The organism is Nocardia sp. XZ_19_369, from assembly GCF_015355715.1.
Taxonomy (GTDB): Bacteria; Actinomycetota; Actinomycetes; order Mycobacteriales; family Mycobacteriaceae; genus Nocardia.
In genome coordinates this window covers 450,946-678,277 of record NZ_JACVED010000001.1, presented here as the reverse complement: position 1 = coordinate 678,277, position 227,332 = coordinate 450,946, and the positions used below count along the sequence as shown (strand labels likewise).

General features: G+C 68.1%; 209 protein-coding genes and 2 riboswitches. Of the genes, 102 read left to right on the top strand and 107 right to left on the bottom strand.

The window, feature by feature from the left end:
* Positions 1-145: 145 nt before the first annotated feature.
* Together IBX18_RS03135 and IBX18_RS03130 are read right to left on the bottom strand one after the other, a co-directional pair.
* Entirely contained in the window at positions 146-1,450 is a 1,305-nt protein-coding gene (locus IBX18_RS03135) for an Hsp70 family protein (RefSeq protein WP_228540276.1), read from the bottom strand.
* 138 nt (positions 1,451-1,588) lie between these two features.
* The gene (locus tag IBX18_RS03130; RefSeq protein WP_194832226.1) at positions 1,589-2,911 is read right to left on the bottom strand and encodes a UDP-glucose/GDP-mannose dehydrogenase family protein; all 1,323 of its coding nucleotides are present in this window, start codon (positions 2,909-2,911) and stop codon (positions 1,589-1,591) included.
* Positions 2,912-3,045: 134 nt separating this feature from the next.
* Here IBX18_RS03130 and IBX18_RS03125 point away from each other — a divergent pair, with 134 nt between their 5' ends.
* Positions 3,046-3,582 (top strand): YdcF family protein, encoded by a 537-nt coding sequence (locus tag IBX18_RS03125; protein ID WP_194832225.1) that lies wholly within the window; start codon positions 3,046-3,048, stop codon positions 3,580-3,582.
* 2 nt (positions 3,583-3,584) lie between these two features.
* On the opposite strand, the gene IBX18_RS03120 is transcribed toward IBX18_RS03125, so the two are convergent.
* Positions 3,585-4,526, bottom strand: coding sequence for a hypothetical protein (locus IBX18_RS03120; RefSeq protein ID WP_194832224.1), 942 nt, complete (start codon positions 4,524-4,526; stop codon positions 3,585-3,587).
* Between the two features lie 300 nt (positions 4,527-4,826).
* On the opposite strand from IBX18_RS03120, the gene IBX18_RS03115 reads away from it, so the two are divergent.
* From IBX18_RS03115 to IBX18_RS03100, 4 genes are all read left to right on the top strand, one after another.
* A complete protein-coding gene (locus tag IBX18_RS03115; RefSeq protein ID WP_194832223.1) occupies positions 4,827-6,056 on the top strand; it encodes an acyl-CoA dehydrogenase family protein in 1,230 nt (409 codons plus the stop codon).
* Positions 6,056-7,204, top strand: a complete 1,149-nt coding sequence (locus IBX18_RS03110) for an acyl-CoA dehydrogenase family protein (protein WP_194832222.1) — start codon at positions 6,056-6,058, stop codon at positions 7,202-7,204. The genes IBX18_RS03115 and IBX18_RS03110 overlap by 1 nt, the downstream gene beginning before the upstream one ends.
* A gap of 69 nt (positions 7,205-7,273) precedes the next feature.
* Complete coding sequence (locus tag IBX18_RS03105) at positions 7,274-7,741, top strand: hypothetical protein (protein ID WP_107653206.1); 468 nt, start codon at positions 7,274-7,276, stop codon at positions 7,739-7,741.
* Positions 7,738-7,971 carry a hypothetical protein gene (locus IBX18_RS03100; RefSeq protein WP_228540275.1) on the top strand — a complete coding sequence of 78 codons (234 nt, stop codon included), beginning with the start codon at positions 7,738-7,740 and terminating at the stop codon, positions 7,969-7,971. The genes IBX18_RS03105 and IBX18_RS03100 overlap by 4 nt, the downstream gene beginning before the upstream one ends.
* 183 nt (positions 7,972-8,154) lie before the next feature.
* On the opposite strand, the gene IBX18_RS03095 is transcribed toward IBX18_RS03100, so the two are convergent.
* The 3 genes from IBX18_RS03095 to IBX18_RS03085 all read right to left on the bottom strand — a co-directional run bounded on the left by IBX18_RS03095 (position 8,155) and on the right by IBX18_RS03085 (position 13,521).
* On the bottom strand, positions 8,155-8,910 hold the full coding sequence (locus IBX18_RS03095; RefSeq protein ID WP_107653205.1) for a lytic polysaccharide monooxygenase: 756 nt from the start codon (positions 8,908-8,910) through the stop codon (positions 8,155-8,157).
* 256 nt (positions 8,911-9,166) lie between these two features.
* Positions 9,167-10,075 carry a glycosyltransferase gene (locus IBX18_RS03090; protein ID WP_306796103.1) on the bottom strand — a complete coding sequence of 303 codons (909 nt, stop codon included), beginning with the start codon at positions 10,073-10,075 and terminating at the stop codon, positions 9,167-9,169.
* Between the two features lie 191 nt (positions 10,076-10,266).
* Entirely contained in the window at positions 10,267-13,521 is a 3,255-nt protein-coding gene (locus IBX18_RS03085; RefSeq protein ID WP_194832221.1) for a (Fe-S)-binding protein, read from the bottom strand.
* A gap of 455 nt (positions 13,522-13,976) precedes the next feature.
* Here IBX18_RS03085 and IBX18_RS03080 point away from each other — a divergent pair, with 455 nt between their 5' ends.
* Positions 13,977-14,693 (top strand): hypothetical protein, encoded by a 717-nt coding sequence (locus IBX18_RS03080; protein WP_194832220.1) that lies wholly within the window; start codon positions 13,977-13,979, stop codon positions 14,691-14,693.
* Positions 14,694-14,754: 61 nt separating this feature from the next.
* On the opposite strand, the gene IBX18_RS03075 is transcribed toward IBX18_RS03080, so the two are convergent.
* From IBX18_RS03075 to IBX18_RS03050, 6 genes are all read right to left on the bottom strand, one after another.
* The gene (locus tag IBX18_RS03075) at positions 14,755-15,642 is read right to left on the bottom strand and encodes an NRDE family protein (protein WP_194832219.1); all 888 of its coding nucleotides are present in this window, start codon (positions 15,640-15,642) and stop codon (positions 14,755-14,757) included.
* Between the two features lie 138 nt (positions 15,643-15,780).
* Entirely contained in the window at positions 15,781-17,106 is a 1,326-nt protein-coding gene (locus tag IBX18_RS03070) for a S1 family peptidase (protein WP_107653200.1), read from the bottom strand.
* Positions 17,107-17,216: 110 nt separating this feature from the next.
* On the bottom strand, positions 17,217-18,575 hold the full coding sequence (locus IBX18_RS03065; RefSeq protein ID WP_107653199.1) for a S1 family peptidase: 1,359 nt from the start codon (positions 18,573-18,575) through the stop codon (positions 17,217-17,219).
* Positions 18,576-18,741: 166 nt separating this feature from the next.
* The gene (locus IBX18_RS03060) at positions 18,742-19,839 is read right to left on the bottom strand and encodes a hypothetical protein (RefSeq protein ID WP_194832218.1); all 1,098 of its coding nucleotides are present in this window, start codon (positions 19,837-19,839) and stop codon (positions 18,742-18,744) included.
* Positions 19,840-19,887: 48 nt separating this feature from the next.
* Entirely contained in the window at positions 19,888-22,485 is a 2,598-nt protein-coding gene (locus IBX18_RS03055) for a LuxR C-terminal-related transcriptional regulator (protein WP_194832217.1), read from the bottom strand.
* Complete coding sequence (locus IBX18_RS03050) at positions 22,478-24,184, bottom strand: Hsp70 family protein (RefSeq protein ID WP_194832216.1); 1,707 nt, start codon at positions 24,182-24,184, stop codon at positions 22,478-22,480. The genes IBX18_RS03055 and IBX18_RS03050 overlap by 8 nt, the downstream gene beginning before the upstream one ends.
* Positions 24,185-24,478: 294 nt before the next feature.
* On the opposite strand from IBX18_RS03050, the gene IBX18_RS43020 reads away from it, so the two are divergent.
* From IBX18_RS43020 to IBX18_RS03030, 4 genes are all read left to right on the top strand, one after another.
* Positions 24,479-26,695 (top strand): IniB N-terminal domain-containing protein, encoded by a 2,217-nt coding sequence (locus tag IBX18_RS43020; protein WP_194832215.1) that lies wholly within the window; start codon positions 24,479-24,481, stop codon positions 26,693-26,695.
* A gap of 95 nt (positions 26,696-26,790) precedes the next feature.
* Entirely contained in the window at positions 26,791-28,656 is a 1,866-nt protein-coding gene (locus IBX18_RS03040) for a dynamin family protein (RefSeq protein WP_194832716.1), read from the top strand.
* Entirely contained in the window at positions 28,653-30,191 is a 1,539-nt protein-coding gene (locus IBX18_RS03035; protein ID WP_194832214.1) for a dynamin family protein, read from the top strand. The genes IBX18_RS03040 and IBX18_RS03035 overlap by 4 nt, the downstream gene beginning before the upstream one ends.
* Before the next feature lie 216 nt (positions 30,192-30,407).
* On the top strand, positions 30,408-31,052 hold the full coding sequence (locus IBX18_RS03030) for an endonuclease (RefSeq protein WP_194832213.1): 645 nt from the start codon (positions 30,408-30,410) through the stop codon (positions 31,050-31,052).
* A gap of 22 nt (positions 31,053-31,074) precedes the next feature.
* On the opposite strand, the gene IBX18_RS03025 is transcribed toward IBX18_RS03030, so the two are convergent.
* Together IBX18_RS03025 and IBX18_RS03020 are read right to left on the bottom strand one after the other, a co-directional pair.
* Positions 31,075-32,235, bottom strand: coding sequence for a zinc-binding dehydrogenase (locus tag IBX18_RS03025; protein WP_194832212.1), 1,161 nt, complete (start codon positions 32,233-32,235; stop codon positions 31,075-31,077).
* A gap of 91 nt (positions 32,236-32,326) precedes the next feature.
* A complete protein-coding gene (locus tag IBX18_RS03020) occupies positions 32,327-32,767 on the bottom strand; it encodes a helix-turn-helix domain-containing protein (RefSeq protein WP_194832211.1) in 441 nt (146 codons plus the stop codon).
* An 87-nt stretch (positions 32,768-32,854) separates the two neighbouring features.
* Between IBX18_RS03020 and IBX18_RS03015 the strand changes: the two genes are divergently transcribed.
* Positions 32,855-34,294 carry an MFS transporter gene (locus IBX18_RS03015; RefSeq protein ID WP_228540274.1) on the top strand — a complete coding sequence of 480 codons (1,440 nt, stop codon included), beginning with the start codon at positions 32,855-32,857 and terminating at the stop codon, positions 34,292-34,294.
* A 49-nt stretch (positions 34,295-34,343) separates the two neighbouring features.
* Here IBX18_RS03015 and IBX18_RS03010 read toward each other — a convergent pair whose 3' ends face one another.
* A complete protein-coding gene (locus IBX18_RS03010; RefSeq protein WP_194832210.1) occupies positions 34,344-34,643 on the bottom strand; it encodes a hypothetical protein in 300 nt (99 codons plus the stop codon).
* A gap of 75 nt (positions 34,644-34,718) precedes the next feature.
* Here IBX18_RS03010 and IBX18_RS03005 point away from each other — a divergent pair, with 75 nt between their 5' ends.
* Complete coding sequence (locus tag IBX18_RS03005; RefSeq protein WP_194832209.1) at positions 34,719-35,204, top strand: MarR family winged helix-turn-helix transcriptional regulator; 486 nt, start codon at positions 34,719-34,721, stop codon at positions 35,202-35,204.
* Positions 35,205-35,219: 15 nt separating this feature from the next.
* Here the strand turns inward: IBX18_RS03005 and IBX18_RS03000 are convergent, their stop codons facing one another.
* A complete protein-coding gene (locus IBX18_RS03000) occupies positions 35,220-36,821 on the bottom strand; it encodes an FAD-binding oxidoreductase (protein WP_194832208.1) in 1,602 nt (533 codons plus the stop codon).
* Positions 36,822-37,178: 357 nt separating this feature from the next.
* On the opposite strand from IBX18_RS03000, the gene dnaK reads away from it, so the two are divergent.
* The 5 genes from dnaK to IBX18_RS02975 all read left to right on the top strand — a co-directional run bounded on the left by dnaK (position 37,179) and on the right by IBX18_RS02975 (position 43,057).
* Positions 37,179-39,029, top strand: a complete 1,851-nt coding sequence (gene dnaK / locus IBX18_RS02995; RefSeq protein WP_107659809.1) for a molecular chaperone DnaK — start codon at positions 37,179-37,181, stop codon at positions 39,027-39,029.
* Positions 39,026-39,730, top strand: a complete 705-nt coding sequence (gene grpE / locus IBX18_RS02990; RefSeq protein WP_194832207.1) for a nucleotide exchange factor GrpE — start codon at positions 39,026-39,028, stop codon at positions 39,728-39,730. Before dnaK ends, grpE begins: the two co-directional genes overlap by 4 nt.
* A gap of 24 nt (positions 39,731-39,754) precedes the next feature.
* Positions 39,755-40,915 (top strand): molecular chaperone DnaJ, encoded by a 1,161-nt coding sequence (gene dnaJ / locus IBX18_RS02985; RefSeq protein ID WP_107659807.1) that lies wholly within the window; start codon positions 39,755-39,757, stop codon positions 40,913-40,915.
* Positions 40,915-41,319: a heat shock protein transcriptional repressor HspR gene (locus IBX18_RS02980; RefSeq protein ID WP_135233867.1), complete on the top strand. Its 405-nt coding sequence runs from the start codon at positions 40,915-40,917 to the stop codon at positions 41,317-41,319. Before dnaJ ends, IBX18_RS02980 begins: the two co-directional genes overlap by 1 nt.
* A gap of 568 nt (positions 41,320-41,887) precedes the next feature.
* The gene (locus tag IBX18_RS02975) at positions 41,888-43,057 is read left to right on the top strand and encodes a globin domain-containing protein (protein ID WP_194832206.1); all 1,170 of its coding nucleotides are present in this window, start codon (positions 41,888-41,890) and stop codon (positions 43,055-43,057) included.
* A 107-nt stretch (positions 43,058-43,164) separates the two neighbouring features.
* Here IBX18_RS02975 and IBX18_RS02970 read toward each other — a convergent pair whose 3' ends face one another.
* The 3 genes from IBX18_RS02970 to IBX18_RS02960 form a co-directional block, all read right to left on the bottom strand.
* Positions 43,165-43,986: an FAD-binding oxidoreductase gene (locus IBX18_RS02970; protein WP_194832205.1), complete on the bottom strand. Its 822-nt coding sequence runs from the start codon at positions 43,984-43,986 to the stop codon at positions 43,165-43,167.
* 16 nt (positions 43,987-44,002) lie between these two features.
* A complete protein-coding gene (locus tag IBX18_RS02965) occupies positions 44,003-45,160 on the bottom strand; it encodes an FAD-binding oxidoreductase (RefSeq protein ID WP_194832204.1) in 1,158 nt (385 codons plus the stop codon).
* Between the two features lie 269 nt (positions 45,161-45,429).
* Positions 45,430-46,365: an NADP-dependent oxidoreductase gene (locus tag IBX18_RS02960; protein ID WP_194832203.1), complete on the bottom strand. Its 936-nt coding sequence runs from the start codon at positions 46,363-46,365 to the stop codon at positions 45,430-45,432.
* A gap of 300 nt (positions 46,366-46,665) precedes the next feature.
* Here IBX18_RS02960 and clpB point away from each other — a divergent pair, with 300 nt between their 5' ends.
* The 7 genes from clpB (at position 46,666) to IBX18_RS02925 (ending at position 54,248) form a co-directional block, all read left to right on the top strand.
* Positions 46,666-49,221 (top strand): ATP-dependent chaperone ClpB, encoded by a 2,556-nt coding sequence (gene clpB / locus IBX18_RS02955; RefSeq protein ID WP_194832202.1) that lies wholly within the window; start codon positions 46,666-46,668, stop codon positions 49,219-49,221.
* 188 nt (positions 49,222-49,409) lie between these two features.
* On the top strand, positions 49,410-50,222 hold the full coding sequence (locus IBX18_RS02950; protein ID WP_194832201.1) for a DUF5666 domain-containing protein: 813 nt from the start codon (positions 49,410-49,412) through the stop codon (positions 50,220-50,222).
* Between the two features lie 68 nt (positions 50,223-50,290).
* Positions 50,291-51,469 (top strand): hypothetical protein, encoded by a 1,179-nt coding sequence (locus IBX18_RS02945; protein ID WP_228540273.1) that lies wholly within the window; start codon positions 50,291-50,293, stop codon positions 51,467-51,469.
* 179 nt (positions 51,470-51,648) lie between these two features.
* Positions 51,649-51,852: a hypothetical protein gene (locus IBX18_RS02940; RefSeq protein WP_228540272.1), complete on the top strand. Its 204-nt coding sequence runs from the start codon at positions 51,649-51,651 to the stop codon at positions 51,850-51,852.
* Positions 51,853-51,854: 2 nt separating this feature from the next.
* Positions 51,855-52,436 carry an orotate phosphoribosyltransferase gene (pyrE, locus tag IBX18_RS02935; RefSeq protein WP_194832200.1) on the top strand — a complete coding sequence of 194 codons (582 nt, stop codon included), beginning with the start codon at positions 51,855-51,857 and terminating at the stop codon, positions 52,434-52,436.
* Between the two features lie 44 nt (positions 52,437-52,480).
* The gene (locus IBX18_RS02930) at positions 52,481-53,539 is read left to right on the top strand and encodes a beta-ketoacyl-ACP synthase 3 (protein WP_107659798.1); all 1,059 of its coding nucleotides are present in this window, start codon (positions 52,481-52,483) and stop codon (positions 53,537-53,539) included.
* Positions 53,540-53,543: 4 nt separating this feature from the next.
* On the top strand, positions 53,544-54,248 hold the full coding sequence (locus IBX18_RS02925; protein ID WP_194832199.1) for a lysoplasmalogenase: 705 nt from the start codon (positions 53,544-53,546) through the stop codon (positions 54,246-54,248).
* A gap of 59 nt (positions 54,249-54,307) precedes the next feature.
* Here the strand turns inward: IBX18_RS02925 and IBX18_RS02920 are convergent, their stop codons facing one another.
* Complete coding sequence (locus IBX18_RS02920; RefSeq protein WP_194832198.1) at positions 54,308-55,267, bottom strand: alpha/beta fold hydrolase; 960 nt, start codon at positions 55,265-55,267, stop codon at positions 54,308-54,310.
* 84 nt (positions 55,268-55,351) lie between these two features.
* Here IBX18_RS02920 and IBX18_RS02915 point away from each other — a divergent pair, with 84 nt between their 5' ends.
* A complete protein-coding gene (locus tag IBX18_RS02915; RefSeq protein WP_194832197.1) occupies positions 55,352-56,362 on the top strand; it encodes a YafY family protein in 1,011 nt (336 codons plus the stop codon).
* Here IBX18_RS02915 and IBX18_RS02910 read toward each other — a convergent pair.
* The 3 genes from IBX18_RS02910 to IBX18_RS02900 form a co-directional block, all read right to left on the bottom strand.
* Positions 56,346-56,792 (bottom strand): hypothetical protein, encoded by a 447-nt coding sequence (locus tag IBX18_RS02910; RefSeq protein ID WP_194832196.1) that lies wholly within the window; start codon positions 56,790-56,792, stop codon positions 56,346-56,348. The two genes, IBX18_RS02915 and IBX18_RS02910, sit on opposite strands and share 17 nt — an antisense overlap.
* A gap of 97 nt (positions 56,793-56,889) precedes the next feature.
* Positions 56,890-57,543 carry a response regulator transcription factor gene (locus IBX18_RS02905; protein WP_107659795.1) on the bottom strand — a complete coding sequence of 218 codons (654 nt, stop codon included), beginning with the start codon at positions 57,541-57,543 and terminating at the stop codon, positions 56,890-56,892.
* Complete coding sequence (locus tag IBX18_RS02900) at positions 57,540-58,913, bottom strand: sensor domain-containing protein (RefSeq protein ID WP_194832195.1); 1,374 nt, start codon at positions 58,911-58,913, stop codon at positions 57,540-57,542. Before IBX18_RS02900 ends, IBX18_RS02905 begins: the two co-directional genes overlap by 4 nt.
* Before the next feature lie 92 nt (positions 58,914-59,005).
* Here IBX18_RS02900 and IBX18_RS02895 point away from each other — a divergent pair, with 92 nt between their 5' ends.
* From IBX18_RS02895 to IBX18_RS02880, 4 genes are all read left to right on the top strand, one after another.
* Entirely contained in the window at positions 59,006-59,341 is a 336-nt protein-coding gene (locus IBX18_RS02895; RefSeq protein ID WP_194832194.1) for a DUF4190 domain-containing protein, read from the top strand.
* A 56-nt stretch (positions 59,342-59,397) separates the two neighbouring features.
* Positions 59,398-60,084: a TrmH family RNA methyltransferase gene (locus tag IBX18_RS02890; protein ID WP_194832193.1), complete on the top strand. Its 687-nt coding sequence runs from the start codon at positions 59,398-59,400 to the stop codon at positions 60,082-60,084.
* A gap of 39 nt (positions 60,085-60,123) precedes the next feature.
* Complete coding sequence (locus IBX18_RS02885; RefSeq protein ID WP_194832192.1) at positions 60,124-60,483, top strand: Uma2 family endonuclease; 360 nt, start codon at positions 60,124-60,126, stop codon at positions 60,481-60,483.
* Positions 60,484-60,703: 220 nt separating this feature from the next.
* A complete protein-coding gene (locus IBX18_RS02880; RefSeq protein ID WP_228540423.1) occupies positions 60,704-61,792 on the top strand; it encodes a glycoside hydrolase family 76 protein in 1,089 nt (362 codons plus the stop codon).
* Between the two features lie 3 nt (positions 61,793-61,795).
* Here the strand turns inward: IBX18_RS02880 and IBX18_RS02875 are convergent, their stop codons facing one another.
* From IBX18_RS02875 to IBX18_RS02865, 3 genes are all read right to left on the bottom strand, one after another.
* Positions 61,796-63,235, bottom strand: a complete 1,440-nt coding sequence (locus tag IBX18_RS02875; RefSeq protein ID WP_194832190.1) for a lipase maturation factor family protein — start codon at positions 63,233-63,235, stop codon at positions 61,796-61,798.
* A 74-nt stretch (positions 63,236-63,309) separates the two neighbouring features.
* Entirely contained in the window at positions 63,310-63,960 is a 651-nt protein-coding gene (locus IBX18_RS02870; protein ID WP_186818881.1) for a DedA family protein, read from the bottom strand.
* A gap of 52 nt (positions 63,961-64,012) precedes the next feature.
* Positions 64,013-64,669 carry a DedA family protein gene (locus IBX18_RS02865; RefSeq protein ID WP_228540422.1) on the bottom strand — a complete coding sequence of 219 codons (657 nt, stop codon included), beginning with the start codon at positions 64,667-64,669 and terminating at the stop codon, positions 64,013-64,015.
* 344 nt (positions 64,670-65,013) lie between these two features.
* Between IBX18_RS02865 and fbaA the strand changes: the two genes are divergently transcribed.
* Entirely contained in the window at positions 65,014-66,048 is a 1,035-nt protein-coding gene (gene fbaA / locus IBX18_RS02860) for a class II fructose-bisphosphate aldolase (protein WP_194832188.1), read from the top strand.
* Between the two features lie 30 nt (positions 66,049-66,078).
* Positions 66,079-67,197, top strand: a complete 1,119-nt coding sequence (locus IBX18_RS02855) for a BTAD domain-containing putative transcriptional regulator (protein WP_135233846.1) — start codon at positions 66,079-66,081, stop codon at positions 67,195-67,197.
* Here IBX18_RS02855 and IBX18_RS02850 read toward each other — a convergent pair whose 3' ends face one another.
* The 3 genes from IBX18_RS02850 to IBX18_RS41880 form a co-directional block, all read right to left on the bottom strand.
* Entirely contained in the window at positions 67,198-67,494 is a 297-nt protein-coding gene (locus tag IBX18_RS02850) for an excalibur calcium-binding domain-containing protein (protein WP_306796102.1), read from the bottom strand.
* Positions 67,495-67,604: 110 nt separating this feature from the next.
* Positions 67,605-68,678 carry a fused (3R)-hydroxyacyl-ACP dehydratase subunits HadA/HadB gene (locus tag IBX18_RS02845; RefSeq protein WP_194832186.1) on the bottom strand — a complete coding sequence of 358 codons (1,074 nt, stop codon included), beginning with the start codon at positions 68,676-68,678 and terminating at the stop codon, positions 67,605-67,607.
* Between the two features lie 189 nt (positions 68,679-68,867).
* Positions 68,868-71,522, bottom strand: a complete 2,655-nt coding sequence (locus tag IBX18_RS41880; protein ID WP_228540271.1) for a hypothetical protein — start codon at positions 71,520-71,522, stop codon at positions 68,868-68,870.
* 196 nt (positions 71,523-71,718) lie between these two features.
* On the opposite strand from IBX18_RS41880, the gene IBX18_RS02835 reads away from it, so the two are divergent.
* Both IBX18_RS02835 and IBX18_RS02830 read left to right on the top strand, forming a co-directional pair.
* Positions 71,719-72,162 carry a DUF3151 domain-containing protein gene (locus tag IBX18_RS02835; protein WP_135233843.1) on the top strand — a complete coding sequence of 148 codons (444 nt, stop codon included), beginning with the start codon at positions 71,719-71,721 and terminating at the stop codon, positions 72,160-72,162.
* Positions 72,163-72,226: 64 nt separating this feature from the next.
* On the top strand, positions 72,227-73,330 hold the full coding sequence (locus IBX18_RS02830) for an aromatic acid exporter family protein (protein ID WP_194832712.1): 1,104 nt from the start codon (positions 72,227-72,229) through the stop codon (positions 73,328-73,330).
* A 276-nt stretch (positions 73,331-73,606) separates the two neighbouring features.
* On the opposite strand, the gene IBX18_RS02825 is transcribed toward IBX18_RS02830, so the two are convergent.
* The 4 genes from IBX18_RS02825 to IBX18_RS02810 all read right to left on the bottom strand — a co-directional run bounded on the left by IBX18_RS02825 (position 73,607) and on the right by IBX18_RS02810 (position 77,422).
* Positions 73,607-74,473: a glycosyltransferase family 2 protein gene (locus tag IBX18_RS02825; RefSeq protein ID WP_194832185.1), complete on the bottom strand. Its 867-nt coding sequence runs from the start codon at positions 74,471-74,473 to the stop codon at positions 73,607-73,609.
* 271 nt (positions 74,474-74,744) lie between these two features.
* Entirely contained in the window at positions 74,745-75,611 is an 867-nt protein-coding gene (locus IBX18_RS02820) for a glycosyltransferase family 2 protein (protein ID WP_194832184.1), read from the bottom strand.
* 372 nt (positions 75,612-75,983) lie between these two features.
* On the bottom strand, positions 75,984-76,766 hold the full coding sequence (locus tag IBX18_RS02815; protein ID WP_147144012.1) for a site-2 protease family protein: 783 nt from the start codon (positions 76,764-76,766) through the stop codon (positions 75,984-75,986).
* Complete coding sequence (locus IBX18_RS02810; protein WP_228540270.1) at positions 76,763-77,422, bottom strand: hypothetical protein; 660 nt, start codon at positions 77,420-77,422, stop codon at positions 76,763-76,765. Before IBX18_RS02810 ends, IBX18_RS02815 begins: the two co-directional genes overlap by 4 nt.
* Positions 77,423-77,749: 327 nt before the next feature.
* On the opposite strand from IBX18_RS02810, the gene IBX18_RS02805 reads away from it, so the two are divergent.
* The 3 genes from IBX18_RS02805 to IBX18_RS02795 all read left to right on the top strand — a co-directional run bounded on the left by IBX18_RS02805 (position 77,750) and on the right by IBX18_RS02795 (position 82,939).
* Positions 77,750-79,039, top strand: coding sequence for an adenylosuccinate synthase (locus IBX18_RS02805; protein WP_135233838.1), 1,290 nt, complete (start codon positions 77,750-77,752; stop codon positions 79,037-79,039).
* A gap of 90 nt (positions 79,040-79,129) precedes the next feature.
* Positions 79,130-81,733 (top strand): LuxR family transcriptional regulator, encoded by a 2,604-nt coding sequence (locus IBX18_RS02800; protein ID WP_194832182.1) that lies wholly within the window; start codon positions 79,130-79,132, stop codon positions 81,731-81,733.
* A 261-nt stretch (positions 81,734-81,994) separates the two neighbouring features.
* Positions 81,995-82,939, top strand: a complete 945-nt coding sequence (locus IBX18_RS02795) for a hypothetical protein (protein ID WP_194832181.1) — start codon at positions 81,995-81,997, stop codon at positions 82,937-82,939.
* A gap of 252 nt (positions 82,940-83,191) precedes the next feature.
* Here the strand turns inward: IBX18_RS02795 and IBX18_RS02790 are convergent, their stop codons facing one another.
* The 3 genes from IBX18_RS02790 to IBX18_RS02780 all read right to left on the bottom strand — a co-directional run bounded on the left by IBX18_RS02790 (position 83,192) and on the right by IBX18_RS02780 (position 85,347).
* Positions 83,192-84,025, bottom strand: a complete 834-nt coding sequence (locus IBX18_RS02790) for an alpha/beta fold hydrolase (RefSeq protein ID WP_194832180.1) — start codon at positions 84,023-84,025, stop codon at positions 83,192-83,194.
* 250 nt (positions 84,026-84,275) lie between these two features.
* Positions 84,276-84,845 carry a methylated-DNA--[protein]-cysteine S-methyltransferase gene (locus IBX18_RS02785; protein WP_194832179.1) on the bottom strand — a complete coding sequence of 190 codons (570 nt, stop codon included), beginning with the start codon at positions 84,843-84,845 and terminating at the stop codon, positions 84,276-84,278.
* 55 nt (positions 84,846-84,900) lie between these two features.
* Positions 84,901-85,347 (bottom strand): hypothetical protein, encoded by a 447-nt coding sequence (locus IBX18_RS02780; protein ID WP_194832178.1) that lies wholly within the window; start codon positions 85,345-85,347, stop codon positions 84,901-84,903.
* Between the two features lie 61 nt (positions 85,348-85,408).
* Between IBX18_RS02780 and IBX18_RS02775 the strand changes: the two genes are divergently transcribed.
* Complete coding sequence (locus tag IBX18_RS02775; protein ID WP_135233832.1) at positions 85,409-86,914, top strand: PLP-dependent aminotransferase family protein; 1,506 nt, start codon at positions 85,409-85,411, stop codon at positions 86,912-86,914.
* 134 nt (positions 86,915-87,048) lie between these two features.
* On the opposite strand, the gene IBX18_RS02770 is transcribed toward IBX18_RS02775, so the two are convergent.
* On the bottom strand, positions 87,049-87,639 hold the full coding sequence (locus IBX18_RS02770) for a TetR/AcrR family transcriptional regulator (RefSeq protein ID WP_194832177.1): 591 nt from the start codon (positions 87,637-87,639) through the stop codon (positions 87,049-87,051).
* Between the two features lie 132 nt (positions 87,640-87,771).
* Here IBX18_RS02770 and IBX18_RS02765 point away from each other — a divergent pair, with 132 nt between their 5' ends.
* Positions 87,772-88,599: an SDR family oxidoreductase gene (locus IBX18_RS02765; RefSeq protein ID WP_194832176.1), complete on the top strand. Its 828-nt coding sequence runs from the start codon at positions 87,772-87,774 to the stop codon at positions 88,597-88,599.
* 53 nt (positions 88,600-88,652) lie between these two features.
* Here IBX18_RS02765 and IBX18_RS02760 read toward each other — a convergent pair whose 3' ends face one another.
* Complete coding sequence (locus IBX18_RS02760; RefSeq protein ID WP_194832175.1) at positions 88,653-89,750, bottom strand: CaiB/BaiF CoA-transferase family protein; 1,098 nt, start codon at positions 89,748-89,750, stop codon at positions 88,653-88,655.
* Positions 89,751-90,052: 302 nt separating this feature from the next.
* Here IBX18_RS02760 and IBX18_RS02755 point away from each other — a divergent pair, with 302 nt between their 5' ends.
* On the top strand, positions 90,053-90,535 hold the full coding sequence (locus tag IBX18_RS02755) for a DUF456 domain-containing protein (protein ID WP_194832174.1): 483 nt from the start codon (positions 90,053-90,055) through the stop codon (positions 90,533-90,535).
* Between the two features lie 48 nt (positions 90,536-90,583).
* Here IBX18_RS02755 and IBX18_RS02750 read toward each other — a convergent pair whose 3' ends face one another.
* Positions 90,584-91,456 carry an amidohydrolase gene (locus IBX18_RS02750; protein ID WP_194832173.1) on the bottom strand — a complete coding sequence of 291 codons (873 nt, stop codon included), beginning with the start codon at positions 91,454-91,456 and terminating at the stop codon, positions 90,584-90,586.
* 60 nt (positions 91,457-91,516) lie between these two features.
* A complete protein-coding gene (locus tag IBX18_RS02745; protein ID WP_194832172.1) occupies positions 91,517-92,908 on the bottom strand; it encodes an FAD-dependent oxidoreductase in 1,392 nt (463 codons plus the stop codon).
* Positions 92,909-93,256: 348 nt separating this feature from the next.
* On the opposite strand from IBX18_RS02745, the gene IBX18_RS02740 reads away from it, so the two are divergent.
* The 3 genes from IBX18_RS02740 (at position 93,257) to IBX18_RS02730 (ending at position 95,620) form a co-directional block, all read left to right on the top strand.
* Positions 93,257-93,703, top strand: a complete 447-nt coding sequence (locus IBX18_RS02740; protein WP_194832171.1) for a hypothetical protein — start codon at positions 93,257-93,259, stop codon at positions 93,701-93,703.
* A 63-nt stretch (positions 93,704-93,766) separates the two neighbouring features.
* Positions 93,767-93,883: riboswitch (SAM riboswitch) on the top strand.
* Between the two features lie 14 nt (positions 93,884-93,897).
* Positions 93,898-94,314 (top strand): rhodanese-like domain-containing protein, encoded by a 417-nt coding sequence (locus tag IBX18_RS02735; RefSeq protein ID WP_194832170.1) that lies wholly within the window; start codon positions 93,898-93,900, stop codon positions 94,312-94,314.
* Positions 94,315-94,405: 91 nt separating this feature from the next.
* Positions 94,406-95,620 carry an O-succinylhomoserine sulfhydrylase gene (locus IBX18_RS02730; protein ID WP_194832169.1) on the top strand — a complete coding sequence of 405 codons (1,215 nt, stop codon included), beginning with the start codon at positions 94,406-94,408 and terminating at the stop codon, positions 95,618-95,620.
* Positions 95,621-95,675: 55 nt separating this feature from the next.
* Here IBX18_RS02730 and fgd read toward each other — a convergent pair whose 3' ends face one another.
* The gene (gene fgd / locus IBX18_RS02725; protein ID WP_147142016.1) at positions 95,676-96,686 is read right to left on the bottom strand and encodes a glucose-6-phosphate dehydrogenase (coenzyme-F420); all 1,011 of its coding nucleotides are present in this window, start codon (positions 96,684-96,686) and stop codon (positions 95,676-95,678) included.
* 364 nt (positions 96,687-97,050) lie between these two features.
* Here fgd and IBX18_RS02720 point away from each other — a divergent pair, with 364 nt between their 5' ends.
* The gene (locus IBX18_RS02720; RefSeq protein ID WP_107661029.1) at positions 97,051-97,809 is read left to right on the top strand and encodes an HAD-IIA family hydrolase; all 759 of its coding nucleotides are present in this window, start codon (positions 97,051-97,053) and stop codon (positions 97,807-97,809) included.
* 50 nt (positions 97,810-97,859) lie between these two features.
* Here the strand turns inward: IBX18_RS02720 and IBX18_RS02715 are convergent, their stop codons facing one another.
* Together IBX18_RS02715 and IBX18_RS02710 are read right to left on the bottom strand one after the other, a co-directional pair.
* The gene (locus IBX18_RS02715) at positions 97,860-98,312 is read right to left on the bottom strand and encodes a MarR family winged helix-turn-helix transcriptional regulator (protein ID WP_194832168.1); all 453 of its coding nucleotides are present in this window, start codon (positions 98,310-98,312) and stop codon (positions 97,860-97,862) included.
* A 55-nt stretch (positions 98,313-98,367) separates the two neighbouring features.
* The gene (locus tag IBX18_RS02710; protein ID WP_194832167.1) at positions 98,368-99,009 is read right to left on the bottom strand and encodes a type 1 glutamine amidotransferase family protein; all 642 of its coding nucleotides are present in this window, start codon (positions 99,007-99,009) and stop codon (positions 98,368-98,370) included.
* Positions 99,010-99,077: 68 nt separating this feature from the next.
* On the opposite strand from IBX18_RS02710, the gene IBX18_RS02705 reads away from it, so the two are divergent.
* Complete coding sequence (locus IBX18_RS02705) at positions 99,078-99,530, top strand: RpiB/LacA/LacB family sugar-phosphate isomerase (protein ID WP_194832166.1); 453 nt, start codon at positions 99,078-99,080, stop codon at positions 99,528-99,530.
* A gap of 200 nt (positions 99,531-99,730) precedes the next feature.
* Here the strand turns inward: IBX18_RS02705 and IBX18_RS43360 are convergent, their stop codons facing one another.
* Positions 99,731-100,099 carry a hypothetical protein gene (locus tag IBX18_RS43360; RefSeq protein WP_373889171.1) on the bottom strand — a complete coding sequence of 123 codons (369 nt, stop codon included), beginning with the start codon at positions 100,097-100,099 and terminating at the stop codon, positions 99,731-99,733.
* Between IBX18_RS43360 and IBX18_RS43355 the strand changes: the two genes are divergently transcribed.
* Positions 100,047-100,166, top strand: coding sequence for a DUF3761 domain-containing protein (locus tag IBX18_RS43355; RefSeq protein ID WP_373889158.1), 120 nt, complete (start codon positions 100,047-100,049; stop codon positions 100,164-100,166). The genes IBX18_RS43360 and IBX18_RS43355 overlap by 53 nt on opposite strands.
* 7 nt (positions 100,167-100,173) lie before the next feature.
* On the opposite strand, the gene IBX18_RS02695 is transcribed toward IBX18_RS43355, so the two are convergent.
* Positions 100,174-100,680, bottom strand: coding sequence for a nitroreductase family deazaflavin-dependent oxidoreductase (locus IBX18_RS02695; RefSeq protein WP_194832164.1), 507 nt, complete (start codon positions 100,678-100,680; stop codon positions 100,174-100,176).
* A gap of 185 nt (positions 100,681-100,865) precedes the next feature.
* Here IBX18_RS02695 and pta point away from each other — a divergent pair, with 185 nt between their 5' ends.
* A complete protein-coding gene (gene pta, locus IBX18_RS02690; protein WP_194832163.1) occupies positions 100,866-102,938 on the top strand; it encodes a phosphate acetyltransferase in 2,073 nt (690 codons plus the stop codon).
* 141 nt (positions 102,939-103,079) lie between these two features.
* Positions 103,080-104,288, top strand: coding sequence for an acetate kinase (locus tag IBX18_RS02685; protein WP_194832162.1), 1,209 nt, complete (start codon positions 103,080-103,082; stop codon positions 104,286-104,288).
* 13 nt (positions 104,289-104,301) lie between these two features.
* Here the strand turns inward: IBX18_RS02685 and IBX18_RS02680 are convergent, their stop codons facing one another.
* The 3 genes from IBX18_RS02680 to IBX18_RS02670 form a co-directional block, all read right to left on the bottom strand.
* Complete coding sequence (locus tag IBX18_RS02680; RefSeq protein ID WP_194832711.1) at positions 104,302-106,593, bottom strand: serine/threonine-protein kinase PknG; 2,292 nt, start codon at positions 106,591-106,593, stop codon at positions 104,302-104,304.
* A 366-nt stretch (positions 106,594-106,959) separates the two neighbouring features.
* Positions 106,960-107,940, bottom strand: coding sequence for a glutamate ABC transporter substrate-binding protein (locus IBX18_RS02675; RefSeq protein ID WP_194832161.1), 981 nt, complete (start codon positions 107,938-107,940; stop codon positions 106,960-106,962).
* Positions 107,937-109,325: a hypothetical protein gene (locus IBX18_RS02670; RefSeq protein ID WP_194832160.1), complete on the bottom strand. Its 1,389-nt coding sequence runs from the start codon at positions 109,323-109,325 to the stop codon at positions 107,937-107,939. Before IBX18_RS02670 ends, IBX18_RS02675 begins: the two co-directional genes overlap by 4 nt.
* A gap of 181 nt (positions 109,326-109,506) precedes the next feature.
* Between IBX18_RS02670 and IBX18_RS02665 the strand changes: the two genes are divergently transcribed.
* Positions 109,507-110,205 carry an NUDIX hydrolase gene (locus IBX18_RS02665; protein ID WP_194832159.1) on the top strand — a complete coding sequence of 233 codons (699 nt, stop codon included), beginning with the start codon at positions 109,507-109,509 and terminating at the stop codon, positions 110,203-110,205.
* Between the two features lie 29 nt (positions 110,206-110,234).
* Here the strand turns inward: IBX18_RS02665 and thiE are convergent, their stop codons facing one another.
* Positions 110,235-110,936, bottom strand: coding sequence for a thiamine phosphate synthase (thiE, locus tag IBX18_RS02660; protein ID WP_135233812.1), 702 nt, complete (start codon positions 110,934-110,936; stop codon positions 110,235-110,237).
* Between the two features lie 197 nt (positions 110,937-111,133).
* Between thiE and thiO the strand changes: the two genes are divergently transcribed.
* The 6 genes from thiO (at position 111,134) to IBX18_RS02630 (ending at position 116,450) form a co-directional block, all read left to right on the top strand.
* The gene (gene thiO / locus IBX18_RS02655) at positions 111,134-112,231 is read left to right on the top strand and encodes a glycine oxidase ThiO (protein WP_194832158.1); all 1,098 of its coding nucleotides are present in this window, start codon (positions 111,134-111,136) and stop codon (positions 112,229-112,231) included.
* Positions 112,228-112,446 carry a sulfur carrier protein ThiS gene (thiS, locus tag IBX18_RS02650; protein WP_107659753.1) on the top strand — a complete coding sequence of 73 codons (219 nt, stop codon included), beginning with the start codon at positions 112,228-112,230 and terminating at the stop codon, positions 112,444-112,446. The genes thiO and thiS overlap by 4 nt, the downstream gene beginning before the upstream one ends.
* Positions 112,439-113,212 carry a thiazole synthase gene (locus IBX18_RS02645; protein ID WP_194832157.1) on the top strand — a complete coding sequence of 258 codons (774 nt, stop codon included), beginning with the start codon at positions 112,439-112,441 and terminating at the stop codon, positions 113,210-113,212. Before thiS ends, IBX18_RS02645 begins: the two co-directional genes overlap by 8 nt.
* A 147-nt stretch (positions 113,213-113,359) precedes the next feature.
* Positions 113,360-114,304, top strand: a complete 945-nt coding sequence (locus IBX18_RS02640; RefSeq protein WP_194832156.1) for an ABC transporter ATP-binding protein — start codon at positions 113,360-113,362, stop codon at positions 114,302-114,304.
* On the top strand, positions 114,304-115,065 hold the full coding sequence (locus tag IBX18_RS02635) for an ABC transporter permease (protein ID WP_194832155.1): 762 nt from the start codon (positions 114,304-114,306) through the stop codon (positions 115,063-115,065). The genes IBX18_RS02640 and IBX18_RS02635 overlap by 1 nt, the downstream gene beginning before the upstream one ends.
* 620 nt (positions 115,066-115,685) lie before the next feature.
* Positions 115,686-116,450, top strand: coding sequence for an adenylate/guanylate cyclase domain-containing protein (locus IBX18_RS02630; protein WP_228540414.1), 765 nt, complete (start codon positions 115,686-115,688; stop codon positions 116,448-116,450).
* A gap of 1 nt (position 116,451) precedes the next feature.
* On the opposite strand, the gene IBX18_RS02625 is transcribed toward IBX18_RS02630, so the two are convergent.
* Positions 116,452-116,613, bottom strand: coding sequence for a hypothetical protein (locus tag IBX18_RS02625; protein ID WP_194832153.1), 162 nt, complete (start codon positions 116,611-116,613; stop codon positions 116,452-116,454).
* Between the two features lie 332 nt (positions 116,614-116,945).
* Between IBX18_RS02625 and IBX18_RS02620 the strand changes: the two genes are divergently transcribed.
* From IBX18_RS02620 to IBX18_RS02580, 9 genes are all read left to right on the top strand, one after another.
* The gene (locus tag IBX18_RS02620) at positions 116,946-118,658 is read left to right on the top strand and encodes an acyclic terpene utilization AtuA family protein (protein ID WP_194832152.1); all 1,713 of its coding nucleotides are present in this window, start codon (positions 116,946-116,948) and stop codon (positions 118,656-118,658) included.
* The gene (locus tag IBX18_RS02615) at positions 118,655-119,863 is read left to right on the top strand and encodes an acyl-CoA dehydrogenase family protein (protein ID WP_194832151.1); all 1,209 of its coding nucleotides are present in this window, start codon (positions 118,655-118,657) and stop codon (positions 119,861-119,863) included. Before IBX18_RS02620 ends, IBX18_RS02615 begins: the two co-directional genes overlap by 4 nt.
* On the top strand, positions 119,860-121,458 hold the full coding sequence (locus IBX18_RS02610; RefSeq protein WP_147138172.1) for an acyl-CoA carboxylase subunit beta: 1,599 nt from the start codon (positions 119,860-119,862) through the stop codon (positions 121,456-121,458). Before IBX18_RS02615 ends, IBX18_RS02610 begins: the two co-directional genes overlap by 4 nt.
* Positions 121,459-121,466: 8 nt before the next feature.
* The gene (locus tag IBX18_RS02605) at positions 121,467-123,512 is read left to right on the top strand and encodes a biotin carboxylase N-terminal domain-containing protein (RefSeq protein WP_228540267.1); all 2,046 of its coding nucleotides are present in this window, start codon (positions 121,467-121,469) and stop codon (positions 123,510-123,512) included.
* Between the two features lie 73 nt (positions 123,513-123,585).
* Positions 123,586-124,746, top strand: coding sequence for an acyl-CoA dehydrogenase family protein (locus tag IBX18_RS02600; RefSeq protein ID WP_194832150.1), 1,161 nt, complete (start codon positions 123,586-123,588; stop codon positions 124,744-124,746).
* A 13-nt stretch (positions 124,747-124,759) separates the two neighbouring features.
* On the top strand, positions 124,760-125,542 hold the full coding sequence (locus IBX18_RS02595; RefSeq protein WP_194832149.1) for an enoyl-CoA hydratase family protein: 783 nt from the start codon (positions 124,760-124,762) through the stop codon (positions 125,540-125,542).
* A 4-nt stretch (positions 125,543-125,546) separates the two neighbouring features.
* Complete coding sequence (locus IBX18_RS02590) at positions 125,547-126,161, top strand: TetR/AcrR family transcriptional regulator (protein WP_107659744.1); 615 nt, start codon at positions 125,547-125,549, stop codon at positions 126,159-126,161.
* Positions 126,162-126,215: 54 nt separating this feature from the next.
* A complete protein-coding gene (locus IBX18_RS02585) occupies positions 126,216-127,094 on the top strand; it encodes a phosphotransferase family protein (RefSeq protein ID WP_194832148.1) in 879 nt (292 codons plus the stop codon).
* Positions 127,095-127,195: 101 nt separating this feature from the next.
* Positions 127,196-127,969, top strand: coding sequence for an SDR family oxidoreductase (locus tag IBX18_RS02580; protein ID WP_194832147.1), 774 nt, complete (start codon positions 127,196-127,198; stop codon positions 127,967-127,969).
* An 89-nt stretch (positions 127,970-128,058) separates the two neighbouring features.
* On the opposite strand, the gene IBX18_RS02575 is transcribed toward IBX18_RS02580, so the two are convergent.
* Complete coding sequence (locus IBX18_RS02575) at positions 128,059-130,071, bottom strand: glycosyltransferase family 39 protein (RefSeq protein WP_194832146.1); 2,013 nt, start codon at positions 130,069-130,071, stop codon at positions 128,059-128,061.
* Positions 130,068-131,357, bottom strand: coding sequence for a bifunctional glycosyltransferase family 2/GtrA family protein (locus tag IBX18_RS02570; RefSeq protein ID WP_228540266.1), 1,290 nt, complete (start codon positions 131,355-131,357; stop codon positions 130,068-130,070). Before IBX18_RS02570 ends, IBX18_RS02575 begins: the two co-directional genes overlap by 4 nt.
* Positions 131,358-131,516: 159 nt before the next feature.
* On the opposite strand from IBX18_RS02570, the gene IBX18_RS42760 reads away from it, so the two are divergent.
* Positions 131,517-131,642, top strand: coding sequence for a hypothetical protein (locus IBX18_RS42760; RefSeq protein WP_255508388.1), 126 nt, complete (start codon positions 131,517-131,519; stop codon positions 131,640-131,642).
* 86 nt (positions 131,643-131,728) lie between these two features.
* Here IBX18_RS42760 and IBX18_RS02565 read toward each other — a convergent pair whose 3' ends face one another.
* Positions 131,729-133,249 carry an MFS transporter gene (locus IBX18_RS02565; protein WP_194832145.1) on the bottom strand — a complete coding sequence of 507 codons (1,521 nt, stop codon included), beginning with the start codon at positions 133,247-133,249 and terminating at the stop codon, positions 131,729-131,731.
* Between the two features lie 107 nt (positions 133,250-133,356).
* On the opposite strand from IBX18_RS02565, the gene IBX18_RS02560 reads away from it, so the two are divergent.
* A complete protein-coding gene (locus IBX18_RS02560) occupies positions 133,357-134,400 on the top strand; it encodes an Lrp/AsnC family transcriptional regulator (RefSeq protein ID WP_194832144.1) in 1,044 nt (347 codons plus the stop codon).
* 10 nt (positions 134,401-134,410) lie between these two features.
* Here the strand turns inward: IBX18_RS02560 and IBX18_RS02555 are convergent, their stop codons facing one another.
* Together IBX18_RS02555 and IBX18_RS02550 are read right to left on the bottom strand one after the other, a co-directional pair.
* On the bottom strand, positions 134,411-135,259 hold the full coding sequence (locus tag IBX18_RS02555; protein ID WP_194832143.1) for an SDR family oxidoreductase: 849 nt from the start codon (positions 135,257-135,259) through the stop codon (positions 134,411-134,413).
* Positions 135,256-136,848 (bottom strand): NAD(P)/FAD-dependent oxidoreductase, encoded by a 1,593-nt coding sequence (locus tag IBX18_RS02550; protein ID WP_194832142.1) that lies wholly within the window; start codon positions 136,846-136,848, stop codon positions 135,256-135,258. The genes IBX18_RS02555 and IBX18_RS02550 overlap by 4 nt, the downstream gene beginning before the upstream one ends.
* A gap of 141 nt (positions 136,849-136,989) precedes the next feature.
* Here IBX18_RS02550 and IBX18_RS02545 point away from each other — a divergent pair, with 141 nt between their 5' ends.
* Complete coding sequence (locus IBX18_RS02545; RefSeq protein WP_194832141.1) at positions 136,990-137,712, top strand: TetR/AcrR family transcriptional regulator; 723 nt, start codon at positions 136,990-136,992, stop codon at positions 137,710-137,712.
* A 210-nt stretch (positions 137,713-137,922) separates the two neighbouring features.
* Here IBX18_RS02545 and thiD read toward each other — a convergent pair whose 3' ends face one another.
* On the bottom strand, positions 137,923-138,768 hold the full coding sequence (gene thiD, locus IBX18_RS02540; RefSeq protein ID WP_194832140.1) for a bifunctional hydroxymethylpyrimidine kinase/phosphomethylpyrimidine kinase: 846 nt from the start codon (positions 138,766-138,768) through the stop codon (positions 137,923-137,925).
* Between the two features lie 91 nt (positions 138,769-138,859).
* Here thiD and IBX18_RS02535 point away from each other — a divergent pair, with 91 nt between their 5' ends.
* Positions 138,860-140,008, top strand: a complete 1,149-nt coding sequence (locus IBX18_RS02535; protein ID WP_194832139.1) for a GTP-binding protein — start codon at positions 138,860-138,862, stop codon at positions 140,006-140,008.
* 96 nt (positions 140,009-140,104) lie between these two features.
* Here the strand turns inward: IBX18_RS02535 and IBX18_RS02530 are convergent, their stop codons facing one another.
* The 3 genes from IBX18_RS02530 to IBX18_RS02520 form a co-directional block, all read right to left on the bottom strand.
* Complete coding sequence (locus IBX18_RS02530; RefSeq protein WP_194832138.1) at positions 140,105-140,728, bottom strand: NAD(P)-dependent oxidoreductase; 624 nt, start codon at positions 140,726-140,728, stop codon at positions 140,105-140,107.
* Between the two features lie 178 nt (positions 140,729-140,906).
* Complete coding sequence (locus tag IBX18_RS02525; RefSeq protein WP_194832137.1) at positions 140,907-142,043, bottom strand: epoxide hydrolase family protein; 1,137 nt, start codon at positions 142,041-142,043, stop codon at positions 140,907-140,909.
* Between the two features lie 164 nt (positions 142,044-142,207).
* Entirely contained in the window at positions 142,208-143,299 is a 1,092-nt protein-coding gene (locus tag IBX18_RS02520; protein ID WP_194832136.1) for an epoxide hydrolase family protein, read from the bottom strand.
* An 84-nt stretch (positions 143,300-143,383) separates the two neighbouring features.
* On the opposite strand from IBX18_RS02520, the gene IBX18_RS02515 reads away from it, so the two are divergent.
* A complete protein-coding gene (locus IBX18_RS02515) occupies positions 143,384-144,031 on the top strand; it encodes a TetR/AcrR family transcriptional regulator (RefSeq protein ID WP_194832135.1) in 648 nt (215 codons plus the stop codon).
* A gap of 45 nt (positions 144,032-144,076) precedes the next feature.
* Here the strand turns inward: IBX18_RS02515 and IBX18_RS02510 are convergent, their stop codons facing one another.
* Positions 144,077-145,321, bottom strand: coding sequence for a KasA/KasB family beta-ketoacyl-ACP synthase (locus IBX18_RS02510; protein WP_194832134.1), 1,245 nt, complete (start codon positions 145,319-145,321; stop codon positions 144,077-144,079).
* Between the two features lie 39 nt (positions 145,322-145,360).
* Here IBX18_RS02510 and IBX18_RS02505 point away from each other — a divergent pair, with 39 nt between their 5' ends.
* On the top strand, positions 145,361-145,918 hold the full coding sequence (locus IBX18_RS02505) for a TetR/AcrR family transcriptional regulator (RefSeq protein ID WP_194832133.1): 558 nt from the start codon (positions 145,361-145,363) through the stop codon (positions 145,916-145,918).
* Between the two features lie 73 nt (positions 145,919-145,991).
* On the top strand, positions 145,992-147,530 hold the full coding sequence (locus tag IBX18_RS02500) for an MFS transporter (RefSeq protein WP_228540264.1): 1,539 nt from the start codon (positions 145,992-145,994) through the stop codon (positions 147,528-147,530).
* 38 nt (positions 147,531-147,568) lie between these two features.
* On the opposite strand, the gene IBX18_RS02495 is transcribed toward IBX18_RS02500, so the two are convergent.
* Together IBX18_RS02495 and IBX18_RS02490 are read right to left on the bottom strand one after the other, a co-directional pair.
* On the bottom strand, positions 147,569-148,387 hold the full coding sequence (locus IBX18_RS02495) for a MerR family transcriptional regulator (protein WP_306796100.1): 819 nt from the start codon (positions 148,385-148,387) through the stop codon (positions 147,569-147,571).
* Positions 148,388-148,416: 29 nt separating this feature from the next.
* Positions 148,417-148,923: a VOC family protein gene (locus tag IBX18_RS02490; protein ID WP_194832131.1), complete on the bottom strand. Its 507-nt coding sequence runs from the start codon at positions 148,921-148,923 to the stop codon at positions 148,417-148,419.
* Between the two features lie 131 nt (positions 148,924-149,054).
* On the opposite strand from IBX18_RS02490, the gene IBX18_RS02485 reads away from it, so the two are divergent.
* From IBX18_RS02485 to IBX18_RS02475, 3 genes are all read left to right on the top strand, one after another.
* Positions 149,055-149,534 carry a DUF6640 family protein gene (locus tag IBX18_RS02485; RefSeq protein ID WP_194832130.1) on the top strand — a complete coding sequence of 160 codons (480 nt, stop codon included), beginning with the start codon at positions 149,055-149,057 and terminating at the stop codon, positions 149,532-149,534.
* Positions 149,535-149,681: 147 nt separating this feature from the next.
* Entirely contained in the window at positions 149,682-151,286 is a 1,605-nt protein-coding gene (locus tag IBX18_RS02480) for an amidase (protein WP_194832129.1), read from the top strand.
* A 57-nt stretch (positions 151,287-151,343) separates the two neighbouring features.
* Positions 151,344-152,261: a hypothetical protein gene (locus IBX18_RS02475; protein WP_228540263.1), complete on the top strand. Its 918-nt coding sequence runs from the start codon at positions 151,344-151,346 to the stop codon at positions 152,259-152,261.
* Between the two features lie 52 nt (positions 152,262-152,313).
* Here IBX18_RS02475 and thiC read toward each other — a convergent pair whose 3' ends face one another.
* The 3 genes from thiC to IBX18_RS02460 form a co-directional block, all read right to left on the bottom strand.
* The gene (thiC, locus tag IBX18_RS02470) at positions 152,314-153,963 is read right to left on the bottom strand and encodes a phosphomethylpyrimidine synthase ThiC (RefSeq protein ID WP_194832127.1); all 1,650 of its coding nucleotides are present in this window, start codon (positions 153,961-153,963) and stop codon (positions 152,314-152,316) included.
* A riboswitch (TPP riboswitch) is annotated at positions 153,957-154,064 on the bottom strand. (Overlaps the previous gene by 7 nt.)
* A gap of 106 nt (positions 154,065-154,170) precedes the next feature.
* Positions 154,171-154,653: a VOC family protein gene (locus IBX18_RS02465; RefSeq protein WP_135233778.1), complete on the bottom strand. Its 483-nt coding sequence runs from the start codon at positions 154,651-154,653 to the stop codon at positions 154,171-154,173.
* A gap of 133 nt (positions 154,654-154,786) precedes the next feature.
* Positions 154,787-156,190, bottom strand: a complete 1,404-nt coding sequence (locus tag IBX18_RS02460; RefSeq protein ID WP_194832126.1) for a lipase family protein — start codon at positions 156,188-156,190, stop codon at positions 154,787-154,789.
* Positions 156,191-156,286: 96 nt separating this feature from the next.
* Here IBX18_RS02460 and IBX18_RS02455 point away from each other — a divergent pair, with 96 nt between their 5' ends.
* Complete coding sequence (locus IBX18_RS02455; RefSeq protein ID WP_194832125.1) at positions 156,287-156,976, top strand: TetR/AcrR family transcriptional regulator; 690 nt, start codon at positions 156,287-156,289, stop codon at positions 156,974-156,976.
* 66 nt (positions 156,977-157,042) lie between these two features.
* Here the strand turns inward: IBX18_RS02455 and IBX18_RS02450 are convergent, their stop codons facing one another.
* From IBX18_RS02450 to IBX18_RS02435, 4 genes are all read right to left on the bottom strand, one after another.
* Entirely contained in the window at positions 157,043-157,285 is a 243-nt protein-coding gene (locus IBX18_RS02450; RefSeq protein ID WP_194832124.1) for a hypothetical protein, read from the bottom strand.
* 88 nt (positions 157,286-157,373) lie between these two features.
* Positions 157,374-158,555: a fumarylacetoacetase gene (gene fahA / locus IBX18_RS02445; RefSeq protein ID WP_306796099.1), complete on the bottom strand. Its 1,182-nt coding sequence runs from the start codon at positions 158,553-158,555 to the stop codon at positions 157,374-157,376.
* On the bottom strand, positions 158,552-159,748 hold the full coding sequence (locus IBX18_RS02440) for a homogentisate 1,2-dioxygenase (protein WP_194832122.1): 1,197 nt from the start codon (positions 159,746-159,748) through the stop codon (positions 158,552-158,554). The genes fahA and IBX18_RS02440 overlap by 4 nt, the downstream gene beginning before the upstream one ends.
* A 167-nt stretch (positions 159,749-159,915) precedes the next feature.
* Positions 159,916-160,542 (bottom strand): TetR/AcrR family transcriptional regulator, encoded by a 627-nt coding sequence (locus IBX18_RS02435; RefSeq protein ID WP_147138260.1) that lies wholly within the window; start codon positions 160,540-160,542, stop codon positions 159,916-159,918.
* 182 nt (positions 160,543-160,724) lie between these two features.
* On the opposite strand from IBX18_RS02435, the gene IBX18_RS02430 reads away from it, so the two are divergent.
* Positions 160,725-162,647, top strand: a complete 1,923-nt coding sequence (locus IBX18_RS02430; RefSeq protein WP_194832121.1) for an acyl-CoA dehydrogenase family protein — start codon at positions 160,725-160,727, stop codon at positions 162,645-162,647.
* 98 nt (positions 162,648-162,745) lie between these two features.
* Positions 162,746-163,345 carry a Uma2 family endonuclease gene (locus IBX18_RS02425; RefSeq protein ID WP_194832120.1) on the top strand — a complete coding sequence of 200 codons (600 nt, stop codon included), beginning with the start codon at positions 162,746-162,748 and terminating at the stop codon, positions 163,343-163,345.
* 9 nt (positions 163,346-163,354) lie between these two features.
* On the opposite strand, the gene IBX18_RS02420 is transcribed toward IBX18_RS02425, so the two are convergent.
* The 3 genes from IBX18_RS02420 to IBX18_RS02410 are packed head-to-tail and all read right to left on the bottom strand — an operon-like array spanning position 163,355 to position 165,791.
* Positions 163,355-164,170 carry an exodeoxyribonuclease III gene (locus IBX18_RS02420; RefSeq protein WP_194832119.1) on the bottom strand — a complete coding sequence of 272 codons (816 nt, stop codon included), beginning with the start codon at positions 164,168-164,170 and terminating at the stop codon, positions 163,355-163,357.
* Between the two features lie 33 nt (positions 164,171-164,203).
* Complete coding sequence (locus IBX18_RS02415; protein WP_194832118.1) at positions 164,204-165,211, bottom strand: GNAT family N-acetyltransferase; 1,008 nt, start codon at positions 165,209-165,211, stop codon at positions 164,204-164,206.
* Positions 165,201-165,791, bottom strand: coding sequence for a peptide deformylase (locus tag IBX18_RS02410; protein WP_194832117.1), 591 nt, complete (start codon positions 165,789-165,791; stop codon positions 165,201-165,203). Before IBX18_RS02410 ends, IBX18_RS02415 begins: the two co-directional genes overlap by 11 nt.
* 188 nt (positions 165,792-165,979) lie before the next feature.
* On the opposite strand from IBX18_RS02410, the gene IBX18_RS02405 reads away from it, so the two are divergent.
* The 5 genes from IBX18_RS02405 to IBX18_RS02385 all read left to right on the top strand — a co-directional run bounded on the left by IBX18_RS02405 (position 165,980) and on the right by IBX18_RS02385 (position 170,368).
* Positions 165,980-166,324 (top strand): DUF3263 domain-containing protein, encoded by a 345-nt coding sequence (locus IBX18_RS02405; RefSeq protein ID WP_107659719.1) that lies wholly within the window; start codon positions 165,980-165,982, stop codon positions 166,322-166,324.
* A gap of 19 nt (positions 166,325-166,343) precedes the next feature.
* Positions 166,344-166,937 (top strand): LytR C-terminal domain-containing protein, encoded by a 594-nt coding sequence (locus tag IBX18_RS02400; protein ID WP_194832116.1) that lies wholly within the window; start codon positions 166,344-166,346, stop codon positions 166,935-166,937.
* 150 nt (positions 166,938-167,087) lie between these two features.
* A complete protein-coding gene (locus IBX18_RS02395; protein ID WP_194832115.1) occupies positions 167,088-167,774 on the top strand; it encodes a superoxide dismutase family protein in 687 nt (228 codons plus the stop codon).
* A 13-nt stretch (positions 167,775-167,787) separates the two neighbouring features.
* A complete protein-coding gene (locus IBX18_RS02390; RefSeq protein WP_107659716.1) occupies positions 167,788-168,933 on the top strand; it encodes a glutamate--cysteine ligase in 1,146 nt (381 codons plus the stop codon).
* A gap of 145 nt (positions 168,934-169,078) precedes the next feature.
* Positions 169,079-170,368: a DUF5933 domain-containing protein gene (locus IBX18_RS02385; RefSeq protein ID WP_373889164.1), complete on the top strand. Its 1,290-nt coding sequence runs from the start codon at positions 169,079-169,081 to the stop codon at positions 170,366-170,368.
* Positions 170,369-170,394: 26 nt separating this feature from the next.
* On the opposite strand, the gene mnhG is transcribed toward IBX18_RS02385, so the two are convergent.
* From mnhG to IBX18_RS02320, 13 genes are all read right to left on the bottom strand, one after another.
* Positions 170,395-170,736 (bottom strand): monovalent cation/H(+) antiporter subunit G, encoded by a 342-nt coding sequence (mnhG, locus tag IBX18_RS02380; RefSeq protein WP_107659714.1) that lies wholly within the window; start codon positions 170,734-170,736, stop codon positions 170,395-170,397.
* Positions 170,737-170,794: 58 nt separating this feature from the next.
* Positions 170,795-171,055: a monovalent cation/H+ antiporter complex subunit F gene (locus IBX18_RS02375; RefSeq protein WP_107659713.1), complete on the bottom strand. Its 261-nt coding sequence runs from the start codon at positions 171,053-171,055 to the stop codon at positions 170,795-170,797.
* Entirely contained in the window at positions 171,052-171,600 is a 549-nt protein-coding gene (locus IBX18_RS02370; RefSeq protein ID WP_228540261.1) for a Na+/H+ antiporter subunit E, read from the bottom strand. The genes IBX18_RS02375 and IBX18_RS02370 overlap by 4 nt, the downstream gene beginning before the upstream one ends.
* Complete coding sequence (locus tag IBX18_RS02365; RefSeq protein ID WP_194832113.1) at positions 171,597-173,210, bottom strand: Na+/H+ antiporter subunit D; 1,614 nt, start codon at positions 173,208-173,210, stop codon at positions 171,597-171,599. Before IBX18_RS02365 ends, IBX18_RS02370 begins: the two co-directional genes overlap by 4 nt.
* Positions 173,207-173,590: a Na(+)/H(+) antiporter subunit C gene (locus IBX18_RS02360; RefSeq protein ID WP_135233762.1), complete on the bottom strand. Its 384-nt coding sequence runs from the start codon at positions 173,588-173,590 to the stop codon at positions 173,207-173,209. Before IBX18_RS02360 ends, IBX18_RS02365 begins: the two co-directional genes overlap by 4 nt.
* Complete coding sequence (locus IBX18_RS02355; protein WP_194832112.1) at positions 173,587-176,520, bottom strand: Na+/H+ antiporter subunit A; 2,934 nt, start codon at positions 176,518-176,520, stop codon at positions 173,587-173,589. The genes IBX18_RS02360 and IBX18_RS02355 overlap by 4 nt, the downstream gene beginning before the upstream one ends.
* Positions 176,521-176,632: 112 nt before the next feature.
* On the bottom strand, positions 176,633-177,937 hold the full coding sequence (locus IBX18_RS02350; RefSeq protein ID WP_228540260.1) for a hypothetical protein: 1,305 nt from the start codon (positions 177,935-177,937) through the stop codon (positions 176,633-176,635).
* 112 nt (positions 177,938-178,049) lie between these two features.
* Positions 178,050-180,350, bottom strand: coding sequence for an AAA family ATPase (locus IBX18_RS02345; protein WP_194832110.1), 2,301 nt, complete (start codon positions 180,348-180,350; stop codon positions 178,050-178,052).
* A 45-nt stretch (positions 180,351-180,395) separates the two neighbouring features.
* On the bottom strand, positions 180,396-180,818 hold the full coding sequence (locus IBX18_RS02340; protein WP_194832109.1) for a hypothetical protein: 423 nt from the start codon (positions 180,816-180,818) through the stop codon (positions 180,396-180,398).
* A 73-nt stretch (positions 180,819-180,891) separates the two neighbouring features.
* Positions 180,892-181,245, bottom strand: coding sequence for a UBP-type zinc finger domain-containing protein (locus IBX18_RS02335; RefSeq protein ID WP_194832108.1), 354 nt, complete (start codon positions 181,243-181,245; stop codon positions 180,892-180,894).
* Entirely contained in the window at positions 181,242-182,750 is a 1,509-nt protein-coding gene (locus tag IBX18_RS02330; RefSeq protein WP_194832107.1) for an ATP-binding protein, read from the bottom strand. The genes IBX18_RS02335 and IBX18_RS02330 overlap by 4 nt, the downstream gene beginning before the upstream one ends.
* A 15-nt stretch (positions 182,751-182,765) precedes the next feature.
* The gene (locus IBX18_RS02325) at positions 182,766-184,433 is read right to left on the bottom strand and encodes an FAD-dependent oxidoreductase (RefSeq protein WP_194832106.1); all 1,668 of its coding nucleotides are present in this window, start codon (positions 184,431-184,433) and stop codon (positions 182,766-182,768) included.
* A 73-nt stretch (positions 184,434-184,506) separates the two neighbouring features.
* The gene (locus tag IBX18_RS02320; protein WP_194832105.1) at positions 184,507-184,671 is read right to left on the bottom strand and encodes a hypothetical protein; all 165 of its coding nucleotides are present in this window, start codon (positions 184,669-184,671) and stop codon (positions 184,507-184,509) included.
* Positions 184,672-184,876: 205 nt separating this feature from the next.
* Here IBX18_RS02320 and IBX18_RS02315 point away from each other — a divergent pair, with 205 nt between their 5' ends.
* A complete protein-coding gene (locus IBX18_RS02315) occupies positions 184,877-185,332 on the top strand; it encodes an SRPBCC family protein (protein ID WP_194832104.1) in 456 nt (151 codons plus the stop codon).
* A gap of 50 nt (positions 185,333-185,382) precedes the next feature.
* Entirely contained in the window at positions 185,383-186,099 is a 717-nt protein-coding gene (locus IBX18_RS02310; RefSeq protein WP_373889157.1) for an SIMPL domain-containing protein, read from the top strand.
* Between the two features lie 24 nt (positions 186,100-186,123).
* Here IBX18_RS02310 and IBX18_RS02305 read toward each other — a convergent pair whose 3' ends face one another.
* Positions 186,124-187,161 carry a beta-ketoacyl-ACP synthase III gene (locus tag IBX18_RS02305; protein WP_194832103.1) on the bottom strand — a complete coding sequence of 346 codons (1,038 nt, stop codon included), beginning with the start codon at positions 187,159-187,161 and terminating at the stop codon, positions 186,124-186,126.
* A 263-nt stretch (positions 187,162-187,424) separates the two neighbouring features.
* On the opposite strand from IBX18_RS02305, the gene IBX18_RS02300 reads away from it, so the two are divergent.
* From IBX18_RS02300 to IBX18_RS02275, 6 genes are all read left to right on the top strand, one after another.
* Positions 187,425-187,697 carry a GlsB/YeaQ/YmgE family stress response membrane protein gene (locus IBX18_RS02300; protein ID WP_194832102.1) on the top strand — a complete coding sequence of 91 codons (273 nt, stop codon included), beginning with the start codon at positions 187,425-187,427 and terminating at the stop codon, positions 187,695-187,697.
* Between the two features lie 103 nt (positions 187,698-187,800).
* Positions 187,801-188,532 carry a phosphatidylserine decarboxylase gene (locus IBX18_RS02295; protein ID WP_107659699.1) on the top strand — a complete coding sequence of 244 codons (732 nt, stop codon included), beginning with the start codon at positions 187,801-187,803 and terminating at the stop codon, positions 188,530-188,532.
* Complete coding sequence (locus tag IBX18_RS02290) at positions 188,532-189,434, top strand: phosphatidylcholine/phosphatidylserine synthase (protein WP_194832706.1); 903 nt, start codon at positions 188,532-188,534, stop codon at positions 189,432-189,434. Before IBX18_RS02295 ends, IBX18_RS02290 begins: the two co-directional genes overlap by 1 nt.
* 241 nt (positions 189,435-189,675) lie before the next feature.
* Positions 189,676-190,566, top strand: coding sequence for an RNA polymerase sigma-70 factor (locus IBX18_RS02285; protein ID WP_228540405.1), 891 nt, complete (start codon positions 189,676-189,678; stop codon positions 190,564-190,566).
* Between the two features lie 98 nt (positions 190,567-190,664).
* Positions 190,665-191,753, top strand: coding sequence for an NAD(P)/FAD-dependent oxidoreductase (locus IBX18_RS02280; protein ID WP_194832100.1), 1,089 nt, complete (start codon positions 190,665-190,667; stop codon positions 191,751-191,753).
* 91 nt (positions 191,754-191,844) lie between these two features.
* A complete protein-coding gene (locus IBX18_RS02275; protein ID WP_194832099.1) occupies positions 191,845-192,573 on the top strand; it encodes a Clp protease N-terminal domain-containing protein in 729 nt (242 codons plus the stop codon).
* A gap of 203 nt (positions 192,574-192,776) precedes the next feature.
* Here the strand turns inward: IBX18_RS02275 and IBX18_RS02270 are convergent, their stop codons facing one another.
* Both IBX18_RS02270 and IBX18_RS02265 read right to left on the bottom strand, forming a co-directional pair.
* Positions 192,777-193,451: a suppressor of fused domain protein gene (locus tag IBX18_RS02270; RefSeq protein WP_194832098.1), complete on the bottom strand. Its 675-nt coding sequence runs from the start codon at positions 193,449-193,451 to the stop codon at positions 192,777-192,779.
* 102 nt (positions 193,452-193,553) lie between these two features.
* On the bottom strand, positions 193,554-195,620 hold the full coding sequence (locus IBX18_RS02265; RefSeq protein ID WP_194832097.1) for an NAD(+) synthase: 2,067 nt from the start codon (positions 195,618-195,620) through the stop codon (positions 193,554-193,556).
* A gap of 87 nt (positions 195,621-195,707) precedes the next feature.
* Between IBX18_RS02265 and IBX18_RS02260 the strand changes: the two genes are divergently transcribed.
* Both IBX18_RS02260 and groL read left to right on the top strand, forming a co-directional pair.
* Positions 195,708-196,001, top strand: a complete 294-nt coding sequence (locus tag IBX18_RS02260; protein WP_107659693.1) for a hypothetical protein — start codon at positions 195,708-195,710, stop codon at positions 195,999-196,001.
* Between the two features lie 249 nt (positions 196,002-196,250).
* Positions 196,251-197,876 carry a chaperonin GroEL gene (gene groL, locus IBX18_RS02255; protein ID WP_147140878.1) on the top strand — a complete coding sequence of 542 codons (1,626 nt, stop codon included), beginning with the start codon at positions 196,251-196,253 and terminating at the stop codon, positions 197,874-197,876.
* 69 nt (positions 197,877-197,945) lie between these two features.
* Here the strand turns inward: groL and IBX18_RS02250 are convergent, their stop codons facing one another.
* The gene (locus tag IBX18_RS02250) at positions 197,946-198,959 is read right to left on the bottom strand and encodes an SMP-30/gluconolactonase/LRE family protein (protein ID WP_194832096.1); all 1,014 of its coding nucleotides are present in this window, start codon (positions 198,957-198,959) and stop codon (positions 197,946-197,948) included.
* Positions 198,960-199,081: 122 nt separating this feature from the next.
* Between IBX18_RS02250 and IBX18_RS02245 the strand changes: the two genes are divergently transcribed.
* Positions 199,082-199,546: a MarR family winged helix-turn-helix transcriptional regulator gene (locus IBX18_RS02245; protein WP_194832095.1), complete on the top strand. Its 465-nt coding sequence runs from the start codon at positions 199,082-199,084 to the stop codon at positions 199,544-199,546.
* 26 nt (positions 199,547-199,572) lie between these two features.
* Here IBX18_RS02245 and IBX18_RS02240 read toward each other — a convergent pair whose 3' ends face one another.
* Entirely contained in the window at positions 199,573-200,259 is a 687-nt protein-coding gene (locus tag IBX18_RS02240) for a ZIP family metal transporter (protein WP_194832094.1), read from the bottom strand.
* A 465-nt stretch (positions 200,260-200,724) separates the two neighbouring features.
* Between IBX18_RS02240 and IBX18_RS02235 the strand changes: the two genes are divergently transcribed.
* Positions 200,725-201,357, top strand: coding sequence for a TetR/AcrR family transcriptional regulator (locus tag IBX18_RS02235; protein WP_228540259.1), 633 nt, complete (start codon positions 200,725-200,727; stop codon positions 201,355-201,357).
* 50 nt (positions 201,358-201,407) lie between these two features.
* The gene (locus tag IBX18_RS02230) at positions 201,408-202,268 is read left to right on the top strand and encodes an alpha/beta fold hydrolase (protein WP_194832093.1); all 861 of its coding nucleotides are present in this window, start codon (positions 201,408-201,410) and stop codon (positions 202,266-202,268) included.
* Here IBX18_RS02230 and IBX18_RS02225 read toward each other — a convergent pair.
* The 3 genes from IBX18_RS02225 to IBX18_RS02215 form a co-directional block, all read right to left on the bottom strand.
* Positions 202,265-202,918, bottom strand: a complete 654-nt coding sequence (locus tag IBX18_RS02225; RefSeq protein WP_194832092.1) for a TetR/AcrR family transcriptional regulator C-terminal domain-containing protein — start codon at positions 202,916-202,918, stop codon at positions 202,265-202,267. The genes IBX18_RS02230 and IBX18_RS02225 overlap by 4 nt on opposite strands.
* A 78-nt stretch (positions 202,919-202,996) precedes the next feature.
* The gene (locus IBX18_RS02220) at positions 202,997-205,054 is read right to left on the bottom strand and encodes a prolyl oligopeptidase family protein (protein ID WP_194832091.1); all 2,058 of its coding nucleotides are present in this window, start codon (positions 205,052-205,054) and stop codon (positions 202,997-202,999) included.
* Between the two features lie 41 nt (positions 205,055-205,095).
* Positions 205,096-205,641: a hypothetical protein gene (locus IBX18_RS02215; protein ID WP_194832090.1), complete on the bottom strand. Its 546-nt coding sequence runs from the start codon at positions 205,639-205,641 to the stop codon at positions 205,096-205,098.
* A gap of 207 nt (positions 205,642-205,848) precedes the next feature.
* Between IBX18_RS02215 and IBX18_RS02210 the strand changes: the two genes are divergently transcribed.
* Positions 205,849-206,823 (top strand): dipeptidase, encoded by a 975-nt coding sequence (locus IBX18_RS02210; protein ID WP_194832089.1) that lies wholly within the window; start codon positions 205,849-205,851, stop codon positions 206,821-206,823.
* Here the strand turns inward: IBX18_RS02210 and IBX18_RS02205 are convergent.
* From IBX18_RS02205 to IBX18_RS02195, 3 genes are all read right to left on the bottom strand, one after another.
* The gene (locus IBX18_RS02205; protein ID WP_194832088.1) at positions 206,820-207,158 is read right to left on the bottom strand and encodes an MmcQ/YjbR family DNA-binding protein; all 339 of its coding nucleotides are present in this window, start codon (positions 207,156-207,158) and stop codon (positions 206,820-206,822) included. The genes IBX18_RS02210 and IBX18_RS02205 overlap by 4 nt on opposite strands.
* A 75-nt stretch (positions 207,159-207,233) precedes the next feature.
* Positions 207,234-208,280 carry an NADP-dependent oxidoreductase gene (locus tag IBX18_RS02200; RefSeq protein ID WP_194832087.1) on the bottom strand — a complete coding sequence of 349 codons (1,047 nt, stop codon included), beginning with the start codon at positions 208,278-208,280 and terminating at the stop codon, positions 207,234-207,236.
* A gap of 129 nt (positions 208,281-208,409) precedes the next feature.
* Positions 208,410-209,447, bottom strand: coding sequence for an AraC family transcriptional regulator ligand-binding domain-containing protein (locus IBX18_RS02195; RefSeq protein WP_306796098.1), 1,038 nt, complete (start codon positions 209,445-209,447; stop codon positions 208,410-208,412).
* A gap of 144 nt (positions 209,448-209,591) precedes the next feature.
* On the opposite strand from IBX18_RS02195, the gene lpdA reads away from it, so the two are divergent.
* The gene (lpdA, locus tag IBX18_RS02190; RefSeq protein WP_194832085.1) at positions 209,592-210,995 is read left to right on the top strand and encodes a dihydrolipoyl dehydrogenase; all 1,404 of its coding nucleotides are present in this window, start codon (positions 209,592-209,594) and stop codon (positions 210,993-210,995) included.
* A gap of 121 nt (positions 210,996-211,116) precedes the next feature.
* Entirely contained in the window at positions 211,117-211,818 is a 702-nt protein-coding gene (locus IBX18_RS02185; RefSeq protein ID WP_135233734.1) for a polysaccharide deacetylase family protein, read from the top strand.
* Here the strand turns inward: IBX18_RS02185 and IBX18_RS02180 are convergent, their stop codons facing one another.
* Both IBX18_RS02180 and IBX18_RS02175 read right to left on the bottom strand, forming a co-directional pair.
* A complete protein-coding gene (locus IBX18_RS02180; RefSeq protein ID WP_107659679.1) occupies positions 211,819-212,235 on the bottom strand; it encodes a PPOX class F420-dependent oxidoreductase in 417 nt (138 codons plus the stop codon).
* A 55-nt stretch (positions 212,236-212,290) separates the two neighbouring features.
* Entirely contained in the window at positions 212,291-212,689 is a 399-nt protein-coding gene (locus IBX18_RS02175; RefSeq protein ID WP_194832084.1) for a helix-turn-helix domain-containing protein, read from the bottom strand.
* 99 nt (positions 212,690-212,788) lie between these two features.
* Here IBX18_RS02175 and IBX18_RS02170 point away from each other — a divergent pair, with 99 nt between their 5' ends.
* Entirely contained in the window at positions 212,789-213,640 is an 852-nt protein-coding gene (locus IBX18_RS02170) for an SDR family oxidoreductase (protein ID WP_194832083.1), read from the top strand.
* A gap of 122 nt (positions 213,641-213,762) precedes the next feature.
* Here IBX18_RS02170 and IBX18_RS02165 read toward each other — a convergent pair whose 3' ends face one another.
* A complete protein-coding gene (locus IBX18_RS02165; protein ID WP_194832082.1) occupies positions 213,763-214,140 on the bottom strand; it encodes a VOC family protein in 378 nt (125 codons plus the stop codon).
* A gap of 275 nt (positions 214,141-214,415) precedes the next feature.
* Here IBX18_RS02165 and IBX18_RS02160 point away from each other — a divergent pair, with 275 nt between their 5' ends.
* Positions 214,416-215,138, top strand: a complete 723-nt coding sequence (locus IBX18_RS02160) for a TetR/AcrR family transcriptional regulator (protein WP_228540400.1) — start codon at positions 214,416-214,418, stop codon at positions 215,136-215,138.
* Positions 215,139-215,147: 9 nt separating this feature from the next.
* On the opposite strand, the gene IBX18_RS02155 is transcribed toward IBX18_RS02160, so the two are convergent.
* Positions 215,148-215,681: a carboxymuconolactone decarboxylase family protein gene (locus tag IBX18_RS02155; protein WP_194832705.1), complete on the bottom strand. Its 534-nt coding sequence runs from the start codon at positions 215,679-215,681 to the stop codon at positions 215,148-215,150.
* A 316-nt stretch (positions 215,682-215,997) separates the two neighbouring features.
* On the opposite strand from IBX18_RS02155, the gene IBX18_RS02150 reads away from it, so the two are divergent.
* Entirely contained in the window at positions 215,998-216,864 is an 867-nt protein-coding gene (locus IBX18_RS02150) for a nuclease-related domain-containing protein (RefSeq protein ID WP_194832080.1), read from the top strand.
* Positions 216,865-216,981: 117 nt separating this feature from the next.
* Here the strand turns inward: IBX18_RS02150 and IBX18_RS02145 are convergent, their stop codons facing one another.
* The 6 genes from IBX18_RS02145 to urtA all read right to left on the bottom strand — a co-directional run bounded on the left by IBX18_RS02145 (position 216,982) and on the right by urtA (position 222,538).
* Positions 216,982-217,677, bottom strand: coding sequence for a GntR family transcriptional regulator (locus IBX18_RS02145; RefSeq protein ID WP_194832079.1), 696 nt, complete (start codon positions 217,675-217,677; stop codon positions 216,982-216,984).
* A gap of 10 nt (positions 217,678-217,687) precedes the next feature.
* Complete coding sequence (gene urtE / locus IBX18_RS02140; protein WP_107659672.1) at positions 217,688-218,380, bottom strand: urea ABC transporter ATP-binding subunit UrtE; 693 nt, start codon at positions 218,378-218,380, stop codon at positions 217,688-217,690.
* Positions 218,380-219,201, bottom strand: a complete 822-nt coding sequence (urtD, locus tag IBX18_RS02135) for an urea ABC transporter ATP-binding protein UrtD (RefSeq protein WP_194832078.1) — start codon at positions 219,199-219,201, stop codon at positions 218,380-218,382. The genes urtE and urtD overlap by 1 nt, the downstream gene beginning before the upstream one ends.
* Positions 219,198-220,346: an urea ABC transporter permease subunit UrtC gene (gene urtC / locus IBX18_RS02130; RefSeq protein WP_194832077.1), complete on the bottom strand. Its 1,149-nt coding sequence runs from the start codon at positions 220,344-220,346 to the stop codon at positions 219,198-219,200. The genes urtD and urtC overlap by 4 nt, the downstream gene beginning before the upstream one ends.
* Positions 220,343-221,227 (bottom strand): urea ABC transporter permease subunit UrtB, encoded by an 885-nt coding sequence (gene urtB, locus IBX18_RS02125; protein ID WP_194832076.1) that lies wholly within the window; start codon positions 221,225-221,227, stop codon positions 220,343-220,345. Before urtB ends, urtC begins: the two co-directional genes overlap by 4 nt.
* A gap of 72 nt (positions 221,228-221,299) precedes the next feature.
* Positions 221,300-222,538, bottom strand: coding sequence for an urea ABC transporter substrate-binding protein (gene urtA / locus IBX18_RS02120; RefSeq protein ID WP_373889163.1), 1,239 nt, complete (start codon positions 222,536-222,538; stop codon positions 221,300-221,302).
* 370 nt (positions 222,539-222,908) lie between these two features.
* Between urtA and IBX18_RS02115 the strand changes: the two genes are divergently transcribed.
* Positions 222,909-224,735: an acyl-CoA dehydrogenase gene (locus IBX18_RS02115; RefSeq protein ID WP_194832074.1), complete on the top strand. Its 1,827-nt coding sequence runs from the start codon at positions 222,909-222,911 to the stop codon at positions 224,733-224,735.
* A gap of 63 nt (positions 224,736-224,798) precedes the next feature.
* On the opposite strand, the gene IBX18_RS02110 is transcribed toward IBX18_RS02115, so the two are convergent.
* Complete coding sequence (locus IBX18_RS02110; RefSeq protein ID WP_228540258.1) at positions 224,799-225,632, bottom strand: TetR/AcrR family transcriptional regulator; 834 nt, start codon at positions 225,630-225,632, stop codon at positions 224,799-224,801.
* Between the two features lie 74 nt (positions 225,633-225,706).
* Between IBX18_RS02110 and IBX18_RS02105 the strand changes: the two genes are divergently transcribed.
* Complete coding sequence (locus IBX18_RS02105) at positions 225,707-226,939, top strand: MFS transporter (protein ID WP_194832073.1); 1,233 nt, start codon at positions 225,707-225,709, stop codon at positions 226,937-226,939.
* The last annotated feature ends 393 nt before the right edge of the window (positions 226,940-227,332 follow it).

Genomic DNA, 227,332 nt, shown 5'->3' with positions numbered 1-227,332 from the left:
CACGTTCGCAGGGTGCCGCACACGGTTTGACGTCCCGCGCACTTTCTGATGTTCCGCAGAGCCAATCGCATGCGATTTCCGGTGCAGCACATCAAAAAGTGTGCGGCGATGACGGCAGCCGCGGAGTCGAACCGTCCCGGCTGGTCTAGCGCGGAGGCGGCGGCGGGAAGGGGAAGACCTCGGGCGGGATCGTGGGGACCACGATCGGCGGAAGGCCGGGCACCACAATGGTGTTCGGCCCGGGCGCGGGCGGCGGCGGGGCTTCCGAGGTCGGGCGGCGCGGCGGTGGCGCGGCGATCGACTCCGCGGCGGTCTCCGTCGGCGTGGCGGGTGCGACCGCGATCTGCGGGTCGTGCGTGGTGGTGCGCGGCGCGCTGGTCGTCGGCGTCGACGGCGAGCCTTCGCTGTGTGAATCGCGTTGCAGCACTTGCGGACCGTAGCCGAGCCCGAGCCCGATCGCGGCGACCACCGCGAGCGCGCTGACGGTGAGCACGGCGCCGCTGATCTCGCGCTTGCGGCGTTTGGGCGGGGCCGATAACCAGGCGGGGGACAGCTCGGCGTCCATCGCCGCGGCACTGACCACCGGCTCCGGCACGACCGGCCGGGCCAGCAGGGCCGCGCCGCGGGCGATCACCGTCTCCGGGCTCTCCGGCACGATCACCGGAACGCCCATCCATCGTTCGAGGACCCTGGCTACCAGCGGAATCCGCGCGCAGCCGCCGATCGCGAGCACGCCGTGTACCGGCCGATCGGAGCGGGTGATCACGTCGCGGGCCATCCGGGCCGACGACTCGATCGCCAGCATGATCAGCGATTCGAAGTTCTCCTGCGCCAGCAGCACCAGGCCCTGTTCGCTGGGCAGCGCGACGGCCGTGTTGGAGGACAGTTGCTCCTTGGCTTCGCGACACAGCCCGTCGAGGACGGCCAGGCCCGCCGCGTCCGGCGGGTGCGCGATCCGGCCGGAGGCGATCTGCTGTTCGCGGATCAGCGAGTCGAGGTAGTCGCCGCTGATATCGCTGGTGCGTTCGCTGTAGCGGACCTCACGCGACTGGGTGTCGACCACGCTCACGGTGAGTCCGGAGCTGCCCAGGTCGTAGACGACCAGGGAGGAGATGCCCCGAATATCGCCGGTGGACTGGGCGAATTCGAGCGCGGCGACGACCTCGGGGACGAGTTCGTAGTTGGTCAGCTGCTGGCGTGCCATGGCGGCGCGGAGCGCGCGGGCGTGCTGCTCGCTGCGGTAGGCGATGGCGGTGGCGATGATGTCCGGGGTGGTCTCCAGCGTGACGCCGACGGCCTCGGCGGCCAGCTCCTCCACGGTCTGGTCGGCAACCGGAATGGTCTGCAGATCGAACGAGTGCGCCTCGACGTGGCCGTGGGGGTTCCCGGTGTGTGGCCGCGCCATACGGACAGCGCCGGCCCCCACCGAAACTCCCAGTACCGAACTCATCAGCTGCCCATCTCGTTCACACTTCACGACATGCGAGCCCGCGCGAAGGCCCGCTCCCCGGACCATACCGTCGAAGAGCGACCGTGCCTACGGCAGGACTAATCGTCCGGCAGTAGTCCCCGCCTTCGCGACGCAACTCTACGGCGTACCGAGTCCCGCGTACACCCATCCGGCCGCCCGCCAGTTGGCACGATTGAGACAATTCCTCCCGTCGATGATGGATTTTGTCCGAACTACCCTATTCAAATCCTCCGGGCGCAGCGCCGTGAACTCGTCCCATTCGGTGAGCACCAACACAACGTCGGCTCGCTCACAGGCCTCCGCCACCGAGGTCGCGTAGTTCAGGGTCGGGAACACCCGGCGCGAATTCTCCAGCGCCTTAGGGTCATACACCGTCACCACCGCGCCGTGCAGCTGGATCATGCCCGCCACATTCAGCGCGGGCGAATCGCGAACATCGTCGGATTCCGGTTTGAACGCCGCGCCGAGCACCGCGACATTCGCGCCGAGCAGCGAACCGCCGCAGGCGCGGGCGGCCATGTCCACCACCTTGGTGCGGCGGCGCATGTTGATGTTGTCGACCTCGCGCAGGAATGCCACCGCGTGGTCGGCGCCGAGTTCACCGGAGCGGGCCATGAAGGCGCGAATATCCTTCGGCAGACAACCGCCGCCGAAACCCAGTCCGGCATTGAGGAATCGGCGTCCGATGCGGGCGTCGTAACCGAGCGCGTCGGCCAGCATCGTCACGTCGGCGCCGGTCGCCTCGCACACTTCCGATACCGCGTTGATGAACGAAATCTTGGTTGCCAGAAAGGCATTCGCCGAGACTTTCACCAATTCGGCAGTGGCCAAATCGGTCAGCAGGAACGGCACCTCGTCGGCGATCAGGTCCGCGTAGATCTCGCGCACCATGTCCTCGACCCAGCCAGCGCCCGGCCGCGCCCGATCCACCCCCAGCACAAGACGATCCGGGCGCAGCGTGTCCTTCACCGCGAAGCCCTCGCGCAGGAACTCCGGGTTCCAGGCCACCTCGACATCGGTCGAGGTCAACCGGCGCGCCCTGGTGCCGAGCGCCGCGGCCGTGCCCACCGGCACGGTCGACTTGCCGATGATCACCGACGGACGCTCCAGCAGCGGCGCGAGGGTATCGACCACGGCGTGCACATATTTCAAGTCGGCGGCGTACTCCCCCTTCTTCTGCGGCGTCCCCACCCCGAGGAAATGCACGTCGGCGTGCGCCGCCGCCTCGGCATAGGAGGTGGTGAAGCGCAGCCTGCCGGTGTCGAGGTTGCGCCGCAGCACGTCCTCGAGACCCGGTTCGTAGAACGGCACCACGCCATCGGACAGCTTCGCGACCTTGCCCGGGTCGACATCCACCCCGATGACGTCATGCCCGAGCTCGGCCATGCACGCTGCGTGCGTGGCCCCGAGGTACCCGGTTCCGAAGACTGTGCATCGCATGATCGATTGATAAGCCCCGCCGGTGGCCGCACCACGTCACCGAGGCAAGGGTCACGGCAACGGTAGGTGTACATGTGGCGACAGATCCCGTACCGGCGGCCCTGACCTGCGAATATGTCGCTAGCATTGATCGGATGCGACGTCGCCGATGGGTCAGGGCCTGCCTGGTCCTCGTCGTCGTGCTCGCCGTAGCCGGGGTTGCCCTCTGGCCCGTCTACGTCCGTCCCCGCACCGATCCCCCCGCCCCGGCCGACGCCGTTCTCGTCCTCGGTGGAGCGCACGACGGACGTGAACAACTGGGCCTTCGACTTGCCGCCGAGGGGTTCGCCCCGCGCATCCTGATCTCCGACCCGTACGAGAACAGCGTCATGATCAACCGAATCTGCCGAGGTAGCTACACCTTCGAGGTGATCTGTTTCGACCCCTCGCCCAGGACCACCCGGGGCGAAGGCCGCGAACTCGCTCGCCTGGCCCGGGCAGGCGGTTGGCAGCGCGTCATCGTCGTCACCTTCACCCCGCACATTTCCCGCGCCCGCTACATCCTCGGAAAGTGCTGGGCCGGTGAACTTCTCTTCGTCGACCCCGAACCCCGGCTGTCAGTGCCGCGCTGGGCCTACGACTACCTCTATCAGTCCGTCGGCTACGTCAAGGCCGCGGTCGAGGATTGCTAGTCTCAGATGAGTGGGGTGCCGTTCTGCTCGAGGATGCTGATTCCGTCGCGCTCGACCAGCAGTAGCGTCGGTACGAGGTCCTCTTCGTTGTGGTCGTCGGCGAACACCATGCGCTTCAGGTCACCGACCCACCCCGAATCCGCCCGCACCACATGCAATTTGTCATGGCAGGAGATGCCCGCGACGAAACGCTCGCCGCCGAGGTGCTCGACCAGCAGATCGTGGAAGTTCGGCATCGCGATCGCGGCGGCCGGCATGAAAGTGGTCGTCGTCCCCTCGAAGAAGAGGAGTCGGTCGGCGCCGCTTGCGGATTCACCGACGCCGATGCGCATGCCGTCGGAGAGATTCGAAAAGGCTTCGGCCAGGGCCGCATCGAAGTCGACCTCGCCGCTGTCGACCTGGTTCCGCAACACCCAGCTCATGCTCAACGTCCCGCGCGGTGTCGGTGCGACCCGGGCGGCCAGGAGATAGAGCTGGTTGGGAATCAGTGCGCGTGAAGCCGACATCGGCGGCGGCAGCTGCACCATCCGCAGCATCGGAATCAATACCCGCTCGGGCGCGTCCTGGTCGCCGTCCGCATCGAAGGCCGGGAGCAGGTCCTGGGCGGCCGCCCGGCGCAGCGCCGTCTCGCGAACGATCGCGGCATGCGCGAGCGCCGCGGGCCACCCATCCGGCTCCGGGCGCTCGAAGGTGAAGGTGACGTTGCCCAGGTTCGGGAAGTTTCTCGTCATGAACTCGTGATCGGCGGCCGACGGCGCCCATTCCGCGTGAATCGCCACCACGCTCTCGGCAGGCACCCGCCGCCGCCGGAACACCTGCCCCCAAGCCTGCATGATGCCGTCGTCGCTCTCGGCCGGCACATCGGTCAGCGCTGGCTCATCGATCCCGCTGATCACGAACCCCACCACATTCATGCCGACCCCGTCGACCACGCCGTTACCCATGATTCCCTCTCGATCCAGAACCGACCCAATTTAGGCCCTCCGAACCTCTTTCACCACAACAAAATTCGCCATTTTCGCTGCGCTGTGTGCCATCGAATCGGGGCAGTGCCGAAAGAGGGGCGTCGCCCTTGCGTGCAAACGCCTCGATCGGGGACTCGGCGCGGGGGGTTTCATACGGTGCGCAACTAAGTGCTGGCAGGTGACTTCAGTTTGCTACAGTGGCGGGAAATACACAGGTTTTTGTCGCGTCTGGGCCCCTGGTCGGCGTCGACGTACTGCGCACACCCTCCGGGAGGGCAGATGGATTACGACTGGTCAGCGGCGGATTTGGCATTTCGGGACGAGGTGCGCGAGTTTCTGGCGGCGAAGCTGACGCCGGAGTTGCGGCGGGCGGGGCGGCTGGCCACCAGCGTGTATCCGGACCACGCGGCGAGCATGGCGTGGCAGCAAATTCTGCATGAGCGAGGGTGGGCGGCGCCCGCGTGGCCGGTGCAGTACGGCGGGTGCGATTGGAGTTTGACGCAGCACTACATCTTCACGCGGGAGTCGACGCTGGCGGGGGCGCCCGCGTTGTCGCCGATGGGGATCAAGATGGTGGCGCACGCGATCATCGCGTATGGGACGCCGGAGCAGAAGGCGTTCTATCTGCCGCGGATCCTGACCGGCGAAGTCTTTTTCTGCCAGGGGTATTCGGAGCCGGAGGCCGGGTCCGATCTGGCATCGCTGACGATGGCGGCCGTCGAGGACGGCGACGACCTCGTGTGCACGGGTAGCAAGATCTGGACCACCCATGCGACCGAGGCGAATTGGATCTTCTGCCTGGTGCGGACCTCGCGCACGGGCAAGAAGCAGCAGGGTATCACCTTCCTGCTGATCGATATGCGCACGCCCGGCATCGAGATCCGGCCGCTGGTGATGACCTCCGGCGAGCAGGTGCAGAACCAGGTCTTCTTCGACAATGTCCGGGTGCCGAAGAGCAACGTGCTCGGCAAGATCGACGAAGGCTGGACGGTCGCGAAATACCTGCTCGTGCACGAGCGTGGTGGGGCGATGGCGCCGTACTTGCAGGCGATGGCGCAGGAGATCGCCGTCGAGGCGGCGGAACAGACCGGGCCGGACGGTAATTCGCTGATCGATGATCCGGCGTTCGCGGCGAAACTCGCCGAGGCGCGGATTCGCACCGAGGTGCTCGAAATCCTGGAGTACCGCACGATTTCGGCGATGTCGCGCGGCGAGAATCCGGGACCGGCCTCCTCGATGCTGAAGATTCTGGCCACCGAGCTGAGTCAGAAATTGACCGAGCTGGCCTTGACCGCCGCCGGTCCGCGCGGGCGGGTCTACCAGCCGCACGCCACCGCACCGGGTGGGCCGATCGCGGAATTCACCCCGCCCGCCGACGACTACCGCAGTGGCGAGGAATGGCAGGCCGTCGCGCCGCTGCGCTACTTCAACGACCGGGCAGGCTCGATCTACGCGGGCAGCAACGAAATTCAGCGAAACATCCTCGCCAAAGCAGCATTGGGGCTCTGATGGACTTCACCCTTACCCACGAGCAGGAACTGCTCCGCACCGCGATCGCCGGATTCCTCGGCGCCCGCTACGACCTGGCGAAGAGCCGCCATGCGGCCAAGGTGGGCGCGGGCTGGCAGCCCGCCGTGTGGCGCGGATTCGCCGACGAGCTCGGCATTTTGGGCGCGACCCTGCCCGAACGGGTCGACGGGATGGGCGGCGGCCCGGTCGAATTGATGGTGATCGCCGAGGAACTCGGCCGGGCACTGGTCGTCGAGCCGTTCGTGGACACGGTGGTAGTCGGGGCCGGGCTGTTGAACCGGTCCGGTGGTGAGCAGGCCGACGCGCTGTTGCGGCAGATCGTCTCCGGCGACGTGCGCACCGCTTTCGCTGCCCAGGAACCGACTTCGGGCTACACCCTGCACGACGTGTCGACTACCGCACGGCGCGAAGGTGATTCGTGGGTGCTCGACGGCACCAAGACGGTGGTGACCAGCGCGCCGTTGGCGACCCACCTGCTGATCACCGCGCGCACCGCCGGCAATCGCCGCGACCAGCACGGTATCTCGTTGTTCCACAACGCATTCGACGTGGACAACCCGCCGGCCGGTATCGAGATGCACTCGTACCGGACCATCGATGACCGCGTCGCCGCCGACCTGGTCTTCACCGACTTCCGCCTGCCCGCCGACGCATTGCTCGGCGTCGAGGGGACAGCCTGGGTCGCCATCGAACCGACTGTGGACGAGGCCATCGCCGCCACCGCCGCCGAGGCTGTCGGCTGCCTGCGCAAAGTACTCGCCGACACCCTCGAATACGTGAAGCAGCGCAAGCAATTCGGCCAGCCCATCGGCAGCTTCCAAGTGCTGCAACACCGCATGGTCGACATGTACATGGAACTCGAACAAGCCATCGCCGCCGTCTACCTGGCGATCCACTCCCTCGACGCCGACACCCCCACCCGGGCCCGCGCCGTCTCCGCCGCAAAGGTCACCATCGCCCGCGCCGCCCGCTTCATCGGCCAGAACGCCGTCCAGTTACACGGCGCCATGGGCATGACCGAAGAACTCGCCATCGGCCACTACTTCAAACGCCTCACCGCCATCGAACACGAATTCGGCCCCAGCGACCACCACCTGGCCAGATACGCAGCCCTGCCCCGGCCGTAGTTCGATGCGCTGACCTGCGGTAAGGATTTCGGTGCTCGACTTCAGAACTAGTTCTGACATACTGGAGAGATGAGTGCGACAGCTACCTGGTCGGAGTTCCTTCGCGACCCGAACCGGGTCATCGAAGCGATGGAGGAGAACGGGGATGTAATCCTCGTTCGTCGCTCCGCGCCGCCTGTTCGGCTGTCGGATGCGGCGGAGTCGGCGGCGACGGAGCAGACGCTCGGTGCCCTGACCCAACTGCTGGCGATCGCACTCGATGACGAAATCCTCGAACGCTTGGTCGGGCGGTTGACGATCACCTTCCCCTGGATCGAGCTACTGCCCGAGTCCGAACGCCCCGAGTTCGTAGCCGACTTCCTCAATCACGCGCGGGGTGGGCTCGCCGTCGGGCAGCTCGCCGGGCTGACCGCCACCTTGGCAGCGTGGCGGGATACCGCTGCGGCACACGCCGATCCGAGGGTCCGGGTGGACGGCACGGACCTCAGCTATCTCGATACGCCGGTGGTGGTGCGTGACCCGAGGGGTGATGAGTGAGCAAGCGGCAAGAGGTGCCGCGACCGCTCAAACGAACCGAGTATCAGATCGCCTTCATCACCAGCGAGGCTCAGAAAGGCTGGATCGACTGTCTCGCCGCGGCGCGTAACGCGATGGTCGATGCCTGGGACACGCTCACGCGTGCTCCGGACGTGCAGTCGCCGAGGCTCTATCCGCTCAAGGGCCAATTGCGTTATGGCAGCTACCAAGGACAGGCCTATGAGCGATAGAACACGCGCCCAAGGGCAGTAAATATGCCGGCCGGGTACTGCTGGAGCGATGCCTGGCAGGGCATCCCAAGGAAACCGAGTAGCCGCCGACACCTTTCCGGTGCGCGCAGGCGGCTAGGTCAACGGTAACTACACGCAGCTGTCCCGGGCCTCGGCGTCGAGGTCCGGGACAGCTGCGTCAGCTCAGAGCTTTTGCCATAGGGCGGGGGTGTTCGGGGGTTCCCAGCCGGGGCTCGCGGTGTGTGCTTGGCGGCACAGGTAGCGGGCGCCGTCGTAGGCGACTTCGTTGCCGGCTGCGTAGCTGGTGCCCACGGCCCACTGGCGGCCGGTGGGCGGGGTGGTGGTCGGCGGCACCGTTGTGGTCGGCGGTGTCGTCGTGGTGGTGGTCGGCGGCACCGTGGTGGTGGTCGGGTTCGAGCCACCGCCGATGTTCAGATCGACGCAGGCGTAGAAGGCGTTGGAGGTATCGGCGATGTTCCAGATGGCCAGCATCTTCTGGCGTCCGGAGATGCCGCCGAAATTCACGTTGTGCGTGACGGTTTGGCCCGGCTGCTGGTTGTTGCCGGGGAAGACCCCGACCCGGGTGCCGCCGATGTAGTACTCCCAGTTGGAGGTGCTGTGCCGTGCGGTGTTCGTCCAGGTGAACGACGCCGACGAACCGACCGAATGCACCTTCCACGGCTTGCTGTCGTCGTTGAGTTCGGCGAACTGGGCATTGTTGCCGTGGCAGTTGCGCAGGCCTTTCGGTCCTTCGACGCTCTGCGGTTCGTACTTGATCGGACCGCAGGACACGCTGCCCGCCGCGCACTGGGCCTGCCTGCTGGCCGGCGATGAAATGTAGCCGTGCGCGCTGGCTGTTCCGGCCGGGAACAGAACCGCCAACAGGGGTGCGATTGCTACCGCGGCCCCGAACATGGTGAGTCTTCTTTGATTCTTCATGGCGCTCCTCATAGCCTGAGCAGTAGGGGCCGGCGTACTGTTCAGTGATCAAATGTGACGTAAACGGGGACATTTCGAGCTCTAATGTGCAAGAAACGATAAGTCGCCCGTGGACACGGAGCAAGGAACAAGGCGCGCTGTAGCAGCGAGTATGTTGACGTATCGCGGGTCCGAGCGCCGGGATCGATAGCGCCATAAGGGAACTGGTGAACCTGCACAATTCGGCCAGGTTGTCCCCAGTACTTCCCCAGTCGCGCTACACGTAGAAAGTGCGATGCCGCACGCTGGCGCGGATCCGCCCCACCAGCACACCGGCGTGCAATACCCACAGCCCGGTGGGAATCCGCGTGCGCGTCAACGGAATCAGCGGATTGTGCCGCAGCACGATCAGCAGCGCCAACCAGGTCATCGAGAGTGGCAATCGCCGGCAGCCGAGCGGGCGATGTTTGACGTAGACCTCGGTCGAGGTGCGCCCATAGCCGACCGCCTGGCGCCAGGTGGCGCGCAGCGTCGTGCGCAGCCGGTAGGCGACCATCGCCTCGGGCGCGTGCCCGAGGGTGAGTCCGGCCTGCTGGATGCGCCAGGAGATATCGACGTCGTCGCCACCGCCGAGCATGGTCTCGTCGTAGCCGCCGAGCTTGTCGAAAGTCTTGCGCCACATGCCGATATTGTTTCCATGGGCGAACGGCAGATACTGCGTGGTGAACCGCTGCTCCGGTTCGGGCGTCGGCCGCCAGGCCGCCACCTCGGAGCTGTTGAGCGTCTCGGTTTCGATCGGGCCGCCGACCGCGTCGTGGTCCGCGGCCGCGCGGACCAGCGCACTGAGCCATCCGGCGTGCACGCGATCGTCTTGATCGGTGTAGGCGATGAAATCACCCGCCGCCGCGGCGGTCCCCGCGTTGCGGGCGTACGGACCGCCCGGTCGCGCGGAACTGTCTATGTGGCGCAAGCGAAGCCGGTCGGTCAGCGGATGCCGGTCGAGGTATGCGCGCAGGCCGTCGGTCGAGCCGTTGTCACTGATGATCACCTCGAACGGCCCCGAATAGTTTTGCTCGGCAAGCCCTTCGAGCTGCTCGCCCAGATCGGGTAGCCCGTTGAACACCGGGATCACCACCGACACCAGCATCGGTCTGTCGGATTCGGCACCGTTCTCAGACGTCGACACACGCCCCCCTTATTTATCGGTCCGTGGGAGAACTCCCGATCCCCCAAGATCACCCTTCGAGAGGAGCGTAATAGTAGGACGTATTTTTGCAAAGTGGTCGCTTGGTCAAGTTACGACGGCGGCGGACACAGATCGACCCGGGCTCGACGTGCGAACCCGGGTCGATCGGAACGACTATTCAGTTAGGGCGGTCAGTTCTTCCGGCCGGGAGCCTTCGCGCCGGACTTGAAACCGAGGCCGCCCGGCTTGGCCGCCGGGGGAGCGACCGCAGGGGAACCGTTGCCGTTGGCGGGCTGCTCCGTCTCCGAAGTCGTCTCCGAAGTCGATTCCGCCGCAGTGGATTCCGCGGCGGGCTCGGTGGCGGGTGCCGGGGCCGATTCCGCCGGAGCCGCAGGTGCGGCCGCCGGAGCACCCGGTGCCTTGGCCCCGGGACGCTTGAAGCCGGACTTCATGGCCAGACCCTTGGCGGGCACCGTCGGCTTGGTTTCGGTGGGCTGCGAAACCGGTTCGGCAGCAGCACTTTCCGAAGCAGCGCCGGCCGACGCGGATTCCGCCGAAGCAGGCGCTGCCGGAGCGGCCGGAGCGGCCGGAGCCTTCGCTCCGGGCGCCTTCGCACCCGGCGCTTTGGCCCCCGGCGCTTTCGCGGCACCCTTCATCCCCAGACCCTTGACGGGCTTGGGAGCGGGCGCCTCAGCCGCAGATTCCGAAGACTCTGCCGCAGGCGCGGATTCGGCGGCCGGAGCCGATGCGGCCTTGGCCCCGGGCGCCTTGGCAGCACCCTTCATACCGAGCCCGCCCGGCTTCTTCCCCGGCCCCTTCATGGCCAGGCCCTTGACGGGTGCGGCCGGTGCCTCCGGCGTCGAGTCCGCTTCGGCAGCCGGGGATTCCGCCTTGGCTCCGGGCGCCTTGGCAGCGCCCTTCATGCCGAGTCCGCCCGGCTTCTTCCCTGGACCCTTCATGGCCAGGCCCTTGACCGGCGCCTCCGGCGTCGACTCCGCTTCGGCAGCCGGGGATTCCGCCTTGGCTCCAGGCGCCTTGGCGGCACCCTTCATACCGAGCCCACCGCCGGGTGCCTTCGCCGGACCCTTCATCGCAAGTCCACCACCGGCCGGTGCCGCCTTCGCGGCCGCCGGTGTCTCGACCGCGGGCTCCGGCTCGGGCTCGGCGACCTCTTCGACCACAGGAGCTTTCGGCTGCTGCACGACGGTGAGGTTCTCGGTGAGCTTCGCCGCGTCGACCCGGTCGATGGCGTCCAGCATCAGCTGCGCGACATCGACGACCTCGACTCCTTCACCCGCGCCTTTCTCCTGCGCGGCGGTGACGCCGTCGTTGAGCATGACGCGGCAGAACGGGCAGCCGGTCGCGATCTTGCCGGGCGTGCTGCCCGGGTTCGCAGCAAGGGTGTTCAAGCCCTCGTCGACCCGGTCGACGTTGATCCGCTTACCGAGCTGCTCCTCCATCCACATGCGCGCACCACCGGCGCCACAGCACATGGAACGTTCGCCGTGGCGCGGCATTTCGATCAGCGTGGAGCCCGAGGCCTCCATCAGTTCGCGAGGGGCGTTGTAGACCTTGTTGTGCCTGCCCAGGTAGCAGGGGTCGTGATAGGTGACGTTCTGCGACACCGAGGCGACCGGGATCAGCTGCTTCTGGCGCACCAGGCGGTTCAGCAGCTGCGTGTGGTGCACCACCTCGTAGGTGCCACCCACCTGCGGGTACTCGTTGTTGAGCGCGTTGAAGCAGTGCGCACAGGTGACGACGATCTTCTTTTTCTTGTCCTCGACCCCCTCGAACACCGAGTTGAGCGTCTCGATGTTCTGCGCGGCGAGCTGCTGGAACAGGAACTCGTTGCCCGCGCGCCGGGCCGAGTCGCCGGTGCAGGTCTCCTCGGCGCCGAGCACCATGAACTTCACGCCCGCGGTGGCGAGCAGCTCGGCGACCGCCTTGGTGGTCTTCTTCGCGCGGTCCTCGTAGGCACCGGCGCAACCCACCCAGAACAGGTAGTCGTAGCCGTCGAAGCTATCGGCGTCCTGCCCGAAAACCGGGATCTGGAAGTCGACCTCGTTGATCCAGTTGAGCCGATCCTTGGAGTTCTGGCCCCACGGGTTGCCCTTGTTCTCCAGGTTCTTGAACAGACCGGCGAGCTCGGACGGGAACTCCGACTCGATGAGCACCTGGTAGCGGCGCATGTCGATGATGTGGTCGACGTGCTCGATGTCGACCGGGCACTGCTCGACGCAGGCGCCACAGGTGGTGCACGACCACAGCACTTCGGGGTCGATGATGCCGTTGGCCTCGAGGTCGCCGACCAGCGGACGCTCGGCCTCGGCCTTCGCGGCGTCGGAGATCTTCGCCAGCGCAGCCTCGTTCGGCTTGCCCTCGGCGTCGACCAGGCCGACCTCGTCGCCGCCCATGTCCTTGCGGCCGCCGGCCAGCAGGTAGGGCGCCTTCGCGTTGCCGTGGTCGCGCAGCGACATGATCAGCAGCTTGGGCGAGAGCGGCTTGCCGGTGTTCCAGGCGGGGCACTGCGACTGGCACCGACCGCATTCGGTGCAGGTGGTGAAGTCGAGCCAGCCCTTCCAGGAGAAGTCCTCGATCCGGCCGGCGCCGAAGGTGTCGTTGTCCGGGTCGGCGGTCTCCATGTCGACCGGCTGACCCTTGGACATCATCGGCTTGGCCGCGCCGAGCGCGACGCCGCCGTCGTCTTCACGCTTGAAGTAGATGTTGAAGAAGGCCGAGAACCGGTGCCACGCCACACCCCAGGTGATGTTGCGGCCGACGAGGTAGAGGAAGGCCATGCCGGACATCAGCTTCACGAAGGCGAACAGCGCCACCATGGTGGTGTTCGCGGGCAGCAGCTTGGCCACCTGCATGGTGAAGAAGTCGGTCGCGGGGTTCGCGTGACCGTAGGCGGCGATCTTGCCCGCCTTCACGAAGATCATGCCGAGGCCCTCGATCAGCACGATCAGCTCGATCACGTATGCGGGACCGAACTTCGAGCCGCTGAAGCGGGACAGCCGCTCGGGCAGTCGCGGGTGGTTCAGCTGGCGGATGACGATCAGCGTGCCGATGCCGAGCACCGTGCCGATGCCGAGGATCTCGTCCCACAGGTGGTAGATCGCCCAGTTGCCGATGATCGGCCAGTGGAAGGCGGGGTCGAAGGTCTGACCGTAGGCCTCGAACCACAGGATGGCGCCACCCATGAAGCCGATCATCACCAGCCAGTGCGCCCAGCCGACGGTGCGGAACTTGGCCATCCTGGTGTGCGCGAGGAACTCGATGACCATTTGCTTGAAGCGCGGGAAGAACGGTCGCCAGCGATCCGGTGCGGGCTGTCCGATCATGATGGCGCGGACGATGTCCCGGACGCCGCCGATGAACGACGCCCAACACAAGAGGCTGAGCGTCGCCCCAATCGTGCCCAGCGTCACTGTCAGGGCATTCATGTCGCGACCTTTCTCTAGAGGCAACACGAGCGAGGGCGGTTCGGCACCGCCCGATTGGCTCGTATCCTAACCGGCAGTAAGTTACCCACCGGTAACATATGCTACTTGTCGTACGATTTGCACCTGAGCTATGCCCCCTCTTGCTGGGGCTTGACTCAAAATTTACCTGTGATGAACGTCACACAAGGTTTGCCGATCCAAGGGCGAGTTCAGGTGATCACCACCGTAAACGTCGAGGCCCCCGGCCTTCTCGGTAAGGACAGGCTTAGTCCTCAAGGCGCGTAATGCATCTCGCTTCTGGGTCGTGCTTGGTTTACGCTCACGACGTTCTGTCTGCTGTGCCTGTCTTCACACTGCTCGGGGAGGATCCGGGGCGACCGCCCGGATTTGATGAAGAGCGCTCTCGCGTGATGGGGATCGGCTGGTAGGCGACCTGATGATGGATTGGAAACTGAATGAACCTCCGCAGAACCACCGCGGGTGCCGCGTTGGTCATCGGCGCGATGACCATCGGACTCGGAACCGCGCATGCCGAGCCTGTCGCCGCTCCGGCTGACCCCGGCATCAACTACTCCGTCAAGTTGGTGGACAAGACGGTTGTCGCGTCGCTCAAGGGAGGAACCTTCTCGTTGACCGAGGAGGACGGCGCGACCCCCGAAAGTCCGAAGACCCAGATCGCCAACATCAAGAACGAGACGGGCGCCACCGTTATCTCGTTCCCACTCGAGTTCAACGTCGGCGGCGCGAACGTGCCGGTCAAGGCGGTCGCCGCGAAGGACGACACCGTCCTCGAGATCACCCCGGAAAAGCCGGCTGATCTGGTCGTCGGCGACAAGCCGCTCGGCGTGCAGACGGTCGCCAAGGACATCGCGTCCCCGATCGAGAACCAGCGGGCGCAGAACGAATTCGCCAGCAAGTTCGGCATCGCCACCGCCATCGGCGGCTTCGTCGGTACCGCCATCGGCGCGGTCGTCGGCTTCTTCGTCGGCCTGCCGCTCTTCGGTGTCGGCGGCCTGCTCGGCATCCCGGTCGGCGCCGGCATCGGTGGCATCCTCGGCACCATCGCCGTCGGTGGCCCGGCGCTGCTCGCCGCGGGCATCGAGCTGCTCAACACCATCCAGGCGCCGGAAGGCACCACCCAGTGGGCGGACAAGCCGCTTCCGCCGAAGTAGCATCCACTGCGCGACGAACGGGCTCGTTTCTCCTCGGAGAAGCGGGCCCGTTTCGGCGTTGTCAGGCGGGTAGGTCCAGCGTGCCGTCGAACGACACCGCGCCCCGGCGCCTGCCGAACCGCCCGAAGGATCGCTCCGCCATGACGAACGAGCCGTCCTCGCGCACCAGCAGCACGGTGCTCGCGCGGGTGCCGTGCACGCCGTCGGCGATGAACCTCGACGACAGCCGCCGCTCCAGCAGATGCGGTACGCCGGTGTCCGGCAACTCGTCGTCCGCGGCCTTGGCGCGATCGGCCAGCACCGCGAAATAGCGGTCCACGGCACCGGGATCGGACTCCACCACCGCCCGCAGCTCGGTCACGCCGCACCGTACTTTGGGCCAGATGGGCTGTGGGGCGGTTAAATCGGAGTTACCGGGACTCAGCCCTGCCGAACTCACGGACGTGCCGTTGGAGAGGCCGTGGAAGCCGGGGAGTAGCTCGCGCGGCGGTGCGGCGCTGCGATTGCAATGCCACCACAGCGATTCCAGATCCGACACCACCAGGTTGTAACCGTTGTAGTCGTCGGGCGCGCCCGCGACGTCGAGCACGTACTTCTCCGGGCCCGGGAAATCGCCGCTGGGATGGCGATCCGAGGCTCCCCGCAGAAAATCCATCAGCAGCGCGCCGCGGGACCGGGCATCGCCGCGCTCACCCTTCGGGTCGCGCACATTGGTCACCGTGGCGAATCGGTTGCGGCCCTTGTCCTCTCGGGTCAACCCGAGCCAGGTGCCCGGCGGGTCACCAGCGGCCTTGTTCTTCGCGCCCTGATCGCGCCCGGCGAGCAGGCCGGGCACCTCCGGCCACCACCGCATGGACTCGGTCGGCCGGGAGTAGAACTCGTCGCGGTTGGCCGCGACGATCAATCGATACTCCGGATGAGCCCGCCACCCGATCAACACCAGACACATGCTGTCCAGAATGCCGCACCGGTGCCCGCCGCAGCACCGCATCGGTGGCGGAAAGGGCCGCGTAAGGCCAGTGGAAGCGTGCGCAGGACAGCGAAAAGGCCGACAGCGCAACGCTGCCGGCCTTGACGAGGGTGCGGACTAGTCGGTGCGAATCCGCAGCCCGGGGTTGTCCGAGAGCACCACGCTGACCGGCTGTGCGAACAGCTGCGGCGTGTTGCCGGTGAGCGCACCGATCAGGTTGGGGATCTCGCAGATCGGGTAGTCGGCCACCGACGAGGCGCTGGAGATGCCGAGGGCCAGCCTGCCGGTGACGATCGGGCCACCGCTGTCGCCGGGCAGCGCGCAGATGTTGGCCGAGAAGGCCTGGGTGAGCTCACGCTCGCCGACCTGCACGGTCTGGTCCACCGCGTTCACCACGCCGCAGCTGAAGCCGGTCCGCGAGCCGGACTTGCAGACCGGGGCGCCGACGACCGGGGTGGCCACGCCGTCGATGCGGATCGACGCGGCGCCGGGCACCCGGACCTCGTTGTTGCCGAAGCGATCTCGCGACTGGTCGGCGATCCGGACGATCGAGTAGTCCTGCGAGCCGAGCACCGACTTCTCGAAGCGGCCGAGCTCGTTGCCGAGCCGGTTGCCGTTCAGCTCGTGCACCCGGGCGGCGTTGTCGTTGCCCGCCGACGGGATGTCCGGATTGCAGTGGCCCGCCGTGACATTCACGATGTTGCCGCTGCGGTCGGTGCCGTTGAAGCCGAGCGAGCAGCGCAGCGAGAGCCGTCCGGCGACCGAGGCGTAGCCGTCGCCGCCTGCCAGCGCGCCGTTCGCCGCGCCGGCGATCTCGCTGGCCTCCAGCGTCGCCTGCTCACCGGCCACCGGCGGAGCCATCACGATGACCCTGGCCGGGTCGATGAAGTTCGGCATCGGCAGGCCCGGCTTGTCGACGCGCACCGCGATGCTGTTGTTGACCGTATCGATCACCACGCCACGCACGAGGGCCGACACCGCCTCGGGCTGTCCGTCGAGCCAGCGCTGGAACGCGGTCTTCTCACCGCGCAGCGCGGACTCGCTCTTGGCCACGTTGCGGACCTCGAAACCCGCTGACTGCGCGGCCGTTCGGGCCTCGTCGGCACCGGGACCCTGGGCCAGCGCGACGACCGCCTTGCCGTTGTCGTCGAGCCACGAACCGGCGAAGACCGCCGGGTACTGCCGCTGGGCGGTGGTGGCGAACGCGGCGACCTGCTGGGCCACGTCGGCGCGGTGCAGGTACTCCTCCGGGGAGATCTTCAGATCGCGGGCGACCGCGGCAACCAGTTCGGCGGGCAGACCAGGAGCCGGATCGGGTTGCGCTGTCGCTACTGCCGCCGTCGGCCCGAACAGCAGTATCGCCGCCGAAGCGGCGATAACTGATTTTCGGACCCGGGTCTGTCGCGCAGCTGATCGGAGATGACCTATACGTGGCAGGAGCATGCCCAGACTATATGGGCTCCAGCGCGGTATGCCTACTTATAACGACGCTCTGGTTCGTTTGGTGGTCGCTTTTTTCCGGCATACCGATCGGCACCGCGTCCGGGCGTGCCTCACCCGGCGCTCGGACGGGTCCGCACCGTGATGCCGCTGCCGAGTCCGCCGCCCGAGGAAGCGTCGATATCGGCCAGGATCGGCCGGATCGGGATCCCGAGGCTCGCCGTGCCGCCGTACTGCGCCAGCGCGATATTGGCCTCGTTGCAGTCCGGTGCCTCGGCCGCGTTGGAACCACTGGTGATACCGAGTGCGAGGGTGCCGGAGACGATCGCGCCGCCGCTGTCGCCGCCGAGCGTGCAGGCGGAGCTGGCGAAGCCGCGCACGATCTTGCTCTCGCCTTCGGAGGTGTACAGCTGGGTCTCCACCCGATCGGCCACCACGAAGCCACACGTGAAGGTGGACGACTGCCCGGACTTGCACACCGGCGCGCCGGTGATCGGGTCGGCGGTGCCGGTGATGGCGATGGTGGTGCCGTTGGCGCCGCGCACCGTCGGCTGATCCATGCCCGCACGGATCGCGCGGTCGTTCAGCTTGATCACCGAGTAGTCCAGCGCGCTCTGCCCGCCCAGCTTGGCCTGGACGAAGCTGCCCAGCTCCGGGCTGTTCGGGATGTCCTTGACGTTGGGGTAGTAGACGGTGGCCTCTTGGGAGTCCTTGCCGATGTTCGGATCGCAGTGGCCCGCACTGATATTCAGCGCGTTGCCCGCCGCGTCGGTGCTGTTGAAGCCGAACGAGCAGACGTCGACGCCCTTGAGCGAGGCGTCGTGCAGCGAGATCGGCGCGCTGATGTAGGTGTCGCCACCCATCGGCCGCCGCTCGACCGCGCCACCGCTGCCGGGCGAGAGGATGACCTTGATGTTGGCGATCAGGGTCGGCAGGTTCAGCAGGTGGCCCGCCGGGGTGTTGGCGACATTGAGCACCAGCTGGCTGTTGAGGAAGTCGATGGCGACGGAGTTGATCGCGGTGGAGATCTCGCGCGGCAGGCTGGTGATCCACTGATTCAGTTGCACCAGTGAGCCTTCCAGGCCGTCCGCGGACACCGGGGCGAGCCGGGTCTGGTATCCGTCGGCCGCGGCGATCTTGGCGGCGTCGAGCGAGGTGACCGCGACGACGGGCTTGCCGTCGGTGCCGATCCAGGCGCCCGCGTAGGAGTCCGGGCGTTCCGAGCGGAAATCGCGGGCGTAGTCGCGCAACTGCTGGGCGCGGGCCGCACGGTCCAGGTATTCCGTCGGGGTCATCTTCAGGTCACGCGCGATCGCCTGTACGAGTTCCTGCGGCAGCGCGTCGGCAGTCAGCTGCGCGGGTGTCTCCGGGGCCGCCGCGGCGGTGGTCGTGCAGAGCAAGGGTGCGAGGAAAACGGTCGAAGCGAGGGCGACAGCTTTGACCGTGGCGCGGCGCGCCACCAACTTGCGCATGAAATCCCTTCGTCGGCACGCACGTGCCAGCTCAATCCGCGGCAACGGCCCTGGAATCCGTTGGCTCACAGTCGTCCTCCAGCAACAGACCGGGCGCCTGTAATTCATCCGACAACACCGGTCAGCGCATCACTTTAGGGCACAAACCGGGGAAGGGCTCTCTTAATCACCGACTGCCCGGTATCTCCAGGCCGGGGATCGACGGAATCTGCGGTAGGGGTTGGAAAGGCGGCGTGGTGGTGGTCGGCCGCGGGCGGATCGTCGAGCTCGGTGGCGTGGTCGGCGGCTCGGTGGTCGGCGGCGGCGGAGTGGTCGTTTCCGGCGGGGGCGGCGGGGTGGTGGTGACGACCGGCGGCTCGGTGGTCGTCGGCGTCACCGGCACGGTCGGGAAGTTGATCGGCGGCGCGGGCGGCGTCGGGCTCACCGACACCTGATCGGACTTGGCGTCGCGCATCGGCGGCACCGGCGTCTCGCTGTCCTCCCGGAACACCACCGCCACCGCGAAGCCGCCGAGCACCAGCCCGATCATCGCCGCGGCACCGATCAGCAGCGGGAGTTGCTTACGATCCTTCGCAGGCTCGGCCTGTGGCGCGGGCGCGCTCGGCGTCGCGGTCTGCTCGGCGACCACGGGTTCGGCCATCGGGATGGCCGCCGAATACGCCTGGAGTGTCGGCTCGGAGGCGGGCACGGCCGGGATGATGACGGTGTCCACCGTCGAATTCTCGGCGTGCGTCGGATCCGGCGGAGTGCTGCCCGCCGGGGTGGAGAGCACCGCGGCCAGCGCCGCGCGGGCGGCGTCGTAGGCGAACGTGCTGCCCGTGGTGTCGGTCTCGGCGCCGGGCAGATCGGCCTCGCTGACCAGCAGCACCGACCGCAGGCCCAGATAGTCCAGGGCATCGCGCAGCGCCTGCACGTATTCGCGCGGCCAGTCACCGGGGTGGGTCGCGTAGAACTCGGCCGGACCGTTGAGGTGGTCGGCGGTCAGGTTGATCAGGCAGAACAGCGCGGTGGCGACCAGGTCCTCGGCGCGATAGGCCTCGCCGTCGTCGACGGAGATGCCCGCCGGGTCGCCCACGGCCAGCGCGAAGCCGGTGATCGCATGCGCGTTCTCGTCCGGTGGCGGTCCGCCGAGCGTGGCGTCACCGTCGTCGGACATGTACAGCAACGACTCACGGACGATGAACAACGGTTCTTCGTCGCCGTCGGTGACGATCGCCGCCGTGCAGTCGTTCTCGGCGACGCGCAGGCCCACCCCTGTGGCCATCTCAATACCTCGCTTCGGCGTCCCGGCTGACGAATCCGTACTCGCTGGTCACACCAGCAGGGAGCCATGTCCCATGGCACGGAGCATCGACAATAGCTCCGATCGGGACCGGGCACCGATCCGGCGCCGAATACGGGCGACATGATGCTCCACCGTCTTGGCGGAAATGTACAGGCGGGCGCCGATCTCGCGGTACGTCAAACCGAGCAGAACCAGCTCGGCGACTTCCCGTTCGCGTTCACTGAGGATCGCCGTCGGCTCGCCGACGGCCGGGTCGGGGGCGGGCTTGCTGCCCTGCGGCGGCGTCGGACTCGCCGGCCGGATCGGGTCCTGCGGCCTGGCGTCGGCGCGGACCGTGCGGGCCAGCTTCAGCAGCGCGGTCGCGGTCGGCGCGTCGGCGGCGGCGAGGGCAGCCTCGCTGGCCAGCCGGGCGGCGTCCCAGGTCATGCCGATCTCGCTCAAGCCCGCGACGGCCGCCTCGACGGGCTTGGCCGAGACCTGACCGCGCAGCACCAGCACCCAGGTGCGGCCCGCGTCGGCGAGGATGGCGGCGTGCCGATCGCCGGCTTCGGCCGCGGCCTTGAGCGGCCGGGCATGCGGGAGCAACTCCTGCGGGCTCTCGTGCAGGATCGCGGCCTGCACGCCGTACCAGTGGAAGGCGTTGGCCCAGGCGGGCGGTTCGTGCAACCGGCGGAGCAGGGCCAGCGCGGAGTCGACCAGGGGCGCGATGCGACCTTCGTCACGCAAGCGGATTCCGGCCAGCCACAGTTCGCCGATCGGGAGCAGCGCGAGCAGGTCGGCCTCCACGTCGTCGAACATCAGGTAGGCCGCCTGCCAGGCCTTGGCGAGCGCGGCATGATCGCCGGTACGCCTGGCCAGGCCGACGGTGACACCGTGTGCGAGCAGCCGGTCGCGCACGTCGAGCGAGTCGTGATCGAGCGCGGCGACGGTGGCGGCCGCGGCGCGTTCGTCACCGCTCAGCATGGCCACCCAGGCCGCGAGTACCTCGAGTTGATGGCAGCGCAGGCCGCTGGCCGTTGCCCGGCGCAGCGCGTCGCCTGCCCGGCGTGGCTCGCCGGTGCCGAGGCAGAGCAGGGTCGCGATGGAGACCGCCGTGCAGGGCAGGAATCGGTCGACGCCCGAGTCCGCGTGTGCGGCCTGGACCAGCGCGGAGACCGCCGCGCCCGTGCCGTTCGCGGACAGCCTTGGCACGGTAGGGCTTTCGTCGGCGCCGCCGTGTCCGTTCAGTGAACCGGCGAGTGCGGTGGCGATCAGCCTGGCATGGGCGTTGGCCTCGGTCGGCGGCCACTGCGTGGCGGAGCCGGACATCTCCACCGCGCCGGATCGGTCGCCCGCGAGCGAGAGGACGGTCGCCCCGATGGCCCAATCCGCGCCGACGCGCTGCGCGCCCAGCCACGAATACAGTTGCGCCGCACGGGCGACCAGGCCGCGCCGGGTCAGCGCGGCGGCACAGATCCGCACCGCGTCGGCGAGGTCCGCGCCGGACACCCCGGAGCGGGCCAGCACCGGCTCGGCCAGGCGCATGGCCGTTTCGCCGTCGCCGTTGCGGCCTGCCGCCTCGGCCCAGCGTAGCGCGATGACATCGGGGTCGGCGCCGGTCGCGGCGGCCGCCGCGTAGTAGCGCACCGCTTCGCGCCCCGCCTTTTCCGCTGCGGCGGACAGGAATTCGGCCAGCCGCGGGTCACGGACGCCGGATTCGGCGAGCAGCAGCGCGGTGTGGTCACGCAGCAGTCCCGCGTCGAGTCGCGCGCCGAGCAGCTTGCGCTGGACCGCGACGAACCGGCGGTCGCCGAGCAGCGTGCGCAGCGGCGCGACGGCCGGGGTGAGCAGCAGGTCGGCATCGGTGACCAGGGCGCTGGCCCTGGCCCGATCGATGAGCTGCTGTGCGGCAACGGGTTCCACGCCGAGCACCTCGGTGAGCTCGCTGGCGTCCAGGCCCGCGCCGGTGGTCGCGACGACGAGGGTTTCCAGCAGGTCCGGCGCGAGGTTGTCCAGTAGCGAGCGCGCCCACGCGGCGACGGCGGCGTCGACCGCGCCGATGCCCGCGTCGAGCCGGGCCGAGCAGGCGGCGGTCAGCGCGGCGACCACGCCGCCGCGGATGCCGTCGGTCTGCCGGTGGATGTGCTGGGACACCTGGCGCGGCACCATCATGCCGAGCTCCCTGGCGAACGGGGCGATGTCGGCCACGCCGAGGGCGCGCAGATCCACCACCCGGCCGCGGCGGGCGACGGTGTCGGCCAGCGCGCGCAGGCGCAGGTCGTGCGGGCGCGGCTGGGTCGCGATCACGACCGTGTGCTGCCCGAATTCCACGGTGCCGCGCAGGTATTCGAGATCCGCCTGGCTCAGTGTGTGGGCATTGTCGACGATCAGCGCGGGGCGAAGTCCCGTCGACGGAGCAGATCCGTTGGGGGAGCTGACGATCGGCTCGGCGCCGTGGGCGGTCAGCACGTCCTGGAGGGGGATACCGCGGGCGCGGAGTCGGGTGCGGATCTCGTTGAGCAGCGTGGATTTACCGGTTTGCGAGCGACCCCGGATGAGGTAGACGACCGGTTCGTGGTCGGCGGAGTCCAGCTCCCGGAGGATCTCGCGTGCGGACGGCAGGGTGTCGAACGCAACGTCAGCCACCGTTTCCTCCGAGGATCTCGCCGGGTGCGCGCAACACGGTGCCGACGGTGTTGCCGACGGAATCGATGGGGTCCTTCAGTACGCCGGTCGGCAGGCTCGGGGCCTGCGGCGGGGGCAGCGGTGCGGGCTGGTTACCGGGCGCGGGGGCAGGTGCGGGTTGCGGCTGCGGGGCCGGTTGCGGCGCACCGGGGGCCGCGGGCGGTGCGGCGGGCTGGTCGGCGGCGGGCTGACTGTGCACCACGGCCACCGTGGTCGCGGTCGGGGAACCGGGCTGTCCCGCATCGGCTTTCGGGCGGCCCGCGGTGGCGGCGGCCGAGTCCGTCGCGGCGACCGGGGCGTTGGGGTCGGCCGGATCGGTGGCCTGTCCGCCGGTGGTCGCGGCGATCTCCGCCGCGCGCGCCGGGGACGACTGCTCGGTCGAGGCCGGGTTCGAGCCGGACTGGATGCCGGTGCCGATCGCGGCGGTGCCGGTGGCCAGCAGGGCGATGACGACCGCGGCACCGGCGACGATCGTGGCGCGTTGCTTGCCGCGCAACCGTGGCCTGCGTGGCTTCCCGGCCACCGGCAAGGGCGAAATCGCCACCGCGGGCAGCTCTTTGGTGGTCGGCGCGGGTACTGCGGTCGGTGCGCGCTCGACGGTGACGGACGCCAGCTCGGCGGCCAGCGCGGCGGCGCCGCGGGCGCTGGTGTGTGCGGGGTGGGCAGCGGCGACGACCGGAAGGCCGAATTCGGTCGAGATCAGTTCGGCGACCAACGGAATCGCGCCGCCGCCACCGGTGAGCAGGACGCGGCTGATGTCGCCGATGTCGAGCCCGGCGCGGTGCACCGCGTCGCGGATCAGGTCGATCGAGCTCAGCAGCGGCCCGCGCAGCAGGTCCTCCAGTTCGCCGCGCACCAAACGCACGTTGCTGGTATGTGCGGCCGCCGGATTCAACCCCGCCCGCACGACGGTCGCGGTATTTATCGAGAGGTCTTCTTTCGCCGTTCTGCAGCGCTCGCGCAATGCCGACAATTCCCGTTCCACTACCGGGTCGTACGGGTCGAAATCATTTGCCGCCGCAGCGTTTGCCAGAACGTAGCGCATGGTGAGTAGATCGAATTCGGCGCCGGCGACGTCCGTGGTCCGCAGTGGTGTGCCGAGCAGGCTCGCGTGATCGCCGGTGCGCACCACCGAGACGGTCAGACCGGTGGCGCCGAGGTCGTACACGAGGACCGCGCCGTCGCCGAGCGGGCCCTGCGTGGCTTCGAGCCAGCGGACCGCGGCGGTGGGTTCGGGCATCAGGGTCACCTCGCGCAGCCCCGCCCGATCGAGGGCGGCGCGCTGGATGTCGACCGTGTGCCGCGACCACCACGCCGGGTAGCAGGCCACGGTGACGCCGGATTCGCGTGCGCCGGTGCCGATCTCGTCCATCAGGCAGGTGATGGCCGCGGCGACGAGGTCGGCGGCGCAATGCTCGGTGCCGTCCTCGGCGAGCATGTCCACCGGATCGCCGACCCTGGCCAGGAAGCCCTCGAGCAGCACGTCGCTGGAGTGCCGTCCGGTGGCTCGCGCGGCGGTGCCGAAGGTGGGCGGCGCGTCGGCCACCAGCCGCAGCACGCTGGGGTGCGTGCGCACGCTGTCGCCGTCATCGCCCGCTGCCGCCGCGGCGACCGAATTCGACGCCCCGACAGTGATGCCGAGCGCCAGACGCTGTGTCATTCGTGAACCCCGTTCGAAAACTCTGTGGTCCGGTGTCGCTGCTGTGTAGTCCGAGTGCGAAAGGCGGTGCGAGCACGCCGATGCACCTGTTGTTTCGGTTGCTGGCTGTCCGCCGTTACCGGTTTCGGGGAAGTTCCGGGGAAATTCCCCTAATGCCGTGACAGCCCCTAAGGGCGGGCTCGGGTGAGTTGTGGGGGTCGGCCCCGTTATGCGTAACGCGCGGCGCCCCTAGCGTGAAATGCATTCCAACGATGCGGATCGCGGAGGTCCGCCGGCTCTCAGGAGATGTTTCTGATGACACCCAACGCGATTCTCGAGTTCATCCTCAACCTGCTGCGCGACCACGAGGCAGCGGTCGGCTACTGCGCCAACCCGACGCAGGCGCTGGTGGCGGCGGGTTTGCCTGCGGTCACCCCCGAGGACATCGCCGCCGTCGCCCCGATGGTCGCCGAGTCGGCGCTGGTCGCGGGCGGCTCCCAGTTGTCGGCGATCGTGGCCGCGGGTGCGCAGACCGGTGCTGCCGCCGTGCTCGGTGCGGCGGGCACCGTCGGTGCCGCCGCGGCGGCCGATGCAGGCCTGAACATCGGCGCCGACCTGGGCCTCGATCTGGGTGGCCAGGTCGGTGCGGGTATCGATCTCAACGCGGGACTGAACACCGCGATCGACACCGGCCTGCAGGTCGGCGCTGATCTCGGTGCCGGTCTTTCGGCAGGGCTGGGGACCGTCGCAGGCATCGGCGCGGATCTGTCCGCCGCGGTCGGTGGGGCGCTCGGCGTGGCCGGGCAGGCGGTCACCGGCATCGGTGCCGATGTGCAGGGTGCGGTCGATGCCGGACTGCAGGTGGGGACGGGGCTCGAAACGAGCTTGTCCGCTGGGCTCGGCGGTGCGCTCGGTGCGGTGGGACAAGCCACGACCGGACTCGCTACCGGTCTCGATGCCGCGCTCGGTGCCGGCGGCCAGGTGGGTGCCGACCTGTCCAGCGGGTTGCAGGGTGCGGTGCAGACGGGTGTGACGACCGGTCTCGACGCGAGTGCTGGTCTCGGTGCCGGCGTGAATGCCGGTGTGCAGGGCGCGGTGGATGCCGGAAGCCAGTTGGCCGGCGGCTTGTCGACATCCATTGGTGGAGCAGTGAATTCGGCCGTCGGTCTGGAGAGTGAACTGGCCACCGGACTCGGTGCGGCGGTAGGCGCGGGCACTGAAATCGGTGGCGACCTGTCCACCGCGGTGGGTGGCGCGGTGAATGCGGGGGCACAGGTCGGTTCTGGTCTGGAGACAGGGCTGTCCGGCAGTGTCGGTGCGGTGCTAGGTGCGGGTTCGCAGGTGGGTGCTGATCTCGGCGCCGGGCTGGGGACGAGTGTGGATAGTTCGATCAACGCCGGTGCGCAGCTGGGTTCGGGGGTGGAGACCGGGTTGTCCACCGGTCTCGATGGTGTGCTCGATGCCGGGGCTCAGATCGGTGGTGCGGTGGATGCGAGCACGCAGGTGGTGACCGGTGTGGAGACCGGGCTCGGCGCCGCGGTGGATGCCGGGGCAGGTCTGGGAGCTGGACTTTCGGCTGGACTCGACGGGGCGGCCGGTGCTGGTGCACAGCTGGGGACAGGTTTGGAGACCGGGCTGAACGCCGGGCTCGGCGCTGCGGCAGGTGCCGAAGCCGGTCTGGGAGCTGGACTTTCGGCTGGACTCGACGGTGCGGCCGGTGCTGGTGCACAGCTGGGGACAGGTTTGGAGACGGGGCTCAACGCCGGGCTCGACGGTGCGGTCGGCGCCGGTGCACAGCTGGGGACAGGTCTGGAGACCGGGCTCGGCGGCGTCATCGACGCAGGTGGTCAGGTGGCGACCGGACTGGAGACCGGGCTCGGTGCGGATTTGTCCACAGGTATCGGCGGCGCGGTGGATGCCGGTGCCGGTCTCGGTGGTTCGCTGGGCGGCACTGCCCAAGGGGCTGTGGATGCCGGTGCGGGCCTGGGTGGTTCGCTGGCCGGTACTGCGCAGGGCGCTGTTGACGCCGGCGCTGGTCTCGGTGGGTCGCTGGGCGGGACTACCCAGGGAGCTGTGGATACCGCTGTGGGGCTGGGCGGTTCGCTCGGCGGTACTGCACAAGGTGCCGTCGATACCGGTGCGGGATTTGGCGGTTCGCTGGCCGGTACTGCGCAGGGAGCTGTGGATACCGCTGCGGGGCTCGAAGGTTCACTCGGCGGTACTGCACAGGGCGCTGTGGATACCGGCGCGACGCTCGGTGGTACGGCACACGGCGCCGTGGATACGACTGCGGGCCTCGGTGGTTCGGTCGGTAGCACCACGCAGGGCGCGGTCGATACCGGTGCCGGATTGAGTGGCGGCGTCGGGGCGAGCGCGAACCCCTGGTCGTCCCTTGATGTTTCGAGTGCGTTCGGGTCGGGGCTGGACAGTTCCGCTGGTCTGCACGGCGACACCGGACTGTTCGGCGATGCGGACGCGGATCTGACCGGCAACGCCGGTGCGGATCTCTCCGGCGACGCGATGCTGCACTGACGCCGCCGCACTGACCACGCCTGCGGCGGCGCACCGACAAGGCCTGCGCCGCCGCACCGACAATGCTCGAGCCACTGGAAGAGGTCGATACCGCGATGGGGACGCCCGCACCGAACGCCACACCACCGGCGGTACCGCTACTGTCGGTACTCGGCGAAACCATCGCGGCGGCCCGCGCCGCAGGGCGCACCGACCTGGTCGGCCGCCTCGAGGTGGCCGCCGATCGGGTCCGCGACCCGCGTCGGCGCATTGTCATTGCGGGACAGCTGGATCAGGGCAAGAGCCGCTTCGTCAACGCGCTGCTCAATTTGGAGATCTGCCCCGTCGGCGACGACGTGACCACCACGGTCACTACGCTGCTCGCGCACGGCCCCGAGCCGAAGGCCGAGCTGGTGCTCACCGGTCCCGGCGGCGACTCCGGCGGTCCGGAGACCCGAGTGCTCGTGCCGTTCACCGAGATCGGCACGATCTCCGCCCGCTCACCGCTGGCCCAGGGGCGGCGGATCCTGCGATTGGAAATCCAGGTACCCAACGCACTGCTGGCCGATGGCATCGTGCTGGTCGACACGCCAGGTGTCGGCGGGCACGGAAGTTCTTATGCGGCAAGCGTGCTCGGCATGGTGTCCGCCGCGGACGCGGTGCTGGTGCTCTCCGACGCGTCCACCGAGCTCACCGAGCCGGAACTCGCGTTCCTGCGTCAGGTCCGGGAGCTGTGCCCCACCGTCGCGCTGCTGCTGACCAAGACCGACCTCTACCCGCACTGGCGCCAGGTACACGAGGCCGACCAGCGCCACCTCGCCACGGCCGGTCTCGACGTGCCGATGATCGCGGTGTCCTCGCTGCTGCGCAGCCACGCGCTGCGCCTGCAGGATCAACAGCTGGGCCTCGAGTCGGGCTTCGGCGTGCTCTACCAATTCCTGCGCGACCAGGTGGTGGCCCGCGACCAGCTCGCCACCCGCGCCGCGGTGGCCCGCGACATCCGTTCCGCCGCCGAACATCTGGCGCTGGCACTGGGCAGTGAGCTGGTCGCGGTCCGCGATCCGGCGCGTGGCGCGGCGGCGGTCCGCGAACTGCAGGCCGCCCGGACCTCGGCCGAGGAACTGCACCGCCGCACCGCCGCCTGGCAGCAGACGCTGGCCGACGGCATCACCGACCTGGCGGGCGATGTCGACCACGACCTGCGAGATCGGTTGCGCGGCATCGCCAGAACCACCGAGGAGTGGATCGACGACCACGACCCGGGCCGGCATTGGGAGCGGATCGCCGAATACCTCACCGGCACCATCGATACGGCGATCGGCGACAACCTGCTCTGGACCCACTCGCGCGCGTTGCAACTCGCCCAGCGGGTCGCCGAGCATTTCAGCGATGCAGGCACCACCGATCTTCCGGACGTCCGGTCCGACACCGCCGGCGCAGGCAGCCATGTCGGCGCGGGCACCCTCGCCGACCTGGAGCCGGACATCGGTTTCGGCAGCAAACTGCTCGTCGGCATGCGCGGCTCCTACGGCGGCGTGCTTATGGTCGGGCTGGCCAGTACTTTCGCCGGACTCGCACTACTCAACCCGATCTCGCTCGGCGCCGGACTCGTGGTGGGCGGCAAGGCCTTCCGTGACGACAAACAGGCCAGACTGGCCCGGCGGCGCACCGAGGCGAAGGCGGCCGTCCGCCGGTTCGTCGACGATGTGGCGTTCCAGACGGGCAAGGAATCCAAGGACCGGCTGCACCGCATCCACCGCGCGCTGCGCGACCACTATGCCGGTGTGGCCGAGCGGAGCCTGCGGTCGATCGATGATTCGCTGCGGGCCGCGCAGGAGGCCGCGACAATGGCCAACGCGCGCCGGGCCGAGCGTGGCGCGGTGCTCGAGCGGCAGCTGAACGTGGTCGCTGAGCTGGGCAGATACGCCGAAGCCATGCAGGCCGCGCTGCCGAGCCTCTCGGTCGGTACGGTTGCCCCGTGAGACGTGCGGGCGGCGCTGCGCCAGGAATAGTTGCCGAGGCCCATCGACTGATCGGCGCGGCGCGTGCCGCGCTGGCGAGCGAACCGCGACCGCGGGCCATGCTCGCCGAGTGCGCCGGTCGCCTCGATCAACCGTTACGTGTGGCGCTCGCCGGTTCGTTGAAGGCCGGCAAATCCACGCTACTGAATTCCCTTGTCGGGCAAGACATCGCACCGACCGACGCGACCGAGTGCACCAGGGTCGTCACCTGGTACCGCTACGGTTCCACCCCGAGCGTGACCGCGCACGCCGGCGACGGCGCCCGCGCGAATGTGGTGGTGCGCCGCGGCGGCGGTACGCACGGGCTGACCTTCGACCTGGAGCGGTTGACCTGGAACGCGCCCGCGCCGCGCGAGGTCGATCACCTCGAGGTCGAATGGCCCGCTGCGGCGCTGGCCGACACGACCATCATTGATACGCCGGGCACCTCCTCGCTGTCGCGGGAGGTGTCGCAGCGCACGGCTCGGCTGCTCACGCCGGAGGGCGAGCAGAGTATCGCGGTTCCGGGCGCCGACGCGGTGGTGTACCTGCTGCGCAGGCTCGACGCGGCCGACGTCCGGTTCCTCGAGCGGGTGGGCGCGGGAACCACTGCGGGGCCGGGCCTTTCCGGATTGCCGGGCCCGCTCGGCGTCGTCGGCGTCGTGTCCAGGGCCGACGAGATCGGCGCAGGCCGGATCGACGCGCTGCATTCGGCGCGCGACGTCGCGACCCGCTTCGCCGGGGAGCTGGAGCGAACAGGGCTGTGCCAGGCCGTGATTCCGGTCGCCGGGCTGCTCGCGTTCGCCGCGGCCACACTGCGCCAACAGGAGTACGCGGCGTTCGAGGCGCTGGCCGGTGTTCCGGTCGACGAGCTGAGTGCGGCCCTGCTGTCCGCGGATCGCTTCGCACGCTCCGATGTCGCGCTGCCGGTGGCACCGGAACTCAGAGCCCAGCTCGCGGAACGGTTCGGCCTGTTCGGTATTCGGATGGCGGTCACCCTGATTCGGCTCGGCGTGCGCGACTCCGCCACGCTGGCAGCAGAATTGACCACGCGCAGCGGCGTGGACGAGCTGCGCTCAGTGCTCGATGTCCAATTCGGCCAGCGCGCCGATCAACTCAAGGCGCACTCGGCCCTCACCGCCCTCGCACGCGTCCTGACCGCGTACCCGGGCAGCGCGGCCGACACCCTGCTGCCGCGCGTGCGCACCCTACTCGCCGATGTACACGGTTTCGCCGAGCTCCGCCTGCTCGGTCGCCTCCGAACCGACGAATTGACCTTGCCACCAGCGGATCTCGCCGAACTGCACCGCCTCATCGGTGGTTCCGGCATCGCCCCGCACCTGCGCCTCGGACTGCCGGTCGACGCCGCGCCCTCGGTGCAGCGGGACCAGGCCGTTGCCGCGGTGCGCAAATGGCGAGCCCGGGCCCGGCACCCGCTCGCGGACCAGTTCACCAGCACCGCTTGTCTCACCGCCGCCCGCAGCGCCGAGGGCACGCTCAGTCTGTTGCCCGGCTAGTTCGGGTCACCGGTAAACCTGCGCAACGCCGCCAGGTCGGCGCCTGCTCGGGGCCGATCAGATACTGGGCGACCGGTGGACTACCGCGCGTACGAAACTATCGGCACCGTGAACTCCGGAAGCCGTGCTTTCCGCCCATCTCGGACGACCGACATCGGATCGGTGTGAAGCCGGTGCCGTCGGGTAGGCGACCGGTATCCGAACAAGGAGGTCGCGATGAGCCAACAGAAGGTAGTGCACGCGCTGCTCGACCGCGCCGGAACCGGATACGCGGCGGAGGCGGGCATCCACCTCGACGACAAACCCGCACAGCTGTTCCAGCTGCTCATGCTCGCGGAGCTGTTGAGCACCAGGATCTCCGCCGATATCGCCGTAGCCGCCGCCCGCGAACTGGTCGCCACCGGCTGTCGCACCCCGCAGCGCGTCGCCGACGCCGATTGGCAGGAACTCGTAGACGCCCTCGGCCGCGCCCACTACCGCCGCTACGACGAGAGCACTGCCACCCGCCTCGGCGCCAACGCCGCCCAGGTCCTCGACCGCTACGACGGTGACCTGCGCAATCTCGCCGACGAAGCCGACCACGACCCCAAGCGCGCCGCCCAACTCCTGCAAGAGTTCCAGGGCATCGGCCCCACCGGCAGCGACATCTTCCTCCGCGAGATCCAAGACGTCTGGCCCTGGGCCGCCCCCCATTTCGACGAACGTGCCCTACGCGGCGCCGACCGCATCAACCTCCCATCCACCCCCGCCGAACTCGCCGCCCTGGCCCCCAAAGACCACACCGCCGCCCTGGCCGCCGCCCTCGTCCGAATCACCCTGGACGACAAACTCGCCGAAGAAGTCCTCGACGCCGCCCACTGATCCGTGCGCCGAGGCAGCCGCGTCAGGGGGTGGTGGCGGGGCTGGTGGGGTCGATGAGGATTTTGGCGTGGTGGTCGGGGGTGGCGAGGGTGGTGAAGGCGGTGTCGATGCCGTTGAGGCCTACTGTGCCGGTGATCAAGGGGGCGGGGTCGACCTTGCCTTCGGCGAGGAGGTGGAGGGTGTCGCGGAATTCGCCGGGGTCGTAGCCGAAGACGAAGCGGAGTTCGATCTCCTTGTTGATGGCCATGGCGGGGCGGATGCGGTCGGCTTCCATGCAGACGCCGACGACGACCACGCGGGACAGTGGGGGTGCGGCGGTGATGATCTGGTCGAGAATGCCTGGGACGCCGACGCATTCGAAGATGACGGGACCGGACGGACCCGCGTTCAGGGTGTGTGCGAGGCGGAAGACATACCACCAGGGCAGGTTCGGGACGCGGCGCAGGCGGTCCATGGTGTCGAAGCCGAGCTCGAGAATGTCGGTGACGCCGTTGATTCGACCGCGGGTGCGTGCGGCGGTCCAGGGGGAGTCGGTGGCCGGGTCGACGACGATGTCCGCGCCGCAGGCGGCCGCGAGTTCTCGGCGGCGCGGGGAGAAGTCGCTGGCGACCACCGTGCGCACGCCCGCCGCCTTCAGCATGCTGATCACCGCGAGGCCGATCGGCCCGCAGCCGATGACAAAAGCGTGCTGCCGCTTGCCCACTCGACCGCGGCGCACCGCGTGCCAGGCCACCGCCATGGGTTCGGTGAGCGCGGCATGTTCGGCGGACAGCCCGTTCGGCACCGGCATCGTCATCGACTCCTGGACGATCACCTGCTCGGCGTAGGCGCCGGGTGCCTCGACCGACAGACCGGTCAGCTGCGGCTTCGCACCGTGCCGCACGATCGGCAACGCCACCACCGGAGTGCCTGCCCGCCACCGCTTCCGGCACCCCGGGCCGTAATCCACCACCTCGCCGCTGAATTCGTGCCCGAGCACCACGCTCTGATCCGACCGCATGAACGAGTCGTACCCGGTGACCGCGCTCAGCTCGGCCACCTCGTCGGCATGGTTGCGGACATGCAGGTCGGAACCGCAGATGCCGCAGCGCGATACGTTGATCAGCAGCTGCCCGCGCCCGGGTATCGGCGTCGGTAAGTCGGTGACCTCGAACTTCGAGTTGGTGACGACGGCAGCCCGCATGATGAACTCCTCGAATCGGCGTCGCTGACCACGCTACTGCGCGATCAGCCACCCCTGCCGCTTTCCAGCGATCGAGATAGCCCGGCGCGAGTCAGAGGGGCGTCAGTTCGTCCTGAGCAGCGCGGCGATCGTAGGCGTTGCGCGCGGCGGCGATCTCGTTCTGATGCCCTTCGGTCCAGGTAACCAAGGCCTTGATGGTGGTGTGCAGGCTGGCGCCGAGCGGGGTCAGCGCGTAGTCGACCCGCGGCGGCACGGTCGGATACACGGTGCGCTCGACCAGCCCGTCGCGTTCGAGATGCCGCAGTGTGCGGGTGAGCATCCGCTGACTGACGCCGTCGATCTTGCGCTTGAGTTCGGTGAACCGCAGGCTTCGCTCGTCCAGCAGCGCGATCACCAGCAGCGACCACTTGTCGGCGACGCGATCGAGGATCTGCCGCACCTCGCAGTCGGCGCGGGCGTCCCAGTGCGAAACGTCGAAGTCGGCGGCGGTATCCCCGCAGTGCCCCGGTGACTTCAAAGTGCCGTCTTCCATAGTCGTCGATTCTGCCTGAGACTTCTCCTCGGTATCAAGAGGTAACCGACCCCATTGTGGGGAACCTACTGTGTTCGGGGAGTCGTGATGGTGAAATCCAGAGCCGCCGAGGTCTTTACCGAGATGTCCGGCCGCGCCTGGGGCGTGCTCGCGGTGTTGTGCGGCGCGATATTCATGGAGGGCATCGACGTCGGGATGCTGAGCGTCGCGCTGCCCTCGATCCGGGCCGAACTCGGCCTGTCCACCGGCATGCTCAGCGGTGTGGTGTCGGCGTACGTGCTCGGCTACGGCGGGTTCGTGCTGCTCGGTGGCCGCGCCGCCGACCTGCTCGGCCGCAGGCGGATGTTCCTGTTCTGGCTGACGGTGTTCCTGGTGTTCTCCGGACTCGGCGGATTCGCCACCACCGGGTGGATGCTGTTGACCGCCCGCTTCGTCACCGGGGTGGCCGCGGCGTTCCTCGCCCCGGCCGGTCTCTCGCTGATCACCACCAACTTCGCCGAGGGGGCGGTGCGCGACAAGGCGCTGATGTTCTACGCGGGCGTCGCGGCGGGCGGTTTCTCGCTCGGTATGGTGGTCGGCGGATTGCTGACCGCGTTCGGGTGGCGCTGGGTGTTCTTCGTGCCGGTGCTCGTCTCGGCCGTGCTCTTGGTGGCTGCGATCGTCACGATCCGGGATTCCGGTGTGCCGCAGCGGGTTCGGGGCGGCTTCGATCTGCTCGGTGCGTTGAGCGTGACCGCTGCGATGCTGCTGCTCGTCTACGGTGTCGTCCGGCTGGAGCATCCCGGTGACAATCCGGGGCTGACGGTGGCGTCCTTCGCCGGCGGTCTGGCGGCGCTCGCACTGTTCGTCGTGAACGAACGCCGCACCGCCACACCGCTGGTCCGGCTCGGCATCCTGCGTTCGGTCCCGCTGGTGCGCACCAACCTGGTCGCGGTGCTGTTCATCGCCTCGTTCATGGGATTCCAGTTCCTGGCGACGCTGTACTTCCAGGAAGTGCGCGGCTGGAGCACGGTGCAGACCGGCTTGGCGATGGCGGTGCTCGGTCTGGACGCGATCCTCGCTCCGCTGCTGACGCCCTGGTTCGTGCGCCGGTTCGGCAATGTTCGGGTGATCTTCGGTGGCACGGTCCTCGCGGCGCTCGCCTACGTGCTGTTCCTGCCGACGGACCTGGATCGCACGTATCTCGCCATGCTCCCGACGATGCTGCTGCTCGCCGTGGCCTTCGCGCTGGTCTACGGACCGCTGACCATCGCGGGCACCGACGATATCGCGGCGGAGGAGCACGGCCTGGCGGGTGGATTGCTCTACACCGCAATCCAATTCGGTGCGGCGCTGGGCATCTCGGTGGTGACCGCGGTGAACGTCGCGGCGGTCACTGCGGGCAGTGTCGGCATGGACGGACTGCGCACCGCGCTGATCGTTCCGGTTGTCGCCGCGGTCCTGGCCGGCGTGATCGCCGCGACCGGCTTGCGCCGCAGCGCGATCGCCGACCCGGACGAGCTGCCCGAGCAGCTCGTGCACGCCTGACGGCGGTCCGATGGGCTGGAGTGCGAAACACTCCAGCCCACAGGCATTTTCACTGCCGGCCGCGCAGTACGGGGAACACCTCTTCCCGGAGGTAGGTTTCCAGGTCGCGACCTTTGCGCACGGCCTCGAGCACCGCGACGCCGTGCTGTTCGGCCTTTTCTTTCAACGCCGCGCTCGAATCGCTTTCTACGCCACCGCCGATCAGCAGCAGGCCGACCGGACCGGCCGCGAGCGCCGCCAGTGCGTCTTCGTCGGCGGTCACGCCGTGTGCGGTGAACCCTTGTGCGCGAATGAGTTCGAGGCCGGACGCCACCACGCTCGGGCCGCGGCCGATAACCAGAATATCCATATCCAAACTATGCACCTCAAGTGATTATCAATCAATAGAACAATCAAGTTAGGTGCGTATAGGTATGCTGACAGCGTGACCGATCCGAGGTTTCCGCCGCTGTCCGAGCAACCGGCCTTCCTGCTCGGCCAGCTCGGCGCCTATACCGGTGCCCGATTCGGCGAGCTGCTCACCCCGATCGGCATCGGCCCCCGGCACTTCGGCATGCTGCGGCTACTGCGCGAACACGACGGGCAAACCCAGCAGCGGCTCGGCGAGACGCTGGGCATCCATCGCAATGTGATGGTCGGTCTCGTCGACGAGCTGGAGCAGCGCGAGCTCGTCGAACGACGCAGGCACCCGACCGACCGCCGCGCCCACGCCGTCTATCTGCTGCCCGCCGCGCACGACGTACTGGCCCGCGCACAGCAGGTGGTGGCCCGCCTCGACGCCGAACTGTTCGCCGAACTCGCCGCCGAGGAACGAACGACGCTGCTGCGGCTGTTGCAGCGAACGGCCGCGAGCAACGGGCTACGCCCGGGAGTTCACCCCGGTCTCACCGGCGAACGGATGCCGCATTGACCGTGGCGCGGTAATTCACAGGAGCACACCGGGATTCAGGATGCCCGCCGGATCGAGCGCGGATTTGGCGGCGCGCAGCGCCAGCGCGAACGGCTCCGGGCGCTGCCGGTCGTACCACGGCCGGTGATCTCGGCCCACCGCGTGGTGGTGGGTGATCGTCCCGCCCGCGGCCGAGAGTGCCTCGGAGACTGCGGCTTTGATGTCGTCCCACTGCGCGACCGTGCTGCCCCAGCGCCCTGCGGCGTAAATACCGAAATACGGTGCGGGCCCGTCCGGGTAGACGTGGGTGAATCGGCAGGTGACCACGCCGGTCGCGCCGACCGCCCGGATCGCGTCGTTCGCGGCGGTGGTCACGGCGGCCTTCAGTTCCGCGAATCTGTCCCAGGTGCAGGCGGTTTCGAACGTCTCGGTGATCATCGACTGGGCGGCGAGCGCGTCGCGCTGGTAGGGCATGCGCAGGAAAGAGGAGCGCCAGGTGTCGGCGGTGCCGCCGGTGTGGGTGTTCGTGTCCGAATCCACATAGCGCACGGGCTCGGGCAATGCGCCGCCGTGCTCGACGGCGATCTCGACGACCCGTTCCATCCACGGCCGCGTCGGGTGATCCGCCGATTCGAAGCCGAGCACCAGCACCCCGCCCGCGGTCGCCGCGCCGGCGTTGAGGAAGGCCTCGGCGGGATCGAGCAGCCGGCAGTTGGTCGGATACAGGCCGGACTGCGCGATGGCGCGGGTGGCGGCCACCGCGCGGTCGTAATCGTCGAAATGCACCGAAGCCGTTGCCCGCCACCGCGGCCGGTCCTGTAGCCGCAGCCAGGCCTCGGTGATCACGCCGAGCGTGCCCTCGGAGCCCAGGAACATCCGGTCCGGCGCTGGCCCGGCACCGGAGCCGGGCAACCGGCGGGACTCGCTGATCCCCGCGGGCGTCACCACCCGCATCGACTCGACCAGGTCGTCGATGTGGGTGTACAGCGTCGCGAAGTGCCCACCGGCCCGGGTGGCCAGCCAGCCGCCGAGGGTGGAGAACTCGAACGACTGCGGAAAATGCCGCAGGGTCAGCTTCGCCTCGCGCAGTTGGTCTTCCAGCGCGGGCCCGAACACACCCGCCTGAATCCGCGCCGCGCGACTGACGGGATCGATCTCCAGGACGCGGTCGAGTGCGCCCAGATCGAGGCTCACCGCACCGGCGAAGGTGCCGTCGAGCCGCGGCTCCACCCCGCCGACCACGGAAGTGCCACCGCCGAACGGGATTACGGCAATATTCGCCCGGCTCGCCCAATCGAGCACGTCGACGATGTCGGCTTCGGTGCGCGGCCGCATGACGAGGTCGGGCGGAGTTCGTACCTCGCCCAAGAGATTTCGGACGACATCGCGGAACGCCTGTCCGTGTGCATGCGCCGCACGATCGGCGGGGTCGACGGAAACGAGCTCGGCCAAGGCCTCCGGTGCCGCGATCCGCGGTGCGGGCAGCGCCAGCGTTTCGATCGGCGGCGGCTTGTGTGCCGTCAGATCGGCGCCGGGCAGGATGGCCGCTACGCGCTCGGTCAGTGCCGCCCGCTCAGCGCCGACTACCGCGTCCTCGACGTTGCCCCAACCCCACCATGACCGCGTCTTCGTCGACACCGTGACTCCTTCCCGCCGGGATCACACCCGCCGCGCGTGTTATTGCACCACGGGGTGGTCGCGGCCGGGTCCGGCGAGGACAATCGCGAGCGGACGAAATCGATGTCGTCGTTCGGGAATGATCCGCGTCTGCTGTCCGTTGAGCTATTCGACAACGTTGAGTGTGTCTGACTCAAGTTTGAGTTGACTCCCGATCATCATTGGGGGCAGGATTGAGCCGACCACGCTCAGCGTTGCTGGGACCGTGCTCCGCCAGGTGCTTGGGGCGAGGTCTCGCGGCATAAGGCAAGACCAGGCCGCAGGGCGCAACCGCCCAGGCACCGACACATGTCAGTACGTCAAATAGGAGGAACCACAATGGCTCGTGCGGTCGGAATCGACCTCGGGACCACGAACTCGGTCGTCGCCGTACTCGAAGGCGGAGAACCGGTCGTCGTGGCCAACTCGGAAGGATCGCGCACCACCCCGTCGATCGTCGCGTTCGCGAAGAACGGCGAGGTACTGGTCGGCCAGCCGGCCAAGAACCAGGCCGTCACCAACGTCGACCGCACCATTCGCTCGGTCAAGCGCCACATCGGCACCGACTGGACTGTCGAGATCGACGGCAAGAAGTACACCCCGCAGGAAATCAGCGCGCGCACCCTGATGAAGCTGAAGCGCGACGCGGAGGCCTACCTCGGTGAGGAGATCACCGACGCGGTCATCACCGTGCCCGCGTACTTCGAGGACGCCCAGCGGCAGGCCACCAAGGAAGCAGGCCAGATCGCCGGCCTGAACGTGCTGCGCATCGTCAACGAGCCCACCGCGGCGGCGCTGGCGTACGGCCTGGACAAGGGCGACAAGGAACAGACCATCCTGGTCTTCGACCTCGGTGGCGGCACCTTCGACGTCTCGCTGCTGGAGATCGGCGAGGGCGTCGTCGAGGTCCGCGCCACCTCCGGTGACAACCACCTCGGTGGTGACGACTGGGACGAGCGCGTGGTGACCTGGCTGGTCGACAAGTTCAAGGCCAGCGCGGGCATCGACCTGACCAAGGACAAGATGGCGCTGCAGCGGCTGCGTGAGGCCGCCGAGAAGGCGAAGATCGAGCTGAGCTCCTCGCAGAGCACCTCGATCAACCTGCCCTACATCACCGTCGACGCGGACAAGAACCCGCTGTTCCTCGACGAGCAGCTGACCCGCGCCGAGTTCCAGAAGATCACCTCGGACCTGCTCGACCGCACCCGCGCGCCGTTCCAGTCCGTGATCAAGGATGCGGGCATCAACGTGGCCGACATCGACCATGTCGTGCTCGTCGGTGGCTCCACCCGGATGCCCGCGGTGTCCGAACTGGTCAAGGAACTGACCGGCGGCCGTGAGCCGAACAAGGGCGTGAACCCGGACGAGGTCGTCGCCGTCGGCGCCGCACTGCAGGCCGGTGTGCTCAAGGGTGAGGTCAAGGACGTCCTGCTGCTCGATGTGACCCCGCTGTCGCTGGGCATCGAGACCAAGGGTGGCGTGATGACGAAGCTCATCGAGCGCAACACCACCATCCCGACCAAGCGCTCGGAGACCTTCACCACGGCCGACGACAACCAGCCGTCGGTGCAGATCCAGGTGTTCCAGGGTGAGCGTGAGATCGCCTCGCACAACAAGCTGCTCGGCTCCTTCGAGCTGACCGGCATCCCGCCGGCCCCGCGCGGCGTGCCGCAGATCGAGGTCACCTTCGACATCGACGCCAACGGCATCGTGCACGTGACCGCGAAGGACAAGGGCACCGGCAAGGAGAACACGATCAAGATCCAGGACGGCTCCGGCCTGTCCAAGGAAGAGATCGACCGGATGGTCAAGGACGCCGAGGCGCACGCCGCCGAGGACAAGGCCCGCCGCGAGGAGGCCGAGACCCGCAACCAGGCCGAGTCGCTGGTGCACCAGACCGAGAAGTTCATCAAGGACAACGAGGACAAGGTCCCGGCCGAGATCAAGACCAAGGTCGAGGCGGCCATCGCCGAGGCGAACGAGGCGCTCAAGGGCACCGACATCGCCGCGGTCAAGGCGGCGGTCGAGAAGCTGGCGACCGAGTCGCAGGCGCTGGGCCAGGCGATCTACGAATCGTCGGCCAATGACGCTGCGGCGTCCAGCAACGGGTCGTCGGCGTCGAACAACGCCGAGGACGAGGTCGTGGACGCCGAGGTTGTGGACGAGCCGGTTGACACGGAGAAGAAGTGACCGACGGCAACAATTCGGAGCGACGCGACTCCGAGCAAGAGCCGATCACCTTTGTGGACAATCGCAAGATTGACCCGGAGGACCGGAACCTGAGCGGCGACCAGTCGCAGCCGGGTGAGGTTCGGGAACCGTCGGCGGCCGAGGCCGCCGACGGGCCCGGTACCGGCAACGGCGCGGAGTCCGTCATCGACACGGAAAAGGGTGCCGAGCTGTTGGCCGATGCCACCACCAAGGAGCTCGCCGAGCGCACCGCCGATCTGCAGCGGCTGACCGCGGAGTACGCCAACTACCGGCGCCGTGTCGAACGCGACCGCAAGACCGCGATCGACACCGCCAAGGCCGCCGTGGTCACCGAATTGCTCGGGGTGCTCGACGATCTCGATCGGGCCCGGGCACACGGCGACCTGGACTCCGGACCGCTCAAGTCGGTGGCCGACAAGCTGGCCACCGCGCTGCACAAGCAGGGCCTCGAGGAATTCGGTTCGGAGGGTGAGCCTTTCGACCCGACCCTGCACGAGGCCGTGCAGCACGAGGGCTCCGGGCACGACCCGGTGATCGGCATCGTCATGCGTAAGGGCTATCGGTTCGGCGAGCGGGTGCTTCGGCACGCGCTGGTCGGGGTTACCGATGGCGGGGCCGACAACGGCGCGGCCGAAACGACAGAGGCATCGGATGCTGATGCCGGCGCGAACAAACAATAAAGACGCGAGAGGAGGAGATATCCGGTGAGTCAACGGGAGTGGATCGAAAAGGACTTCTATAAAGAGCTGGGTGTCTCCTCCACGGCCTCGCAGGACGAGATCAAGAAGGCGTACCGCAAGCTCGCGCGCGACCTGCATCCGGACGCCAATCCCGGTGATGCCAAGGCCGAGGAGCGGTTCAAGACCGTCAGCGAAGCGCATGCGGTGCTGTCGGATCCGGCCAAGCGCAAGGAGTACGACGAGACCCGCAAGCTGTTCGCGGGTGGCGGCTATCCACGCGGCGGCGGGTTCACTCCCGGTGCGGGCGGCGGCTTTTCGCAGGACTTCAACATCGGTGACATCTTCGGCGGCGCGAACGCCGGCGACGGTGGCCTCGGTGACCTGCTCGGCGGCCTGTTCAACCGGGGCGGCACGCGCACGACCAGTCGCCCGCGCCGCGGGGCCGATGTGGAGACCGAGACGACCCTCGGCTTCCGTGAGGCCGCGCAGGGCGTCACCGTTCCGCTGCGGATGACCAGTCCGTCGCCGTGCACGACGTGTCACGGCAGCGGCGCCAAGCCGGGTACCAGCCCGCGGGTCTGCCCGCACTGCAATGGAACCGGCATCGTCAGCCGCAACCAGGGTGCATTCGGCTTCAGCGAGCCGTGCGATGACTGCCGGGGTACCGGCTCGATCATCGACGACCCGTGCGTCGACTGCCACGGCAGCGGCATCCAGAACCGCACACGCACCATCACGGTGCGGATTCCCCCGGGAGTCAGTGACGGACAACGGATTCGGCTGGCCGGACAGGGCGAGGCGGGCCTGCGTGGCGCGCCCTCGGGTGACCTGTTCGTCAGCGTGCACGTCAGCCAGGACAAGGTCTTCGGCCGCAACGGCGACGACCTGACCCTGGTGCTGCCGGTCAGCTACAGCGAATTGGTGTTGGGCACCACGGTTTCGGTGCCCACGCTGGAGGGGCGCGTCGGCGTCAAGGTGCCGCCGGGCACCGCGGACGGCCGCATCCTCCGGGTACGCGGTCGTGGCGTGCCCAAGCGCGGCGGCGGCGCCGGTGACCTGCTGGTCACCGTCAAGGTCGCGGTGCCGCAAAAGCTGGACGACAACGCCGCGGAGGCGCTTCGGCGCTACGCCGAGGCGGAGAAGGCCAGCGGTTTCGACCCACGGGCAGGATGGGCAGGTGCTTGATGTCCCATGATCCGAAGCAGGCGTCCGGCGGGTCGCGTGCCGAGTTCTTCATGATCTCGGTGGCGGCCCAGCTGGCGGGCATGCACGCGCAGACCTTGCGTACCTATGACCGTCTGGGACTGGTAACGCCACAACGCACTTCGGGCGGCGGGCGACGCTACTCGGCCAGGGACGTCGAGCTGTTGCGCGAGGTGCAGCGGCTGTCCCAGGACGAGGGCGTCAACCTGGCGGGCATCAAACGCATCATCGAACTCACCAACCAGGTCGAGGAATTGCAGCAGCGCGTCGCCGAGCTGTCGGCCGAGCTGGATCGGTTGCGAGCGGGCTATCGGCCCGATCTTTCGCCGCCGCAACGCAGTACCGCACTGGTGGTGTGGCAACCGCGTAACCGCCGTAATGTTTGAGCGATCGAACGCAGCGCAACAATACTGAATACGGCTGGCTAACAATCGGGCCGCTGATCTCGGAGCATTCATCGTGCGTCGAGGTCAGCGGCCCGAAGCGGTTCTGCGGCGCGGTTTCTGAAGGGTAGCCAAAGATAAGCCGAGATGCGGTGTGTGGCAGTGCGCTGAGAGCTCGCGCGAAAGTCCGCTTTACTCGTCATCTTTCACCGCGCGCCCCGATGGCGTGCCGGGTGCCGCGCATCCGGTCGAGTCGGCCGGGCGCCCAGCGAAGTTGCCGTGCAGTCGCTCTGGGATGGCTGCCTGAGTGAAACTTGCAGATCGAGTCGTGCATATTCAGTGTATCCGTGACCGAATTCATCCGTTTTTACGGTCTTTCAGTCCGTTTCGTGAGTGTTTTGCTCGGCGTGTCCTCGTTTCAGCGGAATTACACGCTTGTTGTTTAAACGGAGGATTCCACTCCTGGCAAACCTCGCCTACACTCCTTGGCAACGGCTGCTGACGAGTGTCCCGCAGCACCTCACTCGCCGGCACAGTTTGTGTTCGAGTGCGAAATGGGGTTGTGACACAAATGGATTCGCGGACTGTCGCTTTGATCAGAACTACGTTCAAGGCGGTTGCTGCGGAGGAAGGGGGGCCGGAGAAATTAGCGAGATCGTTCTACGCGATCCTATTCACCGACTACCCCCAAGTCCGCGATTTCTTTCCAGCAGCCATGGACGCCCAGCGAGATCGCCTTGTCAAGGCAATCGGCTACGCGTTGGACCGGCTCGAAGAGCCGAACAAGCTCCTGCCCTTCCTCGCCCAGCTCGGGCGTGACCATCGCAAATACGGTGTGCAGGCAGCGCATTACACCGCCGTAGCCGTCTCGCTGAAAACCGCGATGAAGGTGTACGCGGGCACCGAGATGTGGACCGACGAGGTCGACCGGGCCTGGGACGAAGGCCTGAAGATCATCGCCGACACCATGATCGGCGCGGCGGACAAGGAAACCACGCCACCGGTCTGGACCGGCACCGTGGTGGAACGCCGCGAGGTACTGCGCAACCTGACCGTGCTGCGATTACAGCTGAACCAGCCGATGTCCTACGCCGCCGGGCAATACCTGAGCGTGCAGGTCCCGTCGCGGCCGCGGATGTGGCGCTACATGTCGCCCGCGGTGCCCGCGAATGCCAACGGGGAGATCGAGTTCCACGTCCGTGCCGTGCTCGGCGGCTGGGTCAGCCCCTCGATCGTCGGCCAGGCCGCCGTCGGTGACCAGTGGCTGCTCGGCTCGCCCCTCGGCGGTCTCGGTATTCCGCGCAACGCCAAGCGCAAGATGCTGATGGTCGGCTGCGGCACCGGCATCGCGCCGCTGCGGGCCCAGTTGATGGCGATGGCGCAGCGGCGGACCAACCCGAAGGTGCACCTGTTCGTCGGTGGCCACCATCCGTGCGACCTCTATGACCTCGACACGCTGAACAGCCTGGCCGTCGCCAACCGCTGGCTCACCGTGACACCGGTTACCGAGCACGAGGAAAACCCTTGGTGGTACACCGATTCCGGCGAACTCGCGCCGGCGCACGCGGGCCTGGAGCCGCGCCTGACCGGGCAGATCGGCAAGGTGGTCGCCAGCTTCGGCGCCTGGGCCGACCGCGACGTGCAGATCGTCGGCTCGCCATCGATGGTGCAGACCACCAAGTTCCGCATGATGGCCGCGGGGACGCTCGCCAAGAACATCCGCCACGACCCGCTGTTCTGACCGGCCGTCCGGGATTTCGACCCCTCCCGTTGTCCCGGACACAGTCGGAATCCGGTCGCGCCCAGTACCGCGGCCGGATTCCGGCTACGCCGTCGGCCGAAAGAGGTTCAGAGCCCTTCGAATTGGATTCGCTCCGGCGGAGTCCCGGTGGCGAGCAGCCGATCGACCGTGGCATTGACCATGGCGGGTGAGCCGCACACCAGCACCTGATGGTGGTCGAACGCACCGTGTGAACCGACCACCTCGGCGAGGGTGCCGAAGAGCATCTCGTCCGGCGGGAAGCCGATGTCGACGCGGCTGCGCTCGAACCATTCGTCTTCCCAGCTGGGATCGTCCGGGCTCTCCACCACGGGAATGACTGTGAGCCAAGGCAATTCACCGGCCAGCAGGTACAGCATGTCCGAGGCGTACAGATCGCGCGGGGTGTGGCCGCCGAAGAACAGGTAGGTGGGCGGCGGTTCCGGCTCGCGGGCCAGGTCCAGGATCTGCGCGCGCAGCGGGGCGAGACCGGTGCCGCCCGCGATCATCACCACCTCCTCGCCCGCCGGGTCGACCGCGAAACTGCCGAGGGGAGCGCGGATCTGCCATTCGTCGCCGGGCCTGGTGTCGGCCACGATGGAGCCGCTGCACCAGCCGCCGGGCACCGTGCGCACGTGGAACTCGAGCTTGCCGTCCAGCGACGGCGGCAGCGCGGGCGAAAGCCTGCGCCGCATGCTCGGCTGCTGCGGCACCGTCACCTCGACGGACTGGCCGGCCAGGAACGGGACGAACTCGCCGATCAGGCGAATCACCGCGAGATCGTGCCGGATTCGATGGTGTCCGACGACCGTCGCGGTCCACTCGGCCGGAAAGGGTGCGCCATTACCGAGCGCACTGGGGTCCCCCGGTGTCCACCCACCCCGCGGACTCCGTCCGCTACCGTCCCCCATGGGGCTCCTCCTTACATCACACAGGGTCGGAGCTGATGATGTGCTCCGGAGTACCGACCGCGATCAACGCACGCCGGGTGTCCGCGATCATCTTCGCCGACCCGGCGATCTGGATCTGCCGGTCCGCCCACGCGCCGAAGCTCGCGACCACCGCGCCCAGGTTACCGATCAGCCGCCGGTGCATGCCGTACGGCTCTTCCTGCGGCGGATGGGGATACCACCACGGATTGGTCTTCTGTTCGCAGACCGGGACGATGGTGAGCCACGGATTGCTCTGCGAAAGCTGCCACATGTTCTCCACGTCGTAGAGATCGCAGGGGTAGCGGCCGCCGATGAAGAAGTGCACCCGCGGATTGATGCCGCGCTGACCCATCTCGATCAGCTGGGCGCGCAGCGGCGCGATCCCGGTGCCCGCGCCGATCAGCAGCACGTCGCGGCCGCTGTCGCGGTCGACGTGCAAGCCGCCGAGCGGTCCGGCGATCTGCCAGCGGTCGCCCACCCTGGTCTCGTTCACGATGGCCGGGCTGACCCAGCCGCCGCGGATCTTGCGGACGTGGAACTCGATCTCGCCGTACGGATTCGCCGGGATCGCCGGGGAGAAGTAGCGCCACATCTTCGGCCGCTGCGGCACCGTGAGCGGCACGTACTGGCCGGCCTGATAGGGGATCGGGCTCTCCGACTGCAACCGCACGATGGCCAGGTCCTCCAGCACCCTGCGGTGCCCGACCACGGTCGCCTCCCAGAACGGCTGGGACTTGTCGGAGTTGGCGCCGATGGCCATGGACGCGGAGATCAGGATGGTGATGTCGCGCCAGCCCTCTTCCAGGCCGCGGTGCCAGGCCGCGCCGTTGTAGGCGCGGAACGCGGACAGCAAGGCTCGCCCCGCGGCGTCGTAGTGCGCCGCGTCGACCCCGTACTTGCGGTGGTCGCGCGCCAGTTGTTCGAGGAACTTCTGCGCCCGCTCCCAATCCTCGAGATGATCGAGCACGTACTGGATCGCCGTGGCGATCCGCTTGGCCTGCATGTCCATCGCAGGGGGGAAGAGTTCCCGCAGTTGGGGGTTCTCGGCGAACAAGTGACCGTAGAACGCACTGACCAACCGTTCGGGTCCATTCGGTGCCTCGACTACCGAACGGAAGTTGGCGCGGACCAGCGCAGCCGAACGCGCATCCACGACGCGGAGCTTCCTTTCCCTCAGTTCTGCCCAGGGGACATATCCGTAACCGGCGGTCCTCCGCTGTTCAGTATCCCCGAAAATGCCGTGGTCGTGTTGGTTAGCACCTGAAGACCGGGCCAAACGGTAATCGGTGGGCAAACGTGCGGTGTTGCGGGCCTGCGCTCGAGGTCACACCCACGCTCGGCTCCGGTGGCACTGCCCCTTCGATTCGCAGTGTGCCGACTGTTCGGCTGGGCCGCCGAACTCGGGAACGGGCGGTCGACGGATCAGATGGCGAGCACGGTCTTGCCGCGTGCGCCGACGGCTCCGATCACACTCGCGCCGTCGGCCAGCGGAACGGTCGCATCGATCGGAACCACCACGTCGCCTTCGGCTACCCGGTCCAGCAGCCGCGTCAATTCCCGTGCGCCGCCCTTGGATTCGATATTGCCACCGCGGATGCCCCGGCTGCGCAAGGCGTCCTCGTCGGCGGACCCGATGGTGGAGTACACGGTGCCGCCGTCGCGGACCAGCCCGGCCAGCTCCGCCAGCGCCTCCGGCGGGCTCACCAGGTCGTAGAGGACGTCGATGCCGTCGGGATACCCGGCGGCGACCTGCTCGCGCACCGAGCCCGCGGTGTAGTCGACGGTCTCGGCCGCGCCGAGCCTGGTCATCTGGTCGGCGACGTCGCCGCGGGCGGTGGCGATGACGTTCGCGCCCGCCATGTTCGCCAACTGGACAAGGAACGAGCCGACCCCGCCGGTGGCGCCGATGATCAGGACGGTCTGGCCCGGCTGGATCTCGGTGCCGTCCACCATGTCCTGTGCGGTGAGGCCCGCAGTGGGTAGCGCCGCGGCCGCGACGGTCGGCACGGCCTCCGGGACGCGCACCAGAATGCCGCTCTCCGGGATGACCGCGAACTCGGCGAACGAGCCGTGGCCTGCGGGCGGGTTGAGGAACTTGCCGACCACCCGGTCACCGACGGCGAACCCGGTGACGCCGGGGCCGACCGCCGCGACGGTGCCCGCCCCGTCCACCCCGAGGATCATCGGAAAGTCGTGCGGCAGTTTGCCGTCCAGTATTCCGTCGGCCATCTTCGCGTCGAACGGGTTGACGCCCGCCGCCTCGAGCTGCACGCGGACCGCGCCTGCTCCGGCCTCGGGGACCGGCATATCGGTCAACTCGGGTGTGGCTCCGAACTTCCGTACGACAATCGCGCGCATCCATTCGCTCCTTGATCGGGCTGAAGAGTGCGGCCTCGCACCTTCGTGCTAGCAAGCGCTCCCTGATGCATCAACTAACGGCCAGGGTCATCGTATGCATCCATACCCCATGAGGCTGTGATTCATCGCATCGGGCGGGTGTCGCGGCGTACCGTTCACACGCGGCCAAAATAACTAAACTTGAGCGGAACAGACTCAACCTTTCCCACGTTGGATGTAGAGGACGGCACGCAGCCGCGCGTGGAGTTCGTGCGGATCAGGCTCCGGCGCCGTGACAATCGACCAGTAGGAAGGTGACTTGTGGACTCGTTCAATCCCACCACCAAGACCCAGGCGGCCCTGACCGCCGCACTGCAGGCGGCCTCGGCCGCGGGCAACCCGGAGATCCGTCCGGCCCACTTGCTGGTGGCGTTGCTGGACCAGACCGACGGTATCGCCGCCCCGCTGCTCAAGGCCGTCGGCGTCGACCCGGCGACGGTGCGGCGCGAGGCGCAGGACATCGTGGACCGGCTGCCCAGCGCGACCGGTGCGACGACCACCCCGCAGCTCGGCCGCGAGGCCCTGGCCGCGATCACCGCGGCCCAGCGCCTGGCCACCGAGCTCGGCGACGAATACGTCTCCACCGAGCACGTCATGGTCGGCCTGGCCGCGGGCGACTCGGATGTGACGATGCTGCTGAAGAAGTACGGCGCGAGCGCCGACGCGCTGCGCGAGGCGTTCACCGCCGTGCGCGGCAGCGCCAGGGTGACCAGCCCGGACCCCGAGGGCAGCTACCAGGCCCTGGAGAAGTACTCCACCAACCTGACCGAGGCCGCCCGCTCGGGCAAGCTCGATCCGGTGATCGGGCGCGACACCGAAATCCGGCGGGTGGTCCAGGTGCTGAGCCGCCGCACCAAGAACAACCCGGTGCTGATCGGCGAGCCCGGCGTCGGCAAGACCGCCATCGTCGAGGGGCTAGCCCAGCGCATCGTGGCCGGTGACGTGCCGGAGTCGTTGCGCGGCAAGTCGGTGGTGTCGCTGGACCTCGGCGCGATGGTCGCGGGCGCGAAGTACCGCGGTGAGTTCGAGGAGCGGCTCAAGGCCGTGCTCGAAGACATCAAGAACAGTGCGGGACAGATCATCACGTTCATCGATGAGCTGCACACCATCGTCGGCGCAGGCGCCACCGGCGAGTCCGCGATGGACGCGGGCAACATGATCAAGCCGATGCTGGCCCGCGGTGAGCTGCGCCTGGTCGGCGCGACCACGCTGGAGGAGTACCGCAAGCACATCGAGAAGGACGCCGCCCTGGAGCGGCGCTTCCAGCAGGTGCTCGTCGGCGAGCCGTCGGTGGCCGACACCATCGGCATCCTGCGCGGCATCAAGGAGCGCTACGAGGTGCACCACGGCGTGCGCATCACCGACTCCGCGCTGGTGGCCGCCGCCACGCTCAGCGACCGCTACATCACCTCCCGGTTCCTGCCGGACAAGGCGATCGACCTGGTCGACGAGTCGGCGTCGCGACTGCGGATGGAGATCGACTCGCGCCCGGTGGAGATCGACGAGGTCGAGCGCGCGGTGCGGCGGCTCGAGATCGAAGAGGTCGCGCTGAGCAAGGAGACCGACGAGGCCTCCAAGCAACGCCTGGAGAAGCTGCGTCAGGAACTCGCGGACGACCGCGAGAAGCTGAACCAGCTGATGACCCGCTGGCAGAACGAGAAGAGCGCCATCGATCAGGTCCGCGTCCTCAAGGAGGAGTTGGAGTCGCTGCGCGGGGAGTCCGAACGGGCCGAGCGCGACGGCGATCTCGGCAAGGCCGCGGAGTTGCGCTACGGCAAGATCCCGGCGCTGGAGAAGCAGCTCGTCGAGGCCGAGAAGGTCTCCGGCGCGGCGGCCGACGGCGAGGTGATGCTCAAGGAGGAGGTCGGCCCGGACGACATCGCCGAGGTGGTGTCGGCGTGGACGGGTATCCAGGTGGGCAGGCTGCTCGAGGGTGAGAGCCAGAAGCTGCTGCGAATGGAGCAGGAGCTCGGCAAGCGGGTGGTCGGTCAGACCGAGGCGGTGCAGGCGGTGTCGGACGCGGTGCGCCGGGCGCGCGCCGGGGTCGCCGATCCGAACCGGCCGACCGGCTCGTTCCTGTTCGTCGGCCCGACCGGTGTCGGTAAGACGGAGCTGGCAAAGGCGTTGGCGGACTTCCTGTTCGACGACGAACGCGCCATGGTCCGGATCGACATGAGCGAGTACAGCGAGAAGCATTCGGTCGCGCGGCTGGTCGGTGCCCCGCCCGGCTACGTCGGCTACGACCAGGGTGGTCAGCTGACCGAGGCGGTGCGGCGCAGGCCGTACACGGTGGTGCTGTTCGACGAGATCGAGAAGGCGCACCCGGATGTGTTCGACATCCTGCTCGCGGTGCTCGACGAGGGACGGCTCACCGACGGTCAGGGCCGCACGGTGGACTTCCGCAACACCATCCTCATCCTGACCTCCAACCTCGGCGCGGGCGGCGATCTCGACTTCGTGATGAACGCGGTGCGTTCGGCGTTCAAGCCGGAGTTCCTCAACCGCCTCGACGACGTGGTGATGTTCCACGCGCTGGACGAGGAGCAGCTCGAGCACATCGTCGACATCCAGCTCGACCAGCTGCAGAAGCGGCTCGCGCAGCGCAGGCTGACGCTGGACGTGAGCGACTCGGCCCGGTTCTGGCTGGCCGTGCGCGGCTACGACCCGGTCTACGGCGCGCGCCCACTGCGCAGGCTGGTCCAGCAGTCGATCGGTGACACGCTGGCCAAGGGACTGCTGGCGGGCGAGATCACCGACGGTGACGCGGTGAAGGTGACCGTCACGCCGGACGGCGACGGGCTGATCGTCGGCAAGTAAGAGCCGATTCCGCCGCGGTGTGTCGGCGCTCGATGCCTCGGTATCGGCGCGCCGGCCCGCCGCGCGGAACCGCTGACCAGGTTCGTGGGCACGGCGTGAGCCGGTCACCAGCGGGGCCGGCGGACGAAGTCCGAATTCAGTCCGCGCAAGCTCCCGGTGCCGGCCCGGTAACGCCTAACCTGGAGTCCATGACCAACCCGAACGATCCGTGGGGACAGCGGCCGGAGGATGCGCCGACCGAGCACCTGGCGGGCAAGTCCGGGTTCGAGCAGCCGCAGCACACCACGGATTACTCCGAGGCGTACGGGTCCGGCGCGCCCTCGGCGTATCCGGCGACCGAGCAGTTCGAGCCGTGGTCAGCGCCCCCGCCGAACGCCACCCGTGCGTTCCCGCCGCACGACAACCAGTGGGGCGCGTACGAAAACACTTATGGCGACCAATGGTCGGGGGCGGCGCCACCGCCGGGCGGTCCCGTCCCGCCCGGATACGGCATGCAGCCCTCGGATCAGCTGCCGCCGGAGACGCCGCGGCGCAACACCGGGCTGTGGATAGCGCTCGGCCTCGGGGTCGTCGCGCTGATCGCCGTGGTGGGTGTGATCGCGGGAGTTGTGCTCGCCGGCAAGGATTCCGGGTCCGACAGCGCCGCGAGTACCTCGGCCTTTCCGACCGCGAACCGGCCGACGCCGGGGACGCCGCGCTCCGGTCAGCCCGCGCCGAGCGGGATTCCGAGCGTGCCCGGCCTCGGCAACATCGACGATCTCGGCGCGACCATGGGCACCATCACCGCCAACGACGGCGGCACGCTCACGGTGAGCACCTTGCTCGGCAGCACGGTCAGTGTGCGCACCGACGCCAACACCCAGGTCATCTCGATGTCGGGCACCAAGGTCTCCGATCTGCCCACCGGTGACATCGTGCTGATTCAGGGTGAGAAGGCCGCGGATGGTTCGATTCACGCCAAGGTGATCATCAGTACCGCGCTGCCCGGCGGCGTCAGATGAACGACCCGACGAACCAACGCCGGGTGGCGACGGGCATTCGCCCGCTGAGCTCGTTAGGCTAGACGGTGATGACGGCAATGTGGTTCGGCTTGGCGGCGATCGCACTCGTGGGTGCGATCGTGCTGCTGTATTTCGATCGGATCCAGCGACAGCGGACCGGTCACGCGCGGCAGGTCTGGGCGAAATCCCAGGGCTACACGTATGTGTCGGTGGAACCCGCGCTGCCGTCGACCTGGCGTCGCGGCGCGCTGGCCAAGCTCGGCTACCTCTCCGCGGTCGATGTGGTCTCCGGTATCCGCAAGGGCGAGAAGTTCGTGCTCTTCGATCTGGAGGACTCCGCGACGCTGATCGCGGTGCGCCGCCAGATCGGCTCGGACATCGACGTCGACATGCGGCTCAAGACCGCGTCGCCGCCGAAGGACGCCGATCTCGAACTGCTCGGCGCCATCGGCGACCGGGTGGTGTTCGCGACCAACCCCGAAATCGCCAGGCACGCAGTCGATCAGCGGATGGTGGCGTTCATCGAGACGCTGCCCGACACCGTGCAGATGCTCTGGAGCGAGGGCAACTGGACCCTGGGCATGCTGTCCGTCGGCACCTCCGCGCGCGAGTGGGAGACCTCGATCGACGCGGTCCTTCGACTGTCCGGGCTGCTGCACGTGCTGCCGCCGGTCAGCGAGCCGCGCTTCGACAGCGGCGGGCACGATCCGGGCCGGCCGCGCCCGCGTGGACGCCAGCGTCCCGAGGAAACAGACGACGACGAGCGCGACGCACCCGTCGGTGGCGCCCGGGTGCAGCCGCCGCGGCTGAGCAAGGACGAGGACGCGGAGCCGTTCGCCGAGCAGGCCTACGACGAGGACTTCGACGACCGCGCGCCGCTCTCGGCGCCGGACGAACCGGAGCCGCCGCGCCGCCCCTCGCTGGCCGTGGTACCGGACGCGCGGGCCAGGGTGCGCGAGGACCGCAGGACCGCCGACGAGTGGGCCCCCGAACGCCGCGACGAATGGTCGCCGGAGCCGCGGGACAAGTGGTCGCCGGAACCGCGCGAGGAATGGTCGCCGGACGAGCGCGACAAGCAGCAGCGCGATAAGCGCTCGCCGGCACCGCGGGACGAAGAGCCCGCCGACGACTGGGTCGAGGAGCCCGTCCGTCGTCCGGTGGCGCGCGAGGACGACGCCGCGGCCGAGCCGCCCGGCGGCCCGTTCCACCCCGGCTTCCGTCCGTACCAGGGACCTGTGCCGCAGTGATCGGTGCCGCTCGCACCAGCGCGGTGCGTGGATCGCACGTGCGCGGGTGACCGAAAACCCTGTGGTCGCGCGCCTGCCCGGCGCCACCCGTCCCGTCGCAAAGACCACCGGACCCACCTCCGGCATCGGTCGCGGCTACGCGATGCCCCACGTCGTATCCTTCACGGAAGGGTTGGCAGGTGGCTACGTCGTCGCTGCCGAAAGCCTTGGGGCTGAGTGTCGACCAGGTAGTCGCCGGTTCCCTGCGTGATCTGGAGAAAGGCCGGGTGCTCAGTGTGCCCGGTGTGCAGTACAAAGCGCTTACCACCGCCGCCGGGATGATCCCGCGAACCCTGGCGGCCCGACTGAATCGCGGCCTGTTCACCACACGCGGAAGGACTTAGGAATGATCGACGAGGCAACCACGAACGAGTCGGCGCTGGGCACCTCAGCCGGTTCGGATCGGGATAGATTGGCGCAGCTCGTGCGCGAGCTCGCCGTCGTGCACGGCAGGGTCACCCTCTCCTCGGGCAAGGAGGCCGACTACTACGTCGACCTGCGCCGCGCGACCCTGCACCACAGCGCGGGACCGCTGATCGGCAAGCTGCTGCGTGAGCTGGTCGCGGACTGGGATTTCGACGCCGTCGGCGGGCTGACCATGGGCGCCGACCCGGTCGCGATGGCCGTCATGCACGCGCCGGGCCGCGCGATCGACGCCTTCGTGGTGCGCAAGGCCGCCAAGACGCACGGCATGCAGCGCCAGATCGAGGGGCCCGACATCGTCGGCAAGCGGGTGCTGGTCGTGGAGGACACCACGACCACCGGAAACTCGCCGCTCACCGCGGTGCGCGCGCTGCGTGACGCGGGTGCGAACGTGGTGGGCGTGGCCACTGTCGTGGACCGTGAGACCGGTGCCGATCAGGTGATCGCCGCCGAGGGGCTGGAGTACCGCTCCATCCTCGGACTCAAGGATTTGGCCCTGGGCTAACCTGGGCAGCGGTCTAGTTCTTCGAAGGCGAAGGGTCGTCTCCAGTGGTGAGCATTGCAACAAACAAGAATCGCGACAACGTTGCGATGCTCGGTATCGGTGCCTATCGGCCCCAGCGCATCGTCAGCAACGACGAGGTGTGCAAGGTACTCGACTCCACGCCCGAGTGGATCTACGAGCGCACCGGCATCCGCAACCGGCGCTGGATCAGCGGCGACGAGACGCTGCAGTCGATCGCGGCCGCGGCCGGTGAGCGCGCGATCGTCAACAGCGGCATCGACCGGTCCAAGATCGGCACGCTGATCCTGGCGACCTCCAGCTGGCTCATGCTCACCCCGCACGGCGCCCCTTCCGTCGCGCACGATCTCGGCATCAACGGCATCCCGGCGTTCGATCTGACCTCCGGCTGCGGCGGTTTCGGCTACGGCCTCGGCGTGGCCGCCGACCTGATCCGGGCCGGTTCGGCGGAGTACGTGCTGCTGATCGGCGCCGAGACGATGACCGTCGGACTCGACCCGACCGACCGCGGCACCGCGATGATCTTCGGTGACGGCGCGGGTGCGGTGGTGATCGGGCCGAGCGAGGAGAACGGCATCTCGCCGACGGTGTGGGGCAGCGACGGCGAGAACGCGGGTGCGATCGCCCAGGACGTCAACTTCCTCGACTACATGGAGAAGGCGCAGGCGATGCAGGGCACCGACCCGGCGGTCGAGCCCATCGGCCGGATGTCGCTGCGGATGGAGGGCCCGCGCGTCTTCCGCTGGGCTGCGGTCACGTTGCCGCGCGCGCTGTCCACCGCGCTGGAGCGGTCCGGGGTGGCGAAGGAGGACATCGAAGTCTTCGTCCCGCACCAGGCCAACTCCCGGATCAACGAGCTGATGAAGAAGAACCTCGGCCTGGCCGACGACATCCCGATGGCCAACGACATCGAGCAGACCGGCAACACCTCCGCCGCATCCATTCCGCTGGCGATGGAGGAGATGCTGGTGAGCGGCAAGGCCAAGGGCGGTCAGCTGGCGCTGCTGCTCGGCTTCGGCGCCGGGCTGAGCTATGCCGGTCAGGTCGTCACGTTGCCACCGAAGCCGACCGAGCCGAGCTTCTGACGCCATGCGGGTGTTCCGGGCGGGGTTTCTCGCCGCGGCCGCAGTCACCGTCTATGCCGCCGTCACCGGTCGCGAGAAGGTGCAGTGGATCGCGAAACCGCTGATGATGCCGCTGCTGGCGGCCGACGTGGTCACCGAGGGCGCCGATATCGAGCGCACCGATCGCGCGGTGCTGCTCGGGTCGCTCGGTGCCGCCACGCTCGGTGACATCCTGCTGATCGACCCGGACAACGATCGCCGCTTGATCGCGGGGGCGTCGTCGTTCGCGGTGATGCAGACCGGGTATTCGGCGCTGTGGTTGCGCAAGGGCGCGCGCCCGCATGCCGAGGTGGCGCTGCCGCGACTGGGCGCTTGGCTGGGTGCGGCGGCGCTACTGCGCGCGAAGGCACCCGGTGTGGCCGCACCGCTGACCGCCTACGGTGCGACGCTGGGTACCGCGGGCGTGCTCGCCTCGGACCCCGCGCTCGCGCCATCCGCGAAAACCGTTGCGGGGGTGAACATACCGAATTTCGATCCGCGTAGTCGGCTGGGGCTCGGTGCGCTGCTGTTCACTGTTTCGGACGGCTTGATCGTGTTGCGCCGGCTGTTCGCGCGCACCGAGCGCAGCCGCGGTCTTGCCGAAGCCGTCATCTTGACGACCTATGCCGCCGCCCAATTCCTGCTCGCGGATCCCAAGGCGCACGCGAAAGCCGTTGCCCCGATGGCTTGATCGTCTGCTCGACCGGATCGGCGGTCAGTCCCGTCGATTCGGTCGAGCGCACGGCTGGATCAGGTATCGGCTGTGGTGCGGGTGTCGGCCGTCTGCAGGAACAGCTCCAACGCGGCTAGCACCGCTTCCGGCGCGTCCTCCTGCGGAAAGTGGCCCGCATCCGGGAGCTCGATCACCGGGGCTTCCGGGAACGCAGCGCGAAAAGCCGGAATAATGTAGCGCGGCAGTAGGGCGGTGTCGCGCATTCCTTCCAGTAGCACAGCCGGTTTGGCGCGCAATGCCGCTGCGGCGCTCGGATCGGGTTCCGGCAGTGGTGGTTTCCCGCCGGGCGCGACGATCTGCTGTGGAAAACGAATTACACCTCGACATTCCGCGCGATCAGTGAAGTGACTTGCGTAGGCGCGGACCCACGTCGGCGTGACGATCTCAGGACGGGCGATGGTCTGCAGTGCCAGCATCAGGTGGGTCACCGTGTGCCCCGCGTTGCCCAGGACTTCGGTCAACGTGCCGTCGGCTTCCGCGACAGCGGCCCAGCGGAACCAGGCGCTGTCGGCGTGGTTGCCCGCCATGAGCTCACCATATCCGGGCACCCCCAGCGGAAGTACTGTGTTGATCGCGATGATGCGGTCGATGCGATCGGGGTGGCGCAACCCGAAGCCGGCACCGATCGGCCCGCCCCAGTCATGGAGCACGAGCGTGATTCGGTGCAGGTCGAGCACGTCTACAAGCAACTTCTCCAGATTGTCGACATGTTCGCGCGCAAGGTAATCGGAATCTCCTGGTGTGGCGCTCTTTCCGAAGCCCATATGGTCGGGCACCACGACGCGGCGCTTTCGAGCCAGCGGGTCGATCAGGTTCCGCCACAGGTATCCCCAGGTCGGCTGTCCGTGTAAGAGAACAAGGGTTTCGTCGGCATCGGGCGGGCCCTCATCGACGTAGTGCTGGCGAAAACCGGCGGCCTCGGAATACCGGGCACGGTAAGGCCAGGTGCCGTCGAAAGTTTCTGCACTGGGGATCATTGCTGCCTCTCTCGGTTCGAATCGGGCTCGGCGAGGCTAACCGGGGTCTACTGCCATCTTCTGTCAGTGGAAAACTGACTGCTCATGCGGGCGAGCAGGTTGCTATCGATCGTGCTGTTGCTACAGGCCCGGGAACGGATGACGGCGGAGCAACTAGCCCGGGAGCTCGAGGTCTCGGTGCGCACGATCTATCGCGACGTCGAATCCCTGAGCCTGGCGGGTATCCCGCTGTACGGCGAAGCGGGTCACGACGGCGGCTATCGGCTGGTCGACGGGTACCGTACGCGCTTGACCGGCTTGACCGCCGACGAGGCGGAGGCCTTGTTTCTCGCCGGTCTACCCGGCCCGGCCGCCGATCTCGGCCTGGGTGCGGTGCAGGCTACCGCGCAGCTCAAGCTGAAGGCAGCGCTACCCGACGAATTGCGCGAGGGCGTCGGCCGCATCCAGGAACGATTCCACCTGGACGCCTCGGACTGGTACGCCGATCCGGACAGCACCACGCAGTTGGCGGCGGTGGTGGAGGCGACGTGGAGCCGGCGTCACATCCGGATGCGGTACCGGCGGTGGGCGCAGCCGCGGGAGGTGGAACGTGTGGTGGCGCCCTACGGCCTCGTGCTCAAATCCGGGCGGTGGTATCTGGTCGCCGAATCGGGCGGTATTCGTACCTACCGGGTATCGCAGATTCTTCGAATACAACTGCTGGACAATGCTTTCGAGCCGCCCGCCGAATTCGATCTTGCCGCGAGTTGGTCGGCATACTTGGCTGATTTCGACGCTCGCCGCTATCGGGGTGAGGCGCGGATTCGGCTGTCGGAACGTGCGCTGGAGCGTTTGCCACACCTGCTCGAACCCGCATTGGCGCGCGTCGCCAGGAACACCGCCGAGCCGCCGGATCGCGACGGGCGGATAATCGTGACCATGCCGATGGAGACCATCGAGCACACCGCGGGCCTGCTGCTGCGGCTCGGTGCGGAGGCGGAAGTGCTGGCGCCCGCAGAGCTACGCGACCGGATGGCCGAGATCGCGGCCGACCTGGCAGGGATCTACCGCACCACCAGCGGTGCGACGAAAGCTGTTGTCACAGAACCACAATGATCCGATCGCGGTTCGCGGGGTCGACCCGGATCGAGAAGGTCTCACCCACCGCGAGGCGCGGTTTGTCCGCTGGCGTGACGTCGAAAACAATTGTCCCGCGATAGCTTTCGGACCCCGGAATGGTCAGCTCCAAGTCCAGCTCGGTCAGCTCGCTCTGATGATCGGTCCGCCGCAACGGATGCACCCCGTGCACCGTCGCCCACCCCTCCAGCCCCTCCCGCCACAACCGCCGATCGGCCTTCGACGGCCGCGACGCCACCATCATCCCGACCCCAACGCACGATCCGAACAACCCGACCAACGCCATGATCTGAAACGGCACCGTCCCCGGCGGCGTGTGCTGCACCACCCACCCCAGCCACACCCCGAGCACAATCAGGTACCCGACGGTCACCGCGAGCACCGTGCGCAGAATTCGCCCGTGATCCATCCCAGCCTCCACCCCGACTGTCAGACCTTCAAGGATAGGCCCGTAACGCCACTGACGTGCGCAAATCAGGAGGCAGCCGCCCGGATGAACCGGCGAGTCACCCCTTGAGGCGCAGGACCGCGAGGACGCGGCGGTGGTGGGTGTCCGACGGCGGGAGATCCAGTTTGGTGAAGATGTTGCCGATGTGTTTTTCCACCGCGCGTTCGGTGACGGTGAGGGAGGTGGCGATGGCGTTGTTGGACAGGCCCTGCGCCATCAGCTCGAGCACTTCGCGTTCGCGCGGGGTGAGGCGGGCCAGGGAATCCTGCTGGCGGGATGCGCCCATCAATTGACTCACCACCTCCGGGTCCAGGGCGGTGCCGCCGGTGGCGACACGATGGAGGGCGTCGACGAAGTCGCGGACATCGGCTACCCGGTCTTTGAGCAGGTAGCCGACGCCGCTCGCACCACCGGCGAGAAGTTCGGTGGCGTATCGGGTTTCGACCCACTGGGAGAAGACGAGGACGCCGGTCATCGGATACTTGCGGCGCAGTTCGATGGCGGCGAGCAGGCCCTCGTCGGTGAAGCTCGGCGGCATGCGCACATCCACCACGGCGACATCGGGATTGTGCGTACCGACCACATCGCTCAACGTCGTCGCGTCGCCCACCATGGCGACCACCTCGTGGCCGCGCTCGGTGAGCAGGCCGGCGAGCCCGTCGCGCAGGATCGCGCTGTCTTCCGCAATCACGATGCGCAGCGACTCGGTCATCTCGATCCGTCCTTCGGTAGCAAGATGGTCACCACGGTGGGTCCACCGGTCGGGCTCTGCACGGTGAGGGTGCCGTCCACGGTGCGCGCCCGCGCCGCCAGACCCGACAGCCCGCTGCCCACCGCGAGTGCGCCGTCGGTCGGTTGCAGGACACCGCCGATTCCGTTGTCCCGCACCGTGACCGCGATGGTCCTGGCGTCCGTCGGCACCACCGAGATCCAGGCCCGGGTGGCATCGGCGTGCTTGACCACATTGGTGAGCAGCTCGGCGACCGAGAAGTAGGCGATCGCCTCGATCGCAGGACTCGGCCGTTCGGGCAGGTGCACCCGCAGTTCCACCGGAACCGAGCTGCGCGCCGCCAGCGTTTCCAGCGCCGGACCGAGGCCGAGTTCCAGTGCGGGCGGGTGGATTCCGCGCACCAGCTCGCGCAGTTCGGTCAGCGCTTCTTTGGAGCTGGCGTGCGCGTCCGCGATCAGGTCGCGTGGATCCCCGCCCGAAGTCAGCCGATCCTCCGCACGACCCAGCGCCATCGCGATGGTCACCAGTCGCGCCTGGGTGCCGTCGTGCAGGTCCCGCTCCAGCCGACGCAGCGTGGCGGTGGAGTCGTCGACCGCCGCCTGCCTGCCTTGCTGGAGTTCGGCGATGCGCCGATCGGCCGCGGTCGCGCTCAGCAACGCGATGGTCAGCAAGCCGTGCAGCCAGCACACCGCGCGCACCAGCCACGGCGCCAGGAAGCAGCCGAGCAGGCCGACCGCGGCGAAGCCGAGCACCCGCGGCCAGGTTTCGAGGTAGTAGTCGCCGAACTGGAACATCGAATGATGTTCCACGCCTTGGGCATCGAGATTGACCGGATCGAGCAGCGCCCACGGGATCGGCGAGAGCGCGATCACCACCAGCATCGCGACCGTGAGCAGCACGAAGAAGCCGACCACGACACCGAGCACCGCCTGCGCGAGCAGGAACAGCGCGACCCGCCAGCTGGTCCGATCGGTGAACGCGCCCTTGACGAAGCCGATCAAGCCCGGCTCGGGCCGAAACGGCGGCGGTGGCGTCACCCGCACCCCGAGCAGATCCTTGGCCAGCGCCCGATAGATCCGCCCCCAGATCCGGCCGACGAGCAGGATCACCGCCAGGATCGGCACGCCGATAATGGTGAGCGAGATCATCAGCCCGCCGCCCCAGCCGAGATACATGTACGCGACCGCCAGGCAGCCGAGCACGAACACCGTGAAGACGTAGACGAGTTCTTTCCAGGTGCGGGCCTGGAACGGGGCACGGAGCATGGCACGGACCACCGGCTCGGCCGACCGGCCGGCTTTGCCTGGCGTCGGGTCGAGCACGAGCGTGGGTTCGGCGTGGATCTCGGTCATGGCTTCCATGGTTGTCGGGGCGAGGGCGGTCTTCGATGGAGCTGGCCGCCGAATGTGTGGTGTAGCCAGCTACACCAACTACCATCCTGCTGATGAGCTACCCGCCGCAGCCGCCACCGTACGGTTACCAAGCCTACGGGGGTTACGGCCCGCCGCAGGAACACCCGCAGGCCACCATGATTCTCATCCTCGGCATTCTCGGCCTGGTGTTCTGCCAGATCCTCGGCCCCGTCGCCTGGGTGATGGGCAAGAAGGCGCTCAACGAGATCGACGCCTCGGGCAGTTCGCTCGGCGGTCGCTCGAACGTCATGGTCGGCTACGTCTGCGGGATCATCGCCTCGGTGCTGATCATTCTCGGCATCCTTTTCGTCGCGCTGTTCGTCGTCCTCGGGCTGGTCGGGGTCTGGAGCAGCAGCAGCACCTACTGACCTCGCTGCTCCGGCCGCGTGCCGGTCCAGCGGCGGCCGGAATTAGCATCGTCGGAGTGAATCACCCAGTGCCCGACGCGGCCGAGCAGGACCCACCCGGGCCCACCGAGTGGGGCGAGCACCCGCACGGCGTCGGCCCGTGGGCCGCCGAGCACGCCGAGCCGCCGCCGCAGGATCCGCACTTCGACCCGGAACTGCTCGCGGCAGGCGACCGCCGCAACGTCGTCGACGCCTACCGCTATTGGACGCGCGAAGCGATCGTCGCCGACATCGACCGGCGCAGGCACCCCTTCCACGTGGCCATCGAGAACTTCGGCCACGACGCCAACATCGGCACGGTGGTCCGCACCGCCAATGCCTTCGCCGCCGCGGCCGTGCACATCGTCGGCCGCAAGCGCTGGAACCGCCGCGGTGCCATGGTGACCGACCGCTACCAGCACATCGAGCACCACGCGACCGTCGCCGAGCTGCTCGACTTCGCCGCGCGCGAACAACTGACCGTCGTCGCCGTCGACAACGTGCCCGGCTCGGTCCCCCTCGAGACAGCCGAACTACCCCGCAACTGCCTCCTACTGTTCGGTCAAGAAGGCCCGGGCGTCACCGAACACGCGAAAACCGCAGCGGCCATGACCGTTTCGATCGCCCAATTCGGCTCCACCCGCAGCATCAACGCGGGCGTCGCCGCGGGCATCGCCATGCACGCCTGGGTCCGCCAACACGCCGACCTCGCCGACGCCTGGTAGTCCGGCACCCCATCCGCTCGCGCGTGCCACACCGTCGAAATGCCCTGGCCTGATCATCTGCTGACCCTGGAGGACTGGATCGCGCTGCCGGAGGACAACAGCCGTAGCTATGAGCTTGTCGAGGGGTTTCTGGTCGTGTCACCGAGGCCGGTGTCGATGCATCAGCGTGCGATCTGGCGCCTCGCTGCTCAATTAGAGCCGCAACTCCCGCCTACCCACGGCGTCCTGACCGAGGCCGAAGTCCTGATCGACGCCGGACCGCCGCCCACCATCCGGGTCCCCGATGTCCTGGCCGTGCCCACGGCGGGGATCGATGCGAACATTCCGCGCTGGGATGCAGCCGATGTGCTGCTGGCCGTCGAAATCCTCACCACATTGACCAGTACCCGGGTCGGCTGAGCCGTCACGATGGCCGCGGACACGTCGGCCTCGAAAACAACTGCACATCACTTGTGTAACAAATCGGGCGCGGAAATCCGGGCGGTGCTGGCACCATTGACGCATGACCACACGGAGGGCACAGGATCCGGGGCGCGCGACGCCGCGGTCACTGGGTGAGCTCTCACCGGGAGGTGGAGAGGCTGTGGTGACACCGGCGTTGTGGTCCGAGCGGGCGGACATGGCCGAATCGGCGATCGTGTCCCGGCATCTGCGTGCGTTGTGGGCGCTGCCGGGGACCCAGCTGGGGGTGGTCGGCTGGCCGGCGACCAAGCGGGAGCGCGCGTTCGGGTCGTGGCATTACTGGTGGCAGGCGCATCTGATCGACTGCGCGGTGGACGCGGCCAACCGGGTGCCGACGCCGGTGCGCCGCAAGCGAATTGCCGCGATCGCGCGCTCGCACCGTATTCGCAATATCACCGGCTGGACCAACAGGTACTACGACGACATGGCCTGGCTGGCCATCGCGCTGGAACGCGCGGAGCGGACCGCGGGGGTCACCGAGGCGCGCAGCGGACTGATCGCGCTGGAGAAGCCGCTGTACGAGGGGTGGAATCCGGCGGTAGGCGGCGGCCTGCCCTGGCGCATCGGCGCCGACTACTACAACACCCCGGCCAACGGTCCGGCCGCCATCGCGCTGCAACGGCTCGGCAGACACGGGCGCGCGCAGGAGATGGCCGACTGGCTGGACGCGACGCTGCGCGACCCGGAGACCGGCCTGATGCTCGACGGCATCCATCTGCCGTCCGGCGAGATCGAGCGCCCGGTGTTCACCTACTGCCAGGGCGTGGTGCTCGGGCTGGAAACCGAGCTGGCGGTGCACACCGGTGCCCCGCGCCACGGCGAGCGGGTGCACCGATTGCTCGCCGCCGTCGAAGAGCACCTGACCACCCGTGGCGTCATCAACGGTGGTGGCGGTGGTGATGGTGGCCTGTTCAACGGCATCCTGGCCCGCTACCTGGCGGTGGTCGCGCTGATGCTGCCCGGCGACGACGAGGCGCAGCAGGCGGATCGACGGTGTGCGGCCGCGATCGTGCGCGCCTCCGCCGAGGCCGCCTGGGCCAATCGACTGGAGGTCGAGGGCGAGCCGCTGTTCGGGCACGACTGGGGCAAGCCCGCGACGCTGCCCGGCGGCATCGCGGGAGCGGGCCGGTTCACCCCCGGTGGCTCGGTGATCTCGTCCCGAGTGCCCGAACGAGACCTGTCGGTGCAGCTGTCCGGCTGGATGCTGATGGAAGCTGCCCATCAGGTCAGCGCCGCCGGGCTGTAATCCCTACTCCGACTTGGTTTTTACCGAGGACACCGGCGGAAGATACTCACCGATCAGCGTCCGGTGCCACCACGCCCGATCGCGCAGCAACTCCTGCCGCGTGGTGAAGCGGTACTCGTAGAGCCGTGCCCGCACGTACTTCGGCGGCGCGTCCGGAAACGGATTGTGGCGCAGCAGACGGAGCGTTGCCCGGTCGTTCGTCAACAGCCGCTCGGCGAACGGCAACAACCACGGCCGCGCGTAGAACGGCGACAGCGCCGCGAACCACAGCAGCCAGTCCAGCCGCAGATGGTAGGGCGCGAACTGGCGGGGCAGCCGCCGCACATCACCCGGCTTGCCTTTGAATTCGTACTCGTGCCACCGGGTCTGCTCGGTGACGTCCGAGTCGGTGGTCCCCTCGAACACCACCTCCGGCCGCGTCCGGCCGATGGTGCCGAACGCGCCGTAGGTGCCGACGAGGTGATAGGCGTTGAAGGACATATTCATTCGCTGGTCGCTGGAGAGCATGTTGCGCACCGGCCAGTAGCTCAGCACCACGGTCAGCACCGTGCACGCGATCACCAACCCCGCGAACCACATCGGCGCCGAAGGTAACGCGGGTGGTTCGGGCACCGGCAGTATTCGCGCCACCAAGGATCCGTCGATCACGGTGAGCGCCAACAGAATTGTCACCCAGTTCAACCACGCGAAGTTTCCGGAGATGACCAACCATAGCTGAGTGACGATCACGATCCCCGCGGCCACACTCGCCACCGGCTGCGGCGCGAAAAGCCCGAACGGCACGATCAATTGGGCAACGTGGTTGGCCGCCACCTCGATTCGGTGCAGCGGCTTCGGTAGATGATGGAAGAACCAGCTCAGCGGCCCGGGCATCGGCTGGGTCTCGTGGTGGTAGTACAGGCAGGTCAGGTCACGCCAGCAGGTGTCACCGCGCAGCTTGATCAGACCCGCGCCGAACTCCACCCGGAACAGCAGCCAGCGCGCCAGCCACAACACCAGCACCGGCGGCGCCGTCTCGTCGTTACCGAGGAAAATCGCGAGGAACCCGGCCTCGAGCAGCAACGATTCCCACCCGAACCCGTACCACCGCTGCCCGACATTGACGATCGACAGATACCCCGCCCACAGCGCAGCCCACATCCCCATCGCCGCCCACAGCGGCACCAGATCGGCCACACCGACCACCAGTGCAGCCGACAGCCCGACCCCCGCCCATGCCACCACGGCGAAGAACCGATCGGAATAGTGCAGCTGAAAAAGGCTCGGCGCCAACCGGAACGGCGTCCGCGCCACGAATCGCGGCACCGGCAGCATCCCGCGCTCACCGATCAGCGCCCGGAACTGCATGGCCGCGCCGAGGAAGGCGATCAGGTAGATGACCGCCAGCCCGCGCTGGAAGACCAGCCTGCTCAGCCAGTACTCCGGTGCCGTGAACCAGTCCATGCCCGCAGCTCCTCGGACGGCGGGAATTTGCCCGTGTCAGGCGTACCCGGTCCGATCGCGTGGAAACCCGGCGGTCAGTTCTCGGCGTCGACCGCCATGCTCGGCGTGGTCTCCAGATCGAACTCCTCCGGCGGCTTCGCCATCTCCTGCCGGTAGTGCCGAATCCCCAGTCCGGTCCCCAGGACCAGGCCGACCACCAGCGTGCCGATCACGATGGGCATCAGCCACGGCACCCGATCCAGGAAGCTGCCCGCGTAGTACCCGATCAACAGCAGCACCGGCGCCCAGATGATCGCGCCGATCGTGCTCGCGATGGTGAATTTGCGGTGGTCCATCCCGGCCGCGCCCGCGACCGTCGGGCACAGCGTGCGCACCCACGGGATCCAGCGGGCGATCAGCACCGCGACGAACCCGTGCCGCTGCAACAACTCGGTGACCCGTTGCAGGTTGCGGGTATTGATGTAGCGGCCGTTCTTGCGCGCCACCAGGCGATGCCCGGTGCGCGCGCCGATGACGTAACCGACCTGGTTGCCCGCGATGGCCGCGACCATAGTGCCCAGCGACAGGGCCCACACCTGCGCCTCGCCGGAGGCGTGCGAGGCCATGACCACACCCGCGGTGATCAGCATGGAGTCGCCGGGCAGGAACAGCCCGAGGATGACCGCGCATTCGAGGAAGACAAAGGTGAGCACCACTGTCCAGACGAGCGCGGGCCCCGCTGACATCAGCGGATCGAAGGTGCCCACTGCTAGGGGCGAGGACGCCGCGAACACGGGCTCAGCGGGTCGGCTCGTTCGTCGAGACGGTCAGCTCGGCCTCAGGCCGAACCGCCGGCTCCGCGCGACGATTGAGCAGCTTCTTCGCCACCGCGATGATGCCGGGCAGGATCGAGACGAACACGATGAGCAGGAAGATGGCCTCGACGTTATCGCGGATGAACGCGACGTTGCCCAGGAAGTAGCCCAGCACGGTGATGCCGCCGCCCCACAGGATCGCGCCGACGATGTCGAAGGCGACGAACTTGCGGTAGTCCATCTTGGACACACCGGCGAGCACCGGCATGAACGTGCGCACGATCGGCACGAACCTGGCCAGGATGATGGTCTTGGGCCCGTGCTTCTCGAAGAACTCGTGCGTCTCGGTGACGTAGTGCTTCTTGAAGAAGCGGGTGTCTTCCTTGTGGAACAACGCGGGCCCGATGGCCCGGCCGATCCAATACCCGCTCTGGTCGCCTGCGAACGCGATGAACGTGACGGCGGGGACGAGCACCCAGATCGACACCGGCGGATTCGGCTGCGCCGCGAGCAGGCCGCCGGTGAACAGCAGCGAATCACCCGGCAGGATCGGGAAGAGCAGACCGGTCTCGATGAAGACGATCGCCAGAATGGCCGGGAGCACCGCGTTCTTGAGCCACGTCTCCGTGAGCAGGTGCATCGGGTCGAGCAACTCCGTGAGTGCGAGGTTGCTTGTCACCGATTCTGTCGCTGCCAGCAGAATCACGCGGTGGTCTCCTGTTCTGGATACGGCTGGCCTGATCACTTGCCATCGCATCGGAGGCGGCCAGCGCAATTACCGGGCCCACAGTACCGGGTTCGGCTGAGAAACCCCGCCCTGTGCGCGAAACTACCTGCTGGTCACCTGAAGGTTCCGTGCTGACTACCGCCTGGTCACTCGTGCAGGCACTACACGCCCTCCCTGGATACCAGGCGAAACACTGCTGTCCTAGGGTGGTGGCTGACAAAATAGGTCTTTGCCGCAACAATCACGGAGGTCTTACTGTGCCCATCGCGACTCCGGAGGTCTACGCCGAGATGCTCGGTCGGGCCAAAGCGAACTCCTTTGCCTTCCCCGCCATCAACTGCACGTCGTCGGAGACGATCAACGCGGCCATCAAGGGCTTCGCCGAGGCAGGCAGCGACGGCATCATCCAGTTCTCCACCGGCGGTGCCGAATTCGGCTCCGGCCAGGGCGTGAAGGACATGGTGACCGGTGCGGTCGCGCTGGCCGAATTCGCGCACGTGGTCGCCGCGAAGTACGACATCACCATCGCGCTGCACACCGACCACTGCCCCAAGGACAAGTTGGACGGCTTCGTCCGGCCGCTGATCGCCATCTCCCAGGAGCGGGTGAACAACGGTCAGCACCCACTGTTCCAGTCGCACATGTGGGACGGCTCCGCGATCCCGATCGACGAGAACCTCGAGATTGCCCAGGAACTGCTGAAGTCCTGCGCGCAGGCCAACATCATCCTCGAGGTCGAGATCGGTGTCGTCGGCGGTGAGGAGGACGGCGTCGAGGCCGAGATCAACGACAAGCTCTACACCTCGCCCGAGGACTTCCAGAAGACCATCGACGCGCTCGGCGCGGGCGAGAACGGCAAGTACCTGCTCGCCGCGACCTTCGGCAACGTGCACGGTGTGTACAAGCCGGGCAACGTGAAGCTCAAGCCCGAGGTGCTGGCCGAGGGCCAGCGGGTGGCCGCGGCCAAGCTGGGCCTCGGTCAGGACGCGCAGCCGTTCGACTTCGTCTTCCACGGTGGTTCGGGCTCGCTGAAGTCGGAGATCGAGGATTCGCTGCGCTTCGGTGTGGTGAAGATGAACGTCGACACCGACACCCAGTACGCGTTCACCCGCCCGATCGTCACACACATGTTCACCAACTACGACGGTGTGCTGAAGATCGACGGTGAGGTCGGCAACAAGAAGGTCTACGACCCGCGCAGCTACCTCAAGAAAGCGGAAACCTCGATGGCGGCACGTGTCACCGAGGCATGCAATGATCTGAAGTCCGCGGGAAGGTCGATCAGCGCCTGACCCATCAACCCACCGGGGGCTCGACAGCTCATGTGTCTGGATGTGCGCGTGCTCGGGCCCGTCCGGTTGCTAGTCGGCGGTGAGCCGGTGGCGGTCGGCGGGCCCAAGCCGCGGGCTTTGCTGGCCGCACTCACCGTGAATCGGCGGCGCGCCGTGTCGTCGGCCGCGCTGGCCGACATGGTGTGGAACGAGGATCCGCCCGACTCCTACGCCGCCAGTCTGCAGGTGTTCGTCTCGAATATCCGTAAGGCGCTGCGTAATTCGGGTGTGGATCCGGCGCTGGTATTACGCACCGAATCCTCCGGCTACCGCCTCGAAGTCGCCGAGACCGCCTGCGATCTCGGACGTTTCGAGGCGAGCCGGGAGGCCGGTAGCCGCGCGGTCGCGCTCGGCGATCACGCCGGCGCCGCCCAGCTCTACGGTGCCGCACTGCGCGAGTGGAGCGGCCGGGCGCTGGCCGATCTGGCCGGCCTGCAATTCGCCGACGGGTTCGCCACCGCGATGGACGAGGAGCGGCTCGCCGTCGCCTCGGCCCGGATCGACGCCGAAATCGCCTGCGGGCGTGCGTCATCGGTGATCGGCGAGCTGGTCGCGATGACCGGCGAGCACCCGCTGCGCGAGCCGCTGTGGGGTCAGTTGATCACCGCGCTCTACCTGTCCGGTCGGCAGGCCGACGCGCTGGACGCGTGTCGCCGGGTGCGGACCGTGCTCGCCGACGAACTCGGCATCGATCCCGGCCCGGCTTTGATCGAGCTCGAACACCGGGTGCTGCGCCAGGAACCGCTCGGCACCGTCGAGCTCCGGCAGGTCGAGCGGATGGCCGCGGCGATGACCGAGACCGTCACCGAGGCGCCGAGCACGGTGCGCAGCGGGCAGCTGCGACTACCGGACGGCCGGGTCGTGTCGATCGCCCAGGGCGGCTTGCGGATCGGCCGGATGACCGACAACGACCTAGTGCTCGACGACCCGAAGGCCAGCAGGTATCACGCGCACATCATGCCGAGCCGGGCCGGACTGCTGATCAAGGATCTGCACTCGGCCAACGGCGTTTTCGTCAACGACGACCCGATCGAGAACGGTGCCCTGCTCGCCGACGGCGACCAGATCCGCATCGGCGCAACGATGTTGACCTTCCAGGCCGTGCAGTAGTCACTCGTTGCAGGCGAAGCCGTCGCCGTCCCGGTCGAGCATGGGGTTGTACTGCGGCAGTCCTCGGTAGATGGGCCCCGCGTGGTCGGCGCGCGCCTGTTCGCAGGTGGTGTACACCCGTCGCTTCTTCTCGGATTCGCCGTCCCGCTGCGGTTTCTCGTGCGAATCGGGTCGTGCGACAAAGGCGGCGGTGGGGGTCTCGGCGATGGCGGTCGGCGGTGCCAGGGTGAGGGCGCCGACCACTAGGCACGCGGCACCGATCGCGGGGGTCACGCGGCGTAGTGCTGTTGTTCTCACGACATCCATCCTGCGCCGAAATCACCCGGCCGTGGGGTGCGGATTTCGTGCGCCGGAAAATGTTCGGACCGCCCAGTCCGACCTGCGGCGGAGCCGCTGCCGGAGCCGCGCTATGTCAGCCGGACCTCAGCGATGGCCCGCCCGAACAGCTTTCGGCCCTCCGAGGTGCCGCCGAGCACGATGGTCGCGGTGCGGGTGTGCGGATCGAGCGACTTGATCCGGCCGACGAAGTCGACCGTGCTCGCCGAGTTCGGTGCTACCGGAACGAAACCGGAGAACCGCACGCTGAACTTGGCGATGGCGGTCGGGTCGCCGAGCCAGGAGGTCAGGTAGCCACCGGCCAGGCCCATGGTCAACATGCCGTGCGCGACGACCGTGGGCAGGCCGACCAGCTGGGCGGCGTGATCGCTGAAGTGGATGGGGTTGGCGTCGCCGGAGACTCCGGCGTAGTTGGCCAGGTCACCGCGGGCCAGCCGGAAGGAACCGGCGGGCAGCTGGTCGCCGACGGCGAGCTGATCGAAGTCGGGCAGCGTGTGCACCGGCGCGAGCTCGCGGTCGGCGGGCGGCGCGGGTAGCTCGCCGAGGCCCAGCGGGATCAGCGCCGAACTGTCGTCCGAACCGCTGCCCGCCGTGGGGAATTCGACCACCTGGCCGTGCATCATGATGTTGTCGACCACGTCGGTGAGGCCGGGATCCACCTCGGCGCCGCGGCGGGCCACGATGGTGGTGGAGCCGATGAGGGCGAGCTCGCCGTGCTGGTTGACCAGCGCGGAGCGGACGACGACGAAGTCGTTGTCGCCGAACTGACGGATCGATTCGATCAGGATCTCGCTGGTCAGTTGGTCGCCGGCCAGGATGGGCCGGTACGCCTGGAAGACCTGATCGGTCTGCAGGATCTGCGAGAGGTCGTATTCGGTGAGCACCGATTCGAGCAGCGAGCGGGTGCCGGACGAGCCGATGACCGAGGCGAAGGTCGGCGGTGCGATAACACCGTCGTGGCCGAGCTTGCGTGCGTCGGCCTCCTGCTGATGCGCGCCGTGGTGGTTCTGCACCGCTCGCGCGAATTCGCGGATCTTTTCCCGGCCGACCTCATAGTGGTCCCGAACGCGGAACCGCTGGCCGGCCAGTGTCGCCGTCTGCTGTACGTCATCGGTTTCGAGCGCCGTCGTCTGTTCCCTGCCCATGATGCGGCCACGCTACTAATGAACAGGACCGTTGACCAGCCGAGTGTGAGCAGCGCTACCGTCGATCGATACGGAATTGCTATCGAATTTGCCTGTTCTTCATTTACCGGCTCGCGGCGGGCTTGTCGGGCTGTTCGAGATTGATGTTTATCGGCTATCGAACAACATTTCCGCGCAATTCTGTCGCGGCTATTGCGGCGCGCTGGACGGCGGGTCGCAGACCTTCCAGCCTGCGTCGGTGCGCTGCAGGTCGAACGTGCGCGCGGAGCGCTTGGCCGGATCGGCCTCGGTATAAACCGTCGCCTGCGCGATCGCCGTGTCGTCGGTGATCCGGATGGCATCCACGCTGTCCACCACCGGAATAGTGCGGCGTTCCATCGACAGCTGATGCACGCCGGTGAATTGGTCCGCCGGAATGCCCTGATAGAAATCGTGCAGCGGACCACAGGTGGTCTCGCGCAACGTGGCCAGGTCACCGGTCTTCAGCGCATCGGCGTAATCGGAAATCGCGGCGCGCACCTGGGTATCCGGCGAATTGTCCGTCGAGTTCACGACCACCGCCACGATCACCCCGACCAGCACGACCACCAGCGCGGCGGCGCCCGCCACCGCGAGCAGCCATCGCTTGGGACGACCCGAGGTGGTCTGATCGGCTGGGGCCGGAGCCTGCGCCGGGGGTGCGATCCGCTGCGGCTGGGCGATCTGCCGCGGCTGCGGTGGCCGCAGCGAACCGATCTGCTGCGCGGGCAGCGTCGGCTGGACATCCGCGGGCGACGGGGCCGACGCCTGCTGGCGCGGCAGGCCGGGATGCGCCGGCGCGGGCCGCGTCTGCTCGACCGGGCCGGACCCGCTCGGCGGCGGTGCCGAAGGTGCCTGCGGGACAGGCTGCTTCGGTCCCGGAGCGGAGCGCGGGGTGGTCGGCGGCTTGGTGATCGGCACCCGCCCCGCACCCGGTGTGATCCGGTCGGTTCCAGCCGGCTTCGGCGCGTCGGTGGGCCGCTGGATCGGCAGCGCAACGGTCTGCGCGTCGTCCGGCTCGAGCACGTCCGGCTTGATCACCGGCATCGCCATGGTCACGTCTTCGGACCCCGGCGGCGGCTGCTGCCCGGCGTCCGGTGCCGCCGTATTCATCTTGACGGTGTCCGCGTCGGGAGCAGCGTCCTCGACCGGAGGTGCCGGTCGCTGCACCCGCATCACCGTGGTCGGCGCATCCCCGTCGGAGATCTCGGGTTCCGGTGCTTGCGCGGCTTCGGGCTGCGCGGCCGCGGCGGGCTCGTCGGGTGCGCTGTCCTGCGCCGCACCGGCTTTCTCCCCGCCGAACCAGGGGCGGGACTTCGACGGAGCGGAGCTGTCCGGCGTGACCGCCGCTGCATCCGCGGAAGTGGTTGTCCCCGCGGCAGTTTCACCTCGGGCCGCATCGGCTTCCGCCGCAGCGGCGCCGGACGGTGCCGCTGCCGCGCCGGATTGCGCGGGCGTGCCGGATTGCGCTGCCGGGCCGCCGGGTTGTGCCGCTGCCGCGCCAGGCTTTGCCGCCGTCGCGCCGGATTGTGTGGCGGGCGTGCCGGATTGCGCGGGCGTGCCAGGTTGCACTGCCGGGCCGCCGGGTTGCGCGGCAGGTGTGCCGAATTTTGCCGCCGTTGCGCCGGGTTGCGTTGCGGTCGCGCCGGGTTGTGCTGCCTTGTCGCCGGATTGTGCTGCGGCTGCACCGGATCGGTCGGTCGCGCCAGGTTGCGCTGCGGGGGCGGCGTGCGTGCCGGGTTGCACTGCCGGGCCGCCGGGTTGTGCGGCAGGTGTGCCGGATTTCGCCGCCGTTGCGCCGGGTTGCGTTGCGGTCGCGCCGGGTTGTGCTGCGGGTGCACCGGATCGGTCGGTCGCGCCAGGTTGTGTCGCCGTCGCGCCGGATCGGTCGGCATCGGGTGTGGCTGGTGCGGCATCGCCGGACGCGGAGCTGGTCTGTTGCGCGGCTGCGGGTTTCGCGCTCGATTGCGCCGTCGATGCTGATTGCGGGGGTGTGCCGGTTGCGGGCGGCCGGTTCGTGCCGGTCGGGGAGCCAGCGGCGGTCTGGCTGCCCCGCTTGATTACTTCGGTTTCGGCCGCGGGCGACGCCTTTGGAGCGGCACCACTCTGGGCGATATCGGCGACCACGTCGCCGGAAGCAGGCTTGTCTTCTTGCGATTCGGCCGGAGGTGTCGCGGAGTCGGGCTTGTCGTTGCGCGCGATCGCTTCGGTCTTCGCCTCGGCGTTGGCGGTGCTACCCGCGGTGGATGCTGCTTCACCCGGAGCGGAGCTGTTCGACGGGGCCGCGCCGGCCGACTTCGCGGGCTGAGCCGGGGTGTTGATCTTCGGGATGGCCCCGGGCTCGGTCGCGCCGGACTTCTGCGCCGCCGTCCGGTCGGGCGCGGCCTTGTCGGCGGTCGAGTCGGCAGATACGGGCTTCGCGCCGTTCCCCGGCTCGGCAGCGGTCGCCGCTGCGGCATTGCCGGACTTCGCACCAGAGTTCGAGCTGCCTGACGTGCCGGAACCCGCATTTCGGGCGGGATCCGCGGGTGTCGGCGTGCCGCTGGGATTCCCGGCGGGTTTGCCGGAGTTCTCGGCATCGGGCGAGCCCGGTGCGGCCGAAGCTGCGGCGGGGGAGTCGGCAGAAGTAGCCGCGGCGTCCTTACTATCGGCACCGCTCTTCGCACCCGCGGCGGGAATGGGACGCGTGGGAGCCGCGGGCGAGGGTTCCGCCGGGCGGGCGGCGACCGGGTGGCGGACCGTGGTGTCTGCCGGGCGTGCGTCGGCTGCGGCCGGGGTTGCCGGGTCGGCGCTCGCCGGGTTCTTGTCGTCGTTCGGGTCGGACACGCACTACCCCTCGGTCAGGCGGAACAGTTGAACTCGACGGCCAGCTTAACGGGCAGTGCCCGAGGTAGTCCGTCTTGAGAGCGCGCATGGCCGCGGCTAATGCCGAGGTACGCCGAAGGGGTGCGGTTCGATCGAGTTCGGGTTGCCGACGGAGCGCATGCGCCGGGAATCGGGGCATCGGTGCACAATGAAGCCCATGACCTCGTTCGGTGATCTCCTCGGCCCCCAACCGGTACTCCTGCCCGAAATCTCCGACGCGGAAGAAGCGTTGCTCGACAAGGCCGATCCGTTCCGCGTCGCCGCCGACCATCCGGCGGCCTCGATCGCCTGGGCCTACCTGGCCGAGGCCGCGCTGACCAGCGGCGAAGCCCAGGACGAGCCGATCAATCACGACATCCTCGCGGCGTACGCGTTCGCCCGTACCGGCTACCACCGCGGTCTCGATCTGCTGCGCCGCAACGGCTGGAAGGGCTTCGGCCCGGTGCCGTGGAGCCATGAGCCGAACCGCGGGTTCCTGCGCAGTGTCGGTGCACTGGCTCGGGCGGCCAAGGTGATCGGCGAGACGGAGGAGTACGCGCGCTGCCTGGATCTGCTCGAAGACTGTGACCCGCGCGCCGCGTCCGAGCTCGGCCTCGACTGAGTCGTAGTTGATCGACCTCAGTATCAATCCCAGCTCTCGCGTCGGCGTCGCCAAGGCGAGCAGCATGGATCGGCTGCGCGCGTCGTGGGCGCGGCTGCGCCTGTCCGCGTTGCCGATTCTGCAGTGCGCCCTCGGCGCGGCCCTGGCCTGGTTCATCGCGCGTGACCTCGTCGGGCACGCGCAGCCGTTCTTCGCGCCCACGGCGGCCGTGGTGTCGATCGGCATCTCCTTCGGCGCCCGGTTGCGGCGTTCGGTGGAACTGGTGGTCGGCGTCGCGGTCGGCATCGGCATCGGTGACCTGTTCATCACCAACGCGGGGACCGGCGTGTGGCAGATCGCGCTGGTGGTCGCGGTCGCCATGGCGGCGGCGGTGTTCCTCGACGGCGGCTCCATCATCACCATGCAGGCGGCCGGTTCGGCCGTGCTGGTCGCGACGCTGCTGCCGCCCTCGGCGGGTGGTGGCTTCTCCCGGATGATCGACGCGCTGGTCGGTGGTTTGGTGGGAGTCGTTGTGGTGGCATCTATTCCACTGCATCCGGTGCGGCGCGCCCGCGAGCAGGCGGCGGAAATCCTTGCGGTGATGAGTAAGTCGCTCACCGAGGGCGCCGACGGTCTGCTCGAACAGAATCCGGACAAGGTGCGTTCCGCGCTCGCGGCGGTCCGTGCGACGCAGCCGCAACTGGACACTTTGCGGGCCACGCTCGAGGGCGGCAAGGAGATCAGCCGAATCTCCCCGCTGTACTGGAACTCTCGTGCCCGCCTCGAACGCATCAAGGCCACCGCCGACCCGCTCGACAACGCGGTGCGTAACACCAGGGTGCTGCTGCGCCGTTCGCTCACCCTGGTACAGGACGACGAGATACTCGATCCCCGCCTGATCGATGAGGTCGAACGGCTCGGCCAGGCAATCGATGTGGTGCGCCGGATGATGCTCGCCGATCCCGGTGAGCAGCCCGACCAGGCCGAGGCGGCCAGGGTGCTGCGCACCGTCGCCAAGGAGGCGCGGCCGGAACTCGTTGAGGGCGCCGGGCTTTCGGCCCATGTGGTGTTCGCCCAGGTGCGCTCGATCGTGGTGGATCTGATGCAGGTGTGTGGCATGAAGCGCATCTCCGCGATCGCGCTGCTGCCGCCGACGGTGCCCAAACCGTTCGTCACCCCCGAGGAATGACCCGACTACTCAGCGGATCTGGGTGCGCACCCGCCGCTGTGCGCGGCGTCCTCGCTGATCTTTGGGTAGTCCGCTACTCGTGTTCCGGCGGCCCCGACCTCATAACTTGAACAAGTGACCGCGATCGAACGAGGGGTGCCGCGGTCGACCACTTCGCACACGAGCGAACTGCCCCACCGGCCATTTGGTGTGGTGGCCGTGCGGGTCGGGGCAGCACGCCCGTTGCGAGGAGCAGAGTCGCCTGGCCCGACGTCCGGCCGGGCGGCTCTGTGTTCGTCAGTTGCCGCCTTCTTCCTTGCTGAGCGGGAACATCCTGGCCTGGCCCGGCCGCAGCGAGAACCGTCGCCGGTCGAAGTCCCACAGCCGGTAGATCGGCCACTGCACGGTGTGCGCCAGCCAGGCGCCGACGATGACGGCGCGATGGAACGGCAGGACCTGGTAGCCCTGGTTGGTGATGGTGCGCAGGCCGCCCAGCTGGAATTGCCACCAGCGCCGCGGACTGGTGCGCCTGCGCCGGGCCGACGTCTCGACCCGCATGTGCTTCAGCTGATCGATCGGCAGGCCGCGCTTGCTCAGGCACAGCGCCAGGTCGAGGTCATCGATCACGTCCGGCCGGACGACGGTGTCCTCGCGCACGTCCAGCCAGGCGGTGCGGCGGATCGCCATGTTCGGGCCGTGCATGTTGCCGACCCGGCCGCCCAGCTTGCCGCGCCGATCCTGCAGGTAGTAGCCGAATTTCAGCAGGAAGCCGACCGGCGAGTCGTAGTAGGTGGTGATGCCGGTGAGCGCGGCGACGTCGGGATGGTCGGTCAGGTGCTGCCGGATGACCGCGCCCCAATCGGGCGCGACCAGGCAGTCGGCGTCGGTCCGGCCGATGAAATCCCCACGCGCCTTGTCGAATCCGGTGTTGCGGGCCCGCGCCACCCCGCGCTGGGGTTCCTCGACGAGTTCGACTTTGGGGTGTTCGAGCGCGTAGGCGCTGACGAGTTCGCGGGTGCCGTCGTCGCTGCCGTTGTCGACCACGACGACCTCGTCGATCGCGTCCTGGGTGACGAGGCGGTCGAGGGTTTGCGTGATGCACGCCGCCTCGTTGAGGACCGGGATGACGATCGATAAGGTCGTCGCAGAATCGGGGCTGCTCATTGGTGGTACTGCTCCAGTTCTGGGTCGGGTGAAGCTTCCTACAGAACGGTCTGTTATCTGCCCTGGACAGCCGCTCTCGTCAGCGTGGTAATTGGTGAAAACACAGGGGGACTCGATCGGCAACGGTGCCGCGAGTTCGCCGAACGGTCGGTGCGACCAGGACCGGGAAGCCTGCTGATTACCGGCTGGGCCAACCGGCGATGATCACTGGGTTTACCCTAGTTGCGTTGGCGCACAGACAGAATCCCCAAGCCTTGGGGGCACCAACTCCTCAGGTGGCGCTGGCTGTTTCGCCGACCGCGGAGACCCGGGCCGGCGCCGGACGCAGCGTGAAGCGGCGCCGGTCGAAGTCCCAGAATCGGTAGATCGGCCACTGCACGGTGTGCGTCAGCCAGGCGCCGACGATGACGGCCCGGTGAAAGGGCTGCACCTGGTAACCCTGCTCGGTGATGGTGCGCAACCCCGTCAATTGGAAGCGCCACCAGTCGCGCGGCCCGGTTCTGCGGCGGCGGGACGAGGTTTCGACCCGCATGTCCGTCAGCTGATCGATGCGCAGCCCGCGTTTGGTCAGGCACAACGCCAGATCCAGATCCTCGGCGACGTCCGCTCTCGTCGTGGTCTCGGCCCGCACCGTGCGCCACGCGGACCGGCGGATGGCCATGTTCGGGCCGTGCATGTTGCCCACCGGCCCGCCCAGCTTGCCGCGCCGATCCTGCAGGTACAGGCCGAGTTTCAAGAAGAAGCCGATGGGCGAGTCGTGATAGGTGGTGATGCCGGTGACCGCGGCGGTGTCCGGATGCTCGGTCAGGTTGTGCCGGATGACCTCGCCCCAGTCCGGCGCGACCAGGGTGTCCGCGTCGGTGCGGGCGAGGAAATCGCCTCGGGCCCGGTCGAATCCGGCGTTGCGGGCGGCGGGGATGCCGCGGGTCGGTTCCTCGATGAGGGCGACCTCCGGGTGGTCGACCGCGTAGTCGCGCACGATCTGGCGGGTGTCGTCCTGACTACCGTTGTCGACGACGATGATCTCGTCGATCGCGTCCTGGGCGACCAGTCGGTCCAGCGTGCGCTCGATGCACTTCGCTTCGTTCAGTGCGGGTATCACGACGGACAAAACCGTCGCTGTCGATGTGTTCGTCATAGTGGTCCTGCTCCCACATTTCGCTCATGGGCAGCCGAAAACCCCGGCGCTGCGGCCGGTTTTCACTGCTGCGGGCGCGCGTCAGCGCGCGGTGGCGGCTCGGCCGGGCCCGGTCATCGACGGTGACGCCGGTCCGAAGACGGCAGTCCGGCCACTATCGCGTGGTGTGCCAAGTGATTGCACGACGATCGTGGTTACTACCGATCTCGTACGTGTGAATACCCCATTCCCCCCATAGTGATCATCGAGTTCGGACCCTACTCGCTCGAATCGATCCCCGCAGCCCGTTCCGCCCCCGGCGGTTAGGGCCTGTCGCAAAGTCCCATCCGGCGCCTCCGGGGGGCTGGATCCGGCCGGACTTTGCGACAGGCCCTAGGTCCAGAAGCGCGTCAGATAACTACCGAAGCGCGACCAATTCGACGGCACCCCAGACACTTCGAACAACGCGTACACCGCGTCGAAGAAGACCTGATTGATGGCGGGCGTGAACAGCAGCGCGAACAAGATCAGCATGCCGAACGGTTTGAACTGATCGAGCGAGCGCCTGGTCTGGTAGCTGAGCGAGGGCTCGAGTATTCCGTAGCCGTCGAGTCCCGGCAGCGGGATCAGGTTCAGCAGCGTCGCGGTGATCTGCAAGAACGCCAGGAAGCTCAGCCCGAACCAGAACGCGGGATGCGCTGCGGCACTGCCGAACAGCTGCACGATCACCAACAGCAGCACCGCGCAGAGCGCGTTCACCGCAGGGCCCGCACCGCTGATTATCCGCTGCGTGCGTGGCGAGAAGTTGTGCGTGTGTACGTAAACCGCGCCGCCCGGTAAACCGATGCCGCCCAATGCGATGAATACGATCGGCAGCACGATCGACAGCAGTGGATGGCTGTACTTCAACGGATTCAGCGTGAGATACCCACGCAATTCGACCTCGTGGTCACCCGCGCGCCAAGCCATGAAAGCGTGCGCGAATTCGTGCAGGCACAGCGTGATGATCCAGCCGAACACCACGAGCACGAACACGCCGACCTTGGCCCGGGTGGAGTCCACCTCGGCATCCCAGGCCAGCGCGCCGCCGACGATGGTGATGACGACGACGAGCAGAAAGATCGGGCTCGGCCGCACCGCGCGCGACCGCCGGTCGGCGGCGAAGGGGGAGCTCATCGGACCAGCAACCAGGGCTCGTGGTGCCGATAGAAACTCGACCGGGGCACCGTGCGGTCGCTGCGGACACCGTCGCGCGTCACCACCGCGCCCGGCGTGCCGAGCTGGGCGGCGCGCCCCTCGATCCAGCGGCGCTTGCGCATGCCCCGCTGCGTGGTGGCCCGCACGCCGGGCTGGTGCAGCATCGGCGACACGAGCATCGCCGCGACCTTGCCGGAGAACAGTTGCACGTCGTCCACGTAGGCCTCGCCCTCCAGCTTCGCCGCGTCGACACCGGTGATCTTGGCCCGCCCGACCAGCACCTGCCCGGTGTCGTCCCGGATCAGCGGCACCTCGGTGGCCCGGCCGTCGATGGCCCGCTTGGCGGCGGCATTGCCGGTCCCGGTCTGATAGGCGCGGGAACCGTAGGTCTTGTCGACCGGCACGTAGCCGATCTCCACGTGCAGCCGTTCGGTGCGCATCAGGTGGGTGAGCACCGTGGCGAGCGCGGCGTCGTCACCGAGCACGATGAGGCGCGGCAGGCTGTCGGCCGCGAGCACGGGCAGCAGCTCGTCGATCTCGGTGGTATCGGGGATGGCGGCCGTCGAACTGCTCGGCAGCGCCGCGAGGGCGATAGGTACCGGTGCGCCGTCGCAACGGAGAACGTGGGTACTCAAACTGCCGTACACCCTCCTCGGTTCGAGCCGACACGCCGTCGGACCCTTCGCCACTTCCGCCGACCCCAGCCCGGTTCCGACGGCTGCAACCATAGCCCTGCCGGGCTCCGGCCACATGGTTGTCGCGCCCGCGGCGGGAGCTCGACGCCGCCAATCACACTACGACGAGATCCGGTCCGACGTCGCTGACGACGCGTCTACTAGACTGTGCTCCCGGCCACCGCCTCGATACGGCAGGTAGCTGCAACACTGGTGTTTACCCGCCCCGCCGGCTCGACCGGCTGCCAGCTCCCGGGTGTTGCACGTCGAACCGTAGGAGACAAGACAATGCCGGCAATCGTCCTGATCGGCGCCCAGTGGGGCGACGAGGGTAAGGGCAAAGCGACCGATCTACTCGGTGGCCGGGTGCAATGGGTGGTCCGATACCAGGGTGGCAACAACGCCGGCCACACCGTGGTGCTGCCCAGCGGTGACAATTTCGCGCTGCACCTGATCCCGTCCGGCATTCTCACCCCGGGCGTGACGAACGTCATCGGCAACGGTGTCGTGGTCGATCCCGGTGTGCTGCTCGACGAGCTGGCCGGACTGGAGGAGCGCGGCGTCGACACCTCGGGCCTGCTGCTCTCCGCCGACGCGCACCTGATCATGCCGTACCACGTGGCCATCGATAAGGTCACCGAACGCTTCCTCGGCAACAACAAGATCGGCACCACCGGTCGCGGCATCGGCCCCTGCTACCAGGACAAGGTCGCCAGGGTCGGCGTGCGGGTGGCCGACGTGCTCGACGAGAAGATCCTCACCCAGAAGGTCGAGGCCGCGCTGGAGTTCAAGAACCAGGTGCTGGTCAAGATCTACAACCGGCGTGCGCTGGACCCGCAGCAGGTGGTGGACGAGGTGCTGGCGCAGGCCGAGGGCTTCAAGCACCGCATCGCCGACACCCGGCTGAAGCTGAACGTGGCCCTGGAGAACGGCGAGACCGTGCTGCTCGAGGGTTCGCAGGGCACGCTGCTCGACGTGGACCACGGCACCTACCCGTACGTGACGTCGTCCAACCCGACCTCGGGTGGCGCGGCGGTCGGCGCGGGCGTCGGGCCGAACAAGATCACCGCGGTGCTCGGCATCCTCAAGTGCTACACCACCCGCGTCGGCTCCGGCCCCTTCCCGACCGAGCTGTTCGACGAGTTCGGCGCGTACCTGGCCAAGACCGGCGGCGAGGTCGGCGTCACCACCGGCCGGGCCCGGCGGTGCGGCTGGTTCGACGCGGTGATCGCCCGCTACGCCACCCGCGTCAACGGCATCACCGACTACTTCCTCACCAAGTTGGACGTGCTGTCCAGCCTGGAGACGGTGCCGATCTGCGTTGCCTACGACGTAGACGGCGAGCGGGTCGAGCAGATGCCGACCACCCAGACCGGGTTCCACCACGCGAAGCCGATCTACGAGGAGATGCCCGGCTGGTGGGAGGACATCTCCCAGGCCCGCACCTTCGAGGAGCTGCCCGCCAACGCCCAGGCGTACGTGCTGCGGCTGGAGGAACTGTCCGGCGCCCGCATCTCCTGCATCGGTGTCGGACCGGGTCGCGATCAGACCATCGTCCGGCACGACGTGCTCGGCTGAGACCGGAAAGTTATAGTCCGGCTGAATGATTGCCGCTGTTCATCGTTCGATCTCTACGATCATGGTCGGTAGCGAACTACAGTAAGAGTCATGGCTCGGAACTGGCCGATGATCGAGCGTGTGACCGAGTTCGAGGCGATCCGCGCGGCCCTCACCGGCACGGAACATGTCGGCGCGGTACTCACCGGCGATGCCGGCGTCGGCAAGACAACACTGGCCAGACAGGCAACGGCCGCCGTCGGCGGCAATATCCGCTGGGTCGCGGGCACCGAATCGGCGCGCAGCATCCCGCTCGGGGTGTTCGCGCATATGGTCGGCGTCTATACGGCGCACGACCCGGTGACGTTCATGTCCGCGGCGCGTGAGGCGCTGCTCGCGGACGGGCACACCATCATCGGGGTCGACGACGCGCATCTGCTCGATCAGTTGTCGGCGACGCTGCTCTTGCAGCTGGCCATCGATAAGGCGGCGCACATCGTGGCCACCGTGCGCAGCGGGGTGCAGGTGCCCGACGCGGTGACCTCGCTGTGGAAAGACGGCCACCTGCTGCGCATCGACCTGAACCCGTTCACCCAGCGGCAGAGTGTCGACCTGGTCGAGTCGATGCTGGGCGGGCAGCTCGAAGGTTTCACCGCCAACCTGATGTGGGAGTCCTCCGGCGGAAACGCGCTGTTCCTAAGGCATTTGGTGGAGGGCGCGCTGGAGGCGGGCTCGCTGCGCCAGGTGAACGGCGTGTGGCAGCTGCGCGGGCGCGCCGCGGTCACCTCGGAACTGGCTGCGCTGCTGGAGGATCGGGTCGAGCAGCTGCCCGAGGACGTGCTGCACGTACTGGAACTGCTCACCTTCTGCGAGCCGATCGACCTCGACGTGCTGTCCGAACTGGCCGGTGAGGAGGCGGTGGAGTCCGCCGAAACCCGTGGTGTGATCCGGGTTGTCGAGAATTCGCACCAGCTGACCGTGCGCTATAACCATCCGCTGTTCGGCGAGGTGATCCGGCGCAGGCTCGGCATCGCCTCGGCCCGCAGGCTGCGCGGCAGGCTGTACTCCTCGCTCAAGGAACGGCCGATCAACTCCGCCGCCGACCGCATCCGGCTCGCCGAATTGGCTTTGGACAGTGACAAATCCGCCGATCTGGAGCTGTTCGAGGCGGCCGCCGCCGATGCCATCGGGCTGGCGAATCTGCCGCTGGGCGAACGCTTCGCCAGGGCGGCGGTGGAGCGGCGCGGTGGTGTCGAAGCCGCCGACCTGCTCGCGCGCGCTCTGCTGTGGCAGGGCCATCGCATCGAGGCCGAACGCATGCTGGCCACCTTCGATCCCGACCAGCTCACCGAGGTGCAGGTGGCACGTTGGGGTAGCACGCGGGTGGCGAATCTGTTGTGGGCCATGGGGGACGCCGACCGGGCCGACGAGGTGCTGACGCTGATCCGCGGCAAAGTCGCGCATCCGAAGTTCGTGGCCATGCTCGACGGGCTGGCGTCCGCGTGCGCGGTCAACGAGAACCGGATCGACGCCGCGCTCACCGAGGCGGAGAAGGTCATGTCGATGAAAGGCGCACCGCCGTGGGCGGTCTGGTGGGCGTCCTTCGGCGGCGGGCTCGCGCTGACCCTGATGGGCCGGGGCGAGGCCGCCCTGCAATACGCGGCCCGTGGCCATGAGGTGGAGAGCGACATCGACGGGATGAACCGTTTCATGTCGACGCACGCCGAGGTACTCGCACTGTTCCTGACCGGTGATCTCGAGGCCGCCAGGCTGTGCGCCGCAGCGTATTTCGGCTATTCCGCGCCCGGCCAGTACTTGGCCTGGGGTATGTCCAAGATTTTGCAGGGCACCGTCGACGTGGCGCAGGGGCACTTCCCGGACGGCATCGAAAATCTGGAGCAGGCACTGGCCGCCCTCGCCGCAGAAGGCGCGGCGGCGTGGATGTTCCCCGCGAGAATCCGTCTCGCCGAGGCCTATTCGGCGCTGGGACGGTCCGCCGAGGCGGCCGAGTCGATCGGCGAGGCGACCGCGCGCGGCGGCAGGCACAGTGCCGTCTACGAACCGCAGCTCGAAATCGCCCGCGCCTGGCAGGCCGCCGCGGAAGGCACCGTCACCCCGGCCATCCGGCTCGCGATGAGCGCGGCCGACGCGGCCGCCCGCTCGAACCAGCACGCGATCGAGGCCATGGCGTTGCACGCCGCGGCCCGCTTCGGCGACCACTCCGCGGCCGGGCGGCTCGCCGACCTCGCCGCGAAGGTGGACGGCAGGCTGGTGCAGGTGCAGGCCAAACACGCGGTCGCCCTCGCCGCCCACGACGGACCCGGATTGGACGCCGCCGCAGCCGAATTCGAGCGGATCGGGGTGCTGCTTTCCGCCGCCGACGCGGCCGCCCAGGCGGCTTCGGCGCACGAGCGCGCGGGCGATCGCCGCCGCCTGCTGGAGTCCGCCGCCGCGGCCAACCGGCTGGCCGCGGCCTGCGGTGGTGCCAGCACGCCCGCGCTGCGGCAGGCGGCCCAGCCGCTGCCGCTCACCGCTCGCGAACGCGAGATCGCCAATCTTGTTGCGGCAGGGCTGTCCAACCGGCAGATCGCGGACCGCCTCACCGTTTCGGTCCGCACCGTGGAGGGGCATCTCTACCGCGCCTGCATCAAGATGGACGTCACCGATCGCGAGTCGCTCGGCGCGCTGATGCGGGGCGAATCCTCCTCCAGCTGAGCGGAGTACGTGGCGCGTGAGTGCCACACCATGGACTGCTCGTGCGTTGCCGTAGCCATGTGCCGGGTCGAAAGCGGCATGGCTGAAAGCGGCGAATGGCTATCTGCGGCAAATCGGACATTTAGCGGAGTGTTGCCTGGTCATCCCCGATAAATCCAGCTGCTTCCCGACTTGACAGCATCCGATCAGCTACGGATAGGGTGCGAGCGCGCAGTACGCGGGGACGTGCTGGCTGACCCAACCTGATGGTGGTGCTTCGACGTGGCTCGTCGGTATCGAAAACTGAACACTCCGGCGACCCGGCGTAGCTTGCGTCCGATCGTCGGCGCCCTGCCGCTGGCCATCGCGGTCGCCTGCGCGGGTGCGGCGGTCGCCGATCCCGGCCCGTCCACGCAGCCGGGCGTGACCACCCCGAGCACGCCGAGCACTCCGGTCGTGCCCGAGCGTTCGCCCAGCCAGCCCGGCGTCACCACCCCGAATCAGCAGGGTGCCGTCGGCCCGAAGCCCGACCCCGCCGACGGGCAGAGTCTCAAAAACGCCCGTCCGGTCCCCACACCGGAACCGGCACCGCCGATCCAACCGCAGCAGTTGCACGCCCCGGAGCCGGTCGAGCCCGTCGCACCCATCGCGCCACCGCCGCGCACCCTGCGCATCGGTGATCTGACCAGCCCGGTCCCGGACGAGGTTCCCAACGATCTCCTCGACGGCGTCAACGGCACCGCCGCCGGCGTCGAGGCCGCCATCGCCACCGGCGGCCGCTCCATCGGCATCAACCCGTCCCGCTCCGACAAGATCGCCGCCGCAACTGCGGCCGGTGCCGTCGGCGGCGCACTGGGCGGTGCCGCGCTCGCAGGCATCCCGGCCGCCGTGGTCGGCGGTGTCGGCGGCGCGGCCATCGGCGCCGGTGTCGGTGCGGGCATCGGCTTCGCGATCGGCGTCGCGGGCACGGCCGCCGGCGGTGCGATCGCGGCCGCCGCCGCGGGCATCCCGACCGGTGGCGTCGGCGCGCTGCCCGCGATCGGCGCAGCCTTCGTCGCGGCTTGGCCGGTCGCCGCGGCAACCACGGGGGCCGGTGCCGCGATCGGTGCGGGTGTCGGCGCTGCTGCGGGTGCCGCAGTCCTGGGCATCCCGGCCGCGGTGGCCGGTGGTGTGGCCGGCGGCATCTTGGGTGGCAGCGCGGGCGCTGGTTTCGGCGCTACTGCCTGACGGGGCCGCGCCGAACGGAGCTGGTGCCCGGCGAAGTTCCCGGCGTTTGCTGTCGCGATTCCCGGCGCGGGAAGGTGGCAACCCGCGGACCGGCGCACCGAGTCCGGCGCTCGACGCGCATGATGGCCGGTCGGCGGCGGGTCCGGCGTAGGGAGGCGACCTGCCGGGTCAGCGAACCCCGACCGACGCGATGAGGCACCTGTTGGCCGTCTGTCGCCGAATCGGCGTGTCCGTGGCTGGGCTACCTGCTCGTCAGTTGGCGTTCTCCGCTGCGCCGGTGAGGAATTCGCCTGCCGGTGGCGCGAGCAGGCTGATCTTCGGGAGGTGTCTGAGCTTCGCTACTTCCTGGAACTCGGCGTCGGGGAGGACGGCGGCGATCGCCCTGGCGGCCTTGCGGAGCAGGAAGTCGCTCTTGCCGCCCGCGATCACCAGCGTTTGCGCCTTGACTGCGGCCCAGTCCGCGGCGCGCAGTGGTTCGCCGCGGGTGAACTCGCCCATCACGGCCCAGTCGTGTGGGGTGGAGTTCGCGGTGGCGAGCAGGTGCTTCCACAACGGCGCGAAACGCAGGACGGTGACGAGCGTGCGCGGGATGCCCATCGCCTTGGTCAGGTAGAAGCGGGCCGTTTCGGCGCGCCGGCCGGCGGCGACCAGTTGATGCAGCGTCGCCTCCAGGTCGGCGGCGGGCATGAACCCCGCGCGGTCCACGATGAACGGCGGCTCGAAGGCGACCACCTTGGTGATCCCGAGAATGCGCCCGGAACCGGCGGCCCGCAGCGCGAGCCCGGCGCCGGAGGACCAGCCGAACAGCATCGCGGACCCGCCCGCCACCTCGACCAGGGCCGCGAGGTCGTCGATCTCGCGCTCGACGTCGTAACCGCCGGACGCGGCAGTGCTGTCGCCGCGACCGCGCCGGTCGTAATTGAGAACGGTGAGGCCGTATTGCTCGTTCAGTGCCGCCGCCAGCTCGACCATGGTGGGCAACTTCCGGTAACCGAAGGCCCCGCCGATGAGGATCACCGTTCCGGCATGGCCGTCGTGGCGGTCGTACGCGATCACGGTCCCGTCGGCGGAGGTCACGGTCTCCACAACAGTCTCACTTTCGAGAGGAGGTCGGCCAACGGTGCGTTGGGGGCGTACCTGTTCAGACGGTGCCGAGGGTGTGGATTCATCGACGGCAGCGGCGACCGACCCAACCCGCGAAGTCTGTGATGCTGCTCACTATGCCGTCAAGGCGTCTGGCAGGCCCGTGAACGTTATTTACGGAAAGCGCTGCGGAGTAGCTGGTACCAGGCCTCGGGCACCGAGCCTGCCACCGATGCGCACGAGAATCACCCGCTCAGAACAGGGTTGGTTCCCCGAAGCCCGGCGTGCGTTCGATTTCCAGCAGGTGCTGCTTGGTGGTGACGCCACCGGGCGCGGAGAAACCGGTGAGCGCGTTGTCCGCGGCGAGCACCCGGTGGCACGGGATGATGAGGGGAATCGGATTGCGGCCCAACGCTTGTCCGACGGCTTGCGCGGCACCGGGCGCGCCGATGCGATCGGCCACCTGGCCGTAGGTGAGGGTGCGCCCGGGATCGATGTCGCGGGTCACCTCGTACACCGCGCGGTGGAACTCCGGAATTCCGCTGGTGTCCAAGGGGATCCAGCGCAGATCGTCGAGTTCACCGGCCAGGTGGGCACGGATGCCTGCGATGGCGTCGGCGATCACACCGTTGGGAGTCTCTTCGCGGACCTCGTTGTCCGGCAGGCCGGCGCGGCGGCGCGTGATGCGCGCACGGGTGGCGGCGGGGCTGGCCTCGGGGAGCTGGAACCGGATCACGGTCGTGGCGCTCCACGCGATCGCACAGATGCCGATCGCGGTATCGAAGAGTGTTGCCTCGGCGGACAGGCAACGGGGGTCGGTCATGCTGTCAGTGTGCACGGTGGGGCTGACACAGTTCGAGATATCAGTCCAGTTTTGCTCAACTGGCCTTGCTGTCGAGGGTGTCCTGCTCCGACACGAGCCGGCGCACGCCGCGCTCGGGTTTCCGTGTCCCACCGGCACTGTGTGCGACGGTCCGCCGAGACCTCCAGGCGTACTGGTCGATCGGGGTTTCCTTCGACGGCGTGGCCGCCGGTTCGCGGACAACCGGCGACTCCGAACGTTGCGCCGGAACGGCTTTCGCCGTGGTATCGGTGGTTTCCCGCACGACCGACGGCACGTCGTCCGGCATGTCGCTGCGCCCGTAGATGGCGGCCAGATCCGCGTAGCGCCGGTGGGCGTCGTAATACGAAGGGGTCCAGTCGGACATGGGAGTGCGCGGGTGGAACCGTTCCATTCGGAACGCGCGCTCGGCACCCTTCGGTAAATAGCGGTAGACCGCGTAGCCGAAGGCGGCGACGACGAGGAAAGCGGCGAATGTGGTCATGATGCCAGCCTGCGCCCGACTGGCCTTGCTTTAAATATCCACTCCCTCGATACTGGACCTTATGGCGACGAGAGTGATCGGAGCGGGCACGCTGGCTCGCGACCTTGGCCGGTGGCGGAATGTGGACGAGGACGGCGAGACCGAGTCGTCCCGCCGGTCCGCGCGTCCGGCGTATCTCGCACTCGCCGAGGGCATTCGGCTGCTGATCCATGACGGTCGCGCCCCGCTCGGCGTCGCGCTGCCGAGCGAACGCGACCTCGCGGCCACCCTCGGGGTCAGCCGCACCACGATCACCTCCACCTACTCGCTGCTGCGCGAGAACGGCTACCTGATCAGCCGCCAGGGTTCGCGCAGCACCGTCGCCCTGCCGCGGGACGTGCAGCACGACGGCAGCAAGCCCGCGCGCAGCATCCTGGCGATGATGGCGGCCTCCGAACTGCCGACCATCGACATGACCTACGCCGCCATGGCCGCGCCGCTGGAGATGCAGGAGGCGTATTCGGTTGCGCTGGAGGGCCTTCCGGCTTACCTCGGTACGCACGGCATGGATCCGGTCGGCGTGCTCGCGCTGCGCGAGGCGATCGCCCGCCGCTTCACTCAGCGTGGCCTGCCCACCGAACCGGACCAGATCCTGGTCACTTTGGGCGCCCAGCACGGTCTGCGGCTGCTGCTGAACGTGCTCACCGCACCTGCGGCCCGGGTGCTCATCGATCACCCCACCTACCCCAACGCGATCGAGGCGATCCGTGACGTCGGCGCACGGCCGGTGCCGGTGCCGCTGCGCCCCGAGCATCCGGACAAGGGCTGGGACCTCGACGGAATCCGCAGTGCCGCAAGGCAAACCGCCGCCACCCTGGCCTACCTGGTACCCGACTTCAACAACCCGACCGGCCTGCTGCTCGACGCGGAGGGTCGCGCCGAACTGGCCGCCATCGCCAGGGAAACCCGGATGACCGTGGTGATCGACGAGTCGATGGGCGATCTGCACCTCGCCGACGGGGTGCAGCAGCCGCCGGTCGCCGCCTTCGCCAAGGGCAACGAGATCGTCACCATCGGCTCGGCGTCCAAGTCGTTCTGGGGTGGCCTGCGGGTCGGCTGGATCCGCACGAACCAGCCGTTGATCACCAAGCTGCTCGGCATCCGCTCCACCGTCGACCTCGGCACCCCGGTGATGGACCAGCTGGCCACCGTCCATCTGCTGGCCAACGCGGACACCATCCTGGACCGGCGCCGCGATCAGCTACGTGCGCAACGGGCGGCACTGCTGGACGCGGTGGCCGAAGAACTGCCGGACTGGCGCCTCCTGCACGGCGCGGGCGGCATGTCGGTGTGGGCGCAACTACCGGCACCGGTGTCCACCGCACTGGCCGCCACCGCGCCCAACCACGGCGTATTGCTTGCCGCCGGACCGAGATTCGGCGTGCAAGGCGCGTTCGAGCGCTTCATCCGCCTGCCCTTCACCCATCAGGAGCCGGAACTCCGCTTGGGGGTCAAGGCGATTGCCGCCGCCTACGACGCGCTGACGCCGCGCGCCGCCGACCCGCTCCAGCCGTTGACTTGCTACTGATGCGAGGCGCTGACTCCGCACGCCGCCCTCGGTGCGATCGTCGTCGGCTACTGAAGTCGTTGCGTCGCAACAGTTGACCGGGTGTCGCCGCTTGTTTGTAGGCGAGCGTGGCCGAGACTGCTTGTCGCCGAGGTCTACTGGCGTCGCCCGGTACCTACGCCACTCAGCAGCGTGTCGATAACACGACCAGCGAGGGCATCCGGGTCGGCGTTGCCGTCCAGTTCGGCGTTGCCGTGCACGGTCTCGTTGATCAGCGCGAGGTAGACCCGCCGCACCCAGGTCGGGTCGGCGTCGGCTGCGATGAAGCCGTCCGCACGCGCTCTGGCAAGCACCGCATCGCATTTCGCGAAGACATCGGCCTGGAGTTCGGCGACCTCGGGGTCGGTGCTGTCCACGCGGTCGAGTGCGTAGGACGCCCCGTACTTGATCTCGATGACATTGGCGGTGGCCTGATGCAGCGCGACCAGTGGTGGCGCGGTCCGCGGCCGTGCGGCATCGACCGCGGCCGCGATGCGCCGCCATGCGGCCACCGCCATGCTGCGCACCAGGTCCTCGCGATTGGCGAAGCGTCGGTGCACGGTGGTGCGGGCGACGCCCGCGGCCTCCGCGATCTGCTCGAGCGTCGCGTTGGGGTGCTCGCTCAGCACGCGCTCCGCGGCCTCCAGGATGGCGCGGACGGTGCGCTCGGCATCGGCGCGCAGCGGGCGCGCGGAAGTGGGCGACATGGGTGCTCCGTTCGCTGAGATCTGCCGAGATACTACACGCGAGCTGCGTCTTTTCTTATAGATGCAACATTGATGTTGCATTTACTGAAGATAAGGCTACTCTGATGTTGCATCACATCGAAGGAGCTCGAAATGACCCGTACTGGAAAAACCGCCCTCATCACCGGCGCCTCGTCCGGCATCGGCGCCGAGTTCGCCGCCGCCTTGGCGGCCCGCGGCGACGACCTCGTCCTGGTCGCCCGCACGCTGCCGCGCCTGGAATCCCTTGCCGCGCAACTACGCCAGCGCCACGACGGCCGAGTGGAGGTCATCGCGCAGGACCTCACCGAGCCCGACGCCGCCGCGCGGGTGCTGGATGAGCTTGCCGCACGGGGACTCTCGGTCGACCTGTTGATCAACAACGCGGGCTTCGGCAGCGCGGGCCGCTTCGAGGACCTCGGCGTCGACAGCGAGCACGATCAGTTGATGGTCAATGTCGTTGCGCTGGCCGGGCTTACCCGCCGCCTCATCCCGGGCATGCTCGAACGCGGCAGCGGTGAAATCGTCAATGTCGCTTCGACCGCGGCCTTTCAACCGTCGCCCTACTTCGCGACCTACTCCTCCGGCAAGGCCTTCGTGCTGAACTTCAGCCTGTCGTTGTGGAGCGAATACCGCGGCCGCGGCATCAAAGTGCTCGCCGTCTGCCCCGGCCCGACCGAGACGCCGTTCTTCGACACCGTCGGTACCCGCGATGCCGCCCTCGGCCGAATGGGCAGCGCCGCAGCGGTTGTCGAGTCCACGCTGCGCGCGCTCGAACGCAACAGGGGCTACGTCGTGCCCGGCGCGTCGAACTTTGCCGCCGCACACCTGATGCCCCGTCGCCCGCGCACCCTGGTGGCGCGCATCGCCAAGCTCGTCACCCGCGGACTGTCCGACGGCGGCCGCCCGATCAGCCCCGCGCTTTCCTCGGCCACCGCCTGAGCGCACGAAAAGGCCCCGGGGGTGTGCCCCGGGGCCTCGGTCGAAGCGAGAAGTCAGTTCGCCCAAACGGATTCGATCGGCGTCGCCTCGCTGGGCGGCGGGGTGGGGATGCCGTTGGGCGTGCGCGAGAACCGCGGCGCCGGCGCATGCTGGGTGATGTTGTCGACCTCGATCAGCGAACCCCGGGCCGCGATGTGCTCGTTGCGGGTGGCTTCCTCGAAGGTGAGGACAGGGGAGACGCAGGCGTCGGTGCCGACGAAGATCTCCGCCCACTCGTCGCGGGTCTTGGTCAGGAAGCGTTCCGTGAACAGCTTTTTCAGCGTTTCCTGACCCGCCGGATCGAGCTGGTACGGCAGGCCCTCGGGATTGATGTCGAGACCGGCCAGCAACTGGGCATAGAACTGTGGCTCGATCGAGCCGACCGCCATGTACTTGCCGTCGGCGGTTTCGTAGGTGTCGTAGAACGACATTCCGGTATCGAGCAGGTTCACCCCGCGCTCGTCAGACCACGCGCCGTACCCGCGCATACCCCAGATCATGTGCGAAAGAGCAAGCGCGCCATCGACCATCGCGGCGTCGACGACCTGCCCCTTGCCGGAGGTCTGCCGTTCGACGAGCGCGGCGAGCAGGCCGAACACCAGGAACATCGAGCCGCCGCCGAAGTCGCCGACCATGTTCAGCGGCGGCACCGGGCGCTCGCCCTTGCGGCCGATGGCGTGCAGCACGCCGGTGATGGAGATGTAGTTGATGTCGTGTCCGGCGCGATCGGCCAGCGGGCCTTCCTGGCCCCAGCCGGTCATCCGCCCGTAGACCAGTCGCGGATTGCGCGCGAGCGCCTCGTCCGGGCCGAGCCCCAACCGCTCGGTCACCCCGGGCCGGAAGCCCTCGATGAGCACGTCCGCCTTCTCGATCAGCCCGAGCACCTTCTCGATGTCGGCCGGATCCTTGAGGTTGGCCTCGACGATGGTGCGCCCGCGCTGCTGCGGCCGGTCGAATCCGCCGGGTATCTGGCCGGCCCGCTGGATCCGCACCACGTCGGCGCCCAGATCGGCCAGCAGCAACGCGGCATGCGGACCCGGTCCGATCCCGGCCAGCTCGATGACCCTGATGCCCGCGAGCGGGCCCTTGACGGCGGTGGATGGAGTGCTCACGCCCTACCTCGGTTCGTCGTTGATCCAGCGCACGGCGTCCCGGCGCTCCTCCGGAAGGGGGCCCGGAGGGTGTATTGACAGTATGACAATAACGCCGTGCCTTACGCCGGACGCCCTGCCCTCCGGCCGGCACGGTCGAGGCGCTGTCCGCGAATACCGGTCCACTTACGCTGTCCACGCGGCGTCCGCCGTGCACCGGCTCATCCGGTACGACACAATCCCACCAGCGCACTATTCGCGGGAGCGTCCGGCGAGCCTGCGCGGTGAGGTGGAGTCATGCGGGAGCCCAGCGAGGCACGATCATGAGTGCTGCGGGTGAGGTCGTTGTCGGCCTGGTCATTCTCGTCGGTCTATTGGGCATCATCATCCCGATCCTGCCCGGCGTCATCCTGATCTTCGGCGCGATCGCGGTGTGGGCCTTCATGACCGGCGGCGCGACGGCCTGGACCGTCTTCGCCGTCAGCACGGCCCTGCTCGTCCTGTCCGGCGTCATCAAATACACCTGGCCCGGCCGGAAGATGAAGGACGCGGGCGTGGCCAACCGCTCCCTCGTGCTGGGCGCGGTCCTCGGCATCGTCGGCTTCTTCGTGATCCCGGTGGTCGGCCTGTTCGTCGGCTTCGTGCTCGGCGTCTACCTCTCCGAACTGCACCGCCTGCGTGTCGGTCAGCAAGCCTGGCAGGCAACGGTGCACGCGCTCAAGGGCGTCGGCCTGTCCATGCTCATCGAACTCCTGGGTGCCCTGCTCGCCACCGGCATCTGGGTGGTCGGCGCGATCGCTGCCTAGCTCACTCCCGAGCAGGTTCTCTGCATCGAGTCGTGTTGTCTAGCAGCGCTACTCGATGATGGGCAGCGGAATGGTGTCCACCGCTTCGGGTTTGGGGAGACTGTCGCGGCGGATCGGCAACGTGGGTTGTTCGGCGGAGTACAGCGGCAGCGTGGGCGCCGGGTCGGCAGGCAGAGCGCGGACTCGGGCGGGCAGCCGGTAGAAGGCGCGGGCGTTGTCCTCCAGGACGGCGAACATGTCGGTGCCGACCACATCGCAGATGAGGTCGACGTCGGAGTCGCGGAACGGACGACCCGCGCGGGTGCCGGGCAGGTCGGTGCCGAACATCAGCGCCTCGGGATTGACCGCGTGGATGCGGCGCAGCGTGTCGGCGACGTTCATCGAGACGCGTCCGAAACCCGTCGCCTTGACCTTGGCGCCGCGATCGACCAGATCGAGCAGGAACGGCAGTCCCTCCTCGGACATGCCGAGATGGTCGATGGCGAAGACCGGCAGCTTGGAGATGACCGGCTGCAACGAAGCGAGCATCTGACCGTCGATGTAGACCTCGACGTGCCAGCCGACCAGCTCGTGCGCGCGCAGCGCCTGCAGGGTCATGCCGGTGATGTCGGCGGCGGCGCGCTTGAGGTTGAACCGCAGCCCGCGCACGCCGATGCGGTCCAGCTCGAGAATCTCGTCGTCGGTGGCGTCCAGATCCAGGCGGGTGACGCCGACCCAGCCCTCGCCGAGCTCGGCGAGGGCCGCCTTCAGATACGTCTGATCGGTGCACTGGAACGACCCGCTGACCACGGCACCGCCGCCGACGTCGAAGCGCGCCATGCGCTTTCGATAGTCGGCGATGGTGAAGTGGCCGGGCAGGTAGCCCTCGTTCTCGAACCGCGGGAACCGCGGATCGAAGATGTGGAAATGGGCATCGAACACCTGTACAGAATGCCTCAGTACGCGTCGTTCCGCTGTTACGGACCCAACAAGCGCGTCGGGTCAGACCTTGTGCGGCTCGCTGGCACGCAGCATGTCTTCCCGCTCGACCACCTTGACGCGCTCGCGGCCCTCGGGCTCGCCGAGCGAGCGCTCGTGCGCGTCCAGGCGGTACCAGCCCTGCCAGGTGGTGAACGGAATGCCCTTGCTCTCCAGGAACTCGGTGACCGCGTCCAGCTCCGGCCGCTCGGCCGGGGTGAAGTTCGCGCTGTCGTCGAGCAGGCAGGCCACCGTCTCGTTGGCGTCGCCCTTGGTGTGGCCGATGAGGCCGACCGGGCCGCGCTTGATCCAGCCGGTGACGTAGGTGGCCGGGACGTAGCGGTCGGCGCCGTCGGCGTTCTCGTCGGCGATCACCCGGCCCGCCTCGTTGGGCACGGTGCCGGCCTGGTCGTCGAACGGCAGGTTGGTCAGATTCTGCGACAGGTAGCCGACGGCCCGGTAGACCGCCTGCACGTCCCATTCCTTGAACACGCCGGTGCCCTTGACGTTGCCGGTGCCGTCGAGCTGGGTGCGCTCGGTGCGCAGGCCGACGACCTTGCCCGCCTCGTCGCCGAGGATCTCGGCGGGCGACTCGAAGAAGTGCAGGAACAGCTTGTGCGGCCGGTTGCCGACGTCGCGAATGGCCCACTGCTCCAGCGTGTTTGCGATCATGTCGACCTGCTTGGAGTGGCGGCGCGCGGCCTCGGAGCCCTCGTCGTAGTCGATGTCCTCGGGGTCGACGATGACCTCGATGGTCGGCGAGTGATCCAGTTCGCGCAGCTCCAGCGGGGTGAACTTGGCCTGCGCCGGGCCGCGGCGACCGAACACGTGCACCTCGAGCGCCTTGTTGGCCTTGAGGCCGGCGTAGACGTTCGGCGGGATCTCGGTCGGCAGCAGTTCGTCGCCGGTCTTGGCCAGCACCCGGGCCACGTCGAGCGCGACATTGCCGACGCCGAGCACGGCGACCTTCTCCGCGTCCAGCGGCCAGGTGCGCGGCACGTCCGGGTGGCCGTCGTACCAGGACACGAAGTCGGCCGCGCCGTAGGAGCCGTCCAGCCCGATGCCGGGGATGCCCAGCGCGCGGTCGGCGTTGGCGCCGGTGGAGAAGATGACCGCGTCGTAGAAGGAGCGCAGGTCGTCGAGGGTGATGTCGGTGCCGTAGTCGATGTTGCCGAGCAGGCGCACCTGCGGCTTGTCGAGGACCTTGTGCAGGGCGGTGATGATGCCCTTGATGCGCGGGTGGTCCGGCGCGACGCCGTAGCGGATGAGCCCGAACGGCGCGGGCATGCGCTCGAACAGGTCGATGCTGACCTCGGCATCGGACTTCATCAGGGCGTCGGCGGCGTAGATCCCCGCGGGTCCGGCGCCAACGATGGCGATGCGGAGCGGGCGAGTCGCTGCACTCTGTTCGGTCATCTTTTACGCGCACCCTTTTGGTTGAGAAACAAATACGGCGTCTTCCTTAGCCTAGGCTAAGTTACGCGCTGGCTGGTTGCACCTGACGATGCGGACACCGGAGTTGTCGGCTCGTGGCCATTCCGGTCGCGGCTATGACAGCAGGCCGCAGTCTCGCGATTCTATCGGTGGCGGCGACGGCGGCCTCCGCCGGTGCGTGAACTGAACGGATGCCGCGCGATCCGTTCTGTCCGGCTTACCCGATCTCGCGGTGCTGATTCCGGTGCGGTGCGCCGGACTTCGCCAGGCCTGGCCACGTGCGGCGGGGGCGAGCGCCGGATACACCTGCCGACCAGGGATCATGCTCGTATGAGCAATGAGCAGCAGCCTGCGGAGGACGAAGTCATCAAGGTCGATCAGACCGACAAGCGTTCCGTCGCACCGTTCATCGCGGCCGCCGTCATCGCGGTGCTCGTGCTCGCCGGGATCGTGATCGGCGGGGTGCTGTCGCCCGCTGAGAAAAATGTCACAGAATCCGACTGGATCGCCGCCGCGGTGCGCGGTTTCGTCGAGGGCTCCAACAGCACCGATCTGGTCCCCCCACCAGGCACGGGCTGCCCGGGCTTCGACCCGAAGCGCTCTCCGCTGGTCGGGCGCTCCGGCGGCGGAAAGACCGTGGAAATCACGAAACTCGTCGATCCGAAGGTGGACGGCGATCGCGCGATGGCGACGGTCACCACCAAGGTCGACGGCGACGAGGCGACCTCGACCTGGAATCTGACCCGATCCGGCGACAAATGGCTGGTCTGTAATTGAGCATTCTCATACCGTGAGCAGCCGTTTGACAGGGTGACCCCTGTCGAGGCAATCTCAGCAGAAGGTCATGAGAACCAGTGTCAAGCCCCGGCAATACTGGTCGGCAACCCTCCTCCGCGGTGGGGTGCTCCGGGTGACGACCTGGCCGCGCGTCAAACCCGAGCGCGGCAAGTGCGGATTCTAGGAGGGTCCAGATGAGTTATGCCGGAGACATCACTCCCCAGCAGGCCTGGGAACTGTTGCGAGACAACCCCGAAGCCGTCCTGGTCGACGTGCGCACCGAGGCCGAATGGAAGTTCGTCGGTGTGCCCGACACCAGTTCGATCGAGCGTCCGACGGTACTGATCGAGTGGGTCGACTCGACCGGGACGCGCAACGGTGAGTTCACCGAGCAGCTGGTCAAGGCGCTGGACGGGCACAACCGGGAAGCTCCGGTGGTCTTCCTCTGTCGCTCGGGACAACGCTCCATCGGCGCGGCCATCGCCGCGACGCAGGCCGGTTTCGGCACCTCCTACAACGTGCTCGAGGGCTTCGAAGGCCCGGTCGACGCGAACGGACATCGGGGCGGCAGCGGCTGGCGCGCCCTCGGCTTGCCGTGGCGGCAGTCATGAGCAGCTGCTGTTCGGTGGCCGCGTCGTCGCGGAGCCGCGTCGTCGGGGAGCAGTGGGTCGTCAGGGGGCAGTGGGTCCTCGGGAGGCAGTCATGATCACCGGTGGTGCGTTCGACAAGCCGCTGCCCGAAGGGGTCGGCCCCGCGACGCTCGGCGTGCGCGGGGGCTTGCGGCGCTCCGGTTTCGAGGAAACCTCCGAGGCGCTGTACCTGACCTCCGGCTTCGTCTACGAGAGCGCGGAGGCCGCCGAGGCCGCGTTCACCGGTGACGTCGAGCATTTCGTCTACTCCCGCTACGGCAATCCGACGGTCGCCATGTTCGAGGAGCGGATGCGGTTGCTCGACGGCGCCGAGGCGTGTTTCGCCACCGCGAGCGGAATGTCGGCGGTATTCACCGCTTTGGGCGCGTTGCTCGGCGCCGGTGATCGACTGGTGGCCGCGCGCAGCCTGTTCGGGTCCTGCTTCGTGGTGTGCAACGAGATCCTGCCGCGCTGGGGCGTGGAGACCGTCTTCGTCGACGGCGAGGATCTGGACCAGTGGGAGCAGGCGCTGTCGGTGCCCACCCAGGCGGTGTTCTTCGAGACACCGGCCAACCCGATGCAGACCCTGGTCGACGTGCGCCGGGTCACCGAGCTCGCGCACGCCGCGGGCGCGAAGGTGGTGCTGGACAACGTCTTCGCCACTCCGCTGCTGCAGCGCGGTTTCGAACTGGGTGCCGATGTGGTCGTCTACTCGGGTACCAAGCACATCGACGGCCAGGGCCGGGTGCTCGGCGGCGCCATCCTCGGCGCGAAGGACTACATCGAGGGTCCGGTGAAAACCCTGATGCGCCATACCGGTCCGGCGCTGAGCCCGTTCAACGCGTGGACGCTGCTCAAGGGTTTGGAGACGATGCCGCTGCGGGTGCGCCACTCCACCGAGTCGGCCCTGCGCATCGCCCGCTTCCTGGAGACCAACAAGGCCGTCAGCTGGGTGAAATACCCCTTCCTGGAGTCACATCCGCAGCACGACCTGGCCACCGGCCAGATGAGTGCGGGCGGCACCGTGGTCACCTTCGAACTGAACGCGCCCGCCCACGAGGCCAAGAAGCGCGCCTTCGAAGTGCTCAACCGCCTGCGCATCATCGACATCTCCAACAACCTCGGCGATGCCAAATCCCTGATCACCCACCCCGCCACCACAACTCACCGCGCCATGGGCCCCGAAGGCCGGGCCACCATCGGCCTCTCCGACGGCGTGGTCCGCATCTCCGTCGGCCTGGAGGACGTCGAAGACCTCCTCGCCGACCTCGACCACGCCCTCAGCTAGCCACGAACGGCAAAGGCTCCACCCGCCGCTCGACGGGTGGAGCATTTGTCGTCGATCAGGCCAGGGCGCGCAGGCGCGGGGCCAGGTCGCGCTGGAAGAGGTCGAGGAAGCGGCGCTGGTCGTGGCCGGGGGCGTGGAAGACCAGGTGATTCAGGCCGGCGTCGAGGTAGGGCTTGATGAGGTCGACGGCCTGGTCGGGGTCGCTGGCGACGATCCAGCGCTTGGCGATCTGCTCGATCGGCAGGGCGTCGGCGGCGGCCTCCATCTCGATCGGGTCGGTGATGCTGTGCTTCTGCTCCGGCGTCAGGCTCAGCGGGGCCCAGAAGCGGGTGTTCTCCAGTGCGAGTTCGGGATCGGTGTCGTAGGAGATCTTGATCTCGATCATCCGGTCGATGTCCTCGACGGTGCGGCCCGCCTTGGCGGCGCCCTCGGCGACCGCGGGCATCAGCTTCTCGGTGTAGAGCTCCATGCCCTTGCCGGAGGTGCAGATGAAACCGTCACCCGCGCGGCCCGCATAACGCGCGACCAGCGGTCCGCCCGCCGCCACGTAGACCGGGATGCCGCCCTTGGGCACGTCGTAGATCGACGCGCCGACGGTGTTGTAGTACTCGCCGGCGAAGTCCACGCGGTCGCCGGTCCACAGCGCGCGCATGAGCTCGACCGCCTCGCGCAGCCGGGCGAAACGCTCCTTGAACTCCGGCCATTCGCCCTTGTACCCGGTGGCGATCTCGTTGAGCGCCTCGCCGGTGCCGACACCGAGCATGATCCGGTCCGGGTACAGACAACCCATGGTGGCGAAGGCCTGTGCGATCACGGCCGGGTTGTACCGGAAGGTGGGGGTGAGCACCGAGGTGCCGAGCTGGATCCGCTCGGTGCGCTCGCCGACCGCGGCCATCCAGGCCAGCGAGAACGGCGCGTGCCCGCCCTTGTGCCGCCACGGCTGGAAATGGTCGCTGACCGTGGCACTGTCGAGGCCGTGTTCCTCGGCCAGCACCGCGATCTCCACCAGTTCCCGCGGCCCGAACTGTTCGGCCGACGCCTTGTATCCGAGCTTGAGCTCACCCATGTGCGCCACTCCTGTCGCTTCGCTGCACACCTGCGGTGCGGGCATTCCCGCACCCTTGTCGACCGCCGACACGCTGCGGTCATGTCTCGCTGCAACCACAACGAGGTTGCGGACCTTCCCGCCTTCGGCGATCGTATGCGCCCTGTCCGACGCGCGCACATAGCCGTTTCCGACCCGTGGTCGGCGGCGCCCGCCAGTGTGCGAAGGGTCGCATCGACGCGGACCTCCCCCCGGAACCTCTCCGATAGGCGTACCTCCGCCTTCGCTCCGGCCATGCGCGGTACGGACGGACTCCGTCCGCCTGTGTCCTTAGTGGGACAATTGTCTGGTGACTGACGAACCGATCCTGTCCTATCTGACCGACATGGACGGTGTGCTGGTGCACGAGGATCAACTGGTGCCCGGCGCCGACGAGTTCCTCGCCGAGCTGCGCGCCAACGAGACCCCGTTCCTGGTGCTGACCAACAACTCGATCCGCACCCCGCGCGACCTGCAGGCCAGGCTGCGCCACACCGGCCTCGACATCCCCGAGACGGCGATCTGGACCTCCGCGCTGGCCACCGCCACCTTCCTGGACGAGCAGCGACCCAACGGCACCGCCTACGTGGTCGGCGAATCCGGCCTCACCACCGCGTTGCACGAAATCGGCTACGTGCTCACCGACAGCAACCCCGACTACGTGGTGCTCGGCGAGACCCGCAACTACTCCTTCGAGGCGATCACCACCGCGATCCGGCTGATCGAGCGCGGCGCGAGTTTCATCGCCACCAACCCGGACCCCACCGGCCCGTCCCGCGACGGCTCACTGCCCGCGACCGGTTCGGTCGCGGCGCTGATCACCCGCGCCACCGGCCGCGACCCGTACTACATCGGCAAGCCCAACCCGCTGATGATGCGCTCGGCGCTGCGCCGGATCGGTGCGCACTCGCAGTCCACGGTGATGATCGGCGACCGGATGGACACCGACGTCATCTCCGGGCTGGAGGCGGGTATGCGCACCATCCTGGTCACCACCGGTATCTCCACGCGCGCCTCGGTCGAGGCGTATCCGTATCGGCCGACCATGGTGCTCGACTCCGTGGCCGATCTGGTCGGGCGTACGAAGGAGCCGTTCGCGGACTGATCGCGGGCGCCGACGGGCGCGGGCTGTGCTCTGTCACGCGGCAGGGCATGTCACCCCTGTTCTTCGACGATCGCGTCCAAAGCGGTGGACAGCATGGTGAGCATCTCCACGGTCGCCGCGAGTTGTTCGAGGCCGAGCTCGTCCACCAGCCGCTTGGCCACCACCGCGTGCTGTGGATTGATCCGGCGCACCGCCTCGAGGCCCGCGTCGGTGACCGCGACCAGCTTCGCGCGGCGGTGCGCCGGGTTCGGCCGGTATTCGGCAAGCCCCTTGTCCACCAACAGGTCCGCGATGCGCTGCACGCTCTGCCGGGTGATGCCCATCTCCCGGGCGATGCCCGCCACCGGCAGCGGTTCGGCCAGCACCGCCCCGAGCACCTGCCACCAGGCCGCGGTGAGCCCCGCCGGGCGCGCCAGTTCCTCGGCGATCGCGAGGAACTGACCGTTCAGCCGAAATGACGTGATGGCGGCCGTGGCGAACAGCTCCTGGTCATTCCTGGTCACTTCCACCTCCTGGCGATCCGGCCGTCCGGCCGGATCGCCGCGTGATTCTCCTCCATCAGACGTGCGCGCCCGACTGCTGCTCCTCGTACTCCGCCAGCACCGCCCAGCCCGCCGGATCGGAGTGTCCGTACAAGCGGTACCACCCGTCGAGCACGTGCGGCTCGTACACGCCGAGCCTGCCGAGCGCCGCCTGTGCGAACTCGAACGGTGCGGTGCCACCCGCGGTGATCAGATCGCCATCGGTCACTGCGGCCTCGTCCGAGTAATTGTCGACCCCCGCGTATCCGCTGTAGAGCAGGAATTCCCGAACATTGCTGGTGTGCTTGCGCGTATCGAGCAGACCTTCCCTCGCCAGCCCGAGCGTCGCCCCGCAGATCGCCGCGACCGGAACTCCCGCGTCGAGGAACTCACGGGCCTTGCGCGCGAACGGCATGAGTTCCTCGCCGTCCCAGGTGTCGGCGCCGGCCAGGATCAGCATCGAGCTCTCGGCGGGCGTGAGATCGGCCAGTGCCATGTCCGGCACGATGCGCATCCCGCCGAGCGTGGTGATCGGATCAGTGGTCAGCCCAACCGTTTTGGTCTGCCAGGTGCCCGGCTCCCGCTGCCAGGTGGTCCGGTTGATGTGCGCCGTGGTCGCGCCGATCTCCCAGTCGGAGAAGGTGTCGTAAACGGCTACGTGAACTGTCTTCGTGGTCATGACAGTATCCTGTCATGTTTGACAGCATGCTGTCAATAGGTCGAGCGGTCCGACATTAAGCTGGAAGCATGCGGATCTCGGTTGCTGCGGACGAACGCGTCGGAGTGGCGCGGGAACTGATCGAAGAGCTCATCCGGCGCGGACACGAAACGCTGCCGCACGGCGCCCTCGCGGAGACCGAACGGGACGACTGGGCCTGGGCCAGCGAGGCCGCGGCCCGCGACGTCGCCCAGGGCCGCGCCGACCAGGCGATCGTCTGCTGCTGGACCGGCACCGGCGCCTCGATCGCCGCCAACAAGGTCACCGGTGTCCGCGCCGCCCTCTGCGCCGACGCCGAGACGGCAAAAGGCGCACGCCAATGGAACGATGCGAATGTCCTTGCCCTGAGCCTGCGTTCGACCTCCACCGCGGAACTCCAGGAAATCCTCGACGCCTGGTTCACCGGCGCCCCCAGCGCCGAGCCCGACGATCAGGCCAACATCACCCACCTGTCCGCGATCGAGCAGGGCAACCGGCACTGAGCTGATTTCGCGCTCCGGAACCGATCTGACCTGCGGTTGTTTGGTAATGGGCGGTAGCGCTTCTTCGATGAAGTGAGGTGAGTCACCCAATAGATGACTTGCTATCAATCACTCGGAGTATTCGTGCATTACCGCTTCAGCGGTCTCGGTTTTCTTGTCGGTGTGGGTGCGTTCGTCGTGCTCGTCAGTGGCTGCTCGGCTCAGCCGGCGTCGCCATCGCGGACATCCGCAACCTTGCCTGCCACAACAACAATCAGTTCGACGAGTCCGGTCCCGTCCAGCACGACCAGCGTGCCGACCACGACCAGTGCGCCGATCTCGACCACGACCAGTCCACCGGTCACCACCGTCGCGCCCGCCCCGCCGCCCGTAGCGGTGCCGCGTACGACGGTGGCATTGCGCCCGCCACCGCCCGCCCCGGCACCGCCTGCTCCCGCACCGCCGGCGAGCGATCCCGGTTCGGCCTGCGGCCCCGATTCGTACATCAACTCCAGCGGCAACTGCGTCCACAACCCGGTGCAGGCCCCGTCCGCGCCGGCCGGTTCCACCGCGAAGTGCAAGGACGGCACCTACTCGTTCAGCCAGACTCGTCGCGGCACCTGCTCAGGCCACGGCGGCGTCGCGACTTGGCTGTGAGCGGGAGCTACGCGCGGCGGAGGGCGAAGATGCGGAGGTCGCGGGTGGTGCGGTTGCGGTAGGCGGCGTAGGCGCCGGTGATCTCGACGAAGCGGGCGAAGATCGCGTCCTTGGCTTCGGGTTCGACGAGGGTGGCTTCCACGGGGATGCGCTGGCCGGCGATGGCTACGGTGGCGGTGGGGGTGGCCAGCAGGTTGGCGGTCCAGGCGGGGTGGCGTTCCTGGCCGAAGTTGCTGCCGATCACGTACAGCACGTCGCCGTCGTGCACGTAGAGCAGTGGCTGGGTACGCGGTTGACCGGACTTGCGGCCGATGGTGGTCAGCAGGATCACCGGGGCACCGATCGGGCCGAGCACGGTGTACTTGGCGTCGGTGCGCTCGAGCAGGGCACGGTCCAGCGGGGTGATCTTGCGAACGAACCAAGAACCGGGCTTGGTCGCGGCGAACTTGTTTGCTAGTCGGGACAGTACGTTGGTGCGCGAACCCCACTGCCGGTCCGGAAATTGCTCAGCCATGCGCGGACTATATCGGCCGATCGGGGGTGTCCGGGACCCGAGCGAACGCCGTCAGCAGGCCGCGGACCGCCCGCCGCCGGTAGAGCCGCGCGGGCGGCATCCCCGCCGCGCTCGATTCCGAACGGCTCGTGACGACTGTCTCGCAGGCGAGCCTGATTAGCGGTTGGTTCACTAAGCTTTCGGGCATGGCCGATCATGCTCCTTCCACCGTGTATATCGCCTCGCCCGAGGGGGACACCGGGAAGTCGACGGTGGCGCTCGGCGTGCTCGAGATGCTGTGCGCGACCACCGCGCGGGTCGGCGTCTTCCGGCCGATCACCCGGTCGACCACCGAGCCCGACTACATCCTCGAGCTGCTGCTCGAGCACAGCACCGCCGATATCGACTACGCGCAGGCCACCGGCGTCACCTACGAGCAGGTGCACGCCGACCCGGACGCCGCGATCAGCGAGATCGTGATGCGGTTCCACGAGGTCGCGAAGGTGTGCGACGCGGTGGTGGTGGTCGGCAGCGATTACACCGATGTCGCCAGCCCCAGCGAGCTGCGCTTCAACGCCAGGATCGCGGTGAATCTCGGCGCCGCCGTGCTGCTGGTGGTGCGCGGCGCCGATCGCACACCCGTCGAGGTGAAGCAGCTGGCCGAGCTGTGCCAGAGCGAGCTGGCCCTGGAACACGCGCAGCTGGTCGCCATCATCGCCAACCGCTGCGACCCTGCCCAGATCGATGACGTCGCCGCCGCGTTGCGTACCTCCGCCGTGCCGACTTGGACGCTGCCCGAAGTGCCGCTGCTCATCTCGCCGACGATGGCCGAACTGTGTAGCGCCATCGACGGCGAAATGTACAGCGGTGACCAGGAATTGCTGCAGCGCGAGGCGCTGAAGATCATGGTCGGCGGCATGACCGCCGAACACATTCTGGAGCGACTGGTGGACGGCGTCGTGGTGATCGCGCCCGGCGACCGCTCCGACGTGTTGCTCAGCGTGGTGAACGCGCATGAGGCAGAAGGCTTTCCGTCGCTGTCGGGCATCATCATGAACGGCGGCATGCTGCCCCATCCCGCGGTGGCGCGGCTGATGACCGGCCTGAAACCCAAGCTGCCGATCCTCACCACCGAGCTCGGCACCTACGACACCGCCAGCGCCGCGTACCGCACCCGCGGCCGCATGTCCGCGGGCAGCCCGCGCAAAGTAGACACCGCGCTCGCGTTGATGGAGGAACACGTCGACGCCGTGGAGTTGTTGCGGCGCATCGAAGTTCCGCGCACCAGCATCGTGACGCCGCAGATGTTCGAGTACCAGCTCATCGAGCGCGCCAGGGCCGACCGGAAACGGATCGTGCTGCCGGAGGGCGACGACGACCGCATCCTGCGCGCGGCCGGACGGGTGCTGCAACGCAAGATCGCCGATCTGGTGATCCTCGGCGACGAGCAGCTGGTCCGAGCCCGCGCCGCCGAACTCGGCGTCGACATCTCCGCCGCGGAGGTGCTCGATCCCCGAACCTCCGGCTACCTCGACGATTTCGCCAAGGAGTACACCGAGCTGCGCAAGCACAAAGGCATGACCGTCGAGCGCGCCCGCGAAACCATGTCCGACATCTCGTATTTCGGCACCATGATGGTCTACAAGGGCATCGCCGACGGCATGGTCTCCGGCGCCGCACACACCACGGCGCACACCATCCGGCCATCGTTCGAGATCATCAAAACGGTGCCCGGGGTGTCCACCGTGTCCAGCGTGTTCCTCATGTGTCTGGCCGACCGAGTGCTCGCCTACGGTGACTGCGCGGTGGTGCCCGACCCGACCTCGGAGCAGCTGGCCGACATCGCGATCTCCTCGGCGGGCACGGCGGCCCGGTTCGGTATCGAACCGCGCATCGCCATGCTGTCCTACTCGACCGGCGAATCCGGCAGCGGCGCGGACGTGGACAAGGTGCGGGTAGCCACCAAGCTGGTCCGCGACCGGACGCCGGAGCTGCCGGTGGAGGGCCCGATCCAGTACGACGCGGCGATCGAGCCGACCGTGGCCACCACCAAGCTGCCCGACTCCGAGGTGGCGGGCCGGGCGACGGTGTTCGTGTTTCCGGATCTCAATACCGGCAACAACACCTATAAGGCGGTGCAGCGCAGCGCGGGGGCGATCGCCATCGGGCCGGTGCTGCAGGGCCTGCGCAAGCCGGTCAACGACCTGTCCCGCGGCGCGCTGGTCGCCGACATCGTCAATACCGTGGCGATCACGGCGATCCAAGCTCAGGGGGACTGAGTGTCTTTCGGGACACAGATGGTTCGCGAGACGGAACAGGCGCTCCGCGAAGGTGGTTGCTGCGGAATGTGGGACCGCGAATCCAGCAGGCGTGATGAGTAGCGCGCCGGACCGGGTGTCCCGCCGAACACAGGAGGCGTGATGAGCGAAAGTATCGACGACCTGGTGCTGGTGATCAATTCCGGCTCGTCGTCCATCAAGTACCAACTCCTGGATCCGGAATCGGGCGCGGTGACGGCCGCCGGCATGGTCGATCGAATCGGCGAGGAGAACGCCGGGATCGAGCACCACGCCGACGGCGAAACCACCGAGCGGCGCAGCGCCGTCGCCGATCACACGGCCGGGCTGCGGTTGATCTTCGACACGTTCGCCGCGACGGGCCACGACCTCACCCGCTCCGGGATCCGCGCGGTAGGGCACCGGGTGGTGCACGGCGGCGAGGTGTTCTACCAGCCGACACTGATCGATGACGACGTGGTCACGGCGATCTCCGACCTGTCTTCGCTTGCCCCGCTGCACAATCCGGCAAATGTCGCGGGTATCGAGAGCGCCAGGGAACTGCTGCCCGACGTACCGCAGGTGGCCGTGTTCGACACCGCGTTCTTCCACGGCCTGCCCGACGCCGCGAAGACCTACGCCATCGACGCCAAAGTCGCTGCCGCGCACGGCATCCGGAAGTACGGCTTTCACGGCACCTCGCACGAGTACGTGTCCGGGCAGGTCGCCGAACTGCTCGGCCGCGACCCGGCGCAGCTGAACCAGATCGTCTTCCACCTGGGCAACGGTGCGTCGGCCTCGGCGATCCGCGGCGGGCACCCGACCGACACCACCATGGGGCTGACCCCGCTGGAGGGCTTGGTGATGGGTACCAGGTCCGGCGATCTCGACCCGGGCATCATCGCGCACCTGGTCCGCTCGGCCCACTTCGACATCGACCAGGTCGACAAGCTGTTGAATCGGGATTCCGGCATCAAGGGCCTGTCCGGCGTCAACGACTTCCGCGAACTGCAGCGCCTCATCGAGAACGGTGACATCGCGGCGAAACTCGCCTACGACGTCTACATCCACCGCCTGCGCCGCTACCTCGGCGCGTACCTGATCGACCTGGGCGGCGTCGACGCGATCACCTTCACCGCGGGTGTCGGCGAGAACAGCCCGCAGGTCCGCGCGGACGCGCTGGCCGGTCTGTCCCGCTTCGGCATCGAGGTCGACCCCACGGCGAACACCGCGAAAGACCGCACCGCCCGGCGTATTTCACCGCCGGACGCGGAGGTCGCCGTGCTGGTCGTCCCCACGAACGAAGAACTGGCCATCGCCCGCGCCGCCCACCGCGTCGCCGAAAGCGCCTGACCCGCAAGCCTGCTCAGACCCAGGTCTTGGCACGGATCGAGTTGGCGAGATCGACCAGCGCGTAGCGGTGGTTACGCCCGGGCGCGCTGCGCGCCAGCGCACGCAGCCCCGCCTCGGTACCCTCCCGCAGGCACCGTTCGGTGAACGGCGCGCCGAACAGCGTGGCATCGGGCCGTTTCGGGGTGTTGCCCGCCTGCAACCAGGCCAGCGCGGCACCGAGGACGAGCACCCGCATCTGGACCGCGCGCCCCTCTCCGGCGGGCAGGCTCTGCACTCGGGAGGCGGAGATGTGCAAGGTCGATTCGTCGAGTTCGGCCACCGGGGCGGCGGTGAGCAACAGCAGCACCGCGGTCATCCGGGCGGTGGTGAAATGCCGTGAGGCGGCGGGTACTTCGTCGAGCGCGTGCACCGCGTCCACCACGCGATCGACTGCCGCGAGCTGCCTGGCCAGTCCGAAGGCGGCACTCACCACCGCGCGATCGGTGCGCCAGACGGTGTCGTAGAACTTCTCCGCATACGCCCGCCACTGGCCCGGATCCGACGAATCCCAGTGTTGCAGAATCAATTCCGCGGTCGCGGCCAGCGCCAGCTTGGGCCCGATCTCGCCGGGCAGCACGCACAGCACACGGTCGAAGCTGGCGAAGGCCTGCTCGTACTCCACGTCGAGCAGCTGTGCCAGCCCGCGATACCAGCTGACGCGCCAATCGTTTTCGGGCAGCCGGGACAGCAGATGCAACACCGAGGCCGACTCGCCGAGATCCAGCCGTACCCGTGCCTCGGCCAGCCGCAGCTCCAGATCCAAGGTCTCCGGGGCATTGTCGGGGTCGGTCTCGGCCCGTTCCTGGGCGGCCCGGATGGCCTCCAGCGACTGCGCGGGCTCGGCATGCACGGTGGAGGCCAGCAGCGGCGCCGACGGGTCGCCCGAGTCGAGCAGCGGAACCGGCAGTGCCGCAACCACATCGCGGGCTTCGAGCAGCTTGCTGCGCGCCCGGCCATCGGCGTACGCGTCGGTCTGCCTGATCAGTTCCTCGGTGCCGAAGCTGGTCCGCGGCGGGCTGAACACCGTCGACAACTGCGGGTGCTCGGACCCGGTCTCCATCGCGAGGATTTCCCGCAGCACGCCCGACATCTGCGCGGACATGGCTCGGGCGGACGGGAATCGGCGCTCCGGGTCCGGATCGGTCGCGCACAGCAACAGGCGGTGGAAGAACTCGTAGCGCGCCAGCACCGGATGGTCCGCGGGATCGGGGATGCCATCGAGATAGCGGCCCTGCTCCATCGGCATCTCGAGGGTGAGCACGGCCAGGGTGCGCCCGACGGTGTAGATGTCCGACGCGACGGTGGGTCCGGTCTTCGCGATCTCCGGTGCCTGAAATCCCCTGGTGCCGTAGAGGTTTCCGTACGACTCGATGGTGGCGACGGCGCCCAGATCGATCAGCTTCACCTGATCCTCGGTGACCATGATGTTGTCGGGCTTGAGATCGTTGTAGGTCAGCCCGATCGAATGCAGGTACTCCAGCGCGGGCAGGATTTCCAGCAGGTAGGCGATGGCCTCGGCGACCGGCATCCGGTGCGGGCGGTCGAAGGAGTTGAGGATCTCGCGCAGCGACCGGCCGCCGACGTACTCCATGACGATGTAGCCGATCGGCGCACCGTCCTGGTCGGTGTGCTCGACGAAGTTGTGGATCTTGACGATGCTGGCGTGCGCCACCTCGGCCAGGAATTGGCGCTCGGCGACGGCGACCGCCTGGGCTTCGGCGTCACCGGTGTGCAGCAGGCCCTTGAGCACCACCCAGCGATCGCTGACGTTGCGGTCGATCGCGAGGTAGATCCAGCCGAGCCCGCCGTGTGCGATGCAGCCCTGCACCTCGTACTGGCCGGACACGATGTCGCCTTCGTGCAGCGACGGCCGGAAATCGTAAGGGGCGCCGCAGGTATCGCAGGTGCCGGTGGTCAGCGCGGGCCGGACCGCGGTGGCCCGGCCGACCGGGTTGCCACACCGCCAGCAGAACCGTTTGCCTTCCGACACCACGGGATCGGTCAAGACCGCGGCGCGCGGGTCGGCCGGCTCGACCGTCGGGATCGGCACCAGCCCACCGCCGAGCTTGCGCACCGTCGGCCGCGATCGCGCCGTGCGCACGCTGCGTCCAGAGGTCCGCATCGTCGCCGCCGAATCCGGCTCGGAGTCGGTACGCCATGCGCCGATGACGGTTTCGGCGGACGCCGCCGCACTGGGTGTCGGGCGGGACCCGCGGGCGAGTTCGGTGTGCACCGGCTCGTCCACGTCCCGCTCGCCTCGTGACATCTCGGTGTGCGCGGGCTCGTCCGCTTCTCGCGCTCCTCGCGACAGTTCGGTGTGCGCGGGCTCGTCCGCTTCTCGCGCTCCTCGCGACAGTTCGGTGTGCGCAAGCTCTTCCGCGCCCCGCGAACCCGTTGTCAGTTCGGTGTGCGCAGGCTCGTCCGCTTGCCGCGAACCCGTTGTCAGTTCGGTGTGCGCGGGCTCGTCCGCTTGCCGTGAACCTCGCGATAATTCGGTGTGTGCAGGCACCTCCCGCGATCCTCGGGATAGTTCGGTATGCGCGGGCCCGTCCGCACCCTCGCCGGAAACCATTGGGGCGGAGACGGATTCGTCCGACTCGGAGGTGGCGTCGTCAGCTGTGTTCATCGGCCGTCAGTCCACATAATTCGGTGCGGGCGGCCCCGGCGACGAGCCGAGCACGGTCAACCATTGGGCGTAACTGCGGTCCCAGGTGCCGTCGTTGCGGATGCGGTCGAGCGTGCCGTTCACGAAGCGCACCAGATCATCGTCACCCTTGGGGATCCCGATGCCGTAGGGCTCGACGCTGATGGTGTCGCCGACCACGGCCGTATAGGGGTCCTGCGCGGCCAGACCGGCCAGGATGGAGTCGTCGGTACTCACCGCGTCGACCTGCCGCTGCTGCAGCACCACGAGACAGTCGGCCCAGGTGGGCACCGAGAGCACGGTCGCGGCGGGCTGATAGTGCCGGATGCGGTCCAGCGAGGTGGTGCCGCGCACGATGCACACCCGTTTGCCCGCGAGGTCGGCGATGCCGTTGATCCCCGAGCTCTTCATCGCGAGCACCCGCTGTTTGGACCGCAGGTACACGGTGGAGAAGGTGACCTTCTGCCGCCGTTCACAGGTGATCGTCATGGTCTTCGCGACGAGGTCCACGTCGTGTTTCTGCAGCGCCTGTTCCCGGTCGGCCGAGCCGAGGGTGCGGTACTCGATCAGGTCCGGGCTGCCGAGCAGGTCGCGCGCGATCTCCCTGGCGATATCGGCATCGAAGCCGACGATGGCGCCGGAGGTCGGATCGCGGAAGCTGAACAGGTTGCTGCCCGCGTCCAGCCCGACGATCAACCTGCCGCGGGCCCGGATCGCATCGATCGTCGGCCCGCGCGCCGCGGTGCCCTCGCCGGTCGGGCGCAGGCTGGCCGTCGGGTCGCCGCACTGCTGGTCCTTCGGCGTCGCGATCGGCGAGTCCGTCAGCACCGGAACGGCTTTGGCGGGCAACGGCGGTTCGGTGTACTTGGCGGTGCTGGTCGGCAGCGGTGGCGGCGCGTCGCTGGTGCAGCCGCCGACCAGCGCGACGGCGGCTAGTGCGACGGCGAGGATGCCGTGCCCGCGCCTCATCGGTACTCCCGCAGTCGCGGCCACAGTCCGAGGCCGACGCAGCCCGCCGCGATGATGCCCAGCACCAGCGCGCCGGGGCCGAGGAAGTCGAGTACCCGCGCTGCCTGGGAGATGTTGTCGCGCAATGTATCCCGCGTTTCGTCGATGCCTTGCTCCAGTGCTCTGTCCAGTGCGTCCACCTGGGCCGCGACATCGGCGGCGCCCGGTCCGGTCGCCACCGTGGCCGCGCCGTTGTAGTCACCGCGGGCCAGCGTGTCGTTCATGCGCTGATGCGCCACCCGCCAACGACCCAGGGCCGGAATGGCATTGCGCACTTCGTCGGCGGCCGGGGCGGAACTCGGGTAGCCGCCGAGTAGATCGGCGAGGCGGGCGATGTTCGCGTCATAGGTCCGGTCGTAGTCGCCGGTCGCGTCTCGGTTCACCAGCTTCAGCGTCTCCGCCGAACGCGCCTGCTGAGCGAGAATCCGGCTCTCGGTGAGCCGCGAGGCGGGCACCGCACCGTCGTCGCGCCCGTTGATCATCGAGGTGGCCGACACCGCACCCGCGACCACGGTCCACGCCAACAGCACCAGCACCGCCGCCGAGGCGAGCAGCAGCCCGGGATTGAGCACCCGGCGCCAGCGTTTCGCCAGGTCGAACTGCGCCCACACCAGCGCGGCCAGCGCGAGCAGCACCAGCACAATGGCGGTCCACGGCGGCCGGACGTGGTTGCGCTGCGCCTCGGTGACCGCCGCCGAGCGCCGGTTGTGCAGCTCCTCGGCCATCGGCAGCACCGCCGTCTGCATCTGGTTGGAGGCCTCGCTCAGGTACGCGGCGCCCACGGGGTAGCCACTGCGATTGTTCGCGCGCGCGGTCTCCACGATGCCGGTGTACACCGGCAGGCTGGTGGCGATACCGGTGCGCAGCTGGGCATCGGTGTTGTCGGGCACGCCCGGTGCGGTGCCCGCGGCACGGCCGGCCTCCGCCACCAATTCCGCGGCGGACTCGCCGACCGCCTGGCTGTAGCGGTCCCGCACCGTTTGCGGCTCCAGCCCGCCCGCGATGAACGCGGTGCTGGCCGCGGCGTCGGCAATGGACAGCGACGTGTAGAGCCGATGCGCGGAGTACGCGTCCGGCTCGGTGTCGTCGAGCAGCACGTCCAGGGTCTGCTGCCGGTCACTGACCGTCGAACCGGTCACCCAGCCCGCGGCCAGGCACACGCCGATGAGCACCAGTCCGATTGCGATCAGCCGTCCCGGCGAGGAACTGGCGAACAGGCGCATCCGGGCTGGGTCGAACTGCTCGCGCATGAACGCGGCGCGCAGTGCCCCCGGACTATCCCGCGCGGCGAGCTCGGCGGTGGGCGACGGCCGGAGTACCGCCGTCGCCTGCTCGATCCGAGCCATGTCCACCTCCCCAGTCTGGGCCGCATTCGCGGATTTCTCGACGGACCGACCGGATATCCGGTCACCCCGTGTCTGTCGTTGCGGAGTTTATTGTGGTCGTAGCGGTGCCGTGGCGTGTGAAATACCCCTGCTTGGCTGTGGGACGCCGGTGCCGCGACGGCGGAACGAGGATGGGTGCCAGATGCGTGGTGACGGTGACGGGTGGTCGCGTGACCCCATTGGCATGCGGCGTTGGGGTCGTTTCGGAGCTGCCGGACTGCTGCTGCGCGCCCCGCTCGCCGGCGGCGGATCGGCGGTGCTGATGCAGCACCGTGCGGCGTGGAGTCATCAGGGCGGCACCTGGGCGCTGCCCGGCGGCGCCAGGGACAGTCACGAGACCCCGGTGCACGCCGCGGTGCGCGAGGCGTGGGAGGAGGCGGGCATCGACCCCGCGGACGTCCGGGTGCGCGCCGAGCGGGTGACCGCGTCCGCGCCGAGCGGCTGGACCTACACCACGGTGATCGCCGACGCCGTCGCGCCGCTGCCGACCAGCCGGAACAAGGAGAGCTCCGAACTGGCCTGGATTCCCGAGGCCGAGGTCGATGCCCGGCTGCTGCATCCCGGCTTCGCCGTCTCCTGGCCGGCGTTGCGCGCCGCGCCCGCCCGGGTCTGCCTCGACGAATTCGCGCAGGACGAAGCCGTCGCCGCCGCGCTGCCGCGCACGATCGATCTGGCCGATCGAGGTTTCTTCTGGCTGCATTCCGACCCCCACGGTCCCGGCGGTTACGCGAGGATCGTCGATCCGGTGGACACTGCACCACCACCCGTCGACCCGGTACCGAACGGCACCCCCGTCGCCGAGGCCGTGCTCTCGCTCACCCTCGGTCAAGTCCTCTCCTGAAACCAGTACCCGCGCGGCCCGAATGCGAATCAGGAGGCGTTGGCGAGCAGCGCCGTCTTGAGTTGCCGGGCAGCGGCTTCCGGGTCCCGCGCCTCGGTGATCGCGCGCACCACGACGATGCGGTCCGCGCCCGCCGCGAGCACGTCGGGCAGGTTGTTCGCGTCGATCCCGCCGATCGCGAACCACGGCCTGGTCGGGTGCGCGTCGGAGGTGGAGCGCACCAGCTCGATGCCCGCGGCCTGCCTGCCCGGCTTGGTCGGGGTCGCGTAGACCGGCCCGGTGCAGAAGTAGTCGATGTGTTCGTCGATCGCGGCCAGCCCGGCCTGCGCGCGGTTGTGCGTGGAGCGCCCGATCACCACGTCCTGGCCGAGGATGCGGCGCGCGTACCAGGGCGGCAGGTCGCCCTGCCCGAGGTGCAGCACGTCGGCGCCCGCGGCGAGCGCGATATCGGCGCGGTCGTTCACCGCGACCAGCGCGCCGTGCCTGCGCGCGGCGGCCTTCAGCTCGGCGAGGGCGCCGAGTTCGGCGCGCGCCTCCAGCGGGCCGAACTTCGCCTCGCCGGGCGACCCCTTGTCCCTGAGCTGGATGATGTCGACCCCGCCGGCGAAGGCCGCTTCGGCGAACTTGGCCAGATCGCCCTTGTCCCGTCTGGCGTCGGTACAGAGATAGAGGCGAGCGGTTGCCAAGCGCTCCCGGGGCGATGCGGGTCGAGCGGGGTGGGAGGGTTGCACGCCCTCGACCGTAGCCGCGCTACCGTGGGGATGCGAACGGCGGCACGAGCGCCGGGCCGACGAGGCGGTCGCGGCGGTCCCTGTGAAGGGACCCGCGCCCGCCACACATCGACCACACAGCGGCGGGCCCGTAGCGGGTCGACCAGGACGGGACCCGAGCACGCCGCTCCTCGGAGACCAAAGGCAGGTGGAAACGGATGCGGACGCTGGCCGTCGTAGGTGGCGGCGTCATCGGGCTCGGTGTGGCCTGGCGGGCCGCCGAGGCGGGCTGGTCGGTCACCCTGTTCGATCCCGCCGTCGGATCCGGCGCCTCGTGGGTGGCGGGCGGCATGCTCGCCCCGTTGTCCGAGGGCTGGCCGGGGGAGGACCGGGTGCTCGAGTTCGGCGCCGCCTCGCTGGCCCGCTGGCCGGAGTTCGCGGCCCGCGTCGAGGGCGCCACCGGCGTCGCGGTGCTGGTGGCCGACGCGACACTGACCGTCGCGCTGGACGCGGCCGACGCGGCGGACCTGCGCACGGTCGCCGAGTGGGTCGGTGGCCGCGGGCACGAGCTCCAGGTGCTGGACCGCGCGGGTGTGCGCGCGCTGGAGCCGAATCTCGCACGCACGGTGCGGGCTGGGCTGCACGCGTCCGCCGAGCCCGCCGTCGACAACCGTCGCCTGCTCGCCGCGCTCCGCCAGGCCGCTGAGGCCGCCGGCGTGCAGGTCCGCGCCGAATCCGTCACGGCGCTCGACGAACTCACCCACGATCAGGTCGTGCTCGCCGCGGGCGCCAGCTCCGCGCGGCTGTGGCCGGAACTGCCGGTTCGTCCGATCAAGGGTGAGATCCTGCGCCTGCGCCACCGTCCCGGCGTGGCCCCCGCACCGCAACGCGTCGTCCGGGCCAGGGTGCACGGCCGGTCGGTGTACCTCGTCCCCCGCCCGGACGGAATCGTGGTCGGCGCAACACAATACGAGGCGGGTTTCGACACCGCGGTGACCGTCGCCGGTGTGCGTGACCTGATCGCCGACGCCGAGGCCATCTTCCCGGGCATCGGCGAATACGAGCTGGCCGAGGCGAGCGCGGGTTCGCGCCCGGGCACCCCGGACAACCTGCCCCTGCTCGGCAGATTGAGCGACCGGGTGATCGCGGCCACCGGCCACGGCCGCAACGGCATGCTGACCATGCCGCTCACCGTGGACGCGGTACTCGCCCAGCTCACCGATACCCCGTTGCCCGAGGCGGAACCCGCCGACCCGCAACGTTTTTCGACGGCTCACCAGCCGTCCCCTTTGTCATCCGCAGGAGGAGTTCGATGACTTCGACATCCGTACCCATCGGCGTCACCGTGAACGGCACAGATCACGAGTTCGCCGAAACCCTCACCGTCCGTGAGCTGCTCACCCGCCTGGAGCTGCCGTCGCAGGGCATCGCGCTCGCGGTGGACGGCGCGGTGTTCCCCAAGTCCCGCTGGGACGAGCCGGTCGGTCGCGGCTGGCAGATCGAGGTACTGACGGCGGTCCAGGGTGGCTGACGTCGAGAGCGCTTACGCCTCACTGCGCATCGCGGACCGCGAGTTCGGGTCCCGCCTCATCATGGGCACCGGCGGCGCGGACAACCTCGCCGTGCTCGAGGAGGCGCTCATCGCCTCCGGCACCGAGCTCACCACCGTGGCCATGCGCCGGGTGGACGCCGCGGGCGGCACCGGCGTGCTGGATCTGTTGAAGCGCTTGAACATCGCGCCGCTGCCCAATACCGCGGGCTGTCGCACCGCGGCCGAGGCGGTGCTCACCGCGCAGCTGGCGCGTGAGGCGCTCGACACCAACTGGGTCAAGCTGGAGGTGGTCGCCGACGAGCGCACCCTGCTGCCCGATCCGATCGAATTGGTCACCGCCGCAGAGCAACTCGTCGACGACGGTTTCGTGGTGCTGCCCTACACCACCGACGACCCGATCCTCGCGCGCAGGCTGGAGGACGCGGGCTGCGTCGCGGTGATGCCGCTGGGCTCCCCGATCGGCACCGGTCTCGGCATCGGCAATCCGCACAACATCGAGATGATCGTCGCGGAGGCGAAGGTCCCGGTCATCCTGGACGCGGGCATCGGCACCGCCAGCGACGCCGCCCTGGCCATGGAGCTCGGCTGCTCGGCCGTGCTGCTGGCCACCGCCGTCACCAGGGCCCGTCAACCGGAGTTGATGGCCGAGGCGATGGCGGCCGCGGTGCGCGCGGGTTATCTGGCGCGCCAGGCGGGTCGCATTCCCAAGCGGTTCTGGGCGCAGGCGTCGTCCCCCTCGCTCTGACCAGGTCGTCTACCTGATCTTGCCTGCTCAGGCGGCGGGTCAGGGTGCCGTGACCGGGGTAGTCAGGGTGCAGTCATCCTCGAGGATGATCGAACTCGACACTTTGTAGTGACGCGCGTCGCGGCATTTTCCGGAATGCTGGTCGTCATGATCGAGCTGAGAGGGCTGACCAAGCACTACGGGCAGACCGTCGCGGTTCAGGATCTTTCCTTCACCGTTCGACCCGGACAGGTGACGGGGTTCCTGGGCCCGAACGGAGCCGGTAAGTCGACGACGATGCGGATGATCCTGGGGCTGGACAAGCCGACCGCAGGTACCGCACACATCTTGGGCAAGCCATACCGCGAACTGGACCATCCGCTCCGCACCGTCGGCGCGCTGCTCGACGCCAAGTGGGTGCATCCGAATCGCTCGGCGCGCGCCCACCTGGAGTGGATGGCCGCGTCCAACGACATCGCCAAGTCCCGGGTGGAGGAGGTGCTGCGGCTGGTCGGCCTGTCCGAGGTGGCGGGCAAGACCGCGGGCGGCTTCTCGCTCGGCATGTCCCAGCGGCTCGGCCTGGCCGGTGCCCTGCTCGGCGACCCGCAGGTGCTGCTGTTCGACGAGCCGGTCAACGGCCTCGACCCCGAAGGCATCCTCTGGATCCGCCGATTCATGCAGCGGCTGGCCGCCGAGGGACGCACCGTCCTGGTCTCCAGCCACCTGCTCTCGGAAATGGCGCAGACCGCCGAACACCTCGTGGTGATCGGCCGTGGCCAGCTCATCTCCGACAGCACCACGCAGGAATTCATCGAGCGCGCCTCCGAGCAGTCGGTGCGCGTGCGCAGCCCGCAGCTCGACCAGTTGCGCAGCGTGCTCACCTCGAACGGCATGACGGTCCGCGAAGACGGCAGCGGTCAGGACGGGCCCGCGCTCGTCGTGGCGGGTGTGCCCAGTGACGCGGTCGGCAAGCTGGCCGGCGCCAACGACATCACGCTGTTCGAGCTTGCGCCGCAACGCGCTTCGCTGGAAGAGGCGTTCATGCGGATGACCGGCGGCGCTGTGCAGTACCACGGCGAAGGCTTCGATCAAGCGATGGGAGGTGCGCTCTGATGGGCGTGCTGGCAGCAGAACGAATCAAGCTCACCTCGACCAGGTCGCCCTGGTGGTGCTCCGGCATCGTCGTGGTGCTCGCCATCGGGCTCGCCGCGCTGTTCGCGCTGGTCACCAAGTCCGCGGGCGACAACCCGGCGGAGGGGACCCCGGTGCTCGACGTGAGCACCGCGACGGCGGGTGTCGTCGGCTTCGGCGTGATGGTGCTGATGATCATGGCGGCGTTGACCGTGACCAGCGAGTACCGGTTCGGCGTTATCCGCACGACGTTCCAGGCGGTGCCCAATCGCATCAAGGTGCTGGTGACCAAGACGGTCCTCGTCGGTGCCTTCAGTGCCGTGCTCACCACCATCCTCGCCTTCGTCGCCATCGGCGTGGCCAAGGCCATCGGCGGGTCCGCGCCCGCGGCGAACCTGACCTTGGACGGGCAGTGGCGGGCCGTCTACGGCATCCCGATCTACGCCTTCCTGATGATCGCGGTCGCCGTCGGCGTCGGCGTGCTGGTCCGGCAGTCCGCGGCGGCGATCTCGCTGATCGTGCTGTGGTCGTTGCTGATCGAGCCGCTGCTCGGCGCCTTCGGCAGCTTCGGCCGCAATGTCACACCCTTCCTGCCCTTCCAGAACGCGAGCCACTTCCTCAGCGTCTCCGAGTCCGGTGCCAACTGGCACTGGGGCCCGTGGGGCAGCCTGCTCTACTTCATCGGCTTCACCGCGATCGTCTACGGTGCGGCGCTGGTCATGATCAACCAGCGCGACGCCTGACGGCACAAACCACCCGAGTTGCCTTCCCTCGCCACTCGGGTCTGGGGCGCCGACCTTGTCGGGAGGTCCGCGCGCCCCGTCACCGCCCCGCCACTGCCCGGCGGACGGTGTGACATCGGCCCGGTGCGATTCCTTCGCACCGGGCCGATGGCGTTCTCGGGGAGATGTCGCGAGGCCGCTCGGAGCGCTTGCGAGGACGGATGTCCGAGGCCGCTCGGAGCGCTTGCGAGGACGGATGTCCGAGGCCGCATTATTACCGGTCAAATGCCCATGTGAACATCGCAAAAACTGTGAAACACGTCGCTTCAACCATGCCGAAACCGCGAGTAGAGTTCGAGTCAGCAACCAGCTCGTTATCCATCGGCGGCCCCAATGTCGTGCCCGCTCAGTCCGTCGGGAGGTAGCAGGTGGCCATGATCAGCGATCCGCCGACGACAGGTCGGCTGAGATACCCTCTGGGCGTGAGCGAAACACCTTCCGGCGGTGCTGCGCCCGGGTCGGAGCCGGAGGACGAGAACGGCCGTCCGCCCGAGGTCGTCATCCCGCTGGTGCCCGCGGACGAGGACGGTCCGATCCGTCGTTCCGGGGCCGGGCTGCGTAAAGGTCAGCTTTCGGCGCTGATGAACGTGGCGAACAATCGGTCGGACTTCATCGGTGTGCTCCGCAAGGCGCGGGAGCAGTTGCCAGGTGATCCCTCGTTCGGCGATCCGCTGTCGGTGACCGGCCCCGGTGGTGCCCGCGCCGTCGCGCGAGCCGCGGACAAACTGGTCGGTGACACTCCGAGTGCGGCTCGGGAAATCGGTTTCGGCGCCTTGCAGGTCTGGCAGGCGATGCTGGAGCGCGTCGGCCGCGGCAAAGGTAACGCGGAAGTAACTGTCATGTTCACCGATCTGGTGGCCTTCTCCAGCTGGTCGCTCTCCGCGGGCGACGAGGCCACGCTGGAGCTGCTGCGCCGGGTCGCCAAGGCCATCGAGCCGCCGATCGCCGAGCGCGGTGGTCAGGTGGTCAAGCGGATGGGCGACGGCGTGATGGCGGTGTTCCCCTCGGCCGAACGGGCCGTGCGCGCCGCGATCAATGCCAAGCGCAACCTGGCCGACGTCAAGGTGCGCGACTACCGGCCGCAGATGCGGATCGGACTGCACACCGGCTCACCGCGCGAGATCGGCGGCGACTGGCTCGGGGTGGACGTCACCATCGCGGCCAGGGTGATGGAGGCGGGCGGCAACGGCAACACCATGCTGTCCGAGGCGACGCTGCAGTCGCTGCAGCCGGAGACCCTGGCCGAACTGGGTCACACGGTGAAGCCGTACCGCCGCAGCTTCTTTGCCGCGCCGCTCAGCGGGGTCCCCGAGGACCTGCGCATCTTCAAGCTGTCCGAGAACTGAGTCAGCCGCCGATCCACCAGGCGATGCCGCCCGCGATCGCCAGCACGGCGAGCACGGCCAGCGCGATCGCCAGCTTGCGCGCCGTTTTCCAAGTGGAGTAGACGCCGCCGAGCAGAAATCCGGCAAGCGCGAAGAGGATCAACACAGTGACGTCGGAAGGCACTGTGTCTATTTTGCAGCGCCTGCGGCGCTGCGTGTTCGCGGCCCCCTTAGTCTCGCGTCCGAGCGGCCGAGACTAGCGACTTCGTCGCGTGCGCTTCGGCCACTCGGACGCGAGACGGGCCGCGAACGGCGCTCGCAAAACTCGCGCGTGGGGGTTGGGTAAGCGGGGTTCGATCGGCGGCGGGTTGAACCTGATCTGAACCACTGATCATTAACAAGCACGCGCGCTTGCTTTTTTCTGGCTCGGGTGTGATGCTGGTCTCCGGAACGCGGACTTCATGGGTGCGGCACGCGGTTGTGCCCTGTCCGCCGTTACAGGAGGCATTCCCACTGATGAGTGTGCTGGCCGCCGACCCGGACGTGCTCCGGATCGGCAACTGTTCCGGTTTCTATGGTGACCGCCTGAGCGCCATGCGCGAGATGCTCGAAGGTGGGCAGCTCGACGTGCTCACCGGCGACTATCTCGCCGAACTCACCATGCTGATCCTCGGCCGCGACCGGATGAAGGATCCGAGCCTCGGCTACGCCAAGACCTTCGTGAAGCAGATCGAGGACTGCCTTGGGCTCGCGCTGGAACGCAACGTGCAGATCGTCGCGAACGCGGGCGGACTCAACCCGGCCGGTCTGGCGCAGCGCCTCCGCAAGGTGGCCGCCGACCTCGGGCTGGACGCGAAGATCGCGCACGTCGAAGGCGACGACCTGCTCGCGCGCGCAAGCGAACTCGGCCTCGGCGCACCGCTCACCGCCAACGCCTACCTCGGTGCCTGGGGCATCGTCGAATGCCTGAACGCGGGAGCCGACATCGTGGTCACCGGCCGGGTCACCGACGCCTCGGTGATCGTCGGTCCGGCGGCGGCCCACTTCGGTTGGGGCCGAACCGATTACGACGCACTCGCGGGCGCGGTGGTGGCGGGGCACGTCATCGAATGCAGCACCCAGGCCACCGGCGGCAACTACGCGTTCTTCACCGAGCTCGAAGATCTGGGCAGGCCGGGCTTCCCGATCGCCGAAATCCGCAGGGACGGCAGCAGCGTCATCACCAAGCACGACGGCACCGGCGGCGCGGTCACCGTCGACACCGTCGAAGCGCAGCTCATGTACGAGATCCAGGGGCCGAGGTACGCCGGGCCCGACGTGACCGCGCGACTGGACTCCATCCGCCTCGATGAGGACGGCCGCGATCGGGTGTTGATCAGCGGTGTCGTCGGCGAGGCCCCGCCGGAGCAGTTGAAGGTGTCGCTGAACACGCTCGGCGGGTTCCGCAACGAGATGGAGTTCATCCTCACCGGACTCGACATCGAGGCGAAAGCCGCACTGGCGCAACGGCAATTGGAGTCCTGGTTGACGATCAGGCCCGCCGAACTCGACTGGACGCTGGCGCGGCTGGACCGCCCGGACGCCGAGACCGAGGAGCAGGCCAGCGCGCTGCTGCGCTGCGTGGTGCGCGATCCGGACCCGAACAAGGTCGGGCGTGCGTTCTCCAGCGTGGCCGTCGAACTGGCACTGGCCAGCTACCCGGGTTGCAGCTTTACCACGTTGCCCGGCAACGGTTCTCCCTACGGCGTGTATACGCCGGGATTCGTCGCCGCCACCGAGGTGCCGCATATCGCGGTGCTGCCGGACGGCTCGCGCGTCGACATCGCGCCCGCCTCCGACACGCTGACATTGGCCGACGTTGCCGAGCCCGAACTGCCGGAACCGTTGCCCAGCAGCGAAACCCGGCGTGCTCCGCTGGGCACGATTGCCCTGGCCCGCAGCGGCGACAAGGGCGGCAACGCCAATATCGGTGTCTGGGTACGCACCGACGAGCAGTGGCGCTGGCTGGCGCACACGCTCACCGTCGAGCGCGTCAAAGAGCTACTGCCCGAAACGGCCCCGCTGACGGTCACCAGGCATATGCTGCCCAACCTGCGGGCGGTGAACTTCATCATCGAAGGCCTACTCGGTCAGGGCGTCGCCTATCAGGCTCGATTCGACCCCCAGGCCAAGGGACTCGGCGAATGGTTGCGGTCCCGTCATCTCGACATCCCATTGGAGCTGTTATGAACTCAGTATCGCGGAGCGATTCGTCCGGGGGCGGTGGTCGGGCGACGGGTGGGCGTGTCAGTCCGTGGAACACCCCCGAGCGGCGTGAATTGCGCGCCACGGTAAGGGGTTTCGCCGAGCGTGAAGTCCTGCCCTATATGGACGATTGGGAACGCGAGGGGGAGATCCCGCGCGAACTACACAAGAAGGCCGGCGCGCTCGGCCTGCTGGGCATCCAATTCCCCGAGTCCGTGGGCGGTTCCGGCGGTGACGGCATCGACGCGATGATCGTCTGCGAGGAAATGCACCAGTCCGGCGCTTCCGGTGGCTTGTTCGCCTCGCTGTTCACCTGTGGCATCGCGGTGCCGCACATGATCGCCTCGGGCAATGCCGAGCAGATCGAGCGCTGGGTGCGCCCGACGCTGGCGGGGGAGAAGATCGGCTCGCTCGCCATCACCGAACCCGGCGGCGGCTCCGACGTCGGGCATCTCACCACCACCGCGCGCCGCGACGGCGACCACTACATCGTCAACGGCGCCAAGACCTTCATCACCTCCGCCTGCCGCGCCGACTACGTGGTCACCGCGGTGCGCACGGGCGGCCCTGGCTCCGGCGGGATTTCGCTGCTGGTGGTCGAGAAGGGAACACCGGGCTTCACGGTCAGCCGCAAGCTGGACAAGATGGGTTGGCGCGCCTCCGACACCGCTGAACTGTCCTACGTGGACGTGCGGGTGCCCGCGGAAAATCTGGTCGGCCCGGAGAACTCCGGCTTCTTCCAGATCGCGGGCGCGTTCGTCAGCGAGCGCGTCGGTCTTGCGGTGCAGGCGTATTCGAGTGCGCAGCGCTGTCTCGACCTGACCCTCGAGTGGGTGCGCAGCCGGGAAACCTTCGGCCGCCCGCTGATCAGCAGGCAGGCCGTGCAGAACACCGTCACCGAGATGGCCCGCCGCATCGACGTGGCCCGCGTGTACACCCGAGACGTGGCGCAGCGCAGCGCGAACGGCGAGACCGACCTGATCGCCGAGGTGTGCTTCGCCAAGAACACCGCCGTCGAAGCGGGCGAGTGGGTGGCCAACCAGGCCGTCCAGCTGTTCGGCGGCCTGGGCTACATGCGCGAATCCGAGGTGGAACGCCAGTACCGCGACATGCGCATCCTCGGCATCGGCGGTGGCACCACCGAGATCCTCACCGGCCTCGCCGCCAAACGATTGGGGTACCAGGCATGACGACACTGCGCAGCACGCTGGATACCGCATCGCCGGAGTACGCGGCGGCGGCGGAAGCCATGGCGGCCAAGCTGACTGAGGTCGAGGGCGAGTTCGCCAAGGCGATCGCCGGTGGCGGCCCGGACAAGCTGGCCAGGCATCGCAAGCGCGGCAAGCTGACCGCGCGTGAACGGGTCGAACTGCTCATCGACGAGGACTCGCCGTTCCTGGAGCTGTGCCCGCTGGCGGGCTGGGGCAGCGAATTCCACGTCGGGGCAAGCACTATCGCGGGGATCGGCATCGTCGAGGGCGTCGAATGCATGATCGTCGCGCCCGACCCGACCGTGCGCGGCGGCACCTCGAACCCGTGGACGCTGCGAAAGACGTTGCGCATCAACGACATCGTCCGGGAGAACCGGTTGCCGGTGATCTCCCTGGTCGAGTCCGGCGGCGCGGATCTGCCGACGCAGAAGGAAGTCTTCGTCCCCGGCGGCCGGATGTTCCGCGACCTCACCCAGGCCTCGGCCGCGGGTATCCCGACCATCGCTCTCGTCTTCGGCAACTCGACCGCGGGCGGCGCCTACATTCCTGGCATGTCCGACCACGTGGTGATGATCAAGGAGCGCTCCAAGGTGTTCCTCGGCGGCCCGCCGCTGGTCAAGATGGCCACCGGCGAGGAGTCCGACGACGAATCGCTCGGCGGCGCCGACATGCACGCCCGTGTTTCCGGCCTGGCCGACTACTACGCGGTCGACGAGCAGGACGCGATCCGCATCGGCCGCTCCATCGTCCGGCGGCTCAACTGGCGCAAGCAGGGCCCCGCGCCGCGCACCGAGGTGATCGAGCCGCTCTACGACCCCGAGGACCTGCTCGGCATCGTGCCCACCGATCTGAAGATCCCGTTCGACCCGCGCGAGGTGATCGCGCGCATCGTCGACGGCTCCGACTTCGACGAGTTCAAGCCGCTGTACGGCGGCAGCCTGGTCACCGGATGGGCTGAGCTGCACGGGTATCCGATCGGCATCCTGGCCAACGCGCGTGGTGTGCTGTTCTCCGAGGAGTCGCAGAAGGCGACCCAGTTCATCCAGCTGGCCAACAAGACCGACACCCCATTGCTGTTCCTGCACAACACCACCGGCTACATGGTCGGCAAGGAGTACGAGCAGCGCGGCATCATCAAGCACGGCGCGATGATGATCAACGCGGTCTCCAACTCGAAGGTGCCGCATATTTCGGTGTTGATGGGCGCCTCCTACGGTGCCGGGCACTACGGCATGTGCGGACGCGCCTTCGACCCGCGCTTCGTCTACGCCTGGCCCAGTGCGAAATCCGCCGTGATGGGCGGTGCGCAGCTGGCGGGCGTCATCTCGATCGTCGGCCGGGCGGCCGCCGAGGCCAAGGGCATGCCGTTCAACGAGGAGGCCGACGCCGGGATGCGCGCCATGATCGAGGCGCAGATCGAGGCCGAGTCGCTGGCCATGTTCATGTCCGGGCGCCTGTTCGACGACGGCGTCATCGATCCGCGCGATACCCGAACGGTGTTGGGAATGTCCTTGTCGGCCATTCACAATGCCCCGATCAAGGGCGCCGATGGCTTCGGCGTCTTCCGAATGTGAGGGGGACCATGACAACATCGCGCAGCGATTCCATGGGGGTCGGTGGCCGGCCGATCAACACTGTCTTGGTTGCCAACCGTGGCGAGATCGCCCGCCGGGTGTTCGCCACCTGTCGACGGATGGGTCTGGGTACCGTAGCGGTCTACTCCGACGCGGATGCCGCGGCTCCCCATGTCACCGAAGCCGATGCGGCAGTGCTGCTTCCGGGCAATACGCCAGCGGAGACCTATCTGCGCGGCGAACTGATCATCGAGGCGGCGCTGGCCGCCGGTGCGGACGCGATCCACCCCGGTTACGGATTCCTTTCCGAGAACGCCGATTTCGCCAAGGCGGTGCTCGCCGCCGGGCTGGTGTGGATCGGGCCGCCGGTCGAGGCCATCGAGCAGATGGGCTCCAAGGTCGCCTCGAAGAAGATGATGGACGCCGCCGGCGTGCCCGTGCTGGCCGAGCTCGATCCAGCCGAGGTCACCGAGGCGCACCTGCCGGTACTGATCAAGGCGTCGGCCGGTGGCGGTGGTCGCGGCATGCGCGTGGTGCGCGGCCTCGGCGACCTCGAGGCGCAGATCGAGGCGGCGCGGCGCGAAGCGGCGTCGGCCTTCGGCGATCCCACGGTGTTCTGCGAGCGGTACCTGGAGACCGGCCGCCACATCGAGGTGCAGGTGATGGCCGACACGCACGGCACCATTTGGGCGGTCGGCGAGCGCGAGTGTTCCATCCAGCGCAGACATCAGAAGGTGATCGAGGAGGCGCCCTCGCCGCTCGTCGAGCGGGTCGACGGGATGCGCGAGCGGTTGTTCGAAGCGGCGCGGCTGGCCGCGGGCGCCATCGGCTACACCGGTGCGGGCACCGTGGAATTCCTGGCCGACGAGCGCGGCGATTTCTTCTTCCTGGAGATGAATACTCGCCTCCAGGTGGAACATCCGGTCACCGAGTGCACCACCGGCCTGGATCTGGTTCGCCTGCAACTAGAGGTGGCGTCCGGGGCCACACTCGCCGCCGAACCCCCGGCGATGTACGGGCATTCGATCGAGGTCCGGCTCTACGCCGAGGACCCTGCGCATGATTGGCAGCCGCAGAGCGGCACCGTGCACCACATCGACATCCCCTTGGTGGCAACAGAATTCGGGTTGCTGGATCGACCGGGCGTGCGCTTGGACAGCGGCGTGGTGGCCGGGTCGGTGGTCGGCGTGCACTACGACCCGATGCTGGCCAAGGTCATCTCCTACGCCGAAACCCGCAGCGAGGCAGCGCGATTGCTGGCCAACGCGTTGCATCGGGCGAAGATTCACGGTCTGGTGACCAACCGCGACCTGCTGGTGCGGGTGCTGCGGCACCCTGCCTTCCTCGCGGGTGACACCGACACCGCGTTCTTCGGCACACACGGACTCGACACCCTGTCGGCACCTTTGGTGTCGGAGTCCGACGAGGCGTTGTCCATCGTGGCCGCCGCGCTGGCCGATGCCGCGGCCAATCGCCACACCGCCCGGGTCGGCGGCGGGCTGCCCAGCGGCTGGCGGAACCTGCCGTCCCAGTCGACGCACAAGCTGTTCGAGAGCCGCACCAGCGGGACGCACGACATCGGCTACCGCTACACCCGCGGTGTCGTCGCGGTGGACGGTTTCGACGGACTCGAGCTCATCGAAGCGACACCGGATCGCGTCGTTCTCGCCGTTCCTGGCGAAAAAGGCGCGGTGCGAAGGCATTTCGCCGTCGCCCGCTACGGCGATCTGGTGTGCGTCGACTCCCCGCTCGGACCGGTCAGCGTGCGCAGACTGCCGCGCTTCAGCGACCCCGCCGACCAGGTGGCCACCGGCTCGCTGCTGGCGCCCATGCCGGGCAGCGTGATCCGGCTCGGCGCCGAGGTCGGCAGCCGCGTCGAACAGGGCCAGCCCATTCTGTGGTTGGAGGCGATGAAGATGGAGCACACCATCGCCGCGCCCGCCGCCGGTGTGCTCAGCGCCGTCAATGTCACCGTCGGCCAGCAGGTCGAAGTCGGTGCCGTACTCGCCGTCGTCGACCCTGCCGAGGGCACGGAATCCCAGGAGAGCAAATGAGAGAGCGCAGCGAACGAATCATGTGCCAGCGTGCGAAGCACATGCCGGAACCGAGCGTCAGCGAGGTGCAGGCATGAGTTTCATCGAGACCGAAGAGCAGACTGCGCTGCGGGCTGCGGTCGCTGCGCTCGCCGCGAAGTACAACTACCGCGACTATGTGCTGCCGAAGGCGCGCGCCAACGAGCCGCTGACCGAACTGTGGGACGAGGCAGGCAAACTCGGCTTCCTCGGCGTGAACCTCCCCGAGGAGTACGGCGGCGGCGGGGCGGGCCTGTACGAGCTGGCGCTGGTCATGGAGGAACTCTCCGCCCAGGGCGCCGGCCTGCTGCTCATGGTCGTCTCCCCGGCCATCTGCGGCACCATCATCACCAAGTACGGCACCGACGAGCAGAAGCGGCAGTGGCTGCCCAAGCTCGGCGACGGCTCGGCCAAGATGGTCTTCGGCATCACCGAGCCGGACGCGGGCTCGAACTCGCACCAGATCACCACCACCGCGCGCCGCGACGGGGACGACTGGATCCTCAACGGGCGCAAGATCTTCATCTCCGGGGTGGACCAGGCCGAGGCCGTGCTCATCGTGTCGCGCACCGAGGATCACAAGACCGGCAAGCTCAAGCCCGCCTTGTTCATCGTGCCGACCGACGCCGAGGGCTTCCACAAGACGCCCCAGGAAATGGACATCATCGAGCCGGACCACCAGTTCACGCTGTTCCTCGACGATGTCCGCCTGCCCGGCAGCGCGCTGGTCGGCAAGGAGGACGCCGCACTGATGCAGCTGTTCGCCGGCCTGAACCCGGAGCGGGTGATGGGCGCCGCGATGGCCATCGGCCTCGGCCGCTACGCCATCGACCGCGCAGTGCAGTACGCCAAGGAACGCACCGTCTGGAAGACGCCGATCGGTGCGCACCAAGGCATTTCGCACCCGCTGGCCCAGGTGAAGATCGAGCTGGAGCTGGCGAAGCTGATGATGCGCAAGGCGGCGACGCTCTACGACACCGGCGACGAGATGGGTGCCGCCGAGGCCGCCAATATGGCGAAATACGCTGCGGCCGAGGCGAGTATCAAGGCACTCGACCAGGCGATCCAGACCCACGGCGGCGCCGGGCTCACCAAGGAGTACGGCCTGGCCGCCATGCTGGCCGCTGCGCGGATCGGCCGGATCGCCCCGGTCAGCCGCGAAATGGTGCTGAACTTCGTCGCCCAGTACTCGCTGGGCCTGCCGAAGTCCTACTGAGAGGCCTTCCCCCATGACCGAGACCGTGACCGGTCCGTTCGTCCGCTATGACGTCGCGGACGGCTTCGCTACGCTCACGCTCGACTCGCCGCACAACCGGAATGCGTTGTCGTCCAAGCTCGTTGCCGAACTCCTGCAGGGGCTCGACGACGCGGCCGCCGACGACGCGGTCCGGGGCATCGTGCTCGCGCACACCGGCAACACCTTCTGCGCGGGCGCCGACCTCACCGAGGCGAGCAATGCCGACCCCGCGGTGGCGGCCGACGACCGCACCCGCACCATGATCGGTGTCCTGCGCCGCCTCCTCGCCACCCCGAAGCCGGTGATCGCCCAGATCGACGGCAATGTGCGCGCAGGCGGCATGGGCATCGTCGCGGCCTGCGATCTCGCGGTGGCGGGCCCGACGAGCAGTTTCGCCCTCACCGAGGTACGAATCGGGCTGGCCCCGTTCATGATCTCGCTGACCCTGCTGCCGCGGCTCACCTCGCGTGCGGCCGGTAGGTACTTCCTGACCGGCGAGAAGTTCGGCGCCGACACCGCCGAACAGATCGGGCTGATCACCGCGAGTGCCGCCGACCCGGTGGCCGAGGTGGCGCGGCTGCGCGCGGAGCTGCGCAAGGGCTCCCCGCAGGGGCTGGCCGAGAGCAAGCGACTGGTGAACGCGGCCATGCTGGCCGAGTTCGACGCCTCGGCCGAGGAGCTGGCCGCGCGCTCGGCGAGCTTCTTCGGCACCGCCGAGGTGCACGAGGGCATGGCGGCCTTCCTGCAGCGCCGTCCGCCGAGCTGGGCAGAATAGCCCCATGGCGACACCCCACGAACCCAAGCAGGACCGCAGCCGAGCCACCCGGCAGCGCCTGTTGGAGGCGACCATCGACTGCCTGGCCGAAACCGGCTGGGCGGCAGCGACGGTCGCGGTCGTCGCCGAGCGGGCCGGGGTGTCCAGGGGCGCGGCGCAGCATCACTTCCCGACCAGGGAAGACCTGATCACCGCCGCGCTGGAGTACATGTTCGACAGCCGGACCCAGCAGGCCAGGGAGGAGGCGGTCGCGGTCGCCGCCCTGGCCGGCGGGGTCGGCCGCACCGAGGCCGTGGTGGCGGGCCTGGTCGAGTCCTACACCAGCCCGCTGTTCAAAGCGGCGCTACAGGTCTGGACACATGCGGCCGCCGATCCGGCGCTGCGTGAGCGAATTGTCCCGTTGGAAGCCAAATTCGGCCGGGTGTCGCACCGGCGCGCGGTGGAGGCGCTGGGTGTCGACGACGCCGATCCGGTCACCCACCACCTGGTCCAGGCCACCCTGGACCTGGCCCGCGGTCTCGGCCTGGCCGATGTGCTCACCGACGACTCCGCGCGGCGCAAGCAGATCGTCCAGCAGTGGGCGGCGACGCTGCACGCGGCGTTGAACGCGCCGCGCTGAATGTGCTGAGCCGATCGGCGCGCAACAGTCCGTGCGTGCCTTAGGGTCTGCCGTATGGACAGTGCGGAGTACGGCGGGCTCGAGCAGACCCTCGGCCAGCCGATTGCCGGTAGCGCGCCCGCCGAATGGGGTTTCCAGAACCGCACCGACCTGCTCACCCTCGCCGACGGCGACCGGATGGTGCTGCAGCGCTACCGCAATCCCGACGACGCCGAACGCCGCCTGCGGGTGATGCACACCCTGCTGGAGCCCGCCGCCAAACGCGGCATCACCATTCCGCGCATCCGCCGCTTCGACCTCGACGCCGATCCGGCCTGGATCGTCTTCGACGCCCTGCCCGGTGTCCCGGTCCCCGCGAGCGGCGACCTCGACCTCGACGGCCCGCGATTCGCCGCCCTCGCCTGCGAGATGGGCACCCTGCTCGCCGCTTTCCGCCGTCTGCCCACCGTGGGCCTGCAACTCGACGACCTCTGGGCCAGTCCCACCCGCCTGGTCGAAAGCGCGACCGGTTGGGCCGCCGCCCTGGCACTCGGCCCGGCGCACCGCGCCAACTTCGACCGGACCCTGAAATCCCTGCCTACCCTCTTCGCCGACCGCCCCACCGTCCTCGCGCACGGCGATTTCACCCCCGTCAACATCCTCACCGACGGCGAAACCATCACCGGCCTCCTCGATTTCGAGTCCATCCGCCTCGCCGACCCCCTCTTCGACCCCGCCTGGTGGGCCTGGTCGGTCAGCCTCGCCGGCCACCTCCCGCCCGCCTGGCCCGACTTTCTCGAGAGCGCGGGCTTCGACTCCACAGACCCCGAGCTGCCCCTGCGCATCGAAGCCCTGCAAATCCTGCGCATGCTCGAACTCCTCGCCGAAAAGCCCGATCTCACTCCCGTCGTCCGGGACGTCGTGCACGAGCGCCTCCTGACAATGCTCAGCTGAACGGCTGCTACCTGGCCTTTTACGGGATGTCACACTCGCTGACGCTGCGTCGTCCTCTCTGTGAACGCGGAACAACGCAGTGACACAGAGGAGCGGGAATCATGACGACGACCAAGAAGATCGCGGTGGCCGGGGCGACCGGACGGCTGGGCAAGCACGTGGTGGATGTGCTGACCGAGCAGGGGCACGAGGTCGTCGCATTCTCGCGGAAGAACGGAGTGGACCTCGAGACCGGCGCGGGTCTGGTCGAGGCGCTCGACGGTGTGCAGGTCGTCATCGACGCCGCCAGCACGCCCTCCGCCGACAAGGACATCGCCACCGAATTCTTCACCGCGGCCGCCCGCAATCTGCATGAGGCAGGTCAGAAGGCCGGCGTCGAGCGTCTGGTCGCCGTGTCGATCATCGGCATCGACAACGCCACCGCGGGCTACAACGCCGCCAAGCTGGTGCACGAGCAGCAGCTGCTGGAAGGGCCGCTGCCCGTGCATATCCTGCGCGCCGCCCAGTTCCACGAACTGGTCGAGGTGATGACCCAGTGGGGCACCCAGGGCGACACAGCCCATATCGCCGCCATGCGCACCCAGCTGGTGGCCGCCCGCACCGTCGCCGAAGCGCTCGTCGACCTCGCGGTCAACCCGACCGCCACCGCGACTCCGTTCCCCGAAATCGCGGGCCCGCAAGCCGAGACCATGGCAGGTGCCGCCACCCTCTTCGCTGCCCGCCGCGGCGGCCCCGCCCACATCGTCGAAGCCGGCGACCCGCAGAACCCGGACCGCGAAGCCTTCGAAGACGGCACGCTGCTCCCCAGCCCGCACGCCGTCCTCGGCGGTCCCACCTACGCCGAATGGCTCGAAGCCACCTACCCGGCCGCGTAGTAGCCCGGTGCACCACGGTCCGTAGCGGCAGCGAAACTCGCTGCCGCTACGGACCTTTCACGGCGCCTGCTGGTGCGGATCGCGGCGATTCAGCGGGTGGTGAGGTCGTAGAGCGTGACTCCGTCTACTTCGGTGGCGGTGAAGTTCTCTTTAACCCATTGGGAGATCTGGGAACTGGTGCCGGAGGGGGCGGGGCCGAATCCTCCGTAGTGTCCACCGCGGTTGCTGCCGATGAAGTAGTGGATCTTTCCTTGCGCTACATATTCTTTGAACTGGTCGAGGGTGGGGGAGGGGTCGCTGCCGTTGAAGCCGCCGATGGGCATTACCGGGAGTTCGGTGGCGAGTTGGTAGCCCGCGGCGCTGTTCGAGCCGATGGCCGCGGCGGCCCAGGTGTAGGTGGTGCCGTTGTGTTCGAGCAGGGACACCACTTTTTCGCTCGGTTTGCTGGCGCCGAGTAGGCCGCCCGCGGTGATGATTTCCCGGCCGAGACCACCGGTCGGCATCGCACCTTGACCCGGCCCGTTTCCGGGGTGTCCGCCGGGTCCGCGGCCGTTCGGTGCGCCGCCGGGCGGGGGTATGCCGGGACCGTTCATCCCCTCGGCCCACGGAGGCCTGCCGAACATGCCGAACCCGCCCACATTCGGACCCGCCGACGGGATGGAACCCTCGTGCGGCGTGGCGATGGTGTCGATGGCATACGCGGTCGGCCCGGCCAGCCCGGTGAACGCGATGGTCAGCGCGGAGATGACGGCGAACTTCCGGCGGGCGGGCACGAGCGCGGCGATTGTCGCGAGTACCCCGACAACGAGCACGGTCCACCGCAACCACGGCACCCAGTGCACGCTGCGGGACAACAGCATCCACGCGGTCGCCGTGGTGAGCCCGACGGCGAGCGCGAGCATCGCCCGCACCCACAGCCGGTGCCGCTCGCGCCACAGCGCCACAGCTCCCGCGCCGACGAGCGCGCCGACGGCCGGAGCCAGCGCCACCGTGTAGTACTGATGGAAGATCCCCGCCATGAAGCTGAAGGTCAAGCCGGTCACCAACAGCCAACCGCCCCAAAGGATCAGCGAGGCTCGCTGCGGATCGGTACGGGCAGCCTTGCCGCGCAACAGCATTCCGGCGACCAAGGCCACCAGTGCGGCGGGGATCAGCCAGGCGATCTGGCCACCCTGCGCTGCCTCGAACATGCGGGTGATGCCGGTGCTACCCCACATGCCGTTGCCGCCGGGCGGCAGCTCACCCCCGGGTCCGACACTGCCTCTCTCGTTACCGCTGAGCCGGCCGAGCCCGTTGTACCCGAGCGTGAGCTCGAGAATCGAGTTGTTCTGCGACCCACCGATCCACGGCCGCGACGAGGCAGGCCACAGTTCCACGGCGAGCAACCACCACCCGGCCGCGACCACCATGGCGACGCCTGCGGCCACTAGCTGCACGATGCGTTTGCCCAGTTTGGGTGGCCCCGCGAGCAGATAGGTCAGGGCCAGCGGCGGAACAACCAGCAGCACCTGCAGCTGTTTGGTGAGAAAGCCGAACCCGACGAACACCCCGGTCAGCACCAGCCAGCGCCAGCGCCCGTCCTCGACCGCCCGGGTAATCGCCCACGCCGCGGCAACCATCAGGAAGACCAGCAGCGCGTCCGGATTGTTGAACCGAAACATCAGCACCGCAACGGGAGTCACCGCGAGCACCAGTCCGGCGAGCAGCCCGGCGGCGGGCCCGAACGGCCTGCGCACCGTCGCCCACAGCAGCGCCACGCTCGCGACACCGAGCAGCACCTCCGGCACCAGAATGCTCCAGCTGTTCAACCCGAACGCCCGCACCGAGAGCTCCATCAGCCACAGCGAAGCGGGTGGCTTGTCCACGGTGATCGAGTTCGCCGCATCCGACGAGCCGAAGAAGAACGCCTTCCACGACACCGAACCGGCCTGCACCGCAGCGGAATAGAACGAATTCGACCAGCCGTTAACGCTCAGGTTCCACAGGTACGCGATAGTCGTGCCGATCAGCAGGACCGCCAATGCCGGGTATTCCCAACGGGTCCTGCGCTCGGGCGCGGGCGGTGCCGGTGCCGCGGTGGGCGGCGCCAGTGTGGCGGTCATCGAACACCTTCCTCGTGGCCTGCGCCCGAACCAGCGTCGGAGTCGGCCGTTGCGAGCGCCCTCCGCGCCGGGTTCGGCGTATTCCGGAACACCCACCGCAGGCCGACGAATCGCAGAATCGTGGCCACCAGATTGGCGAGCACCAGCACGAACAGTTCCAGATGCACCGGCGCGTCCGGCGCCCAATGGTGCAGGGTGAACAGCGATCCACTGGTCAGCGCCAGTCCGATGCCGAAGATCACCAACCCTTGGAACTGATGCGACACCGCACCCGTCGCCCCGCGCACCCCGAAGGTGAACGCCCGGTTGGCCGCCGTATTGGCGACCGCGGTGATCAGCAGCGCCAGGAAGTTGGCCACCTGCGCATCGGTGAACGATTGCAGCACCACATAGAGCAACAGATAGGCCAGCGTGCTCAGCACGCCGACGATCGCGAAACGGACCAGCTGACCGACCATGCCGAGCGGCACCCCCGGCACCAGCGGTTCGCGCCCCACCGCACGGCGCAGTTCCTCCAGCGGCAACGCCCCGGTGGCCAGCGCCCGCGTCAACCGCCCGATACCGAGCAGATCCTTGCGCGCGGTGTCGACGATGTCGACGCGGCTGTCCGGATCGTCGATCCAGTCCACCGGCACCTCGTGGATGCGCAACCCGGCCCGCTCGGCGAGCACGAGCAGCTCGGTGTCGAAGAACCACTCCCCGTCGCGCACCAGCGGCAGCAGCTGCCGCGCCACCTCGCTGCGCATCGCCTTGAACCCGCACTGCGCGTCCGAAAAGTGCGCCTGCAGTGAGGCTTTCAGCAAGAGGTTGTAGCAGCGCGAGATGATCTCGCGCTTCGGCCCGCGCACCACCCGCGAGGACGAGCTGAGCCGGGTACCGATCGCCAGGTCCGAATGCCCGGTGATCAGCGGCGCCACCAGGGGCAGCAGCGCGTTCAGGTCGGTGGACAGGTCCACATCCATATAGGCGACCACTTGCGCATCGGAATGCTCCCAGGCCGCACGCAGCGCCCGTCCACGCCCCTTGGCATCAAGGTGCAGCACCCGCACGCCGTCGAGCTCCTCCGCGAGCAGCTCGGCGACCTGCAGGGTGGCGTCGGTGCTGGCATTGTCGGCCACCGTGATCCGCGCCGGGAAGGGGAACCCTTCGCGCAGATACGCATGCAGCCTGCGCACACAGATGCCGAGGTCGGTCTCTTCGTTGTAGACGGGTATCACCACGTCCAGCACGGGCGCACCCGATGTCTCGGCGAATTCCGCCGCCGCGACGGTCACAGTCTCGGTCATAGGGACTACCTTCGGCCGCCACGTTGTCACGGAGCTGGGCCCCAGCTGTGAGGTTCCTGGGGGCGTGGCGACCAGCGCGGATCGGTCCCGGCGCCGACCGGCGTAGCGTACGGTCGGGGGGACCGGGACCGTTCAGGTCCTCCGAGCAAAGGACCACGTTTGTCCGACAAGTCTCCGCGCAGCTCGATGTCGAAGAAATCCGGGAAGTCGCTGAAAGAGAAGCGAGCGGACAAGAAGACCAAGTCCGCGCCCGAGCAGAGCATCATCGATCCGAAGAAGCGCTGACCGCCGCTGAGCGAGGCGCTCGGCACTCGCTCAGCGACAGTTCCGCGATCGGCCCGTGAGAACAGGCCGTCCGGAATTCGCGCCGATCAGGCGGGCACCTGTACCGCCTCTTCGGCCACTTCCCGCACCGGACCGCTGCGTCGCCGCATCAGCAGCAGCACGAGTGCGCCGCCGATCAAGCCGACGACCCCACTGACCGCCAGCGTGCCCTGAACGCCCGCCGCCGCGGCGGCCCGCACCGTCGCCGCCAGCGCGGACTGCGCCTCGGCAGGCACCTGCTGCACCAGCACCGCGGCTTGGCCGCCGCCCACAGCCCGCGCCGAGTCCTGCGCGTCCGGCACCGCCCGCTCGGTGAGCACATCCGCCGCTCGTGCCGTGAAAACGCTGCCCAGCGTGGCGATCCCGAGGGTGAAGCTCAGCTGCTGCGCGGTATTGACGGCGCCCGTCGCCATTCCGGCGCGCTGCCACGGAACCGCCGCCATCGCCGCCGAACTCAACGTCGCGGTGGCCAGGCCGACCCCGAGCCCGATGACCAGGAAGCCGGGAACCAGTGCGGCCCAACCCGCTTCGCCGTGCACCAGCAGCGCGCCTGCCACCCCGCCGAGGCCAGTGGCGAAGAGTCCACCCGCGATGATCCGGCCGCGGTGCTCGCCGTGCAGATACCGGCCGAAGCCACCGGATACCAGAAAAGCCATGACGGACAACGGAAGTCCCACCGCACCGGCCTGGATCGCGCTCAGTCCGAGCACCGACTGCATCCAGATCTGGGTGTACATCAGCGCGCTGAAGGCGGCGAAGAAGAGTGCGCCCGCGGCGACGAGCACGCCGACGAACGAGCGGTCACCCAGCAGCGCGAGGTCGAGCATCGGGTGGGCCGAAGCCCGTTCGACGAGCAGGAACAGCACCAGCGACCCCGCCGCCACCAGCAGCAACCACCAGGTGAGCGAATTCGACCAGCCGTGCTCGTTGGCTCGGATCAGCGCGTAGGTGGCGGTCGCCGCACTCACGGTGAACGCCGCCATGCCCGCGACGTCGATCCGGCCGCGCTGCGCCCGCTCCCCGTGGGCGAGTACCCACAGGCACAGCGCCACGGCCACCGCGCTGACCGGCAGGTTGACGAAGAAGATCCAGCGCCAGGACGCGAGATCGGTGAGGACACCGCCGATGATCGGCCCGATGGCGCTGGACGCGCCCGCGACGGCGCCCCAGACCCCGTACGCGGCGCCGCGGTCCCGTTCGGTGTACGAGTTGTTCAGCAGGGCGAAGGTGGTGCACGCCATGGTGGTCGCGCCGATCCCCTGCACCACCCTGGCGAGGATGAGCACGGTCGGGTTCGGCGCGAGGCCGCAGACCAGCGAGGACGCCGCGAACAGCAGCAATCCGGCCAGGTAGGTGCGGCGATGCCCGGCCAGGTCGGCGATCGAGCCCGCGCCGAGCATGAGCGCTGCCATGGCGAGGGCGTAGCCGTCGACGACCCATTGCAGCGAGCTGAACGACGCGTTCAAGTCGTTCCGCATATCGGGTAGTGCGACGTTCACGATGGTGACGTCGACCAGCAGCATGAAGGTGCCCAGACACACCGTCAGCAGCGGCAGCCATTTGCGCAAAGCCGTTGTCCTCTCTCGAATTCGGGGAGTGTGGAGACGGCGTCGAGTATCCGGAGAATCAGGTCGAACGGACGCCACGATGCGGACTCCGCGTACATTTCCTCCTTATGAGCGCCGCGGCGATAGGCAAAAACTCCATCTTGGACGTGGTCGATACGCAGATCGTGCAGGCGCTGCAGCTCGATCCCCGGGTCTCGTTCAACCGGGTCGCCGCCGAACTGGGCGTCGCCGAGCAGACCGTCGCCCGTCGCTACCGGCGGCTGCGCCGCGACGGCGTGGTCCGGGTGATCGGCGCGATCGACTCCCGTGCGCTCGGCGAGAACGACTGGATCATCCGGGTGCACTGCCGCCCGGACGGCGCGCGGCAGGTGGGTGAGGCGCTGGCCCGCCGCGACGACGCCGCGTGGGTCGCCATCGCGGCGGCGGGCGCCGAGGTGAACTTCTCGCTGCACCCGCGCACCCAGCAGGATCGCGACGACCTGCTGGTGCAACGGCTACAGCGCACGGCGCCGGTGCACGACATCGCCGCGGCGATGATCCTGCACCGCTTCGTCGGACCGGGCGCCGTCGACTGGCGCGGCAGGCAGGCCAAACGCACCGAAGACGAACACAGCACGGCCGCAGCGGATTACGCCGAGGCCGATCTACAGCTCCGGGACGAGGACGACGCACTGCTCGAGCTGCTGGCCCGCGACGGGCGTGCAAGCTACTCGGTCCTGGCCCGCGCCACCGGCACGAGCATCGGCCGGGTGGCGCGCCGGATCGCCGCCCTCCAGGCCGCGGGAATTCTCTACTTCGATCTCGACATCGCCCCTGCCGCACTGGGTTCCAGCCTCTCGGCCTTCCTCTGGCTGCGGGTCGCGCCGGCACGGCTGGCTGCGATCGGCCGCGCCATCGCCGAGCACGACGAAACCGCCTATGCCGCAGCGGTTACCGGGCCGTTCAATATCTTTGCCGTGCTGACCGCGGACACCGCCGACGATCTGTACCACTACGTGACCACCAAGATGGCGACCCTCGACGGCGTGCACAGCTTCGAACTCACCCCGGTGCACGAACGACTCAAGCAGGCGGGCTCGCGCACCAGCGCGGGGCTGCTGATTCCGCCGCCGCCGGTGCCACCTCGCTCCGGCACGGCCCGGCGTCGCTAACCGCCTTGTCCTACAAGGCGATACCGAACCGTGCCGCCGTTCGCCTGCCCGCCCGGTACAGCGGGACGCCGAGGTCCTCGTAGGCCGGGCCGAGCAGGCGGGGGATCAGGTCGATGGCGCGGGCATCGGCCCCGATCAGTACGCGGGCCTTGTTCTTGGTGACACCGCGCAGAATGGTTTTGGCGGCGGCATCCGGGCTGGTCAGGGTGAGTGCGTCGAAGCCGCGGCGGATCGTCTCGACGTCCACGTCATCGGGGATACCGCGGGCGCTCACCGCGATATTCGTCTTCACGCCGCCCGGATGCACGCAGGTGACACCGACCGGATGCCCGGCGATCCGCATCTCCTGCCGCAGCGCCTCGGTGAAGCCGCGGACCGCGAATTTCGCTGCGTTATAGGCGCTTTGGGTGGGCACGCCGACCAGCCCGAACACCGAGGACACATTGACGATATGCCCGTCGCCGGAGCCGATGAGGTCGGGCAGGAAGGCCTTGGTGCCGTGCGCGACGCCCCAGAAGTTGATGTTCATCAGCCAGTCGAAGTCGTCCCACGTCATGTCCTCGACATCGGCGCCGAGGGCCACGCCCGCGTTGTTGATGACCAGGTTCACCCGCCCGAATTCGCCGCGCACGGCCGCCGCGTGCGCGTACACCGCAGCCCGGTGCGCGACGTCGAGCTCGTACGGAACCGCTGTCGCACCGAGCTTTTCACAGCGTCCCGCGGTGTCGGCCACCGATTCGGTGTTGATGTCCGACAGCGCCAGCCGAGCCCCGCGCCGGGCGAGTGCCAGTGCCAGCGCCCGGCCGATGCCGGAGCCCGCGCCCGTGATCACGGCGACTTTGCCTGTGAAGTTCTTCATTGAACGTCCTCGGGGTTACGGGGCGGGTGGGTCGATCGACCGTTGCGGTGGGGCGTTGGAAAAGTTTGGATCGGAATGTCTTCCAGGACGACCGTGCGCCGCGTCGGGGAACTCGGTGCGGGACCGATGAACTCGTACTCCGCCGGGTCGAGCCGCCTGGTCTGCAGCCAGTACTGCCAGGTGAACCCGGACCACAGCGTCCGATTGTTCCCGTGCTCGTCCAGGTACCAGCTCTGGCAGCCGCCGGTGTTCCATACCGAACGGGAAAGCCCCTGTTGCAGCCGGGCATTGAAGCGGTCCTGCGCCGCCCGCCGCGGCACCAACGCGACCGCGCCCTGTTCGCGTACCCGCCGAATCGCCTGCAGCACATAGTGAATCTGTGCCTCGATCATGAAGATCATCGAGTTGTGGCCCAGGCCGGTGTTCGGTCCGACCAGGAAGAAGGCGTTCGGCATGTCGGCGACCGTGATCCCGCGATGCGCCTGCACGCCCTCCCGGTCCCAGCGCTCGGTCAGATCTACCTCGCGCAGGCCGACCATCGGCAGATTCTTGTACGAATTGAGCACGTGAAAGCCGGTGCCGTAGATGATCACATCGGCCTGGCGCTCGACACCGTCGGCGGTGACGATGCCGTGCTCGGTGAAATGGTCGATGCGTGCGGTGACCAGCTCGGTCTTGGGATCGGCGAGCGCCGGATAGTAGGTGTCCGAGCCGAGCAGCCGCTTACAGCCCGCCCGATAGTCCGGTGTTACCTTGGCCCGCAGCGCCGGATCGGCGATCTGGCGCTCGATGTGGCGCCTGCCGACCCGCTCGAGCACCTTCAGCAGCGCGGGCCGCCAGTTCATCGCGTACCCGCCGACCTCGGCGCCCCAATAGATTCCGTTGCGCAGCGCGAAGCGCAGGCCGGGCACCCGGCCGAGCGCACGCCGGAAACGTTCGGAGAACTCCACGTCCGCGCGCGGCATCACCCACGGCGCGGTGCGCTGGAAAACCGTCAACGCCGCCACCTCGCCGATGATCTCGGGCACGAATTGCACTGCGCTGGCGCCTGTCCCGATCACCGCGACCCGCTTGCCGGTCAGGTCGACTTCGTGATCCCACTGCGCCGAGTGGAACGTGGCACCGGTGAAGTCCGCGCTGCCGCGGAACTCCGGAATGCTCGGAATATGCAGCGCGCCAACCGCGGACACGAGGAACTGCGCGACGTATTCCTGACCGTCCGCGCTGAACGCGTGCCAGCGCCGCGCGTTTTCGTCCCAAAACCCGTGGGCCATGTGCTGCCGGAAGCGGATGTGTGGCCGCAGCCGGTACTTGTCGGCGACGTCCTTGAGATAGTCGAAGATCTCCTGCTGCCCGGAGAACAGCCGCCGCCAAGTCGTGCGTGGCTCAAAGGAATACGAATACAGATGCGTCGGCACATCGCAGGCACAGCCGGGATAGGTGTTGTCGCGCCAGGTGCCGCCGATCTCCGCGGCCTGCTCCACGATGAGGTAGTCGTCGATGCCCGCCTTGTCGAGGGCGATGCCCATGCCGAGGCCGGAAAAACCGCTGCCGACAATGAGGACTCGGGTGTGGATCGCGGACGTCATCGTCCCCACCGGCTCTCTGCGTTCGGAACCTGATACCACCGGTTCTGGGTAGTTTCCCGAGTGTGTCCCACGCCTCAGCCGATGTCAACGGCGCGACCCGGTCATCGGTACCGCTGGTAGCAGGTAGCATCCGGAATTGTGATGCGCAGCGGGCGAAAACTAGACGAGGTGCCACGCAAGCGCGTCGACGCACGCACGGAGCGCTGGCGGGAGCATCGGCTGAAGGTGCGCGAGGAGTTCGTCGACGCGGCGTTCCGCGCGCTGGACAAGTTCGGCCCGGAAGTCAGCATGGGCGATATCGCCAAGGAGGCCGGCGCGGCGAAACCCAAGCTGTACCGGCACTTCGAGGACAAGACCGACCTGTACAACGCCATCGTCGACCGGGTCCGCGACATGCTGTGGGAGCAGCTGATGTCGAGCGTGGATCTGACCAACGATTCGGCGCGCGAGCTGGTGCGCCGCGGTGCCGCGGAGTACGCGCTGGTGGTGTCGCAGCACCCCAACGTGTTCCGGTTCATGCTGCACAGTCATTTCGCGCAGCAGTCCGACGATTCCGAACGCGCGCTGCAATCGGCGCGGCAGTCCGCGAAGCGGGCCGCTGATCTGTTCGCCGAATTGGTCGCCGACACCGCGGTCGAGGTGGACAGTGTCGAGCTCGTCATCTACTCGATCTTCGGCGCGGTCGGTTCGGCCACCGACTGGTGGCTCGGCGCGAACCGGTTGAAGGCGCAGCCGATGCCGATCGAGAAGTTCGTTGCCTACCTTGCCGAGACCATCGCCGCGCTCACCGAGGCCAATGCCCGGCTCAACGGCATCGTCATCGACACTGATCTGCCACTGCACCTTGCCTTTTCCGGCGAATAGCGCCTTGCCTCGCCGACCGCGGCATAGCCGGGCCGGCGCTGGAACATTGGCCGCATCCACCCGAACGACGTTGTTCTGGTCGACCGCTTCATCGAGGCCAACCGCGTTTGCGACACCTCTATTGTCTCAGCACCCACCGACAAGAACCGCCCCCTTAAGGGGCTGCCGGTGCGCTGGATCACCCCCCAATTTCCGGGGGTCGCCCCGATGTCAGTCGTGGTGCAACCGCCACAGCGGTGACACCGGACCGTGCCCCGCGCCGAGGTCGTACGACGCGGCGAGGCACCGGTAGGTCCACTCCTTGGCGAACTCCACCGCCTCGGGCACCGGATACCCGTTGGCCAGCGCGCAGGCGATCGCCGCGGCCAGGGTGTCGCCGCCGCCGTGATCGTTGCCGGTGCCGATCCGCGGCGCGGTGAACTCAAGGAACTGCGCGCCGTCGAAGAGCAGGTCGGTGCTGTACTCCGAGGCGCGCAGGTGCCCGCCCTTCACGATCGCCCACTGCGCACCCAGTTTGTGCAGTGCCTCGGCGGCCGAGCGGGCGGACGCGTCGTCGGTGACCTCGATGCCGGTGATCAGCCGGACCTCATCGAGGTTCGGCGTCACCACCGTCGCCAGCGGGATCAGTGTGTGCCGGACGGCATCCAGGGCCTCCTCGTGCAGCAGCGGGTCGCCGTGCATGGAGGCCGCGACCGGATCGACCACCAGCGGGATCTGCCCGTCCCGGCCGATGCCCACCTCCCGGCAGACCGCCGCGACGGCCTCGATGATGGCGGTCGAAGCCAGCATGCCGGTCTTGGCCGCGGCGACCCCGATATCGGTGGCCACGGTGCGGACCTGGCCGGCCACGATGTGCGGTGGGATCTCGTGGAAGTCGCTGACCCCCACCGAGTTCTGCACCGTCACCGCCGCGACCGCCACGCAGGCGTGCACGCCGCACAGGGCCATGGTGCGCGAGTCGGCCTGGATTCCGGCGCCGCCGCCGGAGTCGGTCCCGGCGATGGTGAGCACCCGGACGGGGGTCTGCCCGTCGGGGGTCAATGGCAACAGCTTCACCAGACAAACCCTACGACCGTCGGCCCGAGTTGCCACGCGCAACCGGCGACCCGGTCTGCTGACGGTAAATGAAAACCATTATCATTAAGGCATGACCACCTCACCGCCCGCCGATCTGCTCCCCGTCACCGTGCTGTCCGGCTTCCTCGGCGCGGGCAAGACGACGCTGCTCAACCACATCCTCGCCAACCGGGAGGGCCGCCGGGTGGCGGTCATCGTCAACGACATGAGCGAGGTCAACATCGACGCCGCGCTGGTGGCCGGCCAGGGGCACCTCGATCGCACCGAGGAGAAGCTCGTCGAGCTGACCAACGGCTGCATCTGCTGCACGCTGCGTGAGGACTTGATCGAGGCGGTGGGCAGGCTCGCGCGGGAGGGGCGGTTCGACCAGCTGGTGATCGAGTCGACCGGCATCTCCGAGCCGATGCCGGTGGCCGCCACCTTCGACTGGGAGTTCGAGGACGGGTTCAAGCTCGGCGATATCGCGCGGCTGGACACCATGGTGACCGTGGTCGACGCGTCCACCTTCCTCGCCGAGGTGGCCCGCGGGCAGGCGCTGGCCGAGCGGAATCTGCAAGCGGGCGAGGGCGATGCCCGCACCATCGCCGACTTGCTGGTGGATCAGGTGGAGTTCGCCGATGTGCTGCTGGTGAACAAGACCGACCTGGTCGGCGCCGCGGCAGTGGGCGCGGTGGAAGCGACTGTGCGCAAACTCAATCCGCGCGCCCACGTGCTGCGCACGACCAATGGCGTGGTCGAGTTGAGCGACGTGCTGGGCACCGGCCGGTACAACCCGGTCGTCGCGGCAGAAGCCGAAGGCTGGGACGAGGAGCTGGCGGGCGGGCACACGCCGGAGACCGAGGAGTACGGCATCCGCAGCCTCACCTACACCGCCGACCGGCCGTTCCATCCGCTGCGGCTGTCCGAGGCGCTCGGTGAACTGCGTGGGCTGTTGCGCAGCAAGGGTTTCTGCTGGATCGCCAGCCGCGCCACCCTGGCGGCCGTCTGGTCCCAGGCCGGGCCGAATCTCGTCTTCGAGCCCGCCGCGTGGTGGTCGGCGTTGGAAGTGCCTGCCGGACAAGAGATTGTCTTCATCGGTCTCGAGCTCGATCGGGACAAGGTGCGTGCCCTGCTCGACGATGCACTGCTCACCGATGCGGAGTTCGCCGCTGGGCCGGCCGAATGGGCCGGCTACCCGGATCCGTTCCCGGCCTGGGGTGAACTGCACGAGCACGCGTAGGTCGAGAGTCGTTGGCTCAGCGCGTCTTCGGCTCAGGTGACCCACGCACCGGGGTTCGGAGCGTGGGTCGTGGCGCGCCGCGGCATGGCCGGCCACTCAATTCGAGATGCCGGGGGCCTGCCGCAGGTAGGTGGTGTCGGTCAGCTGCTCGAGCATGAAGTCGGCGATGTCGGCGCGGGATATCTTCAGCGAGAGCCCGCGCTCGTCCGCGGGGAAGCCGCGCCGGAAGCCACGGGTGCGCGGGCCATCGGTGAAGGCGCTGGGCCGCACAATCGTCCAGTCCAGGTCGCTGGCGCGGACGTAGGCCTCCTGCTGCACGTGGTCGGCGTAGGCCTGGCGCAGCAGCATCCCGAACATCAGGTACTTCCACACGAAGTTCAGGTTGGCCCGGCTCTCGCCTACGCCCAGGGTGGTCTGCACGATCAACCGCTTTACCCCGGTCCGATTCATGGCCTCGAGCACCGCGCGGGTGCCCTCGGCCCGGATCACGCCCTTACGGCCCGCGCCGAGCGAGACGAGCACCGCATCCTGCCCGACGACCGCGCGCTCGACCGAATGCGTGTCCAGCACATCACCTTCCACGATGTGCAGCCGCTCGTGCCGCTGCTCGATACCTGCCGCGCTGCGGGTGAAGGCGGTCACCTCGTGACCCTCCTCGATGGCTTGCGCGACGACCAGGCGACCGACCGTGCTGGTGGCTCCGAAGACTGCGATTTTCATGGTGTTTCTCTCCTTGGTGAAAGCCGTTGTGCTGGTGGTGAACTAAGTACAACAGCGCGGAGTGAGACGAACCATGGCCGTGAGTCTCGATGGCATAAGAGACAGTCTTCGGCGGCTCGCACATGCCGACGGCCCGCTCCCGACGGTCGGGTGCGGGCCGTGCGGCGAGTGATCGCGCTCAGCTGAGCTGGGCGAAGAACTCCCGGATGTCGCCGACCAGGATCTCCGGCGCCTCGTGCGCGGCATAGTGACCCGCCGCGTCGTTCGGGCCGCCCTGGGCGGTCCCGGCATCGTAGGAGTTCCAGCGGACGATGTTCTTGTGGTCGCGCTCGGCGAACCGGCGGATCGACTGGAAGTCGCCCTTGAACATGGCCAGCGCGGTCGGCACGGTGGTCGGCCCGTCCAGCTGTTCGGTGGCGTGTGCGTCTTCGTAGTAGAACCGGGTGGAGGAGCTCGCGGTGCCGGTCAGCCAGTAGAGCGCCACATTGCCGATGATGAAATCGGGGTCCAGCGACTCGCCCATCAGCTGGGCGTTCCAGCCGAGCAGGCCCACCGGTGAGTCGGTCAGCGCATAGGCCACGGTCTGCGGCTGCTGGCTGAGGAAGGTGTTGAACGCCATCTTGTTGTCGTGGAACCACTGCAGGTGCCCCAGCGCGGCCATGTCCTCCCCGGACATGCCCTCGAACTCGGACGGATCGCCGGACGGGAACGAGAACAGCTGCGTCACATGGACGCCGATCAGCTTGTTCGGCACCAGCTTGGCCATCTCGGGCGCGATCATCGAACCCGCGTCGTTGCCGATTGCGCCGTAGCGCTGGTAGTCGAGCCGGTCCATCAGCTCCACCCACGCCTTCGCGGTGCGCACGCGGTTCCAGCCGGTGCTGCGGGTCGGGCCGGAGAAGCCGAAGCCGGGCAGCGACGGGATCACCAGGTGGAAGGCGGGCACATCGGCCGACTCCGGCTCGGTCAGCGGGGCAATGACGTCGAGGAATTCGAGGATCGAGCCCGGCCAGCCGTGCGTCAGGATCACCGGAACGGCGTCCGGCCGCGACGAGGTGATGTGCAGGAAGTGAATGTCCTCACCGTCGATCTCGGTGGTGAACTGCGGGTAGGAGTTTAGCTTCGCCTCGAGTGCCCGCCAGTCGTAGCGCTCCAGCCAGTACTGCGCGAGCGCACGCACCCGATCGCCGGGCACGCCGTAGGAGTCGCCGACACCCGGCAGTTCGCTCGGCCACAGCGCACGACGCAGCCGGTCCGCCAGATCGTCGAGCTTGGTCTGCGGGACGTCGATCCGGAAGGGCTTGATGGTGCTCATGGCGTTCTCCTTATGAAACGGAATGCTTCGTTCTGTTCCAACTCTAACAGAACGGATTATTCCGTTTCAATAGTTGTCGACAACTTTTTATTTGCCCAGCTCGGCAGGGTTCTCGGACGCAAAACAGCCCACACCCGGCCGGGTGTGGGCTGTGGATGCGACGCTCAGCGGTACTGCGCGAAGAACTCGGTGATCTCGGTGGACATCAGCTCGGGTGCGACGTGGTGCAGGTAGTGCGTGTACACGTCGTGGGTCCGCCACGAGACGATGTTGCTGTAGTCGCGCTCGGCGAAGCGGCGGATGCCGTGGAAGTCGCCGTTGGAACCCGACAGTGCCAGTGGGACCGAGGTCGGTCCGGTCGGCTGGTCTGCCTTGGACTTCTCGAAGTAGTGCCGAATCGCGGAACCCGCTGTGCCGGTGAGCCAGTGGATCGCGATGTTGGTCAGCACGAAGTCGTCGTCGAGGTCGGGTCCGAGCAGTTGGCTGTTCCAGCCGACGAGCCCGGCCGGCGAATCCATCAGTGCGTGCGCCAAGGTCTGCGGTTGCTGCGACTGCAGGATGTTGAAACCCATCTTGTTCTTGACGAACCAGTCCAGGGTCGCCAAGGACTGCGCCTCGTCCTCTGTGAGGTCGGCCATTTCGGCCGGGTCGCCCGTCGGGAACGAGTAGACCTGGGAAACCTGCACGGCGACAACGTGTTCCGGATCGACCCGGCCGAGCTCGGGGGAGATCTGCGCACCGCCGTCATTGCCGACCGCGCCGTACTTGTCGTACCCGAGGCGCCGCATCAGCTCGGCCCAGGCCTGCGCGATCCTGGTGTCGTTCCAGCCGGCTTCCGTTGTCGGACCGGAGAATCCGTACCCCGGCACCGAGGGGATCACCAGATCGTGACCGGCCGCAGTCAGCGGCTCGATGACATTGAGGAATTCGACGAACGTTCCCGGCCAGCCGTGGGTCAGGATCAGCGGCAGCGCCTCGGCGCTGTCCTGCTGGGACCGCACATGCAGGAAGTGGATGTTCTGGCCGTCGATCTCGGTGGTGAACTGCGGGTACGCGTTCAGCGTCTCCTCGACCTTGCGCCAATCGAATCCGTCGCGCCAGTAGTTCACCAGGTGGCGGACCCGGTCGACGCTCACCCCGTAGGTGTCGCCCGAGCCGGGGATCTGGTCGGCCCAGCGGGTGCGGGCCAGCCGGGCCTGCAGCTCGTCCAGTTCGGCCTGGTCGATGGCGATGCGGAAAGGGGTGATGGTGGTCATCTGAACTCCTTTTGAAACGGAATGCTTCGTTCTGTTTGAACCGTAACAGAACGGATCATTCCGTTCAAGTGCTATGCTGAAATCATGCCGAAGTCACCAGATGCTCCAGCTCAGAAGGCCCTACCCGGCCGCAAGGCGCAGGCGGCCCGTAACGACGGGCTCATCCTGGACGCCGCGCGGTCGGTGTTTCTGGCCGACGCCACCGCCCCGATCGCCGCCGTCGCCGAGCGGGCGGGGGTGGGGATCAGCGCGCTGTATCGGCGCTACCCGAGCAAGGAAGTCCTGTTGCGCACGCTCTGCCACGAGGGGCTGCGCCGCTACAACGTGGAAGCCGATGCGGCACTGGCCGATTCGGACGGCTGGCGGGCGCTGGTCGAATTCCTGGAGCGAGTCGTCGACGCCGACGTGCACTCGTTGACGGTGCACCTGGCCGGCACCTTCACGCCGGACGAGTCGTTCCTGCCCGACGTGATGCACTCCGCCGAGGCGAACACCGAGATCGTGCGACGCGCGCAGGCCACCGGCAAACTGCGGCCCGGCGTCACCGCCGAGGATCTCGGGCTGATCCTGGAATCGTGTGCCGCCATCTCCATGCCCGATCCGGACCGCACCGCACAGCTGCGCCGCCGGGTGCTCGCCATGCTGGTGGCGGGCCTGTCCGTGGACGGTGATCTGCCCGGCCCCCCGCCCAAGGCCGGCGAGTTCGCATGGCGGTGGGAGCGGCGTCCCTGACCGCGACCGCCATTCTCGGGCGCTGACAGTTCGAGTATCGCGAACTCAGACCCGGCCGAACGCCAATGCCACGTTGTGCCCGCCGAAGCCGAACGAGTTGTTCAGGGCGTAGTCCATGCGCTGCTTGCGTGCTGCGCCGCTGACGATATCCAGGTCGATCGCCGGATCGCGGTTGTCGAGATTCAGTGTGGGCGGGATGATTTGGTCGCGCAGCGTCAGCATGGTGACGAGGGATTCGAGCGCGCCTACCGCGCCGATCGAATGTCCCAGTGCGGATTTGGGTGCGTAGACCGACGCATCCGGTGCGACGGCGGCGATCGCGTTGGCCTCCGACGCATCACCGATCGAGGTGGAGGTCGCGTGGGCATTGATGTGCTGAATATCCGAAACCTGTAGCCCTGCAGTGTGTATCGCCTTGCGCATGGCCCGGGCCGCGCCGATGCCCGCCGGTTCCGAGGCGACGATGTGATAGGCGTCGGAGGTGATGCCCGCGCCGAGCACCCGGCCGTGCATCTCGGCGCCACGGGCCCGCGCGTGCCGCTCGGATTCGAGCACCAGCAGCGCACCCGCCTCGCCGAAGACGAAGCCGTCCCGGTCCCGGTCGAACGGCCGCGACGCCCGCTCGGGTTCGTCGTTGCGGGTGCTCATCGCCCGCATCATCGCGAAACTCGCGATGGGCACCGCGTCGATGTGGCCCTCGACGCCGCCGGTCACCACCACATCGGCTTCGCCGGTGCTGATCAGCCGCCAAGCCTGCGCGATCGCCTCGGAGCCGGACGAGCACGCGGACACCGGCGTGAAAATGCCTGCCTTGGCGCCGATTTCGAGCCCGATGGTGGCCGCGGGCCCGTTCGGCATCACCATCGGCACCGACATCGGCGACACCTTCCGGTAGCCGCCTGCTCGCATCGCGTCGACCGCGTTGATCAACGCGTCCCCGCCGCCGAGCCCGGTGCCGATGGAGACGGCGAGCCGTTCGCCGTCCACCTCCGGGGCGCCTGCCCGCTGCCAGACCGCCCGGCCGAGCACGAGTGCCAGCTGTTCGATGTAGGACAACCGCCGCTGTTCGATCCGCGTCAGCTGCTCGCCCGGATGCGACTTCAGCTGCCCGCCGATCCGCACCGGCAGGTCGTACTCGGCGACGAAGTCCGCGCCGAGCACGCCGATGCCGCTGTGCCCGAGCAGCAGCTCCGACCAGGTCGTATCCATGTCCTCGGCCAGCGACGTGGTGGCCGCGTAGCCGGTGACGACCACGGACTCCCGAGTTTCTGAAGCGATTGTTACAGTCACGATGACATGGATACCTGTACCAATCGCTACAGTCAACTCATGGCCCGCCCCCTCGACCACGCCAAACGCGCCGAGCTGCTCGATGCAGTCGTGCGCTACATCGCCGACCACGGCCTCCTCGACCTGTCGCTGCGCCCGCTCGCCGCCGCCCTCGGCACCAGCTCGCGGATGCTGATCTACTACTTCACCACCAAGGAGGAGCTGCTGGTCCAGGCGCTGGCCACCCAGCGCCCCGACCTCACGGCGCTCTTCGCGCAGGTCGCCGATGCCGCCGAGCTGCGCACGCAACTGTGGGAGTTCTGGCGGGCGAACACCTCCGGCGACGGCCGCACCAGCGTCCGGGTGATGCTGCAGGTCCTCGGTGCCGCGTGTGCGGCGCACAGCCCGTATGCCGAGTACGCCGAGACCGCCATCGCGACCTTCATCGAGGCGCTCGCCGCGGGCCTGCGCGGCCTGTCCTGCGTCGACGATCCGGAACTCGTAGCGACACTGCTTGTTTCGGGCTTGCGCGGCATCCTCCAAGATCGCGTGATCACCGGCGACGTGGACCGCACCGATCGTGCCGCCCGCCTGCTGATCGACCAGTCCCTCCGATAGCACCGGCGGCCCGGTTACTTGGTGTTTGCTGTCACGCGGTGAATGCTGGGTCGGGGGTGAGCGAGGAGGCAGGATGGCTGCGAGCGTGCCGGAGACGAATGCCGCGGGGTCAGCGGTGGGCGGTACCCGCTGGGTGATGCTGGCCGTGCTGTGCGCCAGCCTGCTGCTGGTGGCGATGGACGCCACCATTCTGAATGTCGCGCTGCCCTCGCTGATCGCCGATCTGCAGGTGGGACAGCTCGAGCAGCTGTGGATCATCGACGTCTACGGACTGGTGCTCGGCGGTCTGCTGATCACCACGGGTGCGGTCGGTGACCGGGTCGGTCGAAAGCTGCTCTTCCTGGCAGGGTTCGTGCTCTTCGGCGTGGCCTCGGTGGTGGCGGCGACGTCGCAGAGCTCGTGGCAGTTGATAGCCGGACGGGTGCTCCTCGCCATCGGCGGCGCGATGGTGATGCCGTCGACGCTGTCGCTGATCCGCAACATCTTCACCGACGCGCGCGAGCGCACCCTCGCCATCGGCATCTGGGCCGCGGTGGCCGGTGCGGGCGCGACCATCGGCCCGCTCGTCGGCGGCGTGGTGGTCGAGCAGTTCGGCTGGGCGTCGGCGTTCTGGTTGAACGTGCCGGTGGTCGTGCTCACGGTGCTGGTCGGCGCCTGGCTGCTGCCGGAATATCGTGCGCCACAAGCGGGTTCGCTGGATTGGCTGGCCGCCGTATTGTCCATCGCGGGCATCGTCGGATTGGCCTGGGGGATCAAGCATGTCGCCAAGGGCACACCCGACCCGGTGGACTGGGTGATCCTGGTGCTCGGCGTGCTGCTGCTCGCCTGGTTCGCGCGCCGCCAGCTCCGCGCCGCCGATCCGCTGCTCGACGTGCGGTTGTTCCGCAACGGCGCCTTCTCGGCCGCCGCCCTCGCCACGCTGCTCGCCATGCTCGCGATCGGCGCCGCGCTGTTCCTGATCTCGCTGTGGTTGCAGTACGTGCACGGCTACTCGCCGTCCGAGGCGGGGCTGCGCACCTTGCCCTCGGCCTTGACGCTGCTGGTCGCGTCGCTGGCGACGCCGTGGTTGATGCAGCACATCGGCGTTCGAGCCGTGCTCGCCATCGGACTCGGCGCGCTGGCACTCGGCTTCCTCGGACTCGCGCTGAGTCCCGAGCCGACCACGTATCCCGTTGTCGCACTGGTACTCGCGTCCTTCGGCCTCGGTGACGGCCTGGCGATCACCGCGGCCGCCGCCGTCCTGATCTCGGCGGTGCCGCCCGAACGCGCCGGGCAGGCCGGTGCGGTGTCGGAAACCAACTACGAACTGGGCATCGGGCTCGGCGTCGCACTGCTCGGCAGCATCCATGGGCGCGTCTTCACCGAGAATATGGTCGACCTGCCGTTGCGGGGCGAAAACCTCGACACGGCAAGGGAATCCATCGGCGGTGCGGTGGAGGTGGCGGGCCGGCTGGACTCCGCGACCCGCGAACAGGTCCTCGCCGCCGCCCGGCACGCGTTCGACGCGGCGCTCACCACCACCGCGTACGTCTCCGCCGCCATCGTCGCCGTTGTCGCGGTGCTCGCGGTTCGGTTGGTGCCCAAAGGTTTCCGGGTAACCGGTTCGCACTAGCTCGTCGAGTTACCCCGACGGATGTGTACGTGCTCGGGTCAGGTCCAGGTCGCCGTTTCGGGGTCGATGCCGTTGGCGCGGGCGTTGGCGTCGATGATGTCGCGCAGCCAGACGGTCAAGCCGGGCTCGATCGCGTCGTAGAACGCGGTGAAGCCCGGGTCGGCAGTGTGCCTGCGGCCCAAGCAGACCTGCATCGAGTGGGTGCAGTCGAAGTAGACGCCGATCGAGGCTCGGTGCCGCTCGGCCAGCGCGTTGGCCAGGTCGCTGCCCGGCGCCGTCCCGGCGCGATACGCGGCGGCCAGGTCCGCGTTGAGCGCCTCGACGCTCTCGGCGATCTGCTGCCACTGCTCGGCGGTCCGATCCGCGGCACGTTCGGCGAACTGCGCCCACTGGGCGGTGTCACCCCACTGCTCGCGTGCTTCGCCTGCCCAAGCGGGTTGCCAGTGCTGACCGAAGATCGCCACCTGTTCTTCGGCGGGCAGCAGGATGCCGGACTCCCTCGCTTCGATCAGGCGATCCAGCGCGTCGCCCATCTGTTGCAGCCGGGCGACGCGCTCGCGAACCTGGTTGCGCTGCTTGCGCAGTGCTGCCGCCGCATCGGTTGCCGGTGCGTCCAGCAAGGCCCCGACCTCGTTCAGCGGTACCCCGAGCTCGCGATAGACCAGCACCCGATGGATCCGGGCGATGTCCTCGGCGGTGTAGAGCCGGTAGCCCGCGTAGCTGCGCTCGGAGGGGCAGACGAGCCCGATCGCATCCCAGTGGTGCAGCGTCCGGACGGTGACACCTACCAGCGCGGCGACGGCGCCGACCGTGCGGCCGGCACCTGTCGCTGCCTCGGCGAAGGGGCGATTCGTCACACCGTCCAGTGTGTCAGCCCCGACGCCGGTCACTGCTCGGGCGCCGGGATACCCATGTCCCGCAGGTACTCGGCTGCCGCGCCGTTCGGATCGTACGGCCGGGCCGCCGTCATGATCACCCGGACGTTCTCCGGCGTGACCACCTCCAGCTCCACCGAGTTCCACGGCATCTCCCGCGGCCCCGTCGTACAGCCCGGCCGCAACTGCTCACACGCGTTCGCAATCTGTTCGAGCTGGCTCAGCACACACGCGAAACTCACGCTCACCGCCGACGCATCGGCAGGCCGCTCACCCGGCACGAGCAAAACATCCTGAAATGCCCAGCGGCGCAGATGCGTAACCTGCCCCGGCGCCGTGAACAGATCGAAGAACCCGAGACCGCGAACCCAGAAATCCACCGACCCGGCGAGATCCGCCGTCGGCACCGTGACGAACATCGGCATCGCGTAGATGCCGCGGTAGAGCTCCGCAGGCTCGGCGTCGACTGCGGGATCGGGAACGGGGCTGATATCGAATGCGGAAAACGTATCGGTCATGAGTGCATCGTCAAGCCTCACGCAACGTCAGGGTCAAACGTGAAGACCGCTGACTTGCGTGGAACCGTGTGACGGCGGCCGCTTCGGCGTGGCGCGAACGCGGAAGTTATGGATTGCCATTGAATAGGTTCATGGGCGGATCACCGCGCTTCAGGCCACCGAAGACAATGGCGGGTCGGTGGCTTCTCTCTATAGCCGCTGTCGGCAACGCCGTTCTGCAGTGGTACGACGACTACAACTCGACGCACATTTTCAATCCCGCTTTCACCGCGCATGCCAAATTTCATGACGCTATTACGATCTCGCTGGCCACCATCCTGGGTGGCCTGGCACTGATCTATCTATGGCGCCCCGGCTATGGGCAGGAGCGACTGGCGGCGGGTGCGTTGTTCGCCGGTGTCTGGTGGGCCGGTGCGGCCTGTGCCTTTCTTTTTCCGGGTGCGTCGCACCGTGACGCACAGTTCGCTGCCGATGTACCGCACCTGTTCGGCATGCCGATCGACCTGCGCACCATCGTTCCCGTGATGATCGCCGTGGTTGCGCTGGGATATCTGTTGGAACGCCGCCGCCTCCGCACGATCCGCCGGACTGCGCCGCTCCCACCGCGGTAGGAATGCGAATTCTGCAGTCGGCGAGAAGAGCTGTACACCACAAATTTCCGCGACACTCGAGATGGGGTTCGCTTGGAGCGACGAAATGTCCTTGGATTATTGGGCTTCGGATCCGCCGTAGCGGTGGCGAGTGCTGCCGCAGCGGTCATGGTCGGCAGGGATGACGCGGCCGGAACCGAGGCTGAGCCGGATGGTGGCTCGCCCGAGTTCACGTATCCAGAGTCCGGTTCCCACCCCGACCCGACCAATACAGATGCCACACCGCCGTTCTCGGTCCAGCAGGCGCCGCGGCCGTCGGTGACTCCGCGCACGTATCCACAGTCGCTGCCGGATCACCGCACGATCGATACCGGCAATTTGACCGAGCTGGGTGTGCTGGAGTCTGCGGCTTTGTTGTGCGCGGGTGCGATCACGAGCGAGGCGTTGACGAAATCGCTGATCGAGCACGCCGATGCCAAGGATCCGGCGATCAATGCGTTCGTCCACCGATATTCCGACGAGGCGATCGCCGCGGCCCAGGACGCCGACGCGCGCCGGCGTCGGCAGGGTACGGATACGCCGCTGCTCTGCGGCATTCCGGTCGCGCTCAAGGATGTGTTCGCGGTGGCAGGCAAGCCATTGACGGTCGGCCTGCCGTCCCTGCTCGGTGCGAATATCGCGGTCGGGGATTCGACGACGTGGGTTCGCTTGAAGGCAGCGGGCATGCCGCTGCTCGGTCATGTGCAAACTCATCAGGCGGCAATCGGTTCATTGACCGAGCAGACGGCGAATCCGTGGAACTACGGCAAGGTGCCCGGCGGTTCCTCGGGCGGTCCGGCCGCGGCCTTGGCGGCTCGTTTCACCTCGGCTGCCTTCGGGACCGACACCGCCGGGAGCCTGCGTATCCCGGCCTCGGCCTGCAATGTCTGCAGCATCAAACCGACCGCAGGGCTGGCGTCGGTGTACGGCACCATTCCGGTGGCGTGGAGCTTCGACAATATCGGCCCGATGGCGCGCAGTGCCGCCGACCTGAGCGCACTGCTGACCGTCATCGCGGGGTTCGATCCGCTCGATCCACGCACGAACGGGTTCGCCGATTGGCCGATCTCGTTTCCGACCGGGCCTCGTCCGGGTGGACTCACCGGCACTCGCCTCGGTGTTCCGGCGGTGGCGCCGAAACTTGATCCGGGCGTCGCCGCCGGCTACGAATCCATGAAGTCCACGCTGCGCCGACTCGGCGCCGAGGTGATCGAGGTCGACACGCCGGCACCGATGGATTACTTGGACATGGTGGTCGCCCAAGGCGTCGAAATAGCGGCCTACCACGGACAATGGTGGCCCGCCGAGAAAGATCGATACACCCGGTACCTCAACGAAACGTTCGACTACTTCCTGGCGAACGAACCGAAATCGACCGGGTATATGCAACTCCTGCGCGAGCGAACCCACAGGCAGAGCCGGTGGCTGGCCTTGCTGAAAGAACAGAAACTCGACGCCGTATTGCTACCGGTACTCGGCACCGAGCTCGTCGACCGGCCACCATTCGGCGACTACGGTCCGCAAGCGGGTATGGCGATGTCGCCACAGACCAACGATGCCAACTTCTGCGGATTGCCCGCGGTCGCTATTCCGGGCGAACGCAGCCCCGTCACCCAGCTGCCGGTAGGCGTGCAACTGATGGGCCCGCCCTACAGCGACGCACACCTGCTACAGATCGCCATCGACATCCAGGCGCAGACGAGTTACCACAAAGACAAGCCACCGTTGCCCTAGCCCCCGGATCCCCACATCACTCCAGTTTCGAACGTATGTTCGATACACTAGAGGAAGGTGGGTATCGGCCGAGAGCGAGGGGTCATGCGGGAGTCGTCCTCGGGATTGTGGAAACTGCTGGTCAGTGAGGTTGGGCTGCGGCACGGGTTCGGGTGCGGGGAGTCCGATGGGGAGTTCGTGCTCAGTGGTGCGGCGGGGGTTCGGATCGTGCTGCCGAGTACGCGGCTGGCGCGTCGGGTTGCTCGGGCGCCGCGGCAACTGTGGGCGGCGCTGGTCGGGGATCGGCTGGAGATGCAGATCGCGGATCTGACCGCGGGGCATCTCGAGATGGCGCGGCTGGAGTCGGTGCGGCCGCTGCTGCGGACCCGGCTCTGCTCGGCGCGCACGAAGGGGTTGATCAATGATGTGCGGCGATTGGTCGCGCCGGGGCTGCTGCAGCGGGTGCTGGTCGACTTCGGTGAGATCATGATTCCGGTGACCTATGCGGCTGCATTGCGTTGGGGTGCACAGGAATCCGACCTGTTCGAGATCGCCGAGCGCAACACCCGCGCGGAGGGTGGGCTCGATCTGATGGCCGCCGAGATCGACGGCATGGACGACGTCGATATGCAAATGCTCTACGGTGCTTCGGATTTCGTCACGGCGCACGTGCGCTGGCTCGACGACTATCCGGTCGTCGGCCCCTGGGGCGCACTGCTCGTCATTCCGGGGCACACCCACCTGCTCGTGCACCCGATCACCGGCCCCACCGTCTTCGCCGGAACCAGCCTGCTCGCCCAGCTGCTCGTCGCGGGCGAAGCCGAGTCGAGACCGGTCAGCCGCTCGATCTACTGGTGGCGCAACCGAATCACCGTCGACATCGCCGCGACCATCCGCGGCAGCGGCGACCGGATGGAAGTCGTCCCAGCCGATCACCTCGAGGCACTGCTGGCGATCATGCGACGGGACGGAAACGACCGGTTCCCGCGCACCTGAAGCGGTGTGCGGGAACCGGATGCGTTGCCGGACAGGCGAACCCGTCGAAGGACTACGAAACGACGGGCAGGTAGACCGCGTTACCGTTGTCTACGAACTCCGCGGACTTCGCCGCCATCCCGGCCTCGATCGCCTCGACATCGGTGAGCTGGTTACGCGCGGCGTACTCACGGACATCGGCGGAGATGCGCATCGAGCAGAACTTCGGACCGCACATGGAGCAGAAGTGCGCGGTCTTGGCGGGCTCGGCGGGCATGGTCTCGTCGTGGTACTCCCGGGCCGTGTCCGGATCCAGCGACAGCGCGAACTGATCGCGCCAGCGGAATTCGAAACGCGCCTTGGACAATTCGTCGTCGCGCTGCTGCGCGTGCGGGTGCCCCTTGGCCAGGTCGGCGGCGTGCGCGGCGATCTTGTAGGTGATCACGCCGACCTTGACGTCGTCGCGGTTGGGCAGCCCGAGATGTTCCTTCGGGGTCACGTAGCAGAGCATGGCCGTGCCCGCCTGCGCGATGATCGCGGCGCCGATCGCCGAGGTGATGTGGTCGTAGGCGGGTGCGATGTCGGTGGCGAGCGGGCCGAGGGTGTAGAACGGCGCCTCCTCGCACAGCTCCTCCTCCAGCCGCACGTTCTCCACGATCTTGTGCATCGGCACGTGCCCCGGGCCCTCGATCATCACCTGCACGCCATGGGATTTCGCGATCTTCGTCAGCTCGCCCAGCGTCCGCAGCTCGGCGAACTGCGCCTCGTCGTTGGCGTCGGCGATGGAGCCGGGGCGCAGGCCGTCACCGAGGGAGAAGGTCACGTCGTACTTCGCCAGGATGTCGCACAGCTCGGCGAAGTTGGTGTACAGGAACGACTCCTGGTGGTGCGCCAAACACCATGCGGCCATGATGGATCCGCCGCGCGAGACGATGCCGGTGACCCGCTTTGCGGTCAGCGGCACGTAGCGCAGCAGCACGCCCGCGTGCACGGTCATGTAGTCCACGCCCTGCTCGCACTGCTCGATCACGGTGTCGCGGTAGATCTCCCAGGTGAGCTTGGTCGGATCGCCGTTCACCTTCTCCAGCGCCTGGTAGATCGGCACGGTGCCGACCGGCACGGGGGAGTTGCGCAGGATCCACTCGCGGGTCTCGTGGATGTTCTTGCCGGTGGACAGGTCCATGATGGTGTCGGCGCCCCAGCGGGTGGCCCACACCATCTTCTCCACCTCCTCGGCGATGGAGGACGAGACGGCCGAGTTGCCGATGTTCGCATTGATCTTCACCAGGAACTTCTTGCCGATGATGGTCGGCTCCAGCTCCGGGTGCTTGTGGTTGGCCGGGATCACCGCGCGACCGAGGGCGACCTCGTCGCGGACCAGCTCGGGGGTGACACCCTCGCGGGCGGCGATGAACCGCATCTCGGGGGTGATGATGCCCCGCCTGGCCCAGGCGAGCTGGGTCGGCGGCCCGTCGACCTCGGGCTTGGCCCAGGTATCGCGGAGTTTCGGCAGACCCGACTCCAGGTCGATCTCCGCCGAGTCGTCGGTGTACGGACCTGAGGTGTCGTAGACGTCGAAGTGCTCACCGTTGGTCAGGTTCACCCGACGCACCGGGACGCGGAGCCCGTCGACCTCGTGATAGTGCTTGACGCTGCCTTCGATGGGTCCGGTGGTGACAGTGTCGACTGTCTCGGAGCCGTCTTTTGACGCAACAGATGCCATGATTTTTCCTCCCTACGCCGGCATTACCCGGTCAGGTTCATACGGTCGACGGCCCTAGCCGTCCTCTCAGCCCGCTGGTGCGAGCCCCCGTTGGCGTGTGAAATTTTCCAGCCCGACAGTACCTGCTGACCCTGAACGTCCGTCAGGTGATCGGTGGAAGACGCAGGTCGGCGCCGGTGGCATCGGTCCGGCGCCGGCCGTACCACCTCAGTCGGTCTTGCCGTTGTAGGCGTCGCGCATCTGCTGCAGGACGATCTTCCGCATCCCGAGCATGGCCTGCATGGCGCGGTTCACCGCTTCGCGATCGTCGCCGGTGACCAGCTCGGTGGCCTCGGCGGGCCAGATCTGCCACGGCACCCCGTATTTGTCGTTGAGCCAGCCGCATTCGATCTCCTTGCCGCCGTCGGCGAGCAGCGCCTCCCACAGCCGGTCGACCTCGTCCTGGCTTTCGCAGTTGACCAGCAGCGACATGGCATGGGTGTAGTTGTAGTCGCCGCCACCGTTGATGGCGGTGAACTGCTGTCCGTTGAGTTCGAAGTCGACGGTGATCGCCAGATCCGTCGGACGGTTGGTCGCCTCGGTGTGGTACTGGACGTGGGTGATCTTCGAGTCGGCGAACAGCGAACAGTAGAACTCGGCGGCTTCTTCTGCCTGGGTGTCGTACCAGAGGTTGGTGACGATCTTCTGCATGATGGTCCTCCCGGCCGGAGTTGATAGATATCTGTGCAGACGGGATGGGCGACCGGAATTCATCGCGGTGGAACGAGAAAAGCCTGCCCTCGACCGGTGGGTTCCGGTCGAGGGCAGGCTTCGCACGTTCTTACTAACGCTCGCGAGGGCCGATCGGGAATCCCAGCGCGCCGAAGGTGGCGTTCAGGTTGATCTCGATCTGCGTCAGCAGCGCGTTGAAATCGGCCAGCATGGACACGACATTCTCGGTTCGGCAGCCGAATTGATCGGGCGCGTTCGGCGCGAGCCGCGCCTTCAGCCAATTGAGCGTGTCGGCCATGCCGAGCGACGGCAGGCTCAAATGCTCGCTGAGATGGTCGCGCTTGTAGATCACCGATGCGCCACCGGCACACCACTGCTGGGACAGCCGGTCATTCGTCCATACCGGCACCGCCTCGTCGAACACACCTTGGTAGAGGAAGATCGGCGCGGTAGGGATGTTGCGGCCGAGCACCGTCGAGTCGAAGACTTCCTTGATCTCGGGCACCGCGAGGAATTCCGGAATCGGAATGGTCAGCAACCGCCCGTAGTCGACGAACATCTGGGTGAGCGCGTTGCGCGGCAGGCATTGGCGCTCGGTCTGGTCCATCAGCGCCCGGCCCTCCGGCTTCAGATACCGATCGGAGGCCTCCCGGAACTTCGGATAGGCCTTGCGCAGTGAGGAAATGCCGATGCCGATCAATGAGGAGAACATCGAGCCGTTCACATGCAGCAGCGACACCACATCCGACGTAGGAGCCCCGAGCGCAATACCTTTCACGTTCAGTTCGGGTGCGTAAGTCGGCTGCATTTCGGCCGCCCAACCCGAGCCCATACCGCCGCCCGAGTAGCCCCAGAACGCGACGGGGGTGTTTGCTCCGTCCAGCCCCAGCGGCTCGAAACGTTCGGCGGCACGGACGCCGTCGAGCGTCATGTAACCCGGCTCCTTGGGCACGGTGAGGTGGCCGTTGACACCCTCGTAGTCCGGGATGGAGACCGCCCAGCCTTGGCTGATCAACGCGGCCAGCCCGAGCAGTTCGCTCTGTGAATGGATGCCTTCGAGTCCGGCCAGCCCCGCGCCCTGCTGCAAGACGAACGACGGCGAGCAGTCCAGATTGGCGCTGTCGTAGTAGAACTGCAGCGATACCAGTGGCCGGGAGCGATTCGGATCGGCCAGCGCGGGGAGCACCACCGTGGTCACGGCGGCGGTGGGTTGTTCGTTCAGATCCGTAGTGCGATAAAGCAATTGCCAGGCCCGCACATTCACCGGAAGAACGGTCAGCGCCGCGAGACGTACCTCGCGGGATCGGAGAATGGCGCCAGGCTCCTGGGCTTCGAAGCCTTCGGGCGGTTGGTAGAACGAATCCTCGTGCGGGAGTGGGATTGCGGCGGCCTGCGTGGGAGTGACTGCGCCCGCGAGCAGCACGGCGGCCATGGCGAATGCCATGGTCACCAGCGCGGCTACCGTGCGCCCCGACCGGTGGATACGGTCGGTCCGATCCCCTGTGATCACTGACACGTGTGCGTCCTTCCTCATCATGTGACAGCGATTACAACATGAGAGCCTGTTATCAACAAGAACTCTTTCTAAAGCGCATCGAGCTATGGTCGAGGTATGACCCGCAGCAAATCCGCCGCGCGGCCTGCCGAGGGGCCGGCTCGCCGCCGGATCCGTGGACTCGACGCCGAACAGCGCAGCGCACAGCGGCGCAATCAATTGCTCGACGCGGCCACCGAACTGTTTGCCGAGCACAGCTATTCGGGAACATCGATCGAGCAGATCTGCCAGCGCGCGTATGTCGGAACCAAGGGGTTCTACGACCATTTCGATAGCAAGGAAGCGTGCTACATCGCACTGCTCGAACAACTCACCGCGCAGATCCAGCAACGGGTGATCGCCGGCGCCGCCGCGGCCGCCGACTTGGCCTGGCCGGAGCGCGCCGTGCCGGTGATCGAGGCGTTCGTGCACGCCATTGCCGACGACCCGCGCCTGGCCAAGGTGACTTTCGGTGAGGCGGGCGGCATCTCGCCCGCGGTGGAGCGGATGCGGCGCAGCAACCGGCGTTGGTCGGCAGCCTTCCTGGACCGGGTGTGGAGCGGCGAACCGGCCAGCGATGCCGGCGTGCAGCGGGCGCGACTGGCCTTGGCGCTGGCCACCATCGGCGGCATGTTCGAACTCGTCGCGGACTGGCTGCACCATCACGACGACGGCGGCGCCCCGGACGGCGTCGACACCCTCACCGAGGACCTGATCCGGTTCGTCACCGTGGTCAATGCCGGACGCGGAGCTGTTGCGGGACAATAGTTTACAAGCACGAAGCGGGGCGGTCCGATAGCTCGGACCGCCCCGCTTCGTGGTTCTGCCGCGGCGTTACTTGCCGCCCTTCGCCGAACCTGTCGAGATCGCGGTGAGCAGTTCGGTCAGCGCCTTGACCCAACCCGGGCAGGTCGGGTTGGTGTTGGACGTGCAACCGAGCTGCGAGGAGCCCGCCCCCGATCCGGAATCGGCGACCACGGCCGCGGTGGGCGCGGCGGAAGCCGACGCGACGCCGACGAACTGACCGGGGATGAGCAGCGCGCCGACGAGGACGGCACCAGCGAGTGAACGTTTCATAGATCCTTCTCCCACTTCCCGGCGGCGCCTCCTCCGCCTGGGCACGGTACCCGCCGGAAACTGTCGCGCGTAGCCCTCGATTCCGGGGTCAGTCGCGGCGGTGTGCGGGCCGGATCCGCCCCCTGACCTCGCCGAGACCGATGCGCCTGCCCTCGGGGCCCGGTGCGGACGCGGTGATGACCACCTCGTCGCCGTCCTCCAGGAAGGTGCGCTGCTGACCGTTCACCAGCACGGGTTCGCTACCGCCCCAGGAGAGTTCGATGAAGGACCCGCGCTGGTCGGGCTCCGGGCCGGAGATGGTGCCGGAGGCGTAGAGGTCGCCGGTGCGGGTGGCGGCGCCGTTCGCGGTGAGGTGGGCCAGCATCTGCGCGGGCGACCAGTACATCCGGGAGAACGGCGGGTGCGCGACCACCTCCCCGTTCCAGGACACCGTCAAGTCGATGTCGAGCCCCCACGGCTCCTTTTCTCGCAGGTAGGGCAGGGGTTCGGGGGATTGCTCGGGTGTCGATACCCGAGCGGATTGCAGCGCGGCCAGCGGCGTGACCCAGGGCGCGATCGAGGTCGCGAAGGACTTGCCGAGGAAGGGGCCGAGCGGCTGGTACTCCCACGCCTGGATATCGCGGGCGGACCAGTCGTTGACCAGTGCGACGCCGAACACCCGCTCGGCGAACTCGCCGGTCTCGATCGGATCGCCGAGTTCGGAACCGACACCGACCAGGAAGCCGAGCTCGGCCTCGATGTCCAGGCGCCGGGACGGACCGAAATCCGGTGTGCCCGAATCGGTCCGGCGCTGGCCGGACGGACGGATCACCTCGGTGCCGGACACCACCACGGTGCCTGCCCGCCCGTGGTAGCCGACCGGCAGATGCCGCCAATTCGGCAGCAGCGGTTCGCTGTCCGGCCGGAACAGGCGGCCGAGGTTCGTCGCGTGGTCGATGCTGGCGTAGAAGTCGACGTAGTCGCCGATCGCCACCGGCAGTCCGAGGTTTACCTCGGACACCGCATGTACTGCGGCGCTGTCGATTTCATTGCCGACCAGTTCGCGGATGCGTTCGCGCACCGCACGCCAATGGTCCGGACCCCGCGCCATGAGGGCGGCCAGGCTCGGTTCGGCGAACTCCGGATCGCCCAGTGCCGCAGCGAGATCGATGACCGAGTCGCCCAAACGTGTGCCGACGCGGTAGTTCTGGCCGTCCGGGGCGAACACCCCGTAGGGCAGGTTGTCCGCACCGAAAAGGGAATCGTCGGGTACTTCGACGCGAGTCTTCACGCGGGCCCCCGTCCGGACCAGGTCCACGCGTACGCCGGGTCTTCGCAGGCGAGGGCGCCTTCGCCGAGTTCCAGCGGCCGGAAGGTGTCGACCATGACCGCGAGTTCGTCGAAGTAGTCGAGTCCGATGCTGCGCTCGTAGGCGCCGGGCTGCGGGCCGTGCGCGTAGCCGCCGGGATGCACCGACACCGAACCCTGCGCGATGCCGGATCCCTTGCGCGCCTCGTAGTTTCCGCCGCAGTAGAACATGATCTCGTCGGAGTCGACGTTGGAGTGGTAGTACGGCACCGGGATGGACAGCGGGTGATAGTCCACCTTGCGCGGCACGAAATTGCAGACCACGAAGTTGATCCCCTCGAAGGCTTGATGCGCCGGCGGCGGCTGGTGGATGCGGCCGGTGATCGGTTCGAAATCGCTGATGTTGAAGGTGATCGGATACAGGCAGCCGTCCCAGCCGACCACGTCGAACGGGTGGGTGGCGTACAGCAGCCGGGTACCGACGACCTTGCCGCCGGGGCGGTGCTTGACCAGCACCTCCACGTCGGTGCCGGTCGCGGTCAGGATCTCCGCCGGGCCGTGCAGGTCGCGCTCGCAGTAGGGCGCGTGCTCGAGCAACTGGCCGAACTTCGACAGGTACCGCTTCGGCGGGGTGATGTGGCTCGAAGCCTCGATCACATACGCGCGCAAGGGTTCCGGACCGGTCGGCAGCCAGCGGTGGGTGGTCGCGCGCGGGATGAGCACCTGGTCGCCCTGGCGCGCGGGCAACGGGCCGAAGACCGTTTCGACTACCGCGGCACCGGATTCCACGTAGACCAGCTCGTCGCCGATCGCGTTGCGGTACAGCGGTGAGCTGCCCTTCGCCACGACATAGGAGATGCGCACATCGGCGTTGCCGAGCAGCAGCCGTCGTCCGGTCACCGCGTCGGTCCTGGCCGGGGTGTCGTCGGGGAACAACTCGGGCAACCGCAGATGCCGGTGCCGCAGTGGATGATTCGGGGTGGTGGACTGATCGGGCAGCTCCCACACCGTCGAGTCGACGATCGCGGGCGGCAGCCCACGGTGGTACAGCAGCGAGGAATCGCCGGAGAAACCCTCCTCGCCCATCAGCTCTTCGTAATAGAGCTGCCCCTGCTCGTCCCGATGTTGCGTATGCCGTTTCGGCGGCACCGCTCCTACTTGTCGATAGAACGCCATGACCGCACCTCCTGCCTGGCTTGTGGTCTGGTTCAACTGGTCCCCATCGTAGTGATGGGCGCGCGGGCGCAGTGGCGGAATCCGCCCCCGTCAGCGCGGATTCTGCCGGAACATCGGGGGATCGGGAGGCATTTCGCCTAGCTGTTCAGAAAGTTGCTGGCAATTTGTCAGGCGTGACGCAGGGCGCGGTAGACCGCTGCGCCGACGAAGGCGCCGAGATCCTGCGCCGTCCAGCCGCCCTCGCCGGCCAGCAGTGTGCGCACCGCGCCTTCACCGGCCGACACCCACAGCTCCACCAGTACCGGCAGCTTGCGTTCGGCGTCTTCGGTGCCCCAGGCGCGCAGGGTCGGGCGCAGCAGGGTGCTGCAGCGTTCGATGGCGAGGGCACGCCCGCGGCCGAACGAATCCGCAACGGCCGGATCGGGATTGCCGTACAGCAGGCGCCAGGCGTCGGGCCGCGCGGCGGCCTTCTCCAGCAGTGCGCGGAAGCCCTCGATGAACACGGTTTCGCCCGCGTCCACGTCGCGGCGGCGCATCACGCCGAGCAGGTCGTCGACCAGGTAGCTCTCTTCGCGCTGGATCAGCGCTTCGATCAGTTCGACGCGGTCGGCGAAGCAGGCGTAGACCACCGGCCGGGTCACGTTCATCCGTTCGGCGATGGCGGCCATGGTGATCGCCGCGATGCCGTGCTCCACGGCGATGGCCAGCGCGGTGTCGAGCACCTGCGGACGGCGGCGTTCCGGGCCGAGGTGCGGCGCTCGCTGCCGCGGTCGCACGGCCGAATCGCTACCCATGAGCACAACATAGCAGCGCATGTTGCGGAGTTCTCGCTGGTCCCGCGCCTGTAGATCAACTTCCTACACAAGTGAATGTTAATGCTACAGTCGTGCATGAAGTCGGTAGGCTAGTGCCGACTGTCTTTGTCGAGCGACCTGCACGCGGGTGCGAGCGCTATGCCACAGCCGAGGAGTCAGCGATGACCGAAACCCTGTTCAACCCGAAGACCTGCGAATTCACCGAGTTCGACGCCGAGACCCGCCGGTTGCTGCGCGCGACCGTCGATTGGTTCGAGACCCGCGGCAAAGCGGTGCTCAAGCAGGAGGATCGGGATCGGGTCTGGTACGCGGAGTTCCTCGATTTCGTGAAGCGCGAGGCGGTCTTCGCGACTTTCCTCACACCGGCGGCCGAGGCGGACGGCGATCCGAACAAGCGCTGGGACACCGCGCGGATCGCGATGATGAGCAAGATCCTCGGCTTCTACTCCATGCAGTACTGGTACGTCTGGCAGGTCAGCATTCTCGGCCTCGGCCCGATCTGGCAGAGCGACAACGCGGCGGCCAAGCGACGCGCCGCCGCCCTGCTGGCCTCCGGCGAGATCTTCGCCTTCGGCCTGTCCGAGAAGGAGCACGGCGCTGACGTCTACTCCACCGACATGATGGTCGCGCCGCAGCCCGGCGGCGGCTACCTGGCCACCGGCGCCAAGCACTACATCGGCAACGGCAATCAGGCCGCGCTGGTCTCGGTTTTCGGCCGGCGCTCCGACAAGCCGATCATCGACAGCTCGAAGGCACTGGAAAGCAAACCGACACAGCAGGATTACGAGGGCTACCTGTTCTTCCTGGCGGACAGCCAGCACGAGAACTACCACCTGCGCGGCAATGTCGTGGACAGCCAGATGTACGTGGCGGCCTTCGATCTGGAGAACTACCCCGTTGCCGAAGAAGACATCCTGCATCGCGGTGAAGCGGCCTTCCACGCGGCGATGAACACCGTCAACGTCGGCAAGTTCAATCTCGGCTTCGGTGCCGTCGGCGCCTGCGAGCACGCCTACTACGAGGCCGTGACGCACGCCGAGAACCGAATCCTGTTCGGGCACAAGGTGACCGAGTTCCCGCAGGTGCAGTCACTGCTGACCGACTCGTACGCGCGGCTGATGGCGATGAAGCTCTACAGCGAGCGGGCCATCGATTACATGCGCTCCGCCTCCCCGGAAGACCGGCGTTACTTGCTGTTCAACGCGATCGAGAAGATGACCGTCACCCGGCAGGGGCAGCGGATCATCGAGGATCTCGCCGATGTGATCGCGGCGCGCGGTTTCGAGAAGGACATGTACTTCCCGATCGCGATGCTCGGCCTGTTCGGACTGCCCCGGCTCGAAGGCACCGTGCACGTGAACATGGCGCTGTCGCTGAAGTTCATGGCCAACTACATGTTCCACCCCGCCGATGCCGGGCTGGCCGCACTGCGTTTGCTGCCCGGCGCGGGCGCCGCACCGAAGAGCGCGGTCCGCGCCGTCTCGGGTGCACTCAGCTGGTCGAGTCGCAAGCTCGCCCCCCGTGCGGGCGCCGCGATCCCGAAACTGCGCACCGAACTGGCCGGCGCCGCCTACGCTCCGGTACCGACCCGCCGCGACCCCGCCGACGACGAATTCCTCTTCCGCCAGGGACCCAGCAGCGGCCTCGGCCGCATCCGCTTCAGCGACTGGCGCCAGGTCTTCGAAAAGTTCACCCACATACCGAATGTCGCCGTCTTCCTGGACCAGGCCCTGGCCTTCCAAACCCTGCTCGCCGCCGCATCCCCCACCGCCACCCAGCAACGCGACGTCGACTTCCTCTTCGCACTCGGCGAACTCTTCACCGCCCTCCCCTACGCCCAACTGGTCCTCGAACAAGCCGAGATCGAACACACCGACCCGGCCCTACTCGACCAAATCTTCGACAATTTCGTCCGCGAGTTCGCCAAGAACGCCCTCACCCTGCACACCAAGCCCGCCGCAACCAAGTCCCAGCAAACCCGAGCCCTCGACCTCATCCGCCGCCCGATCGCCGATCGCGGTCGCTTCGATCAAGTATTGGCCCAGGCCAGATCCCTCGCGGGAACCTACGAAATGAACCCGTAAACGTAGGCTGTCACTCATGGTCCAGTACCTCGGCGTTGCTGCGACGTGCATCCGGAGAGACCAACGTTGTTGTCGGTCACTGCCGGTACTGTTTTGCTATGACCGCTGTCGAGGAGCCTCTTATGGCAACTGAGTCTCTGATGACCACCGAGGAGTTCGAAGAACTCGCTCGGGCGGCCGATCGTATCGCGGAGGGTGTGAAACTCGAGTTTATCGACGGACAGCTGGGGGCAAAGGCAATGCCGGATGGGGATCACGATCGGATCATCCAGTGGTTGATCCGAGTTTTCATGATGTTCCGTCCTGAATTGTTTTTGACCCCGGAGCGGGGCCTGAAGATCGAGCGGTACCGGAAGGGCCGTGCTCGTCCAGATGGCGCGCTGGCGGACGCTGACGCATTTGTCGGCCAAGGCGAGTGGGCTGATCCCGAGCCGGTTCTCTTGGTAGCCGAGGTGACTTCCGGTGATCAAGACACTGAGCGTCGCGATCGTCAGGAGAAGCCACGGGCGTACGCGGAGACCGGGATACCTGTGTACCTCTTGATCGATCGAGATTCATGTGAGGTGACGGTCCACAGTAGGCCTCGCGGAAGCCGATACGAGGAAGTCCTGAAGGTGCCGTTCGGCGCCACCGTCAAACTCCCCGACCCGGTGAACGTCGCCCTCGATACGGAGCCGTTGAAGGCTTGGGTGCGTTGAGTTGCCCGCCTAGACGGTGAATTCGGCGATTACCGGGGCGTGGTCGCTGGGGCCCTTGCCTTTTCGTTCCTCGCGGTCGACGAAGGCGTCTTTGGTGGTGGCGGCGAGGGTGGGGGAGGCGAGGATGAAGTCGATGCGCATGCCCTCTTTGCGGGGGAAGCGGAGTTGGGTGTAGTCCCAGTAGGTGTAGACGCCGGGGCCGGGGGCGAAGGGGCGCATGACGTCGGCGAAGCCGGTGTCGAGGAAGGCTTGGAAGGCGTCGCGTTCGGGTTGGGAGGTGTGCGTCTTGTGGATGAACAGCTCGGGGGCCCAGACGTCGTCGTCGGTGGGGGCGATGTTCCAGTCGCCGACCAGGGCGATCTTCGCCTGCGGGTCGTCGGCGAGCCAGCGGGCACCGCTTTCTCGCAGCGCGGCAAGCCATTCCAGCTTGTAGGCGTAGTGCGGGTCGGCGAGGGCGCGGCCGTTGGGTACGTACAGGCTCCACACCCGGACACCACCGCAGGTGGCGCCGAGCGCGCGCGACTCGACGACGGGTGCGCTGATCAGCGATTCACCGGCCTCCTTGTCGAAGCCGGGCTGGTTCGGGAAGGCGAGCTCGACGTCGGTCAACCCGACCCGGGAGACGATCGCAACCCCGTTCCACTGGTTGATGCCGAGATGGGCGACCTCGTACCCGAGTTCGTCGAACCGCTCGAACGGGAACTGGTCGTCGCGGCACTTGGTCTCTTGGATGGCCAGCACATCGATGTCCTGGCGGTCCAGGAACTCCGCAACCCGATCGAGCCGGGAGCGGATCGAATTGACGTTCCAGGTGGCGAGACGCACAGCTGCCTTCCTTGATGCGGGTCTTATTCCGTTCTACCGCAGGTCGGCAGTACGGGCGAGCGCGGCAGGCGCCGCATAGCGATACATGTGGTGTTCGACGAAACCGAGCTCGCGATAGAGAGCGATGGCAGCACTGTTGCCTTGCTCGACCTGAAGGTACGCGTGCGTCGCGCCGCGCCCGTGACCCCACCGGATCAGCTCGGCACACACCAGCGAACCGAGCCCTTTCCTGCGGTGCTCCGCACCCACCGCGACACAGGTGAGCCCGACCCAGCGGCGCCCGTCCGGCGCGGTGGTGAGCGCACCACGCCCGATCGCGATCGGCGTCGGCACGCCCAGCGAGGCGAACCCGAGTTCACCGTCGCGCACCGCGGTCAGCACCTCGACATTCGGTTCCGGCGTCGAAAGTCGCTGCGGCGTCACCGCTTCGCCCTCGAAACGGTTCAACGCCAACCAGGCGTCGTCCGGCGCGGCGGCGATCCGCACCATCGACGGGCCCTGCGGCAGCACGAAATTCGCGATGTCGATGGCCAGCACGACGGTCTCGCGCCAGCTGTCCCACCCCGGCGGGATGGGCGCGAGCCGGTCGGGCAGCGCGAGCAGCAGCGGCAGGCCGTGCGCGGTGTACCACTCGCCGACCCGATGGATGGCGTCCGGCGTCAGCACCGTGGGCCTGTCGGAACTACCCAGTGGCAGCGCGGAATTGGCGCGTCCGGTGTACCCGTGCCCGGCCCGCACGAACCACCCGTCGATCCAGGTCTGCTCGACCCCGGGCCAGGCGTCCGCCGCCGCGGCCTCCAGCGACCTGATCTCCTTGGTCCGAATCGGCCTGGGCCCCACCGCTTTCAGGGCGACCACCCGGTCCGGGGTCACCGAGACGGTCCGCCCGTCGGCGGCGCGCACGGTCGGCGGATCCAGCGAGATCAGTTCACCGATCACATCGGTGAGTGGTTGTGGATAACCCGCGGGCAACCGGTAGCGCAGCACGACTCGACGGCCGAGCGGGATCTGCGGATAGGTGCCGTCCTGGTCAGTCGTCATGGCCGAACGGATCCGCGACGGTCCCGGGGATCCAGCTGAGTCCCGGTGTGCCCCAACCGTTGCGCTTGATCGCCTTCTTCGCCGCACGGGCGTTGCGCCCGATCAGCACGTCGACGTAGAGGAAACCGTCCAGGTGGCCGACCTCGTGCTGCAGCATGCGGGCGAAGAACCCCTTGCCCTCGATCTCCACCGGCGCACCGTGCTCGTCGGTGCCGGTGACCTTCGCCCACTCAGCGCGTCCGGTCGGGTACTGCTCGCCGGGCACCGAGAGGCAGCCCTCTTCGTCGTCGTCGGGGTCCGGCATGGTCTCCGGGATCGCCGAGGTCTCCAGCGCCGGGTTGATCACCGCGCCGCGGCGCCTGCTCGCGGTGCCGTCGGGCGCGACGTCGGGGCAGTCGTAGACGAACAGCCGCAGCGGCACACCGACCTGATTGGCGGCCAGGCCGACACCGTGCGCGGCGTCGAGGGTTTCGTACATGTCCGCGATGAGCTCGGCCAGTTCCTCCGGTGACTGGGTGACCTGCTCGGTCGGGTTGTGCAGAACCGGGTCGCCGACGATCACGATCGGGAGGATAGCCATGAACACAATTATTGCCGCGCCGCTGGGCCGCCGGCCGTGCGGGGGCGGCAACCTTCCCGCGACACGCTTACCGGCAGGTAGCGAACACGCCGCGCCGTACCCCTGGCTATCCCACGGTCTCGTGGTTGAATGATCCGCGACGTACAAGCACCATTTTTCGTCTGGTGGTAACTCGGCGAGGGAGCAAGATGGACGGCGCAGCGGCACGGAATCTTTCCGCGATCCAGGGCGACCCTTCCGCGAGCGACGATGTCACGGCAGCGGAATCGACGGGCGACGGCGACAATCTCAGCCGTCGCGAACACGACATCCTGGCCTTCGAGCGCCAGTGGTGGAAGTACGCGGGGGCCAAGGAAGAAGCCATCCGGGAGCTGTTCGGCATGTCGCCTACCCGGTATTACCAGGTGCTTAATGCTGTTGTGGATCGGCAGGAGGCGCTCGCCGCCGACCCGATGCTGGTCAAGCGGCTGCGCCGGTTGCGAGCGAGCAGGCAAAAAGCCAGGGCCGCGCGACGGCTCGGATTCCAGGTATGACCGGGCTAGGCTCGAGTAGGTGAGCTACCCGAATCCCACCTCCGGTGGGCCGCCATTGCGAGCGTTGGCGATGGTGTTGATTTCACTGGCCATTGTGTTCGGTGGACTGGGTGCGATGTCGCTGTCGAAGTCCGATGTGGACAACGCGGGATCCGAACAGTCGGCGTCGGCGACTTCCGTCCCGCAAGCCCCGGCCCCCACCGCGGCCGTCAAGCCGACCACCGCCGCGCCGACCTCGGCCGACGCACCCACCTCGTCCAGCACGGTGCCGCCGTCGTCCACGACCGCGCCGCCGACCACCACCCCGGCGCCGACCACCCCCACCGGTGCCGCGGCCAAGTCCGTTCCGGTGCGCGTGCTCAACAACAGCATGATCGCCGGGCTGGCAGGCAAGACCGCCAATCAGCTCACCGCCGAAGGCTGGAATGTCATCGAGACGGGCAACTACCCCGGCGTCAGTATCCCGAAAACGACCGTGTACTACGGCAATTCGGCGGGCGACAAAGAGGCCGGGTTGGCCATCGCACAAGAGTTGGGCATCACCGCGGAACCGAAGTCGAGTGGTTTGGGCGAGTCCTCGCCCGGTGTAACCGTCATCGTGACGGGTAACTGACAACTGGCGACCGGTCGCCGCAACTGGGTGACCTGCCGCTGAGCGGGCCTGTCACTGCGCAACACGGCGGGCGTGGCATCATCTTGTCCGGTAACGAACGTGTCCACCCAGCTTTACTCGTAAACTCGGTACTCGTAAAGGAGTTCCCCGATGGCCCCGTCCACAACTCGACGCCCGTCCTGGCGGACTGTGACCCCGGTGCTCGCGGTCGCGGTACTCGGCCTCGCAGGCTGCACCAACAGCCAGGAGTCGAGTGACGTCAAGGGAACGACCCCGCCGGTGTGGAGCGGTGCGGCCGCCCCGCCGTCGAGCGAGTTCGGCAAGGAAACCGGCACCGCCGACGCGAACGCGGGCGTGAAGGTCGACCTGAAGGACGCCTCGGGCTCCTCGGTCGGTACGGCGAACTTCGTCAAGGACGGCAACCACCTGCAGGTCACCGTCGAGGCGCACGGCCTGCGCCCCGGGTTCCACGGCCTGCACGTGCACTCGATCGGCAAGTGCGAGCCCAACTCGGTCGCGCCGACCGGCGGCCCGTCCGGCGACTTCCTGTCCGCCGGTGGTCATCTGCAGGTCGGCAGCGCGAACACGCACCCGGCCAGCGGCGACCTCAGCTCGCTGCAGGTGCGCTCGGACGGCTCGGCCAAGCTGGTCACCACCACCGACACGGTGACCCTGGACGAGCTGAAGAACAAGGCGCTGATGATCCACGCCGACGCCGACAACTTCGGCAACATCCCGAACCGATACCTCCGTGCCGACGGCGTTGCCGGCCCGGATGACACGACGCTAGCAACGGGCGACGCGGGTGGCCGCGTCGCCTGCGGTGTGATCCAGTAGCGCAGGAGCCGACATGGCCGGGGCAGGCAGAGAACATGTTTCCTTCCCGGGTTCGCCCCGGCCCACCATCGGCATCGAGTGGGAGATCGCCCTCGTCGACAAGGTGAGTCGCGATCTGTCGAATACCGCTGCGGCGGTGTTCGATTCGCTCGGTGACCTGAAAGCGCACGACGGCACCCCGCAGGTGACCAAGGAGCTGTTGCGCAACACCGTGGAGCTCGTCACCGGGGTGCACGACACCGTCGGCGAGGCGGTGGACGATCTGCGGGGCACCATGGACGCGGTCCGGCGCGCCGCCGACCCGCTCGGCGTCGACCTGTTCTGCGCGGGCACCCATCCGTTCGCGCAGTGGTCGGCCCAGCAGCTGACCCGCTCGGAGCACTACGACGAGCTGATCGAGCGCACCCAGTGGTGGGGCCGCCAGATGATGATCTGGGGCGTGCACGTGCACGTCGGAGTTTCACACCGGGACAAGGTCTTTCCGATCCTGAACGCGCTGCTGATGCAGTACCCGCATCTGCTCGCGCTGTCCGCGTCCTCGCCGATGTGGGCGGGCGCCGACACCGGCTACGCCAGCAACCGCACGCTGATGTTCCAGCAACTACCCACCGCGGGCCTGCCGTTCCAGTTCGAAAACTGGCACCAGTTCGAGCATTTCGTGCACGACCAGTTCAAAACCGGTGTGTTCGAACAGCTCGGCGGCATGCACTGGGACATCCGGCCCGCGCCGAAGTGGGGCACCATCGAGGTGCGGGTGTGCGACGGGACGTCGACCCGTGCCGAGCTGGCGGCGCTGGCCGCGCTGATCCACTGCCTGATCGTCGATCTGGATCGCCGGATCGACGAGGGCGAGACGCTGCCGTCGTTGCCGCCGTGGCATGTGCAGGAGAACAAGTGGCGGGCCGCCCGCTACGGGCTGGACGCGATCGTCATCGTCGACGACAAGAGCAACGAGCGGCTGGTCACCGACGACGTGACCGATCTGCTGAACCGGCTGGAGCCGACCGCCAAACGGCTGGGCTGCTCGGACGAATTGGCCTTCGTCGCGGAGATCCCGGAGCGAGGTGCGTCATACCAGCGGCAGCGCAAAGTCGCCGCCGCGGCGCAGGGCGACCTGGTCGCGGTGGTAGACGCGCTGGTCAAGGAGCTCGAGCAGTAACACTGCCCGGCGATCGGTCGCCCACTGTTCAGTCGGGCAGTGGGATGGCGTTCACCCCCCGTTTACTATGGTCGACGTGCTTGTCGAAGACCCGGGACCCAGAGTAGGAAGCGCCGCTCCTCGGTTGCGTGTGCCGCCGACCCGGGTGTGGGTCGCGGCGGGCGTTGCCGCGGTGCCGGTGCTGTTGATCGCGCTGCAGATCGTGGCGGTACGCGAAGGGTTCCAGGGTCCGCTCGGGAGTCTGTGGCAGGACTACGTCGGTACCCCCAAATCGATGTCGGTGCCGTGGGCGGGCTTGATCCTTGCGCTGGTCGGCATTTCGACGCGGCATCGGATCATCGCGCTGAGCGCGGCCGTGGCCATCGACGCGGTGTGGGCGGGCGTCCGGCTGCTGACCGGTGCGTCGTTCGCGATCGGCAACGGACCCGTCATCGTGCTCACCGGGCTGGCGATATTCGCGTGGCTGCGCTGGGACGGGACCGAGCGGCGCAGCGCGCTGCACGCCGCCGCGCTGGGCGCGCTGCTCATCCTCGCCACCAAGGTCGGCGACGTGTGGTTGCACGTCACGATCCTGAGCAGGCCGGCGGTGCTCGACGAATACGTGCTGCTCGCCGACCACGCGCTGGGCGACCCGTCCTGGGTGATGGGGCGGGTGCTCGACGTGCTCGGGCCGGTCGTCTACGAGGTGCTGCACTGGGTGTACATCGAGCTGCCGGTCGCGGCGATCGCGGTCGCGGTATGGCAGCTGCGCCGGGTGGTGTCCAGTGGTCGCTGGCCGACGCACTATCTGGTGCGCACGTTCCTGGTGCTCGGGCTGGTCGGCCCGATCGTCTATGTGATCTTCCCGGTGGTCGGGCCGATGTTCGCGTTCGGCGCGGACGGGAACGGGCTGCAACTGGGCAACTATTGGCCGGGCGTGGTGCCGCCGCTGGACCGCAATCCGATGCCGATGCCGTTCGACTCGGTGACGCCGCGTAACTGCATGCCGTCCATGCACACGGCGTGGGCGCTGTCGGTCTTCCTGCACACCCGCCGCGACACCGACGGCGGCCCCGCGCCCAGCCTGGTGCGCTGGGGTGGTGCGTTCTGGTTGCTGGCCACGGTGGTCGCCACCCTCGGCTTCGGCTACCACTACGGCGTCGATCTGGTCGCGGGCGCGGTGCTGTGCCTGACGGTCGAGTCGGCGCTGCGCGATCCGGAACGCGGCTGGGGCTGGTTCCGCATCCGGCTCGTCGCGGGCGGCACCGTGGTGCTCGCCGTGCTGCTGCTGTCCTACCGCTACCTGTCGGTGCCGATGGCCGAATACCCGGTGCTGGCAGGCACGGTCGTGCTCGCGCTGCTCGCGGGCATGGCCGCGGGCTTCCACGCCACCTGGTTCGCGGGGCTGCGGCAGACCGCGGCCTCGCAACGCGAAGTCGAGACCGCCGCGCGCTGAGCCGAACTCAGTCGACCAGGCGGTATTCAGTCGACCGAGTCGATGGTGTCGCCGAGTTCATTGACGGTGAGCAGGCCGTCGCGGTGGCGCTGTTCCCGGTAAGCGGTGCGCCCGATGAGGTGGGCCACCACCGGGGCGGTGATCAGGGTGAACAGCCCGACCAGCACCAAGGCCCAGACATTGCCGTGACCGACCAGCTCGATCGCCGCGCCTTCCAACACCAGGATAAGGCCGACCACCTGAGGTTTGGTGGCGGCGTGCATGCGGGTCAGGGTGTCGGGGAAGCGCACGATCGCGATGGACGCGGTCAGCGCCAGGGTGGCGCCGAACAGGATCAGCACGGCGGAGATCCACTGCCACACGGTCATCGGTGGCCGCCGTCCCGAGATACCCGTTGTCTCAGCATCATTGGTCTCCGTCGGGGTGTCACTGTTCGTCCTTGACCCGGAAGCGGGTGACCGCGGCCGAGCCGAGGAAGCCGACCAGGGCCAGCGCGATGATCGCCGGGATGATGGTGGTGTCCTGGCTGTAGGCCGCCCAGACGGCCAGCCCGGACGCGGCGATCGCCATCAGCGAGTCGATGCCGACGATCCGGTCCAGGGTGCTCGGTCCGGCCAGAATGCGATAGCTGGTGATCACGGCGGCGGCCGTCAGCAGCACGCCGGCGATGATGGCGACAACGGTCACAGTTCCGCCTCCGGCACCTTGCTGGAACGCCATTCGGAGTGGCGCTCGAACGAGTCGATGAGCAATTTCTCCAGGCGCCGGGTGGTCCGATAGAACTTGTCCACCGCCGCATCACTGCTCACATCCAGCACGTGCACGTAGACCACGCAGCGGCGCCGATCGATCTCCAGCACCATGGTGCCCGGGATCAGGTTCAGCAGGTCCGTGCACAGCACGAGCACCAGGTCGGACTTGGTGCTCAGGTAGACGCGCAGTACGCCGGAGACCGGCGGCGGCGCGGGCCGGATCGCGAACCATGCCACCTGCAGGCTGGACTCGATCGCGTAATACGTTGCCACCACGGCCAATTCGACCAGCGACAGCGGGTGCAGCCGCCCGTTGACCGGCACCCTCGGCAGCGGCAGCGCGACCATGATCAGCGCACCCACCGCGAGCCCGGCCAGCAGGTTGGCGATGCTGAGATCGCCCCACAGCGCGATCCAGACGACGGTGAGCCAGCTCAATACGCTGATGCGGACGACGATCTCGCGGCTCACCCCGCTCATCGGCTCGCCCCCGACCCGTCCGCCCCGTTGCCCAGCACCGCGGTGATGTACACGCCGGGATCACGCAGATCCGCGGCTGCCCGGTCGGCGATGCCGAGGATCGGGCCGGCGAGCACCGTCAGGCTCAGCCCGATCACCACCAGCGCCGCCGTCGATCCGACCATCAACAGTGGCATCCGGCCCGGGCGCGGGCGATCGTCGTAGTGCACGTCGGTCGAATCCTCGATCAGCGACGGCGTTTTCGCGGCGGTGAGGTGGCCCTCCGGCGCCTCCACCCGCGGTCGCCAGAACGCCTTGCTCCACACCCGCGCGACGGCGTACAGCGTGAGCAGGCTGGTGAGCACCGAGCCCGCGACCAGTGTCCAGGCCAGCACGCTGCCATCCTGCACGCCCGCCTGCAACAGCGTGGCCTTGCCGATGAAGCCCGAGAACGGCGGTATGCCACCGAGATTCAGTGCGGGAATCAAGAACAGCACGGCCAGCAGTGGACTCGCCGAGGCCAGCCCGCCCAGCCTGCGCAGCGAGGTCGAGCCCGCCTGCCGCTCGATCAGCCCGACCACCAGGAACAGCGCCGTCTGCACCAGAATGTGGTGCGCCACATAGAAAACCGCGCCGGCCAGTCCGGCGGTGCTGGCCAGCCCGACGCCGAAGATCATGTACCCGATGTGACTGACCAGGGTGAACGACAGCAGTCGCCGGATGTCGCTCTGCGCGATCGCGCCGAAGATGCCGACCAGCATGGTGAGCAACCCGCACACCAGCAGGATCGAATCGAACTCACCGCCGGGAAACAGCAGTGAGTGCGTCCGGATGATCGCGTACACACCGACTTTGGTGAGCAGGCCGGCGAACACCGCGGTCACCGGCGCGGGCGCGGTGGGGTAGGAGTCGGGCAGCCAGTTCGACAGCGGGAACACCGCGGCCTTGATGCCGAACGCCACCAGCAGCACCGCGTAGATGGCGGTGCGGGTGCCCTCGGGCACCGCGCCGATCCGCTGCGCCAGCTGGGCCAGGTTCAACGTGCCGGTGGCCGCGTAGGTCATGCCGATGCCGGTCAGGAAGATCAGCGACGCCAGCATCGAGACCATCACATAGGACACACCCGCGCGAATGCGCTCCTCGGTGCCGCCGACGGTGAGCAGCACGAACGACGCGGCGAGCAGGATCTCGAAGCCGACGAACAGGTTGAACAGGTCACCGGCCAGGAACGCGGCCGAAACACCGCCGGTCAGCACCAGATAGGTGGGCCGGTAGATCGAGGTGGGCTGCCGCTCGTCGCCGTCGCGGATGTTCTGCCCCGAACCGTAGATCGCGACGGCGAGCAGCACGATGGACGAGACGAGCAGCATCGCCGCGGACAGCCGGTCCACCACCAGGGTGATGCCGATGGGGGTCTCCCAGCCGCCGACCTGCAGCGCGGTGGTGCCGTCGCGGTCGGCCAGATACAGCAGCAGCGCGCAGATGACGACCACGGCGCTCAGCGCACCGAGCATGAGCGTGCGCTGGGTCCGTGGCCTGCGCCCGAAGACCAGGGTGCCCGCCGCGGCGAGCAGCGGCACCAGCACGGGGAGCGGCATGAGGGTCGGCAGCAGTCCGGGGGAGAGGCTCAATCTTCCGGGTCCTCTCGCTCGCGCCTGCGGGCGACGTCGATGTCTTCCTGGTCGTTCTCGACATCGTCGGTGGTGGTGATGGTGAAGGAGCGGTAGGCGAGCGCGAGCACGAAAGCCGCCAGGCCCATGGTGATCACGATGGCGGTGAGCACCATGGCTTGGGCGAGCGGGTCGGCGGTGTCGCGATGGGTGGTGTCGGTCTGGCCCTGGATCGGCGCCCGGCCGTCCGGGCCGCCGAGGGTGATGATCAACAGGTTCACCGCGTTGCCGAACAGGATCATGCCGAGCAGCATCTTCGAGACCGCGCGCTCGAGGATCAGATATACCCCGCAGGCGACCAGGATCCCGATCACGATCAACAGCGTCAGATTCGCGGTCATCGCGCCGAACCTCCTGACACGGAGGTGGTTTCGTTCGAGGCGAGCTCGCTGTCCAGCCGGGCGCCGAGGCTGCGCAGCACGTCGAGCACCAAGCCGACGACGATCAGATACACGCCCAGATCGAAGAACAGCGCGGTCACCAGTTTGATGTGGCCGAGCACCGGCAGCGTCACCTCGAAGATCGCCGAGGACAGCGGCGGTGCGCCGAAAAACAGTGAGGTGACGGCGGTTCCGGCGGCCAGGGTCAGTCCCGCGCCGAGCAGGTGGCCCGCGTCGACCGGCAGCGCCTCGCCGAGTTCGTAGCGGCCGCCGGCGAGGTAGCGCAGCGTCAGCGCGAGCCCGGCGGTGAGCCCGCCCGCGAAACCGCCGCCCGGCGCGTTGTGGCCGGAGAAGAAGAAGTACACCGACAGCACCATGATGGTCGGGAACACCAGCCGGGTGGTGATCTGCATGACCATCGAGCGGTCCGCCCGATCGACCAGCCGTCCGGCGGGCAGCCAGCTCACCAGATCCGGGTCGTAGTGCGGGGAATCGGCCGCGCGCGGCGCGCTGCCGAAGCGGCGGCTGCGGAACACCAGCGAGGCGACGCCGGTCGCGGCGACCACCAGCACCGAGATCTCGCCGAGGGTGTCCCAGGCGCGGATATCGACGAGCAGCACGTTGACGGCGTTCTTGCCGCCACCGAATTGGTATGCGGCGTCCGGGATTCGGTGCCAGATCGGCTCGGCCGTGCGAGCGGCGACGGCGAAAGCGCCCAGCACCGTGACGGCCGCGCCGACCAGTGCGGCCAGCACCGCCCTGCGCGCCTTGAACGGGGTGGCCCGGCCCGCCTCGATCTCCGCCGGGAACGCCCGCAGCACCAGCACGAAAATCACCAGCGTCAGTGTCTCGACCAGGAACTGGGTCAGCGCCAGATCGGGTGCGCCGTGCAGCGCGAAGATCACGCCGCAGCCGTAGCCGGTGACCCCGACGACCAGGACGCTGGCCAGCCGGTTGCGCAGCACCGTCGCGCCCAGCGCCATCGCGACCATGATGCCGCCGAGCACCGCCTGCAACGGCGAATCCCACAGGCGCAGTTCGACTCCGGTGCGGGTGCCGAGGGCGAGCAGCACCGACGGCAGGATGATCAGCGTGCCGAGGATGGTCGCCTGGCTCAGCGGCAGCGACCCGCGCTGCACCGCGCCGGTCATCCGCAGCGACAGCTGGTCCATGCCGCGCAGGGCCGCGTCGTAGGCCCGGTCGGCATTGCCGAGCCGCGGCCGGGTGGGATCGCGAAGCCGATCACGCAGCTGGAACAGGGCGATGCCGCCCGCGATCACCAGGACGGTGAGTGCCAGCGGGACGGTAAAGCCGTGCCACAGCGAGAGATAGGACAGTAGTTCCTCGGAAAACGTTCCCGCGTAGGGGCTGAGCAGCCGATCGGTCCACGGCGCCCCGAGTCCGGCGACCAGGCTCGCCACCGCGAGGATCGCGGGCGCGGCCAGGAACAGCGCGCCCGGCGCGTGCCAGCCGCCGTCTTCGCGCACGTGCCCGTCCGTGTCACCGGAACCCGCAGTCGGCCCGGCACTTTCGGTCGCGTAATCGGCGACGCGGCGAACGCGGTGCGCCCCGTGCGCGGTCGGCCGCGCGACATGCGGCTTGTCCGCGAAGGCGCCCCAGACGAAGCGAATGCTGTAGCCGACGGTCAACATCGATCCGAGCACCACGCCGGCCGCCAGCGCCACCCGAGCGGGCGCAGCGAGTGTGTCCGCCTCGAGGATCGCGCCTAGCGCGCTCTCCTTGCCGACGAATCCGACCAGCGGCGGAATCCCGGCCATGCTCAACGACGCGAGAATCGCGATCCCGCACAGCACCGGAGCGCGCCGGCCGAGCCCGGACAGTCTGCGCAGATCCCGGGTGCCCGCCCCGTGATCGATGATCCCGACCACCATGAACAGGCACGCCTTGAACAACGCGTGCGCGACGATCATCGCGACCCCGGCCAGCGCCGCGTCCGGGGTGCCGAGGCCGACCAGCACGATCAGGAAGCCCAGCTGGCTCACCGTGCCGAAGGCCAGCACCAGCTTCAGATCGACCACCTCGAGCGACCGCAACCCGGCGAGCAGCATCGACAGCACGCCGAGGGTGAGCACCAGTGGATGCCAGACGGGGTTCTCCGCGAACACCGGCGCCAGCCGCGCCACCAGGTACACACCGGCTTTCACCATGGCCGCGGCGTGCAGATAGGCGCTGACCGGTGTCGGCGCCGCCATCGCGCCGGGCAGCCAGAAGTGCAGCGGCACCACGGCGGACTTGCTCAGCGCGCCGATCAAGATCAGCACCACCGCGACGTTCACCGCGAGTCCGTTCGGCGGCTGCGCCCGCGCCAGCAGATCGGAGAGCAGATAACTGTTGTTCGCCTCGCCGAGGATGATCAGGCCGACCAGCATCGCCAGCCCGCCCGCGGCGGTCACCAGCAGCGCCTGGATGGCGGCGCGCCTGCTGTTCGCCTGCTCGGCATTGTGGCCGACGAGCAGGAACGACAGCACCGTGGTCAGTTCCCAGAAAACGAACAGCAACAGCATGTTGTCACTGGTCACCAGGCCGAACATGGCGCCGGCGAAGCCGACCATCTCGGCCGCGAACACCCCCAGGCGCGGCTCGTCGTCCTCGAAGTATCTGGCGCAGTAGCAAAGGATCAGCGCACCGATGCCGAGCACCAGTGCCGACATGATCGCGGCGAGCGAGTCGAACCGCAGATCGATGTTCATCTCGATGCTCGGCGCCCACTCCAGCCGAACCCGCTGTGTGCTACCCCAATTCGCGATCACCCAGATCAGGCCGCCCAGCGGGACCAACGCGAGCACGTAGAAAGCGTTGCGCCCCAGTGCCCTTACCCACAGCGGCGCCACGAGCGCGGCTGCGGCGAGGGCGAGCAGGATTGCGAGCAAACTACACTCCGTCGGGTAGGGGCGGCGGGGTGGTGCAGGACAATCCTACGTGGAGCCTGGGGATTTCCGCGTACTCGCCGGGTATGGCGTCGGCTATAGGAGAGCGGCGGGGCTATATATCCGCTAACGCCGCGTCCGCTGCGGGGCCGGTCGATTGCGGGCGGCCGCGCGGCCGGAAGCGGTGCAGCACGGCGAGGCCGACCGCGCTGCCGAGCACGATGGCCAGCGCGGCCCGCCCGGGTGTCGAGTCGTGTGCCGCGCCGTCGGGCGACTGCCAGCTCTTGCTGTCGTCGGGCAGCACGGAGATGACGGTCGGTAGATACAAGGCGGCAATCGCCAGCACGCCGCTCGGGGCATGCCGTGGCCGAGCGGTGGCGCAGCAATAGCCCGCGGTCAGTGCGAGCACCACGCTGCCCACCGAGAACAGAATCCAGTTCGATTCCGGCGGCACGAGGATGGCGAAGACGGCGAGCCCGGCGAGCAGGATGACGGCCACGGGCGCCGAGGGCATGCGGGCACCCGCGAGCAGGCCGACGGTGGCCAGCGCGAGCAGGATCCAGACACTCCAGCCGGGCCGATGGGCGTAACCGAAGGCGTCGGCGGTCGCGGTGAGACTGACCGCGAGATAGACGCCGTACCCGTCGCGGCCGGGCAGCAGCATGGCCGCCGCGGTCGCGGCGCACACGGTGGCGGCGGCGGTGAACCCGATATCGACCGCATGATTGATGGCGGGCGCGGTGATGTACTGCCGTTGCAGCCATTCGGTGACCGCGAGGATCACCAGGGCCAGCACCATCGCCGCGAGGATCGGCGCCACCGGTAGTTCGATCGACAGCCGCAGCGACTCGGGCTCGCCGATCCTGGACCGATTGCGCAGGGCGCTGACGATCAACAGGGCCAGCACCAGCACGATCAGCCAGCTGGGCGGCGACTCCAGCACATCGAACGGATCGTCATCGATATCGAGGAAATCCGCGAGGTCGCTGAACACGAAGAACCCGACACCGCCGAGCGCGAACGCCGCGGCGAGCACCGGCTTGCGCAGCGCCGCGACACCGAGCCCGCCGAGCACGAACCCCGCGCACACCGCGTCGATGTAGTTCTGGGTGGTCAGCATGTCGGCCGAGGCGGCATTGTGCCCGGCAATGTGATTGATCAGCTGCGCCACGGTGCCGACCAGGGCGACCACCCATGCGGTCGCCGGGCGGGCGGTGGTGCCGACGACCACCGCGACGGCGACCGCGACGATCACCCCGATGGCTGCGCCGCGCGGCACGCTGTTCCACAGGTTCGCCAGCTGATAGGGCGTGGTCTCCCGGATCGAGGCGAAGGTGACCGGCAGGAACAGCGTCACACCCGCGACCGCGGCGCCGAAGAACACCGTGACCACGTCGAACGCACTGCCCATCCGCCGCACAGGCCGAACATACCTGCGCACGACCGGCGAATCAGTGATTGCCCACACTTCGCTGACGCATGTCGAAATGGGTGAAATGCCAGGAAGGTGCGTTTACGGCGAGATTGCCGACTTACAGGTACCGGCCCTCGCTGCCCGTCGGCTGGCCGCGCGTCTCCGCGTAGCGGCGCAGCGATTCCACCTGGAGCGCGTCCAGCGAGGGCCGGACGACCGTGCGCGCCGCCGCCACGTCCGCCGCGGTGACGTCCGCGGCGTCGAGATCACGGCGCATCGCCGTCAAAGCGGCCTCGCGCAGCAGCGCGACGCAGTCCGCCGCGGAGTAGCCGTCGAGCTTGCGGGCGAGGGCGGCGAGGTCGACATCCGCGGCCAGCGGCACCGAGCGCCCCGCGGTCCGCAGGATCTCCAGCCGCGCCGCGCTGTCCGGCGGCGGCACGAACACCAGCCGCTCCAGCCGCCCTGGTCGCAGCAGCGCCGGGTCGATCAGCTCCGGCCGGTTGGTCGCGCCGAGCACCACCACATCGCGCAGCGGTTCCACCCCGTCGAGTTCGGTGAGCAAGGCGGCGACCACCCGGTCGCCCACGCCGGAATCACCGCTCTGGCCGCGCCGCGGCGCCAGCGCGTCGACCTCGTCGAGGAAGATCAGCGAGGGCGCGGAATCGCGTGCGCGCTGGAATAATTCGCGCACCGCGCGCTCGGAGGAGCCGACCCACTTGTCCATCAACTCGGCGCCCTTCACCGTGTGCACGCTGAGCTGGCCGGTGCTCGCCAGCGCGCGCACCAGGAAGGTCTTGCCGCACCCCGGCGGACCGTAGAGCAGCACCCCGCGCGGCGGATCGATGCCGAGGCGCGCGAACGAATCCGGATGGCGCAGCGGCCACAACACCGTCTCGGTCAGCGCCTGCTTGGTCTCCACCATGTCGCCGACCTCGTCCAGGCCGAGGCTGCCGATGGCGGGCTCGTCCATGCCCGAACGCGACAGTGGCCGAATGACTTTCAGCGCACCGAGCAGATCCTCCTGGGTCAGTTGCGGATCGGTGTGCTCCTTGCTGGCCCGCGAGGCGGCGCGCAGCGCGGCCTCCCGACACACCGCGGCCAGGTCGGAGACCACGAATCCAGGTGTGCGGGCGGCGATTTCATCGAGCTTCAATTCCGTCGTCGGCACCCGGCGCAGCAACTGTTCCAGCAGCGACTTGCGTACCGTGGCGGTGGGTAATGCGAGCGCCAATTCCCGGTCGCAGAGGTCGGGCGCGCGCAGCCGGGGGTCGATCCCGGCCGGGTGCGCCGTGGTCGCCAGAAAGGCGACGCACGGCTCGGCGACCGCGCCACGCAGCTGATCCAGGATGAGCGTGGCGACCGGCTCGGCCTGCGCGGGCAGCAGGGCGTCGATATCGGTGATCAGCAGGATGCCGCCCTGTCCGGAGCAGACGTCGGCCACCGCCTCGGCCACCTCGCGCAGCCGGGTGCCGCTCTCCGCGGCTCCGATGGTGGGGCCGTCCAGCTCGACGATGCGGCGCGGTGCGGTGACCGCGCGGGCCAGCGTGGCCTTGCCGACGCCGGCCGGGCCGGTGATCAGGATGCCGAGATGTGGTGTGGCACCGAGGGTTTTGAGCAGCTCGGGTTCGTCGAGGGCGAGGCTGAGCCACTCGGCGAGCTTGGTCGCCTGGCTGTGCGCACCCGCCAGATCCTTGACGGTGATCAGTGGATCGGTGTGCCGGGTGGCCGCGCTCCGGCCGTTCGCCGCACCGTGCGCGACCGCCGCGCCGTCGAAGGCCGCCGCCTCGGTCGCGCCGCGCGAGGCCTCGCCCGGCGGAATCGGCGCACCGGCGAGCGCTCGGTCGGCCGCGTCCCTGGCCGCCACCACGCCCGCGCCCCAGACGACCGCGGTGTTCGGCTGCACGCTGACCGGTCCGCGCGGATCGGTGGCGGTGACGGTGAGCAGTTCGGTGGTCCAGGCGATGCCGAAGGTGCGCGAGAGGGCCTGCGAGGCCGCGGCGGAGCTGATCTCCGGGCTCAGATCGCGGGGGAGCAGCGAGACCGTGTCGCCGACTGTCACCACCTTGCCGAGCAGCGCCTGGCGCAGCGTCGCCGCCGGGATGGTGCGGGTGGCGTGCACCGAGCCGCTCACCGAGATCTGCTTGGCGCCGTACACGGTGACCGGCGCGACCACCACCGTCGCGTCCTCGCGCAAGCCCGCATTGGACAGCGTCACGTCGTCGAGCAGCGCAACCCCGGCCGGGGTACCGGACGGTGCGACGCCGACCACCGCGGCGGTGCGGCGCGCGCCGACCAGCGCGATGCCGTCCCACTCACGCAACCCGAGTGCGGTGAGCGCCTCCGGATGCAGCCGCACCACGCCGCGGCGTGCGTCGGCAGCGGAGGGATTCAATCGAGCGGTGAGCGCCAGTTCTGCCACTGTGCCATTCTGCCGCGCCGCGCCGCGGTGGGGGCCGGGCCGGTGCTACTTGTTCTTGGGCACGATCCCGGCGGCCACCGCGACCGGCGTCTCGGCGACGCTGCCGGACAGGCAGACCAGCTTCGCCGTGCCGAGCGCGACGTTCGGGCTGCCCGCGAACGTGCTGTCCGGGTGCTCGGCGACGATCTTCTCGATCAGCGCCTTCTGCGCGTCGTTGTCCAGCTTCTTGAACTCGGCGCAGCTGGTCTGCGACGGCTCGGTGGACGCGGGGGTGCCCGGCTGCCCGGCGGTCGGCGCGCTGCCGGGGGCGCTCGGCGCGGCGGCCGGGGACGATGACCGCGCGGCCGAGGCCGTACTCGTGGCCGAGCCCTTGTTCGCATCGCTGGAATCGTCCGCGGACCGGCCGCAGCCTGCCAGCAGCAAAGCCACCGTCCCGATGGCCAGGACGATGGCGGAAGTTCGCTTCATACCGTGCTTTCCCCGGTGGATCGTGTGCCGGAACGTCCGGCGCGTTCGGTGCAGCGTACCGGGTCGGCGCGGCTCAGTGGATGTGTGCTTGCCAGTCCGCGGGGACCCGCTCGCGCGGGCCGGGCACCCCCTGATCGGCGGGGTGACTGTGCGGCGGAGTGAGTTCCGGTCCGTCGCCGTACATCTCCTCGGTTCGGAAGTTCCAGTACCAGTCCTCGCCCGGCTCGAAGCTCTGCACGAACGGGTGGCCGGTGTCTTTCGCGTGCTGGCCGGCGTGCTGGTCCGGCGAGCTGTCACAGCAGCCGACGTGCCCGCACTGGGCACAGCGGCGCAGATGCACCCACCACCCCTGCGACGCTTCGCATTCCACACAACCGGTACCGGTGGGCGGCACCGCCGTATCGATGCCCTCGAACTCCTGCGTCATCGTTGACCTCCTACGGTGGATTCGGGTTCGGCATTCTCCGCCGCCGGCTCGTCCGGCGTGCGGTGCAGCGGCAGCCAGACGGTGAATCGGGTGTTGCCCGGTTCGGAGTCGACCTGGATGTCGCCGTCGTGCTTGTTCACCACGATCCGGAACGAGATGTCCAGGCCGAGCCCGGTGCCCTCGCCCATCGGCTTGGTGGTGAAGAACGGCTCGAAGATCCGGCTGCGCACCTCCTCCGGAATACCGGGGCCGGAGTCGGCGATTTCGATGACGGCACAGTCGTTTTCGTGCCTGGTGCGGATGGTGAGCGTGCCCTGGCCGTTCATCGCGTACACCGCGTTGTCGATCAGGTTGGTCCACACCTGATTCAATTCCGCTGCGTAGCAAGGCACTTCCGGCAGCGCTCGGTCGTAATCCTTGACCACCTCGACCCCGTCACCGATCTTGCGGCTGAGCATCACCAGGGTGCTGTCGAGCAGGTCGTGGATGTCCACCACCTGGAACGGCGCCCGATCCATCTGGGAGTACTGCTTGGCCGCGTTGACCAGCGACGAGATGCGCGTCGTCGAGTCGGCGATCTCGTTCATCAGCAGCTCGGTCTCGATGGTGTAGTTGAGCCAGCGGATCGCGCCCTGGAGTACCTGCTCGGTGCAGCCCTCCAGGGTTGCCGACACCCGTTCGAGCCAGTCGACGTCGAAACCGGCCTGCACGAAGTTCGGCGCGAGGTTCCAGCCGTCGCTGATGCCGTGATCCTCCAGCCACTCGCCGAGCACGTCTTCGCGGTCGGCGGCCTCCATCGGCGTCAGCTCCGGCGCCTTGGCCACCTGGGCCGCCGCCTCCTCCTGTAGCCGCACGAGCGCGCCGAGCGACGCGGTATCGAACTTGCCGTCGGCCATCATGGCCAGCTTGTGCCGCATACCGGCGACCCGTTCGCGCAGACCGGACGTCGCGCGCGCCGCCGCCGCGGCAGGATTGTTCAGCTCGTGCGTGAGCCCCGCGGACAGCGAGCCGAGGGCGAGCAGCCGCTCCCGCTGGCCGACGCGCGCGTTGGCATTCCGGTTGCCGAAGAAGGCGCCCTCCAGCAGGTGCACCGCCATCGGGAACCACTCGTGCATCATGGCGGCGAAGGTCGAGGCGTCGAGCACGAAGAACCGGGACGGGCGCGTCACCTTCATCGTGCCGTTGTAGGTCTGGTCGACCTTGTCGCCGATGTAGGCCATCCAGGCGCCCGAGTAGGCGCCGTGGTGCTGGGTGCGGACCAGCTCGATCTCGGTACCGCCGGACAGCTTGGTCAGCACGATCTCGCCGTCCATCAGCACATAGAAGCAGGTGGCCGGCTCGCCCTCGTGGAAAACCACGCCGGGCTCGATGGTTTCGATCCGCCCTTCCCGGCACAGCCGGTCCAGCTGTGCGTCGTCGAGCTTCTCGAACAGGAACAGGGTGCGCAATTCCGCTGGGTCGCAGACCAATCGGCTGCTGCGCCCTGCCGTCTCATTCGAATTCACTTGCCAGCCTCCTGTTTACGCGAGGTACCGGTGCACGAGCATGACGGCCATCGCACCCTCACCGACCGCCGAGGCGACGCGCTTGGCCGAGTCGGCGTGCACGTCACCCGCCACGAAGACGCCGGGCACGTTCGTCTCCAGATGATGCGGCGGCCGCGGCAATTCCCAGCCGGCCGGTCGCGCGCCGTCGACCAGCAGATCGGGACCGGCCAGCACGTAGCCCGCCTCGTCGCGCTTGACCACGCCGTCGAGCCAGTCGGTTTGCGGTGCGGCGCCGATGAACAGGAACAGCCGCTCCGCCTCGGCCTTCTCCTCGACGCCGGACACGTTGTTGCGCAACACGATCTGCTGCAGGTGGTCGTCGCCGTCGGCGGCGGTCACCTCGGTGTCGGTGTGCACCTGGATGTTCGGTATCTGGGCGATCTGCTGGACCAGGTAGTGCGACATCGAGTTGTCCAGCGAGCCGGACCGCACGACCAGGTGGACCGTTTTCGCGTTGCGTGACAGGAACACCGCCGCCTGCCCCGCGGAGTTCGCGCCGCCGACGATGTAGACATCGCGGTCGGCGCACTCCGAGGCCTCGGTCATCGCGGAGCCGTAATACACACCGCGCCCGGTGAAGTCGTCCACGCCGCGGGCCGGATGGCGGCGGTAGTCGACTCCCGTCGCGATGATCACCGTGTGCGCGCAGAGCCTGCCGCCGTCGGCGAACCGCACCGTGCGCGCGGACCCGTTCACCTCGAGCCCGACCACCTCGCGGGTGGTGATCACCTCCGCGCCGAACTTGGCGGCCTGCCGCCGCGCCCGATCGGCCAGCTGGCCGCCGGACACCCCGTCCGGAAAACCGAGGTAGTTCTCGATGCGCGAGCTCTGCCCGGCCTGCCCGCCGGTCGCGGTGCGCTCGACCAGCACCGTGCGCAGCCCCTCGGAGGCGCCGTACACCGCGGCGCCCAGCCCTGCGGGCCCGCCGCCGACCACGATCAGGTCGTAGAAGTCGCCGGTCGCGTTGACGGTGAGCCCGACGTTCTCCGCGAGCAGGCTGTCCGACGGCTGCACCAACGCCTCGCCCGCTGCGGTGATCACCACCGGACAGCGCTCGGGATCGGCGCCCGCCGCCTCCAGCAGCCGCGCGCCCTCCGGCTCGTCGGCCAGGTACCAGCGGTAGGGCAGTTGATTACGGGCCAGGAACTCGCGCACCTCCGAGGAGCGCGGTGACCAGCGGTTGCCGACCACCTTGGTCTCGGTGATCGGCCGGTGCTCGCTGCTGCGCCAGGCGTCGAGCAGGCCGTCCAGCACCGGGTACAGCTTCTCCTCCGGCGGGTCCCACGGCTTGAGCAGGTAGTGGTCCAGGTCGATCACGTTGATCGCGTCGATCGCGGCGTTGGTGTCGGCGTAGGCGGTCAGCAGCACCCGGCGCGCGTAGGGGTGCAGGTCCATCGCCTGCTCGAGGAATTCGATGCCGTCCATGCCTGGCATCCGGTAGTCGGCGATCAAGACGGCGACCGGCTGGCCGCGCAGTTTCATCTCACGCAGCGCGTCGAGGGCCTGGGCGCCCGATTCCGCGCGCAGAATCCGGTAGTCGGCACCGTAGCGGCGCCGCAGGTCGCGCACGACCGCTCGGGAAACCCCAGGATCGTCATCGACGCTCAAGATGGCCGGTTTCGTGGCAGCGGGTGAAGTCACCTAACGAGTATGAACCTCGATACAAACCGTGTCGTCGGCTTTCACTGCCGGCGGACAACCGGGCGGGTCTGCGTCACAATTTGTGGTGGCGCATCAGGTCGAGTTCGGTGGGAGTGAGCAGTCGCTCGAGGGTCTCGGCGGACAAGTCGCGGGCGGGTGGACCGCCGTCGGGTTCGATGGCGGGTAGCAGCGGAACATTGTTCGCATGCCGGCGATGTAAGAGGGAGCGCAGGTTCACGGCCGATCACCTCACTTTTGGCGGGAAAGCTGGAGGCAGTGTCTTTGCTTCTTCTATCCGGCATTGTGCGCTGGCCATTACCAAGATCAGCGGACAACATGCTGAATGTGACCCAACTGTCTTCCCGATTAAAATGTGTACTACCCATCAAGCGCGCTCGACCGGACTCCCTGTCGGTTCGTTCGCATGGATCCCGGAGGCAGCGTTGCCGAAGAACCTCGAAGTCGCCATAGATATCGCCGCGCCGCCGGATCGGGTGTGGGCGGTGGTCTCGGATCTGAAGCGGATGCCGGAGTTCAGCCCGCAGTGCGTGCGGATGCTGCCGCTCGGCAAGCCCAAGGCGGGCACCTGGGTGCTCAACCTCAACACCGACGGCAAGAAATATTGGCCGACCACCGCGCGCATCGTGCGGTACGAGGCGAACCAAGCGTTCGCCTTCAAGATCAACGAGAACCGCGCGATCTGGAGCTACACGCTGGAGCCGACCGAGTCGGGCACCCGGCTGGTCGAGCGCCGCGACTTCCCCAACGGCACCACCTGGTTCTCCCGCAAGTCGATCAACGCCGCGCTCGGCGGCGAGGCGCCGTTCGAGGAAGAGCTGGTCCGTGGCATGCACGAGACGCTCGACAAGATCAAGAAGGCCGCCGAGGCCACCGCTTAGTCGGCGTGTTCGCGCTCGGCACAGCACGTTCGGTGCGTAAGTTGCCGAGTATGCGACGAATGACGCGCTGGGCCGCGGCCGGTGCCGCGATGGCAATCGGCACCGTGCTGATGACGGGCTGCGGCACCGAGGACACGGGACCCGAACGGCACGTCACCGTCGTCGGCAGCGGCCAGGTGCGCGGCGCACCGGACATCCTGAACGCCGACCTCGGCGTCGAGGTGACCGCCGAGAACGTCTCGGCGGCCATCGCCCGCGCCAACGACAAAGCCAAGGCGATGACCGACGCCGTCGTCGGCGCGGGCGCTACTCGAGAAGACGTGCGCACCACCGACGTCTCGATCCAGCCCCAGTACTCGGGCGGACCGACCGGCGGCGACACCGTCATCGGCTACCGCGCCACCAACTCGGTCCGCGTCGTGGTGCGGGATCTGACCAAGGCCTCCGGCGTGCTGGACAGCGCGATCAAAGCGGGCGGCAACGAAACCAGGCTGCGCTCGGTGTCTTTCGCCATCGACGACAATTCTCAGCTGCTGGCCGACGCGCGGGCCCGGGCGTTCGCCGACGCGAAGGCGCGCGCCGAGCAGTACGCGGTGCTCGCCGGGGTGACGTTGACCGAGGTCGACACCATTACCGAGGCGAGCAGCCACGACGACGACAGCGCGAGCAAGATGTCGGCGCAAGACGCTGCGCCGCAATCGGTTCCGCTGGAACCGGGCACGCAAACGGTGACCTTCACGGTGAAGGTCACCTGGGGGCTGCGTTGATTTCGCGCAGGGGCGCGGGGCTGACTACACCGTGATGGCGAACTTGGGCAGCGTCACTACCTGCGCGGCGTAGGAAAGTCCCGCGCCGAACGCGATGAGCAGCGCGGTATCGTCGGGCTTGGACTCGCCCTTGCGCAGCATCGCCTCCATGGCCAGCGGGATGGACGCGGCCGAGGTGTTGCCGGTCTCCTCGATGTCGTTGGCCAGTGCGCAGTTCTCCGGCAGCTTCAGCACCCGCGCCATGATCTCGATGATCCGGCCGTTGGCCTGGTGCGGGATCATCGCGTTCAGGTCGTCGGTGGACAGCCCGGCCCGGTCGATGGCGTCGCGGCAGACCTTCTCCAGCGAGTGTGCGGCCCACCGGAATACGGCCGTGCCCTCCATCGCCAGGTAGGGGCGCACCGCGTCGGTGCCCTTCTCCTCGATCTCGCGGAAGAACTCGACCCAGTCCTTGTCCTGGCGGATCGCGTGGTGCTGGGTGCCGTCCGAGCCCCACACCGTCGGGCCGATGCCCGGCTCGTCGGACGGGCCGACGATCACCGCGCCCGCGCCGTCGGCGAACAGGAACGCGGTGGAGCGGTCGGTCGGGTTGATGGTGTCGGTCAGCTTCTCCACGCCGATCACCAGCACGTGGCCTGCGGTGCCGCCGCGGACCAGGTCCGAGGCGAGTGCGAGCGCGTGGCAGAAGCCGGCGCAGCCCGCGGAGACGTCGAAGGCGGCCGAGCCGTTCATGCCGAGTTCCGTCGCGATCCGCGGTGCGGCGGCCGGGGTGAGCAGCAGATGGGTCGACGTCGCGACGATCACGCAGTCGACCTGATCGACCGCGATCCCGGACGACTCGAGCGCGCCCTTGGCGGCGGCGACGCTCATGCTCTGGACGGTTTCGGATTCTCCGGCGAAGCGCCGGGTCTTGATCCCGGACCTGGTCTGGATCCACTCGTCGCTCGAGTTGATCGGCCCCGCCACCTCGTCGTTGGTGACGACTCGGACCGGGCGGTATACGCCGAGCCCGAGGATCGCCGTGTGCTCTGCCCCGGTGGTCTGGGCGATTCGAGCAGCCATGTGCGTCTCCTATGTACCTGCGGCACCGCCGCCGGGTTGTCCCCGAAGCATCGAAAATGGATCCCTCATCAACCGCCACCTACGGAGCCGTAGACATGAGGCCCCCTCATATTAGCCGGAGATCCGGCGTTTCGCCGTGCGTATTCTCACAAACCCCGGGTATACCGCGATTAGCATGCTGATTGCTCCTGTCGGCATGCCCCAACTATGTGTGAACCGTTCCAGGTACGCATGGACGGTAGAACGCGGATTGCGAGGACACCATGCTCGGTCTCGGGATTATCGGGTGGATCATCATCGGCGGTCTTGCCGGGTGGATTGCCAGCAAGATCATGAAGACCGATGCCCAGCAGGGCATCCTGTTGAACATTGTCGTAGGCATCGTCGGTGGCCTACTCGGTGGTTTCCTACTGAGGTTGTTCGGTGTCGACGTCGAAGGCGCCGGCCTCTGGTTCAGCTTCTTCACCTGCCTCGGTGGCGCGGTGGTGCTGCTGTTCCTGGTCGGTCTCGTGATGGGACGCCGAGTCCGAAGCTGACGGCACCGGTGCCACAGGCTCCTTTCCCGTAAGGTGTGAACGCTTGCGCCGGTCCTATCGTGGAGGGCGTAATCCGACTGCATCTAGCACGAAAGAGGAGCCTGTGGCCCGCCGTCCCACGCCGCCCGGCACGCCTGAACGCACCGGAGTCGGCCACGTCGCCGATTTGGTTCGCAATGCGATCCCCCCGCTGCACCCCGCCGGGCTTCCGTTCGTCGCCGCACCCCTCGCGGTCGCTGTCCTCGGCGGCAAGCGAAAGTGGGTGCGCCGGACGGGTCTGTTCGCCGCGGCCGCGTGCGCAACCTTTTTCCGGCACCCGAATCGGGTGCCGCCTAACCGGCCCGGCGCGGTTGTCGCGCCCGCCGACGGCGAGATCGCCCTCGTCGACACCGCCGCTCCGCCTGCGGAATTGGGCCTCGGCGACCAGCCCGTGCCCCGGGTGAGCATCTTCCTTTCCGTGCTCGACGTGCACGTGCAGCGCACTCCGGTGTCCGGTGTGGTGCGCACGGTGCTGCATCAGCCGGGTCAGTTCCGTTCGGCGGATCTGCCCGAGGCCAGCGCGGTGAACGAGCGCAACACCATGGTGCTCGACACCCCGTCCGGGCACCAGGTGGTCGTGGTGCAGATCGCCGGCCTGCTCGCCCGTCGCATCGTGTGTGACGCCCAGGTCGGCGACGTGCTGACCATCGGCGACACCTACGGGTTGATCCGCTTCGGCTCCCGGGTGGACACCTACTTCCCGGCCGGCACGCAGCTGCTGGTCGAGCCGGGGCAGCGCACCATCGGCGGCGAGACCGTCCTCGCGGTCCTCGGGTCGACGCCCGCCGCTTCATGATGGAGGCGGCTGCTCCGACTCAGCGACGGCGGCGCCGCCCGATCCGGCTGTTGCCGAGCGTGGTGACCATTCTGGCGCTGTGCTCCGGGTTGTCCGCGGTGAAGTTCGGGCTGGACAACCGGCTCGACATCGCGCTGGCGATGATCGGCGCCGCGGCCGTGCTGGACACGTTGGACGGTCGGCTGGCCCGAATGCTGGACGCCACCACCGCGATCGGCGCGGAGCTGGATTCGCTGTCCGACGCCATCTCCTTCGGTGTCGCGCCCGCGCTGGTGCTCTATGTGTCGCTGCTGCACAGCGAGACCGCGGGCTGGATCGTCGCGCTGCTGTTCGCGGTGAGCATGGTGCTGCGGCTGGCCAGGTTCAACACCCTGCTGGACGACGACACCCGCCCGGAGTGGTCGCGCGAGTACTTTGTCGGCGTACCCGCCCCGGCGGGCGCGCTCATCGCCATGGTGCCGATCGCGCTGTTCGAGGTGTTCGGTGACGGCTGGTGGGTCGGCTTCTACGCGGTCTCGGCGTGGACCATCGGTGCCGCGGCGTTGTGCGTCAGCACCATTCCGACACTGGCCATGAAGTCGGTGTCGGTGGCGCCGCAGGCCGCCGCCGGGCTGCTCGTGCTCGTCGCGCTGGCCGCAGCACTGCTGGTCACCTACCCGATCGTGCTGCTGCTGATCCTGGTCGCGCTGTACCTGTGCCACATTCCGTTCGCCTGGCACTCGCAGCGCTGGGTCGCCGCCCGCCCGGAAACCTGGACGCACAAGCCCGCCGAGCGGCGCGCGCAACGCCGGGCCCAGCGGCGACCGGTGATCCGCCGCCCGGCGATCCGCGGCTCCACCGCTCGCCTGCGGTTACGCAGGCCGGGTGGCAAGCAGCGCGAAGGCAACGACCTGCCCCGCTGAGCCTGCTGGCTTTTCTTAAGGTCTTGGAAAGCCCGCCCAGGAATGCTCTTGCGGTATGGGCACGCTGGCGATAGGTGGCTTCGGTTTCAGTGGCTGGGGTGTCGGCGGCTTCGGCGTCGCCGGGTTCGGCCTGAAGCGGCTGCTCGGCATCGCGGATTCGGCGGTGGCCGAACACATGCGGCTGTCCACGCGGGCGGGCGGTACGGTCATACCCGGCGGGCGGGCGCGAAAGAGGGTAGCGATGGAGCCGGACGGGTTGGGCGTGTTCATGACGCATCGCCCCCGCCTGTTCGCACTCGCCTACCGGATGCTCGGGTCCGCCGGTGAAGCCGAAGACGCCGTGCAGGAGACCTATCTGCGCTGGGACGCGGCCGACCGCAGCCGAATCCGTTCCGCCGAGGCGTGGCTGACCACCGTGCTGGTGAATCAATGCCGGGCCTGGCTGATTTCGGCGCGGGCCCGCCGGGAGACCTATGTCGGGCCGTGGCTGCCCGAGCCGGTGGCCACCGAGCGCGGCGAGCTCGGTCCGCTGGAGACCGTCGAAGAGCGCGAGCTGGTTTCCTTCGCGCTGCTCACCGCGCTGGAGCGATTGACCCCGGTCGAGCGAGCGGTGTTCGTGCTGCGCGAGGCGTTCGGTTACGCGCATCGCGAGATCGCCGACATGCTCACCATCACCGAGGGCAATTCGCAGCAGATCTACCGGCGGGCCGGGCTGCGGGTGCGCGCGGGCCGGGCCCGCTTCGATGTGCCGTCCGAGTACGCGGGCGAGCTGATCAAGCGGTTCCTGAAGGCGGCGCGCAACGGCGACGTCGAGTCGCTGGAGCAGTTGCTCACCGCCGATGTGGTGTCGATCGCGGACGGCGGCGATCAGATCAACGCGGCGCGCAGGCCGATCGTCGGTGCGAACAAGGTCGCGCGGTACCTGGTCGGGCTGTTGCGGTGGGAGGTGCCCGGCATGGAGCTGCTCATCGAGGAGGTCAACGGTGCGCCCGCCGCGGTGGCCAGGGTGAACGGTGCGCCGATGCTCGTCGTCGGCATCGAGCTGGTCGACGGCGCGGTCGCCACGCTGCGGCTGGTCGTCAACCCCGAGAAGCTGGCCTATTTCGCCAAGTCCACGGGTGCTGCGCAGTAATTCGAGGACAGCGTGACGTGCTTCACGTCCGAAAGTTGTCAGCAATGGCGGGGCTGTCCGATCTGAAGGGTGTCGGCCTAACGAAAAGGAGACCCCTCATGTCCGGACAGCATCGGATCGTCGTCCTCGGCGCCGGGTACGCGGGACTGGCGGCAGCGGGCCGTCTCGCGAGCAAGGCGCGCGGGGCGCGGATCACCGTCGTCGACGCTCGCGCCGACTTCGTCGAACGGGTACGGCTGCATCAGCAGGCCGCCGGGCAACAGATTTCGACGTGGGGCCTGCGGGAACTGTTGGACAACAAGAAGATCCACTTCGTGCACGCTCGTGCGACGGATATCGACACTGCGGGTAAGCGGGTATTGCTCGACAGCGCAACGGCTCTCGATTACGACACCCTCGTCTACGCACTGGGCAGTGTCGCGGACCGGGCCAGTGTTCCCGGCCTCGCGGAGCATGCCCACTCGGTGTCGACGCCGGAGGACGCGAGCCGTTTCGAAGCCCCCTCCGGCACTGTTCTTGTCGTCGGCGCCGGTGCCACGGGTATCGAGCTCGCTGCGGAACTCGCTGAGTCACATGCTGATTCGCGCGTTTTCCTGCTCAGTCCGGAGGAGCCGGGTGCGTGGTTGTCGCCGCGGGCCCGGAAGCATATCCGCCGTGTGCTCGAGCGGCTCGGCGTCGAGATCCGCTCCGATGCCAAGGTGCTCGAGGTGACCGCGGCCGGGGTGCGGCTGGCGGACGGCTCGCTGATCGAGGCCGCCGCGACCGTGTGGACTGCGGGTTTCGCCGTGCCGGATCTGGCTCGGCGATCGAGCCTTTCGGTCGACGGGACGGGGCGGGTGCTGGTTGACGCTGCGCTGCGGTCGATCTCGCACCCGGACGTCTACGCGGCTGGCGACAGCGCCGTGATCGCCGGACCCGGCGGCCGCGGCCTGCGGATGGCCTGTGCCACCGCGTTGCCCACGGGAAAGTACGCGGCCGATGCGATTGCCGCTCGGCTTCGCGGCGCGGAACCGGGGAAGCTGCGGTTCCGGTACGTCGTCCAGTGTCTGAGCCTCGGCCGCCGGGACGGGCTCATCCAGGTGCTGCACGCGGACGACTCGCCTGCGCGAACCGTGCTGACCGGGCGGCCGGCGGCATGGGTGAAAGAGCAGGTCGTTCGTGGTGCGGGATGGGCGGCCCGTCCCTGAATCTGCGACTACGGCACTGGCGTCCGGTAGCGGATCAGGTTTCGTCAACGTCAGGTTGACGCTAGCGAATCGTCAACCTATCGTTGACGGCATGACGCAGCCATATCGCCTCGACGACCTGATCGACGGCATCAAAAAAGCCCGCCCCGACAACGTGCTCGACCAACTGTCCGACGCCGTGGTCACCGGCAATCACCTCGGCGAACTGGCCGATCACCTGATCGGCCACTTCGTCGACCAGGCCCGCCGCGCCGGCGCCTCGTGGACCGACATCGGCGCCAGCATGGGCGTCACCAAGCAGGCCGCGCAGAAGCGCTTCGTACCGAAAGGGCCCGGCGGTCTGGGCCAAGACGCCCTGATGGATCCCAACGCGGGCTTCGCCAGGTTCACCGAACGGGCCCGCGCGGTCATCATTGCCGCACAAGAAGCCGCGCGCGCCGCGGGCAACTCGGAGATCAGTACCGCGCACTTGGTGCTCGGCCTGCTGTCCGAGCCGGAAGGCATCGGCGCGAAAGAGATTCTCACCAGCGGTATTTCGCTGTCGGCCGTGGGTGAAGCGGTGTCCGCCGCGATGCCCGCCGGTACGGGTGAGGTGCCGCCGCTCATCCCGTTCGACGTGGAGGCCAAGAAGGCGCTCGAGCTGACCTTCCGTGAGGCACTTCGCCTGGGCCACAACTACATCGGCACCGAACACATCCTGCTCGCGCTGCTCGAACAGGAGAACGGGGAAGGTTTGCTCACCGGTCTCGGCATGGACAAGATGAAGACCGAGGCCCACATCGTCGAACTGCTCGCCCCGTACATGCCCAAAAAGCAATGAGGCGGCGGTGGGCGTCGACCGGGGCCGGTCTCGACCGCCTGACGTCCATCCGGCTACGAATCCGTCGCGCGCGCTACGGATTTCGTGCGGCCATGGCCGCGCAGGCGCGAGCTGCCCGCGCACGGCGAACGCCGGCCTGCCAACGGCGGCAGCCGGACGAACAGCGCCCGCGCCTGATGCGTGCCGCCTGAAACTGCCGAGCTCTACGCCCGCCCGCGCAGGCCGCCACCCCAACGAGGCCACTGCGCTTGGGGTTTCGGCTCGGCAACCAACGGCTCGCGTTCGATATCGGTGACGTACAGGGGAAGGTGCGGCGCCAGCTCCGCTAGTAGTTCCAAGGTCTTACCGCCCTGCGCGGCCCGGTACTCGGGCATCGTCAGCCCGACCAATTGCAGGAATCGCATGCTGCCGTGCGGGGTTTCGATGGTGCCGAGCTCCGGGTCGACGGTGAAGCCGACGGCGCGGATGCCGGAGTTCGGCCGGTCGGCGGCGATCGGGCCGTTCGCTTTGATGGTGTGTCCGGGCTCGAACCACTTGCCGGACTGGAAGACATAGCGGGCGAGATTCTGCAGGAAGTTCGCGGGCCACACCGGCGGCTCGGTGTCGGCGGGCTTGCGCACCAGCCGGAAGGTGAACTCGAACCCCCAGCCGGACTCCTCGGGGTTGTCCCACTCCTTCTCGTACAGCTCGGTCATGCCGTAACTGATGTAGTGCCAGTGCGGTACCGGCTCGGTGCGTGAGTACGCGCTGATCCCGTCGAGCGGGTCGGGACCGCCGAGCGACCAGCGGTGATCGGTGGCCCAATGGAAAGGTTCGATATCGCCGTACAACGGCCGCAGCGCGCCGTCGATGGCATTCCAGCCGGGTGCTTCACTCACCCCGCCACCATAAGGGGAACCGCCGCCGTCGCCGGCGGCCGTGCGCGGACTCGGTCTCGAGCACGTGGTCGCCTGAGTCGGATGTTGTTGGCGGGCAGCCGATCAGGCGTCCGGCACGTTGCGCTCGAGTTCATCCAGCCAGGCTGCGGCCGACGCGTCGCTCGGCGCGCGCCAGTCACCGCGCGGGGACAGCGAGCCACCGGAGCCGACCTTCGGCGCGTTCGGCAGCGTCGAGCGTTTGAACTGGCTGGTCTGCACGAATCGGCGCAGGAACTCCGCGAGCCACCGCTTGATGGTGGCGAGCTCGTAGGCGTTGCGCTGGTCGGCGGGGATCAGATCGGGCCAGCGGCCGCGGTTCGGGTCCGACCACGCGTGCCTGGCCAAATAGGCGATGCGGCTGGGGCGGTAGCCGAAGCGGAGCAGGTAGTAGAGGTGGAAGTCCTGGAGTTCGTACGGGCCGACGGTGGCTTCGGAGCTCTGGCTCGGCGCAGCGGTGGTCGATGCAGCGTTGTCGGGCACCAACTCCGGCGAGATCTCGGTCTGCAGGATCGAGGTGAGTACCTCGCCCGCCGCGGGCCCGAACTGCCCGGTCTCGACCGACCAGGCGATCAGATACTTGATCAGCGTCTTGGGGACCGAGGCGTTCACGCTGTAGTGCGCCATGTGGTCGCCGACGCCGAAAGTGCACCAGCCCAGGGCGAGTTCGCTCAGATCGCCGGTGCCGACGACGAGCGCGCCGTGCTGGTTCGCCAGCCGGAACAGGTGCGAAGTGCGCTCGCCCGCCTGCACGTTCTCGTAGGTGACGTCGTACTGCGGCACGCCGTCGGCGGCCGGGTGGCCGAGGTCGCGCAGCATCTGCGTCGCCGACGGACGGATATCGATCTCCTGCGCGGTCACGCCGAGCGCGTCCATCAGCCGATGCGCGTCGGTGCGGGTTCGGGTGCTGGTCGCGAAGCCGGGCATGGTGTACGCCAAGACATTTGCCCGGGGCAGGCCGAGCCGGTCCATCGTTTCGGCCGCGACGATCAACGCCTGGGTGGAGTCCAGCCCGCCGGACACTCCGATGACCACCCGCTCCATCCCGGTGGCGCGCAGCCGGGTGCTCAACCCCTCGACCTGGATGTGCTGCACCTCGGCGCAGCGGTCGTTGCGCAGCGCGGGATCAGCCGGAACGTAAGGGAAGCGCTCGATCTCGCGTCGCAATTCCACCACGCCCGAAGGGATCGGCAGCTCCACGTCGATCCGCCGCAGCCGAGCCAGCCGTTCCCGGTGGTCGTGCACATTGTCAGCAAAGCTGGTGGTGCGCAGTCGATCCGCGGCCAAACGGCGCAAATCCAGATCGGCGGTGACCAATTGCGGATGATCGGCGAACCGGACACCCTCCGCGAGCAGATCACCGTTCTCGCACACCAGCGCCTGGCCGTCCCAGGCCAGGTCGGTCGTCGATTCCCCGTGTCCCGCCGCCGAATACAGGTAGGCGGCCAGGTAGCGCGCCGAATGCGAGGTGCACAGCGCCCTGCGGTAGTCGGCCTTGCCGATGACGATATTGCTCGCCGACAGGTTGACCAGCACCGTCGCCCCGGCCAGCGCGGCAAAACCGCTGGGCGGCAACGGCACCCAGCCGTCCTCGCAGATCTCCAGATGGAACACGAACCCGTCGAGGTTGTTCGCCACGAACAGCAGGTCCGCTCCGAACGGCACCCGCTGCCCGGCGATCGTGACGTGCGTCTCCAGGTTCTCCCGCGCCGCCGCGAACTGCCGCTTCTCGTAGAACTCGCGATAGTTCGGCAGATAACTCTTCGGCACCGCACCGAGCACCACGCCGCGGCACACCGCGACGGCGCAGTTGAACAGCCGGCCCTGGGCCCGCACCGGCGCACCGACCACCAGCACCGTGTCGAGGTCGGCGCTCTCGGCGACCACCCGCGCCAGCGCCGCCTCGACGGCGTCGTCCAGCGCGTCCTGGTGGAACAGATCGTCGGCGGTGTAGCAGGACAGGCCGAGCTCCGGGAAAACCGTCAGCACCACCCCGTCGGCCGCCGCCTGCCTGGCCAGCGCCAGCGTCTGCTCGACGTTGTAGGCGGGGTCGGCGACCCGCACCCGGGGCACGGCGACCGCCACCCGGGCGAAATCGTGCCGATAGAGCGATTCGAAGGGCAGTTCACGCACTGCCGTCCCCCTTCGCCGAGGCTGCCGGAAATGATCATGATTCCCCTCCGGAACCTACCCGCCATAGTGGCCCGCTAAGCTATAGCAATGGCGGATGAAACGGATTCCGACCTAATCGCGGGGGAACGACGCGCCGATCTGCTGCGTGCGCTTTCTTATGTGTCCACAGAGTCACAGCCGGACGGCAGCTATGTCGTCAACGGAGATCTTCCCCCCGAGGTGGCGCCCCCATTTATTCGGGCGATCATGCGGGTCGAAGCGGAGTTGTTGTTGCACGATGCCGAGCTCGTCACCGTGGAGGGCGGCGAGCCGAGGTCCCCGGAAGAGCGCAGGACCGACGCGTTCGTGGCCCTGGTGTTGCGGGTCGACGACCGGGCTTAGGCCCGGTGTCGAAAAGTTGCGAGCCGAGCGGCGCGGGAGCACCCCGGACCTTGCACTCGGCACCTCCGAGTGCTAGAAATGGCGTTGGCACTCTAAAGCTGTGAGTGCCAGGTCGGGACGGTGAGACCGGGTTCCATCGACACCCTCGGTCGTCCGTCGCGGGCACCGCACCTGGCCAGCGTATTAGGGCGACCCAACCTGCGGTCGTTCCTGTGTGTCAGCCATATACATGTGGAGGATCTCAACGCAATGGCCAAGACAATTGCGTACGACGAAGAGGCCCGGCGCGGCCTCGAGCGGGGTCTGAACGCCCTCGCCGACGCGGTCAAGGTGACGCTGGGGCCGAAGGGTCGCAACGTTGTCCTGGAGAAGAAGTGGGGCGCCCCCACGATCACCAACGATGGTGTTTCCATCGCCAAGGAGATCGAGCTGGAGGACCCGTACGAGAAGATCGGCGCCGAGCTGGTCAAGGAAGTCGCCAAGAAGACGGACGACGTCGCCGGCGACGGCACCACCACCGCCACCGTGCTCGCCCAGGCGCTCGTGCGTGAGGGTCTGCGCAACGTCGCGGCCGGCGCGAACCCGCTCGGTCTGAAGCGTGGCATCGAGAAGGCTGTCGAGGCCGTCACGGCTCGCCTGCTGGAGTCCGCCAAGGAGATCGACACCAAGGAGCAGATCGCTGCTACCGCTGGTATCTCCGCGGGCGACTCGTCCATCGGTGAGCTGATCGCCGAGGCCATGGACAAGGTCGGCAAGGAAGGTGTCATCACCGTCGAGGAGAGCAACACCTTCGGGCTCCAGCTGGAGCTCACCGAGGGCATGCGCTTCGACAAGGGCTACATCTCGGGCTACTTCGTCACCGACCCGGAGCGTCAGGAAGCGGTCCTCGAGGATCCGTACATCCTGCTGGTCGGCTCGAAGATCTCGACCGTCAAGGACCTGCTGCCGCTGCTGGAGAAGGTCATCCAGGCCGGCAAGCCGCTGCTGATCATCGCCGAGGACGTCGAGGGCGAAGCCCTGTCGACCCTGGTGGTCAACAAGATCCGTGGCACCTTCAAGTCCGTTGCCGTCAAGGCGCCGGGCTTCGGTGACCGCCGCAAGGCGCAGCTCGCCGACATCGCCATCCTCACCGGTGGCGAGGTCATCAGCGAAGAGGTCGGCCTCTCCCTGGAGACCGCCGGTGTCGAGCTGCTCGGCCAGGCGCGCAAGGTCGTCATCACCAAGGACGAGACCACCATCGTCGAGGGCGCGGGCGACGCGGAGGCCATCAAGGGCCGCGTGCAGCAGATCCGTGCCGAGATCGAGAACTCGGACTCGGACTACGACCGGGAGAAGCTGCAGGAGCGTCTGGCCAAGCTGGCCGGCGGTGTTGCGGTGATCAAGGCCGGTGCCGCGACCGAGGTCGAGCTCAAGGAGCGCAAGCACCGCATCGAAGATGCCGTGCGCAACGCCAAGGCCGCCGTCGAAGAGGGCATCGTCGCCGGTGGCGGCGTGGCCCTGTTGCAGTCGGCGCCTGCCCTGGACGATCTGAAGCTCAGCGGTGACGAGGCGACCGGCGCGAACATCGTGCGCGTCGCCCTGTCGGCTCCGCTGAAGCAGATCGCCTTCAACGCAGGCCTCGAGCCGGGCGTTGTCGCCGAGAAGGTTTCCAACCTGCCGGCCGGCCACGGCCTCAACGCCGATTCCGGCGTGTACGAGGACCTGCTTGCCGCCGGTGTCGCCGACCCGGTGAAGGTCACCCGCTCCGCGCTGCAGAACGCGGCGTCCATCGCGGCTCTGTTCCTCACCACCGAGGCCGTCGTCGCCGACAAGCCGGAGAAGTCTTCCGCGCCCGCCGGCGACCCGACCGGTGGCATGGGCGGCATGGACTTCTGAGTCCAGCCACCAGGCAACACCTTTAGAAACCGGAAGCCGGTCCACCCTCGGGTGGACCGGCTTCCGGCGTTAGATTCCGTCGACGGCGAGCACGGCGAACGGCTGCGGGGTGCCGGGTCCCATCGGGCCGCCCTTGTCGAATTGTGAAGCGACCACCAGGAGTCGGTCGCCGGTGCGGACCAGCGTGGTGGGGATGCTCAGGGCCGCGTCGGTGATGCGCCGGTCCAGGGTCGCGGTGGCGCAGTCGTCGGTGAGGGTCCAGCGGGCGATGGCGTTGTCGGTGTTCTGCACCGCCCACAGGGTGTTGTCGCGCAATTCGAGTCCGTCGCCGTGGGTCAGGTTGCCGCCGTGCAGCGCGACCTTGCGGATCGGGTCCGCGGCGTTCGGCGCGAGGGCGATGCGGAACAGCTCGCCCGCGTCCATATCGACGACGAACAAGTAGCGGCCCTCGGCGTCGGCCGCGATGCCGTTCAGGGTGAAGCCGCCGGGTGCGCGCGGCGCGAGGACCGGGTTCAGATCGAATTGCGTTGCCATGTCGGCACGTCCGCCGTGTGACGCGGCACGGGCGAGCTCATCTGCGGTGATGCGGTAGACGACGCCACGCACCGAGTCGGTCAGGTAGGCGGTGCCGTCCGGGGTGATGGCGACGTCGTTGACGAAGCGGGCCGCCGGACCCGGCGCGTCGAAGCGGGCGATCAGGGCGCGCGATGCGGTGTCGTACACGGCGACTCCGGCGGTCGAGTCGGTCACCCACAGCCGTCCCGCCTGGTCGACCTTCAGACCGTTGGCGGTCTTGCGGCCGTCGGCGCCCGCCGGGAGGAAGGTCTCGGCCTGTTCGGTTCCCGGTGTGGCCTTGTAGACGGCCCCGGTGCTGTACGAGCCGACGTAGGTGTCGCCGGTGCGCGGATCGGCGGCGATGCCTTCGGGGTAGGCGCGGTCGCTCGGTAGCGCGTAGGCGGCGGTGATGCGCGCCGACGGTGCGGCGGGCTGCGCGGTGTCTTCGCTGGTACCGCAGGCCGCGGCGGCGGTGTAGGACGCCGCGATGGCGATGGTTGCCAGGCGGCGGCGCGTTGTGTGGGACATGGTCGCCTCTCATCAGGTCTATCACTCGGATGTAGTCACATCTGAGAATGAATACGAAGATAGATTAGAGGTCTAATGATCGTCAAGAGTCTTAGGTGAAGACGGGCAGATACCATGCGGACATGACGTCCCTGCCCTCCGCCGAGCGCCTCGGCTCCTACGTGAAGCGCGCCGAACAGGCGCTGCAAACGGCGAAGCATGCCGCGCTGAAGCCCGCGGGCGTCACCGTCGCGCAGTACGCCGCGCTGCTGTTCCTCGACGAGAACCCCGGCATCTCGGCCGCCGCGCTGGCTCGGCTGTGCGGCGTGACGCCGCCGACGATGAATACGGTGCTGACCAACCTGCAGGACCGCGGGCTCATCGAACGCACCCCGCACGCCTGGCACAAGAACATCCTGGAAACCCGCCTCACCGAAGCGGGTGCCGCCGTCATGCGCGACGCCGATGCCAGGGCGGTCCGGGTGGAACGCGCGGTGGCGGCGGGATTCACCGACGCCGAACGCGCGACGCTGCAGGACCTATTGACCCGCTGCGCCGACCTTTTCGACTCCGTCCGCCCTGAAACTCCTACCGCAACCAAGAAGTAGGCTGGGGCGCGGCGCCGACGGCCACGTCAGCCCAGCAGGAACGCCACGAGAAACCCTGCGGCGGTGGCCATTCCGACCCACCAGCCGCCTTCCCGGTAAGCCTCGGGCATCAGCGAGTCGGCGAGTACCGCGAGGGTCGCGCCGCCCGCGAACGCTTGCACGGTGCTGATGTTGGTCTGGGAAAGGTTGTCGGACAACGCATTCCCCAGCACGGTGACCACAACGAGCACCGAACCCGTTGCCGCCCAGAGCCATAGCGGTCCGAGGCGCTCCACTCCGTGCTTGTCGCGCATCAGCGCGGCCCCGCTGATCGCCTCCGGCACATTGCCCACCGCGACGGCGACCAGCAGTGCCAACCCGCCGCCACCGGCGAGGGTGACGCCGAGTGCGGTGTTCTCCGGAATGCCGTCCAACACCGTGCCGAGCAGTAGCGCCCACCCAATAGCGTTGGCGCCCAACTTGGTTTCGATCAGATGGTTGGCCACCACGTACACCCCCGCGCCGCCGAACAGCGCCACGGCGGCGATCAGCGCACCCGCCTGATGGAACGCGGGCTCGAAGAGTTCGTTGGACACCGCGGCGATCATGGTGCCCGCGCCGAACGCCATCAACGACGCGAGCAACGGCTTCGGCAAGGTCCACCGCAGGCCGATCGCGGCGCCGATCACCAGGGGTACGGCGGTGCCGAGCCCGTAGAGCAACGCAGTCAGCATGCGATTCACCCTAATGGGGCACGGTTGTTCGGGGCCGAGGTGCAGGCGGCGGTGCGTCCACCTCGAACTAATCGGCGCGCTATTGCGAAGTGCCACTACTTCGCGAAGTTGCCTGGCGGACAGGACGAATCAGGCATAACCAGCGGACCAGTTCGGAAAAAGAATAATTCTACGAATTCCCGTCAAAATCGCGTGCGGCCCGCTCGGCGCCGCAGTATCGACCGACTCGGCAAACACTCAGTGACAAGAACGCCGCGCGTGCGATTCGCAGACCCGGTGAGTCCGATCCGCCTTAAAGCGTGCTTGCGTAGCGGGATTCGGTACTGCTGGCAAGGGGTTCGATGAGTGCGTGCCGAGTCGGTAACCACCCTGCCAACTTTCGGCAAACGCCTGGTCAGTTGCGGGTTGATACCAAGGACCCGATCCATGTCGAGTGCTTCTCGGCCTTCTGTATTGTCTGGCCCAATGTCACAGGATGCGAATACGGGTCGAATGTATGCCGGGCAACCCGTCGAGGACCGGCAACGTCAGCGGCGTGCGCGTTTTCTGGAATCGGGCCTGACGGTCTTCGCGCGCGACGGTTACGCCAATAGTTCGGTCGGCGCCATCTGTAAGGACGCCGGACTCTCCTCGCGACAGTTCTACGAGGAGTTCACCGGGCGCGAGTCCCTACTACTCGAGCTCTACGAGCAGATCGATCGCGAGTCGCGCGACGCGGTCGCCAAGTCATTGGAGAGCAAGGCCGACGCGAGTGCGCTCGAGATCATCGACGCGTCCGTCCGGGCGTATGTCGAGTCCATCGGGTCGGACCCGCGCAAGGCGCGCGTCGCACTGGTCGAGGTGGTCGGTGCGGGCCCGAAGGTGGAGAAGTTCCGGCTCGAACTGCGCCGGGTGTGGGGTTCGCTGCTGGCTGGTGCCGCGGAGGACGCGGCCATGCACGGTGAGATCCCGACCGGCGACTACGAGATGCGGGTGCTCGCCATCATCGGCGCGGTCAACTACGTGGTGGATTCGTGGAGCGGTGCGGACCCGCGCCCGCCGCTCGACGACGTGATCAGGGTGTTGAGCAGGGTGATCATGGGGGCGGTCGGCGCCTGAGCGCCGGGCAGCCGAGGCGCGGCGGCAACGGGGCCGGTAGCGTGCGCGGGATGGAGACGGTTCCGATCCAAATGCCGGATGGCAGTACGGTTCCGGTGCGGCTGATCCCGGCCGCCGGTAGCCATCGACATCCGGTGACCCCGGATGCGCCGCGCCCGGTGCTGGTGATCGTGCCCGGGCTCGGCGTACCCGCCGGGTACTACGAGTCGTTCGCCGCGAAACTGGCGGCGCGCGGCTTCGACCTGGCGATCGGCGAGCTGCGCGGCAACGGCGACAGCACGCCGAAGCCGAGCGCCGCCAGCACGTACGGTTACCACGAGCTGGTGTCGGTCGACTTCCCGGCGATCTTCCAGGTGGTGCGCGACCGGTTCCCGGCCAGCACGCCGTATCTGCTCGGGCACAGCATGGGCGGGCAGTTCGCCGTCATGTACGCCGCGCGGATCCGCGGCAGGCTCGGCGGGCTGATCCTGGTCGCCTCCGGGACGCCGTATTACCGTGGCTACCCGGGACTTTCGAGTCCCGGCATCCTGTTCGGCACGGCGGCCGCCTCGCTGACGGCCAACCTGGCCGGCTTCTGGCCGGGGGATCGGATCGCCGCGGGCGGCTTCGGCCGCCAGTCCAAGGTGCTGATCGCGGATTGGGCGCGGTTGGCCCGCACCGGCCGGTTCCAGCCGGTCGGCGCGGACATGGACTACGAGGAGCGGATCTCCCGGCTGAAGTTGCCGGTGCTGTCCATCACCGTCACCGGCGACGACCTCACTCCGCCCGGCTCCGCCGAACACCTGCTGGCCAAGCTGCCCAAGGCCGAGGTGACCACCTGGCATCAGCCGGAATCGTTGGGGCACAACGGCTGGATCCGGGAGAACACCACTACCGTCGACCAGATCGAGAAGTGGCTGCGCGATCGTTAGCCGGGCCTGCGGCCGACCTCGCGATGGCGGTCGAACCCGTCGAGCATGGCGTCCAGGCCCACATCGAAGTGGTCGGCCTCCGGCTCCGCGTGCTCCTCGGTGCGCTGCGCGGCGACCGTGGCGATGGCGTGGCCGAGGATGTGGCCGATCGTGTACTCGCGCAGGCAGCGGGTCAGCTGCCGCGCGATGGCCGCCGAAAAGCCCGCGCCCTGCAGGTGTTCCACCATCCAGCTGCCGGTCTCGATGGCCAGGTCGCTGCGCACCGGACGCGTCGCGAAGACCGGCACCGCGTTCGGATGCCTGCGCAGCGTGGAGCGCAGCCGGTGCGCGTAGGCGCGCATCAGATCGCGCCAAGGTTCCTGCCACGGTAGGGATTCCATGTCGAGCTCGGCGAACATGGTGTCGGCGATGGCGTCGAACAGCTCCTGCTGATCGGTGAAGTGCCGGTAGGCGGCCATCGGATCGGCGCCGAGCGCGGTGCCGAGTTTGCGCATCGAGAATCCGTCGACACCGGTGCGATCGATGAGGTTCAGCGCGACCGCGGCGATATAGTCGCGGTTCAACGCGGTCCGCGTCGTGGGTGCCGGGCTTGCGCGCCGGGTGCGGGCGCGCCGCGCGCGGGGCACCTCGACGGCGTTGTCGGAATCCACGACCAGCTCTCCTCTCGAACCCGGGTCTACGGCGTAGACATCAGCTACACCGTAGGCCCAGGTCCCGGGAATCGGTCGCTATCCGCGCCGCTCGATCAGCATCTGCGTGAAGAACTCATAGATCAGCCCCGCTTGGAACGCCGACTGCTTGTTGTCCGCCGCGCCGCCGTGCCCACCCTCGATGTTCTCGTGATACCAGAACTCGTGGCCCTGCTCTTCGAGCAGCGCGGCCATCTTGCGGGCATGCCCGGGATGCACGCGGTCGTCCCTGGTGGACGTGGTGAGCAGGATCGGCGGGTAGGCCACATCGGCCCGCGCGTTCTGATACGGCGAGTACTTGCTGATGTACTCCCACTCCTCCGGCTTGTCCGGGTCCCCGTATTCTGCGATCCACGAGGCACCCGCCAGCAGCAGGTGATAACGCTTCATGTCCAGCAGCGGCACCTGACAGACGATGGCGCCGAACAGCTCCGGATAGCGGGTCAGCATCACCCCCATCAGCAGGCCGCCATTGCTGCCGCCCACCGCGCCGAGCTGATCGGCGGTCGTGATGCCGCGTGCGACGAGGTCTTTCGCGATCGCGGAGAAGTCCTCGTACACCTTGTGCCGGTTGGCCTTCTGCACCGAGGTGTGCCACTGCGGCCCGTACTCGCCGCCGCCGCGGATGTTGGCCATCACCCAGGTGCCGCCGCGCTCCAGCCAGCCCATCCCGGACGCGCCGCTGTAGGCGGGCGTGCGGGAGACCTCGAAACCGCCGTAGCCGGACATAACCGTCGGGCCGGGGGTTCCCCTGCGGTCGCGATGGCGAATGACGAAGTACGGCACCTGCGTTCCGTCGTCGGAGGTCGCGAAGAACTGCTCGGTCTCGATGCCGTCGGCGTCGAAGAAGCCGGGTTCCTGCCTGAGCTGCTCGGTGGCGCCGCCCACCGAGCTGGTCAGCAACGTGGCGGGCGTCGTGAATCCGCTTGTGGTGAGCATGAATTCGTCGCCGCCCTCGAGCGGGTCCAGGTTCAGCACGCTGGTGGTGGCCATCGGCGGGGTGTCGGCCAGCGACTCCTTGCGCCAGCCGCCGGTGCCCGGCGTCAGCACGTAGAGCTTGGTCTGCACGTCCTCGAGGGTGATGAGCAGCAGATGGTTCTCGGTCCAGCCGTAACCGTGCAGCGAGGTGTGCGGGTCCGGGGTGAAGATCACCTCGAATTCCCGTCCGCCGGCGAGGAACTTCTCGAAGTCCATGGCCAGCAGCGCGCCCGCGGGATAGGCGGTGCCGCCCACCTCCCACGGCGACTTCAGCCGGACCAGCAGCCAATCCTTGTACCAGGACTCGCTCGCGTCGGAGGGAATCTCCAGATGCCGTAGCGTGCCGTCGTTTTCGAGCAGGTAGACCTCTTCGTTGAAGAAGTCGGTGGCGCGGCCGATGAAATGACGCTCGTAGCCGGGGGTTCGGTCATAGCCCGCCGAGACCGCGACATCGCCGGGCTCACCCGCGAAGACGGTCACCGCGTCGGCCAGCTCGGTGCCGCGCTGCCAGCGCTTGGCGATGCGCGGGTAGCCGGACTCGGTCAGTGAGCCCGGGCCGAAATCCGTGCCGACGTACACCGAATCGATGTCGATCCAGCGCATCTCGGACTTCGCCTCGGGCAGGAAGAAGCCGCCGTCGGCCGGGTCGATGAAGGTGCGCGTCGCCATGTCGAACTCGCGCACCACCTTGGCGTCCGCGCCGCCGCGGGACAGGCTGATCAGGGTCCGTGACTGTTCGGGGCGCAGCACGGCGGCCCCGCCCCACACCCAGTTCTCGTCCTCGGCGGCGGCCAGCGCGTCCAGGTCGATCAGCACGTCCCAGTCGGGCGATTCCTTGGCGTACTCGGCGAACGTGGTGCGCCGCCACAGCCCGCGCGGATGCTCGGCGTCGCGCCAGAAGTTGTAGAGCCAGCTGCCGCGCCGGCCCGGGTACGCGATCTTGGTGTCGGTGTCGAGCATGTCCAGGATGCGATGTTCGAGCTCGCTGAACCGATCGGAGGAGGCGAATCGCTCGACGACCACGCTGTTGTGCGCGCGCGCCCAGTCGAGGGCCCGCTCATCGGTCACTTCTTCGAGCCAGAGGTAGGGGTCCGTCACATTCTGCTCAACGCCGCTCATCCCCACATTGTTGCCGAGCGGCACGGATCAGGACGCCGGGGTTACCAGAAGTGCGCTACATCCACCACGACCCGTGCTCCGCTACCCGGTCCGTCGAGGGTGAACACCCGCATCGGCAGCCGCCCGCGGACGCCGAGACCGATCGTGGTCTGCCCCTCGAACGAGCCGGCCCAGGCCACCTGACGGAAGGTCTGGTAACCGGCCACATTCACCAGCTCATTGCGGTTCTGCAGCTGGTAGGTGGGTTGGCCCGCCTCGTTGTAAGCGGGCGCGTGGACGACGACATTCAGGAACGCCCCACCCCGCAGCGGCACGGGTGTGCCGGACCCGTCCATCGTCACCCGGTCGACGTAGCCGACGTGATAGCCAGGCGCCGAACCCGCGAGGTCGATGACGAGCCGATCGAAGCATTCGTGCCGACCGGACCGAACGCCGTTGACCGGGCCGGTCGACATCGGAGGGCTCGCCTTATCGAGCGAACCCCACACCAATCCGCAGTAGGAGGGAGTTGCCGCGGCCGGTCCGGGAATGATCCAGAGGCCGACGAGAGTCGCGACGGAGGTGAACAACAGAAATATGCGACGCATGCCGCACCGCCTTCAGGCAGTAAGAACGAATTATTCGATGAATCGGGCGAACCGGGCAGGGTGTTACTGCCGCACCGTACTCGAAAAGGATTCGTGACCTCGGTATATCGGTTCGATACGCATTCGACACCGCACGCACCTGCCGGTGGTCCTGGCACGGGCTCAGTAGGATCGCGAGTTCGACGCTGATCCGACCAGGAGGTTTCTTTGCCGCCGTTTCTCTGGGAGCAGCACTGCTGTTTACCGCTGGTGCCGTCGGCGCGGATCGCGGACCTCGCGCGCTATCCGCTCGGGTCGTATCTGTCGGTGAACGTCGGGTATTCGCCGCATACGACGGAGGATTCGCTGAAGCTGACCCGGCAATATCGTGCGGACGCGCTAGCCGATGGTCGATTCCGGTTGGTGCACAGCCACTCCGATATCGGCGATCCGGAAACCATTGCCCTCGCCTTCGATCTGGAGGACTCGGGGCCGCTCGGTGGTGACCTGGACAATGTCGCGCTGTTCTACGAGTACGGCGTCCGTTCGATGCTGCCGACCTACAACAGCGCCAATGCTGCGGGGTGCGGCTGCCTCGATACCGAGGACACCGGGCTCACCGCCTACGGCCGTGACCTCGTGCGCACGCTCAACGAGGTCGGCATGTTCGTCGACGGCTCGCACTGTTCGGCGCGCACCGGACTGGATCTGGCTACGCACACGCAGGTGCCGATGATCTACAGCCACTCCAATTTCGCCGCGCTGTGGTCGCATCCGCGCAACATCAGCGATGAACAGGCGAAGGCCTGTGCCGCCACCGGTGGCGTGATCGGAATCAACGGCGTCGGTATCTTCTTGGGCCACAATGGTGTTGACGCAGGTGCCGCGCGAATAGAGGCGATGGCGGATCACGTCGAGTACGGCGTGGAGCTGGTCGGCATCGAGCACATCGGGATCGGTTCGGACTATTCGTTCGACGCCGATGACTTCAACGGCATGCTCACCGGCCATCCGGAGCTGTATCCCGAGTCGTACACCAAATGGGGCCCACTGCAATGGGTTCCGCCGGAGGAGTTGCTCGGCACCGAGCGGTTGCCCGGTCTCGATGAGGTGCTGGCGCGGCGTGGGTTCAGTGCCGACGATCGAGCGGCGGTGTTCGGCGGCAACTTCTCCCGGGTCGCCGCGCAGGTGTGGCGCGACTAGCCGAGATGTTCGGCGGCCACCCGCTTGGGGACGCACATACGCCAGGCCTCGACGACGAGCTCGGTCAGCTCCGCCTCATCGATGGCGGCCAGCCGCACCCGAACCCAGTTGTACCGCTCGTCCGACGGGCGCGGCATCATGAATTTGTCCGGCTCGGCGGCGACCAATGCCGCCCGCTCGGCCTTGGGAAAGGCGAAGCCCATGCGGGTTTCGTCGGCGGACAGCGCGAGGTAGACGATCCGGCCGATCCGATACTTGACCCGGTCGCGGACCAGCGCCTCGGTGGTCCGCGGCAGGCTCATCGCGATCCGGCGCACGTCGTCAGCTGTCACCATCGGTTCATTATTGCGGCGGGGTGCGACAAGTGGCGCGACCGAATCGGCCGCGCCACAACCCACTGATCGCCGGGTTCACCCGAGGCGGACCAGCATCTTGCCCGTATTGGCACCGGAGAGCACGCCGAGGAACGCGGCAGGCGCCTGCTCGATGCCCTCGTAGACCGTCTCCGTGGTGCGGATCGTCCCGTCGGCCAGCCAGGCCGCTGCCTTGCCGATGTACTCGCCGAAGATCGGGAAGTAGCTGTTCACCAGCATGCCGCGCAGCGAAACCTCCCGTGTCGCAGCCTTGTACAGGTCCGGGCCCGGCTCGGCGGTGTCGCCGTTGTAGCCACTGATCGCGCCGACGAGCGCGATCCGGCCCTTCGCCCGCATGGCCTCGACGGCAACCCGCAGATGTTCGCCGCCGACGCTGTCCAGGTAGACGTCGATGCCCTCCGGCGCGGCCGTGGCGAGCTGACCGGCCAGATCGCCTGCCCGGTAGTCGATCGCGGCGTCGAAGCCGAATTCGTCCAGCAGCAGCCGGGTCTTGGCGGGCCCACCCGCGGACCCGATCACCCTGGCCGCCCCGAGCGCCTTGGCGATCTGCCCGGCCACACTGCCCACCGCGCCCGCCGCAGCCGAAATGAACACGGTGTCACCGGGTTTCACCGGCGCAACATCGGTCAGTGCGGCGTACGCGGTGAGCCCGGTGGTGCCCAGCGCGCCGAGGTAGTGGTGCGCCGCGGCGAGCGAGGTGTCGATCGGGGTCACCGCAGCCGCGTCGAGCACCGCGTACTCCCGCCAGCCCGCGAAGTGTGACACCGTGCTGCCCACCGCGATGTCCGCCGCCTTCGACGCGATCACCTCGCCGACCGCCGAACCCTCCAGTGCCGCACCCAATTCGAACGGCGCGATGTAGGACGGTCGATCGTCCATCCGTCCCCGCATGTAGGGATCCACCGACATCCAGGTGTTGCGCACCAGAACCTGCCCGTCGGCAAGCTCCTCGATCGGCCGCCGCACCAACGCGAAATCCTGCGCGGTCGGCGCACCGGTCGGCCGCGCCGCCAGCTGGATCTCCTGTGAGGTCTGCGGCAGCACACCATCGGTGATCGGTCCCTGAGTGGTCTGAATGCTCATCGCTCTGCCTCTGCTTCGCTGTCTCCCCGAACCGTTCGATCCGGTACCGAGAACGCTATGGGCCCGAACCCCCGACCCCCAGGTCCGGAAACGCCACTCCCCGGTCCAAACGCGACACGTCTGGCAGGGTCAGTTGGTTCTGAGGTGGGTGGGGGAGGTTCCGGTCCAGCGGTGGACGGCTTTGCGGAGGGCGCGGTCGTCGGTGAAGCCGAGGCGGTCGGCGATCGCGGAGGTGGTCAGGTGTCCTTCGGCGAGAAGGGTTTTCGCCTGTTCATAGCGGACCTGGTCGTACTCGGTGCGCCAGCCGGTTCCGTGCTCGGCGAGCTGCCGTTGCAGGGTCCGTGGACTGACCGCCAGTCGGCGGGCGACCGTTGCCAGCGACGCGTCACCGGCGGCGAGGGCGGCGGCCAGCGCGACGCGGAACGCTTCCAGCGGGCCGGGGATCACGCGGGCGGTGGACAGGACCAGCTCGGCGTGGCTGCGTAGGAGGTCCGCGAGCATCGGGTCGGCGCGCGGCAGTGCGGCGGTGGCGTCCGCGGCGGTGAAGGTGATGGTGTCGGCCGGTGCGTCGAACTCGATGCGGTCGGTGCCGAACGCGTCGAGCAGCGCGTCGTGGTTGCCCGGCGCGGCCCGGCTGAACGCGACGCGGGCCGGGATCACCTGGCGTCCGGTGGCTTCGCGGGCGCGCCGCAGGTAGTAGGCGAGCACGTACTCGTTGATCACCGCGGCGACGGCCGGGTCACCCGCGGTCGTGCGGAACCCGACGGTGAGATCGCCGTCGTGCGCGAGGTCGAAACCCTCGGCCGCCGCCGTGACCAACCGGTGGTACGGCTGCGCGGCCCGCAGCGCGTCCGCCAGCGTCGGCCCGTTCGTGACGAGATAGTCCCAGGTGGTCAAGGTCCCGAGCGGCGCGGCAGCGGCCACGGCGAGCCCCGCACCCGGCTCCGGCCCGAGCTGAGCGAGTAGCTCCCACAACCGCACCAGCGAGCTCAGCGGAATGCGATTGAGCTCCCCGGCGAGCACCCCGTCATCGATGCCGTGGATCGCCGAGAGCTGCTCCGCGCCGACACCGGCCCGTCGGGCGGTATCCCGGACGAGCCGGATCAGCTGCGTCGACGCGGTGCCGTCGATAGGCGCCGCACCGCCCCATGATCGACTCTCCAGCACGGCCACACAGTAGCGAGCCGAAATGTCCGGTTCCCTACTCGACCGCCCGCGCGAACACCGAACTTTCGCCCAGGTGTGGCCTACGGCGCATTGTTGTGGGGGACCGGTGGGCCAACTCGTAGCGACAGAGTTAGGCTCGGTGTCGTGACTTCCCATTACGACGTTGTCGTTCTCGGTGCCGGTCCTGGCGGTTACGTCGCCGCCATCCGTGCGGCACAGTTAGGCCTCCGTACCGCGATCGTCGAGCAAAAGTACTGGGGCGGTGTGTGCCTGAACGTCGGCTGCATCCCTTCCAAGGCGTTGCTGCGTAACGCAGAGCTGGCGCACATCTTCACCAAGGAAGCCAGGACCTTCGGGATCTCGGGCGAGGTGAACTTCGACTTCGGCGTGGCGTTCGACCGCAGCCGCAAGGTGGCGGACGGCCGGGTCAAGGGCGTCCACTTCCTGATGAAGAAGAACAAGATCGATGAGTTCGACGGCAAGGGCACCTTCACCGACGCGAACACGCTCTCGGTCGAGCTGTCCAAGGGCGGCACCGAGACCGTCACCTTCGACAACGCGATCATCGCGACCGGCACCGTCACCAAGCTGCTGCCCGGCACGCAGCTCAGCGACAATGTGGTCACCTACGAGGAGCAGATCCTCACCCGCGACCTGCCCGGTTCGATCCTGATCGTCGGCGCGGGCGCGATCGGCATGGAGTTCGGCTACGTCCTGAAGAACTACGGCGTCGACGTGCGCATCGTGGAGTTCCTGGACCGCGCGCTGCCGAACGAGGACGCCGACGTCTCCAAGGAGATCACCAAGCAGTACAAGAAGCTCGGCATCACCATCAGCACCGGTGCCGCCGTGCAGTCGATCGACGACGACGGCTCCAAGGTCACCGTCGCGATCAAGGACAACAAGTCCGGCAACGTGGAGACGGTCACCGTCGACAAGGTGCTGCAGGCCGTCGGCTTCGCGCCCCGCGTCGAGGGCTACGGCCTGGAGGCGGCGGGCGTCCAGCTCACCGACCGCGGCGCCATCGCGATCGATGACTACATGCGTACCAACGTGTCGCACATCTACGCCATCGGCGACGTGACCGCGAAGCTGCAACTCGCGCATGTCGCGGAGGCGCAGGGTGTGGTCGCCGCCGAGACGATCGCGGGCGCGGATACCGTCACCCTCGGTGACTACCGGATGATGCCGCGCGCCACCTTCTGCCAGCCGCAGGTCGCCAGCTTCGGCCTGACCGAGCAGCAGGCCCGCGACGAGGGCTACGACGTGAAGGTCGCGACCTTCCCGTTCACCGCCAACGGCAAGGCGCACGGCCTCGGCGATCCGACCGGTTTCGTCAAGCTGGTCGCCGACACCAAGTACGGCGAGCTGCTCGGCGGCCACCTCATCGGCCCGGACGTCTCGGAGCTGCTGCCCGAGCTCACCCTGGCGCAGAAGTGGGACCTCACCATCAACGAGCTCGCCCGCAACGTGCACACCCACCCCACGCTCAGCGAGGCGCTGCAGGAAGCCTTCCACGGCCTGGCCGGCCACATGATCAACTTCTGATCGGCCGCTGATCGCCGACGGTGGCGTCCGGACCTGAAAGGTCTGGGCGCCACCGTTTTTCGTACCCGCAGCGACCTGTCTTCGGCTCGCCAACGTCGAGCCGGTCTGCTAGACAGCAGTGATGCGGAAGTGGCTCATCGGTGGTGCATTGGTGCTCGTCGTCGTGCTGGCGGCGGCGGTCGGCGGCTATTACCTGATGAACTCGCGGACGTACCAGTTAGCGGGGAGGTTGGTGGACCGGGTCGACACCACCGACAAGGTGGTCGCGTTGACGCTGGACGACGGCCCGACCGACAAAGCGCCCGAGGTGCTGAAAACGCTGGCGGACAACCAGGTTACGGCCACGTTCTATCTGAACGGGCGTGACCTCGCCGCCCACCCGGCGCACGGCAAAGCGATCGCCGAGGCCGGCCACGAGATCGGCAACCACACCTACAACCACCGCCGGATGGTCCTGGTCTCCGCCGACACCGTCCGCGACGAGGTCGAACGCACCGACGCCGAGATCGCGAAAACCGGCTACCAGGGCCCCATTACGTTCCGGCCGCCCAACGGCAAGAAGCTGTGGGCGCTGCCGAAGTATCTGTCCGACCACGACCGCACCACGGTGACCTGGGATGTCGAGCCCGACTCCGGCGGGAAGCCGAGCGCCGACAAACTCGTCGCCGACACCGTGGCGCAGGTCCGCCCCGGCTCCATCATTCTGCTGCACGTCATGCACGAGTACGCGGCGCCCGCGCTGGCCGCCATCCCGCGCATCGTCGCCGAACTCCGCGCCGCTGGCTACACCTTCGTCACGGTGTCGGATCTGCTGAAGCGCTGATCAGAGCATGCCGTAGGCGTGCGTCGGGGTGAGGATGGCCAGGGCGCGCCGATCGGCGACCATGGCTCGGCGGTAGTCGTCCCAGTCGGGGTGTTCACCGTTCGCGGCGCGGTAATAGTCGACGAGCGCGTCCACGGTGGCGTCGTGCGGATCTTCGGCGACCGGCGTCACCGAGGCGATGGCCTCGATCACGGCGTAGGCGAAGAAGTCCTCACGGCTGACGTGGATGGCGGCCCATGGTTCGCGCACCAGGTTGTGGTATTTCGCGCGGTCGGCGGTGATGGAGATGCGAATGAGGCCGTCGCCGCCGATCACGTGCAGCACGTTGGACTGTTGCGGGCGGCCGTTGCGCCGGATCGTGGTGAGGATCGACCGCTGGTGTTTGCGGGCGAAGTCGACTGCTTGGGCGAGTTCCATGATGCTATTCAACCGCGTGTGATCCAGGTCTCTTCCCGGCGCGCGTAACCGGAGGTCAGTCCCGGTGATAGGTCTCCTGGGCGGCACGGACCTGCGGCATGCTCTGCTCCACCAGGTGGATCAGTGAGTGGAGCTGTTCGGCCACCTTCGCGCCGAGCTCGGTCAGCGTGTATTCGACGCGCGGCGGAATGGTTTCGTGCACCTCGCGGTGCACCATGCCGTCGCGTTCCAGCGCCTGCAGGGTCTGCGAGAGCATCCGTTCGCTGACGCCGTCGACGCGCCTGCGCAGTGCGCTGAATCGGTACGAGCCGTCGCGCAGTGCGACCAGGGCGAGGATGCCCCAGCGGCTGGTCACATTCTGCAACACCGGCCGTGACGTGCAGTCTTTCGCGAAAACGTCGGCTTCCAGCGTCGGATCGTCCAGATCTGGCGACGATGTGCGCTGCGTACTCATACACCCGATAGTACCCATCTTGACCAAAGTGGTGTATGAATGCATAGTACTTACTAATAGTTAGTGCTTGCCGAACCGTACATACTCTTGGAGGTAGTCATGACCGTTGCCGTCACCGGTGCCAGTGGACAACTGGGCCGTCTCGCCGTACAGGCATTGCTGCGCGAGGGCGCCACCTCGGTGGTCGCGATCGTGCGTGATCCGCAGAAGGTCGCCGACCTCGCCGAACTGGGCGCCGAGGTGCGCCAGGCGAGCTACGACGGCGCCGACTCGCTCGATCGTGCGCTCGCCGGGGTCGATCGCGTGCTGCTGGTCTCCGGTAATGAATTCGGCGCCCGAGTGGCGCAGCACACCAACGTCATTCGCGCTGCTGAGCGCGCGGGCGTGCAGCTGCTCGCCTACACCAGCATTCCGCGCGCGACGGAGAACCCGCTGATCCTGGCCCAGGAGCACATCGGCACCGAGGCGGTGCTCGCGGAGGCGACCGTCCCGCACGTGATTCTGCGCAACGGCTGGTACTGGGAGAACTACCTCGGCGGGCTCGCGCACGCCGTCGAGTCCGGCGTGCTGCACGGCGCGGCGGGGGAGGGCCGGGTGGCCGGTGCGGCGCGCGCCGACTACGCGGCGGTGGCCGCGAAGGTGCTCACCACCGACGGGCACGCCGGTCGGGTGTACGAGCTCGGCGGCGACGAGCACCTCACGTATGCCGATCTGGCCCAGGTGATTTCGGCGGCGGCCGGTAAGCCGGTGCGCTACGAGAACCTGGCCGAGGCGGACTACGCCGCCGCGCTCGAGCAGGCGGGGCTGCCCGCTGCCTACGCGAAGGCCCTCGCCGACGCGGACGCCGGCATCGCGACCGGCATCCTCGATGTGCACAGCGGCGACCTGCAGAAGCTGCTGGGCCGGGCATCCACGCCTGCGGTCGAGGTGTTCCGCGCGGCGCTCGGATAACCGTGCTGTACGGACACTTTCGCGATCATTGCGCTGAATTGCCGCTCGACTCGGCGAAAAGTGTCCGTCCAGGCCGGGCGCACGGCGGGGGTTCCTGGTGCGGAACCCCCGCCGTCAGCAGCTCACACCCACTGCACGAGCTGCACGATGATCCCGTTCGGATCCCTCATCTGGAAGTAGCGCTCATTCCACTCCTCGGTCTCGATCGGCGTGACGATCGGCACGCCCTCGCCCTGTAGCCGGGCGTACTCGGCGTCGATGTCGTCCACCACGAACACCACGAGCAGCCCCTCGCCCGCGCTGCCCGCCGCGCTTTTCGGCTTGAAGCTCTTCAGTCCGGTCCGCAGGTAGATCACGTTGAGCCCGGCATCGGGCCGGTCCAGCGAAACGAATCCGTCGGCCGACATCTTCTCGACGAAGCCGAGGTGGTCGATCAGGAACTTCGCCGAGGCCTGCGGGTCGGGAACGTTGAGCGAGATGGCGGAAGCGGTGATATTCATGAGCCCTCCTCGGGATCAATTAACTCTATACTTAGTACGCTGTACTTTGTAGAAGAATTCCTGGGCGGCCGCACTATGGCCTGCGTCACGCCGATACGATCGGATCGATCAGGCGAGGAGACAGGGTGGACGACGGCTCGGCACAGCGGCCGGACGCAGCGGGGACGCCGCGCTCCAGCGAAAGTTCGACGCAGCGCACCGGCAGCAAGCCTGCCGAGCCGGCACCGCGTCGCGGCAAACAGGACCGCAGCAGCGCGGGCGATCCCGTTCGCACGCTGGAGTTGTTGTGGCGGGTCGCGGGCAGCCAGACGCCGACGCGTGGCCCGAAACAGCGCAGCAGCGTGGACGCCGTGGTCGCCGCCGCCATCGAGATCGCCGACACCGCAGGCATCGACGCGCTCACCATGCGCGCCGTCGCCACTCAATTGGGTCTCACCCCCATGGCGACCTACACCTACGTGCCGGGCAAGGCCGAGCTGATCGACCTGATGGTGGACAAGGTCTACGCCGAGATGGACCGCGCGGACCTGTCGGAACTGCCGTGGCGCGATCGGGTCACCGCCATCGCGATCGCGAACCGCGCCATGCTGACTCGCCATCCGTGGGTCGCCTACCTGCCGACCACCCGTCCGCCGCTCGGCCCGGGCATGGCCGCCAAATACGACCACGAACTGGGCGCGTTCGAAGGCCTGGGCCTGGACGACGTCACGATGGACGCATCACTCACCTACGTCCTCGGTTTCGTCACCTCGGTGGCCCGCATCGCGATCGACGCCGCACGCGCCGCCGCGGACAGCGCGATGTCGGATCACCAGTGGTGGGAGCGCGCCGCGCCGCTGCTCGAGCAGGTCTTCGACCCGCGGCAATACCCGGTCGGCGCCCGCGTCGGGGCAACCGCCGGGATGGCTTACGACTCCGCCTACAGCGCCGACCATGCCTTCGAGTTCGGCCTCGCCCGGGTCCTCGACGGTTTGGCAGGGCTCATCGAAAAGCGCTGAGCGCCTGCGCTACACCCCGTCGCGCTGGATGCGCAGGGCGGTGATGGTGGCGGCCAGCCCCTCGTACTGGTTGACCAGCAGCACGATCTCGATGAGGCTGCGCTCGTCGTAGTGCTCGGCCAGCGCCGCCCAGTGCGCGTCGTCCAGGTCGCGGGTCTGCACCAACTGGTCGACGGCGGCGAGCAGGGCGCGGTGCTTGTCGGTCCAGCCCGGCGCGTCCGGTCCGGTGCGCACGCGGTCGAGGATCTCCGCCGTCACCCCGGCGCGTTTGCCGAGCCGAATGTGGTGGTCCATCTCGTATTCGCACGCACGCAGGTGCGCGACGCGCAGAATGACCAGCTCCGACTCGTGCCGGGGCAGCCTGCCGCCCGGCATGAGTTTGCCGGAGTAGTGCAGCCAGCCACGAAAGAGTCCCCTGGTGCGGCCCAGCGTGCTGAACAAGTGGGCGTCGTCGGTGCCCGCGGCCTTGGAAAGGACCTGCCAGACAACCCAGTTGATCGGACCCAGCTCCCGCAGGCGTCCAGGTGAAATGCGTGGTCGCAGCACTGAAACCATGCTCGGTCGGCTCCTCCGGGGACGGGGGTGTGCGGCCGGGCGGCGCCGGGCCGAGCCGTCAGCCTACCGGCGAGTACGCCCCGAATCGATGGCCACGCCCGACTCCGCGGGCTGGCCAGGGCAGGCAGCTGCCGAATTGCCCGCGCAGCCTGGGGATTACACCGTTACGATCGATTTCGTGCGGATACGGGTAGCTCGATGGGGCGCACAGAGCTCGCCATGCTCCAGACCGCGGCCCGGCAGCGCAGCTAGGTAGCGCTGATCCAGCACGGCCTGATGATGCGGAGAGGCGGACAAGCTCGACATGCTGGTGAGGGTCAGGCCCGGGGCGCAGCTGTCCGGGGCCGAACAAGAATTCGTCGAATGTCTGCGCTCCTACCCCTCGGCCGCCCTCGCCGTGGTCGACCTGCGGGTCGGCGACCGGCAGATCGACGCGGTGATCTGGACGCCGCGCGGGCTGACCGTGCTCGAGGTCAAGGGCTTTCGCCGCAGGCAGAGCGGCATTCTCAGCATCGCCGCCGAGGGTCCGTGGAAGATCAGTGATGCCGACGCGGACCTGGACGAGCCGGCCGGTAGCCCCTCCGATCGACTGGAACACGGAATTCACACGGTGAAGACCACGCTCGAGCGGGCGCTGCTCGACCCGGGGCACGTATGCGGCGCCGTCGTTCTCGTGCCCTTTCGCGGCGCGGTGGTGCGTCCGTCGCGCACGAACCTGCGTCCCGGACTCGATGTCGTCGTCGGCAATGTCGCCGACGCCACCGAACTGCGCATCTATCTCGAAGGCTTCTCGGCCGGGGCGCGGAAGTGGACGGCCGACCGCGTGCTCCGGGACTGCACCGCACTCGGCCTCGCCGAGCTCGCACCGTCCCGGGCGGACCTGATCGCCGCCGGTTTCGAAGAGGTGTTGCAGGAGACCCCGAGTGTTATTCCGCGTCCGCCCAAGCCACGGGTCGAGCCGACGCCGGGGGTTGCTACCAAACGGCATTCCTATGCCGGGTGGGCCGTGGTCGCGCTGGCGGTCGTCGGGATGCTCGCGGTGATCGGTGTGGTCGCCACCTCGCTGGCGCGGGATTCTTCCCATCCGACACCCGAGGAGACCAGCACGACAACCCCAGCACCGACCACGACCCCGCCGACTACCTGCTGGCCGTTCCAGCCGGACTGCTGAGCGGAAGGTCGTAATTCGGCTGCACCACTGCTGCGTGACGCCTGCTCGGGCGCCGACGGCTCCGGGGCGCCCGAACCAGTTCGGGGACCTGTTGTCCGACCTGAACACGCGGGTTTGTCAATCCCGCACGGCCTGAGCCAATTTGGTGAGTTCGAGCGCCCGCTGAGCGCGCGCGAGGACGAGGGTGCGGGAACTATCGATATGCGTAGTGAGGGCCTGCAGGGCGGCCTGCACGTTGCCGGACAACAGTTGCTCGGCGATCGCAATATGTTCGGCGATCATGGTGGCCACCCGATCGGGAGTCGGCGCGTCCAAGGTGCGCACCGGGCGCACCCTGCGATGCACCACCGTAAGTGCCTCTGCCAGTGCGGAATTACCTGCCGCTGCCAGCAGGACGGTGTGGAACTGCTCGTCGGCGACCAGCGCGTGGCCCGGCTCCGGTGGGTTGTCGCGCAGCGCCCGCCAGGTGTCGAGCTCGGCCCGGATCAGCTCGAGATCGTGGGCGGCGCTACGCGGGTCGGCGCGGACCCGTTGCATCCCTCTGGCCTCCAGCACGATTCGCAGTTCATACAGGTGATCGAGCTCGTCGAGCCGCGGCCGGTACGGAAAAAGTCCGGCGGAGCGCCGCTCGATCAACCCGTCGGCCTGCAACCGGGCGAGGGCCTCGCGCACCGGCGTGCGCGACACCGCGTAGAGCTCCGCGAGCCGCTTCTCGCCGAGCCGCTCGGTCGGCACGAACACCCCGGCGGCCAGATCCCGGCGCAGCGAGTGATACACCCGCTCGCGCAACGGGATCCGTCCACCACCCGGCATAGCGGCCAGCTCAGATCGCCATCGCCGAGCGGACTGCGGTCTCCGCGCCCGCGCCGCCCGCACCCGTTGCGGTGACCCGACCGGCGGCCAAGATGTAATAGCGTTGCGCCGCCTGGAGTGCGAAGCCGATGTGCTGCTCCACCAGCAACACGCTCAACCCGCCACGCTGGGTCAAATCGATAATGGTGCGCTCGATTTCGGCCACCACGGACGGCTGGATGCCCTCGGTGGGTTCGTCGAGGATGAGCAGCCGCGGCTCGGTGATCAGCGCGCGGGCGATCGCCAACTGCTGACGCTGCCCGCCGGAGAGCAGACCGGCCTTGCGGCCCAACAGTTCCCGCAGCGCGGGAAACAGATCCAGCGATTCGTCGATCAACGCCTTGCCGCGCTTGCGGCCGTCGGCGACCACCTGCAAATTCTCCGCCGTGGTCAACTGCGGGAAACTCTGCTGCCCCTGCGGCACATACGCGACCCCACGCCGGACCCGCCGCGACGGCGACAGCTTGGTGATCGTCTCGCCGTCGAGCCTGATCTGGCCCGACTTGGCGCCGATCAGCCCGACCGCGGTACGCAGCAGCGTGGTCTTGCCGGCGCCGTTGTGTCCCATGATGGCGACCACGCTGTCGTCCGGAACGGTCACCGACACACCGTGGATCACCTCGGTCCGGCCGTAACCGGAATGGATATCGATGAGCTCGAGCATCAGATGAACTCCTTCACCGTGGCCGGGTCTGCCAGCGCGGTCCCGATCGCGGCGGCCGTGCCGAGATACACCTGCTGCACCTTCGGATCCGCCTGCACCTGTTCGACGGTGCCCTCGCTGAGCACCTTGCCGCCGGCCAGCACGGTCACCGAGCTGGCGAAGGCGCGCATGAAGTCCATGTCGTGCTCGACCACCACGACGATGCGCGCACCGCCGATGCGGCGCAACAGGTTTCCGGTCTCCTCCCGCTCCTCGGCGCTCATGCCCGCGACCGGCTCGTCGAGCAGCAGCACCGACGCGTTCTGCACCAGCAGCATGCCGATCTCCAGCCACTGCTTCTGACCGTGCGCGAGCACACCGGCGGGCTTGTCGCGCACGCCGCCGAGGCCGGTGATGTCCAGCGCCTCCTCGATGGCGGGCAGCACCGACTTGCGGCGGCGCAGCATGGTGAGCGCAGAGCGGCCCGCGCCCGCGGCGATGTCGAGATTCTGCAGCACGCTGAGCTGTTCGAAGACGCTCGCCGTCTGGAAGGTGCGGCCGATGCCGAGCCTGGCGATCTGGTGCACCTTCTTGCCGAGCAGTTCGACGCCGGTCTTCTGCGCCGATCCGGTCGCCGGGACCAGGCCGGTGATCGCGTCGATGAGCGTGGTCTTGCCCGCACCGTTGGGGCCGATCAGAAAGCGCAGATCCCCCTGCAGCACAGTGAGATCGACGTCGGAGACCGCCTTGAAGCCGTCGAAACTCACCGACAGGCCCCGGATTTCGAGGTACTCGCTCGACATGCCGGCATTGCCGCCGGGTTTCGGCTCGGGTGTGGTCATCGGGTTTCCACCTTTTCCGGCTCGATCTCGGGCTGCGGTTCGACTACCGCCGGTATGGCTACTGCCGGTTGGGATCGGCGAAACCTGCTGTCCAGCAAGCCCTTCAGCATCGGCCAGACACCCGCCAACCCGAGCGGGATGAAGCCGATCACCACGATGAACAGCACGCCTTGCAGATACGTCCACCCGGACGGGAACTCTTCGGAGAACGCGGTCTGTGCCCAGGCCACACCGATCGCGCCGAGCACCGGGCCGAGCAGGGTGGTCCGGCCGCCGATCGCGACGCCGATGAGGAAGGCGATGGAGGGCACCACGCCGATATCGGCGGGCGAGATGATGCCGACGATCGGAGTGAACAGCGCACCGGCGATACCGGCGAAGAACGCCGCCACCACGTACGCGACGATCTTGACATTGGCCGGGTCGTAGCCGAGGAAACGCACCCGCTCCTCCTGATCACGCACCGCCACCAGCAATTCGCCGTACCGGCTGCGCATCAGCTGCCGCACCAGCGCGACCACCACCAGCAGCGTGCCCGCCGCGATGAAGAACAGCATCGTCCGGTTCACCGGATCGGACAGCTTGAAGCCGAAGAAGGCCCGGAAGTCCGACAGCCCGGTGAATCCGCCGATGGCCTGCTGCCCGGTGAGCAGGATCGCCAGCGCCGCGGCCAGCGCCTGGCTGAGGATGGCGAAGTAGGCGCCCTTGACCCGCCGCTTGAACACGCCGTATCCGAGCACCGCCGCCACCAGCGCGGGCAGCACCAGAATGCCGATCAGCGCCACCGGCGCGGACGCGAAAGGCTGCCAGAACGACGGCAATTCGCGAATACCGGAGATCTCCATGAACTCCGGCACGTCGTTGCCGAGCCGCGCGGCATCGGCCATCTGCAGATGCATCGCCATGATGTAGGCGCCGATACCGAAGAACACGCCCTGCCCGAGCGTCAGCATTCCGCCTCGGCCCCACGCCAATCCGATGCCGACCGCGACAATGGCGAAGCAGAGGAACTTGGCGAGCAGGTTCAACCGGAAGTCACTGAGCACCGCGGGCGCGACCGCGAACAACAGAATGGCGGCAACGCCGAAGCCGCCGAGCGCGGTCAGTGTCGAGTGCGCGCGCCACCGCTCTACCAGCGTGGTCATGCCAAACTCCTTGTCCGGACAGTGAACAGGCCCTGCGGACGCACCTGCAGGAAGATGACGATGACGACGAACACGATGACCTTCGCGATCGACGCGGTGGTCGAGTATTCGATGTAGGAGTTGAGCAGGCCGAGCGCGAACGCCGCGATCACCGTGCCCTTGATCTGGCCGAGCCCGCCGATGACCACGACCAGGAACGCGTCGATCAGATAGCTCTGTCCGATGGTCGGACTGGTCGAACCGATCAGGGTAAGCGCGACACCGGCGACTCCCGCCAGGCCCGACCCGAGGAAGAATGTGCTGATATCGGTGAAACGGCTTGATACGCCGCTGGTTTCAGCCAGCCCCCGGTTCTGCACGACCGCCCGGATGCGCCGCCCCATCGGCGTCGTCTTCATCACGGTCGCCAGCGTGATCACCGCGGCCACGGCGAGCACGAGAATGAAGATGCGGCTCTTCGGCACCACCGCGCCCAGAATGGTGACACCGCCGCTGAGCCATTCCGGCGCGATGACATTCTTGGCCGGCGCACCGAAAAGATCACGGGCGAGCTGTTGCAGCACCAACCCGACACCGAAGGTGACCAGCAGGGTGTCCAGCGGCCGGTCGTACATCCAGCGGATCAGGCCCATCTCCAGCGCCGCGCCGAGCAGCCCGCCGACCACGAAGCCGACCAGCAGCGACACCACCAGTGACACGCCCGCCGACGAAATGACCTTCTGCACAACATAAGTCGTGTAGCACCCGGCCATGATGAATTCACCGTGCGCCATATTGATCACGCCCATCTGACCGAACGTCAGCGAAAGGCCCAGCGCGGCGAGCAACAGAATTGATCCAAGACTCAGCCCCGTGAAGAGCTGACCGATCACGACGTCCACAGGGACTCCTCGGATATCGGGCCGGTGTGGGGTGGCCGCGAGACCGCGGCCACCCCACACCGATCGGGCGAATTACTTGAGGCCCTCGGCCCATTCGTAGGACTTCAGGTACGGGTCGGGCGTGATCGCCTTACCCGAGTCCCACACCGTGTAGATGAGCCCGTCCGGCCGGATCTCGCCGATCCGGGCGGTCTTGGTGATGTGATGGTTCGAGCCGTCGAGGGTGACCAGGCCCTCGGGCGCTTCGAAGCTCACCCCGTCGGCCGCGGCCTGAACGTCGGCCACCTGGAACGACTTCGCCTTCTCCACGGTGTTCTTCCACAGGAAGACCGAGGCGTACGCGGCCTCCATCGGGTCCGAGGTCGGCTTGTCCGCGCCGAATGCGGCCTTGTAGTCCGCGACGAACTTCTTGTTCACCGGGGTGTCGACGGTCTGGTAGTAATTCCACGCGGTCAGCTGGCCCGCGATGTTCTGCGCGCCGATGCCCGCGACCTCTTCCTCGGCGATGGACACCGAAACCACCGGCATCTCAGCGGCTTTCAAGCCGGCGTTGGTGTATTCGCGGAAGAACGCCACATTCGAGTCGCCGTTCAACGTGTTGAACACCGCGCCCGCCTTGGCATTACGCACCTTGTTCACGATGGTGGAGAAGTCGGTCGAGCCCAGCGGCGTGTAGTCCTCGCCCTTGATCTCGATGCCGTTGGCCTTCGCGTACGCCTTGATCTCGCGGTTGGCGGTCTGCGGGAAGACATAGTCGGAGCCGACGAGGTAAAGGGAGGTAATCCCCTTCTGCTTCAGGTAATCCAGCGCCGGGATGATCTGCTGATTGGTGGTCGCGCCGGTGTAGAAGATGTTCTTGCTGTCTTCCAGGCCCTCGTACTGCACCGGGTAGTAGAGCAGTGAGTTCAGGCTCTCGAACTTCGGCTTCATCGCCTTGCGGCTCGACGAGGTCCAGCCGCCGAACACCGCCGCCACGCAGTCGGCGCTGATGAGCTTCTCCGCCTTCTCGGCGAAGGTCTTCGGGTCCGACGCGCCGTCCTCGAGCACCAGCTCGACCTTCTTGCCGAGCACCCCGCCCGCGGCGTTGATCTGGTCGACCGCCAGCTTGGTCGAGTTGGCGACGGTGACCTCGGAGATCGCCATGGTGCCCGACAGCGAGTGCAGCGAACCGACCTTGATCGAATCCTTCGACGTGTCGACGCAGGAGGCGGCGTTCGAGCCGGTGGTGCCTGCGTCGTCTTTGGCGCCGCAGGCGGTCAGCAACAATCCGGCGAGCGCGACCGCGGCGGGAAGGGCCACCGTTTCGACCATGCGCCGGGAGCGGGATCGAGGGATGGCACGGGTATCTGACATGGGGCGGGACCCTTCTCACTTCATCAGGTAATTCGGCGGCACGGCGTGCACCGCGGCGAATACCTCCGCCTTCGCACCGGTCAGGGCTGTCGCCGGGGGTGTATACAGCGGGTGTATTCGTGCAGCGAACGTTAGACAGAAGTTGTTGCGCCGGAATATCTCTCGGTGACGAGTCCGTTTCGTCTGTTTCGTCCGTGTGAACGTTTGCGGTTACCGGTTGGTGAACCTCGGTGAGGGGGCGCCGAGCTTACGGTTGCGTAGCGTCGCCGCGGTACGGCAGGCTGCGTTTGTACATCGTCAGAACGGCCGAAACCCTGGGAGGACCGTCGTGGGCCACTACAAGGCGAACGTGCGAGACATCGAGTTCAATCTGTTCGAGGTATTCGGCCTGGACAAGCTGCTCGACACGGGCGCCTACGGCGATCTCGACTCCGACACCGTGCGCGAGATCCTGGCCGAGGTGAAGCGGCTGGCCGAGGGGCCGATCGCGGAGTCCTTCGCGGCCGCCGATCGCGATCCGATCGCCTTCGACCCGGCCACCTACTCGATCTCGGTGCCGGACGCGCTGCGCAAGTCCATCACGGCCGCGCACGACGCCGACTGGAGCAGGCTCGGCCTGCCCGAGGGGATGGGCGGCACGCCCGCGCCCGCCGCGGTGGTCTGGGCCGTCCAGGAGATGATCGTCTGTGCCAACCCGGCGGCGTGCTTCTTCAACATGGGCCCGGTGATGGGCTCGGTGCTCTACAACGTCGGCAACGAGCAGCAGCAGCGCTGGGCCACCGAGGGTTACGAACGCGGCTGGCAGGGCACCATGGTGCTGACCGAGCCGGACGCGGGCTCCGATGTCGGCGCGGGCCGCACCAAGGCGATCGAGCAGCCCGACGGCACCTGGCACATCGAGGGCATCAAGCGGTTCATCTCCGGCGGCGATGTCGGCGACACCGCGGAAAACATGTTCCACCTGGTGCTCGCCCGTCCGGAAGGGGCAGGGCCGGGCACCAAGGGTCTTTCGCTGTTCTATGTGCCGAAGTTCCTGTTCGACCCCGAGACGCTCGAACTCGGCGCCCGCAACGGCGTGTACGCGACCAATGTCGAGCACAAGATGGGCCTGAAGTCCTCGCCCACCTGTGAGCTCACCTTCGGCGGCGAGGTGCCCGCGGTCGGCTGGCTGGTCGGTGACGTGCACAACGGCATCGCGCAGATGTTCCAGGTGATCGAGAACGCGCGCATGGTGGTCGGCATCAAGTCCACCGGCACGCTGTCCACCGGGTACCTGAACGCGCTGGACTACGCCAAGCAGCGCATCCAGGGTGCGGACCTGACCCAGATGAGCGACAAGGCCGCGCCCCGCGTGCCGATCACCCGACACCCGGACGTGCGGCGCTCGCTGGCGTTGCAGAAGGCATACGCCGAAGGTCTGCGCGCGGTGTACCTGTACACGGCGGCGCATCAGAATCCCGATGTGGCGGAGCTGGTTTCGGGCGCGGACGCCGAATTGGCGCACCGGGTCGACGATTTGCTGCTGCCGATCGTCAAGGGTGTCGGCTCGGAGCGGGCCTACCAGTACCTGACCGAATCCCTGCAGACGCTGGGCGGTTCGGGGTACCTGCAGGACTACCCGATCGAGCAGTACATCCGCGACGCGAAGATCGACTCGCTCTACGAGGGCACCACCGCGATCCAGGCGCAGGACTTCTTCTTCCGCAAGATCATTCGGGACAAGGGTGTGGCGATCGGGCATGTCACCGGGCAGATCGCCGCGTTCCTCGACACCAAGAGCGGGCGGTTCGAGACCGAACGCGAGCTGCTGCGTACGGCATTGGCCGACGTGCAGGCGATGGCGGCCACGCTGACCGGCTTCCTGATGGCGGGTCAGCAGGATCCGGCCGAGCTGTACAAGGTCGGTCTCGGCTCGGTGCGCTTCCTGCTCTCGGTCGGTGACCTGCTCATCGGCTGGCGGTTGCTGGTGCAGGCCGAGATCGCGGCCGCCGCACTGGCTTCCGAGGCGTCGGAAAAAGATCGGGGCTTCTATACCGGAAAGGTCGCTGTAGCAAGCTTCTTCGCGAAGAACGTGCTGCCGGAGCTGACCGCGAACAAGGCGATCATCGCGGCGATCGACAACGACATCATGCAGTTGGACGAAGCGGCGTTCTAGCCCGCAGCCGAGCGAAGGCGTCCCGTACTCGGCTCAGGCCGGGTAAGGGGCGCCTTCTGGCGTTCAGTCGGCGAGCAGCTTCAGGACCACCGGGCGGGACAGAGTGCCCGAGACCTGGCGGGCCAGCTGGTTGGCGCTCGTGCCCTCGGCGTGCGCGGCGCGCAGGGCGGCGGCCAGCTCGTCGCGGGCCGCGTCGGCCGCTGCTTGGGCGTCGCGGAGTCGTTGCGCAGCTCGGTCGACGCTCGTCGAGTGGTCCGTCGGGGTGGTCAAGTCATTGACCGGCGCGGTTTCCGTCGATGTGGCGGGTTCCTGGGCGGGTGGGAAGTTGCGCATCGCCACCCTGGCGAACTCCTGCATGAACTCCCGGGTCGCGTCCTTGTCCTCGGCGTTGTCGCCGAGCAGCAGGCGGGTGGTCTGCGGCACGGCCAGGCTCCAGTTGGACATGCCGCAGAGGGCGAGCAGCAGCCGACCCGCGTACTGGGCTTCGACGCCGAATTGTTCGCTGGCCCTGTCGAATTTCTGCTCGTAGTGCTGGGCGCGCCAGCCGTCGATGTCGTGCGCGTCGACGCCGCGGTGCAGGCCCTCCCACAGCAGCAGGCGCAGCAGTTGCGGGTTGTTGTTGTGATAGTCGAACAGCTTGCCGACGTAGCGGCCGGGGTCGGTCTCGGTCAACGGCTGGACCACGTCCATGAACTCGCGCATGGTGTCGATCAGGATCACGTCGAAGAGCTTGTCCTTGCTGCCGAACAGGCCGTAGATGCGCTCTTTGTTCACCCCCGCCGCGTCGGCGATGCGATCGACGCGCGCGCCCGCCAGGCCGTATTCGGCGAATTCGTCGCGCGCGGCGCGCAGCAGCGCCTGTTTGGTCGCGTCACTGCGCTTCATCGTGGCCGTCATGGTCCCGACTTTACCATCTCATTAAACCAACTATTTGGTTGACAGTTGCCTTGTCGCAGTCCTACTGTCGTCCCATGGCTACGCCGACCCTTCCGCTGACGACCGGTACTCCGGCCACCGCGCCCACCCCGAGCGCCTCCCCGCGCGCCCACACCGCGCGCACCTTGCCTGTTTTCGTGCTCGCCGCACTGCTCGCCACCGGCCAGATGTATGTGCCGATTCCCCTGTTCACAGCCATGAAAGCCGACTGGAACGTCGGCTCCGGCGTGATGACCTGGATCATCAGCGCGTTCGCCTTCGGCTACGCGGGCGGCTTCGTGCTGTTCGGACCGCTCTCGGATCGCTACGGACATCGCCGGGTGCTGATGACCGGCATGCTGGTCGCCGCAGTGGTCACCCTGTTGACCGGTTTGGCTTTCAGTGCACCGGTCGCCCTGGTGCTGCGCATCGTGCAGGGCCTCGTCGTCGGGTCCATTCCGCCCGCGATCATGGCCTACGTCGCCACCCGTATCGCACCCGCGCACCGCGCGGTGGTGACCATGTCCATCGCCACCTCGTTCCTCGCCGCGACCGTTGTCGCGCAGATCGTTTCGCAGGCCGTGGTCGCCTCGTTCCCGTGGCGCACCGTATTCCTCGGCTCCGCAGTCTTTTTCGCGGTGCTCGCGTTCGCACTGCGCGCAGTGATGCTCGACGACGCCCCGACCGGACGGGACCTGCCGTTGCGGCACAGCTACGCCGCGATCCCCGCGGTGCTGCGCATCCTGCCGCTGCTGCCGATGCTGGTGGCCGGTGCGATGAGCATGGCGGTGATGGTCGGTATCTACACCGGGCTCGAACTCACCGGTGTGGTCACGGATTCCGGCGAGCTGCTGACGCTACGCGCGGGTGCGCTGCCGGTGATGGTGGCGCTGCCGCTGCTTGCCGTGCCGCTGGCGCGGCTGTCCAAGCACAGTCAGATCGTGCTCGGCGTGCTGGTCGCCGCCGCCGCGATGGTGGCCGCCACCTTCGAGGGCACGCACCTCGCGGTGCTGACGATCCTGCTGGCCGTGCTCGTCGGCGGCCTGGGCATCATCGCCCCCGCGGTGTTGCAGAGCGCAGGCGAGCTGGGCGGTGAATCCCGCGCTGCCGCAATGTCGGTCGCGATGTTCAGCTTCTACGTCGGCGCCACCGCTGGCCCACTGGTCGCGGCCGCCGCTGCGCCGCACGGCTTTTCCACCCTGGCCTGGACCCTGGCCGCCCTGCTCGTCGCCGCGTTGGCGATGACCCTGGTAGGTCTACGCATCCAACGAAAGACATTGGCTGCCTGAGTATTCGGTGGAGTTGACGGCCGCGCTGCCGATCCGACCACCCCGTCGCGGCGCTGCTGGTCGGCGGCTGCCTGATCAGGCCGGGACCGTTGGCGGACGCTTGACGAGGTCGGCATCGTTGGCGGACGCTTGACGAGGTCGGGACCGTTGGCTGCTGCCTGATCAGGCCAGAACCGTTCGCGGCTACCTGACTGGGCCGGTATCGAGAGACGATGCTGGCCTTCGTCGTTGTCGAGCGGGACATGATGGCAGGCCAGCCGCAGGTCTCCGCCACCATGTCCCGTTGACCATCCGGCTCTCCGCCGAGCGGGACATGAAGGCAGGCCTACCTGCTGGTTCGCACCACCATGTCCCGTTCACCGTCTGGCTCTCCGTCGAGCGGGACGTGAGGGC

Coding starts and splice junctions, on each gene's coding strand:
- IBX18_RS02465 (WP_135233778.1), bottom strand. CDS start 154,653: ATGCAGAAGATCGTCACCAACCTCTGGTACGACACCCAGGCAGAAGAA.
- IBX18_RS02590 (WP_107659744.1), top strand. CDS start 125,547: ATGGCGACACCCCACGAACCCAAGCAGGACCGCAGCCGAGCCACCCGG.
- IBX18_RS02290 (WP_194832706.1), top strand. CDS start 188,532: ATGGAGGCGGCTGCTCCGACTCAGCGACGGCGGCGCCGCCCGATCCGG.
- IBX18_RS02770 (WP_194832177.1), bottom strand. CDS start 87,639: ATGTCGCCCACTTCCGCGCGCCCGCTGCGCGCCGATGCCGAGCGCACC.
- IBX18_RS02780 (WP_194832178.1), bottom strand. CDS start 85,347: ATGACCACATTCGCCGCTTTCCTCGTCGTCGCCGCCTTCGGCTACGCG.
- IBX18_RS02885 (WP_194832192.1), top strand. CDS start 60,124: ATGCCCTGGCCTGATCATCTGCTGACCCTGGAGGACTGGATCGCGCTG.
- IBX18_RS02180 (WP_107659679.1), bottom strand. CDS start 212,235: ATGGAACTCGCCCAAGCAGTCGACTTCGCCCGCAAACACCAGCGGTCG.
- IBX18_RS02205 (WP_194832088.1), bottom strand. CDS start 207,158: ATGGTGACAGCTGACGACGTGCGCCGGATCGCGATGAGCCTGCCGCGG.
- IBX18_RS03065 (WP_107653199.1), bottom strand. CDS start 18,575: ATGCGCAAGTTGGTGGCGCGCCGCGCCACGGTCAAAGCTGTCGCCCTC.
- IBX18_RS02635 (WP_194832155.1), top strand. CDS start 114,304: ATGGGCGTGCTGGCAGCAGAACGAATCAAGCTCACCTCGACCAGGTCG.
- IBX18_RS02515 (WP_194832135.1), top strand. CDS start 143,384: ATGCCGAAGTCACCAGATGCTCCAGCTCAGAAGGCCCTACCCGGCCGC.
- IBX18_RS03025 (WP_194832212.1), bottom strand. CDS start 32,235: ATGCGGGCTGCCGTCGTCACCAACTCGAAGTTCGAGGTCACCGACTTA.
- IBX18_RS02340 (WP_194832109.1), bottom strand. CDS start 180,818: ATGAAGCGAACTTCCGCCATCGTCCTGGCCATCGGGACGGTGGCTTTG.
- IBX18_RS02455 (WP_194832125.1), top strand. CDS start 156,287: ATGACCCGCAGCAAATCCGCCGCGCGGCCTGCCGAGGGGCCGGCTCGC.
- IBX18_RS02300 (WP_194832102.1), top strand. CDS start 187,425: ATGCTCGGTCTCGGGATTATCGGGTGGATCATCATCGGCGGTCTTGCC.
- IBX18_RS02430 (WP_194832121.1), top strand. CDS start 160,725: ATGACCGAAACCCTGTTCAACCCGAAGACCTGCGAATTCACCGAGTTC.
- IBX18_RS02730 (WP_194832169.1), top strand. CDS start 94,406: ATGATCACCGGTGGTGCGTTCGACAAGCCGCTGCCCGAAGGGGTCGGC.
- IBX18_RS02310 (WP_373889157.1), top strand. CDS start 185,383: ATGCGACGAATGACGCGCTGGGCCGCGGCCGGTGCCGCGATGGCAATC.
- urtE (WP_107659672.1), bottom strand. CDS start 218,380: ATGCTCGAGCTCATCGATATCCATTCCGGTTACGGCCGGACCGAGGTG.
- IBX18_RS02745 (WP_194832172.1), bottom strand. CDS start 92,908: ATGACCGAACAGAGTGCAGCGACTCGCCCGCTCCGCATCGCCATCGTT.
- IBX18_RS02975 (WP_194832206.1), top strand. CDS start 41,888: ATGGATTCGCGGACTGTCGCTTTGATCAGAACTACGTTCAAGGCGGTT.
- IBX18_RS02630 (WP_228540414.1), top strand. CDS start 115,686: ATGAACGTGGCGAACAATCGGTCGGACTTCATCGGTGTGCTCCGCAAG.
- thiC (WP_194832127.1), bottom strand. CDS start 153,963: ATGGCATCTGTTGCGTCAAAAGACGGCTCCGAGACAGTCGACACTGTC.
- IBX18_RS02685 (WP_194832162.1), top strand. CDS start 103,080: ATGAGCGAAAGTATCGACGACCTGGTGCTGGTGATCAATTCCGGCTCG.
- pta (WP_194832163.1), top strand. CDS start 100,866: ATGGCCGATCATGCTCCTTCCACCGTGTATATCGCCTCGCCCGAGGGG.
- IBX18_RS02820 (WP_194832184.1), bottom strand. CDS start 75,611: ATGACGAACACATCGACAGCGACGGTTTTGTCCGTCGTGATACCCGCA.
- IBX18_RS02415 (WP_194832118.1), bottom strand. CDS start 165,211: ATGACGACTGACCAGGACGGCACCTATCCGCAGATCCCGCTCGGCCGT.
- IBX18_RS03085 (WP_194832221.1), bottom strand. CDS start 13,521: ATGAATGCCCTGACAGTGACGCTGGGCACGATTGGGGCGACGCTCAGC.
- IBX18_RS03105 (WP_107653206.1), top strand. CDS start 7,274: ATGAGTGCGACAGCTACCTGGTCGGAGTTCCTTCGCGACCCGAACCGG.
- IBX18_RS02275 (WP_194832099.1), top strand. CDS start 191,845: ATGACGCAGCCATATCGCCTCGACGACCTGATCGACGGCATCAAAAAA.
- IBX18_RS02525 (WP_194832137.1), bottom strand. CDS start 142,043: ATGAGCACCATCAAGCCCTTCCGGATCGACGTCCCGCAGACCAAGCTC.
- urtC (WP_194832077.1), bottom strand. CDS start 220,346: ATGACCACGCTGGTAGAGCGGTGGCGCGCGCACTCGACACTGACCGCG.
- IBX18_RS03080 (WP_194832220.1), top strand. CDS start 13,977: ATGAACCTCCGCAGAACCACCGCGGGTGCCGCGTTGGTCATCGGCGCG.
- IBX18_RS02200 (WP_194832087.1), bottom strand. CDS start 208,280: ATGAGCATTCAGACCACTCAGGGACCGATCACCGATGGTGTGCTGCCG.
- IBX18_RS02705 (WP_194832166.1), top strand. CDS start 99,078: ATGCGGATCTCGGTTGCTGCGGACGAACGCGTCGGAGTGGCGCGGGAA.
- IBX18_RS02845 (WP_194832186.1), bottom strand. CDS start 68,678: ATGGGCAGGGAACAGACGACGGCGCTCGAAACCGATGACGTACAGCAG.
- IBX18_RS03050 (WP_194832216.1), bottom strand. CDS start 24,184: ATGACACAGCGTCTGGCGCTCGGCATCACTGTCGGGGCGTCGAATTCG.
- IBX18_RS02640 (WP_194832156.1), top strand. CDS start 113,360: ATGATCGAGCTGAGAGGGCTGACCAAGCACTACGGGCAGACCGTCGCG.
- IBX18_RS02910 (WP_194832196.1), bottom strand. CDS start 56,792: ATGGATCACGGGCGAATTCTGCGCACGGTGCTCGCGGTGACCGTCGGG.
- IBX18_RS02875 (WP_194832190.1), bottom strand. CDS start 63,235: ATGGACTGGTTCACGGCACCGGAGTACTGGCTGAGCAGGCTGGTCTTC.
- IBX18_RS03135 (WP_228540276.1), bottom strand. CDS start 1,450: ATGAGTTCGGTACTGGGAGTTTCGGTGGGGGCCGGCGCTGTCCGTATG.
- IBX18_RS02920 (WP_194832198.1), bottom strand. CDS start 55,267: ATGATCCCCAGTGCAGAAACTTTCGACGGCACCTGGCCTTACCGTGCC.
- IBX18_RS02235 (WP_228540259.1), top strand. CDS start 200,725: ATGTCACAGGATGCGAATACGGGTCGAATGTATGCCGGGCAACCCGTC.
- IBX18_RS02245 (WP_194832095.1), top strand. CDS start 199,082: ATGACGTCCCTGCCCTCCGCCGAGCGCCTCGGCTCCTACGTGAAGCGC.
- IBX18_RS02585 (WP_194832148.1), top strand. CDS start 126,216: ATGGACAGTGCGGAGTACGGCGGGCTCGAGCAGACCCTCGGCCAGCCG.
- IBX18_RS02145 (WP_194832079.1), bottom strand. CDS start 217,677: ATGCCGGGTGGTGGACGGATCCCGTTGCGCGAGCGGGTGTATCACTCG.
- IBX18_RS02720 (WP_107661029.1), top strand. CDS start 97,051: ATGGACGGTGTGCTGGTGCACGAGGATCAACTGGTGCCCGGCGCCGAC.
- IBX18_RS02520 (WP_194832136.1), bottom strand. CDS start 143,299: ATGACCACCATCACCCCTTTCCGCATCGCCATCGACCAGGCCGAACTG.
- IBX18_RS02260 (WP_107659693.1), top strand. CDS start 195,708: ATGGCGGATGAAACGGATTCCGACCTAATCGCGGGGGAACGACGCGCC.
- IBX18_RS02785 (WP_194832179.1), bottom strand. CDS start 84,845: ATGACCGACCCCCGTTGCCTGTCCGCCGAGGCAACACTCTTCGATACC.
- IBX18_RS02435 (WP_147138260.1), bottom strand. CDS start 160,542: ATGGGTAGCGATTCGGCCGTGCGACCGCGGCAGCGAGCGCCGCACCTC.
- IBX18_RS02805 (WP_135233838.1), top strand. CDS start 77,750: ATGCCGGCAATCGTCCTGATCGGCGCCCAGTGGGGCGACGAGGGTAAG.
- IBX18_RS02815 (WP_147144012.1), bottom strand. CDS start 76,766: ATGAGCTCCCCCTTCGCCGCCGACCGGCGGTCGCGCGCGGTGCGGCCG.
- IBX18_RS02880 (WP_228540423.1), top strand. CDS start 60,704: ATGGCCGAATCGGCGATCGTGTCCCGGCATCTGCGTGCGTTGTGGGCG.
- IBX18_RS03130 (WP_194832226.1), bottom strand. CDS start 2,911: ATGCGATGCACAGTCTTCGGAACCGGGTACCTCGGGGCCACGCACGCA.
- IBX18_RS02765 (WP_194832176.1), top strand. CDS start 87,772: ATGACCCGTACTGGAAAAACCGCCCTCATCACCGGCGCCTCGTCCGGC.
- mnhG (WP_107659714.1), bottom strand. CDS start 170,736: ATGACCGTGTGGCAGTGGATCTCCGCCGTGCTGATCCTGTTCGGCGCC.
- IBX18_RS02615 (WP_194832151.1), top strand. CDS start 118,655: ATGAACTCAGTATCGCGGAGCGATTCGTCCGGGGGCGGTGGTCGGGCG.
- IBX18_RS02550 (WP_194832142.1), bottom strand. CDS start 136,848: ATGACGTCCGCGATCCACACCCGAGTCCTCATTGTCGGCAGCGGTTTT.
- IBX18_RS02150 (WP_194832080.1), top strand. CDS start 215,998: ATGCTGGTGAGGGTCAGGCCCGGGGCGCAGCTGTCCGGGGCCGAACAA.
- IBX18_RS02775 (WP_135233832.1), top strand. CDS start 85,409: ATGGCGACGAGAGTGATCGGAGCGGGCACGCTGGCTCGCGACCTTGGC.
- IBX18_RS02405 (WP_107659719.1), top strand. CDS start 165,980: ATGGACGGCGCAGCGGCACGGAATCTTTCCGCGATCCAGGGCGACCCT.
- IBX18_RS02505 (WP_194832133.1), top strand. CDS start 145,361: ATGGCCCGCCCCCTCGACCACGCCAAACGCGCCGAGCTGCTCGATGCA.
- IBX18_RS02710 (WP_194832167.1), bottom strand. CDS start 99,009: ATGACCACGAAGACAGTTCACGTAGCCGTTTACGACACCTTCTCCGAC.
- IBX18_RS02490 (WP_194832131.1), bottom strand. CDS start 148,923: ATGACCGATACGTTTTCCGCATTCGATATCAGCCCCGTTCCCGATCCC.
- IBX18_RS03040 (WP_194832716.1), top strand. CDS start 26,791: ATGGGGACGCCCGCACCGAACGCCACACCACCGGCGGTACCGCTACTG.
- IBX18_RS03075 (WP_194832219.1), bottom strand. CDS start 15,642: ATGTGTCTGGTGTTGATCGGGTGGCGGGCTCATCCGGAGTATCGATTG.
- IBX18_RS03070 (WP_107653200.1), bottom strand. CDS start 17,106: ATGCTCCTGCCACGTATAGGTCATCTCCGATCAGCTGCGCGACAGACC.
- IBX18_RS03115 (WP_194832223.1), top strand. CDS start 4,827: ATGGATTACGACTGGTCAGCGGCGGATTTGGCATTTCGGGACGAGGTG.
- IBX18_RS03060 (WP_194832218.1), bottom strand. CDS start 19,839: ATGGCCACAGGGGTGGGCCTGCGCGTCGCCGAGAACGACTGCACGGCG.
- IBX18_RS03015 (WP_228540274.1), top strand. CDS start 32,855: ATGGTGAAATCCAGAGCCGCCGAGGTCTTTACCGAGATGTCCGGCCGC.
- IBX18_RS02370 (WP_228540261.1), bottom strand. CDS start 171,600: ATGAGCGGGGTGAGCCGCGAGATCGTCGTCCGCATCAGCGTATTGAGC.
- IBX18_RS02175 (WP_194832084.1), bottom strand. CDS start 212,689: ATGAGTACGCAGCGCACATCGTCGCCAGATCTGGACGATCCGACGCTG.
- IBX18_RS02925 (WP_194832199.1), top strand. CDS start 53,544: ATGCGGGTGTTCCGGGCGGGGTTTCTCGCCGCGGCCGCAGTCACCGTC.
- IBX18_RS02410 (WP_194832117.1), bottom strand. CDS start 165,791: ATGGCTATCCTCCCGATCGTGATCGTCGGCGACCCGGTTCTGCACAAC.
- IBX18_RS02580 (WP_194832147.1), top strand. CDS start 127,196: ATGACGACGACCAAGAAGATCGCGGTGGCCGGGGCGACCGGACGGCTG.
- IBX18_RS03030 (WP_194832213.1), top strand. CDS start 30,408: ATGAGCCAACAGAAGGTAGTGCACGCGCTGCTCGACCGCGCCGGAACC.
- IBX18_RS02665 (WP_194832159.1), top strand. CDS start 109,507: ATGCGTGGTGACGGTGACGGGTGGTCGCGTGACCCCATTGGCATGCGG.
- IBX18_RS02675 (WP_194832161.1), bottom strand. CDS start 107,940: ATGAGGCGCGGGCACGGCATCCTCGCCGTCGCACTAGCCGCCGTCGCG.
- thiO (WP_194832158.1), top strand. CDS start 111,134: ATGCGGACGCTGGCCGTCGTAGGTGGCGGCGTCATCGGGCTCGGTGTG.
- IBX18_RS02900 (WP_194832195.1), bottom strand. CDS start 58,913: ATGACCGAGATCCACGCCGAACCCACGCTCGTGCTCGACCCGACGCCA.
- IBX18_RS02215 (WP_194832090.1), bottom strand. CDS start 205,641: ATGCGTCGCATATTTCTGTTGTTCACCTCCGTCGCGACTCTCGTCGGC.
- IBX18_RS02835 (WP_135233843.1), top strand. CDS start 71,719: ATGACCTCGTTCGGTGATCTCCTCGGCCCCCAACCGGTACTCCTGCCC.
- IBX18_RS02280 (WP_194832100.1), top strand. CDS start 190,665: ATGTCCGGACAGCATCGGATCGTCGTCCTCGGCGCCGGGTACGCGGGA.
- IBX18_RS02390 (WP_107659716.1), top strand. CDS start 167,788: ATGGCCGGGGCAGGCAGAGAACATGTTTCCTTCCCGGGTTCGCCCCGG.
- thiS (WP_107659753.1), top strand. CDS start 112,228: ATGACTTCGACATCCGTACCCATCGGCGTCACCGTGAACGGCACAGAT.
- IBX18_RS03095 (WP_107653205.1), bottom strand. CDS start 8,910: ATGAAGAATCAAAGAAGACTCACCATGTTCGGGGCCGCGGTAGCAATC.
- IBX18_RS02105 (WP_194832073.1), top strand. CDS start 225,707: ATGGCTACGCCGACCCTTCCGCTGACGACCGGTACTCCGGCCACCGCG.
- IBX18_RS03120 (WP_194832224.1), bottom strand. CDS start 4,526: ATGGGTAACGGCGTGGTCGACGGGGTCGGCATGAATGTGGTGGGGTTC.
- IBX18_RS02110 (WP_228540258.1), bottom strand. CDS start 225,632: ATGACGGCCACGATGAAGCGCAGTGACGCGACCAAACAGGCGCTGCTG.
- IBX18_RS02440 (WP_194832122.1), bottom strand. CDS start 159,748: ATGGCGTTCTATCGACAAGTAGGAGCGGTGCCGCCGAAACGGCATACG.
- IBX18_RS02915 (WP_194832197.1), top strand. CDS start 55,352: ATGCGGGCGAGCAGGTTGCTATCGATCGTGCTGTTGCTACAGGCCCGG.
- IBX18_RS03125 (WP_194832225.1), top strand. CDS start 3,046: ATGCGACGTCGCCGATGGGTCAGGGCCTGCCTGGTCCTCGTCGTCGTG.
- IBX18_RS02545 (WP_194832141.1), top strand. CDS start 136,990: ATGCGCAGCGGGCGAAAACTAGACGAGGTGCCACGCAAGCGCGTCGAC.
- IBX18_RS02670 (WP_194832160.1), bottom strand. CDS start 109,325: ATGGCTCGGATCGAGCAGGCGACGGCGGTACTCCGGCCGTCGCCCACC.
- IBX18_RS03010 (WP_194832210.1), bottom strand. CDS start 34,643: ATGGATATTCTGGTTATCGGCCGCGGCCCGAGCGTGGTGGCGTCCGGC.
- urtD (WP_194832078.1), bottom strand. CDS start 219,201: ATGACCACACCCGAGCCGAAACCCGGCGGCAATGCCGGCATGTCGAGC.
- IBX18_RS02610 (WP_147138172.1), top strand. CDS start 119,860: ATGACGACACTGCGCAGCACGCTGGATACCGCATCGCCGGAGTACGCG.
- IBX18_RS02830 (WP_194832712.1), top strand. CDS start 72,227: ATGGATCGGCTGCGCGCGTCGTGGGCGCGGCTGCGCCTGTCCGCGTTG.
- IBX18_RS02425 (WP_194832120.1), top strand. CDS start 162,746: ATGACCGCTGTCGAGGAGCCTCTTATGGCAACTGAGTCTCTGATGACC.
- dnaK (WP_107659809.1), top strand. CDS start 37,179: ATGGCTCGTGCGGTCGGAATCGACCTCGGGACCACGAACTCGGTCGTC.
- IBX18_RS03020 (WP_194832211.1), bottom strand. CDS start 32,767: ATGGAAGACGGCACTTTGAAGTCACCGGGGCACTGCGGGGATACCGCC.
- IBX18_RS02800 (WP_194832182.1), top strand. CDS start 79,130: ATGGCTCGGAACTGGCCGATGATCGAGCGTGTGACCGAGTTCGAGGCG.
- pyrE (WP_194832200.1), top strand. CDS start 51,855: ATGATCGACGAGGCAACCACGAACGAGTCGGCGCTGGGCACCTCAGCC.
- IBX18_RS02755 (WP_194832174.1), top strand. CDS start 90,053: ATGAGTGCTGCGGGTGAGGTCGTTGTCGGCCTGGTCATTCTCGTCGGT.
- IBX18_RS02555 (WP_194832143.1), bottom strand. CDS start 135,259: ATGAAGAACTTCACAGGCAAAGTCGCCGTGATCACGGGCGCGGGCTCC.
- IBX18_RS02865 (WP_228540422.1), bottom strand. CDS start 64,669: ATGCACCTGCTCACGGAGACGTGGCTCAAGAACGCGGTGCTCCCGGCC.
- IBX18_RS02535 (WP_194832139.1), top strand. CDS start 138,860: ATGACCACCTCACCGCCCGCCGATCTGCTCCCCGTCACCGTGCTGTCC.
- IBX18_RS02170 (WP_194832083.1), top strand. CDS start 212,789: ATGACCGTTGCCGTCACCGGTGCCAGTGGACAACTGGGCCGTCTCGCC.
- IBX18_RS02620 (WP_194832152.1), top strand. CDS start 116,946: ATGAGTGTGCTGGCCGCCGACCCGGACGTGCTCCGGATCGGCAACTGT.
- IBX18_RS02735 (WP_194832170.1), top strand. CDS start 93,898: ATGAGTTATGCCGGAGACATCACTCCCCAGCAGGCCTGGGAACTGTTG.
- IBX18_RS02240 (WP_194832094.1), bottom strand. CDS start 200,259: ATGCTGACTGCGTTGCTCTACGGGCTCGGCACCGCCGTACCCCTGGTG.
- IBX18_RS02945 (WP_228540273.1), top strand. CDS start 50,291: ATGACGGCAATGTGGTTCGGCTTGGCGGCGATCGCACTCGTGGGTGCG.
- IBX18_RS02500 (WP_228540264.1), top strand. CDS start 145,992: ATGGCTGCGAGCGTGCCGGAGACGAATGCCGCGGGGTCAGCGGTGGGC.
- IBX18_RS02485 (WP_194832130.1), top strand. CDS start 149,055: ATGGGCGGATCACCGCGCTTCAGGCCACCGAAGACAATGGCGGGTCGG.
- IBX18_RS02595 (WP_194832149.1), top strand. CDS start 124,760: ATGACCGAGACCGTGACCGGTCCGTTCGTCCGCTATGACGTCGCGGAC.
- IBX18_RS02305 (WP_194832103.1), bottom strand. CDS start 187,161: ATGGCTGCTCGAATCGCCCAGACCACCGGGGCAGAGCACACGGCGATC.
- IBX18_RS02575 (WP_194832146.1), bottom strand. CDS start 130,071: ATGACCGCCACACTGGCGCCGCCCACCGCGGCACCGGCACCGCCCGCG.
- IBX18_RS02335 (WP_194832108.1), bottom strand. CDS start 181,245: ATGACGCAGGAGTTCGAGGGCATCGATACGGCGGTGCCGCCCACCGGT.
- IBX18_RS02605 (WP_228540267.1), top strand. CDS start 121,467: ATGACAACATCGCGCAGCGATTCCATGGGGGTCGGTGGCCGGCCGATC.
- IBX18_RS02970 (WP_194832205.1), bottom strand. CDS start 43,986: ATGGGGGACGGTAGCGGACGGAGTCCGCGGGGTGGGTGGACACCGGGG.
- IBX18_RS02950 (WP_194832201.1), top strand. CDS start 49,410: ATGACCAACCCGAACGATCCGTGGGGACAGCGGCCGGAGGATGCGCCG.
- IBX18_RS02480 (WP_194832129.1), top strand. CDS start 149,682: ATGGTCGGCAGGGATGACGCGGCCGGAACCGAGGCTGAGCCGGATGGT.
- IBX18_RS02360 (WP_135233762.1), bottom strand. CDS start 173,590: ATGACCGCGAATCTGACGCTGTTGATCGTGATCGGGATCCTGGTCGCC.
- IBX18_RS02855 (WP_135233846.1), top strand. CDS start 66,079: ATGTGTCTGGATGTGCGCGTGCTCGGGCCCGTCCGGTTGCTAGTCGGC.
- IBX18_RS02980 (WP_135233867.1), top strand. CDS start 40,915: ATGTCCCATGATCCGAAGCAGGCGTCCGGCGGGTCGCGTGCCGAGTTC.
- IBX18_RS43020 (WP_194832215.1), top strand. CDS start 24,479: ATGACACCCAACGCGATTCTCGAGTTCATCCTCAACCTGCTGCGCGAC.
- IBX18_RS02285 (WP_228540405.1), top strand. CDS start 189,676: ATGGAGCCGGACGGGTTGGGCGTGTTCATGACGCATCGCCCCCGCCTG.
- IBX18_RS02250 (WP_194832096.1), bottom strand. CDS start 198,959: ATGTCCCACACAACGCGCCGCCGCCTGGCAACCATCGCCATCGCGGCG.
- IBX18_RS02895 (WP_194832194.1), top strand. CDS start 59,006: ATGAGCTACCCGCCGCAGCCGCCACCGTACGGTTACCAAGCCTACGGG.
- IBX18_RS02230 (WP_194832093.1), top strand. CDS start 201,408: ATGGAGACGGTTCCGATCCAAATGCCGGATGGCAGTACGGTTCCGGTG.
- IBX18_RS02825 (WP_194832185.1), bottom strand. CDS start 74,473: ATGAGCAGCCCCGATTCTGCGACGACCTTATCGATCGTCATCCCGGTC.
- IBX18_RS02220 (WP_194832091.1), bottom strand. CDS start 205,054: ATGAGCGGCGTTGAGCAGAATGTGACGGACCCCTACCTCTGGCTCGAA.
- IBX18_RS02960 (WP_194832203.1), bottom strand. CDS start 46,365: ATGCGCGCGATTGTCGTACGGAAGTTCGGAGCCACACCCGAGTTGACC.
- IBX18_RS02695 (WP_194832164.1), bottom strand. CDS start 100,680: ATGGCTGAGCAATTTCCGGACCGGCAGTGGGGTTCGCGCACCAACGTA.
- IBX18_RS02530 (WP_194832138.1), bottom strand. CDS start 140,728: ATGAAAATCGCAGTCTTCGGAGCCACCAGCACGGTCGGTCGCCTGGTC.
- IBX18_RS03110 (WP_194832222.1), top strand. CDS start 6,056: ATGGACTTCACCCTTACCCACGAGCAGGAACTGCTCCGCACCGCGATC.
- urtA (WP_373889163.1), bottom strand. CDS start 222,538: ATGGTCGAAACGGTGGCCCTTCCCGCCGCGGTCGCGCTCGCCGGATTG.
- IBX18_RS02560 (WP_194832144.1), top strand. CDS start 133,357: ATGAGCGCCGCGGCGATAGGCAAAAACTCCATCTTGGACGTGGTCGAT.
- IBX18_RS02450 (WP_194832124.1), bottom strand. CDS start 157,285: ATGAAACGTTCACTCGCTGGTGCCGTCCTCGTCGGCGCGCTGCTCATC.
- IBX18_RS02165 (WP_194832082.1), bottom strand. CDS start 214,140: ATGAATATCACCGCTTCCGCCATCTCGCTCAACGTTCCCGACCCGCAG.
- IBX18_RS02740 (WP_194832171.1), top strand. CDS start 93,257: ATGAGCAATGAGCAGCAGCCTGCGGAGGACGAAGTCATCAAGGTCGAT.
- IBX18_RS02600 (WP_194832150.1), top strand. CDS start 123,586: ATGAGTTTCATCGAGACCGAAGAGCAGACTGCGCTGCGGGCTGCGGTC.
- groL (WP_147140878.1), top strand. CDS start 196,251: ATGGCCAAGACAATTGCGTACGACGAAGAGGCCCGGCGCGGCCTCGAG.
- IBX18_RS02570 (WP_228540266.1), bottom strand. CDS start 131,357: ATGACCGAGACTGTGACCGTCGCGGCGGCGGAATTCGCCGAGACATCG.
- IBX18_RS02905 (WP_107659795.1), bottom strand. CDS start 57,543: ATGACCGAGTCGCTGCGCATCGTGATTGCGGAAGACAGCGCGATCCTG.
- IBX18_RS02395 (WP_194832115.1), top strand. CDS start 167,088: ATGGCCCCGTCCACAACTCGACGCCCGTCCTGGCGGACTGTGACCCCG.
- IBX18_RS02185 (WP_135233734.1), top strand. CDS start 211,117: ATGCGGAAGTGGCTCATCGGTGGTGCATTGGTGCTCGTCGTCGTGCTG.
- fgd (WP_147142016.1), bottom strand. CDS start 96,686: ATGGGTGAGCTCAAGCTCGGATACAAGGCGTCGGCCGAACAGTTCGGG.
- IBX18_RS02680 (WP_194832711.1), bottom strand. CDS start 106,593: ATGTCACGAGGCGAGCGGGACGTGGACGAGCCGGTGCACACCGAACTC.
- IBX18_RS02870 (WP_186818881.1), bottom strand. CDS start 63,960: ATGTCAGCGGGGCCCGCGCTCGTCTGGACAGTGGTGCTCACCTTTGTC.